We start from the raw sequence: 196,752 nt of genomic DNA, 5'->3' as shown, positions 1-196,752 counted from the left end.
ACCGCCGCCGAGACCACCGCGCTCCGCGAAGCCGCCGAGGCCCACGCCGACCGACTCCGCACCGAAGCCGAACGGACCGCCGCCGAACTCACCGAGCGCACCGCCGCCGAGACCACCGCGCTCCGCGAAGCCGCCGAGGCCCACGCCGACCGACTCCGCACCGAAGCCGAACGGACCGCCGCCGAACTCACCGAGTACACCGCCGCCGAGACGGCCCGTCTGCGGGCGGAGGCCGAGGAGGCGCTGGAGGCCGCCCGGGCCGTCGCCGAGCAGCGGACGGCCGAGGCCGAGGCCGCCGCTTCGGCGCTGCGCGAGCGGGCCGAGGCCGACCTGGCCCTGGCCTCCGAGCAGGCCGAGACCGTCCGGGCCGAGGCCGGCCGGGAGCTGTCCGAGGCGCGTGCCACCGCCGAGTCGATCCGCGCCGAGGCGCGGGCGGTGCTGGAGCAGGCCGGCATCGACGGCGAGAAGCTGACGGCCGCGGCCAGGACCGAGGCCGCCGAGCTGGTCGCCAACGCCGAGGACGAGGCCGCCGAGGTCCGCCAGTCGGTGGCCGGGATGCACGAGGCCGCGTCCCTGCAGATCGCCGAGCTGCGGGCCACCGCCGAGCGCGAGGCCGCCGAGGTCCGCCGGGAGGCCGAGCAGGCCGCCGCCGAACTGCGCGACACCGCCGAGCGGGAGACCACCGAGCAGCGCGCGCTGGCCGACCGGGAGACCGCCGAGCTGCGCGAGCGCACCGCCCGCGCGATCGCCGAGCAGCACGAGACCGCCGACCGGGAGACCGCCGAACAGCGGGCCCTGGCCGACCGGGAGACCGCGGACCTGCGGGCCCGGACCGCCGCCGAGACGACCGCGCTGCGCGAGCAGACCGAGCTGGAGCTGGCCGGCGAGCGCCAGGCCGCCGAGGCCGAGCTGGCCCGCCGCCGCGCCGAGGCGCAGGCCTACGACGAGCAGCTGCGCGCCGAGGCCGAGGCCGAACTGCACGCCGCCCGGGAGAACGCCGAGCAGCAGCGCGCCGCCGCCGAGGAGCGGGCCGCCGCCACGATCGCCGAGGCCGAGGAGTTCGCCGCCGCGCTGCGGGCCGAGGCCGAGGAGTACGCGCTGGCCACCCGGTCCCTCGCGGACGACTACGACGCGGACACCCACGCCCGCGCCGACGCCTTCGACGCGGAGATCCGCGAGGCCGCCGAGCATTTCGACAAGGCCACCCGCGAGCAGGCCAAGTCCGTCCTGGAGCGGGCCTTCGCCGACGCCGAGGCGCTCGGCGAGGACGCCCAGACCACCGCGCTGGCCACCACCGCCGCCGCCGAGGAGCAGGCGGACGCGATGGTCGCGGCCGCCCGCAAGGAGGCCGACCGGCTGGTCGCGGCCGGCGAGGCGGCCGGGCAGGCCGCGGTCGAGAAGGCCCGGGCCGACGCCGACGCCCTGCTCTCCGAGGCCCGCCGGGACGCCACCGCGATCCGCGAGCGCGCCGAGGAGCTGCGCGAGCGCACCGACGCCGAGGTGGAGGCCCTGCACGAGCGCGCCCGCAAGGAGAACGCGCAGGCGATGAAGTCGGCCGGCGAGCGGGTGGACGCGCTGGTGACGGCCGCCCAGGAGCAGCTGACCGAGGCCGAGGAGCAGGCGGTGGCCGCCGTCGCCGAGGCCGAGGAGCGGGCCGCGGCGCTGATCGCGGCCGCCGAGGAGCACGCCAACGAGCTGAACTCGCAGGCGTCCGCCGAGGCCAGCAAGGTCCGGATCTCGGCCGTCCGCAAGGCCGAGGGCCTGCTGAAGGAGGCCGAGACCAAGCTGGCCGACTCGACCGACCGCGCCGAGGCCCTGATCATCAAGGCCGAGGCCAAGCTGAAGTCCGCCCAGGAGGAGTCCGAGGAGCGGATCGAGACGGCGGCGGCCGAGGCGGAGAAGCGCCTGCGGACCGCCGACGAGGCCGCCGACGAGCAGATCGAGCTGGCCAAGGCGGAGGCCGAGCGGGTACTCGCCGAGGCACGGGCCGAGGCGAAGCGGGTCACCGACGAGGGCCGGCGCGAGCTGGACGAGCTGGTGCGCCGCCGCAAGGACATCAACACCGAGATCTCCAGGGTGCAGGACGTGCTGTCCGCGCTGGAGGCGTTCGAAGCACCGTCACCGGTCGTGCAGGCGAACGGGGGAAGTACGAGCAAGAAAGACGGGGGGGCCAAGGCGGGTGCCGGAGTCGGCTCCCCCCGGTCGGGTGGCAATCGTTCCGGCAGCGCACCACCCGATTGAGCGGACATTCTCCGCAAGACAACGGCATTTCGCCGACGACACTCCGGTACCGTGTCAGGATTCCCTCAACCACCTCAGCGGTTTGACGACAGGAAGCCCAGAACCCCATGAGCGACAGTCACTCCCCTCACGGCTTCGACCTGGTGCGCCGTGGGTACGAGCGCGCCCAGGTCGACGAGCGGATCACCAAGCTGGTGGCCGACCGTGACAGTGCCCTGACCCGGATCAGCGCGCTGGAGAAGCGCATCGAGGAGCTCCACCTGGAGACCCAGACCGCGCAGGCGGCGGTCACCGAGGCGGAGCCCTCCTACGCCGGTCTCGGCGCCCGGGTCGAGAAGATCCTGCGACTCGCCGAGGAGGAGGCCAAGGACCTGCGCGACGAGGCGCACCGCGCCGCCGAGCAGCACCGCGAGCTCGCCGAGGCCGCCGCCCAGCAGGTCCGCACCGAGGCCGAGAACTACGCCAAGGACCGCAAGGCCAAGGCCGAGGACGAGGGTCTGCGGATCGTCGACAAGGCCAAGAGCGACAGCGCCCAGCTGCGCGCCGAGGCCAACAAGGACGCCCAGAACAAGCGCGAGGAGGCGGACGCCCTCTTCGAGGAGACCCGCACCAAGGCCGCCCAGGCCGCGCTGGAGTTCGAGACCAACCTGGCCAAGCGCCGCGAGCAGTCCGAGCGCGACCTGGCCGCCCGCCAGGCCAAGGCCGAGAAGCGCCTGGCCGAGATCGAGCACCGGGCCGAGCAGCTGCGCCTGGAGGCCGAGAAGCTGCGCACCGACGCCGAGCGCCGCGCCCGCCAGACGGTGGAGACGGCCCAGCGCCAGTCCGAGGACATCGTGGCCGACGCCAACGCCAAGGCCGACCGGATCCGCAGCGAGTCCGAGCGCGAGCTGGCGGCGCTCACCAACCGCCGCGACAGCATCAACGCCCAGCTGACCAACGTCCGCGAGATGCTGGCGACGCTGACCGGCGCGGCCGTGGCCGCCGCCTCGCTGCCGAACGACGACACCATGGGCGTGCCCGCCCAGCAGTCGCGCTGACGCCGCGGCAGGACGGGCCCCCACTCGCAAGGGTGGGGGCCCGTCCTGCTGTCCCCCGGCGACGGCCCCGGGGCGGCTCCCTGGCGGCCCCTGACGGCCCGGAGCGGGAGGTCGGCCGGCCCGACTCCCCACTCCCCGGGTTCACCGCGGATAGGCCCCGTCGGGCCGCTGGTGGCCACAGCTCAGCTGGTTGCCGTCGTCGTCCGAGACGGTGCCGAACCACGAGGTGCACCAGACCGAGACCGAGTCCCGCCAGTACTGCACCTCGAAGGGGTGTCCGGAGCCGTAGTCGCCGTACGAGGTGACGATGAAGGTCTCCCCGGGACGCATCCAGTAGTCCTCGCCGAGCGGCTCCAGGGTCAGTTCGAGCAGCCCCTCCCCGCGGTTGGTGACCGGTACCCGGCCGGTCACCTCCAGCGCCGAGAAGTCCCAGCCGCCGGTCTCCGCCCGCTCCTCCTTCATCGCGTCACCCGCGCCAGCAGCCCGCGCACCGCCGCGTCGAACGCCTCCGGCGCCTCCAGCGCGCTCAGGTGCCCCACGCCGGGGATGACGGTCAACTCGGCGTCGGGCCGCGCCCGCACCATCAGCTCGGCCTCTTCGAGCGGCATCAGGCCGTCCAGCTCCCCCGCCACGACGGCGGTCGGCACCCGTACCCCGGCGAGCACGTCCAGGGTCTGCGGCCGGGCCGCCATCGCCCGCTGCGCCCAGGCCACCGCCGCCGGCGACGCGGCGGCGATCATGCCCTGGACGCGGTCGACCAGGTGCCCGGAGTCCGGCCCGAGCTGGCCCGCCGCCATCCGCTCGTCGAGCAGCAGCTGGACGCTGTCCCGGGCCAGGACGGCGGCGGCGATCCGCTCGCGGTTGGCCCGGGCGGTGTCCGTGTCGGCGGTCGCCTTGGTGTTGGCCAGCAGCAGACCGGCCATCCGCCGCGGGTGGCGGCGGGCGAAGGCGAGCGCCACGTACCCGCCCATCGAGAGACCGCCGATCACCGCCCGGTCGATCCCGGCCGCGTCCAGCAGCAGGGCGACGTCGTCGGCCACCGCGTCCAGCGAGGGCTCGTCCGTGCCCAGCTCGGTACTGCCGAAGCCGCGCTGGTCGGGCGCGAGCACCCGGGCCTCGTGGCCGGTCGTCCCGGGCAGCCCGTCCAGTTGGGCGGACCACATCGAGGCATCGAGCGGGAAGGCGTGCAGGAGCACGAGGGGCATTCCGGTACCACTCTCGCGGACCGACAATGCGGAGGGGAGCTGGGTCATGCGCCCACCGTAGTTCGGTGCGCCCGGCGGGCCCACTCAGCGGGCCACCCTGTCCGGTTTGTCATAGCCTGACGGAGAGTGAGGGAGCGCGAATGATCGAGTTGCACGAACTGACCAAGCGTTACGGCAAGACGCTCGCGGTGGACCGGCTCAGCTTCCAGGTGCCGCAGGGTGTGGTCACCGGGTTCCTCGGCCCCAACGGCGCCGGCAAGTCCACCACCATGCGGATGATCCTGGACCTCGACCGGCCCTCGGGCGGCCGCGTCACCATCGACGGCAAGAGATACGGGCAGCTCAGCGAGCCGCTGAAGTACATCGGGGCACTGCTGGAGGCCAAGGCCGTCCACCCCGGCCGGACCGCCCGCGACCACCTGCTCTGGCTCGCCCAGAGCAACCGCATCCCCACCGGGCGGGTGGACGAGGTGCTCGCCCTGGTCGGCCTCACCCCGGTCGCCCGCAAGCGCGCCCGCGGCTTCTCGCTCGGCATGGGCCAGCGGCTCGGCATCGCCTCCGCCCTGCTCGGGGACCCGGAGATCGTGATGTTCGACGAGCCGGTCAACGGGCTGGACCCGGAGGGCATCCTCTGGATCCGCAACCTGATGAAGCGCCTCGCCGCCGAGGGCCGGACCGTCTTCGTCTCCTCCCACCTGATGAGCGAGATGGCCGTCACCGCCGACCACCTGGTCGTCATCGGCCGGGGCCGGCTCCTCGCCGACCTGCCGATGGCCGAGTTCATCCGGCGCAACTCCCGCACCGCCGTCCGCCTGCGCAGCCCCCAGCCCGAGCGGCTGCTGGACGTCCTGGCCGGTGCCGGGCTGCGCGGCGAACCGGGCCCGGACGGCTCCTACGAGGTGGTCGACGGCGAGCTCGCCGCGCTCGGCGACCTGGCCGCCGCCCACGGGGTGGTGCTGCACGAGCTGAGCCCCCAGCAGGCCTCGCTGGAGGAGGCCTTCATGCAGATGACCGCCGACTCGGTGGAGTACCACGCCGGGAGCGGCGAGGGCCGCGACGCGGCCGGGGCGCCCGGCACCTGGGGCGCGAACTGGCAGGGCGCGGCGGCGCAGCAGGAGCCGGCGGCCGTACAGCAGAAGGAGAACTGAGATGGCGTCCTTCCCCGCGGTGCTGCGCTCCGAGTGGACGAAGATCCGCAGTGTCCGGTCGACGGTCTGGACGCTCGCGCTGGCCTTCGTGGTCACCCTCGGTATCGGCGCCCTGCTGTCACTGCTCACCAACAACAACTTCGAGGAGTTCCGGGGCGACGCGGACAGCCCGTTCGACGCCACCGGGACGGCCTTCTCCGGCATCATCCTCGGCGAACTGGCCATCATCGTCTTCGGCGTGCTGGCGGTCGGCAACGAGTACAGCAGCGGGATGATCAGGGTCACCCTGGCGGCCGTCCCGCAGCGCGGGACCCTGCTCACCGGCAAGATGGTGGTGCTCGGCGCGCTGGCCTTCGCGGTCTCCCTGGTCACCGCGTTCATCACGTTCTTCGTCGGCCAGGCGCTGCTCGGCGACCACTCCACCAGCCTCGGCGAGCCGCACGTGCTGCGCGCGGTGTTCGGCGCGGCGATGTACCTGACGCTGCTCTGCCTCTTCTCGGCCGGCGTCACCGCGATGCTGCACAACCAGACGCTGGCGCTGGGCGTGCTGGTGCCGTTCTTCTTCCTGCTCTCGCCGATCCTCTCGGCGGTGCCGAAGGTCAAGACGCTGGCGCACTACTTCCCCGACTACGCGGGCTCGCGGATGATGCTCGTCTACGAGCAGCACAACCAGCCGTACGGGCCGTGGGCCGGCTTCGCGATCTGCCTGGCCTGGACGGTGGCCGCGCTGGTCGGCGGCGCGCTGGTGCTGAAGAACCGCGACGCCTGACCGGCTCGCCGACGCGGCCGCGGCGCCCTCAGTACCGGGGTGCGCCGCGGCCGCGCTGGATGTTCGAGGCCCGGCGGTCGCGGGCGCCCCAGCACGCCCGGTGCCAGTGCCGGCGGTCGTCCACCCCGGCCCCGTACATCGGCCACGCCACCACGTGGCCCACGCCCGGCGGGATCTCCTGGTCGCAGCCCGGGCAGCGGTAGTGCCGGCCGGCGGTGCCGGCCACCGTCTGCACCACCCACTCGTCCCCCCGGTAGCTCTCGGTGCGGCGCAGCGCGCCGCCGAGCGGGGCGGCCGGCGCCGAGTCCTCGTGATCGGCTGCGCTCTTGATCCGGTTGCGGCGGGGCGACACGTCTGGCTACCTCTCTACGGGGGCTCGTGACCGTTCCAGGTTACGGCCGGCGCGCACCCCTCGAAGCCACTATCACGGCGCCGCCCGGTGCTTCGGTGTTTCCCGTGATATCCACCCGTTCTTCTGTGAAATTCGTGGTTCGGCGTGCCATTGGCACATGACATCGGTTACTCACAAGGGGAGAGGCGGGGCCCGCAGACCCTGCGCGCACCCGAGGAGGCCCAAGGATGACCAAGACCAGCGCCCGCGCCGAGACCCGCCGACCCGTCGGAGTCCGGCCGCCCACCGTCGGCCCGGCACCCACGACCGCCGGCCCGGCCACCGCCACCGGCGCCCCCCTGCCGGCACCCCAGCGCTCCGCCGCACGCCCCGCGGACACCGCACCGGTCAAGGTCGGTGCCTTCCTGCTCTCGGCCCAGTTCCCCGGACAGACCCACGGCGAGGCGCTGGACCGGACGGTCCGGGCCACCGTCGAGGCCGAACGGGCCGGCCTGGACAGCGTCTGGCTCGCCGAGCACCACTTCGTCCCCTACGGCGTCTGCCCGAACGCGGCCACGCTCGCCGCGATGCTGCTCGGCCGCACCCGCCGGATCGGGATCGGCACGGCGGTCAGCGTGCTCTCCACCGCGCACCCGGTGGCCCTCGGCGAGCAGGCCGCGATGCTGCACCTGGTCTCCGGCGGGCGCTTCACGCTCGGGGTGGGGCGCGGTGGTCCGTGGATCGACCTCGATGTCTTCGGCGGCGGGGTGGAGGCCTTCGAGCAGGGCTTCCCGGAGCGGCTCGACCTGCTGCTGCGCTGGCTGCGCGGCTCCCGGGTGGGCGCGGACGGCCCGCAGTTCAGCTTCCCCGAGGTGGCCGTGGTGCCGCGTGCCACCGAACCGCCCCGCCGGCCCGACCTCGGCGCCTGGCTCGGGCTCGGCGACCAGTCCGGGCTGCTGCGCTTCCCCCGCCAGCGGGTGGAGGCGGACGCGCCCGTCGACGAACTCACCGCCTCGGGGCGCCCGGTGGCCGGGCCGCCGCTGGTGGTGGCCTGCACCTCACCCGGCGGAGTCCGGCTCGCCGCCGAACGCGGCCTGCCGATGCTGCTCGGCATGCACTCCGGGGACGACGACAAGCTGCGGATGCTGGAGCTCTACCGCACCGCCTGGCTGGCCGCCGGGCGCGGCGAGGAGCAGCTGCGCCGGATCGGCCGCCAGCACGTCGCGGCCGGGGTGGCGCAGGTCGACGACCGGACCTCGACGGCCCGGGCCACGCTGCTGCGCGCGATGCCCGGCTGGTTCGAGTACGGGCTCGGCGCCCACCGCACGGTGGACGGCCGGGAGCGCAAGATGCGCGACCCGCACGCGTACACCGAACTGCTCTGCGACCTGCACGCGGTGGGAACGCCGAAGCAGTGTGCCGACCGGCTGCTGGCCACCGCCGAGCGCACCGGCATCCGGCGCTTCGCCCTCCTCGCCGAGGGCAGCGGCGACCGTGAGGCCACCCTGCGGAACATCGCCCGGCTCGGCTCCGAGGTGCTGCCGCAGCTGGGCTGACGTCGCCGGGCCGCCCCTCCCCTGAGCGGAGTGGGGCGGCCCGGTGGCGGTTCCGGTGCCGCGGCGGCGGCACCGGCGTTCCCCGCGCCGTCGAACCGGCACGGTCGGCCCGCGCGATCAGCAGTCCCGGAGTTCCTCGGACTGGTTGAGCAGCTGCTCCCGGACGGACGTGAAGCGATCGAACCGCGCCTCGTTGGAGTCCGACGGCAGGAACACCGCCACCCGGTGACAGTTCTGGAAGGCCAGCCGGACACCGAAGTGGCGCTGCAGCGCACCCCGGATGGCGTCGCTGGCGAGGGCCCGGAGGAGCTGGCCGCGGGCCTGCTCGCTGGGCGGCGGAACGTGGTTGTCGGCGAAGTCGGTGCCGTCGACCTTCGCCTGGGCGACCAGCGAACTGATCAGCTCCCAGGCGTACGGCAGGGAGACGCGGACGCAGTCGACGAATTCCCGCTCGTCGACCTCGCCCCGCTCGGCCTTTTCCAGCAGGGCCGGTGAGACGTCGAGCGACATGGATTCTCCTCTCGCGGTCCACCCGCGCGGCGCCCGGGTGGTGATGCGTAGTCCAAGCTGAGGGTGAGGGTGGGCGAAACGCGCGTGATGTCCGGAACGCCGTCGGACGGCTGTTTCCGGCACCGCGCGGAGGCGGCGGCGCCGAGGCCGCGTCGGAGGACGCGTCGGGGGCACCGGCCGCTCAGGACAGCGTGGCAGCCGATCGGGGGCGAGGCCGGGGATTCCTGTGGATTGCTCCGTAAATACGCCTTGCTGCACCAGATTGGCCGGATCCTGCTGGATCGTTCACCTGAAGTCTCCGTCCCCGTTGACAGCTCCGCTGCAAGCAAGCCGTCACACACCGTAGCTGCCCGTGGGAATGGGCGCCAGAGTGCCGACAGGCATTCGCGGGATCGCCGAACTTCCATGTTCGCGGGGTTCGCGGATTCTTCACCCGGCCGTCGCGGAATCGCATCAACTGGCCCCGGTGGGCTAGCGTGGTCGACCGTGCGTCTCGTAATTGCCCGCTGCTCAGTCGACTATGCCGGTCGGCTCTCCGCCCATCTGCCCTCCGCCACCAGGCTCATCCTGGTCAAGGCCGACGGCAGCGTCAGCATCCACGCCGACGACCGCGCCTACAAGCCGCTCAACTGGATGTCCCCGCCGTGCACCCTCAAGGTGGGCGACGGGGTCTGGACAGTGATCAACAAGGCCGGCGAGAAGCTCATCATCACGCTGGAGGAGGTGCTCCACGACTCCTCCCACGAACTCGGGGTGGACCCCGGCCTGATCAAGGACGGTGTCGAAGCACACCTCCAGGAGCTGCTGGCCGACCGGATGGAGGTGCTCGGCGCCGGCTGGTCGCTCATCCGCCGCGAGTACCCGACCGCGATCGGCCCGGTCGACATCCTCTGCCGCGACTCCGACGGCACGACCGTCGCCGTCGAGATCAAGCGCCGCGGCGAGATCGACGGCGTCGAGCAGCTCACCCGCTACCTGGAGCTGCTCAACCGCGACCCGCTGCTCGCCCCGGTGAAGGGCGTGTTCGCCGCGCAGGAGATCAAGCCGCAGGCCCGCGTCCTCGCCACCGACCGCGGCATCGGCTGCGTGGTGCTCGACTACGACGGGCTGCGCGGCATCGACGACGACAAGCTCAAGCTGTTCTGACCGATCAGCCCGGTGTGACCGTGCCGGTCGCCGTCGGCGAAGGGGTCCCGGGCGTGCTCGGCGCGGTGGTCGGGGAGCCCGGGGTCGACGGAGCGGTCGTCGGGGGCGTCGTGCCCGGACCGGAACTGGTCGGCACCGAGGGCGGGACGGTCGGCTGAACCGGCGGCGGCACGGACGGGACCACCGGCGGTTGCGACTGGCCCGGGGACGGCGACTGCGAGCCGGTCGCGGTCGGCGACTTGCTCGGCTTCTTCGACGCCGACCCGGACGCCGAGGGCGAGTGCGGAGTCCCGCCGCCCGCCGACGACTCCGGGCCCGCCGGGTCCTGCGCGGGCGGGGTCTGCGGGCCCTGCGAGCCCGACGCGTCGTCGGACAGCGTCGGTTCGGGGCTCAGGCTCGGCCGGGGCGCCGGCCGCCCCGCCGGCAGGCCGGTGCCGTCGTCCGTACTGCTGAGCGGGTCGTTGCCGCGGTGCTCGTCCGGCCCGGTGACGCTCAGCCCGACCGCCGTCCCCAGCACGCCGAGCGCGAGGACGGCCGCCGAGGCGGCGATCACCGTGCGCCGGGTGCCGCCGGCCGTGCCGGGGGTGGTCTTGAACCGCCACGGCACCTGCGCGATGGCCCGGATGACGGGACGTCGGACGGGCGCCGGGGCGGTCGTCGCCGCGGCGGGCAGCTGCCGGCCGTCGGCGCGCAGCAGATCGAGCATCCGGCGGGCGCCGGCGGCCCCGCGCGGCTCGCCGAGCGCGGCCCGCAGGGTGAGGGCGGACTCCAGTTCGGCGACGGCCCGCCCGGGCTCCCGGACGCAGATCGCGTAGACGCCCAACTCGTGGTGGAACCAGGCCTCGTCGGCCCGGGAGCCGGTGTTGCGGGCGGCCTCCAGGCCGAGCAGCAGGGCGCGCTCCCAGGCGCCCCAGCGCAGCGCCAGGGCCAGCGCGGGGCCGGCCGCCCGGGCCAGCCGCAGGACGGCCGCGTGCCGGCCGGCGGCCCGGTCGGCCAGCAGCACCCCGATCACCACCTCCGCCTCGGCGGCGATCTGCTCCGTCGAGACCGAGCTGTGCCCGACCCACCAGGCGAAGTGCTGGGCGGCGCCGTCGACGCTGCGGCGGGCTGGCCAGTGCGGGGCGAGCAGGTCCAGCGCGCCCGCGGTGAGCCGGTGGTGGCCGCCGATGGACACCGCCAGCCCGGCGTCGGCGAGTTCGTGCAGCGCGCTCTCGCCCTGGCCGACGTCGATCAGCGCGGGCAGGTGCGGCGCGGTCGGGCACTCGCCGCCGAGCGCCACCGCGAGCCTCAGCACGGCCTGGGCCGGCTCGCTGAGGCCCTCGGCGAGCCGGACGGCGGGCGAGGCGCTCTCGGCCACCGACGGCAGCGGGACGGCCCCGCGCAGCTCGCTCTCACGGACCGCCGGGTCGGGGTGCCGGTCGGGCTCCTCGACCGCGCCGAAGACGTCCAGCCGGTCCTCCTCCGCGGCGACCAGCGCGTCCACGGCGACGTCCCGCTGACGCAGCAGCGCGGCGGCCTGGACGAAGCGCAGCGGCAGCCCCTCGGACTCGAACCAGAGGTCGACCGCCCAGGCCTTCTCGGCCGCGTCCAGGGGCCGGCCGGCCAGCCGGGCGGCGAGCGCGAGACAGGCGGACCGGGAGAGCCCGGCCACCAGGTGGTCCCGCAGCCGGGAGTCGGCGGACAGCGGCGGGCTGTCGGGCGCGACGGATATCAGGAAGGCGCAGTCGGGGGCGGCGGCGAGCACCCGCTCCAGCTCCGCGCCGGCCGGTTCGACCTCGTCGACGACCACGACCGCGCCGACCTGCGCGAGGTGCTCGGCGAGCTGCCCCGGGTCGGGCCGGAAGCCGGGGGCCTGGTGGGTGGCGGCGAAGAGGTCCTGGAGCAGGTCGTCGCCGGTGCGGCGGTGACCGCAGAGCTGGACGACGCCGCCGGGCGCGAGGTCGCCCGCCGCCTCGGCGACCGCCGAGAGCAGGGCGCTGCGACCCGAGCCGGCCTGGCCGACCAGGCGTATCGAACGCCCTTCGGCGAGCAGGCCGAGCAGGTGGGCGATGTCGGCCTCGCGGTCGAGCAGCGGCAGGTCGGCCGGGCCGGCGCCGAGGGCGAGCGGTCCGACCGCGCGGCCGGGGCCGCCGACCGGTCCGCGGGCGGGTTCGGTGCGCCCGATCCGGCGCGGGCGGGGCCGCCACTCCTCGGGGCAGGGCCGGACCTCGGACCCCTCCGGGGTGCCGACGGTCACCAGCAGGGCCCCGGAGACCAGCTCACCGCCCCGGGTGCGGACGGCTTCCTGCCGGAACTCACCGGATGGCTGTCCCACGATCTGCTCCGCCCCTGGTCGGCCGACGACTCGGTACGGCCGTTCCGGACCGGGGGTGCGCCCCTGCCTCCGGCCGGGGGGACCCCCACCCCGCCGGGGCGGGAAGGAGCCGGTCCTGTCCCCGGCGGCCGTCTTCTGACGGCAGACTCTTGCACATCCGGTCCGGACCGCGCAGGGCGGTCCCTCCCCGGAGGGCGCGCGGGAGCCCTAGAGCACCGGGCCGAGGGCGGGCAGCGTGGCGCCGTAGGGCTCGGGGACGACGCCCTCGACGGCGAGGATGCGGTGCAGCCGGGTGGCCACCAGCAGGCGCTGGAGCTGCGCCGGGACGGAGCGCAGCACCAGCCGGCGGCCGATCCGGCCGGCCCGGCGGTGGGTCCCCATGATCACACCGAGGCCGGTGGCGTCCCAGAACTCCAGCCGGGTGAGGTCCAGTACGAGGTCGCCCCGACCGCCGTCGACGGCCTGGTGCAGCCGGACCCGCGCGTCGGCGGCGGTGCGCACGTCGAGGCGGCCCTCGATGGCCAGCGCCGTCTGGTCGCCCGTGATGCGCATGGTCTCCTCCTCCGCCTGGCGGTCACTGGTACGGGTCGTTCCGCCCCGGCCGCGCGGGCCCGGATCGGGTGTCCACCGGGCGGGCGTGGAGCCCCGCGCCCGGGCCGGCCGCAGCATCGTCGGCGTGGGCCGGGTCCCCCTCATCTGACGGTGAACCAGGTCCGCAGGTTGCTGGTTCCGGCCAGATCTGAAGCAACTTCACTCGTCCGAGGGAATATACGCAGGAAGTCTCCACACCTACGCTCGATTACCGCCCAAATCACCCGTCTGCGGCACCCGGCGTGAGGAAACTCACCCGCCCCCGGCGAGGTGGGCCGTACGGTGCTGCGACCGCACGGCCCGGTCGGTCAGCGGTCCCGGCGGGTCACTTGGCCGGGTACGGGTAGAAGCCCTGCCCGCTCTTGCGGCCCAGGTCACCGGCGGTGACCATGCGGGCCATGATCTCCGGCGCGGCGAACTTCTCGTCCTTGGTCTCGGCGTAGATGTTCCGGGCGGCGTGCAGCAGGATGTCGACGCCGGTCAGGTCGGCGGTCTCCAGCGGGCCCATGGCGTGTCCGAAACCGAGCCGGCAGGCGGTGTCGATGTCCTCGGCGCTGGCGACGCCCGACTCGTACAGCTTGGCGGCCTCGACCACCAGCGCCATGATCAGGCGGGTGGTGACGAAGCCGGCCACGTCGCGGTTGACCACCACGACCTCCTTGCCGACCCCCTCGGCGAAGGCGCGCGCGGTGGCGAGCGTCTCGTCGCTGGTCTTGTAGCCGCGCACCAGCTCCACCAGGCGCATCAGCGGCACCGGCGAGAAGAAGTGCACGCCGACGACCGACTCGGGGCGCCCGGTGGCGGCGGCGATCCGGGTGATCGGGATGGCCGAGGTGTTGGAGGCCAGCACCGCGCCGTCCTTGGCGAGCTTGTCGAGCTCCTTGAAGACGGCTTCCTTGACGTCCAGCTGCTCGAAGACCGCCTCGACCACGATGTCGGCCTCGGCCACCGCGCCCAGGTCCGTCGTGGTGGTGATCCGGCCGAGCGCCGCCTCGGCGTCCTCGGCGGTCAGCCGGCCCTTGGCGACGAACTTCTCGTACGAGGCCCGGATACCGGCCACACCGCGCTGCAGCGCGGCCTCGGTGACGTCCCGCAGCACCACCGGGTGTCCGGCCTGGGCGGAGACCTGGGCGATACCGGCACCCATCAGGCCGGCACCGATCACGGCGATCTGCTTGCTGGACGCGTTGCTCATGGCTGGGTCTCCCGGATGCCGTCGCCGCCCTGCGGGCGGGCCCTGAAGGCGGCTCAGCGCAGGGGTCACCCGCTCATGAGCCGCGCCGCTCATGCGCCGGACTCTAATGCCCTTCCGCCCGCCGTGGTGTCATCCGGGAGTGTGATCTGCGACTGACCTGGCCCGATACCGGAAGGCCGTCGTTCAGATCGTCAGACCGAGGTCCTGCGCGAGGATCGCCGCCTGCACCCGGCTGCGCATCCGCAGCTTGGCGAGGATCCGGCTGACGTGCGTCTTGGTGGTCGCCTCGGCCATCTCCAGCCGCTCGGCGATCTCGCCGTTCGACATCCCCGCGCCGATGCAGGCCAGCACCTCCCGCTCGCGCGGGGTGAGCCCCGACACCGACTCCCGCGTCTCGGGTCCGACCGCGCGGCCGGGGCGGGCGAAGGTGCCGATCAGCCGCCTGGTCACCGAGGGCGCCAGCATGCCGTCCCCGCGCGCCACCGTGCGGATGCCCTCGACCAGGGTGTCCGCCTCCAGGTCCTTCAGCAGGAAGCCGGCCGCGCCGGCCCGCAGCGCGCCGTAGACGTACTCGTCCAGGTCGAAGGTGGTCAGCACCAGCACCTGGGCGGCCCCCGCGGCCACCACCCGGCCGGTCGCCGAGACGCCGTCCAGCCGGGGCATCTGCACGTCCATCAGGACGACGTCGGGCCGCAGTTCCAGGGCCAGCCGCACCGCCTCCTCGCCGTCCGCGGCCTCCCCGACCACCTCCAGGTCCGGCTCCGCCCGCAGGATCATCACCAGCGCCGCCCGGACGGCCGCCTGGTCCTCGGCCACCAGCACCCGAATCGTCATGCCCGCCGCTCCCCTTCCACCGCCACCGGCTCCCGCGGCAGCACCGCCCGTACTGTCCAGCGGTCCCCGACCGGACCGGCCTCGAAGCTGCCACCGAGCAGCCCGGCCCGTTCCCGCATGCCCACCATCCCCGCCCGGGCGCCGGGCAGCTCCCGGCCCACGTCGGTGCGGTACGGGCTGTCCACGGTGATCCGCAGCTCCTGCGGAAGGTACTCCAGCAGGACGTGCACCCGGCCCGGGCCGGCGTGCTTGAGCGCGTTGGTGAGCGACTCCTGCACGATCCGGTACGCCGCCAGCCCGACCGGCACCGCCGGCTCCCCGCGCTCGCCGTGCTCCGCGAGCTCGAACTCCAGCCCCACGGCCCGCCCGGCGTCCCCGGCCTTGGCCAGCAGCGCGTCCACCGCACCCAGGTCGGGCGCGGCGTACGACGCGTCGGCCTCGCCGCCGCCGTTGTCGCGCAGCAGCCCGATCATGCGGCGCATTTCGGCCAATCCCTGCACGCTGTTCTCCCGGATCACCCCCAGCGCCGCCACCAGCGGATCCTCCGCCGTCCGGTGCTGGCGCCGGGCCACCGACTGGGCGCCGGTGGCGTGGATCGCGATGGCCGACAGGTGGTTGGCCACCACGTCGTGCAACTCCCTCGCCATCCGCGCCCGTTCGGCGACCACCGCCTCGCGCCGGTCCATCTCGGAGAGCAGCGCGGTCTGCTCGGCGCGCAGCCGCTGGCTCTCCGCCTCCTCGCGGTGCCTGCGCACCAGGTCCCCGGTCCACACCGGTCCGAGGAAGATCAGCGAGGTGAGCACCACGACGGCCAGCGCCGTCGGGGCGTCGCTGTACAGGAAGGACAAACTGCTCAGGACGAGCACCGAGGCGGCGCCGGACAGGTGCAGGACGCGGGACATCCGCGGGCGCCCGTAGACCACCGCCGCGTAGAGCAGGTCGGTGTACATGATGGTGGTCGCGATCAGCGCACCGCTGAAGATGCTCGCCGCGAAGACCGCCCCGCCGAGCGTCACCGTCAGGATCGGGCGGGTGCGCCGGAACAGCTCCAGCGCGGCCGTGACCAGCAGCGGCGGCAGCACCAGCCAGCGCGGCACGGCCGAGGAGTGGTCGTAGACCTTGGACGCGATCAGCACCAGCCCGCCGACCAGCCCGAAGAGGGCGATCGCCCGGTCCTCCTGCCACGGGGTGAGTGTCGGTCTGCGCACTCCCCCATCAGATCATCCCCGGCCGGCCCCCGGCTCCGGTCCAGGGAGGAGCCGCCGTACATCGAAAGGTGCAGGCCCGGTTCGGCATCGGCGACGACGACGGGGGCGCCCCGGGCGGCAAGGCTGGGGGGGTACCGCCGAGAAGTCCGGGAGTCACCATGATCGTCACCCTCGTCATCGGGGCCGAGGTCGCCTTCTGGGTGCTCCTCGCCCTCGGGCTCGCCACCCGCTACCTGCTGCGGCTGCGCGGGGTGAGCACCGCGCTGCTGGACGGCCTGCCGGTGGTGGACCTCACGCTCTTCGTGCTCACCGTGCTCGACCTGCGCGGCGGCGCCACCGCGAGCTGGACGCACGCGCTGGCCGCGAGCTACGCGGGCTTCTCGATCGGCTTCGGGCCGTCCCTGGTCCGCTGGGCCGACCGGCACTTCCAGTACCGCTTCGCCGGCGGCCCCAAGCCCAAGGGCGCCCCCAAGTACGGGCCCGCGCGGACCCGCCACGAGTGGGAGTTCTGCCGCCGCACCGTGGTCTCGGCCGCCATCACCCTGGCGCTGATCACCGCGCTCGTCCCGCTCTCCGACGGCGCCGCCGACTTCGGCACCTTCACCGGCTGGTACCTGCGGCTGGGCATGGCGGCCGGGATCAACGTGATCGTGGCCGGCTGCTACTCGCTCTGGCCCAAGGAGGCGCCGGCCGGCGCGATCGTCGAGGACGGGCACGTGGTCGGCTGGAAGATCCCCCAGCAGCAGTAGCGGCCCGCCGCCGGACGCCCCACCGCCCCGCCGACCGGCGGGGCGGTCGGCGGGGCGGTCGGCTCAGCGGTTCTCGCCCGGCACCCAGAGCACATCGCCACGCTCCTTGTTGGCCGCCCGGGCCAGGATGAACAGCAGGTCGGACAGCCGGTTGAGGTACTTGGCGGTCAGCGGGTTCACGGTGTCCCCGTGCTCCTCGATCGCCGCCCAGGTGGCCCGCTCGGCCCGCCGCACCACCGTGCAGGCCAGGTGCAGGTGGGCCGCGCCGACGGTGCCGCCGGGGAGGATGAAGCTGCGCAGCTTCTCCAGCGACTCCAGGTAGTGGTCGCAGTCCGACTCCAGCTTGTCGATGTAGGACTGCAGCACCCGCAGCGGCGGGTACTTCGGGTCCTCCACCACCGGGGTGGCCAGGTCCGCGCCGACGTCGAAGAGGTCGTTCTGCACCCGGACGAGCACCGCGGTGACGTCCTCGGCGAGGCCTCCGGCGGCGATCGCCACGCCGATCGCCGCGTTGGCCTCGTTGGTGTCGGCGTACGCGATCAGGCGCGGGTCGGTCTTGGTCGTGCGGCTCATGTCACCGAGCGCGGTGGTGCCGTCGTCGCCGGTACGGGTGTAGATGCGCGTCAGATTGACCATGCCGCCCAGCCTAGCGAGCCGGGTTAGGCCGCGTTAACCCCCAACCGGGAGGTGCCCCCAACCCGAGGGTCTCGTCGCTACGCGACATTCACCCTCCCCCAGCCTCCGGCCGGGAGGTGCCCCCAACCCGAGGGTCTCGTCGCTACGCGACGTTCACCCTCTGCCCGGGCGGGGCGGCTTCGAGCCAGGCGAGGAAGCCGGTCAGGGCGTCGTCGCTCATCGCCAGCTCCAGCGGGGCGCCGTTGTGCAGGCAGCGGAGCACGACCGAGCCGGAGAGCAGCGCCAGCTCCTCCTGGCCCTCGGGGTAGCGCCGGCCGAGCACCTCGATCTCCCGGCGGGGGAGCACCCGGCGCGGGCGCGGGGCGTACGAGAAGACCCGGAACCACTCGATCGAGTCACCGCTGTAGCGCCCGATACCAAAAACCCACCCCTTGCCATCGGTCTGGGGGACCGGGGCCGAGGTGGGTTTGCCGTTCTCGTCGAGGTCGGGCTGCGTCGAGGCGTCGGCGGGCATTTTGAGCCGGTAACTGCAGTCGAACGTTCCGCCGACCCGCTGGATCACACGGCGCCGTACCGCGAACGCCACCAGGCCGATCACGCCCAGCGCAACGACCGCCGCGCACACCACAAGGGCGAGGACCATGCTCACCTACCTCCTCGCTACCCGCGTTCCCCGTATCGGTCGTATCAGGCGACCGCGTTGACCTACCAACTGAGACGACAGTCCCGGGGTCACGCTCACGCGTCCCCGGGACCGTCGGTCGACCCCGCTAAGCGAGGGTCCGGCGCACTCAGGCGTGGGCCTTGAGACCGCGCGCCGCGAACAGACGCACCTCGGCGCGTCGCTCGGCGTGCTCGTCCAGGTCCGACTGTGCCTTCTCCAGTGCACGCTCGGCGCGCGCGACGTCGATCTCGTCCGCCAGCTCGGCGATCTCCGCGAGCAGAGACAGCTTGTTGTCGGCGAAGGAGATGAAGCCGCCGTGCACAGCGGCGATCACGGTGCCGCCGTCCACGGTGCGGATGGTGACCGGACCGGTCTCCAGCACGCTCAGCACCGGGGTGTGCCCCGGCATGATGCCGGTGTCACCGGAGGCCGTACGGGCGACAACGATGGTGGCCGCACCGGACCACACCTTGCGGTCGGCTGCGACCAGCTCGACGTGCAGCTCAGCCAACGTGGGCTCCTAGGCTCATGCAACCCCCGATTACTCGGGAGTTTCGGTAAGAATAACGGGCCCGCGCCCCCGGCATGAAACCGGCGGCACGGATTTGACCGGAATCACAGCCGGTGCGACGTGAGGGGTGGGTCCCAGGGCTGGGGCCCACCCCTCACGATCACACTCGGCTGCTACCGGACGCGACTACTTCTTCGCGAGCTCGGCGGCGTTCTTCTCGAGGTCCTCGATGCCACCGCACATGAAGAAGGCCTGCTCGGGGACGGAGTCGTACTTGCCGTCCGCGATCGCGTTGAAGGCCTCGATGGTCTCCGACAGCGGCACGGTCGAACCGTCGACGCCGGTGAACTGCTTCGCCACGTAGGTGTTCTGCGAGAGGAAGCGCTCGATGCGACGGGCACGGTGGACCGTGATCTTGTCCTCCTCCGACAGCTCGTCCATACCGAGGATGGCGATGATGTCCTGGAGGTCCTTGTACTTCTGCAGGATCCCCTTGATACGGATGGCCGTCTCGTAGTGGGTCTGCGCGATGTACCGCGGGTCGAGGATGCGGGACGTGGAGTCCAGCGGGTCGACGGCCGGGTAGATGCCCTTCTCCGAGATCGGGCGCGACAGAACGGTCGTCGCGTCCAGGTGGGCGAAGGTGGTGGCCGGGGCCGGGTCGGTCAGGTCGTCCGCGGGGACGTAGATCGCCTGCATCGAGGTGATCGAGTGACCGCGGGTCGAGGTGATGCGCTCCTGGAGGAGGCCCATCTCGTCGGCCAGGTTCGGCTGGTAACCCACCGCGGAGGGCATCCGGCCGAGCAGGGTCGACACCTCGGAACCGGCCTGGGTGAACCGGAAGATGTTGTCGATGAAGAGGAGCACGTCCTGCTTCTCGACGTCACGGAAGTACTCCGCCATGGTCAGCGCGGAGAGCGCGACGCGAAGACGGGTGCCCGGCGGCTCGTCCATCTGGCCGAAGACCAGCGCGGTCTTGTCCAGAACGCCCGAGTCCACCATCTCGTGGATGAGGTCGTTGCCCTCACGAGTGCGCTCGCCGACGCCGGCGAAGACCGACACACCACCGAAGTTCTCGGCGACGCGGTAGATCATCTCCTGGATCAGAACGGTCTTGCCGACACCGGCACCACCGAACAGACCGATCTTGCCACCGGTGACGTACGGGGTGAGCAGGTCGATGACCTTGATGCCGGTCTCGAACATCTCGGTCTTGGACTCGAGGTCCTTGAAGGCCGGCGCCTTGCGGTGGATCGGCCAGCGGACCTTGACCTCGGCCTCGAACTCGGCCTTGTCGACGTTCAGCACCTCACCGAGGGCGTTGAAGACCTTGCCCTTGGTGATCTGGCCGACCGGCACCGAGATGGCGGAGCCGGTGTCGGAGACCTGCGCGCCACGGACCAGGCCGTCGGTCGGCTGCATCGAGATGCCGCGGACCATGCCGTCGCCGAGGTGCTGCGCGACCTCAAGGGTCAGGACCTTCTTGCCCGAGCCGTCGGGGTTGTCCACCTCGACGTGCAGGGCGTTGAACATCTCCGGAATCGCGTCGACGGGGAACTCCACGTCGACGACCGGGCCGATGACCCGCGCGACGCGGCCCGTCGCCGTGGTCGGCTCAACAGTGGTGGTCATTCTCATTCGCTCCCGCGGCTAGCGTCGGCGAGGGCGTTGGCACCGCCGACGATCTCGCTGATTTCCTGGGTGATCTCGGCCTGACGGGCCGAGTTGGCAAGCCGCGTAAGCGACTTGATGAGCTCTCCGGCGTTGTCCGTCGCGCTCTTCATCGCGCGCCGGCGAGCGGCGTGCTCCGATGCGGCGGACTGCAGCAGCGCGTTGTAGATCCGGCTCTCGACGTACCGCGGCAGCAGTGCGTCGAGGACGCCCTCCGCCGACGGCTCGAAGTCGTACAGCGGGAAGATCTCGTGCGTGGCCTTCGACTCGTCGCTGAGCTCGACCTCGTCGAGCTTCAGCGGCAGCAGCCGGGCGTCCACCGCGGTCTGGGTCAGCATGGACTCGAACCGCGTCGAGATCACGTGGACCTCGTCGACACCGTCCGTCTCGGCCGTGAAGGCCGAGATCAGAGCGGCCGAGACCGCCTTGGCGTCGCCGTACGTCGGCTTGTCCGAGAAGCCCGTCCACGACTCCGCGACCGCGAGGTCACGGAAGCTGTAGAACGAGACGCCCTTGCGGCCGACGACGTACGTCACCACGTCCTTGCCCTCGCCGCGCAGGCGCTCGGCGAGCACCAGCGAGGCCTTGATGGCGTTGGACGAGTAGCCGCCCGCCAGACCGCGGTCCGCCGTGATCAGCAGTACCGCGGCGCGCGTGGCGGCCGGGTTCTCGCTGGTGAGCGGGTGCTTGGCGTTGGACCGGGTGGCCACCGCCGTCACCGCCCGGGTGAGCTCATCGGCGTACGGAGTGGAGGCGGCCACCGCGCGCTGCGCCTTACCGATGCGCGCCGCGGAGATCATCTCCATCGCCTTGGTGATCTTCTTCGTCGCGGTGACAGAGCGGATCCGGCGCTTGTAGACCCGAAGCTGTGCTCCCATGGGTCGTTACGTCCTTTCCCTCGCTACCGGACTCAGGCCTGCTCGGAGAGCAGCTTGCCGTCAGCCGTGGTGTAGCCCTGCTTGAAGGCCTCGATCGCGGAGGTCAGCGCGTCGATGGTGCCGTCCTCCAGCTTGGAGGTCTCGACGATGCCGGCCAGCAGGTTCTTGTGCTGAAGGCGCAGGTGGTCCAGGAACTCGCGCTCGAAGCGGCGGATCTCCGCGACCGGGACGTCGTCCAGCTTGCCGGTGGTGCCGGCCCAGATGGAGACGACCTGCTCCTCGACCGGGAACGGCTGGTACTGGCCCTGCTTGAGCAGCTCGACCATGCGCGCACCGCGCTCCAGCTGGGCCTTGGAGGCCGCGTCCAGGTCGGAACCGAAGCCGGCGAAGGCCTCCAGCTCACGGTACTGGGCGAGGTCCAGACGCAGACGGCCGGCGACCGACTTCATGGCCTTGATCTGGGCCGAACCACCGACGCGGGAGACCGAGATACCGACGTTCACGGCCGGGCGGATGCCGGCGTTGAACAGGTCGGACTCCAGGAAGCACTGGCCGTCGGTGATCGAGATGACGTTGGTCGGGATGTACGCCGAGACGTCGTTGGCCTTGGTCTCGATGATCGGCAGACCGGTCATCGAGCCGGCGCCCAGCTCGTCGGAGAGCTTCGCGCAGCGCTCCAGCAGGCGGGAGTGCAGGTAGAAGACGTCACCCGGGTAGGCCTCGCGGCCCGGCGGACGACGGAGCAGCAGCGACACGGAGCGGTACGCCTCGGCCTGCTTCGACAGGTCGTCGAAGATGATGAGGACGTGCTTGCCGTCGTACATCCACTCCTGGCCGATGGCCGAACCGGTGTACGGGGCGAGGTACTTGAAGCCGGCCGGGTCGGAGGCGGGAGCAGCCACGATCGTGGTGTACTCCAGCGCGCCGGCCTCCTCCAGGGCGCCACGCACGGACGCGATGGTGGAGCCCTTCTGGCCCACGGCGACGTAGATGCAGCGGACCTGCTTCTTCGGGTCGCCCGAGCGCCAGTTGTCACGCTGGTTGATGATCGTGTCGATCGCCACCGCGGTCTTGCCGGTCTGGCGGTCGCCGATGATCAGCTGACGCTGGCCGCGGCCGATCGGGGTCATCGCGTCGATGGCCTTGATACCGGTCTGCATCGGCTCGTGGACCGACTTGCGGACCATGACGCCGGGGGCCTGCAGCTCCAGGGCGCGACGGCCGGTGGAGGCGATGTCGCCCAGACCGTCGATCGCGTTGCCCAGCGGGTCCACGACGCGGCCGAGGTAGCCGTCGCCGACCGGCACGGAGAGGACCTCGCCGGTGCGGCGCACCGTCTGGCCCTCCTCGATGCCGCCGAACTCACCGAGGATGACGACACCGATCTCACGGGTGTCGAGGTTCAGCGCGAGGCCGAGCGTGCCGTCCTCGAACTTCAGCAGCTCGTTCGCCATGACCGAGGGCAGACCCTCGACATGGGCGATGCCGTCCGCCGCGTCAGTGACCGTGCCGACCTCTTCACGCGAGGCGGCGTCCGGCTGGTACGACTGGACAAAGTCGGCCAGCGCGTCCCGGATTTCCTCCGGACGGATCGTAAGCTCCGCCATCAGGCTTCCCTGCTCTCCTAGTTTGCGATCCTCGGCCCGCCATTGAGGGCCGCAAGTATTCGACTCTCGGCCGGGTCTCTCGAACCGGCCGTACGATTTGCCGGCTCCGGTGGAGCCGGTTCCCGACCGAGGGTCGGATGTTCTTCGGTGCTCAGCCTTCGAGCGACTGGCGAGCGCCTTCGAGGCGGCTCGACACGGTGCCGTCGATGATCTCGTCGCCGATCTGGACCCGGACACCGCCGACGACCTCGGGGTCGACGTCGATGTTCAGGTGGACCCGGCGGCTGTACAGCCGGCCGAGAGCGCCTTCCAGGCGATCCTTCTGGCTGTCGGACAGCGGCACCGCGGTGGTGACCAGGGCCACCACGCGCCCGCGCCGTGCGGCGGCGAGCCTCGAGTAGGACTCGAGGCCCTGCTCCAGGCTACGGCCACGCGGGTTGTTCACCAGGGCGGTGACCAGCCGGACGGTGCCCGCGTTGGCGCGGCCACCGAGCAGCTTCTTGATCAGCTCGGCCTTGGCGACGGCGCCGGCCTTGGGCTCGGTCAGCGCGGAGCGCAGCTCGGTGGAGCCGTTCACCACCCGGCCGAACCGGAACAGCTCGTCCTCGACGTCGTCCAGGACACCGGCCTTGTCGGCGGCGATGACCTCGGCGTACGCGGCCAGCTCCTCGACCGAGTCGACCAGGTCGCGCGACCCCGACCAGCGGGAGCGGACCAGGCCGGAGACCAGGTCGATGGTCTCGCCGGAGACCTGCCCGGTCAGCAGCGAGGAGACCAGCTGGGCCTTGTCCTGGCCGGACCGGGACGGGTCGGTCAGGACGCGGCGCAGCGACACCTCACGGTCCAGGAGGACCGTGACGGCGGTGAGCTCCTCGGCGACCTTGACCGCGTCCACCGAGGTGGAGTCGGTCAGGGCTTCGAGGTTCTGCCGCCCGGCGGCGAGGGCCTCGCGGCTAGCGCCGATCACTTGGCCGCACCCGGAGCAACGGTGGCCTTGGCCTCCAGCTCGTCCAGGAACCGGTCGATCACGCCGCTCTGCCGCGTGTGGTCCTCAAGGGACTCGCCCACGATGCGGGAGGCCAGCTGCGAAGCGAGCGAACCCACGTCCTGGCGCAGGGCGGTGGTCGCCTGCTTCTTGTCGGCCTCGATCTGCGCGTGGCCGGCGGCGACGATGGCCTCGCGCTGGCGCTGGCCCTCCTCACGCATCTCGGTGAGCTGGGCAGCGCCCTGCTCGCGAGCCTGCTCGACGATGCGGGCAGCCTCGTGACGCGCCTCGGCGAGCTCGGCGCGGTACTGCTCAAGCAGGGCCTGGGCCTCGGCCTGAGCGGCCTCGGCGCGCTCCATGCCGCCCTCGATGGCGTCCCGACGCTCCGACAGCACCTTCTCGATGCTGGGGAGGAGCTTCTTGCCGAGCAGCCCGAAGACGATGAAGAAGCAGAGCAGGCCGATGATGATCTCGGGCCACGCGGGGAGGAGCGGATTCATCTGCTCCTCGGCCGCGAGCGAAGCCGCGATGCTCATATCTGGACCTTCCTCAGAAAGGGCTACGCCGGAATTACTTGCCGGTGCCGAAGACGAACGGCATGACGATGCCGATCAGGGCGAGCGCCTCGGTCAGCGCGAAGCCGATGAACATGTTGGAACGGATCAGGCCGGCAGCCTCGGGCTGACGGGCCATGGCCTGGACACCGTTACCGAAGATGAGACCAACGCCGATGCCGGGGCCGATGGCCGCGAGACCGTAGCCGACGGAGGCGATGGAACCGACGACGCCCTCAGCGAGCATGCTCATTGCAATTGTCCTTTGCAGGGGTGGTGAACCGGTGGTGATTGGCCACCGGGCGATCCGGGAGGTTGGTTCGTGAGGGGCCGGGGCCCCAGGCTCAGTGCGCCTCTTCGAGGGCACCGGCGATGTAGCTGCTGGCCAGCATCACGAAGATGTAGGCCTGCAGGAACTGGACCAGCAGCTCGAAGGCGGTCAGGCCGATGGCGACGATGAACGACGCCGAGCCGTAGAGCGCGCCCAGGGTCGGGCTGAGCAGGTACCAGGAGGCGATGGAGAACATCACGATCAGCAGGTGGCCGGCGAACATGTTCGCGAAGGCTCGGACCGCGAGCGTGAACGGGCGCACGAAGATGTTCGAGAAGAACTCGATCGGCACCAGGATGAACATGACCCAGCCGGGGATGCCCGAGGGCCAGCAGAGGTTCTTCAGACCGCCGACGAAGCCGTGCTTCTTGAAGGTCAGGGTCATGTAGGTGATCCACACGACCCCCGCCAGACCCGCCGGGAAGGCGATGGCCGCCGTCACCGGGAACTGGGCGAACGGGATGACCGACATGATGTTCATCAGCCAGACGAAGAAGAACATCGAGACGAGCATCGGGACGAACTTCTCGCCCTTCTTGCCGATCGTCTCCAGCACGATGGACCGCTTGACGAAGTCGTAGCCGATCTCACCGACCAGCTGCAGCTTGCCGGGCACCAGGCGCGGCTTGGCGAACGCGGCCCAGAAGAAGACGACCACCAGCACTGCGACGATCATCGACAGCAGCATCGGCTTGTTGAATTCGAAGCTGCCGATCGAGAAGATCGGCTTGAAGTCGAACTCGTTCAGGCCGGGGGCCGGGAAGCCGCAGCCAGCGTCCCCGAAGTGGCAACTGCCTGAGGCGAGCGAAGACGTGAGTTCAGCACTCACCACGGACTCCTTCGTCGTGACGCATGGTTACGGCAACCTCGGTGTGTCGGCGTGGCCCGAGGCCACGGTGCGGCACTGGAACTTGATGGGTTTCTCGCCGATCCCGCACGGCGGTGCGCTGCACCACAGCGGGATCATCGAAGACTGCAAGGATCCGGGGGGCGATCCGTCCATCGTGCGGACAGACCTGGCCTCTTCCCGTACTCCGTTGTTGCGACGGACGATAGCAGTCCGTCAGTGCGGCATAAACACTGCCCCCCTCGTTGGGGGGACAGCCGGGCCTCGTCACTGTTGACGCCCCGAGTCCGAGGGCTTGTCGCCCTTGTTTTCGGAGGCGCCGGCCTCGACGTAGAAGGTCTTGGCCTTGAGCGCACCGCGCACCTGGAAGCCCGTCCAGATCAGGGCGCAGCCCAGCAGGGTGAAGGCGAACGCCTGCCGGTTGAAGAGTTCGGTGTTCTTGAAGACCGCGAGGACGATGCCGACCAGCAGGATCTGCGTGGTGTAGACGAGCAACCCCGCAGCCATCATCATCTGCGGGTTCGATCTGGTCAGCCGGTCGAGGGCGACCTGGCCGAAGCTGAAGAACGCCACCACCAGCAGCGCGCCGAAGAAGGCGCCGAGCAGTCCCTTGCCACCTGCGACGGCGAATGAGATCGCCATGGCGATGACTCCGGCGACCGCAGTGGGGATCGCGGCGCCTCGGAGGATCCGGGCGTCGTTGGACGGCATGTCGGCAGCTCCGGCGGCATGTCGATGTGGCAGGGGGACGGGCACAGAACGTGGTGGTGGTACCGACCAAGGGACCGCCGTGGACCGGCCGCTCTGCGGCGAGTCCGTCGAGGGAGACCGACCGGGGACGGAAGTCCTCCACCTGTCAGGTCTTTCGGCGTGTTCTCGGTACTCGTGAACGGTATCACAAACTATTTGATGAGAGCTTTACCATGATTGTGTGGCACCTGTCACACTGGCGGCCCAAGGGTGCCTCCGTACGGGTGAACCACCTTGACGACGTGTCAGGTGTCGGACCCGCCGTTCGGACTAGTGGCCGCGACCGCTGCCGTGACCCCGGCCGCCGACCGCCGACGAGCCCCCCTTGCCCAGGCCGCCGAGCAGCTCCTTGTCCTTCGCGGAGAGCTCGGCCATCGGCTCCGAGGCGGCCGCGGCGGCGGCCGGGGCCTCGCCCTCGGCGACCGGTGCGGCGGCGCGGACCGGCTTGCGGCGCCGGTAGCGCGGCGGCACGAAGGCCTGCACGGCCCGCGGCGCGCGCGGGCGGAAGCGCGGGGTGAGCAGCACCACCAGGCCGACCAGGCAGAGCCCGGCCAGCGTGAGGGCCACGGTGCGGCCGGTGTTGGTGACCGAGAAGGCCACGGTGCCGAAGGCGATCAGCGCGGCCCAGAAGTACATGATCAGGACGGCCCGGCTGTGCGAGTGGCCGACCTGGAGGAGCCGGTGGTGCAGGTGCCGCTTGTCCGCGGCGAACGGCGACTGGCCGGCCCAGGTGCGGCGCACCACGGCGAGCAGCAGGTCGGCCAGCGGCAGCGCGATGACGGTCAGCGGCAGCAGCAGCGGGATGTAGATCGGGACCAGGGCGTGCACGGTGGCGGTCTGCGAACCGGTCTCGCTGGTGATGAGGTCCGGGTCGACCCGGCCGGTGATGGAGATCGCGGCGACGGCCAGCATCAGGCCGAGCATCATCGAACCGGAGTCGCCCATGAAGATCCGCGCCGGGTGCAGGTTGTGCGCCAGGAAGCCCAGGCACATCCCGATCAGCAGCACGCTGAACAGCACGGCGGGCGCCGCGTCGGTGATCGTGTAGCCGTACCAGAGCCGGTACGAGTAGAGGAAGAACGCCATCGCGGCGATGCAGACCATGCCGCCGGCCAGACCGTCCAGGCCGTCGATGAAGTTCACCGCGTTGACCATGACGACGACCATGGTGACCGAGATGACCATGCCCTGGGTGGGGCTGACCGCGACCGCGCCGACGCCGGGCACCGGCAGGGTGATCACGGTGACGCCCTGCCAGACCATCACACCGGCGGCGATCATCTGACCGCCCAGCTTGACCAGGGCGTCCACGCCCCACTTGTCGTCGAGCACGCCGAGCAGCCACATGATCCCGGCGCCGGAGAGCAGCGCGCGGATGTCGGTGCCCTGCGAGAACACCTTGCTGAGGTTGTCCAGTTGGGAGGCGACCAGGATGCCCGCGCAGAGCCCGCCGAACATGGCGATGCCGCCCAGCCGGGGCGTGGGCTCGCGGTGCACGTCACGGGCGCGGACCGGCGGCATCGCGCCGGCCGCGATCGCGAACTTCCGGACCGGGCCGGTCAGCAGATAGGTGACGGCCGCAGTGCAGAACAGCACCAGCAGATACTCACGCACCACTGGCCTCCTGCGTCACTGTCCGACGGGTCGGTACCGAAGGTACTCCCGTGCCTGTCCGGGGTTCGAGGTGCGTCGCCACGGCACACACCTTATTGAGTCGGACGCCCGGCGCGTGCATCGCGGTTCGCCCTACCGGGTAGGAGAGTGCGACGCCCCCCGGCCCGGGGCGGCGAAGGCGCCCGCCAGCTCACGGACCCGGGCCCCGATCCGGACGTCCGTGCCCTCGACGAGCAGGCGACCGACCAGTGCGGCGATCTCGGCCAGCTCGGCCTCCCCCATGCCCTGGGTGGTGACGGTCCCGCTGCCGAGCCGGATCCCGGAGGCCTCGGACGGCGGCGCGGAGTCGTACGGCAGCGCGCACTTGCCGAGCAGCAGACCGGCGGCGGCGCAGCGGCGCTCGGCCTCGGCCCCGCTGACCCCGAGCGGTCGGACGTCGGCCGTCACCAGGTGGGTGTCGGTACCGCCGGTCAACGGGCGCATCCCGGCCTCCGCGAGCCCCGTCGCCAGCACCCGCGCCCCCGCGACCGTGCGGTGGGCGTAGGCGCGGTACTCGGGGGTGCCCGCCCGGGCGAACGCGACGGCCTTGCCGGCCACCTCGTTCATCGCGGCGCCGCCCTGGCTGAACGGGAAGACCGCCCGGTCGATCCGCTCGGCCAGCTCGGCGGTGGAGAGCAGCAGGCCGCCGCGCGGGCCGCGGAGCAGCTTGTGGGTGGCGGCCACGGTGACGTCCGCGTACGGCAGCGGGGACGGCGCCACACCGGCCGCGACCAGGCCGGTGGTCTGGGCGACCGAGGCGATCAGATAGGCGTCCACCTCTTCGGCGATCGCCCGGAAGGCCGCCCAGTCCGGGTGCCGGGGGTGGGAGATCGAGCCGGCCACGATGGCCTTCGGCCGGTGCCGGCGGGCGAGCTCGCGGACCTGGTCGAGGTCGATCAGACCGTCGTCCTCGCGCACCCCGTAGCCGATGAACTCGAACCAGCGGCCCGAGAAGTTGGCGCGCGAGCCGCAGCTCAGGTGGCCGCCGTGCTCCAGCGACATCGCCAGCACCACGTCACCGGGGCGCAGCAGCGCGGCGTACGCCGCCAGCATCGCCGAAGTGGCCGAGCGGGGCTGGACGTTGGCGTGCGGGGCGGCGAACAGCTGACGGGCCCGGTCGATCGCCAGCAGCTCGGCGGCGTCCGCCAGGGCGCAGCCGGTGTGGTGGCGCCGTCCGGGGTAGCCCTCGGCGTACTTGTCGATCAGCGGGCCGCCCAGGGCGGCCAGGACGGCCGGATCGGTGAGGTTCTCCCCCGCCAGCAGCTGGATCGTCTCGGCGCGGCGCTCGGCCTCGGCGGCCAGCAGATCGGCCAGCTGCGGGTCGGCCCGGCGCAGCGCTTCGGACGCCCACCGCCCCGTCGTCTCGGAGGAACCGGTCGCGGCATCGGTGACGGTCATGGCGGAGCTCCCGGGCAGCGTCGGGCAGGTGCCTCCAGCGTAGGACCGGGCCCCGCCCGTGGCCTGCCGACGCGGACCCGATGCACCCGCCCGGGCGGCGCCGGCCCGGAGGCCGGCGGCGGCTCACCGCACGGAGCGCGGGGAGGGCATGCCGGTGAGGGCGGTGACCACCGGGTCCACCGCGTCGAATATCTCCTCGCCGCAGTTGCGGAACATGCCGATCGGCGCGCCGTACGGGTCGTGGACCTCGTCGGACTCCGGGCTGGCGGCGAGCAGCCAGCCGCGCAGCGCGGCCGCGGCCCGGACCAGGGCGCGGGCCCGCTCGGTGACGTCGGCGCCGCGGCGCGGATCGGGCAGGGTGCCCGGGTCTATCGTCCGGACCAGGCGGGTGAACTCCTTCAGGGTGAAGGTGCGCAGCCCCGCCTCGTGACCCATCGAGATCACCTGGGCGCGGTGGTCCAGGGTCGCGGTGAGCACCAGGTCGGCCTCGACCACGTGCTCGTCGAGCAGCTCGCGGCCGGCGAAGCCGCCGCTGTCGGCGCCGTACTCGTCCAGCACCGTGGCGGCGTGGTCCTCCATCGGCGCGCCCACGTGGCCCCAGGTGCCGGCGCTCTCCACCAGGATCCGGCCGGCCACCCGGGGGCTGAGCCGGGTGTCCAGTTCACGCCGGGTGAGCCGCTCGGCGATCGGCGAGCGGCAGATGTTCCCGGTGCAGACGAACAGGATGCGGAAGTGGTCCAGCGGCCTGGGGCCCACGCTCAGGTACGGCGATATGCCGGGCCCGGAGTGGAGGGAGGCGGTCGTCAACTGCCGGCCTCCAGGTCGGGGACGACCTCCCTCAGCTGCTCGGCGCTGATCGCGCCGGCCCGCAGCAGGACCGGGACCTTGCCCGTGACGTCGACGATGGAGGAGGCGACGGCGTGGTCGGCCCGGCCGCCGTCCAGGTAGACGGAGATCGCGTCGCCGAGCTGCTGCTGGGCCTCGTCGCAGGTGGCGGGGGACGGGCCGCCGGTCAGGTTGGCGCTGGAGACGGCGAGCGGGCCGGTGGCGTTCAGCAGCTCGATCGCGACCGGGTGCAGCGGCATCCGGACGGCGACCGTGCCGCGGGTCTCGCCGAGGTCCCAGCGCAGCGAGGGCTGGTGCTTGGCGACCAGGGTCAGCCCGCCCGGCCAGAAGGCGTCGACGAGCTCCCAGGCCTGCTCGGAGAAGTCCGTGACGAGTCCGTGCAGGGTGGTCGGCGAGCCCACCAGGACGGGCGAGGGCATGTTGCGGCCCCGGCCCTTGGCGGCCAGCAGTGCGGCGACGGCCTCCGGCGAGAAGGCGTCGGCGCCGACCCCGTACAGGGTGTCGGTGGGCAGCACGACGATTTCGCCGCGGCGGATGGCCGAGGCGGCCTCGCGCAGACCGGTGGCGCGGTCTCCGGCATCGGCACAGTCGTAGCGGCGGCTCATCGGTGCGGTCCCCTTCCGAGATGACTCATGACGGCGTTCACAGCGCGGCTCCGCGCCCGGTGGTGGTGCACCGGGTGTTCACAGCGAGACCCTTCGGGCCGTCGTGAAGCGGGGCCGGTTGTTGAGGTCGCGGTGGTCGGCGGTGTCCGTCCACCCGCCTTCCTCGTTGAAGATCCACGGCACCTGGCCGCCCTGGGTGTCGGCGTGCTCGATCACCACGGCGCCGCCCGGGCGCAGCAGGCGGGCGGCGACCCGCTCGATGCCGCGGATGGTGTCCAGCCCGTCCTCGCCGGAGAACAGCGACATCTGCGGATCGTGGTCGCGGGCCTCGGGGGCGACGTACTCCCACTCGGTGAGCGGGATGTACGGCGGGTTGGAGATCACCAGGTCGAAGCGGCCGTCCCAGGAACGGTCGTCCTCGAAGGCCTTGGTGGCGTCGCCGGCGTGCAGGGTGACCCGGGCCCGGTCGGAGCTGGCCTCGATGTTGCGCCGGGTGTACCGCAGCGCACCCTCGTCCAGCTCGAAGGCGTGCACCGTGGAGCGCGGCAGCTCCTGGGCGAGGGCGAGCGCGATGGCCCCCGAGCCGGAGCAGAGGTCGACCACCAGCGGCTCGGCGACGTCCATGTCGCGGACGGCGTCTATGGCCCACTCCACGACCGACTCGGTCTCCGGGCGGGGCACGAAGACGCCCGGGCCGACCGCCAGCTCCAGGTAGCGGAAGAACGCGCGGCCGGTGATGTGCTGCAGCGGTTCACGCGCCTCGCGGCGGGAGACGGCCTCCCAGTACCGGGCGTCGAAGTCCGCGTCCTTCACCGTGTGCAGCTGGCTGCGCTTCACGCTGTGGACGTGCGCGGCCAGCTCCTCCGCGTCGAAGCGCGGCGACGGCACGCCGGCCGCGGCCAACCGCTGGGTGGCCTGGGCCACCTCGGCAAGCAGCAGGTTCACGAACGACCTCTTGTTTCTGCGCTGCGGCTTCTCTGGTGCAATCGGGCCCGGAGGCCGGTCTCAGTTCTGCTGGGCCGCGGCGAGCTTGGCCTCGGCGTCCGTGTCCACGCAGGACTGGATCACCGCGTTCAGCTCGCCGTCCAGGACCTGGTCCAGGTTGTAGGACTTGAAGCCCGTGCGGTGGTCCGAGATGCGGTTCTCGGGGTAGTTGTAGGTGCGGATGCGCTCGGAGCGGTCCACCGTGCGGACCTGGCTGCGACGCGCGTCCGAGGCCTCCCGCTCGGCCTCCTCCTGCGCGGCGGCCAGCAGCCGCGAACGCAGGATGCGCATCGCCTGCTCCTTGTTCTGCAGCTGGCTCTTCTCGTTCTGGCAGGACGCCACGATACCGGTCGGGAGGTGGGTGATCCGGACCGCCGAGTCGGTGGTGTTGACGGACTGCCCGCCGGGACCGGACGAGCGGTAGACGTCGATCCGCAGGTCGTTGGCCACGATCTCGACCTCGACCTCCTCGGCCTCGGGGGTGACCAGCACGCCGGCCGCGGAGGTGTGGATGCGGCCCTGCGACTCGGTGGCGGGGACGCGCTGCACGCGGTGGACGCCGCCCTCGTACTTCAGCTTGGCCCAGACGCCCTGGCCGGGCTCGGTGCTGCCCCTGGTCTTCACGGCCACCGAGACGTCCTTGTAGCCGCCGAGGTCGGACTCGTTGGCGTCGATGATCTCGGTCTTCCAGCCGATCCGCTCGGCGAAGCGCAGGTACATCCGGAGCAGGTCGCCGGCGAAGAGCGCCGACTCCTCGCCGCCCTCACCCGCCTTGATCTCCAGGATGACGTCCTTGTCGTCGTTCGGGTCACGCGGGACGAGCAGCAGGCGCAGCTCCTCGGTCAGCTCCTCGCGCCGGGCCTCGGAGTCCTTCACCTCGGCGAGGAACTCCGGCTCTTCGGCGGCGAGTTCGCGCGCTGCCTCGATGTCCTCGCCGGCCTGGCGCCAGGCCCGGTAGACCCGGGTGATCGGCGTCAGCTCGGCGTACCGCTTGGCGAGCTTGCGCGCGTTGGCCTGGTCGGCGTGGACGGAGGGGTCGGCCAGCCTCGTTTCGAGGTCGGCGTGCTCGACGAGGAGCTCTTCGACTGCCTCGAACATGAAGGGGCCTTCTTCCCTGGGAACCGGTGGAGGGATGACACGGACGAGTCGTGGGACGCGAACGGCGCCGGTCTCCAGCGCCCCCGGAACGAGTACGGGGGCACCGGAAACCGGCGCCGAGGGAGCGCTAGGCCTTCGCGCTGTGCTGCTTGCCGAAGCGGGCCTCGAAGCGGGCCACGCGGCCACCGGTGTCGAGGATCTTCTGCTTGCCGGTGTAGAACGGGTGGCACTGCGAGCAGACCTCGGCGCGGATCTCGCCACTGGTCTCGGTCGAGCGGGTGGTGAACTCGGCGCCGCAGGTGCAGGTCACATGGGTGACCACGTACTCGGGGTGAACGTTGGGCTTCAAGGGGATCTCCTAGGTTCGGGAGGGCACCGGGTCGGCGGCTTGAATGCCGCACGTGAACCGGGACCGACGTACCAGTCTGCCAGGACCGGTCGCTTCTTCCCAAACCGGGTCGCGTTCCGGGATATTCCGGGCCCGGCCGACGGGACCGAAGGGGGCAGCCACCGGCCGGTCGACGGGCGGGTCAGCGCCGCGGCGAGGGGCTCGCCGCGGTACCCGCGGCGGGCTGCGCGGAGGCCCTGCCGGAGGCCTTGGGGGCCGCCGTGGGGGCCGCCGGGGTGGTCTGGGCGGGGTTCTGCGGCTGCTCGGCCAGGACGGCCTGCGGGAGCGGCTGGTCGGCCTTCAGAGCCGCCCAGAGCTGGTCGGCCCGGGGCTGCTGGGCGACCACCCGGTTGGCGTCGCCGGGCGCCGTCACCACCGGCAGGGTGACCATCGAGAGCTGGTCGGGGCCGATCCCCTTGAGTTCCTCGGCCAGCCCCACCAGCGAGTTCACCGAGGCCAGCGCCGAGTCGGTGGTGATGCTGCGGGTCAGGGTGTCGCCGACCGACCAGAGCTTGACCGGGTTGCCGAACAGCCCGATCCCGCCGGCCTGGCCCAGCAGCGACTTCACCATCTGCTTCTGCAGCTCGATCCGGCCGAGGTCGCTGCCGTCGCCGACGCCGTGCCTGGTCCGGACGAAGGCCAGCGCCTGCTGCCCGTCGAGGTGGTGCTCGCCGGCCGCGAGGTTCAGCCCGCTGTCCTTGTCGTCGATCGGGACGGTGGTGGTCACGGTGGCTCCGCCGAGCGCGTCGACGACCCGGGCGAAGCCGGCGAAGTCGATCTCGATGTAGTGGTCCATCCGCAGGCCGGTCAGCACTTCGGTGGTCTTGACCGCGCACGCGGCGCCACCGGTCTCGTACGCGCTGTTGTACATCGCCCGCTTGGCACCGGCGGCGGTCTTGCCCTTGCCGTCCGTGCAGTCGGGGCGGGTGACCAGGGTGTCCCTGGGTATGGAGACCACGTCGGCCCGGGTGTGGCCCTGGTCGACGTGCACCACCATCGCGGTGTCCGAACGGGCGGTGTCGCCGGTGTCCCCGCCGGCCAGCGCGCCGTTCCCGCCGGCCCGCGAATCCGAGCCCAGGACGAGGACGTTGAACGAGCCGTCGGTGGCGGACGGCGGCCGGGCCGTGCCCAGCCGGGCGTCGATGTCGACGCTCTTGATGTTGCCGTTCAGCTTGAAGTACGCGTACCCGGCCGCACCGGCGCCGAGGACGACGAGCGCGGCGAACGCGCACGCGGCCGCCCGCAGGACCGTGCGGCGGCGGCTCGGGATCCTCTTGTGGTCGGCCATACGGTCCAGAGTAAATCGGACAACATGATCCATAGGGTTCTAAATGTCCCAACTCTGGAACAAGCACAGAACCCTGGCCCGCTCGCGCGGACCAGGGTTCTGTGCTCACGAGCCGCTCGGCAGCGGTCAGTCGCCGGACCCGGGGGTCGTCTTGGCGATCTGCATGAGGAACTCGGCGTTGCTCTTGGTCTGCTTCATCTTGTCCAGCAGCAGCTCGATCGCCTGCTGCGAGTCGAGCGCGTGCAGCACCCGGCGGAGCTTCCAGACGATGGCCAACTCCTCGCTGCCCAGCAGGATCTCCTCCTTGCGGGTGCTGGAGGCGTCGACGTCGACGGCCGGGAAGATGCGCTTGTCCGAGAGCTTCCGGTCGAGCTTGAGCTCCATGTTGCCGGTGCCCTTGAACTCCTCGAAGATGACCTCGTCCATCCGCGAGCCGGTCTCGACCAGCGCGGTGGCCAGGATCGTCAGCGAGCCGCCGTTCTCGATGTTGCGCGCGGCACCGAAGAACTTCTTCGGCGGGTACAGCGCGGTCGAGTCGACACCACCGGACAGGATGCGGCCGGAGGCCGGCGCCGCCAGGTTGTAGGCGCGGCCCAGACGGGTGATCGAGTCCAGCAGGATCACCACGTCGTGGCCCAGCTCCACCAGGCGCTTGGCGCGCTCGATGGCCAGCTCCGCGACGGTGGTGTGGTCCTCCGCCGGGCGGTCGAAGGTCGAGGAGATGACCTCGCCCTTCACCGACCGCTGCATGTCGGTGACCTCTTCCGGACGCTCGTCCACCAGGACGACCATCAGGTGGCACTCGGGGTTGTTGTGGGTGATCGCGTTGGCGACCGCCTGCAGCACCATCGTCTTACCGGTCTTCGGCGGCGCGACGATCAGTCCGCGCTGGCCCTTGCCGATCGGCGACACCAGGTCGATGATCCGGGTGGTCAGGATGCCCGGGTCGGTCTCCAGGCGCAGTCGGTCCTGCGGGTAGAGCGGGGTCAGCTTGTTGAACTCGGGACGGCCGCGGCCGCTCTCCGGGTCCATGCCGTTGACGGAGTCCAGCCGCACCATGGCGTTGAACTTCTCGCGGCGCTCGCCGTCGCGCGGCTGGCGCACCGCGCCGGTGATGGCGTCACCCTTGCGCAGGCCGTTCTTGCGGACCTGGGCGAGCGACACGTAGACGTCGTTCTGGCCCGGCAGGTAGCCGGAGGTCCGGACGAACGCGTAGTTGTCGAGGATGTCGAGGATGCCCGCGACCGGGATCAGCACGTCGTCGTCGCCGACCTGCGGCTCGGCGGGGCCGACCTCGAAGCCCTCGCGGCGGGTGCCGCGGCCCCGGCGGTCACGGTAGCGGCCCCGGCGGCCGCGACGGCCGTCGCCGAACTCGTCGTCGTCGTAGCCGCCCTGCTGCGCCTGCGGCTGGGCCTGCTGGCCACCGCTCTGGCGGCTCGGCTGGCTCTCGCCCTGACCGCCCTGCTGCTGGCCCTGGCCACCCTGGCCCTGACCCTGGCCGCCCTGGCGGTCGGCACGGTCCCGGCGGTTGCGGCGGTCACGGCGCGACTCGCGGGAGTCGGCGTCCTGGCCGGCCTGGGCGTCGCCGCCCTCCTGGCGGCCCTCGCGCTCGCCGCCCTCGCGGCGGTCGCGGCGGTCCCGGCGGTCCCGGCGGGTCTCGGTACGACCCTCCTCGCGGCCCTCGAAGCCGCGGGCCTCGGCCGGGCGGGCCTCGGCCTGCTTGGCCTCGGTGGCGACGGCGGCGGGCGCCTCGGCGACCGCGTCGGCGGTCGGCGCGCCGGCGGCCGAGGTGGCCCGGCGGCGGGTGCGCTCGGCACGGGCCGGCGCGGCGGTCTCGGCGGCGGCCTGGACCGGGATGTCGATCTGGGCCTGCTCGTCGGCGGCCGGGGCCTCGGCCTGGGCGGCCTTGGTCCGGCGGGCGGGCTTCTCCGCCTGCTCGGCGGAGCCGGCCTTGGCGGCGGTGCGCTTGGCGGCCGGAGCGGCGGCGGGAGCGGCACCGGCGGCGAGCAGCGGGTCCCCGCCGCTCTTCTCCTTGATGGCCTCGATCAGCTGGCTCTTGCGCAGGCGTCCCGTGCCGCTGATACCGAGCGTCGAGGCGAGCTTCTGCAGCTCGGCCAGGACGAGGCCGTCCAGGCCCGCGGCAGCGGTGCGACGGCGCCGGGCCGGGGCCGCGGGGGCGGCGGCTGCGTCCGACGCCTCGGCGTCCGGGCGCGCGCCCATCAGATCGGTGGTGTCGCTCACTAAGGGTCCTTCCCTGGAGCGGACGTCGGCCTGTCTGGCTCGGCGACCGGTTGTGCTGTCCTGACCAACGCTCGACTGCGTCGGTCCGAGGCGGTGATCCCCCGGATGGCGGGTAGCCAGTCGGAGGAGAGCTGCGAGGTGCGGTGCGTGATGCACGGTGGTGCTGATTGGCGCGGTGGGACGGTCGCATGCCGACCCTCCCCCAGCCGGCCATGGCCGGGTGGTACCCCCACGCTGCCTGCGAATCCCGGGCCCCCGTCGCGTGACGGTGGCCCGCGCTCCGCCCGTCCTTGCCTCAAGGTGGGAGGCCGCGGGTGGGAGTCAGGTGCCGTCACGGCTTCGGGATGCGGCCGCAAGTCGCGCAGGCAGGCTGCGTACGCGCTGCGGTGGGCTCCCGGAGAATCGTCGCCCCGTACATCGCCGGGACTCCGCCTGGGCGGAGTGCTGGGATCGGGACGCGGCGCACCGAGCCCCGGAGGGCACCTGGTGCAGCAATGAGGTTAACACTACCGACCCCCTCAGACATTCCCCAGCCTTGCGCTTGCCAATCGTGTCCGGACGGTCCGGCCCGGACACGGCCGGATCCGGGCCGCCGGACCGGTGCTCAGCCGTCGAGCGGGAGCACCGAGGCCCCGGCCCGGTCGAGCTCCAGACGGTGTGCGGCGAACACCGCACCGCCCTGACCTGCGTCCTCGGCGAAGGCCAGCACCTTGTCGGCGCCCGCCTCGTCGGTGAGCGCGAGTACGGTCGGGCCGGCGCCGGAGATCACCGCGGGGATGCCCTCCGCGCGCAGCGCGCCCACCAGGGCGGCGCTGTCCGGCATCGCGGAGGCCCGGTAGTCCTGGTGCAGCCGGTCCTCGGTCGCGGCGAGCAGCAGCTCGGGCCGACGGGTCAGCGCCTCGACCAGCAGCGCGGCACGGCCGGCGTTGACGGCGGCGTCGGCCAGCGGGACGGTCCGGGGCAGCAGACCGCGGGCGGTCTCGGTGAGCACCTCGGTCGCCGGGACGAAGACCACCGGGACGACCCGGTCGGACGGCTCCAGGGTGACGGCCTTGGCCGACTCCTCGTCCGTCCAGGCCACCGTGAAGTTGCCGCGCAGGCAGGCCGCGACGTTGTCGGGGTGGCCCTCCAGCTCGGAGGCGAGGGCCAGCAGCGCGTCGTCGTCCAGCGCGGACGGGCCGCCGATGGTGACGGCACGGGCGGCCACGATGCCGGCGCAGATCGCGGCGGAGGAGGAGCCCAGGCCACGGCCGTGCGGTATCCGGTTGGCGCAGACCACTTCGAGGCCGCGCGGCTGGCCGCCGAGCCGGTCGAAGGCGGCGCGCATCGCGCGCACCACCAGGTGGCGCTCGTCCCGGGCGAGCGTCTCGGCGCCCTCACCGGCGATGTCGACGGTGAGCCCGGAGTCGGCGACCCGGACGACCACGTCGTCGTACAGACCCAGCGCGAGTCCGAAGGCGTCGAAGCCCGGGCCGAGATTGGCGCTGGTCGCGGGAACCCGGACCCGGACGGCGGCGGCACGGAACGCAGGACCGGCCATGCGGTGGACTCTCCTGGGGAAATCGGGCGGCGCGAAGCGCGTCGGTGCGAGGGTGGGAGGGGGCCGCGGGCCCCGATCGGGGTGGGCGGTCACAGCCGTCGTCGCGACCCCTGGAGGGGTCGGACCCGGGGCATGTGCCACACGGCCGGACCCAGAGTATCGAAGAGAGGTTCCACAGTGGTACACCCCGTGGGCCTTCGATCTGGTGTGTTGCCGTTTCTGGCCGGAATACGTGCCGGAATGGCACCGGAATACGTGGCTGAATTGACACAAAAGTGTCAGCCGAGAACGGCTGTGGGCCGCCCCCCGAAAGGGGGGGTCGGCCCACTGCGTGTTCGCCCGCTCGCCTCCGGGGCGCTTGACCCGGTGCCGACGGTCGGCGCTCCAACGCCCCTCGTTCCTCGGGGCGTCCTCGCTTCTCCCTTTCGGCACCGGCGCGCCCCTTCGGCTCGGGGCGGGCCGGCTCAAGGCGGGGTCGGCTGGGCGGATCCTGGTCCGGGGGCGGTGATTCGGCCAGGTCAGGCGGGTTCCGGTCAGACGGCTTCCGGTCAGTCGAGCAGGCCGAGGCGCTGGGCGGCGGCCTCGGGGTCGATCGGGACGATCTGCGGCTGCGGCGCGCCGGCCACCGCCCAGTCCGGGTCCTTGAGGCCGTTGCCGGTCACCGTGCAGACGATCCGCTGGCCCGGGTCGACCAGGCCGGCCTCCGCCTTGGCCAGCAGGCCGGCCACCGAGGCGGCCGAGGCGGGCTCCACGAAGACACCCTCCTGCGCGGCCAACAGCCGGTAGGCGGAGAGGATCTGACGGTCCGTCACCTTGTCGATGAGGCCGCCCGACTCGTCCCGCGCGGCGAGCGCGTAGTCCCAGGAGGCGGGGTTGCCGATCCGGATCGCGGTGGCGATGGTCTGCGGCTTGAGCACCGGGGCGCCGTCCACGATCGGGGCCGAACCGGAGGCCTGGAAGCCCCACATGCGCGGCGTCCGGGTGGACAGTCCGTCGGCGGCGTACTCGCGGTAGCCCTTCCAGTACGCGGTGATGTTGCCCGCGTTGCCGACCGGGAGCACGTGGATGTCCGGCGCGTCGCCGAGCATGTCCACGATCTCGAAGGCGGCGGTCTTCTGGCCCTCGATCCGCACCGGGTTCACCGAGTTGACCAGCGCCACCGGGTACTTCTCGGACAGTTCACGCGCAAGGGTGAGGCAGTCGTCGAAGTTCCCGTCCACCTGAAGGATCTTGGCGCCGTGGACCAGCGCCTGGCCCATCTTGCCGAGCGCGATCTTGCCCTGCGGCACCAGCACCGCCGACACCATCCCGGCACGCACCGCGTAGGCGGCGGCGGAGGCCGAGGTGTTGCCGGTGGAGGCGCAGATGACGGCCTGGGCGCCGTCCTCCTTGGCCTTGGAGATGGCCATCGTCATACCGCGGTCCTTGAAGGACCCGGTGGGGTTGGCACCCTCGACCTTGAGGTAGACCTCGCAGCCGGTGCGCTCGGAGAGCACCTGGGCGGGCACCAGCGGCGTGCCGCCCTCCAGCAGGGTGACCACGGGCGTGGTGTCGCTGACCGGCAGGCGGTCACGGTACTCCTCGATCAGCCCGCGCCACTGGTGGGTGTGCGCGCCTCTGGCGATCACGGCGTTCATGGCTCTTCCTACTCCCCTTCGACCCGCATGATGCTGGCCACGTCCCGCACGCTGTCCAGCGCGCGGAGCTTGTCGACCGTCGCCGACAGGGCGGCGTCGGTGGCACGGTGGGTGACCACGACGAGCGAGGCGTCGCCGTCGCGGCCCTGCTGGCGCACGGTGTCGATGGAGACCCCGTGCTCGGCGAAGACGGACGCCACCTGGGCGAGCACGCCCGCGCGGTCGTCCACATCGAGGCTGACGTGGTACCGGGTGACGACCTCGTCCATCGGCTTGGCCGGCAGCCGGGTGTACACCGAGTCGCCGGGGCCGGTGGCGCCGGCGAGCTTGTTGCGGCAGACCGCGACGAGGTCGCCGAGGACCGCCGAGGCGGTCGGCGCGCCGCCCGCGCCCGGGCCGTAGAACATCAGCCGGCCGGCCGCCTCGGCCTCCACGAACACCGCGTTGTACGCCTCGCGGACCGAGGCCAGCGGGTGCGTGAGCGGGATCATCGCGGGGTGGACCCGCGCGGTGACGGACGCGCCGTCGGCCGCCCGCTCGCAGATCGCCAGCAGCTTGACGACACAGCCCATCTGCTTGGCGGAGGCGATGTCGGCGGCGGTCACCTCGGTCAGTCCCTCGCGGTAGACGTCCGCCGCGGTGACCTTGGTGTGGAACGCGATGCCGGCCAGGATCGCGGCCTTGGCGGCCGCGTCGAAGCCCTCCACGTCGGCCGTCGGGTCCGCCTCCGCGTAACCGAGCGCGGTGGCCTCCTCCAGCGCCTCCGAGTAGCCGGCGCCGGTGCTGTCCATCTTGTCGAGGATGAAGTTGGTGGTGCCGTTGACGATCCCGAGCACCCGGTTGACCTTGTCCCCGGCCAGGGACTCGCGCAGCGGGCGGATCAGCGGGATCGCGCCGGCCACCGCGGCCTCGTAGTACAGGTCCACCCCGGCCTCGGCGGCCGCGGCGTGCAGCTCGGTGCCGTCCTTGGCGAGCAGCGCCTTGTTGGCGCTGACCACCGAGGCGCCGTTGCGGAACGCCGACAGGAGGAGGTGTTTGGAGGGCTCGATGCCGCCCACCACCTCGATCACCACATCGATGTCGCCCCGGTTGACCAGGGCCTCGGCATCCGTCGTGATCAGGTGCTCCGGCACGCCCGGGCGCACCCGCCCGGCCCGGCGGACCGCGATGCCGGCGAGCTCGACCGGCGCGCCGATGCGCGCGGCGAGGTCGGCGGCGTCCGTCGTCATGATGCGCGCCACCTCGGAGCCCACCACACCACAGCCCAGCAACGCCACCTTCAGCGGCCGCGTACGCATCATCCGACTCCGCTCTGCATTCTTCGTGCTTCGGTTTCCGGCGGTATTTCGGGGATCCGCCGGATCTTCGGTCTGTACCAGTCTCCGGGACTTTCCGTACGGATCTACGGTCGTTCCATGATCTGAGACAAGAATTTCGTCATCCGATATCGAGACGCAGGAGATCCTCCTCCGTCTCGCGCCGGACGATCACCCGGGCCGCACCGTCCTTGACGGCCAGCACGGGAGGCTTCAGGGCGTGGTTGTAGTTGCTCGCCATCGAGCGGCAGTAGGCACCGGTGGCGGGCACCGCGATCAGGTCGCCCGGGGCCAGGTCGGCCGGCAGGAAGGCGTCCCGGACGACGATGTCGCCGGACTCGCAGTGCTTGCCGACCACCCGGACCAGCATCGGCTCGGCGGCGCTGGCGCGCGACACCAGGGCCACGGAGTACTCGGCGTCGTAGAGCGCGGTGCGGATGTTGTCCGACATGCCGCCGTCCACACTGACGTAGGTGCGCAGACCCTCCAGCGGCTTGATCGTGCCGACCTCGTACAGCGTGAAGGCGGTCGGGCCGACGATCGCGCGGCCGGGCTCGACGGAGAGCCGGGGGGCGCTCAGGTTCGCGGCGGCGCACTCGCGGCGGACGATGTCGGCCAGCGCGGCGGCGATCTCGGCCGGCTCGCGCGGGTCGTCCTCGCTGGTGTACGCGATGCCGAGACCGCCGCCGAGGTCGATCTCGGGCAGCTCGACGCCGTGTTCGTCGCGGATCTCGGCGAGCAGGCCGACCACCCGGCGGGCGGCGACCTCGAAGCCGGCCATGTCGAAGATCTGCGAGCCGATGTGCGAGTGGATGCCGCGCAGCTCCAGGCCGGGGTGGCCGAGCACCCGGCGGACCGCCTCGGCCGCCGCGCCCCCGTTCAGCGAGAGCCCGAACTTCTGGTCCTCGTGGGCGGTGGCGATGAACTCGTGGGTGTGCGCCTCGACGCCGACCGTGACCCGGATCAGCACCGGCTGGCGCACGCCCTGCCGGCCGGCGATCGCGGCCAGCCGCTCGATCTCCTCGTAGGAGTCGAGCACGATGTGGCCGACGCCGGTCTTCACCGCGTGTTCGAGCTCGTCCACCGACTTGTTGTTGCCGTGCAGCGCGATCCGCTCCGGCGGCATCCCGGCGGCCAGCGCCACGGCCAGTTCGCCGACGCTGCACACGTCGAGGTTGAGGCCCTCCTCGTGGAGCCAGCGCACGACCGCCTTGGAGAGGAAGGCCTTGCCCGCGTAGTAGACGTCCGCGCCGGTACCGAAGGCCTCGCGCCAGGCGCGGGCCCGGGCCCGGAAGTCGTCCTCGTCCATGACGTAGGCCGGGGTGCCGAACTCGGCGGCGAGCCGCTTGACGTCGAGGCCGCCGACGGTGACCACGCCGTCCGCACCGCGGGCGACGGTCTTCGACCAGACCTTGGGGTCGAGCGCGTTCAGGTCGCTCGGCGGCGCCTGGTAGTGGCCCTCGGTCAGCACGTCGCCGTGCCGGGGGCCTGCGGGGTGTGCGGAGCGGCTCATCTCTGCTTACTTCCTTGGCTTATGGCGAGGGGCGGCGACGGTCCTCGTTGACCGTCCGCCGCCCCCGCTGTGCGCTTGGGGGTGGTCCTACATCCGCTCGGGCGCCGTCACGCCCAGGAGCGTGAGGCCGTTGGCCATGACCGTGCGGGTGGCCTCGACCAGCCACAGCCGGGCCCGGTGCGTGTCGTTGAGCTCTTCGTCGCCCTTGGGCAGGAACATGCAGTTCTCGTACAGGCGGTGGTACTTGCCCGCGAGGTCCTCCAGGTAGCGCGCGACCCGGTGCGGCTCGCGCAGCTCGCCGGCCGTGGCCAGGATCCGCGGGAACTCACCGAGGGCGCCGAGGACGTCGTTCTCCCACTGGGTGGCGAGCAGCTCGGGTTTGAAGTCCCCGGCCGGGCCCTTGTCGACGCCGAGCTCCGCGGCCTTGCGGGCGACGCCGCACATCCGGGTGTGCGCGTACTGGACGTAGTAGACCGGGTTCTCGTTGGTCTGGCTGGTCAGCACGTTGATGTCGAGCGTGATCGTGGAGTCGGTGGAGGAGCGCGCCAGGGTGTACCGGGCGGCGTCCACGCCGATCCAGTCGACCACGTCGTCGATGGTGATGATGTTGCCGGCCCGCTTGGACATGCGGACCTCTTCGCCGTCGCGAAGCATCTTCACGAACTGGCCGATCTTGACCTCGATGTTGCGGTCCATGTCGTCGCCCGCGCAGGCCGAGATGGCCTTGAGGCGGTTGACGTAGCCGTGGTGGTCCGCGCCCAGCATGTAGACGGAGACCTCGGAGCCGCGGTCGCGCTTGGAGAGGTAGTAGGCGGCGTCGGCGGCGAAGTAGGTGGTCTCGCCGTCGGCCTTGACCAGGACGCGGTCCTTGTCGTCGCCGAAGTCGGTGGTGCGCAGCCAGATCGCGCCGTCCCGGTCGAAGACGTGGCCCTGCTCGCGCAGCCGCTCGATGGCCTTCTCGACGGCGCCGGAGTCGTGCAGCGACTTCTCCGAGAACCAGACGTCGAAGTGGGTGCCGAACTCCTCCATCGAGCGCTGGATCTCGGCGACCATGAGCTTGAGGCCCTCGGTGCGGAACACCTCCGACTGCTCGCCCTCGGGCAGGTCGAGCACGCCGGGGACGCCGTCCACGATCGCCTTGGCGATGTCGACGATGTACTCGCCGACGTAGCCGTCGGCCGGCACGGGCTGCCCGTTGGCGGCGGCCTTCAGCGAGCCGGCGAACTTGGAGATCTGCACGCCCGCGTCGTTCAGGTAGTACTCGGTGGTGACGTCGGCGCCGGTGGCCCGCAGCACCCGGGCGAGCGAGTCGCCGACGGCGGCCCAGCGGACGCCGCCGATGTGGATCGGGCCGGTCGGGTTGGCGGAGACGAACTCCAGGTTGATCTTCAGGCCCTTGAGCGCCTCGTTGCGGCCGTAGGACTCGCCCGCCTCGACGATGCTCCGCGCCAGCGCGCCCTGGGTGGCGGCGTCGAGTGTGATGTTCAGGAAGCCCGGCCCGGCGATGTCGACCTTGGCGACCCCGGGCAGTGCACGCAGGCGGGCGGCCACCAGGTCGGCCACGGCTCGCGGCGGCCGACCGGCCGACTTCGCGAGCTGGAGGGCCACGTTCGTCGCGTAGTCGCCGTGGTCCCTGTTCTTGGGTCGCTCGACCGTCACGTGCTCGGGCACGGCGACGGCCAGCTCGCCCGCCTCGACGGCGGCGCTCACTGCGGCCTGGACTGCCTGGGAAAGCTCTGCGGGGGTCACGACGCCAAGCGTAGGCGAGACGGGGTACCCGCTCGCCACCCGGTTTGCCGGTTGAGACGCCCGCGCGCCGTGCTCAGCCGCGATCCGTGCGCTCTGTTCGCTCAGGGCGAAACCCGTCCGGCCTCGCCGTCCGCGCCATCAGCCGCCAGACCAGCGCCACCAGATCGGCGGGGTCGAAGGGCTTGCCCAGGTAGCCGTCCACCCCGACCGCCTCCCCGAGGTCGAGGTCGGCCGGCGTGCAGGCGCTGACGATCGCGATCGGCAGCCCGCTGGTCACCGGCGCCGCCCGCAGCCGGGCCGCCGTCCGCAGGCCGTCCAGCCGCGGCATCACGACGTCCAGCGTCACCACGTCCGGCCGGACCCGGCGGACCACCTCCAGGCACTCGGCGCCGTCGGCGGCGGTCACCACCTCGAAGCCTTCCAGCTCCAGGTTGACCCTGATCAGCTGACGGATCACCTCGCTGTCGTCCACCACGAGGACCCGCCCGGACACTCCCGACACCTCACCGAGGGTATCGGCGCGCCCGCCGCCCCGTCCGGCCTTTCCGGACTTCCGCTCCCCCTCCGGCCCCGCTCCGCTCCCCGCCGCCGGGCCGGTGGTGGAAACCCGTGCACGGACCACGCCCCGGGCCTGGTAATGTTCTCCACGTCGAAGCGAACGCGACGACAACACCAAGCAGGCCCCCGTAGCTCAGGGGATAGAGCACCGCCCTCCGGAGGCGGGTGCGCAGGTTCGAATCCTGCCGGGGGCACTTCGCGAGAAGTGCAACAGAGGCCCAGATCAGTGGAGTTCATCCACGGATCTGGGCCTTCGTCATGTCGACGGCGGGGCGGGCGGCATGACCGGGGCCGCCGCCCGGGAAGGACGGCGGCCCCGGCGCTCCGTGCGGCTCGCGGTCAGCCGGCCACCGGGGCGGCGAAGGTCTCGGCCGGGCCGAAGTCGGAGAAGGTGACCTTGTTGACCGCCTTCACGCCCTTCATCTCGACCTGCTGCTCGGCGTAGCGGGTGCGGCCCGCGCGGTCGATCCACTGGTCGAAGTCGAAGCCGGTGGTGCCCTTCGCCTTCAGCGACTTGTACGTCCGCGGGTCGACGGTGCTCAGCTGTTCGGTGCTGATGTGGCCGGTGAGGTGGTAGACGGCGACGCCGTCACGCGTCTCCATGCCCTTGCGCGCACCGGGGCCGGCGGCCAGCAGCAGCTTGGCGTAGTCGGTGTAGTCGACGACCGCGTTGTCGGTGGAGCGCGGCATCTTGGCCCACTCGTCACCCGGCGTGGACAGGTCGCGCAGGTAGCTGGCGTCGGCCGTCGTCAGGCTCTCGATCCAGAGGATCGGCTCGGCGACACCGGGCGCGGTGGTGCGCATCTCCATCCGGCCGGTCCAGACGCCGTTGAGGTTGCTGCGGCCCTTCATGGTCGACAGCGCCACCCCGCCACTCTCGGTGATCATGACCACCGAGACCGCGTAGGGCGACTTGTCGGCCGCGGCCAGGGCCTGCTCGGGGTCGAAGGCACCCTCGGCGGCCGGGCTCGCGGACCCGGTGGCGGCCGAATTCGCGGGCGCCGGGGCGGTGGTGGCCGGCGAGGAGGCGGTGGCCGTCGGGGAGGCCGTCGGGGCAGCGGAGGCCGCGGCGGAGTTCGGGGCCGGCTGGGCGGCCGACCCGGTGTCGTCGTTGCACCCCGCCACGGTGGCGAGGGCCAGGGCCGTCGCCGCGATCGTCAGGGCGGTGGTGCGGGAGGTGGTCACGGTTGGGGCTCTCCGGGTGTGTCGGTTTCGTCGACGGAGAGTGTTTCATGTGAAGAACGCCGTTCGAACCGCTGTCCGGGCCGGGCTCAGGATGCCGCGTCCACCGCCTCCTCGTAGAGGGCCGCCACGGTGTGGTCGAAGGCGGCGCTGTAGGAGGTGTCGGGGCTGTCGCCGCCCTCCTGGTAGCCGCCGATGACGCCGACCACATGGCCGGTGGTGGTGCTGATCCACGGGCCGCCGCTGGTGCCGCCGGAGTAGCCGGGGCAGTCGACGACGCGCTGGTAGGTGCTCTGGCGGCCGGTGGTGTTGCCGCACAGGAGCGGCGCCTCGGTGCCGCTCGGGTACCCGTAGAGGCGGACGGTGACGCCGAAGGGCTCGTCGGTGCCGAGCTGGTTGGCGCCGACCACGTCCTCGATCCGGCGGCCGCCGTCGGACGCGGTCTCCAGGACGGCGAAGTCCTCGTCCTGGTCGCCGTCCCGCGACCAGCCGGTGGTGGTGTGGATCGCGGTGACCCGCCAGGTGCCGTAGGGGGCGGCGCCGTCGCGGTAGCCGGGGACGAAGGTGACGCCGGCGGCACTGTCGAGGCAGTGGGCGGCGGTGATCAGCAGGTTCTTCGTGGTGCTGTGCAGCACGCTGGCGGTGCAGAAGTGGTCGCCCGCCGTGACCTTGCCGCTGAACAGGGCTCCCACGGTGGCGGATTCGGGCGTGGCCGGGGCCACCGCGGTGGTGCCGAGCGGGCCCGGGACGGTGGCGGCTGTGGCCGGGTCGGTGGGCGCCTCGGCGGCGGCCTGGTCGGTGGTGGCCTCGCCGGCGGCCCCGTCCGTGGGCGCCCCGGTGGCGGCCGGGGCCGCCGCGTGCGCCGCCGCCTCCGGCGCCGGGGCAGAGGACGAGGGCGCGGGCGCGGGCTCGGGCGCGGGGGACGACGTGGCGGCCGCCGGGGCGGTCACCGTCGGGCTGCCCGCCGCCGTCACCTCCGAGGTCACGCTGTGCGCGCCCGTGACGACGGCCGCCACGGTGAGCACCGAGAGCAGGGTGAGGAGGGTGGGGGCCAGAAGCCGGCGTCGGGGCTGAAGGCGACGGTGCTGGCCCATGCCTGGTCCTCCTGACCTGGATGTCGGTGCGAGTACCGTCCGACTATGGCCCAGGGAGCTGGGAGGGCTGTGACGTCCGGCTGGGAGCCGGATGAGAAATCCTCCGCCCGGCGGCCCGGGGGCGGTCGGTCCCGAGGCGTCACCCCGGGGTCCGCCCCCCGGCACGGCGGCGCCTCCCCGCTCCCGGGGTGGCCGGGAGCGGGGAGGCGCCGGAGGTCGACTGCGGGACCTCGGGGCATGTTTCAGTCGGCGCGGGTACCGGGGCCGCGGCTCATCGGGCGCGCTGCCGGTGGCTCGGCGCCGCCGCCCCCGCGGTGGCCGCCGCGCCGGCCTGCGCGCCCGCCCCGGACACGGTCTCCCCGGTGGCCTCGCCGGGTGCCGGGCGGTGGTTGATCATCAGGAAGGCGATCAGCGCCGCCGCCAGCAGGATGCCCATCGCGACCCAGGTCGCGATCACGTACCCGTGCACCGCGCCCTGGGCCTGGACCTGGGGATTGCCGGCGATCCGGGTGGCCAGGTACGTCGCGGTGGCACTGGCCGCGATCGTGTTCAGCAGCGCCGTACCGACGGAACCGCCCACCTGCTGGGCCGAGTTGATGGTGGCCGACGCGGCGCCGGCCTCGTTCGGGGCGACGCCCAGGGTGGCCAGGCTCATCGCCGGCATGAACACCAGGCCCATCCCGAAGCCGAGCAGCAGCTCGGCGGGGAGCACCATGCCGGCCCACGGACTGTCCACCTTCATCTGGGTCAGCCAGGCCATCGCGGCCGCGGCCAGCAGCAGCCCGGGCCCGATCAGGTTGCGCGAGGGCACCCTGGTCATCAGCCGGGCCGCGAACCCGGTCGAACTGATCACGATGGCGGCCGTCATCGGCAGGAAGGAGACGCCGGACATCACCGGCGAGAAGTGCTTGATCACCTGGAGGTAGTAGGTGAGGAACAGGAACAGGCCGAACATCCCGACCATCGCCAGGCCGATCGAGAGCGCGGCGCCGCCGCGGTTGCGCTCGCCCACGATGTGCAGCGGCAGCAGCGCGTGCTCGGTGCGCCGCTCCACCAGCACGAAGACCACCAGCAGGAGCGCGCCGAGCGCCAGCGAGCCCAGCACCAGCCAGTCCACCCAGCCCCGGCTGACCGCCTCCGACGTGCCGAAGACGATGGCGAGCAGGCCGCCGCAGCCCAGGAACGCGCCGGGCAGGTCGAGTTTGACCCGGCGGCCCTTGGCGACGTGGTCCGAGGTGAGGATCGAGAAGGCGGCGAAGGCCGTCGCGATGGCGATCGGGGTGTTCACGAACAGGCACCAGCGCCAGTTCAGGTACTCGGTCAGCAGGCCGCCCAGGAGCAGGCCGATCGCGGCGCCGCCGCCGGCGATGGCACCGAAGATGCCGAACGCCGTACTGCGTTCCCGTGGATCGCTGAAGGTGGTGGAGAGCAGGCCCAGGGCGGACGGGGCGAGGAGTGCGCCGAAGGCGCCCTGGAGGGCGCGGGCCGCGAACAGCATCGCCGACCCGGACGCGGCGCCGCCGATCGCGGAGGCGAGGGCGAAGCCGAGCAGGCCGATGATGAAGACGCGTTTGCGGCCGAAGAGGTCGCCGAGCCGGCCGCCGAGGAGCAGCAGGCCACCGAAGGCCAGCGTGTAGGCGGTGATCACCCACTGCCGGTTGGCATCGGATATCCCGAGGTCCTTCTGGGCCGAGGGCAGGGCGATGTTCACGATGGTGATGTCGAGGACGATCATCAGCTGGGCGATGGCGATGACCGCCAATGCCCACCAGCGACGACTGTCCGCCGCCTTATGACCGGTGGCAGGTTGAGCAGACACTGGGGGAGCCTTCCGCAGGGGTTCGGAGAGGTCACGCAGTCGCCTTCCAGCCAAACGCTCCGCGCGGCGAATGGCAAGGAAAAAGCTCACCAAATCGGACGAATGGGACTAATTGACCACTGGCCCGGGACCACGGGACCAGGCCCGCCCCGGCCGGGGGCGGCGAAGAGCCCCCGGGTGCCCCTGCACCCGGGGGCCGTGCCGTCGGCCGCCCGGGCCGGGGCACCCGCCGTCGCCGGCACCGCACTACAGCGCGGCCAGCTCCGCCACCAGGTCGTCCAGCCCCAGCGAGCCCTGCGAGAGCGCCGCCATGTGCCAGGCCTTGAGGTCGAACTCCTCGCCGCGCGCCTCGTGCGCCGCCCGGGCCGCCGCCCGGCCGCGCTGCCAGGCCCGCTCGCCGAGCTTGTAGCCGATCGCCTGGCCGGGCATGCCGAGGTAGCGGACCAGCTCGCTGTCCAGGACCTCCGGCGCCAGCCCGCAGTACCGGCCGAAGAACTCCCGGGCGGCGTCCGGCAGGACGGCCTCGCCCGGGCGGAACGGGGAGTCCGCGGGGAAGTCCAGCCCGACGTGCATGCCGATGTCGACGATCACCCGCAGCGCGCGCATCATCTGGGCGTTGAGGTAGCCGAGCCGGTGGCCCGGGTCGGTGAGGTAGCCCAGCTCGTCCATCAGGCGCTCGGCGTACAGCGCCCAGCCCTCCATGTTGGCGCTCACCCCGCCGATGCTGACCTGGTAGGTGGAGAGCCGGTCGGCGACGTAGTTCCACTGCGCGAGCTGGAGGTGGTGGCCGGGAACGCCCTCGTGGTACCAGGTGGAGACGAGGTCCCAGACCGGGAAGCGCTCCCGGCCGATGGTCGGCAGCCAGGTCCGTCCCGGGCGGGTGAAGTCCAGCGACGGCGAGGTGTAGTACGGCGCGGCCGCGCTGCCCGCCGGGGCGATCATCGACTCGACCCGGGTGACCGGCTCGGCCAGGTCGAAGTGGGTGCCCTGGAGGTCGCGGATCGCCCCGTCCATCAGCCCCTGGAGGTACTCACGCGTCGCTTCGGCGCCCTGGACGGCGGGGCCGTCGCTCTCCAGCCACCGCATCGCCTCCATCGGGGTGGAGCCGGGGAGCACCTTCTCGGCCTCCGCCTCCATCTGGGCGAGCAGGCCGTGGAACTCCTGCCAGGCCCAGCCGTACGCCTCGTCCAGGTCGAGGTCGGCGCCGGTCCAGTAGCGCACCCACCGGCCGTAGCGCTCGCGCCCGATGGTGTCGGAGGTGCCGGCGGCGGCCGGGCCGTAGACGTCGCGCAGCCAGTCGCGCAGCGCGGCCACCGCGGCGGCAGCGGCGGCGGCGGGCCCGGCCAGCTCGGCGCGCAGCCCCTCGGGTGCCTGCCGGACGAAGACGCCGAACCAGCCGGCCTCGTCCCCCTCCAGCCAGTCGCCGAGCTGCTCGACCACGGTGCTCACCTGACGGGGGCCGGAGAGCAGACCGCGCTCGATGCCCGCGGCGAGGGTGGCCCGGTACTGCTCCAGCGTGAGGGGCACCCGCGCCAGCCGGCGCCCGATCACCGCCCACTGCTGCTCGGTGTCGGCGGGCATCAGGGTGAAGACGTCCCGCACGTTGTGGACCGGTGAGGCCAGGTTGCGAACCGCGCGGAAGCCCTCCCCCGCGTCGTGGACGGCGAGCGAGGCGGTGAGCCGCTCGCGCAGCAGCCGGGCGCAGCGGCGCTCGGCCTCGTCCTCGGCAGCTCCGGCCCGCTCCGCGTCCGCGAGCCGGGCGAGCGTGCGGCGTCCGAGTTCGGCGAGCGCCTCGTCACCGGCCGGGGAGAGGTCGGGGAGTCGGTCGTCGTCGAGGTTGAGCCCGAGGTACACCGCGGTCAGCGGGTCGAGCTCGGCCAGGGCCTGCACGTAGTCGTCGGCAATACGGCGCGGGGTGGTGCCGTCGGAGCTGATCAGTTCTTCAACCATCCGGACATCATTTCGCGGCCCGGGCCGATTGCAAGCCCCTACCCTGTGGCATGGACCGGCCATTTCAGACCTCCGCCCGGCGCTCCCGCCTGCGCCGGAGCAGCAGTCCCGGGTCCCACCTGGACCGGCCGCGGGCGAACCGGAAGAAGCAGAGGCCGATCAGCACCGCGCAGAAGTGTCCGAGGTCCGTGAAGGTGTGCGAACCGACCAGCGGCACCAGGTAGAAGGCCAGCACGCCGCCCCCGTACAGCAGTCGCCAGCGGCCGGCGAAGCGGTACGTCAGCACGGCGACCACACCGGCCAGCGCGTACGAGACGCCGACGTCCACCGTGCCGGCCAGGCTCTCCCCCAGCCGGCCGCGCATGATGCCCCGGGCGACCACCCCCTCGCTGACGAGGGTGGCCAGCACGTGGGCGGTGGCGGCCACCGCGAACCAGCGCGGCGTGCCCAGCCAGCGCTCCGCGTTGGCGTGGAAGAGGGTGAACAGCACGAAGTAGAGGAGGAAGCTCGACTGCTCGGTCCAGAGCGCGCTGGCCACCAGGACGTGCACCGGGTCCGAGCGGAGGTTCTCCAGGTTGGTCGAGCGGGCGGCCAGGAACCAGTCCAGCCGCGCCGGGTCCATCCGCGCCACCACGAAGCTCGTGGCCGCCAGGAGCAGCAGCCACAGGTACGTCCCGGGCGCCGACCGGACCCACCGGAGGACCGCGCCCGGCACCCGGCGCACGGCCGCCGTCCACTGCACTGCCCGCGCCATCCGGCGGCCCTCCTCGAAGCGACGGCGACGATCCGTCCCCATGGTCGGCGCCCGGCCCGCCGTGCGGCGGGCCGACCCGCCGGGGCGGGCGGTCGCGGAGCGGCGGCGGGTCACGAACGGGCCGGGGCAGGTCGGGGCGGCGGGGCCGGGGCGGCGGGGTAGCTGGGGCGGCCGGGCGGCCGGGCGGCCGGGGCGCCCGGGCGGCAAACATCCGTTCGGAATGATCGGTGCAGGCAAGGATCCGATCGGACCGGCGACCATTACGCTGACCGCCATGGAAGCCAGCTCAGCGCCCGTCCCACCGTCCTCCGAGGCCCGGCCGCGGCGCAGCGGGTACCGGCGGCTGACGGTGCAGCAGCGACGGGACCAGCTGATCGCGGTCGCCCTGGAGCTCTTCGCCTCGCGGCCGCCGGACGAGGTGAGCCTGGACGACGTGGCGGAGGCCGCCGGGGCCTCCCGACCGCTGGTGTACCGCTACTTCGCGGGCGGCAAGCAGCAGTTGTACGAGGCCGCGCTGCGCACCGCCGCGGAGGAGCTGACCAGCCGGTTCACGGTGCCGCTGACCGGCAGCCCGACCGAGCAGCTGGCCGCCGTGCTGGAGAGCTACTTCGCCTTCGTGGCCGAGCACGACGCCGGGTACTCGGCGCTGCTGCGCGGCGGCTCGGTGGTGGAGACGCAGCGCACCTCGGCGATGGTGGACGACGTCCGGCGGGCGGCGCTCAAGCGGACCCTGCGCCACCTCGGGGTCCGGGAGGCCGGGCCGCGGCTGACCCTGCTGGTGCGCTCGTGGATCGCGGTGGTCGAGGGCACCTCGCTGACCTGGCTGGACGAGGGCCGCGCGCTGCCGGTGGACGAGTTGCGGGAGTGGCTGGTGGACCAGTTCGTGGCGATGGCCGCGGCGACGGCGCTGCACGATCCGCAGACGGCGCAGGTGCTGACCGCGCTGCTGGCGCTGGAGGGCCCGGACGCACCACGGACCGCCCGGCTGCGGGCCGCGCTCGGCGGCTGAGGCGCGGGGCGCGGCGGTTCTTCGCGGGCGGGTCCGGCTCGCTCTCGCGGCCCGACCCGCGACCCCCGTGCCCGGGGTCGGGGTCGGGCCGCCCGGACGTCAGGCCTTGCCGAGCACCTGACGCTGGCGGCCCAGCCCGTCGATCTCGATCTCCACGACGTCCCCGGCGGTCAGGAACGGCGTGCCCGGGTGGCCCAGGGTGACGCCGGCCGGAGTGCCGGTGACGATCACGTCCCCCGGCTCCAGCACCATGAACTGGCTGACGTACCGGACGATCTCCAGCACCGGGAAGATCATCTCGGCGGTGGAGCCGTCCTGCCGCAGCCCGCCGTTGACCCAGAGGCGCAGCCGCAGCCGCTGCGGGTCGGCGACCTCGTCCGCGGTGACCAGCCAGGGGCCGAGCGGCGTGAAGGTCTCCGCCGACTTGCCCTTGTCCCACTGGCCGCCGCGCTCCAGCTGGAAGGCCCGCTCGGTGACGTCGTTGGCGATCGTGTAGCCCGCGATCGCCTCCGCCGCCTCCCGGTGGCCGGCCAGGTACCGGGCGGTGCGGCCGATCACGATCGCCAGTTCGGCCTCGTAGTCGGTCTTCTCGCCGCCCCGGGGCACCAGCACCTCGTCGTACGGGCCGACCACGGTGTTGCTCGGCTTGAGGAAGATCACCGGCTCGTCCGGGATCGCCGCGCCGGCCTCGGCGGCGTGGTCCCGGTAGTTGAGCCCGATCCCGACCACCTTGCCCGGCCGGGTGACCGGAGCGCCGACCCGCTGCCCGGCGATGTCGGCCACCGGCAGCAGGCCGGCGGCCGCGTCGCGGGCCAGCGCGGCCGGGTCGAGCCCGGCCAGGAAGGCGCCGTCGATGTCCCGGGCGCGCCCGGAGAGGTCGTACGCGGTGCCGTCGTGGCCCAGCGCGATCGGACGCTCGGCGCCCGGTGGTCCGACACGGAGGAGCTTCATCTGAGCGTCACCACCACTTTCGTCTCAGCTCGCCGGTACGGCCGCACACACCGCACCGAACTCTTGTTGCGAGGTATATCAACGGCTGCCGCCTGCGAACCAGACAGTCCAGCTCGGCGAATTCCTATCAATTCCCACAACCCGGAGCAGCACCGAATCAGGTGCCCGTACGGTTGACAGCCCTCGGCCCGGGCGACGGCCACCGGGCGGCCCGGGCGGCGCGGGGCTCCACCACGGGGCTCCGGCACAGGGCTCCACCGTGGGCGGACGGGCCTCCGCCCGGGGTGAACGCGCGGGTGGGCGGCCCGGCGCCGGTCGGTCGTCGGGCGACCGCCGGGGTGTCAGCTCTGCGCGGGGCCGCCGAGGAGCTGGTCCAGGGGTTGTGCCCGGGCCGGGCCGGGGCCGGCCTCGTCGCGCTCCCGCTCCCAGCGGTCGAGGTCGCGCAGGACGTCGGCGTGCGCCCTCGGCTCGCCGGACAGGGCCGGGGCCAGCTCGCGCAGCAGCGCGGCGGCGGCGCCCGGGCTGCCGGCGCGGGCCAGCCAGAGGGCGAGGTCGTGACAGGTGCGCAGGGTGCGGAGGTCGGCCGGGCCGAAGCTGCGGGCGAACCGCGGGATCAGCTCGGTCAGCATCCGGACGGCCTCCTCGGGCCGGCCCTCCACGCCGTACTCCCAGGCCCGGTCGGCCCGCTGCCGCAGCGCCTCGGGCGGCTCGGGCGACGGGGCCGGGGTGCTCCGGCCGACCGGGGTGCTCTGCCCGACCGGGATCTCGCGCAGCCGGCGGCGCACCTCGGCGGCGTCGGCGGGCCGGTCGGCCGGGTCCTTGGCGAGCAGCCGGCGGATCAGGGCGGCGAGCGCCGGGTAGGGGGTGCGCACCGGCGGCGGCGGGTCGTTGAGGTGCTGGTACATCATGGTGACCGGCGATCCGGCGTTGAACGGGCGCTGTCCGGTGCAGAGTTGGAAGAGCACCACGCCGAGCGCGTAGAGGTCGGCCCGGCCGTCGATGGCGCCGCCGGCCCAGCACTCGGGAGCCAGGTACGGCGGGGTGCCGATGACCACACCGGTCGACGTGAGCCCGGTGCCCGACTGGGTGAGCAGCCGGGCGATGCCGAAGTCCAGCACCTTGGCCTCGCCGCTCTCGGCGATCATGATGTTCTCCGGCTTGATGTCCCGGTGCACCACGCCGGAACGGTGGGCGGCGTCCAGCGCCTTGCAGACCTGCCGGGCCCACTTCAGCGCGAGCGCCGGGTCGGGCGTGCCCTCCTTGAGCACCGCGGACAGCGGGCGGCCGCGGACCAGCTCCATCACCAGGTAGTGGGTGGACCAGGCGCCCTGCTGGACCCGGCCGTAGTCGTGCAACGTGACGATGTGCGGATTGGACAGGCTGCCGGCGGTCTTGGCCTCGCGGACGAACCGCGCGACCGCCTCCTCGTCGCTCGCCTTCTCCTCGGAGAGGACCTTGACCGCGACCGCCCGCCCGATGTTGTTGTCGTGGGCCGCCCAGACCACCCCGAAGCCGCCCCGGCCGAGCGTCCGGTCCAGCCGGTAGCGGCCGTCCAGAACCTCCCCAGCCCTCATGTCTCCCCCAACCCCCGGGTGCACCGGATACGAACAGCGTCCACCGTGACCGGGGCCACCATAGCGTCGGGGGAGGACATGGGGGTGAACGGGCTACGGCTTGGGCTTGGGCAGGCCGGGCGGGTTGATCTCGGAGGTCTGGACGGCCTCGCCGTCGAGCCCCCAGCGCTTCAGCGCCTGGCCGTAGGTGCCGTTCTTGATGATCTCGTTGATCGCCCCGTTCAGTGCCTGGACCAGCCCGTTGTCCTTCTTGGTGGTCGCCGCGATCTTCCCCAGGACGTCCGCGCCGCCGCCGGAGTAGGTGCCGACCACCTCGGTCTCACCGGTCTGCACGGCGTGGAAGGCCGAGCTCGGGTTGGGGCCGACGTAGGCGTCGATCCGGCCGGAGGAGAGCGCCAGGTAGTAGTCGGAGGAGCTCTGGAAGTACTTGATGTCGGCCGGCTTGAGGCCGTTCTTCACGTTCTCCTCGTTCCAGGAGATCAGCAGCTTCTCCTGGTTGGTGCCGGAGGAGACGGCGATCGTCTTGCCGGCCACGTCCTTGGGGCCGGCGACCTTCCAGCCGGTGCCCTTCTTGGCCTCGAAGCCGAGGATGTCCAGCCGGTAGGTGGCGAAGTCGTACTTCTCCTTGCGGGCCTCGGTGACGGTGATGTTGGTCATGCCGACGTCGAACTTGCCGCTGTCCAGGCCCACGAAGACGTTCTCCCAGGAGACCGGGTTGAACTCGACCTTCAGACCGAGGACGTCACCGACCAGCGAGGCGAGGTCGGGCTCGACCCCGATGATGGTCTTGTCGTCGTTCGCGTAGAAGTCCAGCGGCGGCGTGGTACCAAGCGAGTTGGCGACCGTCAGCGTCCCTCTCTTTCTGACCTCCTCCGGAACCAGCGCCGCGATGGCGTCCACCTTCGCCGTCGTGATGCGGTTCTGATTCGGGGTCAGGTTCACCGTGGTGCCGTTGGGCGCGGTACTGCCCTTCGCGGGGGCGAGCTCCGCGGCGGCGTCCGTGGAGCTGCCGCAGGCGGCGAGGGTGAGGGTGGCGGCGAGCGCGGCGGCGGCGGTCACGAGGGCACGACGGGGTAGGGACATGGCGGAACTCCTGATGGCTGGAAGAGGGTCGGGGAGCGGGAGGGGGTCGGCGAAGGGGATCGGCGAGGGGGGTCAGAGGACCTTGGCGAGGAAGGCGCGGGTGCGCTCGTGCTGCGGATCGTCCAGGACGGCCTTCGGCGGGCCCTGCTCGACCACCACCCCGCCGTCCATGAAGACCACGGTGTCGGCGACCTCGCGGGCGAAGCCGATCTCGTGGGTCACCACGATCATGGTGGTGCCGGACCGGGCGAGGTCCTTGATGACGTCCAGCACCTCGCCCACCAGCTCCGGGTCGAGCGCCGAGGTCGGCTCGTCGAAGAGCAGCACCTTCGGCTCCAGCGCCAGCGCCCGGGCGATCGCCACCCGTTGCTGCTGGCCGCCGGAGAGCTGGCGCGGGTAGGCGTCCGCCTTGTCGGCGAGGCCGACCCGTTCCAGCAGCGCCAGCGCGGCCGCCCGGGCCTCGGCCTTGGGCCGGCGCAGCGCGCTGACCGGGGCCTCGATGATGTTCTCCACCACCGTGAGGTGCGGGAACAGGTTGAAGTTCTGGAACACGAAGCCGATGTTGGTGCGCTGGCGCAGGACGTCGCGCTCCCTGAGCTCGTGCAGCCGGTCGCCGGAGCGGCGGTAGCCGATCAGCTCGCCGTCGATCGCGACGAAGCCGCGGTCCAGCTTCTCCAGGTGGTTGATCGAGCGCAGCAGCGTCGACTTGCCGGAGCCGGAGGGGCCGAGCACCACCGTCACCGATCCGGCCGGCACGTCGAGGTCGACGCCGCGCAGCACGGCGAGCGGGCCGAAGCTCTTGTGCAGGCCCCTGACCTGCACCATGGGTTCCACGACGGGGGTGGTCACGAGCGTCCTCCGGTAGCGGTCTCGACGGGGGTGCGGTCGGCCCGCAGGCCCTGGACGAAGGCCCGGGCCCGCTGCAGCGGGGTGGGCGGCGGGGTGCGTTCGGCGCCCCGGGCGAAGTAGCGCTCGACGTAGTACTGGCCGAGCGACAGCACCGTGGTCAGCAGCACGTACCAGACGGTGGCCACCATCAGCAGCGGCACCACCCGGCCGGTGCGGCCGTAGACGACCTGCACCTGGTAGAAGAGCTCGCCGATGGCCATCACGTAGACCACCGAGGTGCCCTTGAACAGCGAGATCACCTCGTTGGCGGCGGCCGGCAGGATGCCGCGCATGGCCTGCGGCAGCACGATCCGCCAGGCCTGGCGCCAGCGCGGCACGCCCAGCGCGGCGGCGGCCTCGCGCTGCCCGCCGTCGACCGCGATGATGCCGCCGCGGATGATCTCCGCGGCGAACGCCGCCTGGTGCAGGCCCAGCCCCAGCACGGCGGCGCCGAGCGCGCCCAGCACCCCCATCGTCTCGAACTCGGCGAAGGTCGGGCCGAACGGGATCCCGATGCCGAACCGCTTGTAGAGGTAGGAGAGGTTGAACCAGAAGACCAGTTGCACGATCAGCGGGATGGAGCGGAACGCCCAGACGTAGGCCCAGGCGATGGACTGCAGGATCGCGCTGCGCGACAGCCGCATCGCCGCCACCACCGCACCCAGCAGGAAGCCCAGCAGCGTTCCGTAGAAGGTGAGTTCGATGGTGCGGCCGACGGCGCGCAGGATGGTGTCGGCGGAGAAGTAGACCCGGAAGGTCGCCCAGTCCCAGCCGGGGTTGGTGGCCAGCCCGTGGGCGAACTGGAGCAGGACGACGACGGCGGCGAGGCCGGCCGCCCAGCGCCACGGGTGGCGGGCCCGGACGGTCCGCAGACCGGCCAGCTCGCCGAGGTCGACGCGCCCGGCCGGGGCGGCCGGCGCCTTGGCGGCGGTTCTTCCGGCCGGCGGACCGGCCTCGGTGGTGGTGATGCTCATGGGGGGATTCCTCCAACAGGCCCGGGGCCCGGACAGGGGGTCACACGTGCTCGGGCGGGCTGATCTGGGATTCCTTGATCGCCGAATCGACGACTCCCCACTTCTTGACGATCTTGTCGTACGTCCCGTCCTTGATCAGCTGGTTGACCGCCGCCTGGAAGGCCGGGGCGAGCGGGGAGCCCTTCTTGAACGCGAAGCCGACGTCCAGCCGGTGGAACTCGCCGAGGAACTTCGTCCCCGACGCCTCCTGGGACGCCTGGTAGCGCAGGCCGTTGATGGTCGACATCACGACGTCGATCCGCCCCTGCTGGAGGCCGGTCAGCGTGGCGCCGTTGTCGCTGAACGCCTTCACCTCGAAGGGCTTCTTGCCCGCGTCGGTGCAGACGTTCTTCTTGGCGTTCAGCGTGGTCTCGAAGGTGGTGCCGGCCCCGGTGCCGATGACCAGCCCGCAGAGCTGCGCGAGGTCGGTGACCGGCTGGACGCTGGTGTTGTCCTTCTTGACCGCGAAGCCCTGGCCGTCGTCGATGTAGGTGACGAAGTCGATGGTCTTCAACCGGACGGCGGTGACCCCGAAGTTGCCGGTGCCGACGTCGTACTTGCCGCTGCCCAGCGCGGGCAGGATGGTCTCGAAGGCGGCCTCCTCGCGCTCCACGGTCAGGCCGAGCACCTTGGCCACCGCGTCGGTGAAGTCGATGTCCACCCCGGCCGCCTTCTTGGTGGCCTGGTCGGCGTAGAAGGCGGCGGGCGGCGAGGCGATCGCCGAGCCGAACTTCACCGTCCCCGCCTTGCGGACGTCCTCGGGCAGCAGGGCGGCCGCCGCGTCCGACTTCGCGACGCCGGAGACGAGGTCCTGCGCGGCGGCGTCGACCGCCGCCTGGCCGGCGCCCGGCTGGGCGGCGGTCTTCGGGTCCGAACCGCACGCGGCCAGGGCCAGGACCGGCAGCAGGGCGGTGGCCGCGAGCAGGCGGCGGCGGACGGTGGTGGTTCTCACGGGAGTTGGGCGCCTTTCGGGGTCGGTGCGTGATGGGGTCGCGCGGGGGCCTCGGCCCGCTCGCTGTCGGTGCGGGCCGGCAGGGACTTCTCGAACGCCAGCGGGCCGATCTCCAGCGGATCGGCGTCGACGTCGAACAGCGGGGTGTAGCCGGTCGCCAGGTAGAGCCCCCTGGCCTCGGGCTGGCGCGGGCCGGTGGTGAGGAAGATCCGGGTGTAGCCGACCGCCCGCGCGGCCCGCTCCAGCTCGGCCAGCACCCGGCTGGCCAGCCCCCGGCGGCGGTGCGCGGAATGCGTCCACATCCGCTTCACCTCGGCGGTCCGTTCGTCGTACCGCTTGTACGCACCGCCGGCCACCGGCTCGCCGTCCTCCAGCAGGAGCAGCAGTACGCCGGCCGGCTCCGCGAAGGCGTCCTTCGGGTACCGGCTCATCTCCTCCCGGGCATCCGGCCCGTAGCGGGTGACGTACTCGTGGGTGAGCTCCCGCAGCAGCGGCTCGACCAGGGGATCGTCGATCGTCACCCGGCGGACCTCGGTCGCCAGGCTGGTGCCGCTCACGCCTGGACCGCGATCAGCTGGTGGCGGTCGCGCTCGGCCCGGGCCTCCCGCTCGGCCGCCTCGGCCGCCTTCGCGGCGTCCCGCCGGGCGACCTCCTCGCGCACCAGCGGGATGACGTACCGGCCGAAGTCGATCGCGTCGTCGAGCAGCGCGTAGCCGCGCGCGGAGAGGATGTCCACGCCGAGGTCGTAGTAGTCGAGCAGCGCCTGCGCGACCGTCTCCGGCGTGCCGACCAGGGCGTTGGAGTTGCCGGCCCCGCCGGTGGCGGCCGCGGTCGGGGTCCAGAGCGCGCGGTCGTAGCGCTCGCCGGCCGCGGCGATCTCCAGCAGCCGCTGCGACCCGGTGTTCTCCGGGGTCCGGGCCGCGGCCGCACCGCGCCGGACCAGCTCGCCGGACTCCTTGCGGGCCCGGATCGCGTCCACCGTCCGGTACGCCTTCTCCCAGGCCAGTTCCTCGGTCGGCGCGATGATCGGCCGGAAGGCGACCTGGATGCGCGGCACGTCCGTCCGGCCGGCGGCCCGCGCGGCCTCCTTGACCCGCTCGATCTGCTCGGCGGTCCGGGCCAGCGGTTCGCCCCAGAGGCAGTAGATGTCCGCCTCCGCCCCGCCGGCCGCGTAGGCGGCCTCCGAGGAGCCGCCGAAGGAGACGCCCGGGCGCGGGGCCTGGACGGGGAAGACGTCCGAGACGAAGTCGTTGAAGCGGTAGTACTCGCCCTCGTGGTCGAAGGCCTCCGTGCTGGTCCACGCCTTCTTGACGATTCCGATGTACTCACGGGTGCGGGCGTAGCGCTGGTCCTTGGTCAGGAAGTCGCCCTCGCGCTGCTGCTCGTGGTCGTTGCCGCCGGTGATGAAGTGGACGGTGAGCCGCCCGTCGCTGATCCGGTCCAGGGTGGCGAAGGTCTTCGCCGCGTAGGTCGGGTAGGAGACGTTCGGCCGGTGGGCCAGCAGGATCTGGAGCCGGTCGAGCCGGGCCGCGAGGAACGCCGCGGCCGCCGCCGGGTCGGGGGCGCCGGCGCCGTAGGCGAACAGCACGCGGTCCCAGCCGTTGTCCTCGTGGGCCCGGGCCAGCCGCAGGGTGTAGTCGCGGTCGAAGGCCGCCGTGGAGCGGGGGGTGGTCTCCGAACCATCACCGGTGGCGGCGATGCCGAGGAATTCGACGGGCATGGTGACTGACCTTTCGGGTCGTACGGAATCCGGCGGCTGCGGGTGGGCAGACCGGAACAGGCCATGGCAGAGCCAGGCTTGGAGCACGGAGCGGGGAGCGAGAAGGCCGAGCGGGGAGCGCGGAGCGAAGAGGGCCGAGCGGGGAGGGCGGAGCGGAGCGCGCGGATCGACGGGCACGGGCACGTGACGGTGACGACGACGGCGAAGACGTCGACGTCGGCGGAAGGGCGACGGAGAACTGCCGGAGTGCAGTGGGGTACGGAAGGCTGAAGGCGGCAGCGTGCGCCTGAAACGGCCGTCCGTACGGGACTGGACGGCCTACCCGGCCCGCGACGGGGCACCGAGGGAGAGGTCTCCGCGAGGAGGGCCTCCGAGGGAGGAGGCTCCTAGGAGGACAGGGCCGGCTGGACGGCCCGCTGCCGGGTCAGCCGCGACACGCCGCGGACCACACCCGACCGAAGTCGATGTGGTCGCGGGTGACCAGGAGCTGCTCGGCGTACATGAGCACAAGTTGAGCAGTGAAGGATGCACGGCGTCAACCACCGTCCATTACCGCTCTGTTGCGATCACTTGTCGCCGTGTGCCCCGGCGGCACCACCCTTGACAGCCCTCGTTCGCGCATGCGTACGATCAATGCGGAGAGCAGTGCGGAGCCGGTCGCGTTGAGGGACGCGAGCCGGCCCGACGGCCGTACGTGACCACCCCCGTACCTCCCGCCTGCCCGCAGCTTCCGCCTGGAGCCTCCTCATGGCCACCCCGCAGGACGTCCTTCCCGCGCCCTCCCTCACCGAGAACCCCGTGCCGGACCCGGGGCCGCCCGCCGGCGCCGTCGTCGACCCCTCGGCCCGGCTCGTCGCCCGCCGCCGGCCCGGCCAGTGGGTCTCCGCCGCCGTCGCGCTGCTGCTGTTCGCGATGGCCCTCAGTTCGGTGATCCGCAACAAGGCCTTCCAATGGGACGTCGTCGCCGACTGGTTCACCGCCACCTCGGTCCTGAACGGCCTCACCCTGACCCTGTGGCTGACCGCCGTCACGCTCGGCCTCGGCTTCGTCCTCGGCACGGTGCTCGCCACCATGCGGCTCTCCGGCAACCCGGTGCTGCGCACGCTGAGCTGGACGTACATCTGGATCTTCCGCTCCACCCCGGCGCTGGTGCAGCTGCTGCTCTTCTTCAACATCGGCGCGCTCTACCCGACGCTCGGCCTGGGCATCCCGTTCGGCCCGGAGTTCGTCACCGTCCGGACCGTCAACCTGTTCGGCCCCACCCTGACCGCCGTGGTCGGCCTGACCCTGCTGGAGGCCGCGTACGCCGCCGAGGTGGTGCGCGGCGGGATCCTCTCGGTCGACCGCGGCCAGCTGGAGGCCGCCTCGGCGCTCGGGCTGGGCCGGTGGCGGGTGCTGCGCCGGATCATCGTCCCGCAGGCGATGCGCTCGATCGTCCCCACCGCCGGGAACATGCTGATCAGCGCACTCAAGGGCACCAGCATCATCAGCGTGCTGGCCGTCTCCGACCTGCTCTACTCGGTGCAGCTGGTCTACCTGCAGTCCTACCAGGTCATCCCGATGCTGATGGTCGCCACCATCTGGTACATCGTGATCACCACCGTGCTGTCCGTCGGCCAGTACTACGTCGAGCGGCACTACGCCAAGGGCGCCACCCGCGACGGCCTGCCGCCCACCCCGCTGCAGAAGGCCCGCGCGGCCTGGCGCCGGCTGCGCGCCGCCGCCGACACCCCGGCCGGGGCCGACGCCGCGACCGGCGCCAAGACCGCAGCCGGGGGGACGCGTTGACCACCCTGGTGATCGTCGGCGCCGGCCCGCGCGGTACCGGGCTGCTGGAGCGGATCGCCGCCAACGCGGCCGAACTCCTGCCCTCCGAGCGCCCGCTGGAGATCCACCTGGTCGACCCGCACCCGCCCGGCGCGGGCCGGATCTGGCGCTACGACCAGTCCCCGCTGCTCCGGATGAACTCGATGGCCGAGGACGTCACGATGTTCACCGACGAGCGGTCCACCATCGACGGACCGGTCCGCCCCGGGCCCTCGCTGGCCGAATGGGCCGCCCGGCAGACGGAGTTCGCGCCCTACCGGGAGGTCGAGGACCCGGCGGTCCGGGCCGAGCTGGGCACCCTGGCGCCCACCGACTTCCCCACCCGCCGGGCCCAGAGCGCCTACCTGGACTGGGTGTTCCGCCGCGCCGTCGCCGACCTCCCGCCGCACATCACCGTCACCGTGCACCGGGACACCGTCCGCCGGGTCGAGGGCCCGGTGGACGGCCCGCAGCTGGTCCACCTCGGGGACCGGGTGCTCACCGCCGACCACGTCACCCTGACCCTCGGCCACCTCGACTCCGCGCCGCACCCCCGGTACGCCGCGGACGCCGGGTTCGCCGCCCGGCACGGCCGCTTCCACCTGCCGCCCGCCTTCTCCGCCGACGCCGACCTGAGCGGCATCGGCGCCGGCGAGCACGTCGTCCTGCGCGGCTTCGGGCTCGCCTTCGTCGACCTGGTCGCCCTGCTCACCGAAGGCCGGGGCGGCCGCTTCGAGGAGACGCCGGACGGCCCGGTCTACCGGCCCTCCGGCCGCGAGCCGGTGATCCACGTCGGCTCCCGGCGCGGTGTTCCCTACCACTCCAAGACCGGCTACCGGCTCCAGGGGCCGCCCGCCCCGCTCCCCCGCTACTTCGACGCGGCCGCCGTGGACGCCGTTCTCGCGCGCCCCGGGCCGCTCGAACTGCGCCGCGACTTCTGGCCGTTGATGGCGAAGGACATCGGCTTCGGGCACTACCACGAACTGTTCCACGCCCACCCCGAACGCACCGCGCTCCCCTGGGCCGAGTTCCTCGCCGGCTACGACGCCCACGACTGGTACGCGCCCGAGCTCGCCCGGCTGATCGCCCGGGCCGTCCCCGACGAGGCCGACCGGCTGGACTTCGAACGGCTCGACTTCCCGCTGGCCGGTCTCGAACTCGGCTCCGCCGAGGAGCTCCAGCGCCATCTGCGCGGCTACATCACCGAGGACGCCGACCGCCGCGCCGACCCGGCCCACAGCGCCGACCTCGGCGCCTTCCTCGCCCTGCTCTCGCTCTTCGGCCAACTGCCCCGCGTGCTGGCCTCCGGCCGGCTCACCGCCCGCTCGGTCGGCGAGGAGGTCGACGAGTGGTTCTTCGGCTACTTCAGCTACCTCGCCTCCGGCCCGCCCGGCTTCCGGCTGCGCCAGCTGCTCGCGCTCTCCGAGGCGGGCGTGGTCCGCTTCCTGGGCGCGGGCGTCCGGGTCGACCGGGACGAGGCGACCGGCACCTGGCGGGCGTCCGGTAGCACCGTGCCCGGGCACCGCGTCGAGGCCACCGCGCTGATCGAGGCGTACCTGCCCAAGCACGCGCTGGCCCGCACCCGGGACCCGGTCCTGCGGGACCTGCACCGCGCCGGGCGGATCGTGGAGGAGGTGGTCAGCGACGAGGAGCACACCCACCGCTCCGGGCTGCTCACCATCCGGCCCGGGGACAGCCGGGTCCTGGACCCGGCCCTGGACGGCGGGCCGCACCCGCGGCGCACCGCCCTCGGCCCGCACACCAGTCTGCGCGCGGCGGCCGCCTTCGCCCGGCCGCGCACCGACTCCCCGGGCTTTCGCCAGAACGACGCCGCCGCCCGGGCCATCCTGCGGGCCCTGGCGGCCGTCCCGGCGGCGGGTGGGCGGCCCACCGGGCGGCCCACCGCGCCGCTCGCGGCCCGCGTGGTCGGCCCGGGGCCCCGCCCGGCCGGCTCGGGGCCCGAACAGCTCCTCGACCAGGTCCTCGGCGGTGACGTGGTCCGGAGCTGACACGACGATCCAGCTCCCGCTCGGCGTGATGCCGGTCCCGCGCTCCAGCGCGGTCAGGCAGGCACCGGCCTCCTGGCCCGAGGCGACGTCCCGGGGCCGGGAGGGCGCCGGATCGGCACCACGGCCCCGGCCGGGGCGCTCCTGGCCCGGAGGGCCACCCGGGGCCGCGGCGCGCGGGCGGGCCCCGGCGCGCGGACAGCGCCGGCCGCTGCTGGTAGGGACAGGTCGTGCCGGGCCCGCGCGGTGGCCGGTCACCCGCGCCCCCGCCTCTCGAAGCGGCCGCACCCCATCGACGCACCGTGCGGGGTCGGCCGGGACCGGTACCGGGATGGCCCGGACGACTCGAACGGGTGGAAGGATGGACGGCGGGCCACGCGACGGAGCGGCGGCCGGACGAGCACAGCCGAGGAGCGCAGTCATGGCCAAACCGGCCCCGCAGAGCGATCCCGCGCAGGACGCCCCCGTGGTGTCCGCGCCCCAGCACGCCGCGGCCGGACTGCCGGCGGTCGGCCACAGCCTCCGGATGGCCACCGAGCAGATGGGCGCCCGGCGCACCCTCGCCACCCTGCGCAAGGTCAACCAGCCGGACGGCTTCGACTGCCCCGGCTGCGCCTGGCCCGAGCCCGGGAAGACGCACACCGCCGAGTTCTGCGAGAACGGCGCGAAGGCCGTCGCCGAGGAGGCCACCGAGCGCCGGATCCGCGCCGAGTTCTTCGCCGCCCACCCGGTGGCCGAGCTGGCCGAACGCTCCGGCTACTGGCTCGGCCAGCAGGGCCGCCTCACCCAGCCGATGCTGCTGGACGAGGGCGCCACCCACTACACGCCGATCGCCTGGGACGACGCCTTCGCGCTGATCGCCGAGGAGCTGCGCGCCCTGGACACCCCGGACGGCGCGGCCTTCTACACCTCCGGCCGGACCAGCAACGAGGCCGCCTTCGCCTACCAGCTGTTCGCCCGCCGGCTGGGCACCAACAACCTGCCGGACTGCTCCAACATGTGCCACGAGTCCTCCGGCTCGGCGCTCACCGAGACGCTCGGCGTCGGCAAGGGCAGCGTCAGCCTCAAGGACCTCTACCAGGCCGACCTGATCATCGTGGCGGGCCAGAACCCGGGTACCAACCACCCGCGGATGCTCTCCGCCCTGGAGCGGGCCAAGCGCGCGGGTGCCACCGTCGTCAGCGTCAACCCGCTGCCCGAGGCCGGCCTCGAACGGTTCAAGAACCCGCAGAACGCCCGCGGCCTGGCCGGCCACGGCACCAAGCTGACCGACCTCTTCCTGCAGATCCGGCTCGGCGGCGACCTCGCCCTGTTCCGCGCGCTCAACCGGCTCGTCCTCGACGCGGACGGCGGCGTCGACGAGGAGTTCGTCGCGCGGCACTGCCACGGCTTCGAGGAGTTCGCCGCCGAGGCCCGGCAGACCCGGCGCGAGGAGGTGCTCGCCGCCACCGGCCTGCCGTGGGAGCAGATCGAGGAGCTGGGCCGCCTGGTGCTCTCCTCCCGGAAGATCATCGTCTGCTGGGCGATGGGCCTCACCCAGCACAAGCACGCCGTGCCGACCATCCGCGAGGTGGTCAACTTCCTGCTGCTGCGCGGCAACGTCGGCCGCCCGGGCGCCGGGGTCTGCCCGGTGCGCGGACACAGCAACGTCCAGGGCGACCGGACGATGGGCATCTTCGAGCGGCCCTCGGCGGCCTTCCTGGACGCGCTGGGCGGCGAGTTCGGCTTCGAGCCGCCGCGGACGCACGGCTACGACTCGGTGGACACCATCCGCGCGATGCGCGACGGCCGGGTGAAGGTGTTCTTCGCGATGGGCGGCAACTTCGTCGCCGCCACCCCGGACACCGAGGTCACCGAGGCGGCGATGCGCCGCTGCCGGCTCACCGTGCACGTCTCCACCAAGCTCAACCGCTCGCACGTGGTGACCGGGGCCCGGGCGCTGATCCTGCCCACCCTCGGCCGCACCGACCGGGACGTCACCGCCAGTGGCGCGCAGTTCGTCAGCGTCGAGGACTCGATGGGCCAGGTGCACTCCTCGCGCGGCGGCCTGCGCCCGCCGGCGCCGGGGCTGCTCTCCGAGGTGGCGATCGTCTGCCGGCTGGCCCGCGCCGCGCTCGGCCCCGGGGACGACGTCCCGTGGGAGGACTTCGCCGACGACTACGACACCCTGCGGGACCGGATCGCCCGGGTGGTGCCGGGCTTCGACGGCTTCAACGACAAGGTCCGCCGGCCCGGCGGGTTCACCCTGCCGCACGGGCCGCGCGACTCCCGGACCTTCCCGACCGCGACCGGGCTGGCCAACTTCACGGTCAACCCGCTCACCGCGCCCGAGGTCCCGCCGGGCCGGCTGCTGCTGCAGACGCTCCGTTCGCACGACCAGTACAACACCACGATCTACGGCCTGGACGACCGCTACCGCGGCATCACCGGCGGCCGCCGGGTCGTGCTGGTAAACCCCGTCGACGCCGCCGAGCTGGGCCTGACCGAGGGCGGGTACGTCGATCTGGTCGGCGAGTGGAAGGACGGCGTGGAGCGGCGCGCCCCGCACTTCAAGGTGGTGCACTACCCGGTGGCCCGCGGCGGCGCGGCGGCGTACTACCCGGAGACCAACGTGCTGGTGCCGCTGGACTCCACCGCGGACATCAGCAACACCCCGACCTCCAAGGCCGTGCTGATCCGCTTCGAGCCGGACAGCGGCGCGAGCTGAACCGGCCGACGGCCCGGGGCTCCCCGGGCCGTCGGGCCGTCGGGCCGAGCTAGTGCTGGCCCGCCGGCAGCGGGGTGGCCGAGGTGGAGCCCGGGGCCGAGGCGGTGGACGAACCGGTACGGGTGCCGCTGGGCGAGCCCGCGGGAGTCCCGGCCGGCGTCCCGGCCGGCGTCCCGGTGGGGGTGCCCGTCGGGGTACCGGTCGGCGTTCCCGTGGGCGTCCCGGTCGGCGTACCCGTCGGGGTACCGGTCGGCGTGCCCGTCGGGGTCCCGGTGGGCGTGCCCGTCGGCGTTCCCGTGGGCGTCCCGGTCGGCGTACCCGTCGGGGTACCGGTCGGCGTCCCCGGGTCGGTCGGCGTGCCGGTGCCGGGCTGCGGGGTGCCGGGCGTCGGCGTCCCCGGGGTGGGCGTACCGGGCGCGGTCGGCGTGCCGGGCGCGGGGTTCGCCGCGTTCGGGTCGACCGGCACCTGGTTGGCCGGGCTCGGGGCGATCGGGGTGACGCTGTCCCAGCCCGCCGGGAGGTCCGGCACCTTCCAGGCACCGCCCGCCTCGTCCGAGGCGGTCTCCGGGTCGGGGCGGACGGCACCGAGGATCGGCATCGAGCCGATCGGCGACACCTTGATCACGGCGCCCGGGCGGGGCGCCTGGACGACCAGCCCGCCGCCGATGTAGAGCGCGACATGGGTGGCGCCCTCGAAGTAGATGACCAGGTCACCGGGGCGCAGCTGGTTCAGCGCGACGTGCTGGAGCTGGGCCCACTGCTCCTGGCTGGTGCGCGGGATCGGCTTGCCGGCGTGCAGCCACGCCTGCGAGGTGAGGCCGGAGCAGTCGAAGACGTCCGGGCCGGCGCCGCCCCACACGTACGGCTTGTTGAGCTGCGCCAGCGCGTACGCGACGGCGGCGCGGCCGGCCAGCGACGGGGTGCGCTCGCCCTTGCCGAGGGCGCCGGAGGCGAGGAAGGCCAGCTGGGCCTCGTCGGCCTTGGCCTTCTCCAGCTGCTCCAGCTCGGTGCGCTGGGCACCGGTGAGCGAGGAGACCAGCTGCTCGACGGCGGCCAGGTCGGTGGCGAGCTTGGCCTTGGCCGCGTCCTGCTGGGCGACCAGTGCCTGGGAGTTCTTCAGCGCCTCCTCGCTCTGCTTCTGCAGGCCGGTGAGCGCTTCGCGGTCGAGCTTGAGCCGGTCCAGGAACTCGGACTGCGAACGGCTCGCGGCGGAGAGCAGTTCGGCGATGGTGACGGCCTCGTACGGGTCCTGGGAGAGCAGCAGTTCGGCGTAGGCCGAGGTGGCGCCGTTGCGGTACTGGGCCGCGGCGAGCTGGGCGGCCACGTCGGTACCGGCGTCCACGAGCTTCTGCTGACGGTCCAGCCGGTCGCCCAGGTCGGTGACGGTGGCCTGCTGCTCGGCGACCTTGGTGACGGCGGCGTTGAACTGCTCGGTGGCGGCCTCCGCCCCCGTGTACAGCTCGTGCAGCCGGTCGAGCAGCGGCCCGAGGGTGGCCTTGGCCTCCGCGAGCGGGTCCGCGCCGGGCACGGCGGCCGGGGCGGTGATGCCCGGGTTGCCCGGGTCCGGCGCCGCGTAGGCGGCCTGGGCGGCCAGCGGCAGCGCCAGCGCGGCGGCCGCCAGGACGGCTCCGCAGCGCAGGGCGGCCCGCACCCACGGTCGTGTTCCCGCTGTCTCCGTGCACTGTGCGGCCCCGCCCATGGATTCGTTCCTCCCCGCCCCTGCCGATCCCCGGGATGCCCGGATCCTCGCCGATCCTGTCATGGGTCACCCGGCAGAAACAGACCGCACCCGTACGGCCCGATGAATTCTTCGGTCGGTTGTGAGACAGGTCTCAGCAAACCGGAGCGAACCAGGACGTTCTGCGCCAATGCCCAGTTCAGCGGGCCCGGGGACACCTCCTGGCAAGGTCATGGCAACCCCTGGGACACGTCCGGAACCACGCGGCCCGTCTCAGTTCACCTTCCGTTCACCGAGGCTCCCTACCGTCGCGATCGACACCAACGTCAGTGCGACAACTACGACGATTGTTTGGGTATGGAACACATCTCGTTCCTGGTGGCCGTTGTGATCATCACGGCGCTCGCCTTCGACTTCACCAACGGGTTCCACGACACCGCCAACGCGATGGCCACCTCCATCGCCACCGGAGCCCTTCGACCCAAGGTCGCGGTCACCATCGCGGCCGTCCTCAACTTCGCCGGGGCGTTCCTCTCGGTGAAGGTCGCCACCACCATCTCCGGCGGCATCGTCAACGAGAAGGCCGGGATCCATCCGGAGATCATCTTCGCCGCACTGGTCGGCGCGATCCTCTGGAACCTGATCACCTGGCTGAGAGGCCTTCCGTCCAGTTCGTCGCACGCGCTCTACGGCGGCCTGATCGGCGCCACCGTGGTCGGCGTCGGTCTCAACGGCGTCAACTTCGACACCGTGGTCACCAAGATCCTCATCCCGGCGATCGCCTCCCCGCTGGTCGCGGGCCTGGCCTCGTGGGGCGCCACGAAGCTGGCGTACGCGATCACCCGCAAGAGCGACGGCGCCACCGTCACCAAGGGCTTCAAGACCGGCCAGGTGTTCTCCTCCTCGCTGATCTCGCTGGCCCACGGCACCAACGACGCCCAGAAGACGATGGGCATCATCACCCTGACCCTGGTCTCGGTCGGCGCCCTGCCGACCGGCGCGCTCCCCCCCACCTGGGTGATCGTCTCGGCCGGTGCGGCGATCGCGCTCGGCACCTACATGGGCGGCTGGCGGATCATCCGCTCGATGGGCAAGGGCCTGGCGGACATCCAGGCCCCGCAGGGCTTCGCCTCCGAGTCCGCCGCCGCGACCGTCATCCTGACCTCCTCGCACATGGGCTTCGGCCTCTCCACCACCCAGGTCTGCTCCGGCGGCATCATGGGCGCCGGCCTCGGCGGCCCGAAGGGCGAGCTGCGCTGGAGCCTGGTGCGCCGCATGGTCTACACCTGGGGCCTGACCCTGCCCGCCGCCGCCACGGTGGCCGGCCTCGCGGCCCTCGTGGTCGAGCAGGGCACCTGGGGCGTGGTCCTGGTGGGCGCCGTCCTGGTCGCCGGCTCGGGCGCGATGTGGCTGATCTCCCGCCGCCAGCCGGTCCACGCGGACAACGTCAACGAGGCCGGCGACATCACCCCGGTCGAGATCACCCCGACCGCCGCGGCCGGCACCCCCACCACTCCCGCCTCGACCACGGTCGCGGCCTGAGCGCCGACGGCTGAGGAGCACACAGCATGCACATCAAGTGGAACGCCCTGGCCCAGACCGCCGGCTTCAGCTTCGGCATCACCGTCGCGGTGGTCACCGTCTTCGCGTTGGGCATCCTGGCCCTCTCCCGCCGTGAGGCCGCGCTGACCGCGCAGCGCTCGGCGGCCGGCTCCGACGCCCCGGCCGGCGGCGGCCGACTGGCCCTGGCCGGTGCCTACACCTGCTTCGCGGTCTGCGGCGCCGCCGTCCTCTACGGTCTGTCCCTGATCGCCGGCCACTGACGCACGGAGTACGGCGAAGGCCGGGGAGCGGTGGTCCGCTCCCCGGCCTTCGCCGTGCCCTGCCCCGTGCCCCCGCCGGCGGCGGTCAGCCCTGGTGGCCGGTGCGCAGCACGGTCTCGCGGATGAACAGCACCGTCACGAAGGCCAGCAGCGCGAACGGCGCCGCGACCAGGAAGACCACGCCGACCCCGTGCCCGAAGGCGTCCGTCACCAGCGGGACGAGCGGGGCGGGCAGCTTGTGCAGGTCCGGGATGCCGCCGCCGGCCGCGGCGCCGGTGGCCGGGACGTGCGCGGCCGCCAGGTTCTCCGTCAGGTAGTGGCCGACCCGGTTGTTCATCAGGGCCCCGAGGGCGGAGACGCCCATCGCGCCGCCCATGGTGCGGAAGAAGGTGACCACCGAGCTGGCCGCGCCGAGCTCGTGCCGGGGCACCGTGTTCTGCACCGCGAGCACGAGGTTCTGCATGGTCAGGCCGAGGCCGATGCCGGTGATCGCCATGTAGACGGCGAGCAGCACGTAGTCGGTGTCGGCCCGGGCGGTGCCGAGCAGGGCGAAGCCGACGGCCAGCATCAGGGTGCCGGCGACCAGGTAGGCCTTCCAGCGGCCGTACTTGGTGATCAGCTTGCCCGCCACGGTGGAGGCGACGGCCAGACCGAGGATCATCGGCAGCGTCATCAGGCCGGCGATGGTCGGGGACTTCTCCCTGGCCAGCTGGAAGTACTGGCTGAGGAAGGTGGTCGCGCCGTACATCCCGATGCCGACCAGCACGCTGGCGACCGCCGCCAGGGTGACGGTGCGGTGGCGGAAGAGGCTCGGCGGGATGATCGGCTCGGCCGCGCGCTTCTCGATCGCCACGGCGAGCCCGCCCAGCACCAGGCCGCCGCCGACCATGGCCGCGGTCTGCCAGGAGAGCCAGGCGTAGTTCTTGCCGGCCAGCGTGATCCAGATCATCAGCAGGCTGACGGCACCGGTGATGACCAGGGCGCCCAGGTAGTCGATCTTCACCTTGCGCTTGACCACCGGCAGCTTCAGGGTGCGCTGCAGCACCGCGATCGCGGCCAGCGCGAAGGGGATCCCGACGTAGAAGCACCAGCGCCAGCCGAGCCAGGAGGTGTCCACGATGACGCCGCCGATCAGCGGGCCGCCGATGGTGGCGAGGGCGAAGACCGCGCCGAAGTAGCCGCTGTACCGGCCGCGCTCGCGCGGCGGGACCATCGCCGCCAGGCAGATCTGGGCGAGCGCGGTGACACCGCCGGCGCCGATGCCCTGCAGCGCGCGGCAGGCGATCAGCTCGCCGGTGTTCTGGGCGAGGCCGGCCAGCGCGGACGAGGCGATGTAGATCACCAGGGCGATCTGCAGGAGCAGCTTCTTGCTGGCCAGGTCGGACAGCTTGCCCCAGATCGGAGTGGAGGCGGTGAGGGTGAGCAGGGTGGCGGTGATCACCCAGGTGTAGGCGGACTGGCCGCCGTGCAGGTCGGTGAGGATGCGCGGCAGGGCGTTGGAGACGACGGTCGACGACAGCACGGCCACGAAGAGGCCGAGCAGCAGGCCGGACAGGGCCTCCAGCACCTGCCGGTGGGTCATGGGTGTGTCGTCGTCGGCGGTGGCGGCTCCGGTCGCGGCTCGGGTGGTGACGGTCATCTGGGTCCTTCGGCGGGTGCGGGGCGGAAGCGGGAGGCGGCGACGAGGGACGGAAAAGTCGTTGCCTTAAGCAACCATAGGATCAATGGTTGCTTAAGGCAACTTTCTTCAAGCCCAAGTAAAGTCCCGCCCCGCGACCCGCGCCGGACCGCCGGACCTCAGGTCCCGACGGCCTCCCCGACCACGTCGTTGAAGCGGTGCAGCAGCCCGGCGAAGCGGATCACGTCCTCCTCGGACCAGTTGGCCATCAGCTCGCGCACCCGCTCGATCCGGGCGTCCCGCGCGCCCAGGTAGCGCCGCCGGCCGTCGTCGGTGAGCGAGACCAGCGCGGACCGGCGGTCCAGCGGATCCGCCTCCCGGGTCACCAGGCCCAGCTCCTCCAGCGCCCGGATCTGCCGGCTCACCGTGGCCTTGCCCACCGCGAAGTGCACGCCGACGTCGGTCACCCGCACCCGCCCGGCCTGCTCGATGTAGCCGAGCATGCTGTACGCCGCCCCCTCCAGGCTGGGGTGCACCCGGCGGGAGAGTTCCGCCACCCGGGCCCGGCCCCGGCGGAACATCAGCGCGACCTCGCGCTCCACCGCCAGCAGGGGTTCCTCGTCATTCGCCGCACTCACCGCGCAAGTATCCCGCAGCACAGTGCCCCCACATACGGCGCGGGAAATCGGGAAAGCCAACTACTTGATGGTATGAAGTATCCGTTTTTCCCGATACGCAAGGAGATGTGGATGACCACCCCAGGGCAGGGACCGAGGCCAGGACTCGTCGCCGAACTGAAGGGGGCGGTCACCCCGCGCGCGGCGCTGCTGGTGATCGCCGTCCTCCTCCTCCAGCTCGGCTTCATCACCTCGTACGTCGGGGCGCTGCACAGCCCCACCCCGCACGAGCTCTCGATCGCGGTGGTCGCGCCGCCGCAGGTCTCCCCCAAGCTGGTCGAGGCGCTGGAGGGGGTGCCCGACAACGCGGTACGGGCCTCCACCGCGCCCGACGCGGAGACCGCCACCGCCCGGATCAAGGACCAGAAGCTCTACGCCGCGCTGGTGGTGGACCCGGCCGGCACCGAGGACACCCTGCTGGTCGCCAACGCCCGCGGCCCGGCCGCCGCCCGGGCCGCCCAGACCATCGTCACCGCGGTGGACCAGACCCAGGGCCGGACGGTGCGCACCGTCGACACCATCCCGCTGGCCAAGGGCGACACCAACGGCCTGTCCTCCTTCTACCTGGTGATCGGCTGGTGCGTCGGCGGCTACCTGGTCGCCTCGATCCTCGGCGTCAGCGCCGGGGCGAAACCCGCCAACGCCTACCGGGCGGCCATCCGGCTCGCCGCCCTCGCGCTGTACTCGATCGCGGCCGGCATCGGCGGGGCGGTGATCGTCGGACCGGCGCTGAACGCCCTGCCCGGCTCGTCCTGGGGGCTCGCCGCGCTGGGCGCCCTGGTGGTGTTCACGGTCGGCGCGTTCACCATGGCGCTGCAGTGCCTCTTCGACATCATCGGGATCGGCGTCGCGGTACTGATCTTCGTGGTGCTCGGCAACCCCAGCGCGGGAGGGGTCTTCCCGCCACCGATGGTGCCCCCGTTCTGGCGGGCCATCGGCGCCTGGATCCCGAACGGCGCCGGCACCGACGCGGCCCGCTCGATCGCCTACTTCGGCGCGACCAACCTCACCATGCCGCTGCTCGTGCTGCTGGTCTGGGCACTGGTCGGCGTCGCCGTCACCTTCGCCGCCGTGCTGCGCCGGCCGCGCGGGGGCCGCGAGCTGCCCGCCGGGTAGCCCCACCGCACCGCCCGGGCCGGCCCGACACCGCCCCTACCCGTCGAGCCGGCCCGGGTCCGCGACGATCGCCCGGACCACGCCGACCGCCGCCCCCAGCAGCGGCCCGCGCCGGCCCAGCCGGGAAACCGCCAGCCGCTCCTCCGTCCAGGGGCGGACGGTCACCCGGGCCGCCAGCTCGGCCCGCATCCCCGGCAGCAGCCAGGGCGCCAGCCGGGCGTAGCCGCCGCCCAGCACCACCTCGGCCGGGTCGAGCAGGTTGACCGCCCCGGCCGAGGCGATCCCCAGGGCCGACCCGGCCCCGTCCAGCGCCCCGCGGACCTCCTCGTCCCCGGCCCCGGCCCGCTCGGCGAGCAGGGCGACCCAGTCGCCCCGGATCCCCTCCAGCCCCGCCGCCCGCAGCACCGCCGCCTCCCCCGCGTACTGCTCCAGGCAGCCGTGCGCCCCGCAGGCGCAGCGCGGTCCGTCCGGGTGGACCGGCACGTGCCCCAGCTCTCCGGCGTAGCCGTGCGCCCCACGCATCAGCCGGCCGCCGACCACGATCGCCGAGCCGACCCCGGCCTCGGCCGAGACGTGCAGGAAGTGATCCGGGGCGCCGCCCAGCCAGAGCTCGGCGAGCCCGCCCAGGTTGGCCTCGTTCTCGGCCTCGACCGGCAGCTCGGCCAGGCCCTGCGCGCCGGCCGCGCGCAGCGCCGGCCGCAGCTCGGCGGCCAGCGGCACGTCCTGCCAGCCCAGGTTGGCGGCGCGCTGGAGCACCCCGTCGCCGTCGCCGACCAGGCCGGGCACCGCGAGCATCAGCCCGGCCGGGCGCAGCCCCGCGTCGACGACCGCCCGGCGCAGCAGTTCGGCCAGGTCGGCCATCACGGCGGCGGGCCGCCGGTCCCGGTTGCGGATCTCCTGACGGTGCCAGGCGCGGACCTCGCCGCGCAGGTCGACCACGCAGGCGCCGAGGTGCTCGACCCCGATCTCGGCGCCCAGACCCGCCGGTCCCTCGGGGTTGAGCCCCAGGGCCGTCCCGGGCCGGCCGACCTTGCCGCTGGGCGCCGCCGGACCCTCCTCGACCACCAGCCGGGCCGCGATCAGCTCCTCGGCGAGCGAGGACACCGCCGCCCTCGTCAGCCCGCTCTCCGCGGCGACCTCCGCGCGCGAGCGCGGGGCCCGCGCGATCACGCCGAGCACCAGCGCCAGATTGGCCCGCCGCATGCCCTGCTGGCTGGCCGGCCCGGCCCGGAGGCCGTCCGTCTCGCGCATCGCGCTCACCCCGCTCAGCTTCCGCCCGCCCCGCCGGTGGGCGGGTCCCGCAGTTCGGACCGGTGTCTGCAGCGTAACCGCGTTCGGCCGGGCGCTCCCGCCGGGCCCTGGGGCGCCGGATCGGCCGCTCCGGCGCCCCGCCGCGCCGGGCCGCTACGGGATCCGCTGCGGCTGCTCCACGCGGGGGGCGACGGGCTCGGGGAAGCGCGTGAAGACCCAGCGCTGCATCGCCCAGAAGCGGAAGAGCATCGCGACGAAGGTGCCGAGGACCATGCCGCTCAGGAAGTCGGCCACCTCCTGGGTGAAGGGCGTCACCTGCGGCTCGCGCAGGTCCAGGACGTAGCGCGAGACGATCAGCGGGAGGTCGTTGACGCCGATCGCCACCACGCTGACGAGCAGGAACAGCAGCACCTCACGCCGGTGGCCGCGGGCCCGGAAGGACCACCGGCGGTTGAGCACGTAGGAGACGGTGGTGGCCACCACGGTCGCGATGGTGAGCGCCACCACCGGTTTGTGCTCCAAAAGGGTGAACTTCAGTGAGAAGTTGATCACTGTTGTCAGAACGAAGCACGTCCCCCCGACCAGCAGGACCTTCACCAGCCTGCGGTGCCTGACCAGGAACGGGCGCAGCCCCGCCGGCACCTTGGCCAGGGCGCGCTGAGTGGGGGACGGCATCTTCGCAGTTTCGCACGGGGCCCGCCGACGCTCCCTCCGACGGAATCGGCGGGAAGGCGGCCCGGCGGGAGCAGCGCGCTCCGCCGGGCCGCCGCCCGTTCCCGTCCCGCCGTCAGGCGGCGACCAGCACCTCGGCCGGCTCCAGGGCCAGCTCCAGCACCTCCCGCACGTCCGCCACCGGGTGGACGGTGAGCCGCTCCAGCACCTCGGCCGGGACGTCGTCCAGGTCGGCCTCGTTGCGCTTGGGGATGATCACCGTGCCGACCCCGGCCCGGTCGGCGGCGAGCAGCTTCTGCTTCACCCCGCCGATCGGCAGCACCCGCCCGGTCAGCGACACCTCACCCGTCATCGCCACGTCCGTGCGCACCCGGCGGCCGGAGAGCAGCGACGCCAGGGCGGTGGTCATGGTGATGCCGGCGCTCGGCCCGTCCTTGGGGACGGCCCCGGCGGGGACGTGCAGGTGCACGCCGCGGTCGCGCAGCGAGGTGACCGGCAGCTCCAGCTCGGCGCCGCGCGAGCGCAGGTAGGAGAGCGCGATGTGCGCGGACTCCTTCATCACGTCGCCCAGCTGCCCGGTGAGGGTGAGCCCGGTGCCGCCCGTCTCGGCGTCCGCCAGCGAGGCCTCGATGTACAGGACGTCACCGCCGGCGCCCGTCACCGCCAGGCCGGTCGCCACACCCGGTACGGCGGTCCGCCGCTCGGCGGGCTCCTGGGCCGCCTCCGGGACGTGGTGCGGCCGGCCGATCAGCGCGCGCAGCTCGCCCGCGCCGATCGCGGCGGGCAGCTCGCGCTCGCCCAGCTCGGACTGCGCGGCGATCTTGCGCAGCACCCGGGCGATCGAGCGTTCGAGGGTGCGGACGCCGGCCTCGCGGGTGTACTCCCCGGCGAGCTTGCGCAGCGCCTCCTCCTCGACGGAGACCTCCTCGCTCGTCAGCCCGGCCTTCTCCAGCTGGCGCGGGAGCAGGTGGTCCCGGGCGATGACGACCTTCTCGTCCTCGGTGTAGCCGTCCAGCCGGACCAGCTCCATCCGGTCGAGCAGCGCCTCCGGGATGGCCTCCAGCACGTTGGCGGTGGCGAGGAAGACCACGTCCGAGAGGTCCAGCTCGACCTCCAGGTAGTGGTCCCGGAAGGTGTGGTTCTGCGCCGGGTCCAGCACCTCCAGCAGGGCGGCCGCCGGGTCCCCCCGGTAGTCGGAGCCGACCTTGTCGATCTCGTCGAGCAGGACGACCGGGTTCATCGAACCGGCCTCCTTGATGGCGCGCACCAGGCGGCCGGGCAGCGCGCCGACGTAGGTGCGCCGGTGGCCGCGGATCTCCGCCTCGTCCCGGACGCCGCCGAGCGCCACCCGGACGAAGGTGCGGCCCATCGCCCTGGCCACCGACTCGCCCAGCGAGGTCTTGCCGACGCCGGGCGGGCCGACCAGGGCCAGCACCGCACCGCCGCGGCGGCCGCCGACCAGGCCGAGCCCCTGGTCGGCCCGGCGCTTGCGGACGGCCAGGTACTCGACGATCCGGTCCTTGACGTCCCCGAGGCCGGAGTGGTCCGCGTCCAGCACGGCGCGGGCGCCGGCGATGTCGTAGGCGTCCTCGGTGCGCTCGTTCCAGGGCAGCTCCAGGACGGTGTCCAGCCAGGTGCGGATCCAGGAGCCCTCGGGCGACTGGTCGGACGCCCGCTCCAGCTTGTCGACCTCCTTCAGCGCGGCCTCGCGGACCTTCCCGGGCAGGTCGGCGGCCTCGACCCGGGCGCGGTAGTCGCCCTCCTCGTCGGCCGGGTCGCCGTTCAGCTCGGCCAGCTCCTTGCGGACGGCCTCCAGCTGGCGGCGGAGCAGGAACTCCTTCTGCTGCTTGGCCACGCCCTCCTCGACGTCCTTGCGGATGGTGTCGTTGACCTCCTCCTCGGCGAGGTGGTCGCGCAGCAGGGTGAGGGCGTACTCCAGGCGGGCCACCTGGTCGGCCTCCAGCAGCACCTTGAGCTTCTGCTCCGCGGTGACGAAGGACGCGTAGCCGATGTTGTCGGCCAGCTCGCCGACGCCCTCGATCTGGGCCACCCGGTCGACGATCTGCCAGGCGCCGCGCTTGCGCAGCCACTGGGTGGAGAGCGCCTTGTACTCCCGGACCAGCTCGGCGGCGCGGCCGGCCACCGGCGTGCCCTCCGAGGACTCCCGGAACGGCGTGGTCTCCACCCAGAGCGCGGCGCCGGGCCCGGTGGTGCCGACGCCGATCCGGACCCGGCGCACGGCGCGGACCAGCGCGGCCGGCTCCCCGTCGGCCAGCCGCCCGACCTGCTCGACGGTGGCGAGGGTGCCGACCGCCGCGTACGAGCCGTCCACCCGCGGCACCAGCAGCACCTGGGGCTTCCCGGCGCCGGCGGCCGCGGCCCGCGCGGCCTCGACCGCGGCACGCACCTCGGTGTCCTTGAGGTCCAGCGGGACGACCATGCCCGGGAGCACGACCTCGTCGTCGAGCGGCAGTACGGGCAGGGTGAGCGGAGTGGACGTCGATGCCATGATCTCTCCCCAGTCAGCGAAGTTGAGTTGACCTGACTAAGGTTTCGCGGCCATGGAATGTTCCCCCCGCCCTGTTCGCCGGGAGCGAACAAGAAGGGGTCCGGGAAGGGGTGTCAAAAACGCCTCATGGGGGCGCGCACCGCCCCCCGGGAGCACCCGGGAGTCACGCGCGGTCCAGCAGGGCGGTCGCCCCCTGGGCCTGCGCCGGGCCCGTGGCGCCGACGGCCGCCGCCTCCGGGCGCCGCCACCGGGGGCCGGGCCCGTTCCGCAGCCAGCGCCAGAGCACGACCCCGGTCAGCAGCGCCACCGGGTGGCCGACCCCGGTCACCAGGTCCCGGTCGCCGGCGATCTGCTCGGCGACCAGGACGGCGGCGCCGCCGAGCGCGAGCAGCCGCCCGCGCGGCGGCAGCAGCCCGGCCAGCGCACCGAGACTGACCAGCACGCCGTAGCTGACCCCGATGTCCAGGCAGTCCAGCGCGCGGGGCTCCATCCGGCCGGTCGCCACGGCGGTGATCACCACCGACTGGGAGAGCACCGTCGCCGTGACGTGCCCGATCCCGAAGACCGCCGCGGCCCGGACGGCGCCCACCCGGCGCTCCAGCGGCGCGACGGTGAAGGCGAAGGCCCAGAGGTAGGGCATCCAGATCGTCCCGGCCACCCAGAAGCCGCTGAACAGCAGGGCGCGCAGCGGGTGGTGGACCAGGTTGTGCCCGTCCGAGCTGGAGGCCTCCTGCAGCCGGAGCACGAGGCCCGGGTCGGCCAGCCCGGCGAAGGTGGTGGTGGCCACGACCACGGCGAGGTAGCCGAGCGCGAAGGGGTTGCGCCGGGGCGTCGGCACCCGGGCGAGCACCCAGGCGGCCAGGCCGGTCCGCAGGCCGAACCGGAGCATCCCGTACGGCGGCCCCGGACGCGGCCCGCCCACCACAGCGCTCCTCCGCAGCTCCGCCATGCCGCCTCCGCTCCAGACCCGCAGCCTCCGGCCCCCGTCCGGTGCTCAACGTACCGGCGCGCGCCGGAAATCCCGCCTGTGCGACTTGTCGTGACCACGGTACTTCGGGGTCCTGGGAGCCAGCTGGGAATACCCCGTGAACATCATGTGGCGCGCGACTCCACGATTGGTACAGACCTGCACTCCGTCTACGCACGAGTAGCGGCTCTGACCGGCGGCTTGTCGTCAACTGGAGTGCATACGTACCGTTACGCAGTGAAAAATCGGCGGGTAAGGTACTGGCCCGTGCCCACTTCCGAGTGGGTCCGACGGGCGGCCGGACGGCCGGCCCACGGGCCGGAAACATCCGGTCCACCTGCCGGGAAGCACCGGGTGTCCGTACGCTGCGAAGTGTGCGGGAGCGGTGGGCAGTCCACACCTGTCCTCCGACTCCGCAGGCGCTACGGGACGGCGGACCCGGCACAGTCCACGACGGAACAAGACTACGAGCGGAGCCTCGCCATCCCCACAGGTGGCCGGCCCGCAGCCCTGGGGGCGGTGGCGTGACCGTGACAGAAATTCAGCAGGACAACCAGAACAGCGGCGGCACGGTGAGCAGCCAGCGCAGAGTGCTGGTGGTGGAGGACGAGCCCACGATCGCCGAGTCGATCGCGGCCCGGCTGGGCGCGGAGGGCTTCAAGGTCGCCGTGGCCCACGACGGCCCGGGCGCGGTCGACGGGTTCCACACCTGGCAGCCCGACCTGGTCGTGCTCGACATCATGCTGCCCGGCTTCGACGGCCTTGAGGTGTGCCGCCGGATCCAGGCCCAACGCCCGGTACCGGTCCTGATGCTGACCGCGCGTGACGACGAGACGGACCTCCTGGTCGGCCTCGGCGTGGGCGCCGACGACTACATGACCAAGCCGTTCTCCATGCGGGAGCTGGCGGCCCGGGTCAACGTCCTGCTGCGCCGCGTCGAGCGTGCCCAGCAGGCGGCCCGCACACCGGCGCTCGGCTCGCTGCGCTTCGGCGAGTTGGAGATCGACCACGTGCAGCGCCGGGTCCGGCTGGCCTCGGGCGACGTCCACCTGACGCCGACCGAGTTCGACCTGCTCGCCTGCCTGGCCGCACAGCCGCGGGCGGTACTCACCCGCGAGCAACTGCTGGCCGAGGTCTGGGACTGGACGGACGCGTCCGGCACCCGCACCGTGGACAGCCACGTCAAGGCGCTGCGCCGGAAGATCGGCGCCAGCTGGATCCGCACCGTCCACGGGGTCGGCTACGCGCTGGAGGCCCCGCTCTCCTAGCGGCGCCTCGGGCACCGGGCCTCCGGGGGGCCCGTGTCCCGAACCGCCGCGCGGACCCGCGGGGATCACAGGGGACCAATGACCTTTCCACAGCAACGCAACGGCGACGCCGACGGCGCCCGGCCCACGCTGGCCGCCCGCGCCGCCCACCGGGTGTGGGCCGACATCCGGCCGCTCGACCCGGTCCGCTCGATCAAGGGCAAGCTCGCCCTCCTGGTGATCGTCTCGGTCTTCCTCGCCACCGGCATGGTCGTGGTGGCGATCCGCTCCGAGACGCAGATCCGGATCATCATGGTCTTCTCCATGATCGCTTCACTGCTCTTCATGCAGTTCCTCGCGCACGGGCTGACCGCCCCGCTGCGCGACATGACCGCCGCCGCCCGCGCGATGGCCTCCGGCGACTACAGCCGCCGGGTCGAGGTGAGCTCCCGGGACGAGATCGGCGAGCTGGCGGCCACCTTCAACCACATGGCGGCCGACCTGGAGGCCGCCGACCGGCACCGCCGGGAGCTGGTCGCCAACGTCTCGCACGAGCTGCGCACGCCCATCGCCGCGCTGCGCGCCGTGCTGGAGAACGTGGTGGACGGCGTGGTCCAGCCCAATCCCGCGACCCTGGGCGCCGCCCTGGAGCAGACCGAACGGCTCGGCCGGCTGGTCACCCACCTGCTCGACCTGTCCAAGATCGACGACGGCGTGGTGGACCTGGACGCGCGCCCCTTCGAGGTGCGCGAGTTCCTGGACGGCGTGCTGCGCGGGGTCACCGTGGACGGCGCGACGGCCGGCGGGGCCTTCTCCCGGCGCGGGGACGTCCGGCTGGCCCTGGAGGTCAGCCCGGCCGGCCTGACCGGCGTGGCGGACACCGAGCGGCTCCACCAGGTGGTCGCCAACCTGGTCGACAACGCCTGCAAGCACTCGCCGCCCGGCGGCACCGTGACGGTCCGGGCCCGGCCCGGCGGCGAGCCCGGCGCGCTGCTGCTGGAGGTCGAGGACGAGGGGCCGGGCATCCCGGCGGCCGACCGCACCCGGGTCTTCGAGCGGTTCAGCCGCAGCGGCACCGCCACCGCCCAGGGTCCCGGCTCCGACGGCGGCACCGGTCTGGGGCTGGCCATCGCCCGCTGGGCGGTGGACCTGCACGGCGGGCGGATCGAGGTGGCGGAGGCCTCCCCCGGCTGCCGGATCGAGGTCCGGCTGCCCGGCCCGCGGTAGCGCCCGCCCGGGGTCCGCTCGGCGGCCCCGGGCACCCGCCCGCGTCGATCGGACGTCGCCCGCATGTCACAGAAGCGACACAGACGTGGACGGACGATCCAGGTGGCTCCGGGCTATGATTTGTCCGGTTTCATCCATATATAGCGGCTGATCGGAAGCGATCGCTTCCCATCCGAGGCGGCTTTCTAACGCACATTTTCAGCCAACCTGCAGGTCAGGACTGTGATCTGGGCGACGCCTGAGCCCTGGGGACTGCGCGATCACTGGTCAGGGGCGTAGCCTTAATCCCCGCTGTCCAAACATCCCAAAAGGAAGCGGAAGAGGGCGGTTGCCGCCGTGTCGCCACAGTCCCAAGAAACCCCCAACAGCTCGGCAAGCTCCACTGGCTTCGGCCCCAATGAGTGGCTCGTCGACGAGATCTACCAGCAGTACCTCCAGGACCCGAACTCGGTCGACCGAGCCTGGTGGGACTTTTTCGCCGACTACAAGCCCGGTACCGAGGTGACCCCAGTGACCCAGGCCGCGACCCAGGTCGGCCCCACGCCGACCCCCGTTGCCGCCCCCGCGCCCGCCGCTGCTGCTCCGGCCGCGCCCGCCCCCGCCGCACCGGCCGCGCCAGCGCCCGCCGCCGCGGCCCCGGCGCCCGCGCCCCTCGCCGCAGCTCCTGCCGCGCCCCCGGCCCCGAAGGCCGCCGCTCCGGCGCCGGCCGCGCCCGCCGAGACCGGCCCCGAGCTGGTCCAGCTCCGCGGCCCCTCCAAGGCGGTGGCGACCAACATGGACGCCTCGCTGGAGGTGCCGACGGCGACCTCCGTGCGCGCCGTGCCGGCCAAGCTGTTGATCGACAACCGCATCGTCATCAACAACCACCTGCAGCGCGCCCGCGGTGGCAAGGTCTCCTTCACACACCTGATCGGTTACGCCCTGGTCCAGGCCATCAAGGCCTCGCCGGGCATGAACCACAGCTACCAGGTGAAGGACGGCAAGTCGTACCTGGTCAAGCCCGAGCACGTGAACCTGGGCCTGGCCATCGACCTGGTGAAGCCGAACGGCGACCGCCAGCTCGTGGTCGCGGCGATCAAGAAGGCCGAGACCCTCGACTTCTTCGGCTTCTGGCAGGCCTACGAGGACATCGTCCGCCGGGCCCGCGCCAACAAGCTGACCATGGACGACTTCACCGGCGTCACGGTCTCGCTGACCAACCCCGGCGGCATCGGCACCGTGCACTCCGTGCCGCGCCTGATGCAGAACCAGGGCACCATCGTCGGCGTCGGCGCCATGGAGTACCCGGCCGAGTTCCAGGGCTCCGCCCCGGAGACGCTGTCCCGGCTGGGCGTCTCCAAGATCATGACGCTGACCTCGACCTACGACCACCGCGTCATCCAGGGCGCGGCGTCCGGCGAGTTCCTGCGCGAGATCCACCGGCTGCTGCTGGGCGAGAACGGCTTCTACGACGAGATCTTCGAGTCGCTGCGGATCCCGTACGAGCCGGTCCGCTGGGCCACCGACGTGGCCACCACGCACGACGACGAGGTCAACAAGACCGCCCGCGTCATCGAGCTGATCCACTCCTACCGGGTCCGCGGCCACCTCATGGCCGACACCGACCCGCTGGAGTACAAGCAGCGCAAGCACCCCGACCTGGACGTCACCACGCACGGCCTCACCCTGTGGGACCTGGAGCGCGAGTTCGCGGTCGGCGGCTTCGGCGGCCAGCGGATGATGAAGCTGCGCGACATCCTCGGCCTGCTGCGCAACACGTACTGCCGCACGGTCGGCATCGAGTACATGCACATCCAGGACCCGACGCAGCGCAAGTGGCTGCAGGAGCGCCTGGAGAAGCCGTACACCAAGCCGGAGCGCGAGGAGCAGCTGCGCATCCTGCGCCGGCTGAACTCGGCCGAGGCCTTCGAGACCTTCCTGCAGACCAAGTACGTCGGGCAGAAGCGCTTCTCGCTGGAGGGCGGCGAGTCGCTCATCCCGCTGCTGGACGCGACCATCGACTCGGCGGCCGAGCACCGCCTGGACGAGGCCGTCATCGGCATGGCCCACCGCGGCCGCCTCAACGTGCTGGCCAACATCGTCGGCAAGCCGTACGGCAAGATCTTCGGCGAGTTCGAGGGCAACCTCGACCCGAAGTCGATGCACGGCTCCGGCGACGTGAAGTACCACCTCGGCTCCGAGGGCACCTTCACCGGCCTGGACGGCGAGACCATCAAGGTCTCGCTCGCCGCGAACCCCTCCCACCTGGAGGCCGTGGACCCGGTCGTCGAGGGCATCGCCCGCGCCAAGCAGGACATCCTGGACCAGGGCGGCACCACCTTCCCGGTGCTGCCGATCCAGATCCACGGCGACGCGGCCTTCGCCGGCCAGGGCGTCGTCGCGGAGACCCTGAACATGTCGCAGCTGCGCGGCTACCGCACCGGCGGCACCGTGCACGTCGTGGTCAACAACCAGGTCGGCTTCACCGCCGCGCCCGCGAGCAGCCGCTCGTCGATGTACTGCACCGACGTGGCCCGCATGATCGAGGCGCCGATCTTCCACGTGAACGGCGACGACCCGGAGGCCGTGGTCCGCGTCGCGCGGCTCGCCTTCGAGTTCCGTCAGGCGTTCCACAAGGACGTCGTGATCGACCTCATCTGCTACCGCCGCCGCGGTCACAACGAGGCCGACAACCCGTCGTTCACCCAGCCGCTGATGTACGACCTGATCGACAAGAAGCGCTCGGTGCGCAAGCTGTACACCGAGGGCCTGATCGGTCGCGGCGACATCACCATGGAAGAGGCGGAGCAGGCGCTCCAGGACTTCCAGGGCCAGCTGGAGAAGGTCTTCGCCGAGGTCCGCGACGCCGCCCAGACGCCGGCCCCGGCCTCCAACGGCAAGCCGCAGGCGGACTTCCCGGTCAACATCCAGACCGGCATCTCGCAGGAGATGGTCAAGCGGATCGCCGCCTCGCAGGTCAACCTGCCGGACTGGCTGACCGTCCACCCGCGCCTGCTGCCGCAGCTGCAGCGCCGGGCCGCCTCGGTCGAGGACAACACCATCGACTGGGCGATGGGCGAGACCCTCGCCATCGGCTCGCTGCTGATGGAGGGCCACCCCGTCCGCCTCGCCGGCCAGGACAGCCGCCGCGGCACCTTCGGCCAGCGCCACGCGGTGCTCATCGACCGGGTCTCCGGCGAGGACTACACCCCGCTGCTGTACCTGACCGAGGACCAGGCCCGCTACACCGTGTACGACAGCCTGCTGTCCGAGTACGCGGCGATGGGCTTCGAGTACGGCTACTCGCTGACGCGGCCGAACTCGCTGGTCATGTGGGAGGCGCAGTTCGGCGACTTCGTCAACGGCGCGCAGACCGTGGTGGACGAGTACATCGCCTCCGCCGAGCAGAAGTGGGGCCAGCACTCCGGCGTCACCCTGCTGCTGCCGCACGGCTACGAGGGCCAGGGCCCGGACCACTCGTCCGCCCGCCCGGAGCGCTTCCTGCAGCTGTGCGCGCAGAACAACATGACGGTCGCCATGCCGACCCTGCCGTCGAACTACTTCCACCTGCTGCGCTGGCAGGCGCACAACCCGCACCACAAGCCGCTGGTCGTCTTCACCCCGAAGTCGATGCTGCGTCTGAAGGCCGCGGCGAGTGCCACCGAGGAGTTCCTGTCCGGCTCGTTCCGCCCGGTCATCGGTGACACCACCGTCGACCCGGCGAACGTCCGCAAGGTCGTCATCACGGCGGGCAAGTTCTACTACGACGTCGAGGCGGCCCGTACCGAGCGCGGGGTCACCGACACCGCGATCGTCCGGGTCGAGCGGCTCTACCCGCTGCCGGTGGCCGAGCTCCAGGAGGAGCTGGCCCGCTACGGCGACGACGTCCAGTTCGTCTGGGCGCAGGAGGAGCCGGCCAACCAGGGTGCCTGGCCGTTCATCGCGATGAACCTGGTCGACCACCTGCAGGTCGTCATCGGCCGCAGTGCCAACGGTTCGCCGCGGCTGCGCCGCGTCGCCCGCACGGCCTCCTCGGCCCCCGCGGTCGGCTCGGCCAAGCGTCACGCCGCCGAGCAGCAGGCGCTGCTGGAGGAGATCTTCACCATCTGAGCCCGCCCCGGCCCCGGCCGGGCTCGAACGGCCCCGGCCCCCGCGCACACCGCACGGGGGCCGGGGCCGTTCCGGTGTCCCGCGGCCCGTGTGACGGCGCCGTGCCAAGGTTCCAGCTCTGCAACCAAACGGCCACCGACCTGCGAGCACAGCTGACGGGTCGGTAGGTTATGCCTCGCCGGACCGATGCCCGGGCGCCCTCACCGCGCCCGTGACCGACCGGATGACCTCACCGCTCTCCCAGGGGGATCACCACATGACCGCCGACACACCACGGGACGCCACGGCCTCGCCGCTCCCGCCGGTCTTCCAGCCGCTGCACCCGGACGACCCGCGCGAGGTCGGCGGCTACCGGCTCTTCGCCCGCCTCGGCGCCGGCGGCATGGGCCGGGTCTACCTGTCGTACACCCCGGGCGGCCGTCCGGTGGCGCTCAAGGTGGTCCGCCCGGAGTTCGCCGAGGACGGCGAGTTCCGCCGCCGCTTCGCGCAGGAGGTCAGCAACGCCCAGCGGATCCACGGCCTCTACACGGCCCAGGTGATCGACTCCGGCGGCCTGGACTCGGACGCCCCCTGGCTGGTCACCGCGTACGTGCCGGGCCCTTCGCTGCAGCAGGTGGTCCGCGAGAACGGGGCCCTGCCGGTGCGCACCGTGCTGCTGCTGATGGGCGGCATCGCCGAGGCGCTGCAGGCCATCCACAGCGTCGAGGTGGTGCACCGCGACCTCAAGCCGGCCAACGTGCTGGTGGCCGGCGACGGCCCGCGCGTGATCGACTTCGGTATCGCCCGGGCCGCCGACGCCACCGCGCTGACCGGCACCGGCTACCGGATCGGTTCGCCCGCCTTCATGTCGCCGGAGCAGGCCCAGGGCCGCCCGGTCACCCCCGCCACCGACGTCTTCGCGCTCGGCGCGCTGGCCGCGTACGTGGCCGGCGGCACCGCGCCGTTCGGCGACGGCCCGGACACCGCCGTGCTCTACCGGGTGGTGCACGAGCAGGCCGACCTGGACGCCGTGCCGGCCGACCTGCGCGAGCTGATCATGCGCTGCCTGGCGAAGTCCCCCGAGGACCGCCCGAAGCCCGCCGAGATCATCGAGATCGCCCGCAACCACCCGTCGGTCGGCGGGCAGCTGCGGTTCGCCGACGACTGGCTGCCCCGGCAGGTCAACACCGAGATCACCCGCCGCTCGGACCTGCCGAAGACCCCGCCGACCCCGCTGCCGGCCGCGCCCACCGCGCCTCCGAGCGGCCCGCCGACCACCCCGCCGCAGCCCTTCGCGCCGCCGACCCACCCGGCCACCGCGGCCTCCTTCGGCGTGCCGGACTTCGGCACCCCCCGGCCGCAGCCGGTCACCCCGCCGCCGGGCTTCACCCCGCCGCCGCTCGGCGCGTACGGCCCTCCGCAGCCCGGCTACGAGGCCCCCACCGCGCCGGTGCTGCCCTCGCCGCCGACCGTTCAGCTGCGCCAGGAGCCGCCGTCCTACGACACCCCGCCGCCCGGCCCGGTGGTGACGGACACCCCGGCGCCCGAGCCGCGGCGCAAGGGCGTCTCCTGGAAGGTCCTGCTGGTGGTCGCCCTGGTGACGGCCCTCGGCGGCACCGCGGGCGGCGTGGTGCTGGTGAAGAAGCTCGGCGACGACGACAAGAAGAACGACAGCGCGAGCACCGCCCAGCAGAGCCCCGGCAACCAGCCCCAGCCGCTGCCGTCGCAGACCGCGGACGCCGGGGCGGCCGGCTCGCACAGCCCCTCGCCGACCCCGTCGTCCGCCGGGAAGGTGACGGCCGCGCCGTCGGCCACGACCAGCAACGGCGTGACCGCGCCCGCCCGGCCGGTCGGCTACACGCCGCTGCTCGACAAGAAGCCGCTGGCCATCCCCGGCACCGAGGCGTACTACGACTCCTACCGGATCGACCTGGACGGCGGGACGGTCGTGCCGCGCGGCAACGACCTCAAGTGGGGCCTGGGGCTGAACGCCACCGGCAGCAGCAGCAAGGCCAACTCCTTCACCACGGCGGGGGACGACAAGTCCGACTTCGCGGTGATCACCGAGGCCAGCGTGACCCCGGAGCAGTGCGCGATCGCGATCGACTCGCGGCCCGACACCGACCTGTCCTTCAACCGGGTCTCGCCCGGACGCCTGCTCTGCGTCCGCGACCGGCTCACCCGCAACATCGCCATCGCGGTGGTCGAGATCGCCGACGGCACCACCGGCGCCGTCAAGCTCACCGTGAGCACCTGGCGGGCCAGCTGACCGGGCGCCCGCCCGGACTATCCTGACCAGGTCGAATCCCCACCGGACCGGGCGCCCGCCCGGACTATCCTGACCAGGTCGAATCCCCACCGGACCGGAGCGAACCCGTGTACTTCACCGACCGCGGCATCGAGGAGCTGCAGAACCGGCGCGGCGACGAGGAGGTCACCTTCGAGTGGCTGGCCGAGCGCCTGCGCGAGTTCGTCGACCTCAACCCGGACTTCGAGATCCCGGTCGAGCGGCTGGCCACCTGGCTGGCCCGGCTCGACGACGAGGACGACGAGTGACGCGGTAGACCGTGACCGACGGGCCCGGGAGGCACCCGCCTCCCGGGCCCTTCGCGTGCCGCGCCCCGTAGGGGGCGTCTCGGGGTTCGTTCCGGGTCGCTCTCCGGGGCGCCCTCGGGGCCGGATCCCTTGACTTCGCCGTCACGCGATATATCGTCTTTGGAAGAGGACGCGATACATCGCGAGTCGTAACGGGAGGCGGCAGACATGAGCCAGTGGACGGTCGAGGGCCCCGACAGGATCACCATCGACGGGGAGGTCGACGCCCTCCACGTACGGATCGTCGGAGGCGCCGTGAACGTGGTGGCCACCGAGGGCCCGGCCCGGCTGGAGGTCACCGAGCTGGAGGGCGAGCCCCTTCAGGTCACCCTCGCCGAGGGGGTGCTGACGGTCACCTACAAGGACCTCAGCTGGAGCGAGTTCGGCGAGTCGGTCAAGTCGGTGCAGTCCATCAAGTCGTTCTTCGGCGGGCTGCGACGCACCCGCCGGGCCGTGGTCTCGCTGGCCGTACCGGCCGGCGCCAAGGTCAAGGCCGGCACCGTCTCGGCCGGCGCCACCGTCTCCGGCATCACCGCGCCGGTCTCGGTGCACAGCGCCAGCGGCGACGCCACCCTGGTCGGCCTGACCGGCCGGACGGAGGCCCACACCGTCTCCGGGGACGTCGACGCCCAGTCGCTCTCCGGCGACCTCAAGGTCAACACCGCCTCCGGGCAGGTCACCCTGGTCGCCGGCACCTCGGACAACGTGCAGGTCCACTCGGTCAACGGGGACGTCACCCTCGACCTCGACGTGGCCACCCCGTCGGAGATCCGGGTCACCACGGTGAGCGGCTCGGTCGGCGTCCGGCTGCCCTCGCTGGTCGACACCAAGGTCGAGGCGGGTACCAACAGCGGGGACGTCACCAGCACCTTCGAGCAGCTCAAGGTCGGCGGCTCCTGGGGCGCCAAGCGGCTCTCCGGCAAGCTCGGCGACGGCCGGGGCAACCTGGTGGTGACCACCGTCTCCGGCGCCGTCACCGTGCTCCGCCGGCCGGAGGCCGAGGACGACGGCCCCGTGATCGTCAAGGAACTCCCGGCCGGCCCCGACCTCGGCACCGGCCCCGACCTCACCAAGGAGGTCTGAGATGACCCCCGTCTTCGGCCACGGCCGCCTTCGCCTCTACCTGCTGAAGCTGCTGGACGAGGCACCGCGGCACGGCTACGAGGTCATCCGCCTCCTGGAGGAGCGCTTCCAGGGCCTGTACGCGCCCTCGGCCGGCACCGTCTACCCCCGGCTCGCCAAGCTGGAGCAGGAGGGCCTCGTGACGCAGAGCACCGAGGGCGGCCGCAAGGTCTACCGGCTCACCGAGGCCGGCCGGAGCGAGCTGGCGGCCCGCCAGGGCGAGCTGGACGAGCTGGAGCTGGAGATCCGCGACTCGGTGGCCCAGCTCGCCGGGGCGATCCGCGAGGACGTCCGGGACGGCGCCCGGAGCCTGCGCGAGGAGCTGTGGGGGGCGGCGAAGCAGGCACCCCGCCCGGAGGGCGCCGAGAGCGGGGACCCGTGGGCCGGCCCCTGGGGGGACAAGGACGCCTGGCAGCGCGCCAAGGACGAGTTCGCCCAGTTCAAGAAGCAGGCCAAGGAGCAGGCCAAGCGCGCCAAGGAGCAGGAGAAGGCGGCCAAGGCCAAGGCGAAGGCCGCCGAGGAGGAGGCCCGCAGGCTCCGCGAGCAGTCCCGGGCGGCGCGGACGGCCGCCCAGCAGGAGGCGCTGCGGATCAAGCGCCGGGTCGAGCAGCAGGTCCGCGACCACGCGGCCCGCGGCGACTGGCCGACCGGACTGGCCGAGGGGCTCTCCGAACTCACCAAGGGTCTGGCCGGGCTGGCCGACGCCGCCCGCTGGGGCCACCCGGCGCAGGACGCCGAGGCACCCGCCGAGAAGGTCAGGGTCACCCGGATCGACCTCGACAAGGACGAGCCGGCCGGCACCGCCCCGGCCGACCTTCCGGCCTGGACCGCGACCGACCCGGCCGGTGATCCGGCCCGCGAGCTGGAACGGCTGCTCGACCGCTTCCGGGACCAGGTCCGCGACGCGGCCCGGGACGGCGGGGTGACGCCCGAGCGGCTGGCCGAGGCCCGCTCGGTGCTGGGCACGGCCGGCGAGCGGCTGCGCCGCCTCCTGGGCTGACCGGGCCGACGGGTCCGTGCGGGCCGGCGCTCCCCCGGGAGTGCCGGCCCGCCGGCGTTCAGGGGGTGAGCACGATCTTCCCGAAGACGTCGCCCCCGGCGAGCCGGGCGAAGCCCTCCCGGGCCTCGGCGAGCGGCAGCACCGAGTCGATCTGCGGCCGGACGCCGGTGGTGGCGCAGAGCGAGAGCAGCCCGGCCAGCTCCTCCTTGGTGCCCATGGTCGAGCCGACCACCCTGAGCTCCAGGAAGAAGATCCGGTTCAGCTCGGCGGTCTTCGGGTTGGGGCCGGAGGTGGCCCCGGAGATGACCACGGTGCCGCCCGGGCGCAGCGACTTCACCGAGTGCGCCCAGGTCGCGGCGCCGACCGTCTCCATCACCGCGTCGACCCGCTCGGGCAGCCGGGCGCCGCTCTCGAAGGCGGCGTCGGCGCCGAGCTCCACGGCCCGGGCCCGCTTGGCCTCGTCCCGGCCGGTGACCCAGACCCGCAGTCCGGCGGCCTTGCCGAGGACGATCAGGGCGGTCGCCACACCGCCGCCGGCGCCCTGCACCAGCACGGTGTCGCCGGGCTTCACGCCGGCGTTGGTGAACAGCATCCGGTAGGCCGTCAGCCAGGCGGTGGGCAGGCAGGCGGCCTGCTCGAAGCTGAGCCCGGCCGGCTTGGGCAGCAGGTTCCAGGTCGGCACCGCCACCCGCTGGGCGAAGGTGCCCTGGTAGTGCTCGGTGAGGATGGAGCGCCGCTCGTCCGGGCCCACGCCGTGGCCGCTCTGGCCGATCACCGAGTGGACGACCACTTCGTTGCCGTTCTCGTCGACACCGGCGGCGTCGCAGCCGAGGATCATCGGCAGCTTCCCGGCGGGCAGGCCGACCCCGCGCAGCGACCAGAGGTCGTGGTGGTTGAGGCTGGCGGCCCTGACCGTGACCACGCTCCACCCGGGACGCGCCTGCGGTTCGGGGAGTTCGCCCAGCTCCAGCCCGCTCAGCGGGTCGTCGGCGTCGATTCGTGCGGCGTAGGCAGCAAACATGGTCCGGACGATAGCGGCGACGGCCCGGGCCCGGAACAGGGTGTGACTGTGACGCGCGTCCCGGGTTCGGCCGGGAGCGCGGAGCCGGCCGGGAGCGCCCCCCGCCGCAGGGGGCGCTCCCGGCCCGGGCGTCAGCGCCGGGCGACGCCCTCGGCCCGGGCGGCCTCGGCGACGGCCTTGGTGACGGCCGGGGCGACCCGCTCGTCGAACGGCGAGGGGATCACCTTCTGCGGCGTCAGCTCGTCGGCGACCACACCGGCCAGCGCCTTGGCGGCGGCCAGCTTCATGCCCTCGGTGATCCGGGTCGCCCGGACCTGGAGGGCGCCGGCGAAGATGCCGGGGAAGGCCAGCACGTTGTTGATCTGGTTCGGGAAGTCGCTGCGACCGGTGGCGACGACCGCCGCGTACTTGTGCGCGACCTCCGGGTGGATCTCCGGGTTCGGGTTGGCCATCGCGAAGATGAAGGCGCCCTCGGCCATGGTGGCCACGACCTCCTCCGGCACGGTCCCGCCGGAGACGCCGATGAAGACGTCGGCACCGGCCAGCGCGTCGGCCAGCGAGCCCTTGACGCCGGTCCGGTTGGTCTGCGCGGCGATCTCGGCCTTGACGTCGGTCAGGTCGCCGCGGCCCTCGTACACGACGCCCCGGCGGTCGCAGACCGCCACGTCGCCGATGCCGGCGGCGACCAGCATCTTGGCGATCGCGATCCCGGCCGCGCCGGCGCCGGAGATGACGGCCCGCAGGGTGCCGATCTCCCGGCCGGTCACCCGGGCCGCGTTCCAGAGCGCCGCGGTGGTGACGATCGCGGTGCCGTGCTGGTCGTCGTGGAAGATCGGGATGTCCAGCGCCTCCTGGAGGCGGCGCTCGATCTCGAAGCAACGGGGCGCGGAGATGTCCTCCAGGTTGACGCCGCCGAAGGAGGGCGCCAGCCGGACGACGGTCTCGACGATCTCGTCCACCCCGGTGCAGGCGAGCGCGATCGGCACCGCGTCCACGCCGCCGAACTGCTTGAACAGGATGGCCTTGCCCTCCATGACGGGCAGCGAGGCCTCCGGGCCGATGTCGCCGAGGCCCAGCACCGCGGTGCCGTCGGTGACGACGGCGACCGTGTTGGCCTTCCAGGTGTAGTCGTTCACCAGCTCCGGCTGCTCGGCGATGGCCGTGCAGACCCGTGCGACACCGGGGGTGTAGGCGAGGGACAGGTCGTCCGCGTCGCGCACCGGAACGGTCGCCCGGACCTCCATCTTGCCGCCGCGGTGGAGCGCGAAAACGGCATCGACCGGATCGACGGTGTCCTGGGTGCTGCTGTGGATGATCTCCGCTGCCACGATGACCTCTTCGTCATTGATCAGCGAGGACGCGTGGCCGACGGGCGGACGACCCGGCCGGAAACTTGAAACCGGGTACGCCGAGGCGGACCCGGGGAGGGCTGGATCGGGGCGCCGCCGTCGGGGCCGCGCCCTCGGAATGAGGGTTGTGTAACTGTTGAGCCTGCGCTGTGCTGCTGCTTCTTCCCGGGCCGAGCGTAGGTCGGACGACGGCATCGCACCTATGCCTTTTCGTCCTCGTCGCGCGTGCTTCCTCCGCATCGCGGCCAAAAGACGGGGTGCCTGGTGTCTGGAACACCGGGCACCGGTGGCGGCAACAGCGGACGAGCACGCGCACTCGCAGGAGTGAACCAGGACACGACGGGGAGGCGGTGCCTCGGATACGGAGTCGGCGTCGTCGTGGACTTCCGTTCCTGCGCACCCCGAGCCTGTCGCGACTCGGTGGTCCGGTTCGAGCATCGGGGGTCACCCGGTACTGGATTCTGACACACCCGCCGCCGGGACCGGCAGGTCGGGATGGGAGGATCCCTTCTTCCGCCGTCTCGCGTACATCTCCGCGACGGCGTGGCGACACCACCTCCCTCCCACAGGAGCACCCTCATGCACCACCGCGCCCACCCCCGCCGACCGGCCGCCGCGGCCCTCTGCCTGGCCACCGCCGGCGCCCTGCTGCTGACCGGTTGCGGCGGCGACGAGCAGGCCGCCGCGAAGGACCCGGTCCAGGAGCTCCGGGGCCGCATCCCCCAGGCCCAGCGCACCGCGGGCGTGCTCCGGATCGCCTCGGACCTCAACTACGCGCCGGTGGACTTCCGGGGTGCGGACGGCAAGCCGGACGGCATCGACCCCGACATCGCCAACGCCGTCGGCAAGATCCTCGGCCTGCGGATCGAGGTCGTCGACACCCCGTTCGAGAAGCTGATACCGAACCTGCACGCCAAGCAGGTCGACGTGGCGATGTCCGGTCTGAGCGACATCCGCCAGCGCCGTGACGGCGTCGACGACGCGGGCAAGCAGGTCGACCCGGGCGTGGACTTCGTGGACTACTTCATCGCCGGTACCTCGATCATCGTCCAGAAGGGCAACCCCAAGGGCGTCCGCACCCTGGACGACCTGTGCGGCCGGGTCGTCGCGGTGCAGCAGAACACCACCCAGGACGAGATCGTCGCCCGCCAGGTGCTGGCCTGCGGCCGGAGCGGCAAGCCGCTGACCGTCCACAAGTTCGACAGCGACGCCAAGGCACTGGCCGAGGTCGCCGCGGGCACGGCGGCCGCCGGCCTGGACGACTTCCCGGTGGCCGCCTACGCGGCGAAGACCACCGACGGCGGCAACCGCTTCGAGGTGACCGGCGCGCAGTCCCGGTCGAACCCGTACGGGATCGCGGTGCGCAAGGGGGACACCGACCTGCGCGACGTGCTGACCAAGGCGGTGGACCAGCTGATCCGCAGCGGCGAGTACGACAAGATCCTCGCCAAGTGGAACGTCGCCGCGGGGGCGGCCCAGAACGCGGTGGTCAACGGCGGCATCTGAGCGGCCGCGCGGGGGCAGGCACCGGGCGCCGTCACCGGCCACCGTCTCGGGCGCCGTCACCGGGCGTCATCACCGGGCGTGGCGGCCGGGGGACCCGTCCGGCGGGCACACGGGCGGGCCTCCGGGCAGAGCGCGGGGAGATCTGCATACTTATACGCAAGGTGACAGGGACACGGTATTGGTCCGAATAGCGGACAGTGTGACCCCCCGTTATCCGATTTTGATCTGAATGAGGGCCATCCGACCGTCATCAGATGGCAGGATTCCCCCCATCTCCGATCGAGCCGGCCACTGGTCGAGGCGGTTCGATCAACGTCCACCTCGGCGGAGGGTGGCGGAAGCAGTACCACGCACCACCCTGCGCGAAGCCTGCTCAGGCCCAGCACGACCGGCTCTGCCCGTTCGACGACGTACAGCGACATACACCCCGTACAGCGCCGTACGGCCTGCTGCCCCGGTGTGCCGCTCCCCGCGGCGCGCTCCGCCCGACCTCTCCCTCAGGAGGAGATCCCCCATGACCGCCCGTACCCCGCGCACCCGTCTCCTCGCCGCCGGCGCGGTACTCGCGTCCGTCTCCCTGGCCCTCACCGCCTGTAGCAGCAGCAAGGACGAGAGCACCGGCGCCCCCAACGCCGGCGCGACCGTCAACGAGGTGAAGGCCGACGACAAGCTGGTCGCCCTCGTCCCCGCCGACATCAAGTCCGCCGGGAAGCTCACGGTCGGCTCGGACGCCTCGTACGCGCCCAACGAGTTCAAGGCCGACAACGGCAAGATCGAGGGCATGGACGTCGACCTGATCACCGCGGTCGCCGCCAGGCTCGGTCTCAAGGTCGACGTCCAGGACTCCGGTTTCACCGCGATCATCCCCGGTATCCAGTCGAACAAGTTCCAGATCGGCATGTCGTCCCTGACGGACAACAAGGAGCGCGAGCAGACCGTCGACATGGTCACCTACTTCAACGCGGGCAGCGCCATCGCGGTGAAGAAGGGCAACCCGGACAAGATCGACCCCGCCGACCTGTGCGGCAAGAAGGTCGCCGTCCAGACCGGCACCACGCAGGCGCAGGAGATCACCGACACCCGCAACCCCGCCTGCGCCCAGGCCGGCAAGCCGGGCATCGTCAACGACGGTGACAAGTTCGACCTCCAGACCGACGTCACCAACGCCGTGGTCTCCGGCCGCGACCAGCTCATGATGGCCGACTCCCCGGTCGTCGACTACGCGGTCAAGCAGTCCGGCGGGCAGCTGGAGAAGGTCGGCGCCACCTACGACGCCGCCCCCTACGGCATCGCGCTGGCCAAGGGCTCGGCCCTCACCCCCGCCGTCCAGAGCGCCGTGCAGTCGCTGATCGACGACGGCACCTACAAGCAGATCCTCTCCAAGTGGGGCGTCGAGGCCGGTGCGATCGACAAGTCGACCGTCAACGGCGCCGTCAGCTGACCCTCCGCCTGACTCTCTCTCCCCCGAGGCCACACCGTGAACTCTCTGGACAAGGGGAAGGCGACGAAGGGACGGCCTGAGACCATCAAGGCCGTCCCCGTGCGCCACCCCGGACGCTGGGCGGGCGCCGTCGTCATCGCCCTGCTCGCGGCGATGCTGCTGAGCGCCCTCTTCACCAATCCCGCCTTCAAGTGGGACATCGTCGGGAAGTACCTCTTCCACGACAGCATCGTGCACGGCATGCTCGTCACGCTGGAGCTGACCGCGCTCGCCATGATCATGGGTGTGGTCGGCGGCATCATCCTCGCGGTGATGCGGCTCTCCCCCAACCCGCTGCTCTCCGGCACCGCGTGGATGTACATCTGGATCTTCCGCGGCACGCCCGTCCTGGTGCAGCTGGTCTTCTGGAACTTCCTCGGCCTGATCTGGGCCAAGCTCTCGATCGGCGTACCGTGGGGACCGGAGTTCTGGTCCGAGTCCACCAACGTGCTGATCCCGACCTTCGTCGCCGCCCTGCTGGGCCTGGGCCTCAACGAGGCCGCCTACATGGCGGAGATCGTCCGCGGCGGCATCCAGTCGGTCGACGAGGGCCAGAGCGAGGCCTCGCACGCGCTCGGCATGAGCCGCTTCCAGACCATGCGGCGGATCGTGCTCCCGCAGGCCATGCGGGTGATCATCCCGCCCACCGGCAACGAGACCATCTCGATGCTGAAGACCACCTCGCTGGTCAGCGTGATCTCCCTGGAGGAGATCTTCCGGGCCGGCCAGGTGATCTACTCGCGCAACTACCAGAACATCCCGCTGCTGATCGTGGTCAGCCTCTGGTACCTGTTCTTCACGTCGCTGCTGACCATCGGCCAGTACTACATCGAGCGGCACTACGCCCGTGGCTCCAACCGGACGCTCCCGCCCACGCCGATCCAGCGGCTGCGGAGGCTGTTCGCCGGGAAGCCCACCCCGAAGGCCACCGCCGACGTGGTCCCGGGGCTTGAGGGAGGTGGTCACGTATGACCGATCTGACCAAGACCCCCGCCGACGCCGGCAACGGCGGCCCGATGGTCCGCGCCGAGGACGTCCACAAGTCCTACGGCACGGTCCAGGTGCTCAAGGGCATCGACCTGGAGGTCAAGCAGGGCGAGGTGTTCTGCCTGATCGGCCCCTCCGGCTCCGGCAAGTCGACCTTCCTGCGGTGCATCAACCACCTGGAGAAGATCAACGCCGGCCGGCTCTGGGTCGACGGCGAGCTGGTCGGCTACCGGCAGAAGGGCGACCGGCTCTACGAACTCCGGGAGAACGAGGTCGCGCTCAAGCGGCGCGACATCGGCATGGTGTTCCAGCGCTTCAACCTGTTCCCGCACATGACCGCCCTGGAGAACGTCATCGAGGCGCCGGTGCAGGTCAAGGGCGAGTCCAAGGCGGACGCCCGGACCCGCGGGATGGCCCTGCTGGAGCGGGTCGGCCTGGCCGACAAGGCGAAGAACTACCCCTCGCAGCTCTCCGGTGGCCAGCAGCAGCGGGTCGCGATCGCCCGGGCCCTGGCCATGAAGCCCAAGCTGATGCTCTTCGACGAGCCCACGTCGGCGCTCGACCCGGAGCTGGTCGGCGACGTCCTGGACGTCATGCGCGGCCTCGCCGAGGAGGGCATGACCATGGTCGTGGTGACCCACGAGATGGGCTTCGCCCGCGAGGTCGGCGACGCCCTGGTCTTCATGGACGGCGGGGTGGTGGTCGAGTCCGGCAACCCCCGCGACGTCCTCACCGACCCCCAGCACGAGCGCACCCGCGCGTTCCTCTCCAAGGTGCTCTGAGCGCACCGGCACGGCGCCCGGCAGGCCGGTCCTGCCGGGCGCCGACGTTTTCCCCGCCCGGGTAATAGGCTGGAGCTAGTCAGCCCGTTACCGACTCTGGAAGGACCACCGTGGAGCTCGCCTCGTACGCCGAACGGGCCGTTCGGCTGGTGAACACCGAGGAGCCCGAGCGCGGCACCGACACCCTGACCTCCGTGGACGCCGTGCGGTCGCTGTTCTCCGAATCCTCCCGGGCCGCCGCGCTCGCCGACGAGTCGGACCTGCCGCGGCTGCGCGCCGTCCGGACCAGGCTGCGCGGAGTGTTCGAGGCCGCCGCCGAGGGGGACGAGATCCGCGGCGTCGACCTGCTGAACAGCCTGCTGATGGAGTACCCCGTCAGCCCGCTGGTCTCCGGGCACGACTACCTGGACGACGCCGGTCGGCCGCGCTGGCACCTGCACCTCGCCGACAACTCGCCCACCGCCACCGCGCACTTCAGCGCCGTCGCCTGCATGGGACTGGCCGTCCACCTGACCGAGCTGGGCGCCGACCGGCTCGGCATCTGCCAGGCCTCGCCCTGCCGCAACGCCTACCTGGACACCTCCACCAACCGCTCCCGGCGGTACTGCTCCGACCGGTGCGCCACCCGCGCCAACGTCGCCGCGTACCGGGCCCGCAAGCGGCAGGAGGCCCAGGACGCCTCGGCCCGGGCCGGGGGCTGACCGGTACCCCGGCTACCAGGCGCCGGGGTCGACCCAGACGCCCAGCCGGCGGGCGAGGCCCGGGATCCGGGCCGGCGGGCCGGCCAGCAGCAGTCGCTCCAGCCGGTGCCCCGGGGCCAGCCAGGCCGGGCGCGGGCGCAGCCGCAGCAGCACCCGGCCGAGCACCAGCTCGTCCGGGACGGCGCCGTAACTGCGGCTGTCACTGTCGACCGGCCGGTTGTCGGAGAGCAGCCACCAGCCCTTGGCCCGCCGCTCGACGGCCCGCTTCACCACCAGCAGGTCCTGCTGGAAGGGGTGACGGAACACCACCACCGCCCCCGGTCTGATCCGCGCGCCGTACCTGACCAGGAGCCGGTCGCCCTCGCGCAGGGTCGGCACCATCGAGGGCCCCGCCACGTCGATCAGCCCGAACGGCGCGCCACCCCCCGGGGTGCCGCCCTCCGGTTCCGTCATCCGCGCCACGCCTGCTCCTCCCGGCTCGCCGCGTCCAGTCTGCCGTACGGGCCGTCCGCGGCCGATGCCCGAATTGGCCCGGTTCCGGCTCCGCCTTTTGCCCTAGGCCCGCCGCCCGGCCGCGAAACCCGGTGCCCGGAAGGGTAATCTCGCTCGCGGGAAGACGATCTAAGGAAGGACTCCCATGTTCTCTCGTCTGTTTGCACCGCGCGCCACCGCCCACGCCCACTGCGACCTCCCCTGCGGCGTGTACGACCCCGCGCAGGCCCGGATCGAGGCCGAGTCGGTCAAGGGCACCCAGGAGAAGTACCAGGCCAACGAGGACCCGGCGTTCCGCACCCGCGCCCTGATCATCAAGGAGCAGCGCGCCGAGGCCGTCAAGCACCACATCTCGGTGCTGTGGAGCGACTACTTCAAGGCCCCGCACTTCGAGAAGTACCCGCAGCTGCACCAGCTGATCAACGACACCCTGAAGGCCGCCTCGGCCGCCAAGGCGTCGACGGACCCGGCCACCGGCCAGGCCCTGCTCGACCTGATCGCCGAGGTCGACAAGATCTTCTGGGAGACCAAGCAGGCCTGATCACCGATCAGGCACCGCCGACCGCCCCCGTCCGCAGCGCGGACGGGGGCGGTCGCGCGTTTTCGCGCGCGAACCCGGTAAGGGTCGCTCTGGCCCGGCGCTTGTTATGCTGCCAGGGCGTCCGAGGGAGAAGTCCGGTGTGAGTCCGGCGCTGACCCGCAACGGTGGGCGGAGCCCTGTGCCCGCGAGCCCGATCGCCCTGGGACGCCGATCTCCCGACAACTCGCCGTGGACTGCGAGGGGATGGCGCCCCGGCAGCTCCGTGCCCGGGCGCGCCGCCTCGCTGCCGTCCGCGGCCCGAGACGAAGGCGCGCCGCCCGTGAGCACCGCAGTGACCGCACCGGCCCCCGTACCGGCGGCCCGTCGAATACCCGTCGCGGCGCTGGCCGCCGGCCTGCTCGCGGCGCTGCTGCTCTCGCTGGTCTGCGGGGTGGCCCTCGGCGCCTCCGGACTCGGCTGGGCCCGCGTCCTGCGGCTGCTGGGCGCCGGACTGACGGGCGGTCGGCTCGACGCCGGGGAGGCCGCCGGGTACGCGATCGTCTGGGAGATCCGGCTGCCGCGCACGGTGCTGGCCGCCGTGGTCGGCGCCGGGCTCGCGGCCACCGGGGTCGCGGTGCAGGCGATGGTCCGCAACGCGCTGGCCGACCCGTTCGTGCTGGGCATCTCCTCCGGCGCCTCGGTCGGCGCCAACGCCGTGCTGCTGCTGGGCGCGTTCGCCTCGCTCGGGGTCTGGGCGATCTCGGTCTCCGCGTTCGCCGCCGCCCTGCTGGCGATGGTCCTGGTGTACGCCGCCGCCCGGACGGCGTACGGGCTCACCCCGCTGCGGCTGGTGCTGACCGGTACCGCGATGTCCTACGGGTTCTCGGCGGTGACGGCGCTGATGGTGTTCGGCGCCGCGCGCGGTGAGGCCGCCCGCAGCGCCATGATGTGGCTGCTCGGCAGCCTCGGCGGGGCGACCTGGGGGTCCGTCCCGATCGCCGCCGCCACCGTGCTGGCCGGTCTCGCCTACCTGGCCGGCGCGGCCGGGCGGCTGGACGCCCTCGCCATGGGCGACGAGACGGCGGCCTCGCTCGGGGTGGACGGCGACCGGCTGCGCCGCGAGCTGTTCGTGGTGACGGCCGCCGTCACCGGCACCGTGGTCGCGGTCAGCGGCGCGATCGGCTTCGTCGGCCTGATGGTGCCGCACCTGACCCGGATGCTGGTCGGCGCCGCGCACCGCCGGGTGCTGCTGGTCGCGCCGCTCGCCGGGGCGCTGCTGCTGGTCTGGGTGGACATCGTCTCGCGCACCCTGCTGGCACCGGCCGAACTGCCGGTCGGGGTGGTCACCGCCGTCCTCGGGGTGCCCTGCTTCCTGCTGCTGATGCGCCGTCGCGGCTACACCTTCGGAGGCCGCTGATGGATCTCGCCCTCGACGGCGTCTCGGTGGACCTGGCCGGCACCCGGCTGGTCCACGACGTCACCCTCGGCGCCGCCGCCGGGCAGGTGGTCGGCCTGGTCGGGCCCAACGGCAGCGGCAAGTCGACCCTGCTGCGCTGCGTCTACCGGGCGCTGCGCCCGGCCGCCGGCGCCGTCCGGCTGGACGGCGAGGACCTGCACGCGCTCGCCGCCCGCGAGGCCGCCCGGCGGGTGGCCGCGCTGCCGCAGGAGCACTCCGCCGAGTTCGACTTCACGGTGGCCGAGGTGGTCGGCATGGGCCGGCTGCCGCACCGCGGCGGCTTCGCCCGGCCGACCGCCGAGGACACCGGGCGGTGCGCCCGCGCCCTGCGGCGGGTGGGCGCGGACCACCTGGCCGGGCGCGGCTTCCTGAGCCTGTCCGGGGGCGAGAAGCAGCGGGTGCTGATCGCCCGCGCGCTGGTCCAGGAGCCCCGGGTGCTGGTGCTCGACGAGCCCACCAACCACCTGGACATCGCCCACCAGTTGGAGGTGCTGGCGCTGGTCCGGGAGGCCGGTACGACCGTGCTCACGGCCCTGCACGACCTCAATCTGGCGGCCGGCCACTGCGACCTGCTGTACGTCATCGCGGCCGGCCGGATCGTCGCCTCCGGACCGCCGGCCGAGGTCCTGGAGCCGGCCCTGCTGGCCGAGGTGTTCGGCGTCCGCGCGACGCCCGTGAAGCACCCTGGGACCGGCGCCGTCCAGTTGCTCTTCGACCGGCTCGGCCGGACCTCCCCCGGCCCCGCCGACTCCGCCGACCCCGCCGACTCCGCTGACTCCCCCTGCTGAGGAAACCCCATGCGTACCAAGGCCGTTGCCACCGCCGCCCTGCTCACCCTCGCACTGACCGCCTGCGGCGCCGAGATCGCCCCCGCCGGGGACGCCGCCGCCGGCTCCGCCCACTACCCGGTGACCGTCGACAACTGCGGTACGAAGGTCACCTTCGAGCGGAAGCCGGCCCGGACGGTGACCAACGACGTGGGCATCACCGAGCTGATGTTCGCGCTCGGCCTGGCCGACCGGATGGCCGGCTACGTGATGCCCGACGACAAGGGCCAGGTCGACAAGGTGGCCTGGAAGGACGGCTACCAGCAGGCCAGGTGGCTCTCCAAGCAGCAGATCACCAAGGAGATCGCGCTGGAGGCGAGGGCCGACCTGGTCTTCGCCGGGTGGCACTACGGCTTCGACGAGGCCGGCGGCTTCACCCCGCAGGCGCTGGCCGGTCTCGGCATCGGCTCGTACGTGCTCAGCGAGTCCTGCCGCAGCGGCAAGGGCCCCGAGCGCGGGGTGATGTCCCCGCTGGACGCGCTCTACACCGACCTGGCCAACCTGGGCGAGATCTTCGACGTCCGGGACCGGGCCGACGCGCTGATCGCCGATTTCCGGGCGCAGGTCGCCGCCGTCCCGCAGCCCGAGCGCCGGCCGCGCGTCTTCCTGTACGACAGCGGCGAGGACAAGCCGTACACCTCGGGGAAGTTCGCCGCGCCCCAGGAGATCATCGCCAGGGCCGGCGGGGAGAACGTGATGGGCGACCTCGCCGACTCCTGGACCACCGTGGGCTGGGAGAGCGTGGTCCAGCGCGACCCCGAGGTGATCGTGATCAACAACTACGGCTCCCCGGACGCCGAGGCCAAGCGGAAGTTCCTCACGTCCTTCCCCCCGCTGGCCGGCGTCTCCGCCGTCCGCAACGGGCGGATCTTCGTCCTGGACTACGTCGACCTGGTGGAGAGCCCGCGCAACCCGGCCGCGATCACCGCGCTCGCGGCCCACCTGCGCGGTGTGACGGCCGGCTGAGCCGCGGCGGGGCGGGCGTACGCTCGGAGGTACGAGCCGACGGAACCGACCGGAGGAGCGAGAACATGAGCACCATGGCCGCGCCGTCCGCCTTCGACACCGGCGTGCTGCGCGAGGGCATCGAGCGCGGCGACGCCGACGCGCTGCTGGCGCTGTACGCGGACGACGCCGAACTGCGCGTGGTCGACCGCGAGACCCAGCCCAGCCACCCGCTGGTGGTGCACGGCCGGGACGAGATCGGCGCCCTGCTGAACGACGTCTACGGCCGGGAGACGCGCCACACGCTGGAGCGTGTGGTCCTGGACGGCGACCGCCTCGCCTTCATGGAGTCCTGCCGCTATCCCGACGGGGTCCGGGTGCTGGTCACCTCGGTCGCCGACCTGCGGGAGGGCCGGATCGTCGACCAGACCTCGATCCAGGCCTGGGACGAGGACGGGCGGGCCAAGTAGGCTCGTGGCATGATCCGCACCGCCGTAGTCACCGATGTCCCGGTCATTCACGCCATGATCCGCGAACTCGCGGAGTACGAGAAGGCACCGCACGAGGCGGTCGCCACCGAGGAACAGCTGCGCGAGTCGCTGTTCGGCGCCGCCCCGGCGGTGTTCGGGCTGGTCGCCGAGGACGACGCCACCGGCGAGCCGGTCGGGTTCGCGGTCTGGTTCCTCAACTTCTCGACCTGGCGCGGGACGCACGGGATCTACCTGGAGGACCTCTACGTCCGCCCGCAGGCCCGCGGCGGCGGCCACGGCAAGGCGCTGCTGCTGGAGCTGGCCCGGATCGCCGTCGAGCGCGGCTACTCGCGGGTGGAGTGGTCGGTGCTGGACTGGAACGAGCCCTCGATCAACTTCTACAAGTCGCTGGGCGCGGTGCAGATGGACGAGTGGACCGTGCACCGGCTCACCGGCCCGGCGCTCACCGCGGCCGGCACCCGCTGACCGACCGGGTGCCACGAGTCCCTCCCGGGGGCTGCCACCCTGCGTCGCGAGGGCCTACCATGAGTGACCCTCGCACCCGGTGTCGCTCGTTCCCGTGAAGGCGGGACCGGATCGCGACATCCGCCCACCGATAGCGGTAACGTCTCGGGCGGATGCGCGGCGTCCGACCACCCCTCCCGGGGTATGACCGGTACGTACCGCACCACCCCTCTGGACAGTTGGGGCGAAGCAGTTGAGCCAAGCAACAGACAGTGCCGCGGCCACCGGCCCGGAAGCACAGCGCGTCACCCAGGAGGTGAGGGTGTCCCAGATCGACGGCGAGCCCGGAGTACAGGACTTCGTGGAGGTCCGGCTGCCCGCGGCGGGGGCCTACCTCTCGGTGCTGCGAACAGCGACGGCGGGGCTGGCGGCCCGGCTGGACTTCACGCTGGACGAGATCGAGGACCTCCGGATCGCGGTGGACGAGGCCTGCGCCATCCTGCTCCAGCAGGCGGTGCCCGGCTCCGTCCTCTCCTGCGAGTTCCGGCTGGTGGGCGACTCGCTGAAGGTCATCGTCTCCGCCCCGACCACGGACGGCCGTGCCCCGGAACGGGACACCTTCGCCTGGACGGTGCTCTCCGCGCTGGCCGGCGAGGTGGAGTCCTCGGTCGCCGAGGACAACACCGTCTCGATCAGCCTGCACAAGAAGCGCGGCGGGTCCGCCGCCCATTAGGGCCGCCACAGCAGCACCGAACAAGAGCCGTCCGTCCGGCGCCACCCGGGCCGGCGGACGGCTCCCGGTACCGCCCACCACGCGGTACGACCAACGAGACGAATCCGGGACCGCCCCAGGTCCCGGTGCTCCCGGAACGGAACGGGGGAATGGCCGTGAGTGATCTGGACCGTACCGGCCTCGCGACGGCGGGCCCTGCCGTACCGACCCAGGCGAGCGTTCCCGGCCTCGCCGCCAACGACGAAGCGCACCCGAAGGACGCCCACCGGATGAGCCAGCCGACCGAGCCGACGTCTGATCCGTCGCCCACGCCCTCGCCGCCGTCCGCGGCCCCGGAGTCCCCGGTGCCCGACGCGGCCGAGGCGCTGCGCGGTGCGGTGCCCTCGCAGGCGCCGCACCGTTCGGGGGCGCCGGACCGGGAGGCGGCCCGGGCCCTGTTCGTCCGGCTGTCCGCGCTGCCCGAGGGCTCCGCGGAGCGCGTCGAGCTGCGCAACCAGCTGGTGCGGATGCACATCCCCCTGGTGGAGCACCTGGCCCGGCGGTTCCGCAACCGGGGCGAGCCGCTGGACGACCTCACCCAGGTCGCCACCATCGGACTGATCAAGTCGGTGGACCGCTTCGACCACGAACGCGGGGTCGAGTTCTCCACCTACGCGACGCCGACCATCGTCGGCGAGATCAAGCGCCACTTCCGGGACAAGGGCTGGGCGGTCCGGGTACCGCGCCGGCTCCAGGAGCTGCGGCTGTCGCTGACCACGGCGACCAGTGAGCTCTCCCAGCGGCACGGCCGCTCCCCCACCGTGCACGAGCTGGCCGAGCACCTGGGGATCTCCGAGGAGGACGTGCTGGAGGGCCTGGAGTCCGCCAACGCGTACTCCACGCTGTCGCTGGACGTCCCCGACAGCGACGACGAGTCGCCGGCCGTGGCGGACACCCTGGGCGCCACCGACGAGGCACTGGAGGGCGTCGAGTACCGCGAGTCCCTCAAGCCGCTGCTGGCCCAACTGCCGCCCCGGGAGCAGAAGATCCTGGTGCTGCGGTTCTTCCGCAACATGACCCAGTCGCAGATCGCCGCCGAGGTGGGCATCTCGCAGATGCACGTCTCCCGGCTGCTGGCCCGTACCCTGGCCCAGCTCCGGGAGAAGCTCCTGGTGGAGGAGTAGGACTGACGGCCGCTCAGCGGCCGCCGTCGCCGGCCCTCCGCGCTCAGCCCTCGTGCGGAGCGTAGAGGGCCGTCGTCGCCTTCGGGCTGAGCAGGGCGCCGATGCCGGCCAGCCCGAGCAGGCCGATCGCCGCCCCGACGGCCACCATGGCGCCGCCGGTCTGCCACATGTAGTAGGCCACCGGCAGGCAGATCGAGTTGGTCAGCACCGCCGGGCTGCGGCCCCAGCGGCGGCCCTTGAGCAGCGCCCGGGCGGCCAGCAGCGGCAGCACGCCGAGCAGGACGATCACGAGGCCGCCGAACTCGTTCAGCGCGAGCTGCCTGGAGTCGCCGGACACGGCGGACACCATGTCCCAGACGCCGACGACGGCGAGTGCGGCGCCCTCCAGGGCGGTGATGGCGGCGCCCGCGGTCAGGGCCGCCGGCCGGTCGGCGCCGGGCGCGGGTACGGGTGCGGAGGATTCTGCGGTCACTCCAGCAGGGTAGCCGCCGGTTGGTCCGTACCGCCCCGTAGGCTGAGCACATGCGCGCTCTCCTGGTCGTCAACCCGAAAGCGACCACCACCAGTGGCCGCACCAGGGATGTCCTGATCCATGCCCTGCGCAGCGACCTCAAGCTGGAAGTGGCCCAGACGGAGTACCGCGGCCACGCGCGCGACCTGGCCCGCGAGGCGGTCGAGGACGGCGCCGTCGACCTGGTGGTGGCCCTGGGCGGCGACGGCACGGTCAACGAGGTGGTCAACGGACTGCTGACGCACGGCCCGGGCGAGAAGGTCCCCCGGCTGGCCGTGGTGCCCGGCGGGTCGACCAATGTGTTCGCCCGCGCGCTGGGTCTGCCCAACGACCCCGTGGAGGCCACCGGGGCCCTGCTGAACGCCCTGGACCAGCGCCGGGAGCGGCCGATCGGCCTGGGCAAGGCGATGACGGAGGGGCTGCCGGACCGCTGGTTCACCTTCACCGCCGGCCTCGGCTTCGACGCGGGCGTGGTGGGCCGGGTGGAGGAGCAGCGCAGAGCGGGGCGCAGGTCGACCCACGCGCTCTACGTCGGGCAGGCGCTCCGGCACTACGTCACCCAGCGTGAGCAGCGCCGATCGGGCCCCGTCACCCTGCAACTGCCCGGCCGGGCGCCGGTGCCGGGCCTGGTGCTGGCCATAGTCAGCAACACCTCGCCGTGGACGTTCCTGGGCAACCGCCCGGTCTATCCCTCCCCGCTCGCCTCCTTCGACACGGACCTCGATGTCTTCGGCATCACCCGGATGACCGCGTTCGGCACCGCTCGAACGGTCCGTCAGATCCTGCGGTCGCACACGCCTTCGGCCGATGGCGCCGCCCCTGCCGGCCCGTCCGGAAAGCACGTCGTCTCCTACCACGACGCTCGGCACTTCACCTTGGTTTCGCAGGAACCGGCCCCATTCCAGGTGGACGGGGACCACCTTGGAGACAGGAGTCGCGTCAGTTTCACAGGCGTACGGCGGGCACTGCGTGTGATTGTGTGACTGGAAGGAGGATTCTCCCTTCTTCTCGAACGCACAAGCCCCCTTCACTCCATAGAAGTACTGGCTGTGAGCTAGGCGACACCGAAGAATCAAAAATTCCTCCCTGAAGGGGGTTGTATCCGGGCCCGAGGTTTGCGAACCTCTACATGGCGATCGGGACACATCGCAGCGACGGCAACCACAGACCCTGGCGGGTGCCGACCGCGGAGTGTCCCTCGAATCGCCGAATCCCTCCCCAGCACAGACCACCCGGGCCCGATGGGCCTTTGGTCTCTTTTGCTGTTGCGGGATTCGTGAAAGCGTTCACATTCACAAGCCATCGATTATGCCGATCGGGTCACCCCCGCCGGCAGGAGGAGTTGGACGACCATGGACTGGCGCCACCGCGCTGTCTGCCGCGAAGAGGACCCGGAGCTTTTCTTCCCGATCGGGAACACCGGTCCTGCTCTGCTGCAGATCGAGGAAGCCAAGGCCGTGTGCCGCCGCTGTCCGGTCATGGAGCAGTGCCTGCAGTGGGCGCTCGAGACCGGCCAGGATGCCGGCGTCTGGGGCGGTATGAGCGAGGACGAGCGTCGCGCGATGAAGCGCCGCGCTGCCCGCAACCGCGCCCGCACCGCCTGATCACACGCCGTAACACCAGTAGTGACCGCAGTGCCGATCAACACATGATCAAGGGCTTCCCTGCACTTCCTGGCGAAGCCTTCCGTACAAAGGACCTTGCTCGACACGGTCCGACGACACCGGGCCGCCCAGGCACTTGATACTGTTCACTTAGAGCAATATTGTGGAGCTGAGGCGCTCACCGTGTGCAACGCACCGGTGAGGTGTCGTATCACCCAGAGCCCCCGTTCCGGCCGACTCCCCCCGACGGCCGGAACGGGTTGAGAGGCCCTGTCGACCCACCCCCCCCGGTCGACAGGGCCTCGTTTCTGTTTCCGCGCCCGGTCACGCGCGGCGGCCACCCGCCGTTCGGGGCGCCTCCCGATGGCCACCTGCGGTGGTGCGGAGGTGCGCACCCGGCGCCCGTTCCGGGTACACGCCCCCGGCACACTCCACTGCGCCTCGGGGGCCGCGCCGTGTCCGTCGAGCCGGGACGGCTCAGGGCACCGGGATCTCCAGGATCACCTTGGTGCCGCCGTTCGGTCCCGCCACCATGTCGAAGGTGCCGCCCAGCTCCCCGGTGGCCAGGGTCCGGACGATCTGCAGCCCGAGGTTGCCCGCCTGCTGCGGGTCGAATCCCTCCGGCATGCCCCGGCCGTCGTCCTGCACGGTGATCAGCAGGTACTCCTCCGGCCGGGCGCCGCCGTTCCAGCTGTCCGACCAGCCCATGCCGGTGGCCGGGGCCCGCCCGCGCAACGCGCTGACCTCCAGGTTCCCGGAGGCGGACGGCCCGAAGGCGTGCTCCAGCGCGTTCTGCAGCAGCTCGGTGAGCACCATCGCCAGCGGGGTGGCCACCTCGGCGGAGAGGATGCCGAAGCTGCCGCTGCGCCGGGTCGCCACCCGGCCGTCCTGGGACAGCTCCATCACCATGGCCAGCACCCGGTCGGCGATCTCGTCGAAGGCGACCTGCTCGTCCAGCGCCTGGGAGAGCGTCTCGTGCACGATCGCGATCGACCCGACCCGGCGGACCGCCTCGTCCAGCGCGGCCCGGCCGGCGTCCGAGTCCATCCGGCGGGACTGCAGCCGCAGCAGGGCCGCCACCGTCTGGAGGTTGTTCTTCACCCGGTGGTGGATCTCCCGGATGGTGGCGTCCTTGGTCATCAGCTCGCGGTCGCGCCGCCGCAGCTCGGTGACGTCGCGGCAGAGCACCAGGGAGCCGGTCAGGGTGCCCTTGGGCTTCAGCGGGATCGCCCGCAGGGTCACCACCCCGCCCTGCACCTCGACCTCGGTCTGGCGCGGCGCCCAGCCGCTCGCCAGCTTCACCAGTGCCTCGTGCACCGCCGACCGCGAGGGCGGGACCAGCTCGGCGGTGGCCCGGCCGAGGTGGCTGCCGACCAGGTCGGTGGTGAGCCCGAGGCGGTGGTAGGCGGAGAGCGCGTTGGGGCTGGCGTAGGTGACGATGCCGTCGGCGTCGAGCCGGATCAGGCCGTCGCCGACCCGGGGGGCGGCGTCCATGTCGGTCTGCTCGACACCGTGGTACGGGAACGTCCCGGCGGCGATCATCTGGGCCAGGTCGGAGGCGCTCTGCAGGTACGTGAGTTCGAGCCGGCTGGGGGTGCGGACGGTCAGCAGGTTGGTGTTGCGGGCGATCACGCCGAGCACCTTGCCCTCGCGCCGCACCGGGATCGACTCGACCCGGACGGGCACCTCCTCGCGCCACTCCGGATCGCCCTCGCGCACGATCCGCCCCTCGTCGAAGGCGGCGTCCAGCAGGGGCCGGCGGCCGCGCGGGACGAGGTGGCCGACCATGTCGTCCTGGTAGGAGGTGGGCCCGGTGTTGGGCCGCATCTGGGCCACCGAGACGTACCGGATGCCGTCCCAGGTGGGGATCCACAGGACCAGGTCGGCGAAGGAGAGGTCGGAGAGCAGCTGCCACTCCGAGACCAGCATGTGGAGCCAGTCCACGTCGGCACCGGTCAGGGTGGTGTGGCGGCGGACGAGTTCGTTCAGCGAGGGCACATGGCGAGCGTAGCTCCAGGTCCCGGGCGCGGACGTGGCGCACCCGTCCGCGCGCGGGTGACCGTAGGTTGTCCAGACCAATTTTCGGGGTCCCCTGGACAACCCAGATTGGTCTAGTCCACAATGAAAGAGCACCAAGGAGAGGCCGCCGCGCAACTGCCCTGACCGCGCGACGCCGCTCCTCGGTCGGATACCGCCGAGCGAGGACCCCGCACAGTTCTCGGTCGTCCCGGTGCCCGACGACAGCTCCGGGCTGCGGTGCCGCATGGGTTGAGGGTCCCGTGTCGGCGCCGTGGCCCGTAGTGCTTCCCGCCCCCGGCCGGGGGCGCTCCCCGCCCCGGCGGGACACCCGCGGACCGCTCCGGCCGCTCAGACGCCGCACCCCCGTCCACGGCCCGTGGACGGGGGTGCGGCGTCGTGGCGCCCGCGCTCAGTGCGTCTCGGTGACCTTGGCGAGGGCGCGCGGGGCGTCCGGGTCCTGGCCGCGGGCGATGGTGACCTCGTAGGCCAGCAGCTGCAGCGGCAGGATCTCCAGGATCGTCTGGACCTCCTCGGGTACGCCGGCCGGCAGCACGAAGCCCGCCGAGGCGGCGTCCACCTGCTGCCGCTGGCCGATGACCACCAGGTCCGCGCCGCGGCCGCGCAGGCGGTCCAGGACCGGCTGCAGGGCCTCCCCGCCCTTGCCCTCCGGGACGATCGCGATGACCGGGGAGACGTTGTCGACCATGGCCAGCGGGCCGTGCAGCAGATCGGCGCCGGAGAACGGGGAGGCCGGGATGTAGGTGGTCTCCATGAGCTTCAGCGCCGCCTCGCGGGCGGTCGGGTAGCCGTAGCCGCGCGAGGTGATGACCAGGCGCTGGGCGAAGCGGTAGCGCTCGGCCAGGGCCTTCACCTCGGGCTGCCGGGCCAGGATGCCGGCGGCCAGCTCCGGCAGCTCGCGGGCGGCCGTGCCGTCGCCGCCGCGCAGGCCCTCGACCAGCAGGTAGAGCGAGAGCAGCTCGGCGGTGTAGGTCTTGGTGGCGGGCAGCGCCTTCTCCGGGCCGGCCAGCACGTCGATGTGGAACTCGGAGACCTCGGCGAGCGGCGAGGAGGCGTTGTTGGTGACCGCCAGGGTGATCGCACCGGCCTCGCGGGCCGCCTTGGTGGAGGCGACGAGGTCCGGCGAGCCGCCGGACTGGCTGACGGTGACGACCAGCACGTCCGTGAGGTCCGGCTTGGCGCCGTACGCGGTGGTGGTGGACATCGAGGTCAGACCGGCCGGCTTGCCGAGCAGGATCTCGACCAGGTACTTGGCGTAGAGCGCCGCGTTGTCGGACGTGCCGCGCGCGGTGAGCAGGACGAAGCGAGGGTTGCGGGCGGCGATCCGGGCCGCGATGTCGAAGATCTTCGGGGCGCCCTCGTCGAGGATGCGCCGCAGGACGGCCGGCTGCTCGGCCATCTCCGCCGCCATGATCCGGCCGGGGACGGGAGCAGTCTGCGGGTCGGACATCAGGATGTGCCTCCGATGAGATGGTTCGACCCCGCCCGGACGGGGATGCCCGGCGAGGACCTCTACGGCGGCGAGTCCGCACACTCGCTGCGGTGGTTCCGTGATTCCTGCGGCAATCGTACGGGGACTCCCCCGCGCGGCACATCCGAGAGCCCCTCCCGGTGGTCCGGAAGGGGCTCTCCCCCGGGGCGCCGGCCCCGCCGGCGCGGCTCAGCCCTGCTTGTTGATCAGCTGGTCGATCGCGGCGTCCGCCTCCTTGGCGGCCTGGTCCACCGGCTTGTTGCCCTTGAGGATCGCGGTGAGCATGTCGGGCAGGATCTTCTGCTTCTCGATCGCGCCCCAGCCCGGCGCCAGCGGGGTGAACCAGGCGTCCGGCACCGCGTTGGCCGCGGCGGCGGTCGCCGGCTTGCTCTTCAGCGGGTTCAGCTGGGTGAGGTTGTTCGGCAGGATGTCCTTGTCCGCCAGCGCCTGCTGGGACTTGGTGCTGGTGAACATCCGGACCCAGTCGGTGGCCAGCGCGGCCGACGGCGACTTGGCGGTGACGGCGAGGTCCGAGCCGCCGATGAAGGTCGGCAGCGGCTTACCGCCCGGGCCGGGCATGGTGGCCAGCTTGACGGCGTCCTTGAGGGTCGGGTCGCCGGTGACCGGCGCGGTCACGCTGGAGGCCTCGTAGCCGTTGCCGTAGAAGGCCCCGGCGTGGCCGCGGGCCATCGCCTCGAACTGGTTCTGCTCGTTGACCGCCAGGTCGCCCTTGTTGTACTTGCGCACCAGGTCGACGAAGTGGTTCAGCCCCTGCTGGGACTTCGGGTCGCTGAGCGTGCCGTGCCAGTTCCCGGCGCTGTCGAAGCGGGCGATGGCGCCGCCGTACGCGGAGACGTAGCTCATCGCGGCGTACCAGTACGGGCCGGGCAGGTAGAGCGCGGAGTAGCCCTTGTCGGCCTTGTTCTTGTCCGCGACCTTGTCCAGGGCCGCCTTGAGGTCGTCCTCGGTCTTGGGGAACTCCGCGCTGCCGGTGGCCGCCTGGAAGGCCGTCGCGTTGTAGATGGCGACCCGGGCGCCCGCGTAGTACGGCACGCACCAGAGCTTGTCCTGGTAGGTGCAGGTATTGGCGAGCGCCTTGATCCAGGCGTCCGAGTTGTCGAAGCTGGAACGCTCCACCGGGGCCAGAGCGCCGGCGAGCACGTACTTCATGGTCTCGGTGTTGCCGAGCTCCACCACGTCGGGGGCGTTGCCCTCGGCGAGCGCCTTGTCCAGCTTGCCGACCTTGTCGGCCCACCCCTGGTAGGCGAGCCGCAGGGTGACGTTGGGGTACTTCGCCGCGAACTCGTCGTTCACCCGCTGCACGAGGTCCGGCCAGTTCTTCTGGGCGTCGTCCATCAGCCAGACGGTGACCGTGCCGGTGGCGGACTTCGGGTCCGCCGTGGCGGCCTTGCCGTCCCCCGAGGGCGAGCCGCCCGAGGAACAGGCCGTCAATCCGGCGGCGAGCGCCAGGATCCCGAACGTCGCCATGAGCTGACGCTTCTTCACGCCATCCTCCGAGGGTGCTAGAGCCTGTGCCCGCCGGCAGCGTGATGACGCGTCCGCCGGGAGGGATCCGGGCGGGGACGGCGAAGTGCTTCAGGAAGGGCCTATACCACATCCGGTGAGGTTGAAGTTCGAACCGGATGGACTGGAGCCTGGCCTAGACCACTGGCGGTGTCAACGCCAAATGGCCTGGCCGACAAGGACGTTGCAGACCTGTTGTAGCCCGTGGCGATCAGTTGCGACGCCATCACCCTAAGTAGAACTTAAGGCTGTCTTAAGGCTGATTTGAGGGAACACCGTCATCCGGGGACGCCGCGGGGCCAACGGCGGGAAACGGAACGGGCCCGTCATGCGCCATGCGCATGACGGGCCCGCTCGCGGAGGCCTTCCCGGCCCCCGGGGTCACGGTCCGACGGGACCTCAGCCGATCGCTCCCGACTGGCCGGTGAGCACCTCGACGGCCGCCAGCCCGCAGACCCGGGCGGCGCCGTGGGTGGCGATGTGGAGCGCGCCGACCGGCTCGGACTGCGGCAGGCCCATCTCGACCACCGCGGCGTCCGGGCGGGCCGCCACCAGCCGGGACAGCGCGGCGGACATCCAGGCGTAGCGGTGCGCGTCGCGGACCACCAGCACCAGGCGGCGGCCCTCGGCGCCGGCCACCACCTCGGCGACCAGCGCGTCCAGCTGCTCCGGGGCGGCGTCCTTCGGACCGACCTCCCGGGTGCGGGTGCCGGGGAAGCGGTCGGCCAGCATGTCGGCCACGCCCCACGGGGTCACCGCGCCGACGGCGATGTTGGGCTCGTCGGAGAACGAGGCCACGTACGGGCGCTCGGTCACCGGTAGGGCCTCCCGGCCCGGTGCCCGGACCACCCGCAGCGCGCGGCGGGCGGCCCGCAGGCCGACCGCCAGATCGGGCTCCAGTCGCTCGCCCTGGGCCGCGATCCGGCCCCAGCTGCCGAGCGCGCGCACCCGGTCGGCGGCTTCGGCCAGCCGCTCCTCCGGGAGCTTGCCGGCCCGCACACCCGCCACGATGGCGTCGCGCAGCAGCAGCACGGTGTCCTCGTCGGCCAGCCCGCCGCCGACGCAGATCGCGTCCGCACCGGCCGCCAGGGCCAGGACGGTGCCCTCGCCCATGCCGAAGGTGTCGGCGATGGCGCCCATCTCGATCGCGTCGCTGACGATCAGGCCCTGGTAGCCGAGGCCGCCGTCGGCCGGGGCCGCGCGCAGCAGGTCGCGCAGCACGCGGGGGCTGAGCGTGGCCGGCAGCTTCGGGTCGAGCGCCGGGATCATGATGTGGGCCGTCATCACGGCCTTGGTCCCGGCCGCGATGGCGGCCTGGAACGGGATCAGGTCGCGGGCGCGCAGGGTCGCCAGGTCGACGTCGATCACCGGCAGGCCGTGGTGCGAGTCGACCGCGGTGTCGCCGTGCCCGGGGAAGTGCTTCGAGCAGGCGGCCACGCCGGCCGACTGCAGGCCCTCGACCCAGGCCGCGGTGTGCCGGGCGCACAGCTCCGGGTCGGCGCCGAAGGAGCGGACGCCGATCACCGGGTTGCGCGGGTTGGAGTTGACGTCCGCGGTGGGCGCCCAGTTGTAGTTGACGCCGGCGGCCGCCAGCGCGCGGCCCAGCTCGCGGGCGACGTCGCGGGTCAGCGCCGGGTCGTCGATCGCGCCGAGGGCGAAGTTGCCCGGCCAGGAGGAGCCGGAGCCGGCCTCCAGGCGGGTGACGTCGCCGCTCTCCTCGTCGATCGCGATCAGGAGGTCGGGGTTCTCCTCGCGCAGCGCCCTGGTGAGCGCCGACAGCTGGTCGAGACCGGTGACGTTGCGGTCGAAGAGCGCGACCGAACCGAGGCCGGCCGCGAGGTGGCGGCGGACCCACTCCGGGGGCTCGGTGCCGACGAAGCCGGGCTGCAGGACGGTCAGCGCGTCACGGTGCAGCTGGTCGCTGGCCGGGAGGGTGGGGACAAGGATGCTCACGTCGCGTCAGCCCTTCACTGCACCGTCGGTCAAGCCGCCGACGGCCTTGCGCTGGAGGAATACGAAGAGGATCAGCACCGGGAGGGCGAACAGCGTCGAGGCGGCCATGGTGGCACCCCAGTCGGTGCCGAAGTTGGTCTGGAACGAGGACAGCCAGAGCGGCAGGGTCTGCCCCTCGGTCTTGTTCAGGATCAGGACCAGGGGGAACTCGTTCCACGCGGTGATGAAGCCGAACAGCGAGGTCGACATCAGGCCCGGGGCGAGCAGCGGGAAGATCACCTTCACGAAGGCCTGGGTGCGGGTGCAGCCGTCCACCATCGCCGACTCCTCCAGCTCCTTCGGGACGGCGGCGATGAAGCTGCGCAGCGTCCAGATGGTGAAGGGCAGGACCATCATCATGTAGAAGGCGGTCAGCGGGACCAGGCTGTTCAGCATCTCGCTGTCGCGGGCGATCAGGTAGACCGCGATGGTCATGACCTCCCAGGGCGCCATCTGCGCCGCCATCACGACCAGGACGAAGGCCTTGCGGCCGCGGAACCGCATCCGGGCGATGGCGAAGGACGCCAGGGTCGCGATCACCAGCGAGATCAGCACCGCGACGACCGTCACCGTGAAGCTGTTGGTGACGTACGTCCAGAACTTGGGCGCGTTGACCGCCGTGGTGAAGTGGTCGAACGTCGCGTGGATCGGCAGGAAGACCGGCGTCCGGCTGACGATGTCCTTGTCGTCCTTGAAGGCCGTGATGACCATCCAGTAGACCGGGAAGATGAAGAAGACGAAGAGGACGAGCGCGATCACGTTCGGCCAGGTACGTCCGATGAGCGAGCGCCTCACAGCTCGTCCTCCTGCTTCAGAATGATCCGGAAGTAGTACGCCATCAGCACGCCGAGCATCAGGATGGTGAGCACCGCGATCGCGGCGCCGGTCCCGTAGTGCTGGGCGCCGGAACCCTCCAGGAAGGCGTGGACGGGCAGCGTCCGGGTGAGCGAGTCGGGGCCGCCCGCCTTGATCGCGTAGACCTGGGTGAAGGCCTTGAAGACCCAGATGACCTCAAGGAAGGTCGTGGCCAGGAAGAACGGCCGCAGGCTGGGGAAGATCACCGAGGTGAAGATCTTGGCGGGGCCGGCGCCGTCCATCCGGGCCGCCTCGTAGAGCTCCTTCGGGATGGTCGTCAGACCGGCGTACATGTTGAACGCCACGAAGGGGATCGAGCCCCAGACGATCAGCAGGATGATCACGAAGAAGGTGGAGTACTGGCTGCCGGTCCAGTTGTAGGCGGCCATCGAGTGCCAGCCCAGCTGGTCCAGGAACCAGTTCACGACACCGAAGCGGGTGTCGAACAGCCAGGTGTAGACGGTGGTCGCGGCGACCACCGGCATGGCCCAGGCGAGGAGCAGGCCGACCGAGAGCACCAGCCGCATCTTCTTGCCGAGCCGGTTGAGCAGCAGGCCGACCAGCGAACCGCCGACCATGATCAGGACCACGTTGACCAGGGTGAACGCCACCGTCCGGCCGGTGACCGCCCAGAAGTCGGCGTTGGTCAGCTGCTCGGTGTAGTTCTCGAAGCCGTTCCACTCGGTCAGGTGCTGGACGAGCTGGCGCGCGTTCAGGTTCTGGAACGAGACCAGCACGGTCTTCAGCAGGGGCCAGCCCAGCAGGCCCAGGGTCACCACGGTGGCCGGCAGCAGCAGCAGGTACGGGGCGAACCGCGTGCCGAAGCCCGGTCCGCCCGCTGTTCTGGTGCTCTTCTTCGGAGTGCCCTCGGCGCCGCCGGCGACGCTCGTCTCAATAGTGGCCACAGCAGCCTTCCCTGTGTCCGGGGACTGTGTCTGCACCCGCTCCGAATGCACAGCCATCGTTCTCTCTTCCTGGAACCTGACCACGACGGACAGGCGCCGCCCACCGGCCCCCCGCCGGGGGCCGGTGAGCGACGCCGCTCGACTACTACTGCTTGGCGTTCAGACGCTTGGCGATCTCGTCGTCGGCCTTCTTGGCGGCGGCGGCGTAGTCACCGGTCAGGGCGCCGGTCAGGAACTCCTTGATGGGGTTCGGGTTGTTCTCGACGCTCGCCCAGTTCGGCGTGGTCGGGGTGATCCCGCCGGAGGAGGCGGCGACCTTGGCGGCGGCGGCGAAGTCGCCGACCACCTTGTCGTCCAGCGACTTCTTGTTCGGGATGCTGCCGGCACCCGCGACGAGACCCTCGTTCTTGTCGTTGAGGGCGATCTTCAGGAAGTCCTTGGCCATGTCGGTGTTCTTGCTCGCCTGGGCGATGGCCAGGTTCGAGCCGCCGAGGAACACGCCGGAGGCCTTGTCGGCGGTCTTGCCCGGGAGCGGGAAGTAGCCGATCTTCTCCTTCGGCATCTCCTTCTCGGTCGGGATCTCCCAGCCGAGGCCGATGATCGAGCCGATGTCGCCCTTGGCGAAGACGTCCTTCTGCTGCGGCTTGGCCTCGTCACCGTCCTTGGCGGCGGTGGCCGAGTAGCTCTGCAGCTTCTTGTAGGTGTCGAAGGCCTTCTGCGCCTCGGGGGTCGACAGACCGCCGGCCCACTTGTCGCCGTCCTTCTTCGCCAGCTTGCCGCCCTCGCTGGTGAGCAGACCGAAGTAGGTGTACCACTCCTGGCCCGGCATGTAGATCGGGTCGGTGACGCCGGGGACGGCCTTGACCTTCTCCAGGTCGGCGTAGAACTCGTCCAGGGTCTTCGGCGGCGTGGTGATGTTCGCCTTGCCCCAGATCTCCTTGTTGTAGGCGACCACGCGGTTGGTCACGAACCACGGGGCGGCGTACTGCTTGCCGTCCAGGATCGCGGACTCGCTCTGGTTGTCGTTCCAGTCGGCACCGCCCAGGGCGGCCTTGTCCTTGGTGATGTCGAGGAGACCACCGGTGGCCGCGTAGCCCGCGGTCTGGGTGTTGCCGACCTCGAGGACGTCGACCGAGCCCTCGGACAGCGCGGCGGTGACCTTGGGGCCGATGCCGGTCCACTCCTGGATCTGGTACTCGACCTTGGAGCCCGGGTAGGTGGACTCGAACTCGGTCTTGACCGCGTCGTCCCAGCCCTTGGGGGCCGAGCCGGACATCAGCCACACCTTGAGCGTCTTGCCGCTGTAGTTCTTGGCGGCGGACGAGGACGAGCCGGCCTTGTCGCCGTCGCTCTTGGCGTCCGAACCACAAGCCGCCAGGCCGACGACCATTGCTGCGACGCCGACCGCCGCGATGAGCTGACGCTTCACGCCATCCTCCTGAGGGATGCCTGAGTGACCCCCGTCGGGTGGCAGCGGCAGACCCACATAAAGCGGGAGGAAAGGTGCCGCGGACCCCATCGAACGGGTGGGGGGATTCATAGTTACCGATCTAGTGGTGTAGACCAGATGCCTGGAGCTTGGCCTAGACCAATGGGCCTGTCAACGGCTCTTAGACCGATCCGGACCACCCGTTATCAAGCCGACACCGCACATCGTTCATCGCGTGATGAGGTATTCGTTCCGTAGCCATACATGCAACGATGTGAGTTGTTAACGATGCGGCGGGGCGCCCAAAGACCCCGCGAGAAGCGGGAGACAGGTCCGATGAGCAGCGACGGGGGCAGCACGGCCCAGGTCAACGACCCCCAGGTGAAGAACCTCCCCGCGCAGACCGGCGCGGACGCCACCGCGCGGGTGCCCAAGTACTACGGCCTCAAGCGGCATCTGCTGCAGCTCACCGAGACCCAGCCGGCCGGTACCCCGGTACCGCCCGAACGGGCACTCGCCGCCCAGTTCGACACCTCGCGCACCACCGTCCGCCAGGCCCTCCAGGAGCTGGTGGTCGAGGGGCGGCTGGAGCGCATCCAGGGCAAGGGCACCTTCGTCGCCAAGCCCAAGGTCGCCCAGGCGCTCCAGCTCACCTCCTACACCGAGGACATGCGCGCCCAGGGCCTGGAGCCCACCTCCCGGCTGATCGAGATCGGCTACATCACCGCCGACGACCGGCTGGCCCCGCTGCTGGACATCAAGCCCGGCGGGCGGGTGCTGCGGATCGAGCGCCTGCGGCTGGCCAACGGCGACCCGATGGCCATCGAGGTCGCCCACCTCTCCGCGAAGCGCTTCCCGGCCCTGCGCCGCAACCTGGCCAAGCACAACTCGCTGTACACGGCCCTGCGCGAGGTGTACGGCGTGACGGTGGCCGAGGCCGAGGAGACCATCGAGACCACCCTGGCCACCCCGCGCGAGGCCGGGTTGCTCGGCTCCGACCTCGGACTGCCGATGCTCCAGCTCGCCCGGCACTCCTTCGACGCGGACGGCGACCCGGTCGAGTGGGTGCGGTCCATCTACCGCGGCGACCGGTACAAGTTCATCACCCGGCTCAAGCGCCCCGAGTAGGCTTCCGGCCGCTCCCCCACCGCTCTCCCGGCACCGGCGTACGCACGGCGTACGCCGGTGCCTTCGTGCACGGGCCCGGCGCGCGGCGGCCCGCCCCGGCGCGCGGAGCGTCCGGAATGCGGGAAGTTCTGTCGTTCCCGGTGACACAGATCACGCCATGCTCTAGATTTCGCAGCCGTATTGACTGTCGATCACCAGTGGTGCTGCTCGGCGGGTTCCGGGGGGCTGTGCGGTGCTCCGGGGCTGCGGCGCCGTCGGGGTGAGCCCTCTGGAGCGGAGCCGAACCATGTCGTCAGATCCTGCTGCCACCGAACCTGTCATGCCCGAGCCACCGGGCCCGGCGGCCGTGCCGGCGGTGACCCCGGAACGGGTCCTGGCCGGGCTCGCCCTGCTGGTGCCGATCGTCGCGATGCTCTGGGTGTCCTCGTACGACAAGACCGACCCCGAGGCGGGCGGGGTGCCCTTCTTCTACTGGTACCAGCTGCTCTGGGTGCCGGTCTCGGCCGTCTTCACGGTGGCCGCGTACCTGCTGATCAACCGGGACGAGAAGGCCCGCAGGGCGGGTGGCGCACGATGAGCGGCGTCAACGTACCGGCCCTGACCGTCTTCGTCCTCTTCTTCGTGCTGGTCACCGTGATGGGCTTCATGGCCTCGCGCTGGCGCCGGGCCGACGACGCCCTGCACCTGGACGAGTGGGGCCTGGGCGGCCGCAGCTTCGGGACCTGGGTGACGTGGTTCCTGCTCGGCGGCGACCTCTACACCGCCTACACCTTCGTCGCCGTCCCGGCGGCGGTCTACGCGACCGGCGCGGCCGGCTTCTTCGCGGTGCCGTACACGATCATCGCGTACCCGCTGGTCTTCCTCTTCCTGCCCCGGCTCTGGTCGGTCTCCCGGGTGCACGGCTACGTCACCCCGGCCGACTTCGTGCGCGGGCGGTACGGGTCCAAGCCGCTCGCCCTGGTCGTGGCGCTGACCGGCATCCTGGCCACGATGCCCTACATCGCGCTCCAGCTGGTCGGCATCCAGGCGGTGCTGGACGTGCTGGGCGTCGGCGGCGGGGAGAACGCCAACTGGTTCGTCAAGGACCTGCCGCTCTTCATCGCCTTCGGCGTGCTGGCCGCCTACACCTACTCCTCCGGGCTGCGGGCGCCGGCGCTGATCGCCTTCGTCAAGGACGCCCTGATCTACATCGTGATCATCGTCGCGGTGATCTACATCCCGCTGCGGCTCGGCGGCTACGGGCACATCTTCGACGCCGTCGGCGAGAAGTTCAGCGCTCCCAAGTCGGCCGGCTCGCTCACCGTGCCCGAGAACAAGCAGTGGACGTACGCCACGCTGGCGATCGGCTCGGCGATGGCGCTCTTCATGTACCCGCACTCGGTGACCGGCGTGCTGGCCTCGAAGTCCCGCAACACCGTCCGCCGCAACATGGCGATCATGCCCGCCTACTCGCTGATGCTGGGCCTGCTGGCGCTGCTCGGCTTCATGGCGATCGCGGCCGGCATCGGCAAGGGCGACAAGAAGTTCAACGCCCAGCTCTCGGTGCCGCAGCTGTTCGAGAACATGTTCCCGGACTGGTTCACCGGCGTGGCCTTCGCGGCGATCGGGATCGGCGCGCTGGTGCCGGCCGCCATCATGTCGATCGCGGCGGCCAACCTCTTCACCCGCAACGTCTACAAGGAGTTCCTGAAGCCGGCCGCCACCCCCGCCGACGAGACCAGGGTCGCCAAGCTGGCCTCGCTGCTGGTCAAGGTCGGCGCGCTGGTCTTCGTGCTCAGCATGGACAAGCAGGCGGCCATCAACCTGCAGCTGCTCGGCGGGCTGTGGATCCTGCAGACCTTCGTCTCGATCGTCGGCGGCCTGTTCACCCGGTGGTTCCACCACTGGGCGCTGTTCGCCGGCTGGGCGGTCGGCATGATCTACGGCACCTGGGAGGCGTACGACATCGCCAGCCCCGCCACCAAGCACTTCGGCGGGAACGCCGCCGAGATCCCCGGCATCGGCGAGCTCGGCTACATCGGCCTCACCGCCTTCGTGCTCAACCTGGTCGTCTCGGTGGTGCTCACCCTGGTGCTCCGGGCGGTCAAGGCGCCGGACGGGCCGGACGAGACCCGGCCGGGCGACTACAGCGCCGAATCCGGCGACGAAGAGCTGAAGAACGCGCCGGAGCCCGTGGCGGCGCACTGATTCGCTCCGCGCGCGCCCTGTGACCGCGCCGCCTCCTCCGTGAACACTGGAGGAGGCGGCGCGATCATATGTATGAACGGCCGCACACGCAGGGCACCACCAGACCGGACCGGCATCCGGCCGGCACCCGATCGACCCACGGGGAGCAGCGGCGATGGCAGAGCTCGGCACCACACTCAACGGTCAGCACCAGTCCACCCACCGGCCCGGCCCGCAGGTCACCGCGGCGCCCTACCCGGCGGCGCCCGCCCCGCACACCGCGCCGGTGACGGCCCCCGGCCCGCTGCCGTCCGTGCTGATCGCCACCCGGCACGGCGAGTCCACCGCCAACGTCGAGTTCCAGCTCGCCGAGGCGGCCGGCGCGCTGAGCGTGCCGATCAGCTGCCGCGACGCCGACATCCCGCTCTCGCTCCAGGGCCGGCAGCAGGCCCAGGCGCTCGGCCGCTGGTGGGCCGGCCTGCCCAGCGCCGACCGCCCGCGCAGCGTCTGGTGCTCCCCCTACGAGCGCACCACCGAGACCGCCCGGATCGCGCTGGCCCAGGCCGCCGGGCTGGGCGCGGTACCGGTCTCGCTCGCCGTCCGCTACGACGAGCGGCTGCGCGACCGGGAGCTGGGCATCCTGGAGATGCTGCCCAAGGCCGCGATCGAGGCCAGGCACCCGGACGAGGCCGCGAGACGCCGCAAGATGGGCGAGCTCTACTACCGCCCGCCCGGCGGGGAGTCCTGGGCGGACGTGGCCCTGCGGGTGCGCAGCGTGCTGCGCGACATCTGCGCGGAGGAGGCCGGGCGACCGGTCCTGCTGGTCGCGCACGACTGTACGGTGCTGATGCTCCGCTACGCGCTGGACCGGCTCACCGAGGCGCAGTTGACGGCCCTGGACACGGTCCGCAACTGCTCCACCAGCCTGTGGCGGGCCGAGGCCGGGCGGCTGCGCCCGGCGCACTGGAACGACACCGGGCACCTGACGCTCGGCTGAGGCCGCGGGCCGTCGGCCGACGGCGGCGGGCCCGGGCGGGCCGCCGTCAGCCGGCCGCCGGTTCGGCGAAGCAGCGGCGGTACGCCAGCGGGGTCGTGCCGAGCCGGCGGCCGAAGTGGTGCCGCAGGGTGGCGGCGTTGCCGAAGCCGCAGCGCGCGGCGATCGCGTCGACCGGCTCGGCGGTGCTCTCCAGCAGCCGCTGGGCGAGCAGCAGCCGCTGCCCGGTGAGCCAGCGGTGCGGGGTGGTGCCGGTCTCCTGCTGGAAGCGGCGGGCGAAGGTGCGCGGCGACAGGTGCACCCGGGCCGCCAACTGCTCGACGGTGGACTCCTCGTCCAGGTGGTGGCGCATCCAGTCGAGCAGCGGCGCGAGGGACTCGCCGTCCCCCTCGGGCAGCGGCCGGGCGACGAACTGGGCCTGGCCGCCCTCCCGGTGCGGGGCCACCACCATCCGTCGGGCGATCCCCCGGGCCACCTCGGCGCCCTGGAACCGGCGGACCAGGTGCAGGCAGGCGTCGATGCCCGCCGCCGTGCCGGCCGAGGTGATCACCGGGTCGTCGTCCACGTAGAGCACGTCCGGCTCGACGGTGGTCCGCGGGAACCGGGCGGCCAGCTCCGCGGTGTGCCGCCAGTGCGTGGTCGAGCGGCGGCCGTCCAGCAGCCCCGCGGCGCCGAGCACGAAGGCGCCGCTGCAGATCGAGAGCACCCTGGCACCGCCCTCCACCGCCGCGCGCACGGCGTCCACCAGCGGCTCCGGGTAGTGCGGGCGCACCCCGGTGGCGGTCACCACGACGAGGTCGGCCCCGGCGAGCCGCTCCGGGCCGTACGGCACGTCCACCGAGAAGCCGGCGTGGGTGCGGTGCGGCCCGGGGCGGGCACCGGCGACGGCGAAGTCGTACCGGGGCAGGCCGTCCGCGCTGCGGTCCAGGCCGAAGACCTCGCAGGCCACCCCGAGTTCGAAGGGGTGGAGCTCCTCCAGCACCACCGCGACCACGTTCTTCAGCATGCCGCCCAGGATGCCTCCCCGGGGAGCCCGCGGGGAAGGGCCCGGTGGCAGGATTTCGATGGGATCGGGCATTCCTGCCACTCGTGGCCGGCCTGCCGCGCCGCGAGAGTGGAGCCATGGACTCCGACACGCTCGCAAGTGCACTCGCCCTGGTCGGGACCGTCGGCGGTTTCGGACTGCTCGGCACCCTGATCGGGCGCGACGTGGCCCGCGGCGCCGCCACCGGCCGCGACAACTGGCACCGGCCCGGCGGGTACCCCGTCGACCCGGCGCTGCCCGACCGGCTCTACGGCACCATGCCGGCCGCCTCGCTGCGCCCCGACGCCGACCCGGCCGCCACCACCACCCCCGCCGTCGCCGGCCCCGCGGCGGCCGCTGCCACCGGTCCGCGGGCGGCCGCCCCGGCGCCCGCCGCCGGACGCGGCTCCGGCACACTGACCGGATGGACATCGTCATCCGCCCGGCCCGCGAAGCGGACCTCGAAGCAGCCGGCCACGTCACCGTCGAGGCCTTCGTCGGCGACGGTTACACCTCGCCCGAGAGCCAGTACGTCGACCTCCTGCGGGACACCGCCCGCCGGGCCCGGGAGGCCGAGCTCCTCGTCGCGGTCGACGCGGCCGAAGGACGGGTGCTCGGCTGCGTGACCTTCGCCGTGGGCGGCACCGAGTGGGCCGACATCGCCACCCCGGACGAGGGCGAGATCCGGATGCTCGCCACCGCGTCGGCCGCCCGCGGCCGGGGCGTCGGCGAGAGCCTGGTGCGCGCCGCCCTGACCCGCAGCCGCGAACTCGGCCTGGCCGGGATGGCCTTCTCCACCCGCCCCGACATGACGGCCGCCCACCGCATCTACGAGCGGATCGGCTTCCGCCGGACCCCGGAACGCGACTGGGCGCCGTACCCGGGGATGGACCTGATGGTCTACAGCATGGCCTTCTGACGGCCCACCGGGGGCGGTCCGGCCGCGGGCCGGCCCGCCGGTCAGGGGGCGGCGGAGCGGCGGGCCGGGGACCGGATCGGCCGGCTGCCCCGGCGGCCGACGAACGATCAGGCCGCTCTTTTGATATAAACCTCTGATCGAGACACGTCGTGGTAGCCCATCGATCAGAGGAGCAGCACCTCATGTACGACGGGCCCGGCATCGGCGCGCCCTCCGCGGCGAGCGGACCCACCCTGCAGGACATGCGCGAGGCGCGCGGGATCCCCGCGCCGCGCGGCAGCCGGTACGCGATCCCCGCGGAGCCGCCCGCCCCCCGGCGGCCGGTTCCGCCGTCGGTGCGCTTCAAGGCGGTGGACGGCCTGCGCGGCCTCGCCATCGCCTCCGTGCTGCTCTACCACACCAACTGGTTCCAGAACGGCCTGTTCGGTGTGGACGCCTTCTTCGTCCTCTCCGGCTTCCTGGTCACCCTGGTCCTGATCCGGGAGCTGGACCGCACCGACGGCATCGCCCTCGGCGTCTTCTACCGCCGTCGGGCCAAGCGGCTGCTGCCCGGCCTGCTGGTCACCGTGCTCCTGGTGGTCCTCGTCTCGGCCCTGCTCAGCCCGCTCAAGGACGTGAAGGAGCTGCGCCCGCAGGCGCTGGCCGCGCTGGCCCAGGTCGCCAACTGGGCGCAGTTGGAGCGCGGTGACGCCTACTGGCAGCACTTCGCCGGCATCGACCCGCTGGCCGCGATGTGGTCGCTCAGCATCACCGAGCAGTTCTACGTGGTCTGGCCGCTGCTGCTGCTGCTGATCTACGCCGTCTGCCGCCGCTCGCTCAAGGCCGCGGGCATCGTGACCGGTGTGCTGTTCGCCGGCGCCGCCGCCGTCGCCCCGCTGATGTGGAACGGCTCCAACAGCGACCGGCTCTACCTGGGCACCGAGTCCCGCGCGGTCGGTTTCGCGGCCGGCGCCGCCGCCGCCTTCGTGGTCTACCTGCGGCTGCGCCGCACGGTCCAGGAGGGTCCGGAGTCGGGCTCGCGGGCCCAGCGGCGTTCGCCCGGCCGTCCGGGGGCCGGGAGCACGGTGCTGCCCACCGTGGTCGGCACCCTCGCGCTGGGCGGCCTGGTCTGGGCCAGCCTCAGCGTGGACAACTACCACGAGCCCTGGCTCTACCGGGGCGGGCTGGCCGGCGTCGCGGTGCTCTCGGCCGTCCTCGCCGCCTCGCTCTGCCACGACCGCGGTCCGCTGGTCCGGCTCCTCGCACTGCCGCCGCTGCGGCTCACCGGCACCATCTCCTACAGCCTCTACCTGCTGCACCTGCCGGTCTACTGGCTGCTCCAGCGGTTCGTCGACGACATCTCGCCGGCGCTGCTGCTGGCCATCGGCGCGCCCGTCTCGTGGGTGCTGGCCTGGCTGCTGCACACCGGCACCGAGCGGCTGCGGGTGCTGCGCTGGCGGCCGCTGCCGACCGTCCCGCTGCTGGCCGCCGCCGCGCTGACGGCCACCGCCGGCGCCTGGTACCTGCCCGCCTGGGTCGAGCACGACATGCGCGGCGGCCCCGCCGACAAGCCGCTGGTACTCGCCCTCGGCGACTCCTTCTCCGAGGACCTGGCCACCGGCCTGTACCGGCACGGCGACCGCTTCCGGGTGGTCGACGGCGGCATCAGCGGCTGCGGCGTGTTCGGCTCCGAGAAGGTCCGCGGCACCTCCCGGGTGGAGTTCGACACCACGGACGACTGCCGCGACCGCACCGCGCTCTGGGCGAAGAGCCTGGACGGCGTCCAGGCGCAGGCGGTCGTCCTGCACCTCGGCTGGGACGCCGCCGAGCAGTACCTGGACGGCAGCTGGCTCAACCCCTGCGACGAGGACTACCGCACCCGGTACACCGCCCAGCTCACCCAGGCGACGGACCTGGTCCGTGAGCGCGCGCACGGTGCCCGGGTGCTGCTGATGAACGAGCGGGTGCAGAACGGCGCGATCAGCAAGACCTGGGGCACCTGCTACAACCAGCAGGTCGGCGACTTCGTGAAGGCCTCCGGCGGCGCCGTCCAGCTGCTCGACCTGAACGCCTTCTACTGCCCCGGCGGCAGCTGCCTCTGGAAGGACCGGAACGGCCACCTGGTCTCCCCCGCCACCGACGGCGTGCACCTCACGCCGGCCGGCATGCGGCTGGTGACGCCGTGGCTGGAGCAGCAGATCGCGGACGCGCTGGCCGGGGTCCGGCCGCCGGATGCGCCGGCTCCCCAGCCGACGCCGACCGCCCCGGCGACGCCGACCGCCCCGCCGGCCACCGAACAGGCCACCCCGACCGAGCAGCCGTCCCCGAGCCACTCGACGACCCCGTCCCGCAAGCCCACCACCACGCCGTCCCGCAAGCCCACCACCGGCCCGAGCCGGGCGGCGACCCCGCCGGCCGGTCAGCCGGCCGCGGCCTCCGGGACGGCGTAGGTCTGCGCGAAGCAGTCGCGGATCGCCTGCTCGGAGGCGGGGCGCCCGGCGAAGTCCATCCGCGGGGTGTCCTGGTTGGTGGGCAGGGTCGGGTCGATGCCGAAGTAGAGCGACCAGAAGTACAGTCCGGCCAGCTTCCGCTCCTGCGCCACCTGGCAGACCGCGGTGAACCAGGTGGCCTGCACGGGCTCGTTGAGCTCGCGCTTGGTGTAGAAGTCACCGGGCGTCTTGTAGGCGCCCTTCTGGGCCGGGATACCCACCTCGGTCAGCTTGGTGGTCGGCTGCGGGCCCTTGCCTCGCTTGTCCAGCCAGCTGTTCCAGCTGGCCGCCAGGTCGGCCGGGGTGGCGTCGTCCCCGGCCGACCTGGCCGGGAAGTAGGCGTCGACGCCGGTGCGCCCGGTCGGCACCGCGACGGCGCCCTTGGACCAGTTGTCCCAGTTGGCGTCGTAGGCCACCTCGCCGTGGAAGGTCTTCCCGGCCTGCTCGACCAGCGGGGCCCAGTGCGGGTCGGCCTCCAGCGAGTTGAACTCGGTACCGATGGTGAACTCGGTCGCGTCGTGCTCCTCGGCCGCCTTCAGGTAGGGCGCCAGGAAGGCCGCGTAGCTGGCGAACCAGGCGTCCCGGTCGGTGGGGGCGATGTTGCCGCGCCAGCCGTTGTTGGCCGGCTTCAGCGACTCCTCGTCCAGGAGGGGCCGGACGGTGGTGCGCAGGCCCGCCCGGTGCGCGGTGTCCAGCAGGATCGCCAGCCGGTCCGGGCTCGGGGTGGTCGGCCGGGCGGCGACCGCGTTGGACTTGCTGCCCACCGTGTAGAACGGGAAGGACACCGAGAGCGCGTTGGCGTTCAGGCCGACCACGTACTTGACGATGCGGTCCGCCTTGCCCTGGACGAAGCTCTCCGGGTCGGCCGGGTCGTCCAGCCAGTACACCTGGACGCCCCACTCCGGGCTGCCCTTCGCCCACGGCCGGGCCACCTTGGGCCCGGTGTCCTCCGGCGGCGCGTCCTTGCCGAAGCCCCAGACCCGGCCCTGCTCGGCCGGGGCACCGGCCCAGTGCACCTCGGTCGGGCGCTTGTGGTCGAACTTGATCGGGTGGTCGCCCCAGACGATCGGCACGCCCACGGTGAGGCCGAGCACGACGGTCGGCAGGATGAAGATGACGAAGCGTTTCATATCTGGCAGCAGTCCCTGGTCGCCGGTCAGGCCGGCTTGGCGATGACGACGAACTTGTTCTCCTCGCGGCGCAGGAACTTGATCAGTCCCCGCATCCCGCCCCAGCCCTCCAGCAGGGAGAACAGCGGGATGGCCGCCACCACCGCCATCGGCTCCCACCACTTGCGCCGGTGGTCGGCCGAGCCCACCACGTTCAGGCGCAGGCCCTCCCAGTACGTCCAGATCACGTAGGCGAAGTTGATCGACCAGATCAGCACCACCGACTGGGTCACCGGCGAGGTGTTCATCGTCCCGGTGAACCAGGCGATCAGCAGCACCAGGCCGACGTGCTGGAGAGGTCCGAGCACCCAGCTGACCATGCCCATCCCGATGAACAGCCGGAACCGCAGCGGGATGCTCTTGTTGAAGCAGAGCGCCACCAGGCCCCAGGCCCAGCGCTCGCGCTGCTTGAGGAAGTCCTTGAGGCCGGCCGGCGAGGCGCCGTAGCAGCGGCCGTTGAACCAGTCGCTGCGGCCGGGGTAGCGCACGCAGAAGTTGAGCGCCATCTGGGCGTCCTCGACGATGGTGTCGGGGCCGAAGTCCCAGCCGATGGTGGCCTCCACCGAGGAGCGCACCAGCAGCAGTTCGCCGTGCACGCCGGCGATCGGCGTCCCGGTCCCGGTCATCGCGCGGAAGCGGGCGATGTCGTCGGCCGGGCGGATCGCGTCGGCGAGCCAGGTGAAGGTGGAGACGGCGTTCTCCCGGGGGTACGTCAGGATCCCCTGGGCCATGTGCTTGGCGTCGTCCCCGGCCCGGCGCTGCCGGTTGATGAACTGGGCCACCGCGGCGGCGGTGTCCGGCCCGACCCCGGTGTCGTCGTCCATGTGCAGCACCCAGACGTCGTCCTCGGCCTCGCCCTCCTCGATCCGCAGCTCGTGCGAGTAGTGGTTGGCGCGGGCCTTGAACTTGGTTCCGTTGGGCGTCTGGTAGGCCTTCGGGACGGTCACCACCCGGATCAGCGGGTTGCGGGCGGCGAGCTCGTCGATCTTCTCGCCGGCCGCGCAGCCCTCCTCGGTGAGGATGTCCACCCGCATCCACGGGAAGTAGGCGGGCAGGTGGTCGACGTACGACAGCACCGAGCGCTCCAGCGCCGGGTAGGTGTCGTGCCGGCCGATGGTCGGCACCAGGACGATCAGGTAGTCGTCGTCGACCGGCACCGCCGGGGTCATCCGGTTCGCCTTGCGCAGCCGGCGGCGGACCATCAGCACACCCTGGAAGCCGATCAGCACGCCGAAGACCGGCATGCCCCAGAGGATCGTGATCGCCCAGCCGAGCGGGGTCGGGTTGGGCACGTACGCCCAGAGCGAGAAGCCGAAGATGATCACGAACGAGAGGTAGAACGGGACGATGCGCGGCTTCCACGACATCTGCCGGTCGGCGAGCCGAGCGGCCTCGCGGGACGTGGTGAGTACCGTCCGCGCGGGTGCTGGTGCTGTCATGGCGAAAGTCGTTCCTCGTCTGTTGCGTCTGTCCGTTCACCCCGCCGGTCCGGGCCGGCGGGTCCTGCTCGCTACCCCGGGTAGGGCGGCGTCCCCGGGGCCGGCGGAACCGGCCCGGGCGTCACCGGCGGGGCCGGCCACGAGTGCTGGGGCTGCGGGGGCTGCGGCGGGACGGCGGCCGGCGGCGGGGTCCAGCCGGGCTGCGTCAGGTCGTGCGGGGGGTGCGGAGGCTGCTGGGGCTGCGGAGCCTGCTGGGGCTGCGGGGGCTGCGGAGCCTGCTGGGGCTGCGGCCAGGCCTGCGCGGGCTGCTGGGGCTGGGTCGGCGGGTGGCCGGGAGCCTGGTCCTGCGGCAGCGTCTGCAGCAGCGACCAGTGCAGTTGGCCGGGCTGCTGCCCCGGCTGCTGGGCGGGCAGCGGCTGGAACGGCGAGGGCTGCCCGGCGGCCGCCCACGGGCCCGGCGCCGGTGCCCAGCGGGATCCGGTCCGGCGCAGCGAGACGACCAGCAGCACCGCCAGCGTCGCGGTGACGGCCACCCCGAGCCCGAAGGTCGCCAGCTTCAGCCAGCCCTCGGTGGTGCCGGTGAACCACCGGCGCTGCGGGGCGTCCAGCAGCGCGCCGGTCAGGCTGCGCACCCGGTTGTAGCCCTCGACCAGCGCCACGCCGACCACCACGCCGCGCGCCCAGTCCCGCCCGCGCAGCAGCAGGATGCCGGAGGTCAGGTACAGCACCGCGAAGTTGAGGCTGCCGGTCTCGGCGCCCACCGAGGAGCCGCCGTAGTAGAAGACGCCCTTGGCGTAGGTGGCGAAGCCGACCTGCCAGAAGCAGTTGTAGGCCGCCCAGCCGAGCATCACCGCCCCCCAGGCCACCGCGAGGCCACCGGCCGGACGGTCAGGACGCGCCTGTGTCATCTCCCGTACCCCCGCCCCTGCCGGGCGCACCCGGCTTCAACCCGTTCGATTCCGGGCCACAGGATGCCACACGCGCGAACGGACCAGGAATTCCCCCGGTTCAGGAGGGTGCGGACGTGTTGTCGATCTCACGGACGAGGCCGGCCGGTTCACCGGACGTGCAGACCGCTCCAGTCGACGTCCGCGCCGAACGGGCCGGAGCCGCCGGTGAGCGCCAGGCCGTTGCCGTAGGTGGCCTTGACGTCGGCGTTGGAGTTGCGGGGCTGGTCCGGGGTCAGGTTGTCCGCCGTCAGCGACTGCCCCCAGACCGTCCAGATCGTCCACGGGGTCCGCCGCAGGGTGTCCGGCTGGCGGGAGTTGACCGGCACGGCGAAGGACTCGGCCAGGATCCGCGGCTTGCCGTAGCCGGCCAGGCCGTCGTAGTAGCGCTTGGTCCACACCTCGCCGGTGCCGATCGGGTGCGCCGGGCTGCCGCTGTAGTCGTCCACCCCGACCACGTCGACGTACCGCGCGCCCGGGTAGTAGTCCCACGGATCGACGCCCGGGGCGCCGTCCCAGGAGACCGGCGTCCAGGCGAACAGCAGGTTGTGCAGGCCCCTGGTCTCCACCAGGTAGTGGTAGGTGATCCGCCAGAGCGCCTGGTAGTCGGCGGGTTTGCGGCCCGACCACCAGAAGCCGCGGGCGCAGTCGGCCGCGTTCATCTCGTGGTACGGCCGCAGCAGCACCGGCACGTCGTGGGCCGCCAGGTACTCCAGGTGGTCCGCCAGGAAGGAGAGGTCCGTCAGCAGCGCGCGGTACTCGGGGGTGTCGCCGGCGCTGTCGACGACCCGGCCGAACCAGCCCGGGTCCTTCGCGCCGGGCGAGGCCGAGCAGAGCACCCGGTCGAAGGACTTCACGTCCGAGCCCGGGTACGGCTCGTGGAAGGACATCCCGACCAGTCCGGCCGGGCCGCCGCCGTTGTCGGGCAGCTCGGTGCTGGTGCCGTCGCAGTTCTTCCGGGTGCCCGACGCCCCGTAGCTGCCGTCGTCCGGGCGCGGGTGGCCGGACCAGACGGCGGTCATCAGGTCGACGGCGTCGTCGGTGTACTGCCAGCCGACCGCGCAGGCCGGCCAGCGGCCCGCCGAGTAGGAGCGCGGGTTGCCGACGCCCCAGCCGTTCTGGCCGTAGCCGGGGCCGAGGTCGGTCTCGACGAAGCCGGGCAGCCGGCCGGTGATGTCGGCGGCCTTCTTGTAGTAGTAGCCGACCGGCTTGGTCCCCCGGTAGTCCCCGTAGTCGGGGTTGTAGAGCTCGTTGTGCGCCTCGACGTGCTGGCCGATCACCGTCCCGCCGGAGCGGCCGGCGCGGGCCGCGCTCTCCAGGTCGGCGAGGAGTTGCTGGACGGCCCGCGCGTTGGGCGAGGCCTGCGGGTCGCGGGCCAGCAGCTCGCGGCCGACCTCCGGCGCCAGGGTGCGCCCGGCGCCGCCCAGGGTGAGCGTGCTGCGGGCGGGCGCGTCCCGGCGGTCGCCGTCGGCCCGGCCGTCCTGGCCGACCAGCACCACCGCGCCGGCGGCGAGCAGCGCGCCGGCCGCGGCCAGCACGGCCGGTTTGGCACGCAGCGCGCGGGGCAGGGCCACGGACACTCCTCCGGATGCTCACCGGCACCGGCCTGCGCCGTCACAACCGGAACACGTGTACGACTGACAGGCGGTGAGCCTGCCACATCCCCCGGGGCCGGGGCGAGCGGACCCGCCGGGCGCGAACCGGGGCGGGCCCGGCCGGAACCGGGCCGAACCGGGCGGACCGTCAGCCCGCCGGGGTGGCGGCCGGTGCGCCGCCCGCCGCCTTGGTGCGCTGGAGGAGCTGGTTCTTCACGTGCTCGTCGAAGCCCGCGGCGGCCGCGGTCGCGGCGGCGTCCGCGGTGTTGCCGCCCTTGGCGGAGCCCTCGACGGTGAAGAAGCCGTACCGGCCCAGGGTGCCCTTGGTGTTGGTGCAGCCGGGGGTGGTGCAGAACGCCGGCGAGCCGGGGGCCGCGGCGCCCTTGAGGTGGCCGACGTAGTTCTTCACCGCGGTCTCGGCCTGCTGCTTGTGGTCGAAGACCGCGACGCCGACCGTCACCGCGCTGTCGCCGGAGACGTAGGTGGCCCGGAGCACCTGGCGGCAGCCCTGGTCACCGAGGACCTTGCCGAGGCCGCCGACCGTGGAGTTGCCGTCCCAGCAGGGCGAGTCGAGCGAGACCACGGTGCGGTTCCAGGTGGCGCCGTTGACCGTCACGGTGAGCGCCGAGAAGAGCGCCGCCGCGTCCTGCGGAGCCGGGTCGGTGGTCGCCTCCCAGAGCGGCTTCGACGGGTCCTCGGGCGTGGCGCTCGGGGTGGCCGTCGGGGACGCCTTGCCGGACGCCGTGGGCGCCGGCGGCTGGGTGGCCGCCGTGGCGGCGCCGGTGGGATCCGCGACCGGCTTCTTGTCGTCGCCCTTGTTCAGGAACAGCAGGCCGCCGGCGACCAGGCCGCCGACCACCAGGAGGGCGACCACGCCGCCGATGATCCGCGTCCGGCCCTTGCGCTTGGCCTCCGCCTCGTTCCGGTCCGCGAGGGCGGCCCAGTCCGGCTCGGCGTGCTGCGGCACGGGCTGGGGGTGCTGGGGCTGCGGCTGCCACTGGTGCTGCGGCGGCTGCGGCTGGACATGCTGCTGGTGCACCGGGGGCTGGGGCTGCGGCTGCACCGGCGCCGGCTGCTGCGGGACCGGCTGCGGCACGGGCGGCTGGACCTGCTGCGGCGGCTGCGGCTGCGGCACGGACGGCACCGGCGGCTGGACCGGCTGCGGCGCGGGCACCGGCGGCCCGTACGAGGCGGGCGGCGGACCGAACCCGCCCGGGGCCGGCGGCACCGGCTGCGGCGCGCCGGGGTACGGCGCGGGCGGCGGGCCCTGCGGCGGCTGTCCGGGCGTGCCCGGCTGCTGGTTCTGCGCGCCACCCGGCCCGGCGGGAGGGGGCGGCTGCTGCCCCGGCGAGCCGGGTCGGCCGCTCCACTCCCCGGGCGTGCCCGTTCCGTCGCTCATGCGCCCCCCTCACTGCCTTCGGCGGCCGCTCCGCGAATCACGTCGGTGTCGACGACCCGCTGGCTCCGCTCCCTCATGAGCCGAGATCGTAGGGCATGCCCCTGACGGCGGGCCTGCCCGGTGGCCGATCCGTTTCCGAATCCGAACACCGGCCGGGCCCCGGGCAGTCCCGGTGACGCCCTGCGCCGTGGTCCGCGAAGGCCCTGGAACGACCCTGCGGCGGCTCCCGGCGCCGGCCCCCGCGGCGGGCGGCCGGGGGCCGGCCGCAGCCCCGGAACGGCCCCGGAACAGCCCGGGAAAGGCCTCTCACCGGTACCACCTGCGATCACGTCGACACGCGACGCCGCACAACATGTGGGGTCGCATCGAGCGGACACCACTAGATGTATGCTCATCCCTGCTGTCGACGCAGGGGAACCCGGTGCGAGTCCGGGACTGCCCCGCAGCGGTGTGCGGGCGGCTCCGACAGAGCCCGCGAGTCCGAATACCTGCCGACGGCGTGCCGCCTGGCCTCCCCGCAGAGGCCTTTCGCACCAGCACCACTTCCGGGCCTCGCGGGCGGGCCGGGGATGCCACCGTCGCGCGCCGCCTCCGGGCCGGCGCGCCGTGCTCCCCTGCCCCGAACGGTCCGGCCCGAGCCACCGCCGACGCCGATCGCCGCCAGGAGAGAGCGCCTTGACCACCGCTGCCTCAGTCACCCTGCCCGCCCAGGGTTCCAGCTCCGCCCCCGTCGACCCGACGGTGTCCGACCCCGGTGGCGCACTGCTCCGGCTGCTGACCGACCGCAGCGCCGACCTCCCCCAGGTGGACCCCGGCCATGTCGCCGCCGCCGCGCTGCGCGGCCGCCACGCCGGCTCGGACTTCGCCGAGCTGCGCGGGCTGGCCGTGGACGCCGCAGCGTCGATGATCGCCGAGGACCCGCAGTACTCGAAGCTCGCCGCGCGACTGCTCGCGCTGGAGATCGTCGACGAGGCGGTGAGCCAGGGTTCGGTCACCTTCTCGGACTCGATCGCGGTCGGCCACGCCGAGGGCCTGATCGGCGACTCCACCGCCGACTTCGTCGCCAAGCACGCCACCGCCCTGAACGCGCTGATCGACCCCGAGGGCGACGGCCGCTTCGAGTACTTCGGCCTGCGCACCGTCCAGTCCCGGTACCTGCTGCGCCACCCGATCACCCGCAAGGTCGTCGAGACCCCGCAGCAGTTCCTGCTCCGCGTCGCCTGTGGTCTGGCGGTCGGCGACAACGAGCAGTCGGTGCGCGAGGTCTCCGAGCTGTACGGCCTGATGAGCCGGCTGGAGTACCTGACCTCCTCGCCGACGCTCTTCAACTCCGGCACCAAGCACCCGCAGATGTCGAGCTGCTACCTGCTGGACTCGCCGCTGGACAACCTGGACTCGATCTACTCCCGGTACGCCCAGATCGCCCGTCTCTCCAAGCACGCCGGCGGCATCGGCCTGTCCTACTCGCGGATCCGCTCGCGCGGCAGCCTGATCCGGGGCACAAACGGCAAGTCCAACGGCATCGTCCCGTTCCTGCGCACCCTCGACTCCTCGGTCGCCGCGGTCAACCAGGGCGGCCGCCGCAAGGGCGCGGCCTGCGTCTACCTGGAGACCTGGCACGCGGACATCGAGGAGTTCCTGGAGCTGCGCGACAACACCGGTGAGGAGGCGCGCCGCACCCACAACCTCAACCTGGCGCACTGGATCCCGGACGAGTTCATGCGCCGCGTCAACGCGAACGCCGACTGGTCGCTGTTCTCCCCCGCCGACGTGCCCGAGCTGGTCGACCTCTGGGGCGCCGAGTTCGACGAGGCGTACCTGAAGGCCGAGCAGGCCGGCAAGGCCGTCCGCACCATCCCGGCGCAGACCCTCTACTCCCGGATGATGCGCACCCTGGCGCAGACCGGCAACGGCTGGATGACCTTCAAGGACGCCTCCAACCGCGCCGCCAACCAGACCGCGCTGCCCGGCCGCACGGTGCACAGCTCCAACCTCTGCACCGAGATCCTGGAGGTCACGGACGACTCCGAGACCGCCGTCTGCAACCTCGGCTCGGTCAACCTCGGCGCCCACGTCGCCCCCGGTGCCACCGCCGCCGACCTGCTGAACGCGATGGACTGGGACCGCCTGGACGCCACCGTCCGCACCGCCGTCACCTTCCTCGACCGCGTGGTGGACATCAACTTCTACCCGACCCCCGAGGCCGGCGCGTCCAACTCGCGCTGGCGCCCGGTCGGCCTCGGCGTGATGGGCCTCCAGGACGTCTTCTTCCAGCTCCGCCTGGACTTCGACTCCGCCGAGGCGAAGGCCCTCTCCACCCTCATCGCCGAGCGCATCATGCTCACCGCGTACGAGCGTTCCGCCGACCTGGCCGAGCGGCTGGGCCGCCACGAGGCCTACGGCGAGACCCGCGCCGCCCGCGGCGAGCTGCACATCGACCACTTCGGTTCGGCCGCGCCGCAGTGGGCCGGCCGCTGGGAGGCGCTGCGCGCCCGGATCGCCGAGACCGGTCTGCGCAACTCGCTGCTGCTCGCCATCGCCCCCACCGCCACGATCGCCTCGATCGCCGGTGTGTACGAGTGCATCGAGCCGCAGGTCTCCAACCTGTTCAAGCGCGAGACCCTCTCCGGCGAGTTCCTCCAGGTCAACCCGTACCTGGTGCGCGAGCTGAAGGAGCTCGGCGTCTGGGACCAGCAGACCCGGGACGCGCTGCGCGACGCCAACGGCTCCGTCCAGGACCTCAACTGGCTGCCCGCCGAGGTCCGTTCGCTGTACCGCACGGCCTGGGAGCTGCCCCAGCGCGCGCTGATCGACCTGGCCGCCGCCCGGATGCCGTACATCGACCAGAGCCAGTCGCTGAACCTCTTCATGGCGGCGCCCACCATCGGCAAGCTGAGCTCGATGTACGCGTACGCGTGGAAGGTCGGTCTGAAGACCACCTACTACCTGCGGTCGCGGCCCGCCACCCGGATCGCCCAGGCCGCCTCGGGCACCGCCCGCGCCGCCGCGCCGGTGCCGGTGGCGTCCCCGACCCTCAGCCCGGAGGAGGAGGCCGCGCTGGCCTGCTCCCTGGAGAACCCCGAGTCCTGCGAGGCCTGCCAGTGAGCACCACCCCCGAAGCCCGTCCCGACCGCGAGAAGATGCTGCTCGACCCCGGCTTCGAGCTGACCCTGCGGCCGATGCGGTACCCGTCGTTCTACGACCGCTACCGGGACGCGATCAAGAACACCTGGACCGTCGAGGAGGTGGACCTGCACTCCGACGTCGCCGACCTCGCCAAGCTGAGCGACGGCGAGCGGCACATGATCGGCCGGCTGGTCGCCTTCTTCGCCACCGGTGACTCGATCGTCTCCAACAACGTGGTGCTGAGCCTCTACAAGCACATCAACTCCCCCGAGGCCCGGCTCTACCTGTCCCGGCAGCTGTTCGAGGAGGCCGTGCACGTCCAGTTCTACCTGACGCTGCTCGACACCTACCTGCCCGATCCCGAGGACCGCAACGCGGCCTTCGCCGCGGTGGAGAACATCCCCTCCATCCACCAGAAGGCCCAGTTCTGCTTCAAGTACATGAACGCGGTCGACCACATCGACTCGCTGCGGAGCAAGGACGACCGCCGCGCGTTCCTCCTCAACCTGATCTGCTTCGCGGCCTGCGTCGAGGGCCTGTTCTTCTACGGCGCCTTCGCGTACGTGTACTGGTTCCGCAGCCGCGGCCTGCTGCACGGCCTCGCCACCGGCACCAACTGGGTGTTCCGGGACGAGTCCATGCACATGGACTTCGCGATGTCGGTGGTGGACACCGTCCGCGAGGAGGAGCCCGACCTCTTCGACGAGAAGATGGCCCAGCAGGTCACCGAGATGCTGGAGGAGGCCGTCGAGGCCGAGCTCCAGTTCGCCCGTGACCTCTGCGGCGAGGGCCTGCCGGGCATGAACACCGAGTCCATGCGCGAGTACCTGCAGGCGGTGGCCGACCAGCGGCTCGCCCGCCTCGGCCTGCCGATCCGCTACGGCTCCACCAACCCCTTCGGGTTCATGGAGCTGCAGAACGTCCAGGAGCTGACCAACTTCTTCGAGCGCCGGGTCTCCGCGTACCAGGTCGCCGTCGAGGGCTCGGTCTCCTTCGACGACGACTTCTAGGCCCGCCCGGCCCGCCCGGTCCCGCTCCTCCGGGTGCCCGGCCAACAGCCGCCGCCCCGCCCGGTGTTCGCACCGGGCGGGGCGGCGTCGTTCGCTCGTCCGAATGAAACCGCCGGGCCCCACCGGAACGGCACGCATACGGACGGTGCCGTCCCCCGCTACGGTCCGGCCACAGCCGAACGAAAGGGGCCCACCGTGCCGACCGGAATCCTCGACTACCGGAGCGACGCCATCGTCCAGCTCATGAGCATGGCGGAGGAGGACTGGACGGAGCAGGAACTCAAGGACGCGCTCCAGCGGGCGATCATGCTGGAGCTGTCCACCATCCCGCCCTACGCCACCGCGCTCTGGTCGATCACCGACCCCGACAACTCCAAGCCGGTGCGCCACACCATCCGCGAGATCGTCTTCGACGAGATGTCGCACTTCGGCCTGGTCTGCAACATGCTCACCAGCATCGGCGGCACGGTCGTCCTCACCGACCCGCTCACCGTCCCCAAGTACCCCGGTGAGCTCCCCGGCGGCGTCAACCCCGGCCTGGAGGTCTACCTGAGCGGGCTGACCCGCGAGTCGGCGGGCCTGTTCGCCGACATCGAGAAGCCCGAGCACCCGCTCGCCTTCGCCGCCGACGGCAACACCATCGGCGCCTTCTACCAGCGGATCGCGAACGTCTTCCCCACCTTCGCCCACCTGCTCACCGGGCAGCGGCAGGTGAGCTTCCCGCTCGGGTCGAGCCACGGCGCCGGCAACGACATCGTCCCGATGAACACCATCGACGACGTGCTGGCCGCCATCCACGTCATCCAGTCGCAGGGGGAGGGCACGGACGCCTCGCCGGAGAACCCCTTCCCCGGTGCCCCGGGCGAACTCGCCCACTACTACGCCTTCAAGGAGATCGCCGAGGGCCGCAAGCTCGTCCTCGACGAGGGGACGAAGAAGTACGGGTTCACCGGCCCGGAGGTCCCGCTGCCGGACACCTCCCCGGTCGCCCGGGTCCCCCTGGGCGGCTGGGCCAACAGCCCCGGCAACGAGCCCGACCAGCCCACCGCCACCCTCCTGGCGACCTTCAACCAGCACTACAGCGACATGCTGTACGCCCTCGAAGGCGCCTGGGGCGACGCCGGCCCCGACTCGATCGGCCCGGCGATCGGGCAGATGGGCCAGATGCGCCGGACCGCCCAGCAGATCAACGGCGTCAAGCTGCCCGCCGCCCCCCGCTTCACCTACGGCCCGGAGTGGCTGTTCGTGCCGCGGTAGGCACCCGCGCGGAAGGGCCGGTGCGCGCGCACCGGCCCTTCCGTGACACGTCAGCCGTTCGACACCGTCGCGTACCGCGGCGTGCCCTCGGCCATCTGCCGCAGCGCGTCCTTGCGGTCCCGCTTCGACAGCTTGTCGATGTAGAGGAACCCGTACAGGTGGTCGGTCTCGTGCTGCAGGCAGCGGGCGAAGAAGCCGGTGCCCTCGACCCGGATCGGGTTGCCGTCCTTGTCCTGGCCGGTCACCGCGGCGTAGTCCGGCCGGGGCAGCTCGGCGTACGCGGTCGGCACCGACAGGCAGCCCTCGTTGCCGTCGTCCAGCACCCGCTTGCTGCCGGCCGGCAGCTCCTCCAGGACGGGGTTGATGACGTGGCCGATGTGGCGCACACCCTCGTCGTCCGGGCAGTCGTAGACGAACACCTTGAGGTCCACGCCGATCTGGTTGGCCGCCAGGCCCACGCCCTCGGCCGCGTACATCGACTGGAACATGTCGTCGATCAGCCCCGACAGCTCGCCGTCGAAGGCCGTCACGGTCTTGACCTCCCGGTGCAGCACCGGGTTGCCGTAGACGGTGATCGGACGCGCGGTGCCCTTCGAGAGGTCCGGCTCCTCGCCGACCACCTTCACCGGCTGGGCCTCACCCTGCGCGGGCTCGTGGTCGTGGTCGTGCTGGTGGTCGTGCTGGTCCGCCATCGCTGTGTGTCTTCCGCTTCCCTGGATCGTCTGGCCGTACCGACCAAGGGTAAGCGGACCGCTCAGCAGACCTCTTCGAGATCCCGGTACGCGCGGGTACCGGGGGCCGCCGCCACCCAGCGGTCCAGCAGCGTACGCACCAGCAGCGCCGGAGCCGCGATCCCGCACTCCCGCTCCACCAGCCAGGACATCCCGCCGGCGCCCTGGCTCAGATGGCTCAGGTGCCCCGGGTGGGCCGCGTCCCCGTCGTCGTGCGGGTCGTGGTGCGCGGTGTGCCCGTCGTCGGAGGCCATCCGGCTCTCCGAACACGCCCGGCAGAGCAGCCGCACCGACGACGTCCAGTCCTCCGCCGCGTACCCCGCGTCCGCGACCAGCCGCTCCAGGGCGTCCCGGTCCGCCGCGGTGGCGGCCTGCAGCAGCACCACGTAGGTCGGCACCGGGGAGGGCGCCCACAGCTCGATCTCGTCGAACACCGGGTACGCCACCCCGTCGGTCACCCGCTCACCGTGCGGGGCGCCGTCGTGCAGCACCACCTCGCCCCAGCGGCGGCCCGACGAGGGCAGCGGGATGGACAGCACCTCGATGCGCGCCGGATCCAACCGGCGCCCCCAGACCACCTCGGACTCGCCGTCCGGCGACAGCCGCACCGGCGTCGTCCCCAGGTCCAGGCTGACCGGGCCGTCCGGGTGGGCCCCGGCCCCGCCCGGCAGCCGCAGCCCGTACGCCTGCCAGGCCCGCCGCGCCAGCGGCCAGTCCTGCAGCGCCGTCGCCGTGATCCCCAGGTTCCACCAGTCGGGGGCGCCCTGCTCGCGGTCCAACAGCGCCACCGCCCGCAGCCCGGCCGCCCGCGCCTGCTCCCAGTCCCGCCGGAACTTGTGCAGCAGCGCGAGGTTGAACCAGGAGTCCGACAGCCACGGCTCCAGATCGGCCGCCATCACCAGCAGGGCGCCCGCGTCCTCGTAGCGGCCGTCGCCGATCAGCGTGAAAGCCCGATCGGTCGTCTGCCGCCAGGTGGCGGACGGCCGGTGCCGTGCCCGGTGGAAGATCCTCACGTTCGTCCCTGCCGTCGTCGTCCGCTCAAGTCCCGTGTCCGCTCCCGCTGCCACGGGCCCGGTGCCCCGGGTCGGTGTTCCACGCTACGACCGCATCCAACCACGCCCGCCGTCGCCCGCGCTCCCCGCAGCCGGGGTTCCGGCCGCTCCCGGCCCCACCCCTACCCAGCCTGCCCGCCCCGACGCCCCGCCTCAACCCCAACCCCTGAACAGCGCCCGCCGCCCCCACCAGCCGCGCGCCCCTCCCCTACCCCCGCACCCTCACCAGCGCGTCCACGACCCGTCCGTCGTAGATCCGGCCCCGCCCCAGCCGCAGCACCTCCAGCACCTCCAGCCGCCCCACCACCTCCTCCACCCCGCGCCCGCGCGCCGCCGTCAGCAGGTCGTCGTGCGCGTTCGCCACCCGGATGATCCGGGCCGCCAGCGGCACCGCCCGCTCGTCCGGGTCGGCCCGCCCGGGCCAGGGATCGGCCAGCCGGGCGACCTGCTCGGCGACCTGCCGCGGCACCCCCGTCCGCCGGATCACCTCGCTGCCCAGCCGGGCGATCCGCTGCTGCTCCTCCTCCGGGAGCAGCGCCGTCGCCCCGTCCGGCACCGGCTCGACCAGCGACAGCTGCCCGATGTCGTGCATCAGCGCCGCGTACTCCAGCAGGGCGAGCTCGCGGGTGCTCAGCCCCAGCTCGCGGCCGACCGCGCACGCCGTGTCGGCGACCCGGCGGGCGTGGCCGTACGGGGTGTAGCCGGCCACCTCGGTGGCCTTGGCCAGGCTGGCGATGGTCTGCCCGGTGGTGGCCCGGACGGCGGCGGCCCGCCGGAACGACACCTGCGCCAGCAGCAGGGGCGCGCAGAACAGCGGAAGCGCCCAGAGCCCGACCTCGCCCGCCGCCAGGCTGACCAGCATTCCGGTGGCGGCGATCGCCGAGCCGATCCCGAACAGCGACCGCAGCTCGTCCTCCAGCGCCGCCGGGAACCGCAGCCCGCTCCGGGCCCGCCGCAGCACCGCCGCCAGGGTGGCGTCGCAGAGCGCGGCCAGCGCAGCCACCACCGTGAGGAACACCCCGTAGGCGGGGCCGTCCGCCGAGAACCGGTCGACCACTCCGCTGTTGTAGAGGGGCTGGAAGATCGCGGCCGCGAACCCGGCCCCGAGCAGCCGCAGGGCGGCGCCGTCGAGCCGGGCCCGGTCCCGCCACGGCGCCCGCCGCGGCCGCCGGGCCCCGCGGGGCAGCGCCACCGCCGGGAGCAGCGCCAGCAGCAGCCCCGCGCCGGTCACCGCGACCGCCTGGAGCACGCCGTGCGCGGTGGGCAGCCCGCGCAGCGGCCCCAGCAGGGCGTACGCCAGCGCACCGGCGGCGCCGATCGGTGCCTGCTCGCGATCGCCCGGAAGAGTGATCCGGACGCACTCGCCGAGCGCGATCAGCACGGTGAACGCCAGCGCCACCCCGGGCTCGGCCATCCCGCGCACCGCCACCGCGCCGAACGAGAACGCCAGCAGCACGACGGCCGCGGCGTGCACCGCGGCCACCCCGCCGGCCGGCGGGCGGGCGCTCACGACGGTCCGGCCGTCGGCACGGTGCCGCCCTGGGCGGGCACCCGGCCCGGGCCCGGCCGCACCGGTTCGGGCACGCCCAGCGGGATGTCGGGCACCGCCCGGATGCAGTCGTCGTCGGGGGGCAGCACCGGCTGCCAGTCGTGCACGGCGAGCGCGTCGACCAGCGCCCGCACCATCACCGGGTCGAACTGGCTGCCCGAGCAGCGCTCCAGCTCGGCCACCGCCTCGGTGACCGGCCGGCCGCGCCGGTAGGACCGGGTGGAGGTCATCGAGTCGAAGGCGTCGGCGACCGAGATGATCCGGGCGAATTCGGGGATCTGCTCGCCCGCCAGCCCGCTCGGGTAGCCCCGGCCGTCCATCCGCTCGTGGTGGTGCAGGATCCCGGCGTGCGCCTCGCCGAGGAAGACGATGCCGCGCACCAGCTCGTAGCCGTGCACCGGGTGCACCTCGACGGCCCGCCGCTCGGCCTCGTCGAGGGGACCGTTCCTGCGCAGCAGCTCGGTGGCCACGCCGAGCTTGCCGACGTCGTGCAGGATGCCCGCGAACCGCAGGGTACGCAGCCGCTCGGCCTCCATGCCCAGCTGACCGGCGATCAGCACCGCGGCCTTGCCGACGCGTTCGCTGTGCCCCCGGGTGTAGGAGTCCTTGATCTCCACGGCCTGCACCAGCGCCTGGACGGTGGCCTGGTGGGCGTCCCGCTCGCGGTGGCCCTGGGCGAACACCCAGGCCGAGATGGAGAGCGGCAGCAGGGCCAGCAGCGCCGCGAAGGCCCCGTACGGGCCCTGCCAGAGCACCGCGACCATCAGCCCGCCGGCCGCGTGCACCAGCACCGGCAGCCCGAACGCGGCGACCGGACCGAGCAGCAGGACACTCGCCCGCCGGCCCTCGGCCAGCACCAGCATGCCGCCCACCAGCACCCCGTTGGCCAGGCAGAACGCGGCCAGCGCGGCGGCCCCGGGGAGCAGCGCGGCCGGGAAGCGGGAGCCGAGCAGCAGCTGCGGTCCGGCGAGCAGGTGGAAGACCGCCGAGGCGGCGAAGGCGGAGAGGGCGAGCTGGGCGCCGTTCCACACCTGGCGCCGGCGGCAGTCCGGCTCGGTGTCGCCGAACAGCGCGATCGGCACCGCGACCAGGGCGGCGGCGGCCGGGGCGAGCATCAGCACCCCGGCGAACAGCACCGGGAAGAAGGCGTTGGCCAGGGGCCGGGCCGGTGGCCGGGAAGGCAGCGGCGGCCGGCCCAGCAGGGCCCGGAGCAGCCGTCGGCAGGGGGTGGGCTGGCCCTGCGCCAGCGATTCCCAGCAGCCGTGCAGAAAGGCCAGCAGGCCGACCTTGGGCCAGTCCACCGGAGCGCCGAGCCAGCGTGGCACGGCGGCCGGGACGGGCCCCGGCAGCAGGGGCAGCAGGCAGCAGAGCGCCGCCACCGGGACGGCCACGAGGTAGCACACCGCGCCCGTCGGCAGGTCCGTTCCTCCACTGTCGGTAGCGATCTCGACCTCCCCGCCGTCCTGGCCCGCTCCGCACTCAGCGCACCGGGCTAACGGCGGTGAGCGTCCGTCAGGAGGATAGGCCGCCGTTCCGGCGTCGGGGCGCATGATCGCGGAATGCCGCAGTTGGCGCACCACCAACTCACTCGAACGAGTGAGGGCGCCCGCAAGCAGAGACGGAGCGACCCCCGGAGCGCACGCTCCGGGGGTCGCCTGGTCCTCGGGTGGACGGCCCGCCGTGGGACGGCGGCGCGCTCACTCCGCCGGAGCGCCCGCCTCGACCGGCGTACCGGGCCTGGCCGCCGCCTCGGCGGAGGCCTTGGCGGGCGGCCGGCCCTGCTCGCTGTCGCCGTGCGCCTCGGCCGCGGCGTCCACGGCGACCACCACCGCCTCGCCGGAGCGCTGCCCGGCCCGGATCGAGTCGATCCTGGCCAGCACCTTGCCCCGCAGGTCGGCCGGGGTGTCGTCGCAGCCGCAGCACCGCTTGATCAGCGCCTTGATGGCCTGCTCCAGGCCGTACTTCTCCAGGCAGGGCGAGCACTCCTCGAAGTGCACCCGCAACTTGTCGTAGTCGCCCTCGGCCATCTCGTTGTCGAGGAATTCGTAGAGGTGGTCGAGGACCTCGCCACACTCGGTGTCGTGCGGATCGCCGCAGCTCATGAGCCCGAGCCCTTCGCTTCCTGCCCTGCCCCGCTGCCGGCCGGGACCAGCCCGCGCTCACGGGCGTAGTCCTCCAGCATGCCGCGCAGTTGACGGCGGCCGCGGTGCAGCCGGGACATCACCGTACCGATGGGAGTACCCATGATGTCCGCGATCTCCTTGTACGCAAAGCCCTCGACGTCCGCGAGATAGACGGCGATGCGGAACTCCTCCGGGATGGCCTGGAGGGCGTCCTTCACATCGCTGTCCGGGAGGTGGTCGAGCGCCTGGGTCTCGGCCGAGCGCAGACCCGTCGACATGTGCGACTCGGCCCGGGCCAGCTGCCAGTCCTCGATCTCCTCGGCGGCGGTCCGCTGGGGCTCCCGCTGCTTCTTGCGGTACGAGTTGATGAACGTGTTGGTGAGGATGCGGTACAGCCAGGCCTTGAGGTTGGTGCCCTCGCGGAACTGGTGGAACGACGCGTACGCCTTAGCGAACGCCTCCTGGAGGAGGTCCTCCGCATCGGCCGGATTGCGGGTCATCCGCAGCGCGGCGGAGTACATCGGATCCAGGTAGCCCAGGGCGTCGCGCTCGAAGCGCTCCCGCCGGGCCGCCTCGCTCTCCGCCGCGGACACCCGGAAGGTGTCCTCACCGATCGCCTCGGCCAGCTCCTCACCGGTGAGCGCCTCGCCCGCGGGCAGGCTCTCCTCCGGGCCCCGGCCCGGCTCGGCCTCGTGCTCGGTCCCGACGACCGGACCCACCTCCTCGGCATGGCCGCCCACAGCGGGCCGCCCCGAAATGGAGGATATCGGGCTGACGGGCTTCTCGCCCGCGGCAATCCACTCCGACCAGGAGGGGGTGAAGGCCGCGGAGGCCTCGCGCTCCTCCGGCCGCTCGGGGCACGCGATCGAACCCATCTGTGCTGCCTTCCGTCCGGGACTCAAGCTGACGAGGGTGTCAACCATGCCGAGGGCGCCCGCATTCCCGGCCCCCGGCAGGTTTTCACCAGCACGGGTGAGCGGTTCGCGACCGTGCGTTCCCGGGCGGCTCAGAGCAGCCCGAGCACCCAGTCGCCGACCGCCCCGGTGATCAGCTCCAGCACCTCGTCCTGCCCGGTGGGCGCCCGCTTCGGCACCTCGAAGCCGTGGCTGCCGTAGGGCACCGGCACCATCCGGTGCCCGGCCGGCAGCGCCGGGAACTCGGCCGGCCCGCCGAACGGATCCGCCACGCTCTGCACCACCAGCGTCGGCAGCCCCGACTCCAGCAGTTCCCCGGCCCGGCTCTTCTCCGGCTTGCCCGGCGGGTGCAGCGGGAACGCCAGCGCCACCACCCCGGCCGCGCCGGTGGCGGCGCCCGTCCGGCAGGCCACCCGGGCCCCGGCGCTGCGCCCGCCGACGACCAGCGGCACCCCCTGCCCGGCGAGGCGCTCGGCGACCGGCGTCCACCCGGTGTCGAGCGTCCTGGGCGCCGGCCCCAGCCGCTTCCCGGCCACCCGCCAGGGCTGCTCGACCAGTGCCACCGTGATCCCGCGCGGCGGCAGCGCCGCGGCCAGCGCCACCAGGTCGCGCGCGCCGATCCCGCCGCCGGCGCCGTGGCCGAGCGCGAGCAGCGCCTTCGGCGCGGCCGCCGGGTGGTAACTGATCCGGGCGTCCCCGGCGGGGGTGGGGACGAGTTCCTGCGTCACGGCGTGGACTCCAGTGCTCGGAGAGCGGTGCCGACGAGGCGCGCCGGCGGGAAGCGGTGCTCAGAAGAAGTCAGAAGAGGGTGGTCTCGTGCTCGGCCTCGACCCACGGCCGGGTCAGCTCGGGACCGTTGTTGCGGATGCTGCCGACCGCCGGCGAGACCGGCGTGGCCAGCAGCGCGCCGGGCGGCGGCGGGACCAGCAGCGGGCGTATCGCGTCCGGGTCCACCAGGCCCGGGTCCAGCCAGTCGTCGTAGGACTCCCGGTCCAGGAAGAGCGGCATCCGCTCGTGGATCGGGGCCAGCAGCTCCTCCGCCTCGGTGGTGACGACGGTGAAGGTCACCAGCCAGGCCTCCGGGTGGTCCGCGGGCACCGCCCGGTTGCGCCAGAACTCGTACAGCCCGGCCAGCGCCAGCGGGCCGCCGTCGGCCCGGGAGACGAAGAACGGCTTCTTCCGGGGCTTGCCGCGCTCGCCCGGCAGGGTCTGCCACTCGTAGTAGCCGTCGACCGGCAGGATGCACCGCCGGGAGGCGAGGGCCTGCCGGTACGAGGGCTTCTCGTGCACCGTGTCCGAGCGGGCGTTGATCATCTTCACCGCGGTCTCGGGCGACTTCGCCCACTGCGGCACCAGGCCCCAGCGCAGCACCCGCAACTGCCGGACCGGGGCCGGCTCACCCCTGCGCTGCCGTTCCAGCACCACGAAGGCGCGCTCGGTCGGCGCGACGTTCCAACTGGGTGCCAGCGTCTCGACCGGGTCCCACTGCTGGACGTCGAAGAGCTCGACGAGGTCCTCGGGCCGGAGGCTGGAGGCGAAGCGACCGCACATGCCGTCAGCTTGCCACGACCGCCGCTCTCAGCACTTCCTCATCCCGAAGTGCGAACCGCGGCCTCCCGCCCGGCCGTCCCCGCATGGGAGGCTGCCACCCGGGCCGGCCGACCGCGGCCGCCCCGGACCGGGCCGGACGAGAACGGGAGCGGGAGCGGGCATGGACGCACAGAGCATCGGCGAGGTGTGGGACCGCGTCACCGGCACCCAGCCCGCCCCGCCGGGCTGGCTCACCCTGGCCACCGGCGCCGCCGCCCTGCTCCTGGTGGCGGCCCGCCCGCTCTGGCGGTTCGCCCGCAACGCGATCACCATCGCCCACGAGGGCGGACACGGCCTGGCCGCCCTGGCCACCCGCCGCAAGCTCGCGGGCATCCGGCTGCACTCGGACACCTCCGGCCTCACCCTCTCCTACGGTCGCCCCACCGGGCCGGGCATGGTGCTCACCGCCGCCGCCGGCTACTGCGCCCCCGCCCTGCTCGGCCTCGGCTGCGCCGCACTGCTCGCGGCCGACCGGATCTCCCTGCTGCTCTGGCTCGCGATAGCCCTGCTGCTGGCCCTGCTGGTCCGGATCCGCAACGCCTTCGGCTTCCTCACCGTGCTGCTCGCCGGTGCGGCCTTCTTCCTGGTCTCCTGGTTCGGCAGTACCGACGTCCAGGCCGGCTTCGCCTGCCTCGGCAGCTGGTTCCTGCTGCTCGGCGCCGTCCGCCCGGTCCTGGAGCTGCAGCACCAGCGCCGGCGCGGCCAGGGCGGGGACTCCGACGCCGACCAGCTCGCCCGGCTCACCGGCGTTCCCGGGCTCGCCTGGGTGTTCCTCTTCCTGGTCACCGCGCTGGCCTGCCTGGGTCTCGGCGCGAGCTGGCTGCTGTCCCCGCTGTGAGCCGCGGGGCCGACGGTGCCCCGCCGACCGGCCCGTCCCGCCATCCGGCCGCGGAGCGGACAGTTCCCGTACGGCCCCTAAACTTGCCCCATGACCGAGACCCTGTGGCCCGCCCCCGTCGCGACCACCCCCGTTGACGCCACCGTCACCATCCCCGGCTCCAAGTCGGTCACCAACCGGGCTCTGGTGCTGGCCGCCCTCTCCACCGAACCCGGCTGGGTGCGGCGCCCGCTGCGCAGCCGCGACTCCCAGCTGATGGCCGACGGCCTGCGGGCGCTCGGGGTCGGCATCGAGGAGCAGGTCAACAACGACTCCGGCGGCCTCGGCGGCGGAGAGGCCTGGCGGGTCATCCCGGCCCCCGCACTGCGCGGCCCGGCCTCCGTGGACGTCGGCAACGCCGGCACGGTCATGCGCTTCCTCCCCCCGCTCGCCGTCCTCGCCGACGGCCCGGTGCACTTCGACGGCGACCCGCGCAGCTACGAGCGCCCCCAGCACGGCGTGATCAACGCCCTGCGCGCGCTCGGCGCCCGGATCGACGACGGCGGCCGCGGCGCCTTCCCGCTCACGGTGCACGGCACCGGCGCGCTGGACGGCGGCGTGGTGGAGCTGGACGCCTCCTCCTCCTCGCAGTTCGTCTCCGCCCTGCTGCTCTCCGGCGCCCGGTACAACCAGGGCGTCGAGGTCCGCCACGTCGGCGGGCCGGTCCCCTCGCTGCCGCACATCCGGATGACGGTCGAGATGCTGCGGCTGGCCGGCGCCCAGGTGGACGCCCCGGAGGACGGCGGCGAGAAGGACGTCTGGCGGGTCACCCCCGGCGCCCTGCTCGGCCGCGACATGGTGGTCGAGCCGGACCTCTCCAACGCGGCGCCGTTCTTCGCCGCCGCCCTGGTCACCGGCGGTCGGGTGACCGTCCGCGACTGGCCGAAGCACACCACCCAGCCCGGGGACCAGCTGCGCGACATCTACACCCGGATGGGCGGCGTCTGCGAGTTCACCGACGAGGGCCTGCAGTTCACCGGCACCGGCCGGATCCACGGCATCGAGGCGGACCTGCACGACGTCGGCGAGCTCACCCCGGTGATCGCCGCCGTCGCCGCGCTCGCCGACTCCGAGTCCCACCTGTACGGCATCGCGCACCTGCGGATGCACGAGACGGACCGGCTGGCCGCGCTGGCCAAGGAGATCAACGACCTCGGCGGCGACGTCACCGAGACCGAGGACGGCCTGCGGATCCGCCCGCGCGCGCTGCGCGGCGGCGTGTTCCACACCTACGAGGACCACCGCCTGGCCACCGCGGCCGCGGTGATCGGGCTGGCCGTCGAGGGGGTCCAGGTGGAGAACGTGGCCACCACCGCCAAGACCTTGCCGGACTTCCCGAAGATGTGGGACGAGTTGCTCGGCGGAGCAGTGGTGGGCGGCTGAGCGGGAGACTGGGCACATGCGCCGCTACGGCAAGGACGCCGACGAGGACGACATCCGCAACCGCCCCGCCCGCCGGGGCTCCCGGCCGCGGACCCGGATCCGGCCCAAGCACGACGACGCGGCCGAAGCGATGGTGCTCACCGTCGACCGCGGCCGGCTGACCTGCCTGCTGGACGTCGGAACGAAGCAGGAGCGCGAGATCGTCGCCATGAAGGCCCGTGAGCTGGGCCGCAAGGGCGTCGTCGTCGGCGACATCGTCAACATCGTCGGCGACCTCTCGGGGGACGCCGACACCCTGGCCCGGATCGTCCGGGTCGAGGAGCGCACCTCGGTGCTGCGCCGGACCGCGGACGACGACGACCCGTTCGAGCGGATCGTCGTCGCCAACGCCCAGCAGTTGGCCATCGTCACCGCGCTGGCCGACCCGGAGCCCCGGCCCCGGCTGATCGACCGCTGCCTGGTGGCCGCGTACGACGCCGGCATGGAGCCGCTGCTGGTGCTCACCAAGTCCGACCTGGCCCCGGCCGAGCCGCTGCTGGAGTCCTACGCCCCGCTCGGCATCAACTACGTGGTGACCCGGCGGGACGAGCTGGCCACCGAGGGCGCCGAGGCCGTCCGGGCGCACCTGCGCGGCCGCTCGACGGTGTTCATCGGCCACTCCGGCGTCGGCAAGACCACCCTGGTCAACGCCCTGGTACCGCTCCACCAGCGGACCACCGGGGTGGTCAACGCGGTGACCGGCCGCGGCCGGCACACCACCGTGTCGGCGCTGGCGCTGCGGCTGCCGCCGCCCCCGGGCGCCAAGCCGGGCTCGAAGAAGGCGCTCGACCCGGGCTGGGTGATCGACACCCCGGGGTTCCGCTCCTTCGGCCTCTCGCACATCGACCCGTCCCGGGTCATCCACGCCTTCCCCGACCTGGAGCCCGGCACCGTCGACTGCCCGCGCGCGTGCAGCCACGACGAACCGGACTGCGCGCTGGACGCCTGGGTCGCGGACGGCCACGCGGAGCAGGCCCGGCTGTACTCGTTGCGCCGTCTGCTGGCGAGCAAGGAGACCCGCGAGGGCGACTGACGGCGCGGCCCCGGCCGTTTTCGCCGCGTTCGAGGTGTCGGAGCGGGCCAGCCTGGTGATCATAGGAAAGTCGGGCCGGATCACGGCCCGGCCCGTCGATCGACAGGGAGAGCACGCGATGGCATGGGCCCTGGTGATCCTGGCCGGCCTCCTGGAGACCGGCTTCGCGATCAACCTCAAGCTCAGCGAAGGCTTCACCAAGCTCTGGCCCACCATCAGCTTCTGCGTCTTCGCCCTCAGCAGCTTCGGCCTGCTCACCCTCTCCCTGAAGAGCCTGCCGGTCGGTCCGGCGTACGCGGTCTGGACCGGCATCGGCGCGGCCGGCACCGCGATCTACGGCATGCTCTTCCTGGACGAGACCACCTCGGTGCTCAAGCTGGTCTCGATCTCCCTGGTCATCGCCGGGGTGATCGGCCTCCAACTCAGCGGCACGGCGCACTGAGCTGTCGCCCGCTCGCCTCCGGGGCGGTATCTTCGCCCGCTCGCCTCCGGGGCAATATCTTCGCCCGCTCGCCTCCGGGGCAATATCTTCGCCCGCTCGCCTCCGGGGCAATATCTTCGCCCGCTCGCCTCCGGGGCGCTCGATCCGGTGCCGACGGTCGGCGCTCCAACGCCCTCGTACCTCGGTCGTCCTCGCTTCTCCCTTTCGGCACCGGCGCGCCCCTTCGGCTCGGGGCGGGTCGGGTGGGGGCGGGGGCTACCGAAGGACGGCGCCGGCGGGCCACCCGGCTCGGGCGGCGGGGCGGCTCGGGCGGCGGGGCGGGTCGGCTCGGGGCGGGTCGGGTGGGGGCGGGGGCTACCGAAGGCCGGCACCGGAGGGCCACCCGGCTCGGGCGGCGGGGCGGGTCGGCTCGGGTGGGGGGCAGGGGCTACGGGAGGGCGGCACCGGTGGGCCACTCGGCTCGGGGCGGGACCGGTGGCTGCTGCCGTCCGCTCCGCGAGCCCGACTGGGCCGATCCGGGTGGGCTCGCTAGGGTTTCGACCATGGCCGATTACCACGACGATCTCCGACTCGCCCACGTCCTCGCCGACTCGGCCGACTCGGTCACCCTGGAGCGCTTCCGCGCCCTCGACCTGAAGGTCGAGACCAAGCCCGACCTCACCCCGGTCAGCGACGCCGACAAGGCCGCCGAGGAGCTGGTGCGCAGCGTGCTCCAGCGCGCCCGCCCGCGCGACGCGGTGCTCGGCGAGGAGTTCGGCCTGCAGGGCACCGGGCCCCGCCGCTGGGTGATCGACCCGATCGACGGCACCAAGAACTACATCCGCGGCGTGCCGGTCTGGGCCACCCTGATCGCGCTGCTGGAGGACGGCCCGGACGGTGTGGAGCGCCCGGTGGTCGGCATCGTCTCCGCCCCCGCGCTGAACCGCCGCTGGTGGGCGGCCAAGGACCTCGGCGCCTTCGCCGGCCGTAGCCTGACCAAGGCCGCCCGGATCCACGTCTCCGGCGTCTCCCGTCTGGAGGACGCCTCGTTCTCCTACTCCTCGCTCTCCGGCTGGGAGGAGCGCGGCCGGCTCGACCCCTTCCTGGACCTCACCCGGGCCTGCTGGCGCACCCGCGCCTACGGGGACTTCTGGTCCTACATGATGGTCGCCGAGGGCGCGGTCGACATCGCCGCCGAACCCGAGCTGTCGCTGTGGGACATGGCCGCGAACGCCGTCATCGTCGAGGAGGCCGGCGGCCGGTTCACCGGTCTGGACGGCGTGCCCGGCCCGGGCGGTGCCGACGCCGTGGCCAGCAACGGCCTGCTGCACGCGGAGGCCCTGCGCCGCCTGAGCGTCTGACCCGGAACGCGCATGGGTGCGGGCCCGGCGACCGGTCATCCGGTCGCCGGGCCCGCGGCTCATCGGGGTACCGCTACCGCTGCTTGCGCAGCTCCCGGACCGCCGTCTCCAGTCGGCGGCCGTAGTCGGCGTCGGCCTGGCGGAAGTTCTCGACCGCCCGCTCGACGATGTCCTCGCGGTCGGCCGAGACCTTGGCGATGAAGCCGGCCAGGTTGGCGATCAGCCGCTGCTTCTCCTCCTCGCCCATCAGCCGGTACAGGTTCCCCGCCTGCACGAAGTCGTCGTCCTCGGCGTGCGAGGGCGCCTCGTGGGTGCCGGTCGCGCCGGTGACCGCCGTCGCGGCCCAGAGCGGGCGGCCGGTCTGCACGGGGCCTCCGAAGCTGTTGGGCTCGTAGTTCTTGCGGCGGCCGTGGCGGCCGTCGTAGAGGTAGCCGTCCCGGCTGTTGGTGCGCGCCTCGGTGGCGTGCGGGCGGTTCACCGGCAGGTGGTCGGCGTTGACGCCGACGCGGTAGCGGTGGGCGTCCGCGTAGGCGAAGAGCCGGCCCTGGAGCATCTTGTCCGGGGACGGGCCGATGCCGGGTACGAAGTGCGACGGCGAGAAGATCGACTGCTCGACCTCGGCGAAGACGTTGTCGGGGTTGCGGTTGAGCTCCAGCTTGCCGAACTCGACCAGCGGGTAGTCGGCGTGCGGCCACACCTTGGTCAGGTCGAAGGGGTTGAAGCGGTAGTGGGCCGCGTCCGCCGCCGGCATGATCTGGACGCTGACCGTCCAGCTCGGGTACTCGCCGCGCTCGATGGACTCGCGCAGGTCGCGCTGGTGGCTGTCCGGGTCCTCGCCCGCGAGCCTGGCCGCCTCCTGCGCCGTCAGGTTCTTGATGCCCTGGTCGGTCTTGAAGTGGTACTTGACCCAGAAGTACTCGCCGGCCTCGTTCTGCCACTGGTAGGTGTGCGAGCCGAAGCCGTCGAGGTGGCGGTAGCTGGCCGGGATGCCGCGGTCGCCGAAGAGCCAGGTCACCTGGTGGGTCGCCTCGGGCGACAGCCCCCAGAAGTCCCAGACGTTGTCCGCCTCCTGCGAGCCGGTGTACGGGTCCCGCTTCTGGGTGTGGATGAAGTCCGGGAACTTGGTGGCGTCCTTGATGAAGAACACCGGGGTGTTGTTGCCGACGAGGTCGTAGTTGCCGTCCTCGGTGTAGAACTTCAGCGCGAAGCCTCGCGGGTCGCGGACGGCGTCGGCGGAGCCGAGGTTGCCCGCCACGGTGGAGAACCGGAGGAAGGTCTCGGTCTCCTTGCCCACCTCGGAGAGGAAGCGGGCCCGGGTGTACGCGGTGACGTCGGCGGTCACCGTGAAGGTGCCGTAGGCCGCCGCGCCGCGGGCGTGCACCACCCGCTCCGGGATCCGCTCCCGGTTGAAGTGCGCCAGCTTCTCGAAGAGTTGCTGGTCCTGGATGAGCGCCGGGCCGCCGACGCCGGCGGTCTCGGTGTTCTGGTTGTCGGCGACGGGGGCACCCGCCTCCGTGGTGAGGGTGGGGCGCAGCTCGTCCTGGGTGCTCATAAGGGGGTGCCTCCGCGTGGTCCGGTCGTGACAACAACTCGATCCTAACTTGGACTTCGTCCAAGTCAATACTGGAACCAAAGTGAGAGCTCACCTATCCTGTACGCATGAGCGACCTGCTGGAACGACTTCGCGGACGTGGGTGGCGGCTGACCTCGCAGCGCCGGGTCGTGGCCGAGGTCCTCGACGGGGACCACGTCCACCTCACGGCCGACGAGGTGCACTCGCGCGCCGTGGAGCGCCTGCCCGAGATCAGCCGCGCGACGGTCTACAACACGCTCGGCGAGCTGGTCTGCCTCGGCGAGGTGCTGGAGGTCGCCACCGACGGGCGGGCCAAGCGGTACGACCCCAACGCGCACCGGCCGCACCAGCACCTGGTCTGCTCGGGCTGCGGCGCCATCCGCGACGTCCACCCGCAGGGCGACCCGCTGGCCGGCCTCCCGCAGGGCGAGCGGTTCGGCTTCGTCCTCTCGGGGGCCGAGATCACCTACCGGGGCCTCTGTCCGGACTGCGCGGACCGCGGCTGAGCGAGCGCTACGCGCTCAACTCCGCGTGCAACGCGCCGAGCAGCCGGCCGGCCCGCTCGGCGACCTCGGCGGGGCCGTAGTCGGCCGCCCGCCGGCACCAGTTCTCCGCCTGCACCGGCTCGCCGCGGCGCAGCGCCAGCAGGGCCAGCCGCAGTGCAGCCCGGCCGTGCCCGGCGTCGGCGGCCCGGGTGTACCAGAGCATCGCCTCGGCCTCGCAGTCCTGCCGGGCCAGCAGCAGTCCCAGGTTGAAGGCCGCGCTGCGGCTGCCCGCCCCGGCCGCCCGCCGGTACCAGCTCTCGGCGATCTCCAGCGCCCCGCGCTCGGCGGCCCGCACGCCCATCCGGACCTGCGCCCGGCGGTGGCCGGCGTCGGCCGCGACCGCGTACCAGTGCTCGGCCTCGTCGTCCGCGTCGCCGCGCCGGTCCAGCACCGAGGCCAGCCGGAACGCGCCCTCGGCCGACCCGCCGGCCGCCGCCTGCCGGTAGCGCTCCAGCGCCCCCGCCAGGTTGCCGCGCTGCTCCTGGGCCACCGCCAGCTGGAGGGCCGCCTCGCCGTGGCCCTCGGCGGCGGCGCGCGCGTACCACTCCTGCGCCTGCCGGTGGTCCCCGCGCCCGGCGTGCAGCACGCCCAGGTTGAAGGCGCCGTCCACGCTGCCGGCCTCGGCGGCCTTGGAGAACCAGGGCTCGGCGCCCGACTCGTCGCCGCGCTGGAGCAGCACCACGGCCAGCGCGTTGCACGCCTCGCGGTGCCCGGCGTACGCGGCGCGGCGGTACCACTGCTCGGCCTGCTGGTCGCGCCCGGCCCCGGCGCAGAGCAGTCCGAGGTTGAAGGCGCCGTTCTGGTCGCCGGCGTCCAGTGCGCTGCGGTACCAGCGTTCGGCCTCGGCCGCCTCGCCGCGCGAGGCGTGCAGCGCGCCCAGGGCGTTGGCGGCGTTGCCGTCGCCCGCCTCGGCCGCCTCCTGCCACCACTCGGCGGCGGCGGTGAGGTCCCCGGAGTCGCGCAGCAGGAAGCCCAGCGCGCAGGCCGCCCGCGGCTCGCCGTTCTGCGCCGACTGCCGGTACCAGCGGGCCGCCTCGTCCAGCAGGCCGTGGTCGACCCGGGAGCGCTCCTCCAGCAGCACCCCGAGCCGCAGCGCGGCGCGGGCGTGACTGCGGGCGGCGGCGGTGCGGTACCAGGTCTCGGCGGTCTCCTTGTCCCCCGCGGCCTCGCGCATCCGGGCCAGCCGGTAGGCGGCCTCGCGGTGCCCGGCGTCGGCGGAGACCTTGAACCAGCGCTCGGCGCGCACGTCGCGCCGGTGCTCCATCAGGTCGCCCAACGCGTAGGCGCCGAGCGGGTGCCCGTGGTCGGCGGCGAAGTGCAGCCAGTACTCGGCGGCCTCCTCCTCGCCCTGGTCCCGCAGTTGGAGCCCGAGCGCGTGCGCGGCGGGCGCGCTGCCGGCCACCGCGGCCTGACGCCACCACTGGGCCGCCTCCGAACGGTGCCCCTGCTGGTGCAGCAGCACGCCGAGGTTGTTGGCGGCCGAGCGCAGCCCGGCCGCGGCGGCGCCGCGCAGGTACGGCTCGGCGTCCTCCAGGTCCCCGCGGCGCAGCAGCAGGGTGCCGAGCCGGCCGGCGGCGTCCGCGTCCCCGTCGTCGGCGGCCTGGCGGTGCCGGGCCTCCAGGGCGGCCTGCTCCCGGGCGGCCAGTGCGGTCTCGAAGCTGGCGGAGTCGAATCCGGCCCGCTCGCGCCCCTCCTCGCCGACCTCCTCGTCCTCGGTGGCGGCGCCGTAGGGGCCGATGGCGGCGGTGAACTGGCTGGCGGAGACGTGCACCAGGCTGTCGGGGCCGTAGCCGTCGACCGGCCGGCGGTCCGTCAGTCCGCCGGTGCGCTGGGCGGGCAGGGCGCCGGGCCGGTCCTCGGAGGTCTCGGCGCTATCGGCCCAGCCCTCGGTGTCCGCCTCGGTGGTCGCCGCGGACTTGGCTCCTGGCCCGTTCTTGCCGATCAGCCTCATGCCGACTCCCGCTCCCCCAGAGTGTCGCGGCATCCTCCCCCGGCCCGCGGCCGGACGGACCCGCTGCCGGCCTCCGGCCGAAGGGGTCCCCACGGGGCGCGCTGGAGCCGACGGCCGGTCAACAGCCGCGCAACGTCCCCCATGTGTCCCATCGTCGCATCACCCGCAACCCGCGTACACCTGCCCCGGCCGAATTCGGCGGCGCGGAACCGAAGCCGACGAAATTGCTTCGGCGCTTTGTCGATTTCCCGACACTCGGGTCCCACAAACCCCGATGCCGGCGTCGTTGGCGACGATCGATCCTACCGGAGGGGCCCACACCACCCTCGGCGGGAAACGCGAGAGGCCCGGAGGATGATCCTCCGGGCCTCTCGGCTACTGAGTAGCGGGGACAGGATTTGAACCTGCGACCTCTGGGTTATGAGCCCAGCGAGCTACCGAGCTGCTCCACCCCGCGTCGGTAGTGAAACCATAGCACGGTCGCGGGGTGGAACAGGAATCGGTTCTCCCAGCTCAGGGGCTCGCGCCCGCCGAGGGGCTCGGCGAGGCCCCGGCCGGCGCGGTGGCCGAAGGCGTGGCGGCGGGGGTGCCGCCGGCCTTCTGCTGCGCCGCCTGGGCCGCCTTGATCGCGTCGCCGAGCGCCTTCTGGGCCTGGCCGTAGGCCGCCCAGTCACCGCTCTTGAACGCGTTCTGGCTGTCGTTGTACGCCTTCTCGACGTCCGCCCAGGCCTTCTGCAGCTCCGGGGTGGTGGCCCCGCCGGTGCCCGGGGTCGCCGGCGCCGTCGGGGTGGGCGTCGGGGTGCTCGGGGTCCCCGGGGTGGTCGGCGCGGTCGGCGTGGTCGCCGGGGCGGCACCCGCGAAAACCTTCTTCAGCGCCTCCTCCAGGGTGTTCTCGAACGCCACGTTGTCGTTGCCGTACACCGCGAGCACCTTCTGCAGCGTCGGGTACTTGGCACCGCGCCCGCGCACGTACACCGGCTCGACGTTGAGCAGGCCGCCGCCGACCGGCAGGGTCAGCAGGTTGCCGTACTCCAGCTCGGAGTCACCGCCGCTCTTCAGCAGGGTGATCTGCTGGGCCACCTCCTGGCGGGAGTTGAACTGCGACTGCACCAGGTTGGGCCCGAGGGTCTTGCTGTCCCCCGGCACCTTGAGCAGCCTGATCTTCCCGTAGTCCGGCCCCGGGTCGGCACTGACCGCCATGAAGGCCGCCAGGTTCTCCCGGCCGCTCGGCACGAAGGTGCTGGTCAGCGAGAAGCCGGCGGAGGTGACCGCCGGGTCCGGCATCCGCACCGTCAGGTAGTACGGCGGCTGCGGCTGCTTGGTGTCGCTGGTCGGGTCGACCGGGATCTGCCAGATGTCGCTGCCGTTGAAGAACGAGTTGGCGTCCGTCACGTGGTACTGGCCGAGCAGGTCGCGCTGCACCTTGAACATGTCCTGCGGGTAGCGCAGGTGCGGCATCAGCGTGCCCGGGATGTCGGCCTTGGCCTTGACGGTGTCCGGGAACGCCTTCATCCAGGTCTTGAGCACCGGGTCGTTCTCGTCCCACTGGTAGAGCGTCACCTCACCGGTGTACGCGTCCACGGTGGCCTTGACCGAGTTGCGGATGTAGTTGACCTGGTTGGCGGCGGTCAGCAGCTCGCCGCGCTGGTTGGTCAGCGAGTCCTTGGTGGCCGTGCCCAGCGTCGTCTTGGAGGAGAACGGGTAGCCGTCGGAGGTGGTGTAGCCGTCCAGCACCCAGACCACCCGCCCGGGCTGGCCGTCCGGGCCGGGCTGCACGACCGGGTACGGGTCGGCGTCGATCGACAGCCACGGCGCGACCTTCTCCACCCGCTCCTTGGGCGTCCGGTCGTAGATGACCTTCGCGCCGTCGGTGATCGCCCCCGCGTAGAGGATCTGCGGCTCGGCGAACTTCACCGCGTACGCGGCCCGGGTGATCGGGTTGTCCAGCGAGACACCGCTGCCGCCGGTGTACTGGTACTGCTTGTTCTCACCGGAGTCGGTGGTGTAGTCGATCTCCTGGTTGGCACCGCCGACGATCGAGTACGTGCCGGTCTTCTCGCCGTAGTAGACCCGCTGCTGGTAGTCGCCCAGCGAACCGGTGGCCGGCAGGCCCGACTCGGTGAAGACCGGCTGGCCCTTGTCGTTGACCTGGTTGCCCTTGGCCACCACCGCGCCGTAGCCGTGGGTGTACTTGAAGTGGTCGTTGATCCAGTTGCGCTGCACGCCGTTGAGGTCCAGCTCACGCAGGCCGATCACGGTGTCCTGGGCGGTCTCGCCCTTGCCGTAGCGGTCCACGTCCAGCGTGGACGGGAAGGCGTAGTACGAGCGCTGCTGCTCGATCGACTGGAAGGTCGGCGAGACCACGTTCGGGTCCAGCAGCCGGATGTCCGCGATGGTCTGCGCGTCGGGCTTGAGCGCCTCGGCCGTGGTCGAACCCTGCGGGGTGTACTGGGTGGTCTGGCTGTCCGCGATCCCGTACGCCTGCCGCGTCGCGTCGATGTTCTTCTGGATGTACGGCGTCTCCTTGGCCTGCTCGTTCGGCTTGACCTGGAACTGCTGCACGATCGCCGGGTACACCCCGCCGATCAGCACCGCCGAGAGCACCATCAGCCCGAGGCCGATCAGGGCCGGTGCCCAGGTGCGGCGGATCGGGGTCAGGAAGAACAGCACCGCGCAGATGATCGCGACGAAGAACAGGATGGTCTTGGCCGGCAGGAACGCGTTGGCGTCCACGTAGCGCAGGCCGGTCCAACCGGTGACGCTCTTGTACGAGCCGGTCTTCACCGCCAGCGCGTACCGGTCCAGCCAGTACGCCACCGCCTTCAGCAGCACGAACACGCCGAGCAGCACCGCGAGGTGGCCCTGCGCGCCGGCACTGGCCCGGCGGCCCGGGCCCTGCAGTCGCAGGCCCCCGTACAGGTAGTGCACCAGCGCCGAGGTCAGCAGCGAGACGATCACCGCGCTGAACGCGAAGCCGAGCAGGAACTCGTAGAACGGCAGCTCGAAGGCGTAGAACGAGACGTCCATGCCGAACTGCTGGTCCTTGACGCCGAAGGACGTCCCGTTGGTCCACAGCAGCCAGGTCCGCCACTGGCCCGAGGCGGCGGCGCCGGCCACCAGGCCGATCACCAGCGAGATCCCGATCAGCGCCCAGCGCTTGAACGGCGCCAGGCCGGCCCGGTAGCGGTCCAGGCTCTGCTGCTCCACCGACATCGCCGACAGCGGCGGCCGGAGCCGGTGCGCCAGCCAGATGTTGGCGCCCACGACCAGCGCCATCAACAGGCCGAAGACGGCGAACAGGCCGACCTTCGTCCAGAGCTGGGTGGTGAACACCGAGGAGTAGTGGACCGACTTGAACCAGAGCCAGTCCGTCCAGAACCCGGCGAACATGACGAACAGCAGGAAGAGCACCGCGAGTACGCCCAGGGTCAGCAGGAGTACCCGCGCCCGCCGGGAGGGCGGGCCTACCCTGCGCCGGAATCCCGGCCCTGAGCGTTCCGGCATCTGGAATACCACGGGGCACCTCAGCTGTGTCGTCTGGAATCGAGCGGTCGTCAGTGCAACTTAACCAGGCTTTAGCCGAGTTCCCACCGTTAGCAGACGGTTACTCCGGCGTTCCCCGGCCGCAGCCGTCCGGCCGTCCGGCCACCGGACGCGCCACCGGGCGCCGCCGCGGTCCGGGCACCCCCGGGCGGCCCCGCGGCTCCGCCCCGTAGGCGCCGCGCCCGCCCCCGCCGGACCTGTGGCACCGCCCGGACCGCCCGGCGTGTGAGGATTGAGGCATGTCCGATGTCTCCAATTCCCCCGACGACGTCTCCAAGCTCCCGGCCGCGACCCCGCTGACCCGGGCCGCGCTGGAGATCGACGAGTACGCCGCCACCCTCGGCTGGGACCTCCCGGCCCGGCTGTTCGCCCTGGTGGACAGCGCGGCCCTGCTCAAGGCCGATCCCGGGATCGCCAAGAAGCTCGGCCTCTCCGACAGCCCGGAGGCCGGCCTCACCCCGATCGAGCAGGACGAACTGCCCGAAGGCATGGAGCTGGACAAGTTCCTGGGCACCATCGCCTGGCCCGACGCGGTGGTCGGCTGCGCCCTGGTGGTCGAGCGGCTGATGCTGCCGCCGGGCGCCGAGCAGTCCCGCCCGCGCAACGCCAGCGACGCCCAGCTCGCCGACTGGGTGGCCAACCACCCCAACCGCGAGGAAGTGCGGATCACCGCCGCCGTGCTGCGCGACGGCAAGCGGGAGATCGCCCTGCGGCTGCGCTCCAAGGACGTCGCCCGCGAGGTGCTGACCGGCCCCGACCTCGTCCCCGGCCTGACCGCGGCGCTGCTCGCCACCTTCTCCTAGGCCACGACCGGTACGCCGCGGGCCCCGGACGGGATCGTCCGGGGCCCGCGGTGTCCGGCCGGTCAGCCGGTGGCGCAGGAGGGCAGCGCGGCGGTCTGGCCGCTGCGCACCTGCTCCAGCGACTTCAGCGCGCCGTCCAGCGTCTCGGTCCTGATCAGGGTCAGTCCGGACGGGGTGTTCTTGCCGGCCTCGGCGCAGTTGGCGGCCGGGGTGAAGAAGTACTGGGCGCCGGCGTCCCGGGCCGCGATCAGCTTCATCGATATCCCGCCGATCGGCCCGACGCCGCCGGCGTCGTCGATGGTGCCCGTCCCCGCGACGAACTTGCCGCCGGTGAGGTCCTCCGGCGTCAGCTTGTCGATGATGCCCAGCGAGAACATCAGGCCCGCGCTCGGCCCGCCGACGTCCTGGAGGCCGATGTCGATCTGGAACGGGTAGGTGTGCCGCACGCCGGGCCGGATGCCGACCATGGCGGCGCCGGTGTCGGGGGACTTCACGGTCGGGACGGCGATGTCGGTCCGGGCCGCCGCCGGGTCCGCCTTGCTCGCGTCCTTGACCATCGGCACCACGGTGAAGACGGCCGTCTCGCCGGGCTGGTGCTTGGTGACGGCCTTCGCCACGCTGTCCGCGTCGGTGACCGGGGCGCCGTCGACCGCGATGATCCGGTCCCCGGCGTGCAGCTTGCCCTCGGCCGGGGCCCCGGCCGTGACCGACTGGACGATCAGCTCGTTACCGACCGGGATGCCGAGCTGGGTCAGCGCCGCCGTCCGCGCGTGGTCCTCGGAGAGCGCGAACTCCTCGGCGTTCTGCCGCTTGGCGTCGGCGTCCGTCTGGCCCTTCGGGTAGACGTTGTCGTGCGGTACCACCAGCACGTCGTCCCGGAGCCACCCGACCACCGCGTTGACCAGGCTGGGCTCGTACTTGGCACCGGTGACCTGGACGGTGGTCATGTTGAGGTGGCCGCTCACCGGGTAGGACTCGTGGCCGGTGACGGTGATCACCGGCGTGCCCGTCTTCTCCTGCACCCCGAGCGTGTTGTACGTCGGCCCCGGGCTCATCTCCGTGTACGGCACCTTCATCATCACCGACGCGCAGAGCAGCGCTATGAGCAGCAGGGTGGCGGCGAGCATCGTCGCAGAGCGGCGTGGCATGCCTCGACAGTACGGGACGCGCCCGACGCCACGCCCGCCGGGCTACCGGCCGGGGTCCTCGCCCGGGCCGGGGGCGGCGGTGGTGCGTTCCATGGCGGCCATGAAGCGCCGGTGCTCGGCGAGGGAGGCGGGGTCACCGGTGGCTCTGGGGGACCGCTGGGCCCAGCCCGCCCACACGGCGGCGAACAGTGCGGCGATGACAGGAATGATCAACCAGGCGAGCGCAGCCATATCAGTACTCCCAGCTCGTCGTGTCTATGAGCAGACTAACCACCCCGCCGGAGAACGCGGGTGGCGCCGTCCGGGTTACGGCACGGCCGATCGGCTCACTGCCAGGGAGTATCCGGGGCGCCGGCCCGGACCCGTTCGGGTGAAGGCCCGGCGCGCCTGCGCGTCGGCGGTGTCCGGGTGGGTCAGCAGCCGCCGGCGCCGACCCACTCCTCCTCGCCGTCGGAGAACACCTGGTGCTTCCAGATCGGCACCTCGTGCTTGAGGTCGTCGATCAGCCGGCGGGCGGCGGTGAACGCCTCGCCCCGGTGGGCGCAGGAGACGGCGACGATCACGGCCTTGTCGGTGATCTCCAGCCGGCCGATCCGGTGCACCGCGGCGAGCGCCCGGACCGGGAACTCCGCAACGACCTTCTCGGCGATCCGGCGCATCTCCTGCTCGGCCGAGGGGTGGCAGCTGTACTCCAGCGCGGCGACCGACTTCCCGCCGTCGTGGTCCCGGACCGTCCCGACGAAGACGGTCGTACCGCCGGCGGCGTCGTCGCCGACCGCCTCGTAGACCTCGTCGAGCGAGAGGGGGGTGTCGCGGACGGCGAGCAGGCGGATGGGGTCGTGGTTGTCGGCCATACCCCCATGATTCCCCATCGCGGGCGACTTCGGGCAAGGGGGTTCCGTATCACGATTGGGAAATTTCGCATCGTGAGAATCGAGGCACCCCGACCGCGGTGGGCACCGGTGCGGCGGGCCCCGCCCGCCGCGGCCGTCGAAGGGTCAGAAGCGGCGCCGCTTGCGCGCCCGCCGGACCAGCGCGGCCGTACCGACCAGCGCCACGGTCGCCCCGGCCGCGCCCAGGCTGGTGGCGGCCTCCTTGCCGCCGAGCCGCCGCCCGGCCACCGCGTGCTTCCCGGAGACCTGCGCCAGCAGCTCCGCCAGCACCTGCTCGTTGGTGTAGGTCGGACGCCAGCCCGCCTCGTGCAGCCGGCTGCCGGACACCACCCAGGGGTACATCGTGTACGCGAGGTCCCCGGCCGGGGCCGGGGTCAGCCCGAGTCGGTGCAACCGGGCCGCGGTGCCCAGCGCGAGCGAGGCCGGCAGCTCCATCCGCCGGATGCCCGACAGCCGCTCCACGTCCTCCTGCTCCAGCCAGCCGTCGCAGCCGACCGTGACCTCGCCCTCGACCAGCCCGAGCGCCGCGTACTCCAGCGCCGCCGCCAGGTCGTCCACGTGGCAGAACTGCCAGCACGGCCGGGAGCCCGCCACCACCAGCAGCCGGGGCGCCTCGAAGTGCCGGGTCAGCACGGTGTCGACGCCGGGCCCGACCACCACGGCCGGACGCAGCACGGTCACCTGCAGCCCCGGGTGGGCCCGCGGGGCCCGCCGGGCCAGCCGCTCGATCTCCAGCAGGTCGCCGACCAGCGAGGCCTCCTCGGTGGCCCGCAGCTCGGAGTCCTCGGCCAGCGGCACCTCGTTGTCGGCGAGCGCGCCGTAGACCATCGCGGAGGTGCACAGCACCACCCGGTGCACCCCGGCCGCCGCGGCGGCGGTCAGCACGGTCTGCGCGCCGCGCACGTTGTAGGCGCTGCGGGCGCGCGGATCGGACTCCATCCCGAGGTCCATCGCCAGGTGGACGACCACGTCCACACCGGCCAGCCGCTCGGCCACCGCCGGGTCGCGGACGTCCAGGACGCGCCACTGCACGCCCGGCACCTCGCCCCGCCGGTCGTCGACGGCGAGCACCTTCCTCACCCCCGGCGAGGCGACCAGGCGGGCGGCGACGCGCTCGCCGAGCACACCGGCGGCGCCGGTGACGGCCACGGTCAGTGGCCTTCCGCCGTAGGCTGGAGGCGGCGACGCCGTGATGTCCGGGGCGTCCTCTCCTCCGGTCAGCCCAGAGCGAACGTCCGAAGGCGGGGAACTCACCGGCCATCCTCCACGGTTAGCTTATGTGCGTACGTGCGTGTGTCACGTACGTCCATCCTGCCCGAGGCGAAGGCCCGGCGGTGCACCCGGCGCGGACCAGCCGTGCGGGAGCCGCCCACCGAACGCGAGTCCCCCACTCCGCGGACCGTCCCGGGCGGGCCGAAATTCCGCCACCACCCCGCATGACGGCCGACCGGATCGAGGACCCCGTGAGCGACCTTCCCTTCGGATTCGGCGTTCCGCCAGAGGAGCCCGAGGACGGCAAGCCCGAGGACGGCAAGGGCAAGCCCGGCGACGAGCAGAAGAAGAAGGACCAGGGCGGCGAGCAGGGCGGCCCCCAGCCGTTCGGCTTCGGCGGGAACCCCTTCGGCGCGCTCTTCGGCATGGGGATGCCCGGCGCTCCCGGCGCTCCCGGCACCCCGAGCGGGCCCGGCGGGGGCGACAACCCCTTCGCCGCGATGTTCGGCGGCCTCAACCCCAACGACCTCGGCGCCGCCTTCCAGCAGCTCGGCCAGATGCTCTCGTTCGAGGGCGGCCCGGTGAACTGGGACCTCGCCAAGGACATCGCCCGCCAGACCGTCGTCGCCGAGCCCGTCGAGGGCAAGTCCAAGGACCGGTCGGTCGGCGCCTCCGAGCGCTCCGCCGTCGCCGAGGCCGTCCGGCTCGCCGACCTCTGGCTGGACGGCGCCACCGAGTTCCCCTCCGGGGCCGGCACCGCCGTCGCCTGGAGCCGGGCCGAGTGGATCGAAGCCACCCTGCCGGTCTGGAAGGACCTCGTGGACCCGGTCGCCGAGCGGGTGGGCACGGCCATGGGCGGCGTCCTGCCCGAGGAGATGCAGGCCATGGCGGGCCCGCTGATGGGCATGATGCGCTCGATGGGCGGCGCCATGTTCGGCAGCCAGATCGGCCAGGCGCTCGGCGCGCTCGCCGCCGAGGTGGTCGGCTCGACCGACGTCGGCCTGCCGCTGGCCCCCGCCGGGAAGGCCGCGCTGCTGCCGCAGAACATCGCCGAGTTCGGCGAGGGCCTGAACGTGCCCGCCGACGAGGTCCGGCTCTACCTCGCCCTGCGCGAGGCCGCCCACCAGCGCCTCTTCGCCCACGTGCCGTGGCTGCGCGCCCACCTGTTCGGCGCCGTCGAGGCCTATGCGCGCGGCATCAAGGTCGACACCTCCCGGATGGAGGAGCTCGCCGGCCAGCTCGACCCGAGCAACCCCGAGGCGCTCCAGGAGGCCCTGGCCGGCGGGCTGCTCCAGCCCGAGGACACCCCCGAGCAGAAGGCCGCGCTCGCCCGTCTGGAGACGGCGCTCGCGCTGGTCGAGGGCTGGGTCGACGCCGTGGTGCACACCGCCGCCGAACCGCACCTGCCGCAGGCCGGCGCGCTGCGCGAGACCGTCCGCCGCCGCCGTGCGGCCGGCGGACCTGCCGAGCAGACCTTCGCCACCCTGGTCGGCCTGGAGCTGCGCCCGCGCCGACTGCGCGACGCCGCCCGGCTCTGGGCGCTGCTCGCCGACGCCCGGGGCATCGAGGGCCGCGACGACCTCTGGCAGCACCCCGACATGCTCCCCACCGCCGCCGACCTGGACGACCCGGACGCCTTCGTGCACCGGGACACCGCCGGCGACACCGAGGGCGGCCTGGACTTCGACGCGATCGACAAGCTGCTCGGCGAGGCCGCCGCGGGCGGGTCGTCGAAGTCCTCGGAGCCCTCGAAGCCTTCGGAGTCCGCCAAGCCCGACCTGGAGAAGAAGGACGACGGCGAGGACGGGAAGGGCGAGCCGACCGCATGACGCTCACCGAGACGGGCGCGTCCGCCCTGCACGCGGACGCGGTCCGCACCCTGAGCGGCTGGCGTCCGGCCGGCCCGGCCCAGGAGCGGCTGCGCCTCGACTACCTGGACCACCTGGCCGAGCAGCCCGAGGGCCTGTTCCGCTCCTGCCTGCCCGCTCACATCACCGCCAGCGCGGCCGTGGTGGACCCGGCCGCCGGGCGGGTACTGCTGACCCTGCACCCCAAGGTCGGCCTCTGGCTGCAGATGGGCGGCCACTGCGAGCCGGGCGACCGCGACCTGGCCTCCGCCGCGCTGCGCGAGGCCACCGAGGAGTCGGGCATCCCGGACCTCGTGCTGCTGGCCGCCGACGGCGTACCGGTACCGGCCAAGCTCGACCGGCACCAGGTCCGCTGCACCGGCAAGGACCGGCCGGAGAACACCCACCTGGACGTCCAGTACATCGCGGTGGCCCCGCCCGGCGCCGAGGCGCTGATCAGCGAGGAGTCGCTGGACCTGCGCTGGTTCGGCTTCGACGAGCTGCCCGAGCTGACCGACCACTCGGTGCGCGACCTGGTGGGGCGCGCCCGGCAGCTCACCGGCTGAGGCGCGACTGACCTGAGGGGGCGCGGGCCACAGGGGCCCGCGCCCCCTCTGTCGTGCGTCCGTCCGCCGCTGACCCGCGCCCGTCCGCCCCGCGTCGCCCGCCGCCCGCGCCCGCCACGGGGGTGCGGCGCTCCGGTCAGCCGCAGGATCCGGCCGGCTCGGCCTCCGGCGGACCGGCGTGCCGAGCGCCCGGGATGTGCGGCAGCCGGGCCGCCGAGGCGACGCCCTCCAGATAGCCGCGCGCCCGCTCCGTCCGCGGGTACGCCTCCAGCAGGGCCCAGAACGAGGCGCCGTGGTCCGACACCAGCAGGTGGGCGAGCTCGTGCAGCAGCACGTAGTCGACGACGTACTCCGGCATGCCCTGCAGCCGGTGCGAGAGCCGGATGGTCCGCTCGCTGGGGGTGCAGGAACCCCAGCGCGAGTTCTGGTTGGTGACCCAGCGGACCTGGACCGGCTGGGCGCGGTTGCCCAGGTAGGCGGCGGACAGCTCGCGCGCCCGGACGGCCAGCGCGTCGTCGCCGAGCACCCGGCGGCTCTCCTGGGCGGCCAGCTTCTCCAGCATCTGCGCGACCCAGCGCTGTTCCTCGGCGTGCGACATCCGGGCCGGGATCAGCACGACCGTGCGGTCGCCCTCACGGTAGGCCGAGACGGTGCGGCTGCGCCGGGCACTGCGGCGGACCTCCACCCGGGAGCGGTCGAAGGGCAGCTCGACGTGTTTCTCCGACGGCGCGGGGGGCTGCGCGGGCGCCGATCCGGGCTGTTGGTCCGGGCGCCCGCGCGTGCTCGGCGTCGCGACCTGGGACCCGGAGGCTGCACGGGCACGCCGACGCGACGCCGGGGGATGGGAGTCCCGTTCGGCTGCCATGGCACACGACGTTACCCGGTACCACTGACAGAAGTCCGCTGCCATGGCCGAAATCTTTCGTGGAGTGATCGGGAACGAAAGGCCGACGGCGGGTGTCCGGAATGCGACCCCGTACCGGCCGGCAGGTTATCCACAGGGCATGCGAACGGATCATTCGATCATGTGCTCGTGCCTGTGGACAACGCCGGGCACGGATCCGCGCCGATCGGGCAGGCTGGCCCCGGCCGTCCGGAAACGATCGGAAGGAAAATCCACCGTGCGCCTCCTGCTGAAGCCCGCCCTCTCCCGCAGCTGGCGGGACTCCGAGACCCTGCAGTTCGGCACCGTCCGCCAGTACGCCGGGGTGGTCGAACGCGCGGACCGGGCCCGCTGCGACTTCCTCGGCCTGCTCGACGGGACGCGGGACCGGCCCGCGCTGCTGGCCGCCGGCGAGCGGGCCGGCCTCGGGCGCGAGCCGACCGGCGCGCTGCTGGACGAGCTGGAGCGGACCGGGCTGCTCGACGACGCCGAGGCGGCGGGCCGTGCGCTGGCCCGGTTCCCGCAGCCGCACCGGGAGCTGCTCGGCCCGGACCTCGCTTCGCTCTCCCTGGTGCACTCCGCCCCCGGCGCCGCCCCCGCCGTCCTCGGCCGCCGGGCCGACCACCGGGTGGAGGTGCGCGGGGCCGGCCGGGTCGGCGCCGCGATCGCCGCCGTCCTGGCGGCCGCCGGTACGGGGGCGGTCACCGTCACCGACACCGGCCGGGTGCGGCCCGCGGACTGCTCCCCCGCCGGCCTGCCGCCCGGCGAGGTCGGGCGGCTGCGGTCCACCGCGGCCCGCGACGCCGTCCGGCGGGCCTCGGCCCGCCGCACGGCTCCGGGCACCCGCCGCCCGTCGGCGCGGGACCTCGACCTGGTGGTGCTGGCGCCGAGGGACGGCAGCGGTGCCTTCGCCGGCGGCGCGGCCGAGGCCAGGGAGCTGCTGCGGGCCGGGGTGCCGCACCTGTACGTCGGGGTGGTGGAGGAGTTCGGCGTGGTCGGCCCGCTCGTCGTGCCCGGTGTCTCGGCCTGCGGCCACTGCCTGGTACTGGCCCGCGAGGACGAGGATCCGGCCTGGCCCCGGATCCTGGCCCAGCTCGCCGACGAGGGCCCCGGCCGGGCCCGCACCCCCGCCTGCGACACCGGCCTGGCGACGGCCGTGGCGGGCCTCGCCGCCCTCCACGCCCAGGTCTACCTGGACGGCGGCCGGCCGCCGAGCCTCGACGGCTGGTGCGAACTCTCGGCCGTCGACGGCATGCCCCGGCGGCTGCGGCTGAAGGGCCACCCCGACTGCGGCTGCCTCTGGCAACCGCAGCCGCCGGGATGACCGCGGCGGGGCGCCGCGGCGACCGCCGCACAACAGGTCGGAAAAGGGGGCCGGGACCGGGGCGGCGAGCGGGCACAATGGCCTAGTGATGGTCGGCCCCCGGTCGTGGGGTGCCGGGGGCGTGTGGATTGGAGGCCCGGGTGAGCGATCTTCCGCGCAAGGCAATGACCCGCACGGCACGGCTCGCAGCCCTGCCGCTGGGAATCGCCGGGCGGGCCACCCTCGGGCTGGGGAAGCGGATCGGCGGGCGCTCCGCCGAGGTGGTGACGGCCGAGCTCCAGCAGGCCACCGCCGACCAGCTCTTCAAGGTCCTGGGCGAGCTCAAGGGCGGGGCGATGAAGTTCGGGCAGGTGCTGTCCGTCTTCGAGGCCGCGCTGCCCGAGGAGGTCGCCGGGCCCTACCGGGCGGCCCTGACCAAACTGCAGGACGCCGCCCCGCCGATGCCCGCCGCCAAGGTCCACACCGCCCTCGCGGAGCGCCTGGGCGAAGGCTGGCGGGAGCTGTTCCGGGAGTTCGACGACCGGCCGGCGGCCGCCGCCTCGATCGGGCAGGTGCACCGGGCCGTCTGGCACGACGGCCGCGAGGTGGCCGTCAAGGTCCAGTACCCGGGCGCGGGCGATGCCCTGCTGGCGGACCTCACGCAGCTGAGCCGGGTGGCCTGGCTGCTCGGCCCGCTCATCCCCGGCCTCGACATCAAGCCGCTGATCACCGAGTTGCGCGAGCGGGTCGCCGAGGAGCTGGACTACGAGCTGGAGGCGCAGGCCCAGCGCCGGCACGCCGAGGAGTTCGCGGGCGACCCGGACATCCAGGTGCCCGGCGTGGTCGCGCAGGCCGACCAGGTGCTGGTCACCGAGTGGATGGACGGCACCCCGCTGGCCGAGGTGATCACCGGCGGCACCCAGGAGGAGCGCGACCGGGCCGGGCACCTGCTGGCCCGGTTCCTGTTCGCCGGCCCGTCCCGGACCGGCCTGCTGCACGCCGACCCGCATCCGGGCAACTTCCGGCTGCTCAAGGACGACGGCCCGGTCGCCGGCTGGCGGCTCGGGGTGCTGGACTTCGGCACCGTCGACCGGCTGCCGGGCGGGCTGCCCGCCCCGATCGGCGCCTCCCTGCGGATGGCCCTGGCGGGCGACGCCGCGGGCGTGCTGGAGATGCTGCGCGAAGAGGGCTTCGTCAAGCCCTCGATCGAGCTGGACCCGGACGCGGTGCTGGACTACCTCGTCCCGATCATCGAGCCGGCGGCGGTGGACACCTTCCACTTCACCCGGGCCTGGATGCGGGCCCAAGCCGCGCGGATCGCCGATCCGCGGTCGCCCGCCTACAACCTGGGCAAGCAGCTCAACCTGCCCCCGGCGTACCTGCTGATCCACCGGGTCACGCTGAGCACCATCGGGGTGCTCTGCCAGCTGGGCGCCAACGCGCCGTTCCGGGCGGAGATGCGGCGGTGGCTCCCGGAGTTCGAGGAGCGCCCCGCCACCCCGCCGAAGGCGCGCACCGCCACCAGGGCCACCAAGGCTGTCAAGAAGCCCTGACCGGTCCGGGCAGCAACGGCCGCAGGCCGCCCCCCGGTTCGGGGGGCGGCCTGCGGCACGACGGGGGTGGAACTCTTACGGCCCGGCGCGCTACATCAGCGCGACGGCGAGGGCCTTGCGGGCCCGCAGCGAGGCCCGTTCGGCCCTCAGCTTGAGCCGGCGGGCCCGGGCGACCCGGGAGACGAGCCGTTCGTGCTCGGCCTCTTGCAAGCGCTCTTGCATATGGGCACGGGCCAGGGATTCGTGGAGGAGTTGCATCTCAAGGGTCCTGTTCTGGATCTGAAGTTCGGTGGTCTGCTCGGCGCGGACGGTCGGGTCAATGGCGGCGGGGGTCATGTCGTGGTCCTGCTCGTGGTGCGACGTAGGGAAGTGGACGGTGCGGGCCGCGTCGGCCTTGGCGGCGGCGATTCGCACGGAGCGGCGAAGGGCGCTGTCCAGCGGGGGCTGCTCTCCCCGGCGGACGGCCTTGGCTCCGAGCGCGGGGTTCACGCTGCGACCTCGGTCTTGCGCGGGCGGCCACGCGGCCGCTTGCGGGCCACGACGACACCCTGGACGAAGAGCTCGCCACCCCAGACGCCCCACGGCTCGCGCCGCTCCAGCGCACCGGTCAGACACGCGTCCTTGACCGGGCAGGTGCCACAGAGGGACTTCGCGTACTCGACGTCGGCGGGCGTCTCGGCGAAGAAGACCTCCGGGTCGAAGGCGCGGCACGGGATGGGGAGACCGAGCGCCTCGGCCTGCTCGATGGTGGTGATCTGCATCAGGGAAACCTCCGGAGGGTCGGCCTGGTCGGCCGGGGTGATCTGGCTTGTCTGCGGTACGGACGGGATGGGCGGCGTGATGACCGTGGACACTGTGGGCGTCTTCCTCGTCTTTTCAGTGGGTCCGGCTCAGCTGACTGGTGGGGCTGGGCCGGAGGCCCCGGAGGGCCTGGGTGGTCTTGCGTACCGGACAAAACAGAAGGGCCGCGGATCCCGGTGTGACGGGTTCCGCGGCCCTGGAGGTGCCGACCTGAGGCTTCCTCAGGTTCGTTCTCTCCAGGGTTCAGGCCCGCGGAAGGCCCGCATCCGGACGGCCGTGGCTCCCGTAAAGGCGGCCATGGCCTGCTCGTTGATCTGCTGCTCGTTCTGCTTCTGGGCGTTTCCGGCACCGATGACCCGCGCATAGCCGCCATGCATGGCGACGGCTACGGCTGCCTTCGGTGCCTGGGTCGGTCGCTCGTCACGCAGGGAGCGCGACGTGCTCACGGCCGCCCAGCCACGGGACAGACCGGTCTCGACAGAGGTGCCGTCAATACCGCCCGTGATATCCGCGCCGCAGGGGCCAGTGTGTCCAAGACCACTGACAACGGAGGCGACGGAAGCGGGAATGACGGAGGCACCCACGGCTTCGAGACCCAGACCGGTTCCACCCAGCTCGGCGAGAGCCCGCAGGCGGGCGGCACGCAGAGAGGCAGCGGCGACGACGGTCTGGCCAGTCAGTTTGGTGATCATGATGGTTTCCACTGTCTTCGCCTCCTCTCGGCGTCTCGCGGGGCCTGGTTTCCCGGGCTCCGAACTGTTCGGATGTCTGTCTCGGTGGTGCAGGTGATGCAGGTGGTGCGTGGTGCGGAGAAGCTGTCGGGCCCAGGAGGACATGGCACAGGCGTCACCCCGTGCGTTCGCGTCCCCTTGACCGCTCCGGCAGGCTATTGCGCTCCCGGTACGGCGCGCAAACTATTTTTCCGGCGAGTTTCTCGACGGCTTCCGAAGGAGCCCGGGGCATCGGCTCCGCCCGCCCCGGGGACCTCCCCGGGACCGGCTCAGGCCGGTTCGTCCGGATCGCCGTCCTCGACGTCGACCGGATCCTCCGTGAGCTCTTCCCCCGCACACAACGAGAGCACGGCGGCCCCGTACTTGTCCAGCTTCATCGCACCGACCCCCGAGATCACCGCCAGTTCCTGGGTGGTCGCCGGGACGTCCTCGGCGATCGCCATCAGCGTCGCGTCGGTGAACACCACGTAGGCCGGGGCGCCCTGCTTCTTCGCCTGCCCGGCCCGCCACTCGCGCAGCCGCTCGTACAGCGCCTCGTCCATCGTGGAGGGGCAGCTCTCGCAGCGGCGCAGCTTGCGCTCGACCGCCTCGGTGAGCACCCGCTCGCAGACCCGGCAGCGGACCGGGCCGCGCACCCGGCGCCCGGCGGAGCGCTCGCCGGCCTCGACGCCACCGCGCCCGCCCCGGCCCCCGGCGCGCGCGCCCGGTGCGCCGGAGTTCGGCCGCAGCCCGTCCAGGAAGCGGGTCGGCTTGCGGTTGCCCCGGCCGCCCGGCGAGCGGGAGAGCGACCAGGAGAGCGAGAGGTGCTTGCGGGCCCGGGTGACGCCGACGTAGAGCAGCCGGCGCTCCTCCTCGACCTGCTCGTCCGTCTTGGCGTAGATGATCGGCATGGTGCCCTCGGTGAGGCCGACCAGGAAGACGGCGTCCCACTCCAGGCCCTTGGCGGCGTGCAGCGAGGCCAGCGTGACGCCCTCGACGGCGGGCGCGTGCTGGGCCGCGGCCCGGCCGTCCAGCTCGGCGACGTACGCGGCCAGGTCGGCCGGCTCCCCGGCCGCCGTGCGGGTGCGCTCGAAGTCCTCGGCGAGCCGGACCAGCGCGGCCAGCGACTCCCAGCGCTCGCGCACCGCGCCGGAGCCGGCCGGCGGCTCTGCGGTGAAGCCCCGGGTCGCGAGCACCGCCCGGACCTGCGCGGCGAGGCCGGGGGTGCCGTCGGTGAGCGGGTCGGAGGCGGCCCGGGCGGCGCCGCGCAGCAGCACGCCGGCGTCCCGCACCTCGGGGCGCTCGAAGAACCGCTCGGCGCCCTTGAGCTGGTAGGAGACGCCGAGGTCGGCGAGCGCCTGCTCGTAGACCTCGGACTGGCCGTTGGTGCGGAACAGCACGGCGACCTCGCTGGCCCGCACCCCGGACGCCAGCAGCTCCTTGATCCGGCGGGCGGTGGTCTCGGCCTCGGTCGGCTCGTCCTCGTACTCGGTGTAGACGGGCTCGGGACCGGCCTCGCGCTGCGAGACCAGCTCCAGCCGGTGCCGGGCCGCCTGGCCGCGGGCCTGCGCGAGCAGTCCGTTGGCCAGGTGGACGACCTGCGGGGTGGAGCGGTAGTCCCGGACCAGCTTGACCACCGTCGCCTCGGGGTGGCGGGTGCGGAAGTTCAGCAGGTAGTCGGGGGTGGCGCCGGTGAACGAGTAGATGGTCTGGCTGGCGTCGCCGACCACGCAGAGGCTGCCCGCGGCGGGGCCGGTCCACTGGTCGAGCAGCCGCTGCTGGAGCGGCGAGACGTCCTGGTACTCGTCGACGGTGAAGTGCCGGTACTGGGCGCGGACCTGGTCGGCGATGTCCGGGCGGTCCTCCAGGATCGCGGCGGTCAGCAGCAGGACGTCCTCGAAGTCGATGACGCCGCGGCGGCTCTTGGTCTCCTCGTACACCCGGTACACCTGGGCGATCTCGGCCGGGTCGCGCGGGGCCTCGCGGGCCGACTTCTGCACCGCGGCCGGGTAGTCGTCCGGGCCGATCTGGGAGACCTTGGCCCACTCGATCTCGGCGGTGAGGTCGCGCAGTTCGGTGCGCTGGACGCGCAGCCCGCAGCGCGCGGCGGACTCCGCGACCAGCTGGACCTTGCGCTCCACCAGCTGCGGCACCGGGCCGCCCACGGCGCGCGGCCAGAAGTACTGGAGCTGGCGCAGCGCGGCGGCGTGGAAGGTGCGGGCCTGGACGCCCTCGGCGCCGAGCTGGCGCAGCCGCCCGCGCATCTCCCCCGCCGCGCGGGCGGTGAAGGTGACGGCGAGCACCTGGGCGGGCTGGTAGACCCCGCTGCGGACCCCGTAGGCGATCCGGTGGGTGATGGCGCGCGTCTTGCCGGTGCCGGCGCCGGCGAGCACGCAGACGGGCCCCTGCAGGGCGGTGGCGACGGCCCGCTGCTCGGGGTCGAGCCCGGCGAGCACCGCGTCGGGGCCGGACGCGGCGCGGTAGTCGTCGAACGGGCTGCCGCTCAAGAGGTCTTCCTGCATGCGTTCCATCCTCTCAGCCCGGTGCGACAACCGGGGCGGGCTTGTCCACAGGCCCGGTGCGATCGCAGGATGAACGGTGCGCGCTCGGGCGTGCGAGGTCGATCTCACGCCGGGCGCACGCGGAATGACCGTTGCGTGACGGACGTTCCTCCCAGAGACCGCACGCCCTCTTTCCCGAAGGAGCCCCTCGATGTCCGGCAGCGTGACGATGTACAGCACGACCTGGTGTGGGTACTGCAACCGACTCAAGAGCCAGCTGACCCGTGAAGGCATCGGCTACACCGAGATCAACATCGAGGAGGACCCGAACTCGGCGTCCTTCGTCGAGTCCGTGAACGGCGGCAACCAGATCGTGCCGACGGTGCTGGTGACGCCGGCGGGCGGCGGCGAGCAGGTCGTGATGACCAACCCGAGCCTGATGCAGGTCAAGAAGGCCCTGGCGGCCTGACCCGCGCCGGCCCGCGGGGCCCGGGCCGGCGCACCTCAGGGGGCGTCGGCCCGGGCCGGGTCCACCGGCGCCGCGGGTGCGGGCAGCTGGGTCCGGGCGGCGAGGTCGCCGACGCCGTAGACCAGCCGGCTGCGGTCGGCGGAGTAGCGGGTCTCGATGACCCGGACGGGGCCGCGCCGGTCGTAGGTCACCCGGGTCTGGACCATCAGCGGCACTCCGGGGCCGCCCTGGAACCACTGCGCCTCCTCGGGGCCGGGCATCCGGGCCACCAGGTGGTCCACCGCCCCGATCTCGGTCCGGCCGAGCAGGGCGAGCACCGCCTCGTCCCCGCCGTCGATCTGGTCGGGCTCCATCAGCGGGGTGCCCGCGGCGAGGCCGGCCCGGTAGTGGCTCTCCTCGATCGAGTACGGCTCACGGTCCAGCAGCCGGAGCTGGCGGCGGACCACGATCGCCTCGCCGGGCCGGAGCCCGAGCCGCTCGGCGATGTCGACCCGGGCCCGGACGATCATCATCTCGAAGTCGACGGTGAGCTCCCGGCCGGCGTCGGCGGCCTCGCCGAGGTAGACGGCGGTGGGCACGGCCAGGCAGTCCCGCGGCCCGGCGAGCGGGTCGCGCGGCCCCGGCGGCGCCGGGGCCGGTCCGTAGGCGCGGTGGTCCAGGACGGGGTGCTCCCGGAGGTAGGTGCCCTTGCCCTGGAGCCGGACCAGCCGACCCTCGTTGACCAGGACGTCGACGGCCAGCCGGACGGTGTTGCGGGCGACCCCGTACTGGCGCTCCAGTTCGCTCTCGACCGGGAGGGCGGCCCGGGCGGTGAATTCGCCCTCGGCGATCCGGCGGCGCAGATCGGCGGCGAGGCGCTGGTATTTGGGGGATTGGGTGGTGCCCCGGGGGATTGTCACCCGAGTGAATGTAGCGAGGGCGGTGACCCGGTTTCAGCCGATTCCGACAATGTCGACCCGGATCGGCGACGACGGGCCCGCGGCGGGCGCCCTGGCCCGCCGGAACACGGCAGGAGGCGGCCCCTCCGGATACGAACGTCAGCGCGCCCGACCGGCGCGAAATCCGTCCGGACCACCCGTTCGGCCGCGCCGGGCCTCTGGATGACCGGCGCGACGGAGGGCACGAAACGAAATCGGGGGCGCGCGGCAATAAGCCGCACGCCCCCGATTGTCGGAATTACCAGCGCGCCGCCGAAGGCAGCCGCTCCCCGTACCAGAGTTCGACCAGGTGACGGGCGATCGAAATCCCGGACGGCGGCAGGATCTCGCCCGCCGCCATGCCGGCCCGCAGCTCCTCCCGGGAGAACCAGCGCGCCTCGGCCAGCTCCTCGCCGTCCACGGTGATGGCCGTCCCGTCCGGATCGGCCTTGCCCATGAAGCCCAGCATCAGACTGGACGGGAACGGCCACGGCTGGCTGGCCACGTAGGCGACCTCGGCCACCCGCACCCCGGCCTCCTCGAAGACCTCGCGGACCACGGCCTGCTCGATCGACTCGCCCGGCTCGACGAACCCGGCCAGGGTCGACCAGCGGCCCTCCGGCCAGAGCGCCTGCCGGCCCAGCAGGCAGCGGTCCTGCTCGTCGGTGATCATCATGATCACCGCCGCGTCGGTGCGCGGGTAGTGCTCGGCCGCGCAGGAGGTGCAGCGCCGGACGTGGCCGGCGCCGGCCTTCTCGGTCGGGTGCCCGCAGCGCGAGCAGAAGCTGTGCAGCCGGTGCCAGTGCTCCAGCGCGACGGCGTGCACCAGCAGCCCGGCGTCTCGGTCGGAGAGCATCCCCCCGACCTCGCGCAGCCCGGCCGGGCGGGCGTCGCCGTCGAGGCGCCCCGGCAGGCTCTCGCCGGCCAGCGCGAAGTACGACACCCCGTCCTCGTCGGTGCCGAGGAAGTAGCGGTCCCCGGTCTGCGGCGCCTCGAACGAGGGCATCAGCACCAGTTCGGTGCCCTGCCCGGTGTCCACCACGAACGCCTCGCCGCCGGCGATCGGCAGCACCTTGGTGGTCGGGTGGCTCCAGGCGGCCGCCAGCCAGGGCTCGTCGAACCGGTGCTGGGCCGCCCGGTCGACCCCGGCCCGGGCCAGTGCCGGGGGCAGCGGGCGTTCGGTCTCAGGCACGGTGCTCACTTCGTTCCATCCCCACGTGATGAATCATCCGGATGAGTGGTCTGTTCGCCAGGACGGGCCGCGGAGGGCGCCCCGCGGCCTTCACGCCGCCTCGCCGCCCGGCCGCCAGTTCTCGGCCAGGTCGGCCCAGAGGTAGGCGGTCGTCTCCACGCCCTTGGCCAGCAGGTCGAGCTCGACCTTCTCGTCGACCGAGTGCCAGCCGTCCGAGGGCACCGAGATGCCGAGGAAGAGCACCGGCGCGCCGAGCACGTCCTGGAGTTCGGCGGCCGGGCCGGAACCACCCTCCCGGGTGAACAGGATCCGCTGCCCGAAGGCCCGCTCCATCGCCCGGACGGTGGACCGCAGGGCCGGGTGGTCCAGCGGGGTCAGGCAGGGCCGGGTGGCGCCCGGGAACTCCAGCGCGTACCGGATGCCCTCGGGCACCCGCTGCGCCACCCAGGACCGGACGGCCTCCTGGACCCGCTCGACCTCCTGGCCGGCCACCAGCCGGAAGGAGAGCTTGAGGTGCGCCGAGGACGGCACGATGGTCTTGCCGCCGGGGCCGGTGTAGCCGCCCCAGATGCCGTTCACCTCGGCGGTCGGCCGGGCCCAGACGCGCTCCAGGGTGGAGTAGCCGGCCTCGCCGAGGGTGCCGTGCGACTTGGCGACCTTCAGCCACTGCCCCTCGTCGAAGGGCAGCTCGGCGAAGAGTTCGCGCTCGCGCGCGGTCAGCTCGACCACGCCGTCGTAGAAGCCCGGGACGGCCACCCGGCGGTCCTCGTCGTGCAGCGCGGCGGCCAGTTCGGCCGCGACCGCCGCCGGGTTGGGGACGGCGCCGCCGAAGGAACCGGAGTGGATGTCGCTGTCCGGGCCGTAGAGGTCGATCTGGGCGTCGGCCAGGCCCCGCATGCCGGTGCAGACCGTCGGCGTGGTCTCGGACCACATCCCGGTGTCCGAGATGATCACCACATCGGCGGCCAGCCGCCCGGCCTCCCGGCGGACCAGCGCGGGGAAGTGCGGCGAGCCGGACTCCTCCTCGCCCTCGATCAGCAGCTTGAGGTTGACGGCCGGCGCGGTGCGCCCGGTGGCGGCCAGGTGGGCGCGGACCCCGAGCGTGTGGAAGAACACCTGCCCCTTGTCGTCGGCGGCCCCGCGCGCGAACAGCTGCCGGCCGACCACGGTCGGCTCGAAGGGCTCCGTCGCCCAGCCGTCCTCCTTGGCGGCGGGCTGCACGTCGTGGTGCCCGTAGACCAGGACGGTCGGCGCGGACGCGTCCCCCGACGGCCACTCGGCGAACACCGCCGGCAGGCCGTCCGTCTCCCAGACCTCGACCACCGGGAACCCGGTCCCGCCCAGCTTCGCGGCCAGCCACTCGGCGGAGCGGCGGACCTCCCCGGCCCGCTCGGGCTCGGCCGAGACGGAGGGGATGCCCAGCCAGTCGGAGAGGTCGGCCAGGAACTCGGCCTGGTGCCGGTCGATGAAGGAGCGGACGACGCTGTCCGGGGTTCTCGTCATACGGACGACTTTAGTTCGCCCGTGCGGGTGCCCGCCCCGGCCGTCCGGCCACCGGGCGCCGGACGGCCTGTAACGTCCGTCACCCCCGGCCGCACGGGGGCGGCGGCCGGGGGTGACGGGGGACACGGGGAACGCGCGGTCAGCCGGAGCGGCGCAGCAGCGAGATCCGCGAGCGGGTGAGCAGCGTGGCCAGCCCCACCGCGAGCAGCGGCAGGACGATCACGGTGGCGCCGATGTCGAGCCACGGGAAGACGATCACGCTGTGGTCGGCCGTCTCCTCGGGGGACATCCCCGGGTAGGAGACGGACACGCCCTCCACCTTGCGCAGGGCCACCGCCGGCACCACTCCGGCGACCACGCCGAGCAGGGTGCCCATCGCGGCGATCACCCCGCACTGGAAGCCGGAGAGGCTGCGGCGGATCCGCGGCGCGGCGCCGACCGCCGCGAGAGTGGTCAGGTCGCGCTGCGAGTCGGCGGCGGCGAGCCCGGTGGCGATGCCGGCGGCGCCGAGCGCGACCAGGGCGGCGAAGCCCGTCAGACCGAGGCTGACCAGGTCGTCGTTGGACCGGAAGCCGCGCTCGACCCCGAACTGGGTGCCGTCGGCGAGCTTGTCGATCGCCGCCGTCGCCTTCTGTTCGGCGCTGTCGGACGGCGCCTTGGCGGGCAGCCAGACCGAACCGGCGTCATGGGTGCCCAGCCCGAGCCGGCCGGCGGTCTCCGGGCTCACCAGCGCCTGGCCACCGGTCGGGACGACGGCGTGGAACAGCACCGCGTCGACGGCGATCTCGTGGCTGGGCGTGTCGTGCACGGGCGAGGCGTTCAGCTTGTTCGACTGCTCCTCGGCCGGCTCCGTCACGCTCACGACGAGCTTGCCGTCCTTGACGTAGTCGGCGTCGAACACGACGGCCTTGCCGGCGGCCAGCGCCTGGCCGGCGGCCGGGTCGTCCACACCGAACAGGTTGCGCAGCAGGGTGGCGTCCCCGGCGGCCACCATGCTGAACGGGTTGACCCGGTAGGAGTGGTTCGCCCTGCAGCGCGCGTCCTCCTTGCGGAGCCGCTCGGCCTCGGCCGGGGCGATGGCCTCGCTGCCCTTGTCGAACAGCGGGCAGCGCAGCTCCTTCGGCAGCTCGGTGGTGACGTAGCCGCAGTTGCCGTGCGTCCGGTCGCAGTCGCCCTTGAGGCCGACCTCCTGCACGTCGGCGCGCCGGCCGAGGTCGGGGATGTTGCTCTCGACGGCGCCGCGCAGCTGGGGCAGCAGCTTCCCGTCGGCGGCCGAGCCCCAGCCGCTGCTCACCGTGACCGCGCCGGCCGGCGCGGCGGCGACGTACTCCCGGCGGTGCTCCTCATGGCTGCTGGCGGTGTAGATGCCGACGGCGACCGAGCCGGCGACGGCGGCCATCACCGCCGCGACGGCGGGGGCGGTGCGTCCGCGGTGGCGGACCGAGTCGCGCAGCGCGAGCCGGGGGCCGAGCGGCAGCCAGCGGCCGATCCGCCCGAACAGGCCGACCAGGTAGGGCGTCAGGGCGACCATGCCGAGTTCGGCGATCATCGAGCCGCCGAGCACGGCCGTACTGCGGTTGCCGAAGCCGCTGGTCGCGCCGAGCAGGGCGAGCGCGGCGCCGCCGGCCACCATCAGCAGGCCGAGCAGCGCGAGCTTGCGGCTCGGTGGCTTGAGCGAGTCGCGGCCGGTCAGCGCGGCGACGACGTCCTGCCGGGAGGCCTGGACGGCCGGGACGACGGCCGCGAGCAGACCGGTGACCAGGCCGATGCCCAGGACGCCGAGCAGGTCGAGCGGCTGGAGGTCGAAGTGGCCGAACCGCTCGCCGGCGTAGTTCTCGGCCTGGGTGCGCAGCACCGCGACCAGGCCGACGCCGACGGCCAGACCGAGGGCGGCGCCGGTGACTCCGAGCACGACCCCGCCGCCGAGGACGACCGCGCGGACGTCGGCCCGGTTACCGCCGCCGGCGGCGAGCAGACCGAGCTGGCGGCGGGAGCGCCTGGCCCCGACGGCGAAGGCGGGGCCCGCGAGGAGCACGATCTCCAGCAGCGCCATGCCGACCACGGTGGCGAGGATGACGACGGAGGTCCGGTCGAGGTAGGGGGTACCGCCGCCGCTCTGGCCCTTCTGGGCGTAGAGCGGCACCTCGGAACGGGCCGGCGGGTCGAGCAGCACGCTGCGGGAGGCGACGGTGAAGCCGTACTTGTTGAACTCGGTCACCTTGGGCCAGTCGATCGCGGCCCCGGCCGGGAGCTTGACCAGCCAGCGGGCGCTCTCCCCCAGCGCGGAGCGGCCGAGGCCCTTGTCGGCGCCGGGCAGCTTCATCAGCGGGTCGACCAGCGCGCCGGGGCGGGCGATCAGCCCGGTGGCCCGCAGGTCGCCGGGGTACTCGGCGACGGCCGTGATGGTGAAGGGGGTGGCCTCCAGACCGCGCGGGGAGGTGCGGTCGCCGATCCTGAGGCCGGAGCGGTCGAGGAAGTCCCGGGTGACGGCGACCTCGTGGCCGGCGCTCGGGGCGCGGCCCTCGACCACGTCGATCCGGCCCTTCCAGACCGGGTCGTTCAGGTCGGCCTCGGCGGTCCGCACGCTGAGCAGGCCCTGCACGGTGCTGGTGGGGACGTACGGGCCCTCGCGCAGCGGGACGAGCGTGGTGCCGGCCGGGACCAGCTGCTTGACCAGTTCGGCCGGCTCGGTGTCGAGGCTGCGGCGCTGCTCGGGCGTGTACTGGGGCCGGCCGTTCTCCACCTTGGCCTCGTCGGCGCCGGTGAGGTCGAACGGCTGGTCCGGGTCCGGTGCCTGCAGGATGATCGAGCCGCGGTCGACCATGTGGATCTCGGCGTCGGACTGGCCCATGGTGCGGACGATCCGCTCGACGGGGTCGAGTTCGGCGCTGCGGAAGAACACGTCGGCGCCGGTGACGCCGAGCACGGGCAGCGCGACCATGGCGACCACGAGCGCGCTGCGGCCCTTGGCGCGCAGGGCGTCCCGTCGGGCGATCCGCAGGGCGACCCGCCAGGCGCTGAACCTCACTGCGCCACCGGGCCCTTCGCGTTGGTGGCCGCGGAGACCAGCAGGGTGCCGGCGTCCTGGCTGATGCTCTCGTCGACCATGCGGCCGTCGCGGAGGAAGACCACGCGGTCGGCCCAGGCGGCGTGCCTGGCCTCGTGGGTGACCATCATCGCGGCGGCGCCGGCGTCGCAGCGGGCGCGCAGCACGGCGAGGACGGACTCACCGGTGGTGGAGTCGAGGGCGCCGGTGGGCTCGTCGGCGAGGACGAGCCGGCGGTCGCCGATCAGCGCGCGGGCGATGGCGACGCGCTGCTGCTGCCCGCCGGACATGTCGTCGGGGAAGCGGTCGGCGAGCTCGGGGATGCCGAGCTCCTCCAGCGCGGTCATCGCCTCGCGGCGGGCGGCGCGGCCGGAGAGACCGTCGAGCTCGCGCGGCAGCGAGACGTTCTCGGCCGCGGTGAGGGCCGGGATCAGGTTGTAGTCCTGGAACACGTAGCCGACCGAACGGCGACGGACCTCGGCCAGCTTCTTGCGGTTGAGGCCGCCCAGGGCGGTGCCCTCGACCAGGACCCGACCGCTGCTCGGGGTGTCCAGCCCCCCGGCGAGCGTCAGCAAGGTCGACTTGCCGGAGCCGGAGGGCCCCATCACGGCGACGAACTCGCCGGGGTGCACCCGGAGGTCCACCCCGCGCAGCGCGTGCACCTCGGCCGCGCCCTGGCCGTGCACCCGGGTGACGTTGTCCAGGTGCAGCACCGGTTCGGTGCCGAGCCTGCTCGGATCGGTGTGGATCACACTTCCCCCTGCTGTTCTGGGCCCGGGATCGCGGATGGCGGCCGGGCCGTGGTTCGTGAAGTCCGTACGGGGTTCAGGCCCGGGTGCGGCGCCGCCCGCGCCGGACGACCTCGGGCTCGGCGGCGCGGGCCTCGGCGGCCCGGGCCTGTTCGATCTCGGCGTGCTGGGCGAGGCGGGTCTCGCAGTGGTCGAGCCAGCGGATCTCGGCCTCGGTCTGGAAGATCAGCTGTTCGAGGACGAGCAGCCAGGCGAGGTCGGCGCCGGGGGCGGCCGACGGGCCGGCGCCGCCGGGGCGGGCCTCGCCGGTCAGCGCGCGGGCCTTGAGCCGGGTGTAGTCCTGGAGCGCCTTGATGCTGTGCCGGCGCTGGCCCTGGACGACGGCGGGCACGTCCACCCCGGGGACGGTGACCGCCATGGCCAGCTTGATCGCCAGCTCGTCGCGCGGCGGGCTGGTCCGCGGCACCGGGGTGTCGAACCAGGTGCGCAGCTCCGCGCGTCCTGCTTCGGTGACGGCGTAGAACTGGTGCCCCTCCTCGTCCTCCCCCGCGGGCTCGACCAGGCCGTCGCGCTCCAGGCGGGACAGGGTGGTGTAGACCTGGCCGACGTTGAGCGGCCAGGTGGCACCGGTGCGCGCCTCGAACTCGGTACGCAGCTGGTAGCCGTAGCGCGGGCCCTGGTCGAGCAGGGCGAGCAGACCGTGACGGATGGACATACCGAGTATGTATACCCGGTATGCCCGGCGGGCTCAAGCGGCGCCCCCTCCCGGCGAGCGGGTACCGTCGTGCGGTGTGAGCCAGTTGCGCATCGCCACCTTCAATCTGTTGCACGGTCAGCCGCTCGCCCCGGACGGTGCTCCGCGGCCCTACCCCGCCGACGCCGGTGGACCGTTGGCGGAGGCGGTGGCCGCGCTGGACGCCGACGTGCTCGCCCTCCAGGAGGTGGACCGCTACCAGGCCCGCTCCGGCGGCACCGACCAGGCCGCCGTCGCCGCCAAGGCGATGGGCGCCGCGGACTGGCGGTTCGCCGCCGCGCTGCACGGGCGCCCGGCGCCGGTCGCGGGCTGGGTGCCGGAGCCCGCCGTCCCCGCCGGACTCCAGGTGTACGGGCCGAACGAGGTCGGCGACGACGCGCCGCCGTCGTACGGCACCGCACTGCTGACCCGGCTGCCGGTGCGGCACTGGCGGGCCCGGCGGTTCGCCCCGGCCCCGTTCGGGCTGCCGCTGCGGGTGGCCGGCCGGCGCGGGCTCACGCCCGTCCCGGACGAGCCGCGGGCCGCGCTGGCGGCCGTACTGGAGGGCGAGCACGGGCCGTTCACCGTGGTGGCGGCGCACCTGTCGTTCGTGCCGGGCTGGAACATGGCGCAGCTGGCGGGGATCCGGCGCTGGATCGCCGACCTGCCGCAGCCCTACCTGGTCCTGGGGGACTTCAACCTGATCGGCGCGGTGCCCCGGACGGTGCTGGGCGGGGCCACCGCGCTGGACCGGACGGCGCCCCGGGCGCGGGTGCGCGAACTGCGGGCGGCCCGGCGGGCCCGGCCGGCCCTGGTCGAGCCGCGCCGGCGGCGGGTGCGCGAGCCCCGGGCGCGGCTCCAGGGCTGGTACGACCTGGCCCGCACGCCCACCTACCCCTCGCACCGACCGGCCGTGCAGTTCGACCACGTGCTCGCGGTGGGCGTGCCGCGCACCGCGGTCGGCCCGGCGGCCGCCCCGCGGGCGGTGGTCTCGGACCACCGCCCGCTGGTGGTGGAGGTCGGCCTCTAGGCGGTCCGGCCGGGCCGCCCGGTGCCGGGCGGTCAGCTCCGGGGGTGCGTCAGCTGCCCGTTCTGGTGCGGCAGGTGCGGCTCGGGCCCGAGCGGGTCGTACTGGAGCAGCAGCATCGCCGCGTCGTCGCCGAGCTGGCGGCCGACGTGGCGGACCACGTCCTGGTGCAGGCGCCGCAGGACGTCCACCGGGTGGCCGTCCGCGCAGTGCGGCAGCCGCTCGGCGAGCGGGTAGAAGACGCCGGCCCGGTCCCGGGCCTCGATGACTCCGTCGGTGAACAGCAGGACGCGGTCCCCCTGCCGCAGCGGGACCTCGTGCACCGGCGGCCGGACGTCGACCGGGTCGAGGACGCCGAGCGGGGGCACCGTCTCGGCGAGCTCCAGCGGCCGGACCGGCTCGGTGCCCCGCAGCAGCAGCGGCGACGGGTGGCCGCAGTTGACGATCTCGGCGGTGCCGTCGGGCCGGACCCCGATCAGCACCAGGGTGACGAACTCCTCCTCCACGCCGGGGTGCTCGTTCTCGTGCAGGGCCCGGTCGAGGCTCACCGCGAGCCAGCCCGCCACCCGGTCCAGCGCGGGCTCCTGGTGGGCGGCCTCCCGGAAGGCGCCGAGCACGGCGGCGGCGGTCTCCACCGCGCCGAGCCCCTTGCCCCGGACGTCGCCGACCACGGCCCGGACCCCGTGCCGGGTGTTGACCACCTCGTAGAGGTCGCCGCCGATCCTGGCGTGCGCGGCGGCGGCCTCGTAGTGGACGGCGGCCCGGACGGTGCCGACCCGCTCGGGGACCGGCCGCAGCAGCACCCGGCGGGCGATCGAGGCGACCAGCTGGGCGTCGGCCAGCGCCTTCTCCTGGCGCAGCCGCAGGGTGGCGCTGACCCAGCCGATCGCGGCGACCAGCACGACGGCGAAGACGGTGGCGCTGTGCACGGACTCGCCGAGCGAGTCGCTGCTGGCGGCCATCAGGAAGGCCACGGCCTCGGTGCAGAGGCCGATGGCGAGCGGGTACCAGGTACGCCGGCTGACCACGGCGGCCAGCGCGGGAACGGCGGTGAGGGCCGGCTCGACCGTCACCTCGGTGTTGCTGACGTAGTCGAGGGCCACGACCAGCGCCATGCCGATGAACGGCAGCGCGAGCGCCGTCCTCGGCCAGGTGCCGGTCGAGCCCGGAGCGGTCCCCGGGGCCGGCCCGGCGAACCGCTCTCTCATCCATCCGGTCGCGCTCAACTTCGGTCTCTCCAGCAGAAGACGCCGGTGCCCCGTGGGCACCCGCGGTGATGACTGAGGGTTGGGGAATGCGGGCCTCGCTGGCGGCCGGAGCACAGGGGTTGACCGGTTACCGACCCCACAATAGGCACGAAACGTGCACTACGCGCAGGTTTCGCCCGCTGCCGTGATGACTTGAATGCTCTGCGTGACTCATTCTTCACTGTTCCCGATCAGGAGCCGTTCCAACTCTTTTCGGTCGGGAAGTCCTGCTGGTTGTTCGACCCGACCGCTGCGGACGTACAGGAAGGACGCCGTGACCTGCTCCGGCGGAACTCCCAACTGTTCGGCCCAGGCGACCCGGTAGACCGCGAGCTGGAGCGGATCGGCGGTCTCCTCGCGGTGCGTCTTCCAGTCCACCACTTCGTAGCGTGACGCGCCGCCGAATTCCGACCGGCCGTCATCTTCCCGGTAGACCGCATCGATCCGGCCGCGCACCACCCGGCCCGCCAGCACCAACTGGAACGGCGCCTCGACCCGGTAGGGCGTCCGGTTCGCGTAGGGCGTGCGCAGGAACGCCTCCTTGAGCCGCTCCAGGTCCTGCTCGTCCTCGATGCCGTCGTCGTCCGCGCCCGGCAGCGCGCCCGGCTCGATCAGCAGCAGCGGCTCGATCCGGGACTGCACCCAGGCGTGGAACCGGGTGCCCCGGCGGGCGGCCGGCTGTGGCGGCCGGGGCATCGGGCGGGCCAGGTCGTGCGCGAAGCCGTCCGGATCGGCGGCCAGCCGCTGGAGCTGGGTGGCGGACAGCGCGGCGGGCAGCGGCACCTCCCGGACGCTGCGCCGGGACCGCTCCAACTCGCCGACCAGCGCGGTGAGGTCGCGGTCCCAGGACTCGACCTGGCGGCGGTCCTCGGCGGCCATCGGCTCCGGTTCGGGGGCGGGCAGGCCGGCGAGGCGGCGGTGCACCACCGCGGCGACCCGGCGGCGGGCGTGCTGGGCCGCCGGATCCAGCGGCAGCGGCCAGGGCCGCTCGACGGGCGCGGCCAGCGCCGGGTTCTCGGCGCCCTTGGGCGGCTGCTCGGCCCAGTGTTCGAGCTCGCCGGCGCCGGGCCGCTCGCAGTGCGTCCGCAGCCGCTCCAGGAAGGCGGACGGGCCGCGCACGGTCTTCTGGCTGGGGCCCCACCAGTGCCCGGAGGCCAGCAGCAGCGACCGCGGCCGGGTGAAGGCGACGTAGCCGAGGCGCAGTTCCTCGGTGCCCGAGTGCTCGGCGAGCGCCGCCTTGAAGGCGGCCATGGACTTGCTGTTCCACCCGCCGCGCACATCGGGCAGGGTGGCCGCGTCGCCGCGCAGGGCGTGCGGCAGCACCCGCTTGGCGCTGGTCCAGCGCTCGCGCGTGGTCGAGGACGGGAAGGCGCCCCTGACCAGCCCGGGAACGGCCACGACGTCCCACTCCAGGCCCTTGGACTTGTGCGCGGTGAGGACCTTCACGGTGTCCTCCCCGCCGGGCAGGCTGCTGTCCAGCCCGCGCTCGTACTCCTGGGCGGCGCGCAGGAAGCCGAGGAAGGCCGACAGGCCCGGGTCGCCGTCCAGGTCCGCGAAGCCGGCCGCGACGTCCAGGAAGGCGTGCAGGGTCTCCCGGCGGCGGGCGGCCAGTGCCTGGGGGGAGGCGGCGAGTTCGACCTCCAGGCCGGTGACCGCGAGCACCCGGTGCAGCACGTCCATCAGCGGCTCGGCGAGCGAGCGGCGCAGCTCGCGCAGCTCCCGGGCGAGCCGGGCGAAGCGCGGCCTGGCCTCCGCGGAGAACGGCAGCTCGTCGGACCGGTCGCCGTCCCCGCCGGACGCCGGGTCCAGGAAGGTCTCCAGCGCGTCGGCCAGCGAGACCACCTCGGTCGGATCGGCCTCGGCGACGGCCGCGGCCAGCGCCTCGACGCCCTCCGGCCGGGCGGTGCGCACCAGTTCGGCGGCGCGCCGGCCGAGCAGGGCGAGGTCGCGCGGGCCGATCCGCCAGCGCGGGCCGATCAGCAGCCGGACCAGCGCCGCGTTGGCGGTCGGGTCCTGCAGCACCTCGCAGGTCGCCACCAGGTCGGCCACCTCGGGCAGTTGCAGCAGGCCGCCGAGTCCGACCACCTCGACCGGCACCTCCCGGGCGACCAGCGCCGCGTGGATGTCGGGGAAGGCCGCGCCGCCCCGGCAGAGCACGGCGATCCGGCCCGGGGCGGTACCGGTACGGACCAGGTGGGCGATCGAGTCGGCCAGCCAGTCGATCTCCTGCGCGTGGGTGGGCAGCAGCGCGGCCCGGACGTAGCCCTCCTGCTCGGCGCCGGGAGCCGGGCGCAGCGCCTCGACGCCCTCGTGCATCGCGCGCAGCGGTTCGGCCAGCTCGTTGGCGAAGGCGAGCAGCCGCCCGCCGCTGCGGCGGTTCTCGCTGAGCGAGTACCGGGCCGCCCCGGAGCCGTCGGCCTTCGGGAAGTGCCGGGGGAAGTCGTCCAGATTGGCGACCGAGGCGCCGCGCCAGCCGTAGATCGCCTGGCAGGGGTCGCCGACGGCGGTGACGGGGTGGCCGGTGCCCCGCCCCTCGGGGCCGGCGCCGTACAGGCCGGCCAGCATCAGCCGCTGCGCGACCGAGGTGTCCTGGTACTCGTCGAGCAGCACCACCCGGTACTGGGCCCGGAGCAGCTCGCCGACCTCGGGGCGCTGCTGCGCGAGCCTGGCGGCGGCGGCTATCTGGTCGCCGAAGTCCATCAGTCCGGCCGCGGCCTTGCGCCGCCGGTACTCCTCGACCAGGCGCAGCAGCTCCAGCCGGGCCCGGGCGGTGACCGGCACGGCCCGCAGGTCGTCGTTGCCGAGCCGGACGGTGGCGAGGGTGTCGAGCAGCTCCTCGTCGAAGGCGCGCAGCGCGTCCGGCTCGACCAGGTGCTCGGCGAGCTCGCCGTCCAGCGCGGTCAGGTCGGCGACCAGGTTGCTGAAGGTCCCGGTGAGCGCCGGGAAGGGACCGCGCGCGGTGCGCAGCACCTTGGCGGCGAGCTGGAAGCGGGTGGCGTCGGCGAGCAGCCGGACGTCCGGCTCGATGCCGATCCGCAGGCCGTGCTCCTTGAGCAGGCGGCCGGCGAAGGCGTGGTAGGTGGAGATCTCCGGCTCGCCGAGCGCCTCCTCGTCCGGTTCGGCCACGCCGCCGAGCCGCAGGGCCGCGCGCACGCGTTCGGCGAGCTCCCCGGCGGCCTTGTTGGTGAAGGTGAGGCCGAGCACCTCCTCCGGGCGGACGGCCCCGGACCCGACCAGCCAGACCACCCGGGCGGCCATCACCGTGGTCTTCCCGGAGCCCGCCCCGGCGACGATCACGGCCGGCTCCAGCGGAGCCCCGATGGCCGCCATCTGCTCCCGGTTGAACGGGATGCCCAGCAGCTCCTTGAGCTGGTCGGGGTGGCTGAGCGCGGCGGTCACCCCGCAACGTTAACGGGCACCGCCGACAGTCCGGGCCCCTCGCCCGGCCCGCTGTGGCCACCCCCACACCGCGGCGCTCACTCCACCACCTGGGCGCCGTCCCGCTGGGCCGAGCAGCTGCGACGGAAGGCGCAGCGGTCGCAGCCGCCGCCGGTCCGCGGCACGAAGCGCTCGGCGAGGACCCGCCCGGCGGCGTCGGCCAGCAGGTTCTCGATCCACGGCTCGCCGTCCGGCGGGTCCTGACGCTGCACCTTGGGCGCCTCCGGGGCGCCCTTGTCGGGCTTGCGCAGCTGCACCAGCTCGGCCCCGCCGGAGTCGGGGACCCGGCCCTCGAATCCGGGCAGCTCGTTGAGCGCCCCGGCCCGGACGGCGAGCTGGTAGACCGCGAGCTGCTTGTGCTCGGGCAGCGACTTGTCGGTCGGCGCCTCCTTGCCGGTCTTGAAGTCCACCACGTAGGCCCGCCCGGCGTCGTCCTTCTCCACCCGGTCCATCGAGCCGCGGATCCGCACCGAGACGCCGCCGACGTCCAGCGTGACGTCGAAGCCGTGCTCGGTGGCGACCACGTCGCGGCCGCGCTGCAGGACGTGCCAGTTCAGGAAGCGCTCCAGGGCGGCCCGGGCCTCGGTCTTCTCCTGCTGGGACTTCCAGGGCGCGTCGAAGGCCAGCGCGTCCCAGACCGTGTCCAGCCGCTCCATCAGCACGGCGAGGTCGGCGGGGGTGCGGCCGGAGCCGACCTCGTCGGCGAGGGCGTGCACCACGTTGCCGAAGCCCTGGGCGGCCGAACCGGCGCCGCGCGCCTTGACCTCCTTGTCCAGGAACCACTGCAGCGAGCAGTTCTCCAGCTGCTCCAGGCCGCTGCCGGAGAGCCGGACCGGCAGCTCGGCGCTGCGCAGCGGCTCGGGGGCGGCGGTGGCGTCGTCCAGGCCCCACCAGCGGTCCGGGTGGGCGGCCGGCACCAGCGGCAGGCCGTCCTCGTCGGCGGCCAGCGCCAGGGTGGCGAGCCGCTCGGCGGCGGCGCGGCGCAGCTCGGGCGACCGGGCCGGGTCGACGGTGACCGCGCGCAGCTCGGCGACCAGCGCGGGGACGGACAGCGGGCGGCGCGGGCGGTGGGTGACGTCCTCGACGGTGACCGGCGGGGTCCGGCGCAGCACCTTGCCGGTCCGCGGGTCGACGTCCTCGCGGTAGAGCTCGCGCAGGAACCGGGACGGCTCGTCGCCGTCGTCGGCGGGGGCCTTGACGGCGGTGACGATCAGCCGCTCCTTGGCGCGGGTGGCGGCGACGTAGAAGAGCCGGCGCTCCTCGCCGAGCAGGGCGGCCGGGGAGAGCGGCTCGGCGAGGCCGTCGCGGCCGATCCGGTCGGCCTCCAGCAGCGAGCCGCGGCGGCGCAGGTCGGGCCAGAGGCCGTCCTGGACGCCGGCCACCACGACCACCCGCCACTCCAGGCCCTTGGAGCGGTGCGCGGTCATCAGCCGGACGGCGTCCGGGCGGACGGCCCGCACGGTGAGGGTGTCGGCCGCGATGTCCTGGGCCTCCAGCTCGGCGAGCAGGTCGAGGGCGCTGCGGTGGCCGGTGACCTGCTCCTCGGCGCGGGCGGCGGTCTCGAACAGGGCGCAGAGCGCGTCGAGGTCCCGGTCGGCGTTGCGGCCGGCCGCGCCGCCGCGCAGCGCCGCCCGCTCCAGGCGCTCGCGCCAGCGCCGGCTGCCGTCCCAGAGCTCCCAGAGCGCGTCCTCCGCGGTGCAGCCGCCGGCCAGCCGCTCGCGGACCTTGCGCAGCAGGGTGCCGAGGTCGCGGGCGCGCCGGGCGTGCGTGGGGTCGAGGGCGATCAGCCGCTCGGGCTCGGCGAGGGCCTCGCGGATCAGCTCCTCGGCCGCGCGGGGCACCGCCGCCGCCCGGCCGTCGGCGCGCAGCGCGGCGCGCTCCTCCTCGCGCAGGGCGCGGCCGAGGCGGCGCAGGTCGGAGCCGTCCAGGCCGCCGAGCGGGCCGGTGAGCAGGGTGTGCGCGAGCTCGGTGGTGAGCGGGTCGGGGCCGGCGGCGCGGTCGTGCTTGTCCCGGGCGGCCTGCTCGGCGCAGACCCGCAGGGCGAGCAGCAGCTGGGCGACGGCGGGCTCCTCGCGCAGCGGCAGGTCGTCACCGTCGATCTCCAGCGGGACGCCGGCCGCGCTGAGCGCCCGCCGCACCCCGGGGATGGACCGGCCGCCGGCCCGGACCAGGACGGCCATCTCGCCCCACGGCACGCCGTCCTCCAGGTGGGCGCGGCGCAGCAGGTCGGCGATCGAGTCCAGTTCGGTGCCCGGGGTCGGGTAGGTGTACACCTCGACCCGGCCGCCCTCGCGGGACGGCAGCAGGGCCCGGTGCTGGGCGAGCTTGTCGGCCGGCAGCCGGCCCATCGGCATCCGCCGGGCCAGCTCGCGGGAGGCGGCGAGCAGTACGGCGCCGGAGCGGCGGGAGACCCGCAGCACCTTGACCTCGGCCGGGCCGCCGCCGGCCTGCCGGAAGGTCTGCGGGAACTCCAGGATGCCGTTGATGTCGGCGCCGCGGAACGCGTAGATCGACTGGTCCGGATCCCCGACGGCGACCAGCTCCCGCCCGCCGCCGGCGAGCTGGCGCAGCAGCCGGACCTGCGAGGGGTCGGTGTCCTGGTACTCGTCGACGAAGACCACCTCGTAGCGCTGCCGCAGCCGCTCGCCCACCTCGGGGCGCTCGGCCAGCAGCACCGCGCGGTGGACCAGCTCGGCGTAGTCGAGCACCCCGCGCAGGTCCAGGACGTCCAGGTAGTCGGCCAGGAAGTGGGCGGCGGCCGCCCAGTCGGGGCGCTGCACGCCCTCGGCGAACCGCTGCAGCTCGGCCTCGCCGAGGCCGAGCTCCCGGCTGCGGGCGAGCACGGCGCGGACCTCGTCGGCGAAGCCGCGGGTGGTCAGGCAGGCCCGGAGGTCGAGCGGCCAGTCGATCCGGCCCCGGCCCCCGCGGGCGTCCTCGGCGCCGCCGGCCAGCAGCTCGCGGACCATGACGTCCTGCTCGGGGCCGGAGAGCAGCCGCAGCGGCTCGGCGTAGTCCTGAGGGTCCTGGTGGGCCCGGAGCAGCGCGTAGCAGAAGGAGTGGAAGGTGGTGGCCTGCGGGGCGGGGGCGGAGGCGCCGAGCCGGCCGGACATCCGGTCGCGCAGTTCCATCGCGGCCTTGCGGCTGAAGGTCAGCACCAGGATCCGCTCGGGGTCGGTGCCGCGCTCGATCCGCCGGGCGACGGCCTCCACCAGCGTGGTGGTCTTGCCGGTCCCGGGCCCGGCGAGCACCAGCAGCGGGCCGCCCGCGTGCTCCACCACGGCGCGCTGGTAGTCGTCCAGCACGGGCGGGGCGGGGAGCGCGAGGGGGCTTCGCACCAGACGGTAGGGGGAGCTCACGGACGTCCTGGGGGTCGTGCTTCGGGCAACGGCGGACGGGCCCGCGGCGGGGTCCGTCCGTATCGAGCCTACGATCCTGCCCCGTCATTCCCGTCCTCGCACCCGGTTCGGCGCTACCGGCCGTCCCAGCGGGCCCGCTTCAGGTCGACCCGGGGCGGGTCGGCGAGTTCGCGCAGCGGGGTGCCCTCCTCGCCGTACCGGGCGAGGGCGCGGTGCTCGTGTCCGGGCAGGAACCGGCCGTCCGCGCGGACCACCCGCCACCAGGGCACCGAGCCGCCGTACAGGGCCATCACCCGGCCGACCTGGCGGGGGCCGCCCTGGCCGAGGTACTCGGCGACGTCCCCGTAGGTCATCACCCGGCCGGGTGGAATCCGCTCGGTCAGGTCGAGAACCAGTTCGGCGAAGGGCGGCAGGCCGCCCGGTCCGGCGTCGTCGGTAGCGTCCGTCACCTGCGGCATTCTTCCTCACCGGCCCGGGCGCGCGGCCCGGTGGGCATGATCCGCCGCGCCCGATCCGGCCCCTGTCCAGCACGGGGCGCCGCGGCATGCCACCATCTTCGGGGCGGTGAGTGGTGATACGAGGACAAGACCAGATGACCGGGACGGCTGACGTGGGCGAGGGCGAGGACTCCGACGAGTCTTCCGACACCATGCCCGCAGGCCCCGGTGGAGAGCCCGCCGCCACGCCGACACCCGAAGTCTCCCTGATCAAGGACCGGACGATCAAGACCCCGCAGCCGACCGAACCCGGAGCCGTCCCCGGAGCCGGGGCGCCCGGACCGGCCCCGGCCGGCGTCCCGGCCCAGCAGCCCGAGCCGCCCGCCGTCCCCGAGCCGTCCCCGGTACCCCAGGAGCCGCCCGCGGCACCCGAGGAGCCCTTCCTGGTACCCGAGGGGCAGGAGCGGCCGCAGGAGCACGCGGGGTACGAGGGGTACGACCCGCTGGACGACACCCCCTACCTGGACGTCGACGAACCGCTGCTCGCCGCCCGCGCGCACCGCCCGTCGGACCTGATCCGCTTCCTGGCCGGCGTCCTCGGCATAGTCGCCGTGTTCGTCCTGGCCGGGGTGGCGACCTCGACCACCACCGGCATCGAGCTGGACATCGCCTCCAACGCGCCGCGCTTCTCCCCGGTGCTCGCCACCATCACCGGCCTGGTCTCCAGCGTCGCGGTGCTCGCCGTCCCGCTCGCCTTCGCGGTCGAGCGCCTGATCAAACGCGACGGTCTGCGGGTCGCCGACGGCGTCCTCGCCTCGGTGCTCTCCTACGGCGTCTCGCTGGGCATCGACTGGTGGGTGGCCGAAGGCGCCTCCGAGCACATCCGGGACGCCCTCACCCGGCTGCCGATGGACAGCAACGGCACCCTCACCGACCCGGTGCACGGCTATCTGGCGCCGGTGATCGCCTACATGACCGCGGTCGGCATGTCGAGCCGGCCGCGCTGGCGGGTCGCCCTCTGGGTGGTGGTGGTCTTCAGCGGGCTCACCGAGCTGCTCGGCGGCTACACCACCCCGCTGTCCCTGCTGCTCACCGTGCTGATCGGCTGGTCCGTCGCGTACGGCACGCTGTACGCGATCGGCTCGCCCAACATCCGGCCCACCGGCCAGCACCTGATGATCGGCCTGCGCAAGGTCGGCTTCACCCCGGCCAGCGCCCACCGCGCCCCGGACGCCCCCGGCGGCACCCGCCGCTACTACGTCGGCCAGCAGAGCGGCCCGCCGCTGGACGTCCACATCATCGACCGCGAGCAGCAGGCCTCCGGCTTCTTCTACCGCGCCTGGCGGCGGCTGCGGCTGCGCTCGGTGGCCGTCCGCCGCAGCCCGCAGTCGCTGCGCCAGGCGCTGGAGCAGGAGGCGCTGATCGCCTACGCGGCCGCCGCCTCGGGCGCCCACTCGCCGCAGCTGGTGGCCACCTCCGAGCTGGGCCCGGACGCCGCGATCCTGGTCTACGAGAACGTCGAGGGCCGCATCCTGGACGACCTCTCGGACGAGGAGGTCACCGACCGGGTGATGGCCTCGCTCTGGGAGTCCGTCGCCGCCCTGCACGAGCGCCGGATCGCGCACCGCCGGCTGACCGGCGAGTCGCTGCTGGTGGTCGACGAGAAGGCGGCCTGCCTGGTCAACCTCTCCGGCGGCGACATCGCCGCCACCGATCTGACGCTGCGCATCGACGTCGCCCAGCTGCTCACCACCTTCGCCCTGCGGATCGGCCCGGAGCGGGCGGTCGCGACCGCGAACGCCGTCCTCGGCGCCGAACGGGTCGCGCAGGCGCTGCCGCTGCTGCAGCCGGTCGGGTTGAGCCGCTCCACCAGGGTCGACCTGAAGAAGCTCACCAAGGAGCGCAAGACCGCCGCCCGGGCCCAGGCGCTGGAGCAGGTCGCCGCCGGCGAGCGCACCCAGCAGCAGGCCGAGGAGGACATCGCGGTCGCCGGGGAGGACCTGCTCAGCCGGATCCGCGGCCAGATCCTCCAGATCGCCCCCGAGGCGCCGACCGAGACGGCCAAGCTGGAGCGGCTGAAGCCGAAGAGCCTGATCATGGTGATCGCGCTCACCTTCGCCGCCTACCTCGCGCTGACCACCATCAAGCCGGCCCAGCTCAAGCTCTCCCAGATGGACTGGGCCTGGGCGGCCGTGGCGCTCGCCGCCGCCGCGTTCAGCTACGTCGCCGCCTCGATGAGCCTGACCGGCTTCGTCCCGGAGAAGCTGCCGTTCCGCCGCACCGTGGCGGCCCAGCTGGCCGGCTCCTTCGTCAAGCTGGTCGCGCCGGCCGCGATCGGCGGCATCGCGCTGAACACCCGCTACCTGCAGAAGGCCGGGATCCGCTCCGGGCAGGCGGTCGCCTCGGTCGGCGCCTCCCAGCTGGCCGGCCTGGCCGGGCACCTGCTGCTGCTGTTCAGCTTCGGCCTGATCACCGGCAGCCAGACCAACGGGGACCTCTCGGCCTCCCGCGCGGTGATCATCGGCGTGCTGACCGCCGCCGTGCTCGCCCTGGTGGTCGCGGCCGTCTCGCCGCTGCGGCGGTTCGTGCTGAACCGGCTGCGCTCGCTGTTCTTCGGCGTGGTGCCGCGGATGCTCGACCTGATGCAGACGCCCAGCAAGCTGGTCACCGGCTTCGGCGGGATCCTGCTGCTGACGCTCTCCTTCACCGCCTGCCTGGACGCCTCGGTGCAGGCCTTCGGCGGCAGCATCAGCTTCTCGGCGGTCGCGGTGGTCTTCCTGACCGCCAACGCGGCCGGCTCGGCCATCCCCACCCCTGGCGGCATCGGCCCGGTCGAGGTCGCCCTGATCGGTGCGCTCACCGTCGCCGACGTGCCCCCGACGATCGCCACCCCGGCGGTCTTCCTCTACCGGGCGCTCACTTTCTGGCTGCCCGTGCTACCCGGCTGGATCTCCTACAACGTGCTCCAGCGCAAGGGCGCCCTGTAGGGCTCCCGGTACGCGAAAAGGGCCCGCCGGAGCGATCCGGCGGGCCCTTCCCGCGTCTGCTAGTAGACCGGCTTGTGCGGCTCGACCTGGTTCACCCAGCCGAGCACGCCGCCGCCGAGGTGGACGGCGTTGGAGAACCCGGCCGCCTTCACCACGGCCAGCACCTCGGCCGAGCGGACGCCCGACTTGCAGTGCAGGACGATCTTCCGGTCCTGCGGCAGCGACTCCAGCGCGTTGCCCATCAGGAACTCGTTCTTCGGGATCAGCACCGCGCCGGGGATGTTGACGATCTCGTACTCGCCGGGCTCGCGGACGTCGATCAGGAAGATGTCCTCCTTGTCGTCCTGCCACTGCTTGAGCTGCTTCGAGGTGATCGTCGAACCGGCGGCGGCGGCCTGGGCCTCCTCCGACACGACGCCGCAGAAGGCCTCGTAGTCGATCAGCTCGGTGACCGTCGGGTTCTCGCCGCAGAGCGCGCAGTTCGGGTCCTTGCGGACCTTCACCTGGCGGTAGTTCATCTCCAGGGCGTCGTAGATCATCAGCCGGCCGACCAGCGGCTCGCCGACCCCGGCCAGCAGCTTGATCGCCTCGGTGACCTGGATCGAGCCGATGGACGCGCAGAGCACGCCCAGCACGCCGCCCTCGGCGCAGGACGGGACCATGCCCGCCGGCGGGGCCTCGGGGTAGAGGCAGCGGTAGCACGGGCCGTGCTCGGCCCAGAACACGCTGGCCTGGCCGTCGAAGCGGTAGATCGAGCCCCACACGTAGGGCTTGCCGAGCAGCACCGCGGCGTCGTTCACCAGGTACCGGGTGGCGAAGTTGTCGGTCCCGTCGACGATCAGGTCGTAGCCGGAGAAGATCTCCATCACGTTGTCGTTGTCGAGGCGCTCCTCGTGGAGGATCACGTCCACGTAGGGGTTGATCTCCTTGACCGAGTCCCGCGCCGACTCGCCCTTGGAGCGGCCGATGTCCGACTGGCCGTGGATGATCTGCCGCTGCAGGTTGGACTCGTCCACCACGTCGAACTCGACGATGCCGAGCGTGCCCACGCCGGCGGCGGCGAGGTACATCAGCGCGGGCGAGCCCAGGCCGCCGGCGCCGACGCACAGCACCTTGGCGTTCTTCAGCCGCTTCTGCCCGGCCATGCCCACGTCGGGGATGATCAGGTGGCGGGAGTACCTGCGGACCTCGTCGACGGTGAGCTCGGCGGCCGGCTCGACCAGGGGTGGCAGCGACACGGGGACTCCGATGGTCGTCGGTTCAGGTGGCCAGGGGCCGACCTCTAGTGGCTTCACGCTCCGCCACCGCGGTGGCTCAGCTAGGCCAACAGTGTCATGCCGCCCCGGTATTCCGAGACAGCCCGTCCGACTGGCGAGACAGCCGGCCTCGGATGCTGGGACCGCCCACCGGAGCCCCCCGAGGCGGCGGACGACGGGCGCCCGGGAGCGCCGCGGCCCGCCTCAGCGGGGCCGTCGCGCACCCGGGCACCACGGGCCGGCGGGTCAGACCCGGCAGGCGGTCTCCAGCCAGACGTCACCCAGCGACTCCTCCAGCGGCACCTGTGTCCGCCAGCCGAGACGGTCCCGGGCGGTCCGCACGTCCGCCTGGCGCCACGGCACCGGCTCGCCCGCCGGGCCCCGCCCCTCGGCCGGCCGTGCCTCCGCGGGCCGGTGGTACGGGCCGCCGTGCTGGCCCGCGTGCCGGTCGACGTGCCGGTCCG

The 196,752-nt window shown here is 72.9% G+C and carries 162 protein-coding genes, 2 tRNA genes, 1 pseudogene and 1 riboswitch (1 of these 166 running past the window's edge); of the genes and pseudogenes, 60 read left to right on the top strand and 105 right to left on the bottom strand.

Annotation, left to right across the window (positions count from 1 at the left end; all coding sequences use genetic code 11):
• A pseudogene (locus tag ACZ34W_RS06285) lies at positions 1-2,241 on the top strand (hypothetical protein); the annotation flags it as partial.
• 107 nt (positions 2,242-2,348) lie between these two features.
• The gene (locus tag ACZ34W_RS06280) at positions 2,349-3,278 is read left to right on the top strand and encodes a coiled-coil domain-containing protein (protein ID WP_218201876.1); all 930 of its coding nucleotides are present in this window, start codon (positions 2,349-2,351) and stop codon (positions 3,276-3,278) included.
• A gap of 141 nt (positions 3,279-3,419) precedes the next feature.
• Here ACZ34W_RS06280 and ACZ34W_RS06275 read toward each other — a convergent pair whose 3' ends face one another.
• Together ACZ34W_RS06275 and ACZ34W_RS06270 are read right to left on the bottom strand one after the other, a co-directional pair.
• On the bottom strand, positions 3,420-3,740 hold the full coding sequence (locus ACZ34W_RS06275; protein ID WP_329489635.1) for a hypothetical protein: 321 nt from the start codon (positions 3,738-3,740) through the stop codon (positions 3,420-3,422).
• Positions 3,737-4,531 carry an alpha/beta fold hydrolase gene (locus ACZ34W_RS06270; protein WP_329489634.1) on the bottom strand — a complete coding sequence of 265 codons (795 nt, stop codon included), beginning with the start codon at positions 4,529-4,531 and terminating at the stop codon, positions 3,737-3,739. The genes ACZ34W_RS06275 and ACZ34W_RS06270 overlap by 4 nt, the downstream gene beginning before the upstream one ends.
• 92 nt (positions 4,532-4,623) lie before the next feature.
• On the opposite strand from ACZ34W_RS06270, the gene ACZ34W_RS06265 reads away from it, so the two are divergent.
• A complete protein-coding gene (locus ACZ34W_RS06265; protein WP_352289400.1) occupies positions 4,624-5,631 on the top strand; it encodes an ABC transporter ATP-binding protein in 1,008 nt (335 codons plus the stop codon).
• 1 nt (position 5,632) lies between these two features.
• On the top strand, positions 5,633-6,400 hold the full coding sequence (locus ACZ34W_RS06260; protein ID WP_352289397.1) for an ABC transporter permease: 768 nt from the start codon (positions 5,633-5,635) through the stop codon (positions 6,398-6,400).
• Positions 6,401-6,428: 28 nt separating this feature from the next.
• Here ACZ34W_RS06260 and ACZ34W_RS06255 read toward each other — a convergent pair whose 3' ends face one another.
• A complete protein-coding gene (locus ACZ34W_RS06255; RefSeq protein WP_329489631.1) occupies positions 6,429-6,752 on the bottom strand; it encodes an ATP/GTP-binding protein in 324 nt (107 codons plus the stop codon).
• A 227-nt stretch (positions 6,753-6,979) separates the two neighbouring features.
• Between ACZ34W_RS06255 and ACZ34W_RS06250 the strand changes: the two genes are divergently transcribed.
• Positions 6,980-8,287, top strand: coding sequence for an LLM class flavin-dependent oxidoreductase (locus ACZ34W_RS06250; protein WP_329489630.1), 1,308 nt, complete (start codon positions 6,980-6,982; stop codon positions 8,285-8,287).
• Between the two features lie 117 nt (positions 8,288-8,404).
• Here the strand turns inward: ACZ34W_RS06250 and ACZ34W_RS06245 are convergent, their stop codons facing one another.
• The gene (locus ACZ34W_RS06245) at positions 8,405-8,797 is read right to left on the bottom strand and encodes an SCO5389 family protein (protein ID WP_329489629.1); all 393 of its coding nucleotides are present in this window, start codon (positions 8,795-8,797) and stop codon (positions 8,405-8,407) included.
• Positions 8,798-9,283: 486 nt separating this feature from the next.
• Between ACZ34W_RS06245 and nucS the strand changes: the two genes are divergently transcribed.
• Positions 9,284-9,943, top strand: a complete 660-nt coding sequence (gene nucS / locus ACZ34W_RS06240) for an endonuclease NucS (protein WP_329489628.1) — start codon at positions 9,284-9,286, stop codon at positions 9,941-9,943.
• 4 nt (positions 9,944-9,947) lie between these two features.
• Here nucS and ACZ34W_RS06235 read toward each other — a convergent pair whose 3' ends face one another.
• The 5 genes from ACZ34W_RS06235 to ACZ34W_RS06215 all read right to left on the bottom strand — a co-directional run bounded on the left by ACZ34W_RS06235 (position 9,948) and on the right by ACZ34W_RS06215 (position 16,085).
• A complete protein-coding gene (locus ACZ34W_RS06235) occupies positions 9,948-12,257 on the bottom strand; it encodes an ATP-binding protein (RefSeq protein WP_465602133.1) in 2,310 nt (769 codons plus the stop codon).
• 207 nt (positions 12,258-12,464) lie between these two features.
• Entirely contained in the window at positions 12,465-12,809 is a 345-nt protein-coding gene (locus ACZ34W_RS06230) for an STAS domain-containing protein (RefSeq protein WP_329489626.1), read from the bottom strand.
• Positions 12,810-13,173: 364 nt separating this feature from the next.
• Positions 13,174-14,043 (bottom strand): 3-hydroxyacyl-CoA dehydrogenase family protein, encoded by an 870-nt coding sequence (locus ACZ34W_RS06225; protein WP_359803136.1) that lies wholly within the window; start codon positions 14,041-14,043, stop codon positions 13,174-13,176.
• A gap of 183 nt (positions 14,044-14,226) precedes the next feature.
• Positions 14,227-14,877, bottom strand: a complete 651-nt coding sequence (locus ACZ34W_RS06220) for a response regulator transcription factor (RefSeq protein ID WP_329489624.1) — start codon at positions 14,875-14,877, stop codon at positions 14,227-14,229.
• Positions 14,874-16,085, bottom strand: coding sequence for a sensor histidine kinase (locus tag ACZ34W_RS06215; protein WP_465602131.1), 1,212 nt, complete (start codon positions 16,083-16,085; stop codon positions 14,874-14,876). The genes ACZ34W_RS06220 and ACZ34W_RS06215 overlap by 4 nt, the downstream gene beginning before the upstream one ends.
• Positions 16,086-16,243: 158 nt before the next feature.
• Between ACZ34W_RS06215 and ACZ34W_RS06210 the strand changes: the two genes are divergently transcribed.
• Positions 16,244-16,834 (top strand): hypothetical protein, encoded by a 591-nt coding sequence (locus ACZ34W_RS06210; protein WP_465602129.1) that lies wholly within the window; start codon positions 16,244-16,246, stop codon positions 16,832-16,834.
• A 63-nt stretch (positions 16,835-16,897) separates the two neighbouring features.
• Here the strand turns inward: ACZ34W_RS06210 and ACZ34W_RS06205 are convergent, their stop codons facing one another.
• The 26 genes from ACZ34W_RS06205 to ACZ34W_RS06080 all read right to left on the bottom strand — a co-directional run bounded on the left by ACZ34W_RS06205 (position 16,898) and on the right by ACZ34W_RS06080 (position 45,017).
• On the bottom strand, positions 16,898-17,470 hold the full coding sequence (locus ACZ34W_RS06205) for a cob(I)yrinic acid a,c-diamide adenosyltransferase (RefSeq protein ID WP_329489621.1): 573 nt from the start codon (positions 17,468-17,470) through the stop codon (positions 16,898-16,900).
• Between the two features lie 142 nt (positions 17,471-17,612).
• Positions 17,613-18,113 (bottom strand): DUF2550 domain-containing protein, encoded by a 501-nt coding sequence (locus ACZ34W_RS06200; RefSeq protein ID WP_329489620.1) that lies wholly within the window; start codon positions 18,111-18,113, stop codon positions 17,613-17,615.
• A 148-nt stretch (positions 18,114-18,261) separates the two neighbouring features.
• Positions 18,262-18,645 (bottom strand): F0F1 ATP synthase subunit epsilon, encoded by a 384-nt coding sequence (locus tag ACZ34W_RS06195; protein ID WP_148642910.1) that lies wholly within the window; start codon positions 18,643-18,645, stop codon positions 18,262-18,264.
• A 186-nt stretch (positions 18,646-18,831) separates the two neighbouring features.
• A complete protein-coding gene (gene atpD / locus ACZ34W_RS06190; protein WP_329489619.1) occupies positions 18,832-20,277 on the bottom strand; it encodes a F0F1 ATP synthase subunit beta in 1,446 nt (481 codons plus the stop codon).
• A gap of 2 nt (positions 20,278-20,279) precedes the next feature.
• Complete coding sequence (locus tag ACZ34W_RS06185) at positions 20,280-21,194, bottom strand: F0F1 ATP synthase subunit gamma (protein ID WP_465602126.1); 915 nt, start codon at positions 21,192-21,194, stop codon at positions 20,280-20,282.
• Positions 21,195-21,226: 32 nt separating this feature from the next.
• Positions 21,227-22,801, bottom strand: coding sequence for a F0F1 ATP synthase subunit alpha (gene atpA, locus ACZ34W_RS06180; protein WP_329489617.1), 1,575 nt, complete (start codon positions 22,799-22,801; stop codon positions 21,227-21,229).
• Positions 22,802-22,952: 151 nt separating this feature from the next.
• Positions 22,953-23,768 (bottom strand): F0F1 ATP synthase subunit delta, encoded by an 816-nt coding sequence (locus tag ACZ34W_RS06175; RefSeq protein ID WP_329489616.1) that lies wholly within the window; start codon positions 23,766-23,768, stop codon positions 22,953-22,955.
• On the bottom strand, positions 23,765-24,322 hold the full coding sequence (locus ACZ34W_RS06170) for a F0F1 ATP synthase subunit B (RefSeq protein WP_329489615.1): 558 nt from the start codon (positions 24,320-24,322) through the stop codon (positions 23,765-23,767). The genes ACZ34W_RS06175 and ACZ34W_RS06170 overlap by 4 nt, the downstream gene beginning before the upstream one ends.
• A gap of 34 nt (positions 24,323-24,356) precedes the next feature.
• The gene (gene atpE / locus ACZ34W_RS06165; RefSeq protein WP_030235786.1) at positions 24,357-24,593 is read right to left on the bottom strand and encodes an ATP synthase F0 subunit C; all 237 of its coding nucleotides are present in this window, start codon (positions 24,591-24,593) and stop codon (positions 24,357-24,359) included.
• A 91-nt stretch (positions 24,594-24,684) separates the two neighbouring features.
• Complete coding sequence (gene atpB, locus ACZ34W_RS06160; RefSeq protein WP_329489614.1) at positions 24,685-25,500, bottom strand: F0F1 ATP synthase subunit A; 816 nt, start codon at positions 25,498-25,500, stop codon at positions 24,685-24,687.
• 285 nt (positions 25,501-25,785) lie between these two features.
• Positions 25,786-26,160, bottom strand: a complete 375-nt coding sequence (locus tag ACZ34W_RS06155; protein WP_465602122.1) for a hypothetical protein — start codon at positions 26,158-26,160, stop codon at positions 25,786-25,788.
• Between the two features lie 378 nt (positions 26,161-26,538).
• On the bottom strand, positions 26,539-27,882 hold the full coding sequence (locus ACZ34W_RS06150) for an MraY family glycosyltransferase (RefSeq protein WP_352289373.1): 1,344 nt from the start codon (positions 27,880-27,882) through the stop codon (positions 26,539-26,541).
• 132 nt (positions 27,883-28,014) lie between these two features.
• Positions 28,015-29,319, bottom strand: a complete 1,305-nt coding sequence (locus tag ACZ34W_RS06145; RefSeq protein ID WP_329489611.1) for a serine hydroxymethyltransferase — start codon at positions 29,317-29,319, stop codon at positions 28,015-28,017.
• Positions 29,320-29,442: 123 nt separating this feature from the next.
• Positions 29,443-30,093 carry an arsenate reductase/protein-tyrosine-phosphatase family protein gene (locus tag ACZ34W_RS06140; RefSeq protein ID WP_329492247.1) on the bottom strand — a complete coding sequence of 217 codons (651 nt, stop codon included), beginning with the start codon at positions 30,091-30,093 and terminating at the stop codon, positions 29,443-29,445.
• 29 nt (positions 30,094-30,122) lie between these two features.
• Positions 30,123-30,770 carry an L-threonylcarbamoyladenylate synthase gene (locus ACZ34W_RS06135; protein WP_329489610.1) on the bottom strand — a complete coding sequence of 216 codons (648 nt, stop codon included), beginning with the start codon at positions 30,768-30,770 and terminating at the stop codon, positions 30,123-30,125.
• A gap of 78 nt (positions 30,771-30,848) precedes the next feature.
• Positions 30,849-31,715, bottom strand: coding sequence for a peptide chain release factor N(5)-glutamine methyltransferase (gene prmC / locus ACZ34W_RS06130; protein ID WP_329489609.1), 867 nt, complete (start codon positions 31,713-31,715; stop codon positions 30,849-30,851).
• A gap of 60 nt (positions 31,716-31,775) precedes the next feature.
• On the bottom strand, positions 31,776-32,852 hold the full coding sequence (gene prfA / locus ACZ34W_RS06125) for a peptide chain release factor 1 (RefSeq protein WP_329489608.1): 1,077 nt from the start codon (positions 32,850-32,852) through the stop codon (positions 31,776-31,778).
• 127 nt (positions 32,853-32,979) lie between these two features.
• Positions 32,980-33,201: a 50S ribosomal protein L31 gene (gene rpmE / locus ACZ34W_RS06120; protein WP_329489607.1), complete on the bottom strand. Its 222-nt coding sequence runs from the start codon at positions 33,199-33,201 to the stop codon at positions 32,980-32,982.
• Between the two features lie 181 nt (positions 33,202-33,382).
• Positions 33,383-34,528 carry an LCP family protein gene (locus tag ACZ34W_RS06115; RefSeq protein WP_465602118.1) on the bottom strand — a complete coding sequence of 382 codons (1,146 nt, stop codon included), beginning with the start codon at positions 34,526-34,528 and terminating at the stop codon, positions 33,383-33,385.
• Positions 34,529-34,654: 126 nt separating this feature from the next.
• Positions 34,655-36,769 (bottom strand): transcription termination factor Rho, encoded by a 2,115-nt coding sequence (gene rho, locus ACZ34W_RS06110; RefSeq protein ID WP_465602116.1) that lies wholly within the window; start codon positions 36,767-36,769, stop codon positions 34,655-34,657.
• A 604-nt stretch (positions 36,770-37,373) separates the two neighbouring features.
• Positions 37,374-38,309 (bottom strand): homoserine kinase, encoded by a 936-nt coding sequence (gene thrB, locus ACZ34W_RS06105; protein ID WP_352289361.1) that lies wholly within the window; start codon positions 38,307-38,309, stop codon positions 37,374-37,376.
• A 548-nt stretch (positions 38,310-38,857) separates the two neighbouring features.
• Positions 38,858-39,946, bottom strand: coding sequence for a threonine synthase (gene thrC / locus ACZ34W_RS06100; RefSeq protein WP_329489603.1), 1,089 nt, complete (start codon positions 39,944-39,946; stop codon positions 38,858-38,860).
• A gap of 8 nt (positions 39,947-39,954) precedes the next feature.
• Entirely contained in the window at positions 39,955-41,247 is a 1,293-nt protein-coding gene (locus tag ACZ34W_RS06095; RefSeq protein ID WP_329489602.1) for a homoserine dehydrogenase, read from the bottom strand.
• A 136-nt stretch (positions 41,248-41,383) separates the two neighbouring features.
• Complete coding sequence (gene lysA / locus ACZ34W_RS06090) at positions 41,384-42,775, bottom strand: diaminopimelate decarboxylase (protein ID WP_465602113.1); 1,392 nt, start codon at positions 42,773-42,775, stop codon at positions 41,384-41,386.
• A gap of 87 nt (positions 42,776-42,862) precedes the next feature.
• A complete protein-coding gene (gene argS / locus ACZ34W_RS06085; RefSeq protein WP_465602111.1) occupies positions 42,863-44,524 on the bottom strand; it encodes an arginine--tRNA ligase in 1,662 nt (553 codons plus the stop codon).
• A gap of 73 nt (positions 44,525-44,597) precedes the next feature.
• Entirely contained in the window at positions 44,598-45,017 is a 420-nt protein-coding gene (locus ACZ34W_RS06080) for a response regulator (RefSeq protein ID WP_329492246.1), read from the bottom strand.
• 187 nt (positions 45,018-45,204) lie between these two features.
• Here ACZ34W_RS06080 and ACZ34W_RS06075 point away from each other — a divergent pair.
• A tRNA-Arg gene (locus ACZ34W_RS06075) sits at positions 45,205-45,276 on the top strand.
• A gap of 145 nt (positions 45,277-45,421) precedes the next feature.
• On the opposite strand, the gene ACZ34W_RS06070 is transcribed toward ACZ34W_RS06075, so the two are convergent.
• The 5 genes from ACZ34W_RS06070 to ACZ34W_RS06050 all read right to left on the bottom strand — a co-directional run bounded on the left by ACZ34W_RS06070 (position 45,422) and on the right by ACZ34W_RS06050 (position 51,881).
• Positions 45,422-46,267, bottom strand: a complete 846-nt coding sequence (locus tag ACZ34W_RS06070; RefSeq protein ID WP_465602109.1) for an LppX_LprAFG lipoprotein — start codon at positions 46,265-46,267, stop codon at positions 45,422-45,424.
• An 86-nt stretch (positions 46,268-46,353) separates the two neighbouring features.
• A complete protein-coding gene (locus ACZ34W_RS06065; protein ID WP_465602107.1) occupies positions 46,354-47,358 on the bottom strand; it encodes a trypsin-like serine peptidase in 1,005 nt (334 codons plus the stop codon).
• 271 nt (positions 47,359-47,629) lie between these two features.
• Positions 47,630-49,195 carry an MFS transporter gene (locus ACZ34W_RS06060; protein ID WP_442906952.1) on the bottom strand — a complete coding sequence of 522 codons (1,566 nt, stop codon included), beginning with the start codon at positions 49,193-49,195 and terminating at the stop codon, positions 47,630-47,632.
• A gap of 228 nt (positions 49,196-49,423) precedes the next feature.
• Positions 49,424-51,127: a DUF885 domain-containing protein gene (locus ACZ34W_RS06055; RefSeq protein WP_329489596.1), complete on the bottom strand. Its 1,704-nt coding sequence runs from the start codon at positions 51,125-51,127 to the stop codon at positions 49,424-49,426.
• 64 nt (positions 51,128-51,191) lie between these two features.
• Positions 51,192-51,881: a rhomboid-like protein gene (locus tag ACZ34W_RS06050; RefSeq protein ID WP_465602105.1), complete on the bottom strand. Its 690-nt coding sequence runs from the start codon at positions 51,879-51,881 to the stop codon at positions 51,192-51,194.
• Positions 51,882-52,155: 274 nt separating this feature from the next.
• Between ACZ34W_RS06050 and ACZ34W_RS06045 the strand changes: the two genes are divergently transcribed.
• The gene (locus tag ACZ34W_RS06045) at positions 52,156-52,890 is read left to right on the top strand and encodes a TetR/AcrR family transcriptional regulator (RefSeq protein ID WP_329489594.1); all 735 of its coding nucleotides are present in this window, start codon (positions 52,156-52,158) and stop codon (positions 52,888-52,890) included.
• Positions 52,891-52,989: 99 nt separating this feature from the next.
• Here the strand turns inward: ACZ34W_RS06045 and ACZ34W_RS06040 are convergent, their stop codons facing one another.
• The 8 genes from ACZ34W_RS06040 to ACZ34W_RS06005 form a co-directional block, all read right to left on the bottom strand.
• Complete coding sequence (locus ACZ34W_RS06040) at positions 52,990-53,841, bottom strand: fumarylacetoacetate hydrolase family protein (RefSeq protein WP_329489593.1); 852 nt, start codon at positions 53,839-53,841, stop codon at positions 52,990-52,992.
• 341 nt (positions 53,842-54,182) lie between these two features.
• The gene (locus ACZ34W_RS06035; protein ID WP_465602103.1) at positions 54,183-55,415 is read right to left on the bottom strand and encodes a serine/threonine-protein kinase; all 1,233 of its coding nucleotides are present in this window, start codon (positions 55,413-55,415) and stop codon (positions 54,183-54,185) included.
• A gap of 93 nt (positions 55,416-55,508) precedes the next feature.
• Positions 55,509-56,498 carry an ABC transporter substrate-binding protein gene (locus ACZ34W_RS06030; protein ID WP_329489591.1) on the bottom strand — a complete coding sequence of 330 codons (990 nt, stop codon included), beginning with the start codon at positions 56,496-56,498 and terminating at the stop codon, positions 55,509-55,511.
• A gap of 72 nt (positions 56,499-56,570) precedes the next feature.
• A complete protein-coding gene (locus ACZ34W_RS06025; RefSeq protein WP_329492245.1) occupies positions 56,571-57,323 on the bottom strand; it encodes an amino acid ABC transporter ATP-binding protein in 753 nt (250 codons plus the stop codon).
• Positions 57,324-57,343: 20 nt separating this feature from the next.
• The gene (locus ACZ34W_RS06020) at positions 57,344-58,360 is read right to left on the bottom strand and encodes an amino acid ABC transporter permease (protein ID WP_465602100.1); all 1,017 of its coding nucleotides are present in this window, start codon (positions 58,358-58,360) and stop codon (positions 57,344-57,346) included.
• Positions 58,361-58,400: 40 nt separating this feature from the next.
• Positions 58,401-59,351, bottom strand: a complete 951-nt coding sequence (locus ACZ34W_RS06015) for an ABC transporter substrate-binding protein (RefSeq protein WP_329489588.1) — start codon at positions 59,349-59,351, stop codon at positions 58,401-58,403.
• Positions 59,348-59,908, bottom strand: coding sequence for a GNAT family N-acetyltransferase (locus ACZ34W_RS06010; protein ID WP_329489587.1), 561 nt, complete (start codon positions 59,906-59,908; stop codon positions 59,348-59,350). Before ACZ34W_RS06010 ends, ACZ34W_RS06015 begins: the two co-directional genes overlap by 4 nt.
• Positions 59,905-61,071, bottom strand: coding sequence for an LLM class flavin-dependent oxidoreductase (locus ACZ34W_RS06005; RefSeq protein ID WP_329489586.1), 1,167 nt, complete (start codon positions 61,069-61,071; stop codon positions 59,905-59,907). Before ACZ34W_RS06005 ends, ACZ34W_RS06010 begins: the two co-directional genes overlap by 4 nt.
• A 747-nt stretch (positions 61,072-61,818) precedes the next feature.
• On the opposite strand from ACZ34W_RS06005, the gene ACZ34W_RS06000 reads away from it, so the two are divergent.
• From ACZ34W_RS06000 to ACZ34W_RS05990, 3 genes are all read left to right on the top strand, one after another.
• Positions 61,819-62,859, top strand: coding sequence for an amino acid ABC transporter permease (locus tag ACZ34W_RS06000; RefSeq protein WP_465602098.1), 1,041 nt, complete (start codon positions 61,819-61,821; stop codon positions 62,857-62,859).
• A complete protein-coding gene (locus ACZ34W_RS05995) occupies positions 62,856-64,886 on the top strand; it encodes an FAD/NAD(P)-binding protein (RefSeq protein ID WP_465602096.1) in 2,031 nt (676 codons plus the stop codon). The genes ACZ34W_RS06000 and ACZ34W_RS05995 overlap by 4 nt, the downstream gene beginning before the upstream one ends.
• A 418-nt stretch (positions 64,887-65,304) precedes the next feature.
• Entirely contained in the window at positions 65,305-67,590 is a 2,286-nt protein-coding gene (locus tag ACZ34W_RS05990; RefSeq protein WP_465602094.1) for an FdhF/YdeP family oxidoreductase, read from the top strand.
• A gap of 49 nt (positions 67,591-67,639) precedes the next feature.
• On the opposite strand, the gene ACZ34W_RS05985 is transcribed toward ACZ34W_RS05990, so the two are convergent.
• Complete coding sequence (locus ACZ34W_RS05985) at positions 67,640-69,241, bottom strand: C40 family peptidase (RefSeq protein WP_465602092.1); 1,602 nt, start codon at positions 69,239-69,241, stop codon at positions 67,640-67,642.
• A gap of 384 nt (positions 69,242-69,625) precedes the next feature.
• On the opposite strand from ACZ34W_RS05985, the gene ACZ34W_RS05980 reads away from it, so the two are divergent.
• Positions 69,626-70,810 carry an inorganic phosphate transporter gene (locus ACZ34W_RS05980; protein WP_352289302.1) on the top strand — a complete coding sequence of 395 codons (1,185 nt, stop codon included), beginning with the start codon at positions 69,626-69,628 and terminating at the stop codon, positions 70,808-70,810.
• Between the two features lie 26 nt (positions 70,811-70,836).
• Positions 70,837-71,091 (top strand): hypothetical protein, encoded by a 255-nt coding sequence (locus ACZ34W_RS05975; protein WP_329489580.1) that lies wholly within the window; start codon positions 70,837-70,839, stop codon positions 71,089-71,091.
• An 85-nt stretch (positions 71,092-71,176) separates the two neighbouring features.
• On the opposite strand, the gene ACZ34W_RS05970 is transcribed toward ACZ34W_RS05975, so the two are convergent.
• Complete coding sequence (locus ACZ34W_RS05970; protein WP_465602188.1) at positions 71,177-72,673, bottom strand: MDR family MFS transporter; 1,497 nt, start codon at positions 72,671-72,673, stop codon at positions 71,177-71,179.
• 215 nt (positions 72,674-72,888) lie between these two features.
• Positions 72,889-73,347 (bottom strand): MarR family winged helix-turn-helix transcriptional regulator, encoded by a 459-nt coding sequence (locus ACZ34W_RS05965; protein ID WP_329489578.1) that lies wholly within the window; start codon positions 73,345-73,347, stop codon positions 72,889-72,891.
• A gap of 111 nt (positions 73,348-73,458) precedes the next feature.
• On the opposite strand from ACZ34W_RS05965, the gene ACZ34W_RS05960 reads away from it, so the two are divergent.
• On the top strand, positions 73,459-74,502 hold the full coding sequence (locus ACZ34W_RS05960) for an ABC transporter permease (RefSeq protein ID WP_329489577.1): 1,044 nt from the start codon (positions 73,459-73,461) through the stop codon (positions 74,500-74,502).
• 36 nt (positions 74,503-74,538) lie between these two features.
• Here ACZ34W_RS05960 and ACZ34W_RS05955 read toward each other — a convergent pair whose 3' ends face one another.
• The 4 genes from ACZ34W_RS05955 to ACZ34W_RS05940 form a co-directional block, all read right to left on the bottom strand.
• Positions 74,539-75,753, bottom strand: coding sequence for an ROK family protein (locus ACZ34W_RS05955; protein WP_465602186.1), 1,215 nt, complete (start codon positions 75,751-75,753; stop codon positions 74,539-74,541).
• A gap of 153 nt (positions 75,754-75,906) precedes the next feature.
• Entirely contained in the window at positions 75,907-76,428 is a 522-nt protein-coding gene (locus ACZ34W_RS05950; RefSeq protein ID WP_329489576.1) for a GtrA family protein, read from the bottom strand.
• Between the two features lie 112 nt (positions 76,429-76,540).
• Positions 76,541-78,934, bottom strand: coding sequence for an endopeptidase La (lon, locus tag ACZ34W_RS05945; RefSeq protein WP_465602088.1), 2,394 nt, complete (start codon positions 78,932-78,934; stop codon positions 76,541-76,543).
• Between the two features lie 163 nt (positions 78,935-79,097).
• Complete coding sequence (locus ACZ34W_RS05940; RefSeq protein ID WP_465602086.1) at positions 79,098-79,883, bottom strand: rhomboid-like protein; 786 nt, start codon at positions 79,881-79,883, stop codon at positions 79,098-79,100.
• Between the two features lie 548 nt (positions 79,884-80,431).
• Between ACZ34W_RS05940 and ACZ34W_RS05935 the strand changes: the two genes are divergently transcribed.
• The 7 genes from ACZ34W_RS05935 (at position 80,432) to ACZ34W_RS05905 (ending at position 91,160) form a co-directional block, all read left to right on the top strand.
• The gene (locus tag ACZ34W_RS05935) at positions 80,432-81,169 is read left to right on the top strand and encodes a response regulator transcription factor (RefSeq protein WP_209411241.1); all 738 of its coding nucleotides are present in this window, start codon (positions 80,432-80,434) and stop codon (positions 81,167-81,169) included.
• Between the two features lie 78 nt (positions 81,170-81,247).
• On the top strand, positions 81,248-82,375 hold the full coding sequence (locus tag ACZ34W_RS05930; protein WP_329489573.1) for a sensor histidine kinase: 1,128 nt from the start codon (positions 81,248-81,250) through the stop codon (positions 82,373-82,375).
• Between the two features lie 336 nt (positions 82,376-82,711).
• Positions 82,712-86,464: a multifunctional oxoglutarate decarboxylase/oxoglutarate dehydrogenase thiamine pyrophosphate-binding subunit/dihydrolipoyllysine-residue succinyltransferase subunit gene (locus tag ACZ34W_RS05925; protein WP_329489572.1), complete on the top strand. Its 3,753-nt coding sequence runs from the start codon at positions 82,712-82,714 to the stop codon at positions 86,462-86,464.
• Between the two features lie 256 nt (positions 86,465-86,720).
• Entirely contained in the window at positions 86,721-88,712 is a 1,992-nt protein-coding gene (locus ACZ34W_RS05920; RefSeq protein ID WP_465602085.1) for a serine/threonine-protein kinase, read from the top strand.
• A 107-nt stretch (positions 88,713-88,819) separates the two neighbouring features.
• Entirely contained in the window at positions 88,820-88,999 is a 180-nt protein-coding gene (locus ACZ34W_RS05915; RefSeq protein ID WP_063347844.1) for a DUF6104 family protein, read from the top strand.
• Positions 89,000-89,206: 207 nt separating this feature from the next.
• On the top strand, positions 89,207-90,121 hold the full coding sequence (locus tag ACZ34W_RS05910) for a DUF4097 family beta strand repeat-containing protein (RefSeq protein WP_329489570.1): 915 nt from the start codon (positions 89,207-89,209) through the stop codon (positions 90,119-90,121).
• 1 nt (position 90,122) lies between these two features.
• A complete protein-coding gene (locus tag ACZ34W_RS05905) occupies positions 90,123-91,160 on the top strand; it encodes a PadR family transcriptional regulator (RefSeq protein WP_329489569.1) in 1,038 nt (345 codons plus the stop codon).
• Between the two features lie 58 nt (positions 91,161-91,218).
• On the opposite strand, the gene ACZ34W_RS05900 is transcribed toward ACZ34W_RS05905, so the two are convergent.
• Positions 91,219-92,181 carry a zinc-binding dehydrogenase gene (locus ACZ34W_RS05900; protein WP_465602082.1) on the bottom strand — a complete coding sequence of 321 codons (963 nt, stop codon included), beginning with the start codon at positions 92,179-92,181 and terminating at the stop codon, positions 91,219-91,221.
• Positions 92,182-92,312: 131 nt separating this feature from the next.
• Positions 92,313-93,509 carry an NAD(P)-dependent malic enzyme gene (locus tag ACZ34W_RS05895; protein WP_329489567.1) on the bottom strand — a complete coding sequence of 399 codons (1,197 nt, stop codon included), beginning with the start codon at positions 93,507-93,509 and terminating at the stop codon, positions 92,313-92,315.
• 600 nt (positions 93,510-94,109) lie between these two features.
• On the opposite strand from ACZ34W_RS05895, the gene ACZ34W_RS05890 reads away from it, so the two are divergent.
• From ACZ34W_RS05890 to ACZ34W_RS05870, 5 genes are all read left to right on the top strand, one after another.
• Complete coding sequence (locus ACZ34W_RS05890) at positions 94,110-95,036, top strand: ABC transporter substrate-binding protein (protein WP_329489566.1); 927 nt, start codon at positions 94,110-94,112, stop codon at positions 95,034-95,036.
• A gap of 514 nt (positions 95,037-95,550) precedes the next feature.
• Positions 95,551-96,477, top strand: coding sequence for an ABC transporter substrate-binding protein (locus tag ACZ34W_RS05885; protein ID WP_465602079.1), 927 nt, complete (start codon positions 95,551-95,553; stop codon positions 96,475-96,477).
• 36 nt (positions 96,478-96,513) lie between these two features.
• The gene (locus tag ACZ34W_RS05880) at positions 96,514-97,488 is read left to right on the top strand and encodes an amino acid ABC transporter permease (RefSeq protein ID WP_465602077.1); all 975 of its coding nucleotides are present in this window, start codon (positions 96,514-96,516) and stop codon (positions 97,486-97,488) included.
• A complete protein-coding gene (locus ACZ34W_RS05875; protein WP_329489563.1) occupies positions 97,485-98,285 on the top strand; it encodes an amino acid ABC transporter ATP-binding protein in 801 nt (266 codons plus the stop codon). The genes ACZ34W_RS05880 and ACZ34W_RS05875 overlap by 4 nt, the downstream gene beginning before the upstream one ends.
• 110 nt (positions 98,286-98,395) lie before the next feature.
• On the top strand, positions 98,396-98,986 hold the full coding sequence (locus ACZ34W_RS05870; protein ID WP_465602074.1) for a CGNR zinc finger domain-containing protein: 591 nt from the start codon (positions 98,396-98,398) through the stop codon (positions 98,984-98,986).
• A gap of 12 nt (positions 98,987-98,998) precedes the next feature.
• Here the strand turns inward: ACZ34W_RS05870 and sodX are convergent, their stop codons facing one another.
• Positions 98,999-99,439, bottom strand: coding sequence for a nickel-type superoxide dismutase maturation protease (gene sodX, locus ACZ34W_RS05865; protein WP_359803320.1), 441 nt, complete (start codon positions 99,437-99,439; stop codon positions 98,999-99,001).
• Positions 99,440-99,623: 184 nt separating this feature from the next.
• On the opposite strand from sodX, the gene sodN reads away from it, so the two are divergent.
• The 8 genes from sodN to ACZ34W_RS05825 all read left to right on the top strand — a co-directional run bounded on the left by sodN (position 99,624) and on the right by ACZ34W_RS05825 (position 106,057).
• Positions 99,624-100,019, top strand: a complete 396-nt coding sequence (sodN, locus tag ACZ34W_RS05860) for a superoxide dismutase, Ni (RefSeq protein WP_063347853.1) — start codon at positions 99,624-99,626, stop codon at positions 100,017-100,019.
• 319 nt (positions 100,020-100,338) lie between these two features.
• Positions 100,339-101,415 (top strand): FecCD family ABC transporter permease, encoded by a 1,077-nt coding sequence (locus ACZ34W_RS05855; RefSeq protein WP_465602072.1) that lies wholly within the window; start codon positions 100,339-100,341, stop codon positions 101,413-101,415.
• The gene (locus tag ACZ34W_RS05850) at positions 101,415-102,242 is read left to right on the top strand and encodes an ABC transporter ATP-binding protein (protein ID WP_465602070.1); all 828 of its coding nucleotides are present in this window, start codon (positions 101,415-101,417) and stop codon (positions 102,240-102,242) included. Before ACZ34W_RS05855 ends, ACZ34W_RS05850 begins: the two co-directional genes overlap by 1 nt.
• A gap of 9 nt (positions 102,243-102,251) precedes the next feature.
• On the top strand, positions 102,252-103,247 hold the full coding sequence (locus ACZ34W_RS05845; RefSeq protein ID WP_465602068.1) for an ABC transporter substrate-binding protein: 996 nt from the start codon (positions 102,252-102,254) through the stop codon (positions 103,245-103,247).
• A 65-nt stretch (positions 103,248-103,312) separates the two neighbouring features.
• Positions 103,313-103,696, top strand: a complete 384-nt coding sequence (locus ACZ34W_RS05840) for a nuclear transport factor 2 family protein (RefSeq protein WP_329489558.1) — start codon at positions 103,313-103,315, stop codon at positions 103,694-103,696.
• Between the two features lie 9 nt (positions 103,697-103,705).
• Positions 103,706-104,182, top strand: a complete 477-nt coding sequence (locus tag ACZ34W_RS05835) for a GNAT family N-acetyltransferase (protein WP_329489557.1) — start codon at positions 103,706-103,708, stop codon at positions 104,180-104,182.
• 301 nt (positions 104,183-104,483) lie between these two features.
• Complete coding sequence (locus tag ACZ34W_RS05830) at positions 104,484-104,894, top strand: ATP-binding protein (RefSeq protein ID WP_093860582.1); 411 nt, start codon at positions 104,484-104,486, stop codon at positions 104,892-104,894.
• 155 nt (positions 104,895-105,049) lie between these two features.
• Positions 105,050-106,057, top strand: coding sequence for an RNA polymerase sigma factor SigF (locus ACZ34W_RS05825; protein WP_329489556.1), 1,008 nt, complete (start codon positions 105,050-105,052; stop codon positions 106,055-106,057).
• A gap of 43 nt (positions 106,058-106,100) precedes the next feature.
• Here ACZ34W_RS05825 and ACZ34W_RS05820 read toward each other — a convergent pair whose 3' ends face one another.
• The gene (locus ACZ34W_RS05820) at positions 106,101-106,529 is read right to left on the bottom strand and encodes a hypothetical protein (RefSeq protein WP_329489555.1); all 429 of its coding nucleotides are present in this window, start codon (positions 106,527-106,529) and stop codon (positions 106,101-106,103) included.
• A gap of 50 nt (positions 106,530-106,579) precedes the next feature.
• Between ACZ34W_RS05820 and ACZ34W_RS05815 the strand changes: the two genes are divergently transcribed.
• Together ACZ34W_RS05815 and ACZ34W_RS05810 are read left to right on the top strand one after the other, a co-directional pair.
• Positions 106,580-107,551, top strand: a complete 972-nt coding sequence (locus ACZ34W_RS05815; RefSeq protein ID WP_329489554.1) for a diacylglycerol/lipid kinase family protein — start codon at positions 106,580-106,582, stop codon at positions 107,549-107,551.
• Positions 107,552-107,920: 369 nt separating this feature from the next.
• Positions 107,921-108,172 carry a WhiB family transcriptional regulator gene (locus ACZ34W_RS05810; protein ID WP_014138019.1) on the top strand — a complete coding sequence of 84 codons (252 nt, stop codon included), beginning with the start codon at positions 107,921-107,923 and terminating at the stop codon, positions 108,170-108,172.
• A gap of 477 nt (positions 108,173-108,649) precedes the next feature.
• On the opposite strand, the gene ACZ34W_RS05805 is transcribed toward ACZ34W_RS05810, so the two are convergent.
• The 7 genes from ACZ34W_RS05805 to ACZ34W_RS05775 all read right to left on the bottom strand — a co-directional run bounded on the left by ACZ34W_RS05805 (position 108,650) and on the right by ACZ34W_RS05775 (position 118,385).
• Entirely contained in the window at positions 108,650-110,170 is a 1,521-nt protein-coding gene (locus ACZ34W_RS05805) for a sensor histidine kinase (protein ID WP_329489553.1), read from the bottom strand.
• Positions 110,171-110,600: 430 nt separating this feature from the next.
• Positions 110,601-111,659, bottom strand: coding sequence for an SIS domain-containing protein (locus tag ACZ34W_RS05800; protein WP_359803214.1), 1,059 nt, complete (start codon positions 111,657-111,659; stop codon positions 110,601-110,603).
• Between the two features lie 210 nt (positions 111,660-111,869).
• Positions 111,870-113,168 carry an extracellular solute-binding protein gene (locus ACZ34W_RS05795; protein WP_396488559.1) on the bottom strand — a complete coding sequence of 433 codons (1,299 nt, stop codon included), beginning with the start codon at positions 113,166-113,168 and terminating at the stop codon, positions 111,870-111,872.
• 435 nt (positions 113,169-113,603) lie between these two features.
• A complete protein-coding gene (locus ACZ34W_RS05790) occupies positions 113,604-115,157 on the bottom strand; it encodes a glycoside hydrolase family 3 protein (protein WP_329489550.1) in 1,554 nt (517 codons plus the stop codon).
• Between the two features lie 6 nt (positions 115,158-115,163).
• Positions 115,164-115,991: a carbohydrate ABC transporter permease gene (locus tag ACZ34W_RS05785; protein ID WP_329489549.1), complete on the bottom strand. Its 828-nt coding sequence runs from the start codon at positions 115,989-115,991 to the stop codon at positions 115,164-115,166.
• A complete protein-coding gene (locus ACZ34W_RS05780; protein WP_329489548.1) occupies positions 115,988-117,013 on the bottom strand; it encodes a carbohydrate ABC transporter permease in 1,026 nt (341 codons plus the stop codon). Before ACZ34W_RS05780 ends, ACZ34W_RS05785 begins: the two co-directional genes overlap by 4 nt.
• An 88-nt stretch (positions 117,014-117,101) precedes the next feature.
• A complete protein-coding gene (locus ACZ34W_RS05775; protein ID WP_329489547.1) occupies positions 117,102-118,385 on the bottom strand; it encodes an extracellular solute-binding protein in 1,284 nt (427 codons plus the stop codon).
• A gap of 336 nt (positions 118,386-118,721) precedes the next feature.
• Here ACZ34W_RS05775 and ACZ34W_RS05770 point away from each other — a divergent pair, with 336 nt between their 5' ends.
• From ACZ34W_RS05770 to ACZ34W_RS05755, 4 genes are all read left to right on the top strand, one after another.
• The gene (locus ACZ34W_RS05770) at positions 118,722-119,513 is read left to right on the top strand and encodes a GntR family transcriptional regulator (protein WP_329489546.1); all 792 of its coding nucleotides are present in this window, start codon (positions 118,722-118,724) and stop codon (positions 119,511-119,513) included.
• 319 nt (positions 119,514-119,832) lie between these two features.
• Positions 119,833-120,090 carry a DUF3311 domain-containing protein gene (locus ACZ34W_RS05765; protein WP_465602061.1) on the top strand — a complete coding sequence of 86 codons (258 nt, stop codon included), beginning with the start codon at positions 119,833-119,835 and terminating at the stop codon, positions 120,088-120,090.
• On the top strand, positions 120,087-121,700 hold the full coding sequence (gene mctP / locus ACZ34W_RS05760) for a monocarboxylate uptake permease MctP (RefSeq protein WP_465602058.1): 1,614 nt from the start codon (positions 120,087-120,089) through the stop codon (positions 121,698-121,700). Before ACZ34W_RS05765 ends, mctP begins: the two co-directional genes overlap by 4 nt.
• Positions 121,701-121,854: 154 nt before the next feature.
• Complete coding sequence (locus ACZ34W_RS05755) at positions 121,855-122,676, top strand: histidine phosphatase family protein (RefSeq protein ID WP_329489543.1); 822 nt, start codon at positions 121,855-121,857, stop codon at positions 122,674-122,676.
• A 46-nt stretch (positions 122,677-122,722) separates the two neighbouring features.
• Here the strand turns inward: ACZ34W_RS05755 and ACZ34W_RS05750 are convergent, their stop codons facing one another.
• Positions 122,723-123,679, bottom strand: coding sequence for a helix-turn-helix domain-containing protein (locus ACZ34W_RS05750; RefSeq protein WP_329489542.1), 957 nt, complete (start codon positions 123,677-123,679; stop codon positions 122,723-122,725).
• Positions 123,680-124,121: 442 nt separating this feature from the next.
• Here ACZ34W_RS05750 and ACZ34W_RS05745 point away from each other — a divergent pair, with 442 nt between their 5' ends.
• A complete protein-coding gene (locus ACZ34W_RS05745; protein WP_329489541.1) occupies positions 124,122-124,616 on the top strand; it encodes a GNAT family N-acetyltransferase in 495 nt (164 codons plus the stop codon).
• Positions 124,617-124,798: 182 nt separating this feature from the next.
• The gene (locus ACZ34W_RS05740) at positions 124,799-127,045 is read left to right on the top strand and encodes an acyltransferase family protein (protein ID WP_465602055.1); all 2,247 of its coding nucleotides are present in this window, start codon (positions 124,799-124,801) and stop codon (positions 127,043-127,045) included.
• Here ACZ34W_RS05740 and ACZ34W_RS05735 read toward each other — a convergent pair.
• The 5 genes from ACZ34W_RS05735 to ACZ34W_RS05715 all read right to left on the bottom strand — a co-directional run bounded on the left by ACZ34W_RS05735 (position 127,015) and on the right by ACZ34W_RS05715 (position 133,633).
• On the bottom strand, positions 127,015-128,214 hold the full coding sequence (locus ACZ34W_RS05735) for a glycoside hydrolase family 113 (protein WP_465602053.1): 1,200 nt from the start codon (positions 128,212-128,214) through the stop codon (positions 127,015-127,017). The genes ACZ34W_RS05740 and ACZ34W_RS05735 overlap by 31 nt on opposite strands.
• Positions 128,215-128,240: 26 nt before the next feature.
• Complete coding sequence (locus ACZ34W_RS05730) at positions 128,241-129,692, bottom strand: glycosyltransferase family 2 protein (RefSeq protein WP_329489538.1); 1,452 nt, start codon at positions 129,690-129,692, stop codon at positions 128,241-128,243.
• Between the two features lie 71 nt (positions 129,693-129,763).
• Positions 129,764-130,600: a hypothetical protein gene (locus ACZ34W_RS05725; protein WP_465602050.1), complete on the bottom strand. Its 837-nt coding sequence runs from the start codon at positions 130,598-130,600 to the stop codon at positions 129,764-129,766.
• Positions 130,601-130,749: 149 nt separating this feature from the next.
• Positions 130,750-132,213 carry a glycoside hydrolase family 26 protein gene (locus ACZ34W_RS05720; RefSeq protein WP_465602048.1) on the bottom strand — a complete coding sequence of 488 codons (1,464 nt, stop codon included), beginning with the start codon at positions 132,211-132,213 and terminating at the stop codon, positions 130,750-130,752.
• A gap of 169 nt (positions 132,214-132,382) precedes the next feature.
• Complete coding sequence (locus tag ACZ34W_RS05715; protein WP_465602045.1) at positions 132,383-133,633, bottom strand: hypothetical protein; 1,251 nt, start codon at positions 133,631-133,633, stop codon at positions 132,383-132,385.
• A gap of 383 nt (positions 133,634-134,016) precedes the next feature.
• Positions 134,017-134,143, top strand: a riboswitch (cobalamin riboswitch).
• Between the two features lie 189 nt (positions 134,144-134,332).
• On the opposite strand from ACZ34W_RS05715, the gene ACZ34W_RS05710 reads away from it, so the two are divergent.
• The 3 genes from ACZ34W_RS05710 to ACZ34W_RS05700 all read left to right on the top strand — a co-directional run bounded on the left by ACZ34W_RS05710 (position 134,333) and on the right by ACZ34W_RS05700 (position 139,026).
• Positions 134,333-136,738: a ribonucleoside-diphosphate reductase subunit alpha gene (locus tag ACZ34W_RS05710; RefSeq protein WP_465602183.1), complete on the top strand. Its 2,406-nt coding sequence runs from the start codon at positions 134,333-134,335 to the stop codon at positions 136,736-136,738.
• Positions 136,739-136,773: 35 nt separating this feature from the next.
• The gene (locus ACZ34W_RS05705; RefSeq protein ID WP_329492241.1) at positions 136,774-137,769 is read left to right on the top strand and encodes a ribonucleotide-diphosphate reductase subunit beta; all 996 of its coding nucleotides are present in this window, start codon (positions 136,774-136,776) and stop codon (positions 137,767-137,769) included.
• 195 nt (positions 137,770-137,964) lie between these two features.
• Positions 137,965-139,026: a ferritin-like domain-containing protein gene (locus tag ACZ34W_RS05700; RefSeq protein ID WP_465602043.1), complete on the top strand. Its 1,062-nt coding sequence runs from the start codon at positions 137,965-137,967 to the stop codon at positions 139,024-139,026.
• Between the two features lie 50 nt (positions 139,027-139,076).
• On the opposite strand, the gene def is transcribed toward ACZ34W_RS05700, so the two are convergent.
• The 8 genes from def to ACZ34W_RS05660 form a co-directional block, all read right to left on the bottom strand.
• Complete coding sequence (gene def / locus ACZ34W_RS05695) at positions 139,077-139,718, bottom strand: peptide deformylase (RefSeq protein WP_465602041.1); 642 nt, start codon at positions 139,716-139,718, stop codon at positions 139,077-139,079.
• Between the two features lie 62 nt (positions 139,719-139,780).
• Positions 139,781-140,770 carry a tetratricopeptide repeat protein gene (locus ACZ34W_RS05690; protein ID WP_329489532.1) on the bottom strand — a complete coding sequence of 330 codons (990 nt, stop codon included), beginning with the start codon at positions 140,768-140,770 and terminating at the stop codon, positions 139,781-139,783.
• 247 nt (positions 140,771-141,017) lie between these two features.
• Positions 141,018-142,319 carry an HD-GYP domain-containing protein gene (locus ACZ34W_RS05685; protein ID WP_465602039.1) on the bottom strand — a complete coding sequence of 434 codons (1,302 nt, stop codon included), beginning with the start codon at positions 142,317-142,319 and terminating at the stop codon, positions 141,018-141,020.
• The gene (locus tag ACZ34W_RS05680; RefSeq protein ID WP_352293084.1) at positions 142,316-143,761 is read right to left on the bottom strand and encodes an HD-GYP domain-containing protein; all 1,446 of its coding nucleotides are present in this window, start codon (positions 143,759-143,761) and stop codon (positions 142,316-142,318) included. Before ACZ34W_RS05680 ends, ACZ34W_RS05685 begins: the two co-directional genes overlap by 4 nt.
• Positions 143,762-144,055: 294 nt before the next feature.
• The gene (gene rsrA, locus ACZ34W_RS05675) at positions 144,056-144,460 is read right to left on the bottom strand and encodes a mycothiol system anti-sigma-R factor (RefSeq protein WP_329489529.1); all 405 of its coding nucleotides are present in this window, start codon (positions 144,458-144,460) and stop codon (positions 144,056-144,058) included.
• The gene (locus ACZ34W_RS05670; protein WP_380391665.1) at positions 144,457-145,200 is read right to left on the bottom strand and encodes a sigma-70 family RNA polymerase sigma factor; all 744 of its coding nucleotides are present in this window, start codon (positions 145,198-145,200) and stop codon (positions 144,457-144,459) included. Before ACZ34W_RS05670 ends, rsrA begins: the two co-directional genes overlap by 4 nt.
• A gap of 287 nt (positions 145,201-145,487) precedes the next feature.
• Positions 145,488-146,123: an alpha/beta hydrolase family protein gene (locus ACZ34W_RS05665; RefSeq protein ID WP_329489527.1), complete on the bottom strand. Its 636-nt coding sequence runs from the start codon at positions 146,121-146,123 to the stop codon at positions 145,488-145,490.
• 70 nt (positions 146,124-146,193) lie between these two features.
• Positions 146,194-146,946, bottom strand: a complete 753-nt coding sequence (locus ACZ34W_RS05660) for an SOS response-associated peptidase (protein WP_465602036.1) — start codon at positions 146,944-146,946, stop codon at positions 146,194-146,196.
• Between the two features lie 160 nt (positions 146,947-147,106).
• On the opposite strand from ACZ34W_RS05660, the gene ACZ34W_RS05655 reads away from it, so the two are divergent.
• The 5 genes from ACZ34W_RS05655 to hisN all read left to right on the top strand — a co-directional run bounded on the left by ACZ34W_RS05655 (position 147,107) and on the right by hisN (position 152,099).
• A complete protein-coding gene (locus tag ACZ34W_RS05655; RefSeq protein WP_465602034.1) occupies positions 147,107-147,823 on the top strand; it encodes a M50 family metallopeptidase in 717 nt (238 codons plus the stop codon).
• A gap of 90 nt (positions 147,824-147,913) precedes the next feature.
• Positions 147,914-149,245 carry a 3-phosphoshikimate 1-carboxyvinyltransferase gene (gene aroA / locus ACZ34W_RS05650; RefSeq protein ID WP_465602032.1) on the top strand — a complete coding sequence of 444 codons (1,332 nt, stop codon included), beginning with the start codon at positions 147,914-147,916 and terminating at the stop codon, positions 149,243-149,245.
• A 16-nt stretch (positions 149,246-149,261) separates the two neighbouring features.
• Positions 149,262-150,317: a ribosome small subunit-dependent GTPase A gene (rsgA, locus tag ACZ34W_RS05645; protein ID WP_329489523.1), complete on the top strand. Its 1,056-nt coding sequence runs from the start codon at positions 149,262-149,264 to the stop codon at positions 150,315-150,317.
• 118 nt (positions 150,318-150,435) lie between these two features.
• Complete coding sequence (locus ACZ34W_RS05640; RefSeq protein WP_329489522.1) at positions 150,436-150,759, top strand: DMT family transporter; 324 nt, start codon at positions 150,436-150,438, stop codon at positions 150,757-150,759.
• A 542-nt stretch (positions 150,760-151,301) separates the two neighbouring features.
• Positions 151,302-152,099 (top strand): histidinol-phosphatase, encoded by a 798-nt coding sequence (hisN, locus tag ACZ34W_RS05635; protein ID WP_329489521.1) that lies wholly within the window; start codon positions 151,302-151,304, stop codon positions 152,097-152,099.
• Between the two features lie 73 nt (positions 152,100-152,172).
• On the opposite strand, the gene ACZ34W_RS05630 is transcribed toward hisN, so the two are convergent.
• Positions 152,173-153,651, bottom strand: a complete 1,479-nt coding sequence (locus tag ACZ34W_RS05630; RefSeq protein ID WP_329489520.1) for a catalase — start codon at positions 153,649-153,651, stop codon at positions 152,173-152,175.
• A 107-nt stretch (positions 153,652-153,758) separates the two neighbouring features.
• Between ACZ34W_RS05630 and ACZ34W_RS05625 the strand changes: the two genes are divergently transcribed.
• The gene (locus tag ACZ34W_RS05625; RefSeq protein ID WP_359834982.1) at positions 153,759-154,178 is read left to right on the top strand and encodes a Fur family transcriptional regulator; all 420 of its coding nucleotides are present in this window, start codon (positions 153,759-153,761) and stop codon (positions 154,176-154,178) included.
• Between the two features lie 7 nt (positions 154,179-154,185).
• Here ACZ34W_RS05625 and ACZ34W_RS05620 read toward each other — a convergent pair whose 3' ends face one another.
• The 3 genes from ACZ34W_RS05620 to ACZ34W_RS05610 form a co-directional block, all read right to left on the bottom strand.
• Positions 154,186-156,168, bottom strand: coding sequence for a tetratricopeptide repeat protein (locus ACZ34W_RS05620; RefSeq protein WP_329489518.1), 1,983 nt, complete (start codon positions 156,166-156,168; stop codon positions 154,186-154,188).
• A gap of 383 nt (positions 156,169-156,551) precedes the next feature.
• Positions 156,552-156,625: transfer RNA gene (locus tag ACZ34W_RS05615), tRNA-Met, on the bottom strand.
• A 56-nt stretch (positions 156,626-156,681) separates the two neighbouring features.
• Positions 156,682-159,672 carry a UPF0182 family membrane protein gene (locus ACZ34W_RS05610; protein WP_329489517.1) on the bottom strand — a complete coding sequence of 997 codons (2,991 nt, stop codon included), beginning with the start codon at positions 159,670-159,672 and terminating at the stop codon, positions 156,682-156,684.
• Between the two features lie 278 nt (positions 159,673-159,950).
• Here ACZ34W_RS05610 and ACZ34W_RS05605 point away from each other — a divergent pair, with 278 nt between their 5' ends.
• Entirely contained in the window at positions 159,951-160,514 is a 564-nt protein-coding gene (locus tag ACZ34W_RS05605) for a PPA1309 family protein (RefSeq protein WP_329489516.1), read from the top strand.
• A gap of 62 nt (positions 160,515-160,576) precedes the next feature.
• Here ACZ34W_RS05605 and ACZ34W_RS05600 read toward each other — a convergent pair whose 3' ends face one another.
• The 4 genes from ACZ34W_RS05600 to ACZ34W_RS05585 form a co-directional block, all read right to left on the bottom strand.
• A complete protein-coding gene (locus ACZ34W_RS05600; RefSeq protein WP_329489515.1) occupies positions 160,577-161,662 on the bottom strand; it encodes a YlbL family protein in 1,086 nt (361 codons plus the stop codon).
• Between the two features lie 42 nt (positions 161,663-161,704).
• On the bottom strand, positions 161,705-161,893 hold the full coding sequence (locus ACZ34W_RS05595; protein WP_329489514.1) for a hypothetical protein: 189 nt from the start codon (positions 161,891-161,893) through the stop codon (positions 161,705-161,707).
• Between the two features lie 182 nt (positions 161,894-162,075).
• On the bottom strand, positions 162,076-162,516 hold the full coding sequence (locus ACZ34W_RS05590; protein ID WP_465602025.1) for a molybdenum cofactor biosynthesis protein MoaE: 441 nt from the start codon (positions 162,514-162,516) through the stop codon (positions 162,076-162,078).
• Positions 162,517-162,660: 144 nt separating this feature from the next.
• Positions 162,661-163,809 (bottom strand): NAD-dependent epimerase/dehydratase family protein, encoded by a 1,149-nt coding sequence (locus tag ACZ34W_RS05585; protein WP_396488378.1) that lies wholly within the window; start codon positions 163,807-163,809, stop codon positions 162,661-162,663.
• 209 nt (positions 163,810-164,018) lie between these two features.
• Between ACZ34W_RS05585 and ACZ34W_RS05580 the strand changes: the two genes are divergently transcribed.
• Positions 164,019-165,596 carry a zinc-dependent metalloprotease gene (locus ACZ34W_RS05580; RefSeq protein WP_329489512.1) on the top strand — a complete coding sequence of 526 codons (1,578 nt, stop codon included), beginning with the start codon at positions 164,019-164,021 and terminating at the stop codon, positions 165,594-165,596.
• The gene (locus ACZ34W_RS05575; RefSeq protein ID WP_465602022.1) at positions 165,593-166,180 is read left to right on the top strand and encodes an NUDIX hydrolase; all 588 of its coding nucleotides are present in this window, start codon (positions 165,593-165,595) and stop codon (positions 166,178-166,180) included. Before ACZ34W_RS05580 ends, ACZ34W_RS05575 begins: the two co-directional genes overlap by 4 nt.
• A gap of 136 nt (positions 166,181-166,316) precedes the next feature.
• Here the strand turns inward: ACZ34W_RS05575 and ACZ34W_RS05570 are convergent, their stop codons facing one another.
• The gene (locus tag ACZ34W_RS05570; RefSeq protein ID WP_465602180.1) at positions 166,317-166,886 is read right to left on the bottom strand and encodes a M48 metallopeptidase family protein; all 570 of its coding nucleotides are present in this window, start codon (positions 166,884-166,886) and stop codon (positions 166,317-166,319) included.
• Positions 166,887-167,301: 415 nt separating this feature from the next.
• On the opposite strand from ACZ34W_RS05570, the gene ACZ34W_RS05565 reads away from it, so the two are divergent.
• Positions 167,302-168,387: a ThiF family adenylyltransferase gene (locus ACZ34W_RS05565; protein WP_465602021.1), complete on the top strand. Its 1,086-nt coding sequence runs from the start codon at positions 167,302-167,304 to the stop codon at positions 168,385-168,387.
• A gap of 140 nt (positions 168,388-168,527) precedes the next feature.
• Positions 168,528-169,919, top strand: a complete 1,392-nt coding sequence (locus ACZ34W_RS05560) for an ABC1 kinase family protein (protein ID WP_359803250.1) — start codon at positions 168,528-168,530, stop codon at positions 169,917-169,919.
• 90 nt (positions 169,920-170,009) lie between these two features.
• Here the strand turns inward: ACZ34W_RS05560 and ACZ34W_RS05555 are convergent, their stop codons facing one another.
• The 4 genes from ACZ34W_RS05555 to ACZ34W_RS05540 form a co-directional block, all read right to left on the bottom strand.
• Entirely contained in the window at positions 170,010-170,255 is a 246-nt protein-coding gene (locus ACZ34W_RS05555; protein ID WP_380388100.1) for a Clp protease/crotonase-like domain-containing protein, read from the bottom strand.
• A 149-nt stretch (positions 170,256-170,404) separates the two neighbouring features.
• Positions 170,405-170,773 carry a WhiB family transcriptional regulator gene (locus ACZ34W_RS05550; RefSeq protein WP_380388088.1) on the bottom strand — a complete coding sequence of 123 codons (369 nt, stop codon included), beginning with the start codon at positions 170,771-170,773 and terminating at the stop codon, positions 170,405-170,407.
• Between the two features lie 168 nt (positions 170,774-170,941).
• Complete coding sequence (locus ACZ34W_RS05545) at positions 170,942-171,424, bottom strand: hypothetical protein (protein ID WP_329489507.1); 483 nt, start codon at positions 171,422-171,424, stop codon at positions 170,942-170,944.
• A 296-nt stretch (positions 171,425-171,720) separates the two neighbouring features.
• On the bottom strand, positions 171,721-173,952 hold the full coding sequence (locus tag ACZ34W_RS05540; RefSeq protein WP_329489506.1) for an ATP-dependent DNA helicase UvrD2: 2,232 nt from the start codon (positions 173,950-173,952) through the stop codon (positions 171,721-171,723).
• Positions 173,953-174,142: 190 nt separating this feature from the next.
• On the opposite strand from ACZ34W_RS05540, the gene ACZ34W_RS05535 reads away from it, so the two are divergent.
• The gene (locus ACZ34W_RS05535; RefSeq protein WP_329489505.1) at positions 174,143-174,400 is read left to right on the top strand and encodes a mycoredoxin; all 258 of its coding nucleotides are present in this window, start codon (positions 174,143-174,145) and stop codon (positions 174,398-174,400) included.
• Between the two features lie 35 nt (positions 174,401-174,435).
• Here ACZ34W_RS05535 and ACZ34W_RS05530 read toward each other — a convergent pair whose 3' ends face one another.
• The 6 genes from ACZ34W_RS05530 to ACZ34W_RS05505 all read right to left on the bottom strand — a co-directional run bounded on the left by ACZ34W_RS05530 (position 174,436) and on the right by ACZ34W_RS05505 (position 182,522).
• Entirely contained in the window at positions 174,436-175,299 is an 864-nt protein-coding gene (locus tag ACZ34W_RS05530; protein ID WP_329489504.1) for a GntR family transcriptional regulator, read from the bottom strand.
• Between the two features lie 277 nt (positions 175,300-175,576).
• Positions 175,577-176,518, bottom strand: a complete 942-nt coding sequence (gene nudC, locus ACZ34W_RS05525) for an NAD(+) diphosphatase (RefSeq protein WP_329489503.1) — start codon at positions 176,516-176,518, stop codon at positions 175,577-175,579.
• Positions 176,519-176,599: 81 nt separating this feature from the next.
• Positions 176,600-178,012, bottom strand: a complete 1,413-nt coding sequence (locus ACZ34W_RS05520) for a dipeptidase (protein WP_329489502.1) — start codon at positions 178,010-178,012, stop codon at positions 176,600-176,602.
• Positions 178,013-178,151: 139 nt separating this feature from the next.
• The gene (locus ACZ34W_RS05515; RefSeq protein WP_465602016.1) at positions 178,152-181,040 is read right to left on the bottom strand and encodes an FtsX-like permease family protein; all 2,889 of its coding nucleotides are present in this window, start codon (positions 181,038-181,040) and stop codon (positions 178,152-178,154) included.
• Positions 181,037-181,810 carry an ABC transporter ATP-binding protein gene (locus ACZ34W_RS05510; RefSeq protein WP_329489500.1) on the bottom strand — a complete coding sequence of 258 codons (774 nt, stop codon included), beginning with the start codon at positions 181,808-181,810 and terminating at the stop codon, positions 181,037-181,039. The genes ACZ34W_RS05515 and ACZ34W_RS05510 overlap by 4 nt, the downstream gene beginning before the upstream one ends.
• A 73-nt stretch (positions 181,811-181,883) precedes the next feature.
• Positions 181,884-182,522, bottom strand: a complete 639-nt coding sequence (locus tag ACZ34W_RS05505) for a PadR family transcriptional regulator (RefSeq protein ID WP_329489499.1) — start codon at positions 182,520-182,522, stop codon at positions 181,884-181,886.
• Positions 182,523-182,598: 76 nt separating this feature from the next.
• Here ACZ34W_RS05505 and ACZ34W_RS05500 point away from each other — a divergent pair, with 76 nt between their 5' ends.
• Positions 182,599-183,570 (top strand): endonuclease/exonuclease/phosphatase family protein, encoded by a 972-nt coding sequence (locus tag ACZ34W_RS05500; protein ID WP_329489498.1) that lies wholly within the window; start codon positions 182,599-182,601, stop codon positions 183,568-183,570.
• Between the two features lie 32 nt (positions 183,571-183,602).
• Here ACZ34W_RS05500 and ACZ34W_RS05495 read toward each other — a convergent pair whose 3' ends face one another.
• From ACZ34W_RS05495 to ACZ34W_RS05480, 4 genes are all read right to left on the bottom strand, one after another.
• On the bottom strand, positions 183,603-184,793 hold the full coding sequence (locus ACZ34W_RS05495) for a PP2C family protein-serine/threonine phosphatase (protein ID WP_329489497.1): 1,191 nt from the start codon (positions 184,791-184,793) through the stop codon (positions 183,603-183,605).
• Positions 184,794-184,985: 192 nt separating this feature from the next.
• Entirely contained in the window at positions 184,986-188,213 is a 3,228-nt protein-coding gene (locus ACZ34W_RS05490) for a UvrD-helicase domain-containing protein (RefSeq protein WP_465602012.1), read from the bottom strand.
• Positions 188,214-188,290: 77 nt separating this feature from the next.
• On the bottom strand, positions 188,291-191,608 hold the full coding sequence (locus tag ACZ34W_RS05485; RefSeq protein ID WP_465602010.1) for an ATP-dependent helicase: 3,318 nt from the start codon (positions 191,606-191,608) through the stop codon (positions 188,291-188,293).
• A gap of 113 nt (positions 191,609-191,721) precedes the next feature.
• Positions 191,722-192,066, bottom strand: coding sequence for an MGMT family protein (locus ACZ34W_RS05480; RefSeq protein WP_359803263.1), 345 nt, complete (start codon positions 192,064-192,066; stop codon positions 191,722-191,724).
• Positions 192,067-192,200: 134 nt separating this feature from the next.
• On the opposite strand from ACZ34W_RS05480, the gene ACZ34W_RS05475 reads away from it, so the two are divergent.
• Positions 192,201-195,032, top strand: coding sequence for a flippase-like domain-containing protein (locus tag ACZ34W_RS05475; RefSeq protein ID WP_465602007.1), 2,832 nt, complete (start codon positions 192,201-192,203; stop codon positions 195,030-195,032).
• A 59-nt stretch (positions 195,033-195,091) separates the two neighbouring features.
• Here ACZ34W_RS05475 and moeZ read toward each other — a convergent pair whose 3' ends face one another.
• Both moeZ and ACZ34W_RS05465 read right to left on the bottom strand, forming a co-directional pair.
• Positions 195,092-196,270 (bottom strand): adenylyltransferase/sulfurtransferase MoeZ, encoded by a 1,179-nt coding sequence (gene moeZ, locus ACZ34W_RS05470; RefSeq protein WP_329489492.1) that lies wholly within the window; start codon positions 196,268-196,270, stop codon positions 195,092-195,094.
• Between the two features lie 264 nt (positions 196,271-196,534).
• Positions 196,535-196,752: the final stretch of an NAD-dependent epimerase/dehydratase family protein gene (locus ACZ34W_RS05465; protein ID WP_465602005.1), read on the bottom strand. The gene runs 808 nt beyond the window's last position; the window shows 218 of its 1,026 coding nt (coding positions 809-1,026); the start codon falls outside the window, past its right edge; the stop codon is at positions 196,535-196,537.

The sequence above is a fragment of the Kitasatospora sp. NPDC022856 genome (assembly GCF_055561235.1).
Note: the sequence above shows the minus strand (reverse complement) of the source record. Positions and strands in the feature narration are given on the sequence as shown.

Bases quoted from the DNA above. Each gene is read 5' to 3' on its own strand.
- ACZ34W_RS06115 (WP_465602118.1), bottom strand. From the start codon at position 34,528: ATGGCCGACCACAAGAGGATCCCGAGCCGCCGCCGCACGGTCCTGCGG.
- ACZ34W_RS05940 (WP_465602086.1), bottom strand. From the start codon at position 79,883: ATGGCGGAGCTGCGGAGGAGCGCTGTGGTGGGCGGGCCGCGTCCGGGG.
- sodN (WP_063347853.1), top strand. From the start codon at position 99,624: ATGTTCTCTCGTCTGTTTGCACCGCGCGCCACCGCCCACGCCCACTGC.
- ACZ34W_RS05620 (WP_329489518.1), bottom strand. From the start codon at position 156,168: ATGAGGCTGATCGGCAAGAACGGGCCAGGAGCCAAGTCCGCGGCGACC.
- ACZ34W_RS05810 (WP_014138019.1), top strand. From the start codon at position 107,921: ATGGACTGGCGCCACCGCGCTGTCTGCCGCGAAGAGGACCCGGAGCTT.
- ACZ34W_RS05505 (WP_329489499.1), bottom strand. From the start codon at position 182,522: ATGTCCATCCGTCACGGTCTGCTCGCCCTGCTCGACCAGGGCCCGCGC.
- ACZ34W_RS05475 (WP_465602007.1), top strand. From the start codon at position 192,201: ATGACCGGGACGGCTGACGTGGGCGAGGGCGAGGACTCCGACGAGTCT.
- ACZ34W_RS05885 (WP_465602079.1), top strand. From the start codon at position 95,551: ATGACCGCCCGTACCCCGCGCACCCGTCTCCTCGCCGCCGGCGCGGTA.
- ACZ34W_RS05705 (WP_329492241.1), top strand. From the start codon at position 136,774: ATGCTGCTCGACCCCGGCTTCGAGCTGACCCTGCGGCCGATGCGGTAC.
- ACZ34W_RS05600 (WP_329489515.1), bottom strand. From the start codon at position 161,662: ATGCCACGCCGCTCTGCGACGATGCTCGCCGCCACCCTGCTGCTCATA.
- ACZ34W_RS06040 (WP_329489593.1), bottom strand. From the start codon at position 53,841: ATGAAGCTCCTCCGTGTCGGACCACCGGGCGCCGAGCGTCCGATCGCG.
- ACZ34W_RS06005 (WP_329489586.1), bottom strand. From the start codon at position 61,071: ATGCCCGTCGAATTCCTCGGCATCGCCGCCACCGGTGATGGTTCGGAG.
- atpA (WP_329489617.1), bottom strand. From the start codon at position 22,801: ATGGCGGAGCTTACGATCCGTCCGGAGGAAATCCGGGACGCGCTGGCC.
- ACZ34W_RS05845 (WP_465602068.1), top strand. From the start codon at position 102,252: ATGCGTACCAAGGCCGTTGCCACCGCCGCCCTGCTCACCCTCGCACTG.
- ACZ34W_RS05770 (WP_329489546.1), top strand. From the start codon at position 118,722: ATGAGCAGCGACGGGGGCAGCACGGCCCAGGTCAACGACCCCCAGGTG.
- ACZ34W_RS06185 (WP_465602126.1), bottom strand. From the start codon at position 21,194: ATGGGAGCACAGCTTCGGGTCTACAAGCGCCGGATCCGCTCTGTCACC.
- ACZ34W_RS05735 (WP_465602053.1), bottom strand. From the start codon at position 128,214: ATGAAACGCTTCGTCATCTTCATCCTGCCGACCGTCGTGCTCGGCCTC.
- ACZ34W_RS06250 (WP_329489630.1), top strand. From the start codon at position 6,980: ATGACCAAGACCAGCGCCCGCGCCGAGACCCGCCGACCCGTCGGAGTC.
- ACZ34W_RS06205 (WP_329489621.1), bottom strand. From the start codon at position 17,470: ATGGTCAATCTGACGCGCATCTACACCCGTACCGGCGACGACGGCACC.
- ACZ34W_RS05850 (WP_465602070.1), top strand. From the start codon at position 101,415: ATGGATCTCGCCCTCGACGGCGTCTCGGTGGACCTGGCCGGCACCCGG.
- ACZ34W_RS06000 (WP_465602098.1), top strand. From the start codon at position 61,819: ATGGCCACCCCGCAGGACGTCCTTCCCGCGCCCTCCCTCACCGAGAAC.
- rsgA (WP_329489523.1), top strand. From the start codon at position 149,262: ATGCGCCGCTACGGCAAGGACGCCGACGAGGACGACATCCGCAACCGC.
- ACZ34W_RS05640 (WP_329489522.1), top strand. From the start codon at position 150,436: ATGGCATGGGCCCTGGTGATCCTGGCCGGCCTCCTGGAGACCGGCTTC.
- ACZ34W_RS05715 (WP_465602045.1), bottom strand. From the start codon at position 133,633: ATGAGCGACGGAACGGGCACGCCCGGGGAGTGGAGCGGCCGACCCGGC.
- ACZ34W_RS05875 (WP_329489563.1), top strand. From the start codon at position 97,485: ATGACCGATCTGACCAAGACCCCCGCCGACGCCGGCAACGGCGGCCCG.
- ACZ34W_RS06270 (WP_329489634.1), bottom strand. From the start codon at position 4,531: ATGACCCAGCTCCCCTCCGCATTGTCGGTCCGCGAGAGTGGTACCGGA.
- ACZ34W_RS05905 (WP_329489569.1), top strand. From the start codon at position 90,123: ATGACCCCCGTCTTCGGCCACGGCCGCCTTCGCCTCTACCTGCTGAAG.
- ACZ34W_RS06225 (WP_359803136.1), bottom strand. From the start codon at position 14,043: ATGAGCAACGCGTCCAGCAAGCAGATCGCCGTGATCGGTGCCGGCCTG.
- ACZ34W_RS05910 (WP_329489570.1), top strand. From the start codon at position 89,207: ATGAGCCAGTGGACGGTCGAGGGCCCCGACAGGATCACCATCGACGGG.
- ACZ34W_RS05750 (WP_329489542.1), bottom strand. From the start codon at position 123,679: ATGCTGAAGAACGTGGTCGCGGTGGTGCTGGAGGAGCTCCACCCCTTC.
- ACZ34W_RS05950 (WP_329489576.1), bottom strand. From the start codon at position 76,428: ATGCCGTCCCCCACTCAGCGCGCCCTGGCCAAGGTGCCGGCGGGGCTG.
- ACZ34W_RS05840 (WP_329489558.1), top strand. From the start codon at position 103,313: ATGAGCACCATGGCCGCGCCGTCCGCCTTCGACACCGGCGTGCTGCGC.
- ACZ34W_RS05890 (WP_329489566.1), top strand. From the start codon at position 94,110: ATGCACCACCGCGCCCACCCCCGCCGACCGGCCGCCGCGGCCCTCTGC.
- ACZ34W_RS06170 (WP_329489615.1), bottom strand. From the start codon at position 24,322: ATGAGCATCGCGGCTTCGCTCGCGGCCGAGGAGCAGATGAATCCGCTC.
- ACZ34W_RS06055 (WP_329489596.1), bottom strand. From the start codon at position 51,127: ATGGTTGAAGAACTGATCAGCTCCGACGGCACCACCCCGCGCCGTATT.
- ACZ34W_RS06265 (WP_352289400.1), top strand. From the start codon at position 4,624: ATGATCGAGTTGCACGAACTGACCAAGCGTTACGGCAAGACGCTCGCG.
- mctP (WP_465602058.1), top strand. From the start codon at position 120,087: ATGAGCGGCGTCAACGTACCGGCCCTGACCGTCTTCGTCCTCTTCTTC.
- ACZ34W_RS05725 (WP_465602050.1), bottom strand. From the start codon at position 130,600: ATGACACAGGCGCGTCCTGACCGTCCGGCCGGTGGCCTCGCGGTGGCC.
- ACZ34W_RS06035 (WP_465602103.1), bottom strand. From the start codon at position 55,415: ATGAGGGCTGGGGAGGTTCTGGACGGCCGCTACCGGCTGGACCGGACG.
- ACZ34W_RS06065 (WP_465602107.1), bottom strand. From the start codon at position 47,358: ATGGGCCAGCACCGTCGCCTTCAGCCCCGACGCCGGCTTCTGGCCCCC.
- lysA (WP_465602113.1), bottom strand. From the start codon at position 42,775: ATGAGCCGCTCCGCACACCCCGCAGGCCCCCGGCACGGCGACGTGCTG.
- ACZ34W_RS05630 (WP_329489520.1), bottom strand. From the start codon at position 153,651: ATGAGCACCCAGGACGAGCTGCGCCCCACCCTCACCACGGAGGCGGGT.
- ACZ34W_RS06275 (WP_329489635.1), bottom strand. From the start codon at position 3,740: ATGAAGGAGGAGCGGGCGGAGACCGGCGGCTGGGACTTCTCGGCGCTG.
- hisN (WP_329489521.1), top strand. From the start codon at position 151,302: ATGGCCGATTACCACGACGATCTCCGACTCGCCCACGTCCTCGCCGAC.
- ACZ34W_RS05655 (WP_465602034.1), top strand. From the start codon at position 147,107: ATGGACGCACAGAGCATCGGCGAGGTGTGGGACCGCGTCACCGGCACC.
- ACZ34W_RS05755 (WP_329489543.1), top strand. From the start codon at position 121,855: ATGGCAGAGCTCGGCACCACACTCAACGGTCAGCACCAGTCCACCCAC.
- aroA (WP_465602032.1), top strand. From the start codon at position 147,914: ATGACCGAGACCCTGTGGCCCGCCCCCGTCGCGACCACCCCCGTTGAC.
- prfA (WP_329489608.1), bottom strand. From the start codon at position 32,852: ATGTTCGAGGCAGTCGAAGAGCTCCTCGTCGAGCACGCCGACCTCGAA.
- ACZ34W_RS05480 (WP_359803263.1), bottom strand. From the start codon at position 192,066: ATGCCGCAGGTGACGGACGCTACCGACGACGCCGGACCGGGCGGCCTG.
- ACZ34W_RS05575 (WP_465602022.1), top strand. From the start codon at position 165,593: ATGACGCTCACCGAGACGGGCGCGTCCGCCCTGCACGCGGACGCGGTC.
- atpE (WP_030235786.1), bottom strand. From the start codon at position 24,593: ATGAGCATGCTCGCTGAGGGCGTCGTCGGTTCCATCGCCTCCGTCGGC.
- ACZ34W_RS05835 (WP_329489557.1), top strand. From the start codon at position 103,706: ATGATCCGCACCGCCGTAGTCACCGATGTCCCGGTCATTCACGCCATG.
- ACZ34W_RS05595 (WP_329489514.1), bottom strand. From the start codon at position 161,893: ATGGCTGCGCTCGCCTGGTTGATCATTCCTGTCATCGCCGCACTGTTC.
- thrB (WP_352289361.1), bottom strand. From the start codon at position 38,309: ATGGCCGGTCCTGCGTTCCGTGCCGCCGCCGTCCGGGTCCGGGTTCCC.
- ACZ34W_RS06200 (WP_329489620.1), bottom strand. From the start codon at position 18,113: ATGGTCCTCGCCCTTGTGGTGTGCGCGGCGGTCGTTGCGCTGGGCGTG.
- ACZ34W_RS06050 (WP_465602105.1), bottom strand. From the start codon at position 51,881: ATGGCGCGGGCAGTGCAGTGGACGGCGGCCGTGCGCCGGGTGCCGGGC.
- rsrA (WP_329489529.1), bottom strand. From the start codon at position 144,460: ATGAGCTGCGGCGATCCGCACGACACCGAGTGTGGCGAGGTCCTCGAC.
- ACZ34W_RS06245 (WP_329489629.1), bottom strand. From the start codon at position 8,797: ATGTCGCTCGACGTCTCACCGGCCCTGCTGGAAAAGGCCGAGCGGGGC.
- ACZ34W_RS05795 (WP_396488559.1), bottom strand. From the start codon at position 113,168: ATGGCGACGTTCGGGATCCTGGCGCTCGCCGCCGGATTGACGGCCTGT.
- ACZ34W_RS05990 (WP_465602094.1), top strand. From the start codon at position 65,305: ATGGCCAAACCGGCCCCGCAGAGCGATCCCGCGCAGGACGCCCCCGTG.
- ACZ34W_RS06030 (WP_329489591.1), bottom strand. From the start codon at position 56,498: ATGTCCCTACCCCGTCGTGCCCTCGTGACCGCCGCCGCCGCGCTCGCC.
- ACZ34W_RS05975 (WP_329489580.1), top strand. From the start codon at position 70,837: ATGCACATCAAGTGGAACGCCCTGGCCCAGACCGCCGGCTTCAGCTTC.
- ACZ34W_RS06095 (WP_329489602.1), bottom strand. From the start codon at position 41,247: ATGATGCGTACGCGGCCGCTGAAGGTGGCGTTGCTGGGCTGTGGTGTG.
- ACZ34W_RS05555 (WP_380388100.1), bottom strand. From the start codon at position 170,255: ATGACCCCCGCCGCCATTGACCCGACCGTCCGCGCCGAGCAGACCACC.
- ACZ34W_RS06260 (WP_352289397.1), top strand. From the start codon at position 5,633: ATGGCGTCCTTCCCCGCGGTGCTGCGCTCCGAGTGGACGAAGATCCGC.
- ACZ34W_RS05590 (WP_465602025.1), bottom strand. From the start codon at position 162,516: ATGGCCGACAACCACGACCCCATCCGCCTGCTCGCCGTCCGCGACACC.
- sodX (WP_359803320.1), bottom strand. From the start codon at position 99,439: ATGACGGAACCGGAGGGCGGCACCCCGGGGGGTGGCGCGCCGTTCGGG.
- ACZ34W_RS05930 (WP_329489573.1), top strand. From the start codon at position 81,248: ATGACCTTTCCACAGCAACGCAACGGCGACGCCGACGGCGCCCGGCCC.
- ACZ34W_RS05970 (WP_465602188.1), bottom strand. From the start codon at position 72,673: ATGACCCACCGGCAGGTGCTGGAGGCCCTGTCCGGCCTGCTGCTCGGC.
- ACZ34W_RS05980 (WP_352289302.1), top strand. From the start codon at position 69,626: ATGGAACACATCTCGTTCCTGGTGGCCGTTGTGATCATCACGGCGCTC.
- ACZ34W_RS05900 (WP_465602082.1), bottom strand. From the start codon at position 92,181: ATGTTTGCTGCCTACGCCGCACGAATCGACGCCGACGACCCGCTGAGC.
- ACZ34W_RS06220 (WP_329489624.1), bottom strand. From the start codon at position 14,877: ATGACGATTCGGGTGCTGGTGGCCGAGGACCAGGCGGCCGTCCGGGCG.
- ACZ34W_RS05920 (WP_465602085.1), top strand. From the start codon at position 86,721: ATGACCGCCGACACACCACGGGACGCCACGGCCTCGCCGCTCCCGCCG.
- ACZ34W_RS06045 (WP_329489594.1), top strand. From the start codon at position 52,156: ATGGAAGCCAGCTCAGCGCCCGTCCCACCGTCCTCCGAGGCCCGGCCG.
- ACZ34W_RS06280 (WP_218201876.1), top strand. From the start codon at position 2,349: ATGAGCGACAGTCACTCCCCTCACGGCTTCGACCTGGTGCGCCGTGGG.
- ACZ34W_RS06230 (WP_329489626.1), bottom strand. From the start codon at position 12,809: ATGCGCATCACGGGCGACCAGACGGCGCTGGCCATCGAGGGCCGCCTC.
- ACZ34W_RS05815 (WP_329489554.1), top strand. From the start codon at position 106,580: ATGCGCGCTCTCCTGGTCGTCAACCCGAAAGCGACCACCACCAGTGGC.
- ACZ34W_RS06155 (WP_465602122.1), bottom strand. From the start codon at position 26,160: ATGGCGATCTCATTCGCCGTCGCAGGTGGCAAGGGACTGCTCGGCGCC.
- thrC (WP_329489603.1), bottom strand. From the start codon at position 39,946: ATGAACGCCGTGATCGCCAGAGGCGCGCACACCCACCAGTGGCGCGGG.
- atpD (WP_329489619.1), bottom strand. From the start codon at position 20,277: ATGACCACCACTGTTGAGCCGACCACGGCGACGGGCCGCGTCGCGCGG.
- ACZ34W_RS05745 (WP_329489541.1), top strand. From the start codon at position 124,122: ATGGACATCGTCATCCGCCCGGCCCGCGAAGCGGACCTCGAAGCAGCC.
- ACZ34W_RS05520 (WP_329489502.1), bottom strand. From the start codon at position 178,012: ATGACGAGAACCCCGGACAGCGTCGTCCGCTCCTTCATCGACCGGCAC.
- ACZ34W_RS06135 (WP_329489610.1), bottom strand. From the start codon at position 30,770: ATGAGCCGCCGCTACGACTGTGCCGATGCCGGAGACCGCGCCACCGGT.
- ACZ34W_RS06025 (WP_329492245.1), bottom strand. From the start codon at position 57,323: ATGGTGCAGGTCAGGGGCCTGCACAAGAGCTTCGGCCCGCTCGCCGTG.
- ACZ34W_RS06210 (WP_465602129.1), top strand. From the start codon at position 16,244: ATGATCGTCACCCTCGTCATCGGGGCCGAGGTCGCCTTCTGGGTGCTC.
- def (WP_465602041.1), bottom strand. From the start codon at position 139,718: ATGGCGGACCAGCACGACCACCAGCACGACCACGACCACGAGCCCGCG.
- ACZ34W_RS05605 (WP_329489516.1), top strand. From the start codon at position 159,951: ATGTCCGATGTCTCCAATTCCCCCGACGACGTCTCCAAGCTCCCGGCC.
- ACZ34W_RS05610 (WP_329489517.1), bottom strand. From the start codon at position 159,672: ATGCCGGAACGCTCAGGGCCGGGATTCCGGCGCAGGGTAGGCCCGCCC.
- ACZ34W_RS05780 (WP_329489548.1), bottom strand. From the start codon at position 117,013: ATGGCTGTGCATTCGGAGCGGGTGCAGACACAGTCCCCGGACACAGGG.
- ACZ34W_RS05660 (WP_465602036.1), bottom strand. From the start codon at position 146,946: ATGTGCGGTCGCTTCGCCTCCAGCCTCCGGCCCGAGGACCTCGTCGAG.
- ACZ34W_RS06020 (WP_465602100.1), bottom strand. From the start codon at position 58,360: ATGAGCATCACCACCACCGAGGCCGGTCCGCCGGCCGGAAGAACCGCC.
- ACZ34W_RS05740 (WP_465602055.1), top strand. From the start codon at position 124,799: ATGTACGACGGGCCCGGCATCGGCGCGCCCTCCGCGGCGAGCGGACCC.
- ACZ34W_RS05960 (WP_329489577.1), top strand. From the start codon at position 73,459: ATGACCACCCCAGGGCAGGGACCGAGGCCAGGACTCGTCGCCGAACTG.
- ACZ34W_RS05540 (WP_329489506.1), bottom strand. From the start codon at position 173,952: ATGCAGGAAGACCTCTTGAGCGGCAGCCCGTTCGACGACTACCGCGCC.
- ACZ34W_RS05625 (WP_359834982.1), top strand. From the start codon at position 153,759: ATGAGCGACCTGCTGGAACGACTTCGCGGACGTGGGTGGCGGCTGACC.
- ACZ34W_RS05535 (WP_329489505.1), top strand. From the start codon at position 174,143: ATGTCCGGCAGCGTGACGATGTACAGCACGACCTGGTGTGGGTACTGC.
- ACZ34W_RS05955 (WP_465602186.1), bottom strand. From the start codon at position 75,753: ATGCGCGAGACGGACGGCCTCCGGGCCGGGCCGGCCAGCCAGCAGGGC.
- ACZ34W_RS05730 (WP_329489538.1), bottom strand. From the start codon at position 129,692: ATGACAGCACCAGCACCCGCGCGGACGGTACTCACCACGTCCCGCGAG.
- ACZ34W_RS05765 (WP_465602061.1), top strand. From the start codon at position 119,833: ATGCCCGAGCCACCGGGCCCGGCGGCCGTGCCGGCGGTGACCCCGGAA.
- ACZ34W_RS06145 (WP_329489611.1), bottom strand. From the start codon at position 29,319: ATGACCGTCACCGATGCCGCGACCGGTTCCTCCGAGACGACGGGGCGG.
- lon (WP_465602088.1), bottom strand. From the start codon at position 78,934: ATGGCATCGACGTCCACTCCGCTCACCCTGCCCGTACTGCCGCTCGAC.
- ACZ34W_RS05800 (WP_359803214.1), bottom strand. From the start codon at position 111,659: ATGTCCGACCCGCAGACTGCTCCCGTCCCCGGCCGGATCATGGCGGCG.